This window comes from Mesorhizobium sp. L-8-3 (assembly GCF_016756615.1).
In the GTDB taxonomy this organism is placed as follows: domain Bacteria; phylum Pseudomonadota; class Alphaproteobacteria; order Rhizobiales; family Rhizobiaceae.
The window spans coordinates 623,259-853,944 of record NZ_AP023262.1; the positions used below are offsets into that span (position 1 = coordinate 623,259).

The following is a 230,686-nucleotide window of genomic DNA, read 5'->3' on the forward strand; positions in this document are numbered from 1 at the left end:
GAAGGGCAGATGCAGCCAGATCGTGAGCAGCGCGATCAGGATCATCGCGTGCGTGGGCTCGAACGACCAGTCGAGGATCGGCAGGCCGAGCGCCTGGAGGGCCAGCGTCACCGGTCCGGCCGATGTGTCGAACAGGAAACGCCACATCACGACCGCGATCACCTCGCTGACCGCGTATGGCGCCAGAACGGCCACCAGCAGGAAGCGGCGGAACGGCAGGCCGCTCGCGAAAAGCAGCGCCACCAGAAGCCCGATCGCAAGCTCGATGTGGACGGCAAAGACCACGATGATGACGGTGTTCCACAAGGCGCTGCGAAAGGCCGGATCGGAGAGCACGCGGATGTAGTTCTCAAGGCCGACCCAGGTCGGTGCCTGGCCGAAGCTCGACTTGGTCACGCTTAGCCAGATCACGAAGATCGACGGGACGACGATGACGCTCAGGATCAGGATATGAACCGGAGCGACCAGCGGCATCAGCCGGGCCAGACTTCTCTTGCGCAAACGGTCCTCCCTGACCCTGTGCTTGCGTTGGCGCGTGCTTCGTTCCCGATCAGTGGACCGCTGATTGGCCAGCGCCGTCCGCATCCTCGTCCCGTAGCGGCGGAGCGGAAACGGGTACGCCTTCCGGTGCTGCGCCAAGATCGCGCACGGAATCGCGAACCTGCAGCGACGTCTTGAGTTCGATCGGCTGTGGCGCCGACTCGTCGCCGGCGATCCGCGCCTTGAGCCTGTTCCAGATCGCCCCAGCCATCTCGTCCACGGGCTGGCGGATCGCAGTCAGGGCGGTCTTGCGCGCGCTCATCCAGGCATAGTCGTCGAAGCCGATGATCGAGACCTGCTCGGGAATGTCGATGCGTCTGGCAGCAAGCGCCGACAGTACCGCCAAGGTCGTCACGTTGGTGAGCGCCAGAACGGCGGTCGGGCGCGCATGCCGCTCGAGCCAGTGCAAGAAGAGCTCGGCGCCGCGTTCGCCATTGGAGCCCAGCTCGATCACCGTCGCACCCCGCCCGATCGCCCGGCGCAGAAAGGAGTCGGCACCGCGCACGCGTTCACGGATGGGAACAATGGAGAGATGCGACGCCGCGATGACCACGTCGCAATGTCCCATCGAGGCCAGGTGGCGGGCTGCGATCTCGCCAGCCTCCGCGTTGTCGATCGTCACCGTGTCGGCGAAGGCTCCTTCGCTGTCGACACGGTCCGCGAGCACCATCGGGAGGCGGTGCGCCTCTTCGGCGAGAATCTGGGGGACGTTGTCGGTACAGGGCACGGCAACGAGCCCCGACGGGCGCCAACCCAGCAGGGCGCGTAGCCGCGACTTCTCGAGTTCGGCATCGTCGCGCGAACTCGCCACGATGACATCATATCCGTCTTCGCGCGCCTTCACCTCCAGCCGCGAAACGAGCGATGTAAAGAACACGTCGTCCAGGTCAGGTACGAGCACACCTATCACCTTGGCCTGTCCGGAGCGCAGCTGCGAAGCGGCGCGATCGACATGGTAGGAGAGCTCGAGCGCCGCACTCTCGACGCGTTTGCGCAGTTCGGCATTCACCGGCTTGGAACCCGAAAGGACGTTCGAAACGGTGGCGATCGAAACGCCCGCCCGCGTGGCAACGTCCTTGATCGTCGACCTCTTGCGACTCATGAAAGAGCCCTGTTAAACGTTTTACAGTTAAACGTTTTACTCGCCTTTTTTGACCAAATCAATAGGCATGGACGGGCGAAGCGCCGCGCGCGTCGACCGTTCGGGCGGAAATCATGCAGATCGCAGCTCTCCGCAATCAAGGTCACATGTCGTGGCCGTTCTCGGGCGTCCACGCTGCCACAGCCAAGGTCAGGATTGGGAGAGCGAATGAGTGCCAATGTCTTGACGTGCCTTCGCCGACGAGCGCGCCGTTTCGGCCCACGGGCACGCGTTTGATCTCGCTCGCCCATCAAGGCGGCGATGCGGGCGAGCGACGTCTCCTCGCCGACCTTCGACGCGGTCTTTGCATCGATCACGGGCATATCAATCGCCTCAGCTTACGGCCCCCGTATGCGCCTCGGTGCTGGATGTCTTCGTTGCCCCCGTCTCGGGAGGCACGATGGGCCGTTCTGGCCAGGACCTTCGCCTGGCATGAAATAGCGATAACCTATCCCAACACGAAGGTGCGGGACGACTTTCTCGTGGAGGAAGTCACGGAGACGTTTCCGTTCGAGGCGCTTCGTGCGTTCTTTCGTTCTCTCGGAAGACAATTGAACTGAAACCGCTACTTCTCCGCGAACTCATCGAGGCTCGCTTCAGAAGCCGCGCGGCAGCCAGGGGGTTTGTCCGTCTGTCCGCGCGGTTCTCACGAACGCCCCTCCTCGAAGCGATGCCGACACCGATCTGGCGCGAATGATGTCGCGAAGCCGCTGGCAGGCCTGCCTCTCGACCTCTACCGTCAGCCTCACGTGCCACGACGCTGGGTCAGCGCCTGAAGCCGCGGCCCTCAGTCGAGCTCATCCACGTGCCTTTTCGCTCGCGGCGCTCCCTGGCCGGGCCACCGGACCCTGATCGTCGTGCGCGCCGCGGCCGAGGAGATGGGCCGCCGAACGCCACGCATGATGCGCCAGCCGGTCGAGCCGTCGGGCGGCTTCGATCCCCGCGAAGGCATCCGCCGCAGTCAGCTTGCCCGGAGCGACGGAGGCGAGGGTCGCGGCACGGTGGTCCCGTTGCAGGGCGTCGAGTGCCTTGGCCGCACCCTCCGCGTCAGCAAGGGCCGCGGCGACCTTGGGCGAAACGCTCCAACCGATCGGTGCCGCCTGTGCGCCCAGCGCGGATTCCGAGGTGATCGAGCGCCCGATCGCCTGTGCCCCTCGCAGAGCCTCTACGCACAGTTCGCCGGCGCGAAGGTCGTGGAACGTTCGGATCGGCCGCCTTGTGGGCCCGTCGTCCATCAGGATCTCCACGAGACGTGAAGCGTGATCGAGCGCATGCAGCGTGCTTGTCATGCGCAGCCGCTCATTCTCCGTCCCGGGCGGCTCCTTCAGAGCGGTCAGAAAATCCTGCACTTCCCCCAGCGTGGCGGCGGCCGCCGCTGTTTCCCGCGCCACAGGGCCGGCCTCGCCCGAAAGCCCCGCCGAGACCGAGGCGGCGGTTGTCGAGAGGACATCCGCCACGACACGCCGGGCAGTCTCGACGGCGATCACCGGACTGACCAGCGCGCTGGGGTCCAGCGCACGCTGAAGCGCCGTCTGGCTGGAGGGCAGGAGCCGCCCCACGATGCGGCTGAACCACTGCGTCGCCGGAAGGAGCACCGCGACCCCTACCACATTGTAGGCGGTGTGGTAGGCGGCAAGAAGCGTCACCCCGTCGACGGAAGCGACAAGGGCATTCATCAGCGCCGCAGTGAACGGAAATGCAACGATCGATATAAGCGCCGCTATCGCCTTGAACAGCACATAGGCGAGGGCGAGGCGCTTCGCCATCGTACCGGCACCGATGGCTGCCAATGCGGAGCTCGTTGCCGTCCCGATATTCTGGCCGATGATCAAAGCCGCGCCCTGCTCCAGGCTCACTGCCCCGGCGTAGAAGGCCGAAATGGTGACAGCGATAGCGGCCGTCGAGGACTGCATGACCGCGGTCATCGCCAGGCCGACGACGACAAGGGTCATGAGGCCGACCGACCCGGCGATCCAGCCAACCCCCGGCGCGCCCAGCACCGCTGGAAGGTCAGACGGATGCAGGCTCTCCGCGAGGCCGCCCATGCCCTGCTGGAGCGTCGTCAACCCGTAGAGCACCAAGGCGAAGCCTGCGAGGGCACCGCCGGCCGCCGCGATCCGTCCGCCCGCCAGCAGTTTGGCCAAGGCCCCAACGAAGATCATCGGCAGCGCGTAGGCCGAAAGCGAGACGCGGACACCGATCAGGGCGACGAGCCAGCCTGTACCCGTCGTGCCGACATTGGCGCCGAAAACGAGACCAAGCCCCTGCGAAAAGGTCAGAAGCTCCGCGCTGACGAGGCCGATCGTCGTCATCGTCACCGCGCTTGAGGACTGCACGAGCAGCGTGACGACCGCGCCCCAGAAGGCGCCGGAGAGCGGCGTGGCAGCTGCTTTGGCGAGGACGGTGCGCAGGGCCGATCCCGCCAGAGACTTCAGGCCGTCGGTCATGACGGCCATGCCGAGCAGGAAGAGCCCGACGCCTCCGAGAATGGCAATTGCCGTCGACATGCCCGTCTCCTCCCCTCCGCTTCGGCCTCAAGCTCGTCGGCGTCATGGCGCCAGCCGACACTATGCCGATAGCCCGCCGCTGCACCGACGCTCCCCGTTTCCGAAAACCCCTCAGATCTGCAGACATCAGAGCGGGCACCGATACGTGACCGCAACAATCACGACACTTCCTGAGGAGAAGCGTCCGGAACGGATGGGGGAAGCCGCTGCGGGGTCCTTGCTTTCAGCCAGCGTCCCGCCGTTCGCCGCCCTCCTGCTCCGTTGTGGAGAAATGCGCGACCACGCCCTCCACGCCCCGCACGCCTTCGGCGACGACGCGCGCTGCCCGCCGGCATTCCTCGGCGTCGACCTCTCCCCACAGATGGACGATGCCGTCCGCGACGGTGACGGAGATGTTCAGGTCTTGCAAGCCAGCATTCTCGTCGAAACGGGCGAGGATGCTGCGGCGGATGGCTTCGTCGCCGCGGGTGGTGTCGGGCAATTTCGCGGTGGCGACCGCATAGAGCAGGTCGGCCCGGGTGACGATGCCGACGAGCGTGCCGTCGCGGAGGACGGGCACGCGCTTGATCTCGCGCTCGCCCATCAAGGCGGCGATGCGGGCGAGCGACGCCTCCTCGCCGACGACAACGGGAGCCGGCGTCATCACGTCTGAGACGCGCCAGGAATGCGCCTTCACGTAGGATCTGGCTCTTTGCTCGCGATCGGCCTGCTCCTGTTCCGGCAGGACCATGCCTTCGAGCCCCAGCTCCGTCCGGCGCAGCATGTCGCCTTCGCTGATGATGCCGACCAGCCGTCCCTCGTCGTCGACGACGGGAAGACCGCTGACGCCATTTTCCATCATGATCTTCGCCGCGTGCCTGATGCTGTGGTCGGGCGAGACGGTAACGACCTTGGTCGTCATGACCTCCTTGGCTTTCATGGCTGTCTCCTGGGGTGGACCGGGGCCATGCAGATTAGGTCGGATCGTCGCCTGCAACTACCCCTCAGAATGCCCACCGGGCCGCGACCCTGCGTCGCCGCCAAGGCCGGCTCCTCAGCCGATGAACAGGGTAGCCGCTCTGCTCGCGCCGCCAGGGCTTGCTTCAAGCGCCTCGAAGGTCAGGCATCAAGCCTGGGCTGCTTCATCGAGGCCACCACGGCTTGCTCGATTTTGAGGCCGTGACCGGCGGGGACCGAGACGGTCGCATCGGGAGGATGCTTTACGAAATTGTCCTTGCCCTCGTCCCAGGACATGATGAACTTCGCCGTGGTGACGTATCCCGCCGGGAGATAGGCCAGGGAACGGCATGGTCGCTGTTGGGGCATGTTCGACCGGCGGCGACGAAGGATGAGGGCGACGGCGCGCGCGTCCGGCGCCGCATGGGAGGAATATCTTGAGATTCCTGAACCGCCTGTTCAACAGGCTTCTCGTCCTTTGTCTGGGTGTGCTGAGCGTCTGGCTGATCGTCTTCGTCGTCTTCGACACCGCCGACAACAGATTGCCGTGGATCCTGGCAGTGAGCCTTACATACGGCCTGGCCGCCTATGTCATCCTGCCAAACGCCGTCCGAATAGGCCTGAAGATCCTTCATCGGAGATTGATCCCCAGATACACGATCACCGCAGACGGGCTGCCCGGCGATCCCGTAAATCTCGTGCTCATCGGCACTCTTCAACAACTCCGCGATGCTTTCGCGACAGCGGGCTGGTCGACGGCCGATCGCCTTGATATCGCAAGCTCCTGGCGAATGACGCGAGCGTTCCTTTTCAATTCTCCGTATCCCACAGCTCCTTTCAGCACCCTCTATCTCTTCGGGCGCAAGCAGGACATCGGTTTCCAGCAGCCCATCGACAACAGCCCGCGCAAACGCCATCACATCCGTTTCTGGGCGCTGAGCCTCACCCATTCCGGGGACGATATGACGGCAGCAAGCTTCTGGCTGAATACGGACAGACCGCCGCCCGATCAGCGCGTATTGTGGGTCGGGGCGGGCACGAGAGATACCGGGCTGTCGCTGACCCGGTTAACATTCCAGATTACACATGCCACCGATTCGGACACAAATGCAGAACGCGACTACATAGTCGCCCAGCTGAGATCAAGGCGGGTGATCGGGGATGTCGCGCTTCACCAATCCGGTTCGCGTTTGCAGATCGGGCATGTCAACCACTACGTTACCGATGGTGCGATCGCCTTCGCCAGCCTGACAGAGTATTGAACAAGCAGAACCTGCGGAGCAGCTCGATGAGGCTTGCGCAATCAGCCGGTATCGCCTGCGCGGCTCATACCGCTGCATCGCTGAACGTGGAGAAGGACGCCGCGATCATCCGCCAACCAGAGAGCACCGGCCTGGCGATGCGGCTACCCCCTGCTCTTGATGAACGCACTTGACGGCGTCGCTATAGCGGCGGCAGCGGGGTCCGTTGCAGAATCGCTCGGATCGTCGACCCCGGCTGGCCGCGCGATGAAATGCCGGAGAACGCAGCAAAGCCATCGTGACACAAGCGCGAGAAACCGACAGTTTAAGTAAGATTTTACCTTGTTGCATGCTTCTTCTTGCCCCTGATGCTGCGTTGCGGGAACCATTGACCGGGCGGACGAGTTTCTTACTCCAATAGGGCTTGAGGCAATGTCACGCAGCAACGGCAACCAGCCGACCCGGATATCGGCGCAGATCAGACGGCAGATCGGCACGGCCGAAAACAAACGGTTCCTGCGCGCCATGCCGCTCTTCAAGGTCGATCCGGAACTTCCCGAGACGCTGGATCACCTGCTCGACGAACTCGACCGCGCGGAGAAACGCAAGAGGCGGAGATCGTAGGGTGGCGATCCCCGAGGTCACCCGCGCGAGCAGCCGGAAGCGAAAAGGACGTTCCGGCGGTCAGGCGGCAATCTTGCGCAGATCGCCATGCCTTATCTCCGTGCCCAGCACTTTCAGGCATTCACGCATGAAAGCCGAAAGGCCGGGCCATCCCTTGGCCGAAACCAGATTGCCGTCGACATGGGCACCGTTCGGAGCGACGTCGACATATTTTCCGCCTGCCAGGGTCACTTCCGGCTCGCAATACTGAAGAGCGGCGACTTCCTTGCCGCGGACGACGCCATCGACGGCAATCAGGATCTGCACGCCATGGCAGATCGTGAAGATCGGCTTGCCGGCCTCGTGGAAGTGGCGGACGATCGCCTGCACCCGCTTGTCGATGCGAATGTATTCCGGGCCGCGCCCGCCGGCGCAATACACGGCATCGTACTCTTCCGGCTTCACCTCGGCGAAACCCTTGTTCAGGATATAGTCGTGGCCGAGTTTCTCGGTGTAGGTCTGGTGGCCTTCGAAATCGTGCAGCGAAGTCTTGATGACCTCGCCGGCCTTCTTGTCCGGACAGACCACATGCACGGTGTGTCCGACGGCATGCATCGCCTGCTCGAAGACGAAGATTTCGTATTCCTCGCTGAACTCCCCGACCAGCATCAGGATCTTCTTGCCCGACATTTTCTCTCTCCTCCCGTTCGATAGAATTATTTCGGCATGCGAAATAATTTTTGGCATCGTAAGGCGGAATAGCGGAAAGAGGAAGTCGACGGAGCGGGAATCTTTGGGCGCGCAGGATACCCCATCCGACCTCGCGGAGCGCCCACGGGTCTTGCCTTCGGCAAGCCCCAGGACAGGCTCCGCGCGGTCGGATGAGGGGTATGCAGCGCGCCAGAGCTTTGAAGTCGAGCGCCTTCCTGCCTGGCCCGACTTACCGGCGGCTGCGGCGCCAGGAATAGCCGGCGCCCCTGGTGGGTTCGGCGGCCGGCTTGGTCGCGGGCTGATAATAAAGCGGAATGCCGCCGGTTTCGCCCTTTTCCAGACGCTCGATCAGCACGGGGTGGGACACTTCGAACTCGTCGAAGCCAAGCCTCAGCATATGCGGGAGCTGGTCAATCAGCACCTGGCCGACCGCCCGGATCGGGCCTTCGAAATTGTGCCGGCGGCGCAGGAGTTCGGCCTTGGAGAAGCTGCGGCCGTCATTGAAGGCCGGGAAGGCGAGCGCCACGAGAGTAAGTTGGTCGAGCAGGCCGGCGATGGCATCGACCTGTTCGCCCGGCTGCAGGAGCACGCCGAGCCTCTCCTTCGCCGATTTGCGGGTCTCCTCGTCGAGGGCGAGGAAGACCTGCAGCGGCAGGACGAAGCGGCCATTGGCCAGCAGCGCCTCGGGAGAGTCTGCATGGCGCCACTCGTCCTCGCGAAAGCCTGCAGGCGTCCAGAGGCGGGTTGCCGCCTCAGCGTTCGGTTGCGACATGAACATTTCCTAGATCGAGGGACCGGCCAGCGACCGGTCGAGGCCACCCAAATGAATGCCACACTCGGTTTTGGCCTGTCCAGCCCAGCGGCCCGAGCGGGCGTCCTCGCCCGGCCTCACCGGCTGGGTGCAGGGGAAGCAGCCGATCGACAGATAGCCATAGGCGACCAGCGGGTTCTCGCGCAGCGCATGCCGGCGCATATAGTCGGCGAGGTCGGCCGTGGTCCACCGCGCCAGCGGATTGATGCGGGTGCGGATGCCGACGGTTTCAAACACCGGCAGGGCCGCCCGCGTGGCGGCCTGGAAGCGCTTGCGGCCGGTGAACCAGGCACGGAACGGCTCGACGCCCCGCGCCATCGGTTCGACCTTGCGGATCGCACAGCAGGCTTCGGTATCGCGGCCATGCAGCGTCCCGTCGGGATCGTCGCGGTTGAGCGCGGTTTCATCAGGCGTGACGATGCGGATGTCGGTCAGGCCGAGATCGGCGATGAGCGCGTCCCTGTATTCCAGCGTCTCGCCGAAATGCTTGCCGGTGTCGAGGAAGATCACCGGCAGGCCGCGGTCGACCTCGGCGATCATATGCAGCAGCACGGCCGAGTCCGCCCCGAAGGACGATACCGCCGCGATGCCGCCGGCGAAGTCGTGAAGGGCTGCCCGCTCGACGACTTCGATCGGGGTGAGATGGCCGAAACGCGCGTCGAGCGCGGCGGCTGCCGCCGCGACTTCGGCTTCGACATTGGCTTCGACGGGCGCCTCAGGCAGCCTTGGCTTCGCTGCCATAAAGCACCTCCTTGAACGGCGCGGGTCCGACCCGGCGATAGGCGTCGAGGAACGTCTCTTTCGGGTCGAGGCGCAGGCCGAGATAGGTGTCGACGATGGTCTCGATCGCATCGGTCACCTCGTCCGGGCCGAAGCCGCGGCCGATGATCTCGCCGATCGAGGTGTTCTCGTCGCCGGAGCCGCCCAGCGTGATCTGGTAGAGCTCGGCGCCCTTCTTCTCCACGCCCAATATGCCGATATGGCCGACATGATGGTGGCCGCAGGCATTGATGCAGCCTGAGATCTTCAGCTTCAGCTCGCCGATCTCGCGCTGACGCTCGAGCGAGCCGAAACGCTTCGAGATCTCCTGTGCGATCGGGATCGAGCGGGCATTGGCGAGCGCGCAATAGTCGAGGCCCGGGCAGGCGATGATGTCGGTGATGAGATTGGAATTGGCCGTGGCCAGCTCGATCTCGACCAGCGCATCATAGACCGCCTTGAGATCGGCGCGCGCGACATGCGGCAGAATGAGGTTCTGCTCGTGGCTGACGCGGATCTCGTCGAAGGCATATTTCTCGGCGATGTCGGCAACCGCCTCCATCTGGCTGTCGGTGGCGTCGCCCGGAGCCTCGCCGATGCCCTTCAAGGAGATCGTGACGGCGGCGTAATCGGGGTGCCGATGGGTGACGACGTTCTGGTCGAGCCACTCCGAGAAGCTCCTGGAATCCAGGCGCGCGAGCTTCACGGCGGCGTCGCCTTCCGGCCGCGGCGTCAGGGCGGGCGGCGCGAAATAGGCCTCGATGGCACGGATGTCGGCGTCGGGCAGCTTCAACTCGCCGTCCTTCAGCGCCTCCCACTCGACCTCGACCTGCCGGGCCAGTTCCTCGGCACCGGTCTCGTGCACAAGGATCTTGATGCGGGCCTTGTATTTGTTGTCACGCCGGCCGTGGAGATTGTACACGCGCATGATGGCCGTGGTGTAGGAGAGCAGGTGCTCCTCGGGGAGGAAGTCCCTGATCTTCTTGGCGACCATCGGCGTGCGGCCCTGCCCGCCGCCGACATAGACGGCAAAGCCGAGTTCGCCCTTCTCGTTCCGCTTCAGATGCAGGCCGATGTCATGGACCTGGATGGCGGCGCGGTCGCGCTCGGCTCCCGTCACCGCGATCTTGAACTTGCGCGGCAGGTAGGAGAATTCCGGATGAACCGACGACCACTGGCGCAGGATCTCCGCATAGGGCCGGGGGTCGGCGACCTCGTCGGCGGCCGCGCCCGCGAAATGATCGGCGGTGACATTGCGGATGCAGTTGCCGCTGGTCTGGATGGCATGCATCTCGACGCTGGCGAGATCGGCCAGGATGGCGGGCATGTCGGACAGGGCCGGCCAGTTGTACTGGATGTTCTGGCGCGTCGTGAAATGGCCGTAGCCCTTGTCGTATTTGCGGGCGATGTGGCCGAGCATGCGCATCTGGCGCGACGACAAGGTGCCGTAGGGGATGGCGACACGCAGCATATAGGCGTGGAGCTGCAGATAGACGCCGTTCATCAGCCGCAGCGGCCGGAACTGGTCTTCCGTGATCTGGCCGGCGAGCCGCCGGTCCACCTGGTCGCTGAACTCGGCGACGCGGGCGTTCACGAAATCCTGGTCGAACTCATCATAGCGGTACATGGTTTTCTTCCGTCGGCCGCGAAGGCCGTTTCCTCACGCCGCCCGGACCAGCTCCGGACGGGCCTGCTTGCCGAGATCGTTGCGGTTCGACGGGCCCGCGGCTCGGATCCTTTCGCGTAGCCGGGTCGGCACCGGCACGCCGTCGACGAGTTCGACGTCGATGAGATTGACGTCGATCACCTCGTTGTTGTCATGCGCAGCCTTGCCGATCGCTTCCAGCCGCGCCTCGGCCTCCTTGTCGGCGGCGATCTCGGAGCGCTCGATGGTCTCGGCCCAGGAGCGGTCGATCGCGTACCAGACGGCCTCGCCGTCTGTCAGGCGATTGGCGGTCAGGATCTTCATGCTGCTGTCCTTTCGGTCGCGGTCCCTTGGGGTCCGGGCGTGGTGACGGTGCGCCGAGAGGCTGTGAGCGGCTCGGAGTTGGCGAAATTGGCGCCGGCGACGGCGTCGCCGATGATGGTCATGACCGGGCCGGAGAGATCGCCGCGCCCTTCGAGCGACGGCAGATCGGCCAGCGTGCCGTGGAACAGCCGGCGCCCGGAGAGACTGGCGTTCTCGACCACGGCGACCGCCGTGTCGGGCGACAGGCCCACCTCGATCAGCCGGCCGGCGACATCGGCCGCGACCGAACGGCCCATATAGACGGCCACAGTCGCGCCCGAGATGGCGAGCTTCGCCCAGTCGGGAAGGGTGCCGCCCTTGAGATCGTGGCCCGTGGTGAACACCATGGAGGAGGTGACGCCGCGCAGCGTCAGCGGCAGCTCGAAATCGGCCGCGGCCGCGAAGGCGGCGGTGACGCCTGGCACGACTTCATAGGAGATGCCGGCATCGCGCAGCGCCTGCATCTCTTCGCCGGCACGGCCGAAGATCAGCGGATCGCCCGACTTCAAACGCACCACCTGCCTGCCCTGGCGGCCAAGCTCGACCAGCAGCGCATTGATCTCCTGCTGGCTCTTGGAGTGGCAGCCCTTGCGCTTGCCGACCGGCAGGCGCTCGGCATCGCGGCGGCCCATGGCGACCACGGCCTCCGGCACCAGCGCGTCATGGACGATGACGTCGGCCTGCATCAGCAGGCGCTGGGCCCTCAGCGTCAGCAGGTCCTCGGCACCGGGGCCGGCGCCGACCAGGGCGACATGGCCGCGCGCGGCCGTGCGGCGCAAAAGCAGCTCGGCCGCGGCCTCGCGCGCCTCGTCGGCATGGCCGACTTCCATGGCGCGGGCGGGCGCGCCGGAGAAGAAGTCGTTCCAGAAGCGGCGGCGGACACTGCCCCTGGGCAAGAGCTTTTCGGCCAGGTCGCGGAAGGAGTTGCCAAGCGTCGCGAGTTGGCCGAGCGAAGGCGACAGCATCTGGTCGATGCGGGCGCGGATGAGCTGTGCCAGCACAGGGCCGGCGCCCTCGGTGCCGATAGCGACCGCGACCGGAGCGCGGTTGACGAGCGCCGGGGTGAAGAAGTCGCAGCATTCAGGACGGTCGACGGCGTTGACGGGAATTGAAAGAGCGCGCGCATCGTCGGAAATGCGGCGGTCGAGCGCTTCATCGCCGGTCGCGGCAAAGGCGAGAACGGCGCTGTCGAGCGCGGAAGCGTCGTAGGGAGCGCGGATATGCGCCACATCGTTCGCTGCGATCCAGTCGGCCAGAGCATGCTCCGGCCGGTCGGCGACGATCCGGATCGCGGCGCTCGACTGGGCGATCAGGCGCGCCTTGGCGAGCGCCTCGTCGCCATTGCCGACAACGACCACCACGCGCTCTTCGACCCGCACGAAGACGGGGAAGGCATTGAGCTTGGAAGGGTCTTGCGTCATGCGCGCGGGTTCCGGAACAATAGACGGCATATGTACCGGCTGGCGTTGCCACGCAGAAGGAACGCACTCGCGCCCCGAAACCAAGCAGGCAAACTCTTTTCCGCAGCCTTCCGGGGCCGCAGAAAATTATTCCTCGCCTCCGCGCGGGCTTCCAAGCACCCGCCGCGACCCGCCGGAATCCGGATATGCCGCCGGACGGCAATGCCGCACCGTTTTTGCTTGTGAGCGGCTGCGCCTTGGCCACAATAGGGGCGTCGATACTGCCGCTGCCGGAAATGAGGAATTTCCAATTTCTACTGTTTTTGTAGAAATAAGGCGCTGCAGATCGAGTTGCTGCCGCGCGAGCCGGAACCTTCGCCTTCCGCAAGTCGTTCTGCGCAGGCGGACACGCAACGGAACAACAGCGGCAAACGGAAGGAGCGACCGCGATGACCATCAAGCTGAAGCGCGGAACCTGGGTCTTGGTAGCCGATGGCGAGAAGGCGCTCTTTCTCAAGAACAGCGGTGACGCCGTGCATCCCGATCTCGACGTCGCGAGGAAGGTGACGGAGGAAAACCCTCCGACCCGCGAGCAAGGCTCCGACCGACCGGGCCGCTACAGCGACGGGCCGAACGTCCACAGGAGCGCGGTGGACGACACCGACTGGCATATGCTCGCGAAGGAGCGGTTTGCCGAAGAGATCGCCGGCCAGCTTTACAAGCTCGCCCATCGCGGTGCCTTCGACGAGATCATCCTCGTCGCGCCGCCCGCCGTGCTGGGTCAGATGCGCAAGAAACTGCACAAGCTGGTGGAGGACAAGGTGGCCGGCGAAGTGCCGAAAACACTGACCAATATGCCGATCGCACAGATCGAGGCCCTTCTGCAGCAGGAATGGGCCAGGTGAAAGACATGGCGGGTCAGCCCGCCAGGAAATCCTTCAGCAACTGGATCTGCTCGCCATTGGCAAGCGTCGGCGCGTGGCCGCAGCCGGCAATCGTTACCAGCCGCGGCCTCGGTCCGCGCCGCGTCATCGCCTCGGCGGTCTCCTTCGAGAGCACGTCGGAGTGCTCTCCGCGGATGAGAAGCACGGGTGCCGCGACCATGTCATATTTGTCCCAGACGTCGAGATCGGCCTTGTGGACGGTGAACTGGGTCACAATCGCAGGGTCGTAGTGAACGGTGATGCGGCCGTCGTCGGTCCGCCGCGCCGAACTGTCCGCCATGCGCCGCCAGAATGCCGGCGTGTTCTCGCCGAAGGGCGCGTAGTTGCCGCGCAGCCAGGTCTCAAGCTCGCCGATCGTGTCGTAGACCGGCGGGTTCCCGACATAGGATGCGATCCGGCCCGCCCCTTCCGCCGGAATGTCGGGCCCGATATCGTTGACGACCAGGCGGGTGATGCGCCCCTTCAATGCGCCGGCCGCGAGCGTGATGCCGATCAGCCCGCCCATGGAGGTTCCGACCCAGCGCAGGCTGTCGATGCGATAATGATCGAGCAGGCCAAGCGCGGCCTCGCCGAAGACCCGGTAGGAATAGCCGGCCTCCGGGCTCCTGGCCCAGCTCGACAGGCCGCGTCCCGGCGTGTCCGGACACAGCACGAAATAATCCTCGGACAAGGCCGCCGCCGCCTCATCGAAATCCCGGCCGGTCCGGGCGAGCCCGTGCCACATGACAAGCGCCGGCTTTGCCGGATCGCCCCATTCGGTGACATGGATCTCGAAGCCGGCGGCCTGGACATAGGTCGAGCGGGGACATGTCATCGGCGGGAACCTTTCCCCATGAGGGTCCCGGCGATGCCGGCCGGGAAGAAATAGACGAGCAGGATGAACAAAAGGCCGAGCCAGAGCAGCCAGCGATCCGGATCGAGCAGATCGGGGAGCAGCGGCAGCGACGATGTCGCCTCGGCACCGGCCTCCATCAGGTCTTTCAGATAGAACTGGGCGAGGCTCATCACGGCGACGCCGATGACGGCGCCGACCATGGTGCCCATGCCGCCGATCACCACCATCAGCAATATGTCCATCATGATGCCGAAGGAGAGCGCCACGTCGGGTCCGACATACTTCAGCCAGACCGCGCGCAGCACGCCGGCGAGCGCGGCAATCACCGCAGCGATGCAGAAGATCGCCGTGCGGTAGAAGACGACGCGGTAGCCGATGGCCTCGGCCCGCATCTCGTTCTCGCGGATCGCCTCCAGCACCGTACCCATCGGCGAGGCGACGATGCGCAGCATCAAAAGGAACAGAACGAAGCTCGACAGGAAGACGAAGTAGTAGGCCGCGATCTTGCCGTTGATCGCCACGCCTGCCACACGCAAGGTCTTGCCGTCGCCGTCGGTCAGGAGCTTCGTGGCGGCGGAGAACAGCTTCGGCACCTGATAGGTCATGCCGTCCTCACCGCCGGTGAGATCGGAAAGCTGGCTGGCGAGCACCAGCATGACGGAGGCCGCGGCCAGGGTGACCATGGCAAAGAAGATCGCCTTGACCCTGAGCGACAGGAGCCCGATCAGCACGGCCAGGACAAATGCGGCCAGCACGCCTGCCGCGCCGCCGATGAGGATCGCATCCCAGCCCGGGCCGAAGGCTTTCAGCGCCATCGCCGTACCGTAGGCGCCAAGGCCGAAAAACATGGTGTGGGCGAAGGAGACGATGCCGGTGTAGCCGATCAAAAGGTCGTAGCTGGCCACCACGACGATGAAGACGCAGATGCGCGCCGCCACCTCCTGCGCCCGCACGTCGGGGAAGAGGAAGGGCGCGAAGAGCAGGCAAAGACCGATCGCGCCGGCGATGGCGTAGACGGCGAGGCGGCCCGCGGGGATGGAACGAGAGCCTTGTCCGGTCATCGGGGTGACTGCCGTGGTCATCGGTACGCTGCTCCGGCAGGGACAAAAATGGAGCGTCGGCGCTGCCCGTTATCCTCCTGAAACAAAACCGATTTCAGCACTGCCTTCATGGCAGGGGCTTTTCGCGACGCTCGAACAAGCAGCATCATTTCTCTCACCCCTTGACCGCCGGCTTCAGGCCCCAGGGCCGCCACAGGAGGATCGCCATCATCAGGATCATGTTGGAGGCGAGCGACAGTTTCGGCGCCAGGAAAGCCACGTAGTTCGCGGTGAGGCCGACGAGGACGGCGCCGATGAGGGAGCCTTCGATCGACCCCAGTCCGCCGATGATGACGACGATGAAGACCAGGATCATCATCTCGGGGCCGATCGCGGGCGTGATCAAATGCTGGTAGCCGGCCCACATGGCCCCGCCCATCGCCGCCAGCGCCGAGCCCGCCATGAACACGGCGACGAACAGCCTGTCGATGCGGAAACCCAGCGCCTCGACCATCTCGCGGTTCTCGACGCCGGCGCGGATCAAAAGTCCGATGCGCGTGCGGTTGAGCGCGAAATGCATGACCGCATAGACGGCCAGGCCGAGAAGGAAAGCGAAAATGCGGTAGATCTCCACGGCGACGTCGCCGATGACGATCGAGCCTGACAGCACCGTCGGGCGGGGCACGGCGACGGGTGCGCCGCCCCAGATCGCCAGGATGAGCTGCTCGGCGACGATCAGTGCCCCCATGGTGATGAGGATCTGGCGCAGATGGTCCTTGTAGACGGGCTTGACGATGACCCGCTCGAAGAACCAGCCGGCGACCGCGCCGAAGGCGGTGGCCGCGCCGATCGCCGCGAAGAGGGCGAGCAGGTTGAGCGCGACGCTGCCGCCGGTCACCCAGCCGCCGAGCGCGGCCAGCACCGCGGCGGCGATGAAGGCGCCGAAGGAGACGAAAGCCGAATGGCCGAAATTCAAGACGTCCATGAGGCCGAAGATGAGCGACAGGCCAGACGCCATCAGGAAGATCATCATGCCCATGGCGAGGCCGGCCACGGTGAGCGTCATCCAGCTCGACGGCGAGCCGACCAGGACGAAGGCGACGAGCGCCAGGAGGACCGGCAGGAGGTTGACGCCGCCGAGACGGGAAAAGGTGGTGGAGAGATGGGTCATTTCGCCTCCTCCGTCACACGAGAGAAGGTCGGCGCTCTACGTTGCCCCCCTCTGTCCTGCCGGACATCTCCCCCACAAGGGGGGAGATCGGCCGGCCGCCTGGGTTTCGCCAATCGCCCACGTTGCAGGACGAGCGCCGTCGCCGATGACAGCCGATCTCCCCCCTTGTGGGGGAGATGTCCGGCAGGACAGAGGGGGGCAACGTAGAGCGCAAACATATCCGGGCTCCTACTGATGCGCCGCGAGCGAGAGGCTGAGCAGGCGGGTCTGCAGCGCCTCGTCGGCGGCAAGCTCGGCCATGCCGCCGCGATGGATGATGCGGCCGTCGTCAATGACTGCGACCGTTTCGCCGAGCGAACGGGCGAAGAGGAAGTTCTGCTCGACCAGCAGGATCGTTGTCTCCCTGGCGATCTCCTGGAAGGCGGCGATCATGTTGCGGATGATGGCCGGCGCCAGGCCCTTGGTCGGCTCGTCGATCAGGATCAGCGCGCGCCGCTCGATGATCGCCCGCGAGATCGCCAGCATCTGCTTCTGCCCGCCCGACAGGGCAAAGGCCTGGCGGGACCAGAAGGTCTCCATGGCCGGGAACAGGGCGAAGATGCGCTGCAGCCTGATATCGTCGAAAGCGCCCGTACGCGTCGCCAGCCGCATGTTCTCCTCGACGGTGAGGCCGCCGAAGATGCCCATGTTCTCCGGCACATAGGCGATGCCGAGCCGCGCGATATCGGGCGTGGCGAGCGCGGTGACATCGCGGCCGCGGAAGGCAATGGCGCCCTCGCCGGCCCGCCAGAGTCCCATGATTGTGCGCAGCGTCGTCGTCTTGCCGGCGCCGTTCCTGCCGAGCAGGACGTGGACGCCGCCCTCGGGCACGTCGAGCGAGATGCCGTGCAGGATGTGGTACTGGCCGATATGGGTGTGGACGCCGTCGAGGCTGAGGATCGCGCTCATGAGCCGGCCTCCGCGCCAATCCCCAGATAGATCTCGCGCACGACCGGCAAGGCCATCACCTCGTCCGGCTTGCCGTCGGCGACGAGCTCGCCATTGTGAAGCACCACGATGCGGTCGGCGAGCGCGCGCACCACATCCATCTTGTGCTCGACCAGGAGGATGGTCCTGGTGCTGTCCTTCCTGATCTCGGCGATGAGGTCCAGGATCACCGGCGCCTCGTCGACGGACATGCCGGCCGTCGGCTCGTCGAACATGAAGACCTTCGGCTCCATGGCGAGCAGCAGCGCGACCTCCAGCTTGCGCTGGTCGCCATGCGGCAGCGCGGCGGCAGGCAGGTCTGCGACCGTGGTGAGGCGTGTCATTTCCAGATAGGACTCCGCCTCGCGCTTGAGCCCGCCAAAGGACGATGCGCGGCGCAGGAAAACGGCGCCGACACGCTTGCGGGCCTGCACGGCCAGCCTGACATTCTCGATCACCGACAGCTTCGGGAAGAGATTGGTGAGCTGGAAGGCCCGGCCGATACCGGCTGCGGCGCGCGCCGACGGCGGCAGGCCGGTGACATCGGCGCCATCGAGGAAGACGCGGCCATGCGTCGGCGTGAGCTGGCCGGAAACGAGGTTGAACCACGTCGTCTTGCCCGCCCCGTTCGGGCCGACGATCGCCGTCAGCTCGCCGGGCACGAAGGCGCAGGTGACGCCGTTGACGGCCGCATGACCGCCGAAGCGGATCGTCAGCTCTTCCGTGCGGAGGGAGGGGGTGGGCATGAAGGGTGCCTGTTTTCGCGCGTGGTGGGCGGCACATACCCCTCATCCGACCGCGCTTTCGCGCGGCCACCTTCTCCCACAAGGGGAGAAGGGGAGGTGCCAAGCGGGCGCGGGTGACGGAGCCAAGCTGCCGACGACCGCGCAGCCAATCATTCCTGGTTGTTGCGGCCGACCGGGATGTCCATCTCTTCCGGCTTGATCTCGCGGACGAGCTCGGGGATCGCCCATTCGACCTTGTCGTCGACCTTGATCTTGAAGGCATACATGGACTGCAGCGCCTGATGGTCTTCCTTGCGGAAGGTCATCTGGCCCTTCGGCGTCTCCCAGCTCATGCCTTCCATGGTCTTGATCAGGGTCTCGGTGTCCCATTCGGGTGCGGTCTCCAGCGCCTTGGCGACGGCCAGCGCGGCCGCCATGCCGCCCGCGGTGAAGAAGTCGGGCGGCGCGTTGAAGCGCTTCATATGCTCGGCAACAAGCCAGTCGTTCACCGCGTTCCTGGGCGCCTCGTAATAATAATACATCGCGCCTTCCATGCCCGGCACCTTCTTGTAGCCGACCAGAGCGGGCAGGATGTTGCCGCCGCTTGAGAGCTCGATGCCGTAGCGGCCGGGATCGGCCGCCGCCAGCGGGCTCATGGCGTCGATGCCGGCGACGTTGATGAAGATCACCTTGCGGCCCGGCTGGTCCTTGAGCGCGTTGAACAGCCGCTCGATCGTCGCGGTGAAGTCGGTCGTCTGCTGCGGCACATATTCCTCGGCGACGATATGCGCGCCCGTGCCTTCCAGCGCCTTCTTGAAGGCGGCGATGCCGTCCTTGCCGAAGGCGTAGTCCTGCGCCAGCGTGGCGACATAGAGGTTCTGGTCCGGCTTGAGCGCGATCGCCTGGGCCTGCATGTCCATCGAGGAGTTCCGCGAGGTCTTGAAGACGTAGCGGTTGGAGTCCTTGCCGGTCAGGCTATCGGCGACCGCCGGCTCGACAAGCAGGACCTTCTCATATTCGGCCGCCACTGGCAGCATGGCGAGCGCCACGCCGGAGGAGGTATCGCCGACGGCGAGCACGACGTCCTCGTCCTCGAAGGCCTCGGCCAGCATGGCGCGGGCGATGTCGGGCTTGAACTGGCTGTCCTTCCTGACGATCTCAAGCTTGCGGCCCTTGATCTCCATCGTGCCCTTGGTGGCGTATTCCAGCCCCATCTCGAAGCCGGTTTGCGTCTGCTTGGAATAGGCCTCGAGCGGCGAACCCGAAAGGCCATGGATCAGCGCGATCTTCGCCGGTCCGTCCTCGGCGAATGCCGGCTGCGGCGCCAGCAGCACGGCTGACGTCGCCAATGCGGCGAGCAATCTCTTCATGATGTCGTCCTCCCGACCGTTTTTGACCGCGTCCGTGGCTCCCGCCACGCAGCGAGGGAGCCTCTGTTATCCGAAAGGTCCGGAAGGGGAGCGCCAACGCCGCGAGCCCGCCCCGCGACACTTGCAATCCTCACGGCGGAGCCGGATAAACGGCGACGCCCTGCGGCGTTCCGTCCGGCATCGATGCGGCGTTCTCCTCCCGGTGCCGGCCTTCGCGCGGGCGTCGGTCGGACGTACGCGCGGGGCAGCATGGGAGCTATTATTGGCCGGGCCGGGAAAACGCGGCAATATCGTAGAAATACGCCATGACAGACATGCCTGAGAGCCTCCACCATCTGGCATTCGAACACGCGCCGATCGGCCTCGTGCTCACGGAGAGCCGCGTGATCCGGGCCTGCAATCCGGCCTTCGCGGAGATGTTCGGCTATGAGCGTGCCGAGCTCGTCGACCGCTCCTTCGCCATCCTCTATCCTTCCCACGAGGAATTCGTGAAGGTCCGGGACGTCGGCGTGGAGCCGTTGCGCAAGACCAACCGATATTCCGACGAGCGCATCATGGCGCGCAAGGACGGCACGCTGTTCTGGTGCCGGGTGCGCGGTCATTCGCTGACACGCGAGGACGACCCCTTGCGGCGGGCGGTGTGGAGCTTCGCCGACCTTTCGCAGTCACGCCCGGTGCTCGGCTTTTCGGCGCGCGAGCGGCAGATCGTCATGCATCTTGGCGAAGGGCGCACCAGCAAGGACATCGCCAGGGTGCTGAAAATCTCGCCGCGCACCGTCGAGGCCTACCGGGCGCGGCTGCTCAAGAAATTCTCCGCCAACAACGTGGCGGAACTGCTGGCGCATTTGGGCGGCATGCCGCACTGAGGTGAATGGTGAATGGTGAGGATTACTCTTGATTGGTGATTCAATCAAATAGTAACGGCTTATATTATCCCAACTATACCATTCACCATTCACTATTCACTATCAAACATGCTGACCACCATTGATGTGGATCTCCGAGCCCGTAACGTAGGACGCCTGTTCCGAGCACAGGAAGAAGATGATGTCGGCCACTTCCGAGGTCGCGCCCAGGCGGCGCAGTGGAATGGTCTCGACGATCTTCTCGGTGCCGGGCGACAGGATCGCCGTGTCGATCTCGCCCGGAGCAATGGCGTTGACGCGGATTCCGTGCGGGCCGAAGTCGCCGGCCATCTCGCGCGTCAGGGAGCCAAGCGCGGCCTTCGACGTGGCATAGGCCGTGCCGGCGAAGGGATGGACGCGGCTGCCGGCGATCGAGGTGACGTTGACGATCGAGCCCTTCGCCGCCGCCAGTTCCTTGAACAGACCGCGGGCCAGCATGATCGGCGCGAAGAAATTGACCTGGAAGACGTCGCGCCAGACATGCATCGGCGTGTCGATCGAGTTCATGCGGCCGCCCGTCTTCAGCTTGGGCGAGATGCCGGCATTGTTGACCAGCGCGTCGAGCCGGCCGCCGTGCGCTTCGAGGCGATGGCGGATCTCGGCGACCGCCACGCCGACATCCTCGGGATCCGACAGGTCGACCTTGATATGGTCCTCCGGGCCGGCCGGCCATGGGCAGTCCTCCGCGAAGGCCTGGCGGGAACAGGTGATGACGCGCCAGCCCTCGCGCGAGAAACGCTTCACGGTCGCGTGACCGATACCCCGGCTGGCGCCGGTGAGCACGATGGTTTTCCTGGTGTCGATCTCGGCCATGGTTCTTCCTTCGGCGTGCCGCCGCTCCGCGCGTCCATCCGGACAAGCGCGGGGCGCACTCTTGCCTCTCGCATCGTGCCCCCCGAAGTTCGGGACCGATCCTCGGGCCGATGCGTATGTAGCCGATGCCCGCAGCCGTGGCGAGGGGTGGCGGCGTCGCGAGCGCGCCCGGTCGATCGTCCAAAGCGGCGGAGCCCCATAGTTCGGTGCTGCCGTTCCACCTGCCTGCCTGAAGCATGTCTCCCGAAAGTGGGAGCCGGTTTCGGGAGACATGCGTAAGAACAAGCACCTGAAGCGCGCAAAGCGAACCTGAAAGATCGCGACGCGCTTCGGCTGTCAGACCCCGGAACCGGGGGCCGGTCTCGGGATCAACCCGGTGCGTTACCCACCGTTGCCGAGGATGACGTCGAGGATCGATCCCGGCCGTTTCTGCCGGGGCCCGCCGACATCGGCGGAGGGGCGGCGGATCGACGCGGTGGAGGAATCGTCCGGATGCGGCGGCGAGAAGCCGCCCGCCGCCTCGACGCCCTCGACCGGACGCGGCCGGCGCAGCGCCGCCTCTGCGCCGACTTCCGCGGCCGGCACGGGCGAGGCATCGAAGGCCGGGTCGGGGTTCCAGGCGCCAGGCAGCCTGGCCACGGGCACGCCCTCATGGGCGGCAAGCATGAATTCGTGCCAGGCCTGTGTCGGCAGCGAGCCGCCGGTGATGTTCTTCGTCGGCTTGCCGTCGTCGTTGCCGAACCACACGCCGGTCGTGAGATTGGCCGTGTAGCCGATGAACCAGGCGTCGCGCGACTTCTGGCTGGTGCCGGTCTTGCCCGCCGCGGGCCAGCCGAACGCGGCCTTGCGGCCGGTGCCCGCCTCCACGGTCTGCGTCATCATGGCGTTCATCATGCCGACGATCTCGGAACGCAGGACACGCGGCATGCTGCCGACACTGTTCTGGTAGAGCACCTCTCCATTGGCGGTCCTGACCCGCTGCACGAAATGCACTTCCGGCCGGTAGCCGCCGTTGGCGAAGGGCACATAGGCGGCGGTCAGCTCCAGCGGGGTCACTTCCGAGGTGCCGAGCGCGATCGAGGTGTTGGATTGCAGCGCCGATTCGATGCCCATGCGATGCGCGGCCTCGACGACGGCGTCGGGGCCGACCTCCATGGCAAGCTGCGCAGCAACGGAGTTCAGCGACTTGGCGAGCGCCGTGGCGAGCGTGACCCGGCCGTAATATTTGCCCTGGTGGTTCTCCGGCGTCCATTTGCCGATGCGGATGGGCGCATCGTTGCGCACGCTCCGGGGCGTGCGGCCCTGCTCCAGCGCGGCAAGGAACACGAAGGGTTTGAAGGCGGAACCGGGCTGGCGGCGCGCTTCCGAGGCTCGGTCGAACTGGCTGGTTGCATAGTCGACGCCGCCGACCATGGCGCGCACCGCACCCGTATTGTCGATCGACACCAGCGCGCCCTGGCTCACGCCGAGCTTCTTGCCGCTCTCACCGATCAGTCGGCGGATCGAATCCTCGGCGAGCTTCTGCAGATGGAGATCGATCGTTGTCTCGACGACGACGTCGGTGCGCACCTCGCCGATCAGCCCCGGCAATTCCTCCATGATGCGGTCGGCGACATAATTCTCCGAACCCGTCCAGAACGCGGCGGCTCGGGTGGCGGGTGCCGCCATGGCGACCTTCAGCTCCTTCTCGCCGATCAAGCCCTCTTCCCGCATGGCGCCGAGCACGAGCTGGGCGCGCTCGTCCGCTGCCTTCGGGTCGCGCGCCGGCGATAGGCGGGACGGCGCCTTCAGCAGGCCGGCCAGCAATGCCGCCTCGGACAAGGTCACATCGCGCGCTGACTTGCCGAAATAGCGGCGGGATGCGGCCTCGACGCCATAGGAGCCCGAGCCGAAATAGACCCGGTTCAGATACATCTCCAGGATCTGATCCTTGGTGTGGTTCTGCTCGAGCCAGAGCGCGAGAAGCACCTCCTGCACCTTGCGCTCGATGGTGCGATCCGGCTTCAGGAACAGGTTCTTGGCGAGCTGCTGGGTTAGCGTCGAGCCGCCCTGCGTGAGGCGGCCGGCCATGATATTGCCAACCATGGCCCGGGCGAGGCCGATCGGATCGAAGCCGAAATGCGAATAGAAGCGATGGTCCTCGATGGCGATCACCGCCTTGGGGATATAGGGCGACATCTCGTGCAGGCCGATCGCCTCGCCGCCGGTCATGCCGCGATTGGCGATCAGCTTGTCGTCGACGGAAACGATCCTGACATTGGGCGGGCGGTCGGGGATGGCCCAGGTCGTGGCGCTTGGCATCTTGGCGCCGTAGTAGACGACGATGCCGGCTGCCGCGATGCCGCCCCAGATCGAAAAGACCACGCACCAATAGGCCAGACGCCCGATGATGCCGAGCGAGCTGCGCCGCTTGCGGCGCGGGGTTTTGCGCGATTTCGAGGCGCGGGCTGAGGATTTCTTTTTTGCTGGTCCCCGCTTGCGGCTCGCCGGCACGACGCGGTCCTCCTCGCTGACCGATAGTCCCGACGACCCGTCGCGCAGAGGCGCGTCGAAAGTCGGCTCGATGCGCCTGTTGCGGTCTGCCATGTCGTCCCCGATGCTCATCGGCCCCGGGGGTGGAGACTAAATGCGGCGATTTAAGGGGGTGTTAAAGCGGCTTTCGGGGAAAGGTCCGCTGGCTCCCCTCCTCGCGACCCTTGCAATTTCGATGGATGCCGGTCGATTTCCATGCCGGTTTTGCTGGAAACGAGGACATCGGTTCCTATATCGGGGTTGCCCATGGCGTGTGCTGCGTGCGCCGGGCCGCTGTTGAACGGAGACCTGGATGAAACCCGTTCAGAGGCCGCGCACGCATGATATCAACTTCCGGTTCGGGCCCCGAGAAGGGCCGCATCAACTCGACCCTTCGCCGCTTCCTGGACAGCGAGACTTCCGCCGGGCTCCTGCTGATGGCTGTTGCGATGCTCGCCGTCGCCACGGCCAACTCGCCCTTGTCCGAAGGCTACTTTGCCGCCCTTCACGCCTATGTCGGTCCGCTGAGCGTCCAGCATTGGATCAATGACGCCTTGATGGCCGTGTTCTTCCTGATGGTGGGGCTGGAGATCAAACGCGAGATGACCGACGGACAATTGTCGAGCTGGCCGCGCCGGATCCTGCCCGGGATCGCGGCGGCCGGCGGCATGATCGTTCCGGCGGCAATCTACGCCGCCCTCAACCACTCCGACCCCGGTGCGATTCGCGGCTGGGCGATACCGTCGGCCACCGACATAGCCTTCGCCCTGGGCGTGCTGTCGCTGCTCGGGCCGCGCGTCCCGACCTCTCTCAAGGTGTTCCTGACGGCATTGGCGATCCTCGACGACCTCGGCGCCGTCATCATCATCGCCTTGTTCTACACGGGCAACCTGTCGCTGCCCGATCTCGCCGGCGCCGCGGCGGTCGTGGCGGCGCTGCTTGCGCTCAACCGGGCCAGGGTGAAATCGCTGGTTCCCTATTTGCTGCTCGGTGTGGTTCTCTGGGTCTTCGTGTACCGCTCGGGGGTTCACGCCACTCTTGCCGGCGTCGTTCTCGCCCTGACCATACCGATCAAGCGGACGCCCGGCACGCCGGAAGCTTCTCCCCAGGTCTCGCCGCTTCACCGCCTGGAGCAGGCGCTTCACGCTCCCGTGGCGTTCCTGATCGTGCCGATCTTCGGCTTCGCCAATGCCGGTGTTTCCTTTGCCGGAGTAACGCCTGCCGTCCTGGCCGAGCCTTTGGCTCTGGGGGTCGCCGGCGGCCTGGTTGTCGGCAAGCTGGTGGGGGTGTTCGGCTCGGTGTTTCTCGTCGTGCGCTCCGGACTGGCCAGCCTGCCGGCGGCGGCGAGTTGGGGGCAGGTCTTCGGCGTCGCGCTGCTCTGCGGCATCGGCTTCACGATGAGCCTCTTCATCGGCTCACTTGCATTCGAAGACGAGGCACTCCGCGACCGGGTCAAGTTCGGCATTCTCGCGGGTTCAATGGTCGCCGGCCTTGCAGGCTACGCGGTGCTGCGGCTCACACGCCGTCGTCGGCCGGCGAACGCGTGATCCACCGGGCGAGCGCCCGCTGCTCGCCGGGCCCGCGTCGTCTTCCCGAACCGGCCTGCCGCGCGAGTGCGGACGTCCGACCTCCGGGGGGAACGGGCCTGAGCCGAAGCCTCGCTGCCGATGCTTGCGGATAGGGCATCCAGTCGTCGGACAAAAAGAGGCGGGGCCGGAAACATATCCCGGCCCCGCCATCAACAAGAAGCCCTCCGCGCCGTCTGCGGTGAACGCGGAGGGAAAGCGATCAGATCACGATGAAATCGGACGCTTGGAGATCGAGATTGGCGTCGAGCGTCGCGATGTGGACCGAGCCGCCGCGAGCGCTGCCGTTCGAATCGTAGAACAGCTTGCCGGTGTCGGTCTCGTACACGATGTGATCGTTGGCGTCCCGCGCCACGCCGCGGCTGTTCTTGACGAAATTGGCGCCGGACAGGACACCCTCGGACGACAAGGCGGTAAACACCGCATTGTCGAGATGGATGACATCGTCGACCACCGAGAAATCGGTGATCCTGTCGACATTCGAACTGGCGCTGAGCGCCGTGTCGAACACGAAGGCATCGTTGCCGAGCCCACCCGTCAACGTGTCGTTACCGCCGTGACCATAGATCGTGTCATTGCCGGCGCCGCCGTTGAGCGTGTTGGCGCCGCTATTGCCATGAACGACGTTGGCAAGGCTGTTGCCGGTGCCGGAAATATTGGCGGAACCGGTCAGCACCAGCTTCTCGACGTTCGCGCCGAGGGTGAAGCTGACGGACGACCGCACCGTGTCCATGCCGCCGCCGGCAGCCTCGACGACGACATCGCCTGCATTGTCGACGATATAGGTGTCGTCACCCTGATAGCCGGTGAGCGTGTCGGCCCCCTTGCCTCCGTCAAGGATGTTGAGGTTGTCGTTGCCGAGCAGCTTGTCGGCATAGGACGAGCCGACGACAAGCCCGGCGCTGACGATCGTGTCGCCTTCGGCGTGGCCGCCATAGCCCTTGCCGGTCTTGAGGTTCACGGTGACGCCGGCGTTCGAGCTCGCATAGCTCACCGTGTCGCTGCCCTCGCCGCCGTCGAGATAGTCGGCTCCCGCGCCGCCTTCGAGAACATCGTCACCGGCAAGGCCGTAGAACTTCTCGTTGCCGCCGTTGGACACGCCCGAAGCCGGGAGACTGTCGTTGCCGGCGGTCCCGGTGATCGTCTTGACGGTTTCACCCGTACCGCCGCCGGTCTCCGGAACCTCCGGCGTGGTGGTGTCGCCGCCGGTCCCCGGAACCTCCGGCGTGGTGGTTTCGCCACCGGTGCTTCCGCCGCCGACGTCGTAGGGAGACTGTCCTTCCTTGAGGTAGACGTTGCCGGAAATCACGGGCGAGCTGTTGTCGATGGAGAAGTAGTCGTAGTAGCCTTTCTCCATGTAGTTGTTGGTGATCGAGACGCCGGTGATCGGGCCGCCGGAGGCACGGCCGTCGACATAGATCATGATCCCGGGATCGCCGGCGAGATAGTTGTTGTTCACCCTGACGTCCGAGATCGGCCCGAAATCGTTCTTGATGAAGATGTTCGAGGTGTCACGCGCGAACACCGTGTTGCCCTCGACCAGCACGTTGCTTTGACCGCCCTGGATGGCGATGCCGTCATAGTGGGGATCGGAGCCGGGGGCTTGCAGGTCGTGGATGAAGTTGCCCTTGACGATGCCGCCGGATCCTCCACTGAGGCCGATGCCGTTTTCGAAGCCGTAGATGTTGTTGCCGATGAAGGTTCCGTGGCCCATGATGCCGTAGGAGCCGGCCATCTTGCCCTGGCCGTTGATTTCGCAGTTCTGCACCACGAGCCCGCTGGCACTGCCGTTGGTGTTGATGCCCTGCCAGGAACTGGTCGTGATGCGGCAGTTCTCGATGGTGACGTTGGGCGCCATGACATAGATGTCGCCCTTGATGTCGAGGTTCTTGAGCACCGTCCCCGCCTTGGTGACGACGATCGAGCCGGACGGGGTCAGCGTCACGCCGTCCGGAACACCGGTGTTCGACGCGTCTGGGAATCGGCCACTGGTTCCCGCGTCGGTTCCGGCGACGAGGTCGGTGGTTCCTCCATCGGTTCCGGCGCTCGGGTCGGTGGTTCCGCCATCGGTTCCGGCGCTCGGGTCGGTGGTTCCGCCGGTTCCAGCGTCAGGGTCGATGGTGCCGTTGTCGGTTCCGGTGTCGGGGCTGGAGGTGCCGCTATCGGTCCCCGAATCCGTGCCGTCGGTGCTTGCACCGCCGACGTCGGAGGGAAACTGTCCTTCCTTGAGGTAGACGTTTCCGGAAATCACGGGCGAGCTGTTGTCGATGGAGAAGTAGTCGTAGTAGCCTTTCTCCATGTAGTTGTTGGTGATCGAGACGCCGGTGATCGGGCCGCCGGAGGCACGGCCGTCGACATAGATCATGATCCCGGGATCGCCGGCGAGATAGTTGTTGTTCACCCTGACGTCCGAGATCGGCCCGAAATCGTTCTTGATGAAGATGTTCGAGGTGTCACGCGCGAACACCGTGTTGTCCTCGATCAGTACGCCGTTCTGACCGCCCTGGACCGAGATGCCGTCATAGTGAGGATCGCTAGAGCCATCCTGGAGGTCGTGGATGTAGTTGCCCTTCACGACGCTGGAACCGCCGGTCAGGACGATGCCGTTCTCCGCCTTGGAGATGTCGTTGCGCAGGAAGTTCCCGCTTCCCAGGATCGCGGCATTGCTGTCGCCGGAGTAACCCGGCCCGACGAAGTCGCTGTCCTGGATGGTAATGTTCTTTGCCCCCTCGGCATCGACGCCCCACATGCCACCGAAGTTGACCTGGGAGTTCTTGATGACGACGTTGTCGGCCAGGACGCGGAGCGTGCCGTTGATGATCTTGCCGTCGATCACCGTGCCATCCTCGGTGATCGTCATCGGACCGGTATAAACCGTCAACTGCGTGCCGGATGGGACGCCCGTCGTCGTCGCGTCAGGGAATCCAGTCGGTGTGCTTGCCATGCAGAATGCCTTTCTCTAGCCAGCCCCCGCCAGCCAGGATCTTCGTGTCAGTCTTTCGGATGAGCCCGCGTACCCCTTTTAGGTAAGCCGAAGCTACAGTAGCGCCTGCTAATGGAAGTGCGCCGCGCGAGGCAAATCAACAAGCGTGAAGGAATGTATCCCGGAATGGCACGCCCAACCGCAGCAGGAAAATCGATATGCGGCATAGCTTTCCAGAATCATTGGAGAAAACCGGATCGGTTCTCCTGATCCAGGGCCCAGAAAAGCGCAAATTGAATCACATTCCATGCAAGCCAATCAACAGAAGCAGCATTGCCGAGCTGCTGCTTACCCAACGGAATACATCTTCGCTCGACATTGCGAGGGGGCGATTCGCGCGGGTATGGAACTGAAAGGCCGCTTGAAAGTTCGATATTCGACGGGCCTTATCCCTCGGGGCCCGTCGCTTGCCACGCTTCCGGCCCGCCGCGGCGGGCCGGATCTTTCCTTCGACCGACGGTGCTCGTGCCCAGGCTCAGCTTCGCCTGACGAGCTTCAACCTTCGTTCGGAGTTGTGGACGCTGGTGGTGCGGCCGGCGGTTTCCTCGCCGCGCGCATAATGACGTTGCCAGCCCTGGGCGACCGCATCGGGGTCGCGCGCGGCGAGCCTGCTGTCGAAATCTGCGCGGCCTTTCGAGCGCGCCTCGAAAGCGGATTTCAAGGCCGGATCATCGTCCGGCGGGATGATCTCAGGCTGCCGCGGACGAGCCCCGCACGCGGCACCAGGGTGACGTTGGGTTAACACGGCATAGCCGAGATAGCAGCTCGCGAACCGGCCGGCGCCAGCCGGAAGAGGCGATGCGACGTGGCCACGTCAGACGCGCTTGCCGGGGGCTGCAGGCTTTTGCCCCACGGGCAGCCGCGGCCCGGCTCGATTCTCCGCGGGGAGACGGAGATCGCGCCGTCGAAGGTCGCTTGCCGATCAGCAGGCGCTGCAACACAGCAGTCGCGCTGGAGCGGGCGACAGGCTCGTCCGAACAATCATGCCTGTTTCACGAGCCTCAGGAGGACGAGGAGAATGACGGCACCGATCGTGGAATGGATGATGGCCGCAATGATGCCGGACCCGAGACTGATGCCGATCGCCGGGAACAACCAGCCCGCGATCAATGCGCCGACGATGCCAACGACGATGTTGCCGATCAGGCCGAAGCCGTAACCCTTGACGAGTTGGCCAGCCAGCCAGCCGGCCACCGCGCCGACGATCAGGAAGACGATCAAGCTTTCGATGCCCATTGCGGGATCCCTCCGTTGGACGCAGCGATAATGAACGGACAACTCTGCATTGTCGAGTGGCGTCGACGCTGTGGCAATGGCGAGCCCTCGCTCGCCGCCGATCTCAAAATCGGCGCTGTTCGCCGAAACAAGCGGTGCGGTTAAAGGCACCGCGAGTCGGCCTAAGCCTGGCCCCAGTCGCCGCGCGGCCAACCCGCGCCACTTGGCTTTCGCGCCAACGGCTGGCCACGCGGTCGCGCGCTCCACTGGTCAATCCTGTCGACTGATTATGAGCGTCTGAGGGACAATCGCCGTTTCGCACCTAGAGCATTTCCGTTTTTCTCCGAATCACGGAAATACTCTTTATCTGTTTTCACGCAATTCCGGACGCAAAACCGCTACGCACTTTTGCTGGAATTGCTCTAGATCAGGATAATATCCGAGGCGGTGAGGGCGAACTTGTTGTCGAGCACGGCGAACAGCACCTTCTGGGCCGCGCCGCTGCCGTCGGCATCGTAGTAGAGCCCGCCGGTCGGCGCATAGTAGACGAAGCGGTCGTTCGCATCGAGCGCCTTGGCCCCCACCACGAAGGCGTCGGCGTTCAGCACCCCGGTGGGACCCGAGGCGACGTCGAAGCGGATGAAGTCGTCCGCGCCGAAATCGGTGATGCGGTCGACACCCGAAGTCGAAAGCAGCGTCTGGCGGAAGATGAAACTGTCGGACCCGAGGCCGCCGCTCAGCCGATCGTTGCCGGCGCCCCCTTCCAGGCTGTCGTTGCCGGCGAGGCTTGAAATTCCGTCATTGCCGGCACCACCCGAAATGATGTTGTTGCCGACATTGCCGATCAGCGTGTTGGCGAGCTCGTTGCCGCCGAGGCTGAGATTGCCTGTGCCGAGCAGCGTCGCCTTCTCGACATTGGCGGCAAGCGTGCCGATGCTCACCAGCGAGCGGATCAGGTCGATGCCGCCATTGGCGCTCTCGATCACCCGGTCGCCTGCATTGTCGACGTCGTAGGTGTCGTTGCCGGCGCCGCCCGTCGCGGTGTCGACACCGAGGCCGCCGGACAGCGTGTCGTCGCCCGCACCGCCGAACAGCGTGTCGTTGCCGGCCGCTCCGGCCAGCGCATTGTTGCCGGCATCCCCCGTGATGGCGTCGTTGAAGCGCGAGGCCATGACCTTCTCGATGCCGGTGAGGATATCGCCCTGGGCGTCGCCACCCACACCACGCCCGGTCGACAGGCTGACGGTGACGCCGGCCAAAGAGCCCGAATAGTCGGCCACATCGACACCGGCCCCGCCGACCAGCGTATCCGCGCCGCCCAGACCTGCCAGAACGTCGTTGCCGTTGCCGCCGTCCAGGCGATTGGCCGTCGCCGCGCCGATCAGCCTGTCGGTACCGCCTGAACCCACGATGTTCTCCATTCCCGACAGCCTGTCACCCTGGGCGTCTCCGCCCGCGCCGAAGCCCGTGGTGAGACTGACCGTGACGCCCGACGCGGAGGCCGAATAGTCCGCCGTATCGATGCCGGCTCCGCCGGCCAGCGCGTCGGCGCCGCCGAGGCCGGTCAAGAGGTCGTTCCCGGCACCGCCGTCGAGGCGGTTCGCTCCGGCCGAGCCTCTCAGCCGGTCCGCATAGGCCGACCCGATCACGCTCTCGATATCAGACAGGATATCGCCCTGGGCGTCGCCGCCCGAAACCGCACCCGTGCCGAGATCGATCGTCACGCCGGCGCTGGAAGCCGCATAGTTCGCCGTGTCGATGCCGGCCCCGCCGATCAGGCGGTCGGCGCCGCCGAGGCCGGCAAGGACATCGTCGCCATTGCCGCCGGTGAGGACATTGGCCGTCGCGGCGCCGGTCAGGCGATCGGCCGAAGCCGAACCGGTGACGGTCTCGATGCCGGACAACGTGTCGCCCTGGGCATCGCCGCCCGTACCCTGCCCCGTCGACAGATTGACCGTGACGCCGGCCGCCGAGGCTGAGTAGTCCGCCGTATCGATGCCGGCTCCGCCGATCAACGCATCGGCGCCGCCGAGGCCGGTCAGCGTGTCGTCGCCCGCACCGCCGTCCAAGCGGTTCGCCCCGGCAGAACCTCTCAGCCTGTCCGCCTGCGCCGAGCCGGTGACATTCTCGACGTCGGTGAGCGTGTCGCCCTCGGCATCGCCGCCCGCAACCGCGCCCGTGCCGAGATCGACTGTAACGGCGGCCGAAGAGGCCGAATAGTCTGCCGTGTCGATGCCGGCCCCGCCGATCAGCTGGTCGGCGCCGCCAAGGCCGGCAAGGATGTCGTCGCCATCGCCGCCGGCGAGGACATTGACGCCCGCCGCGCCCGTCAGACGGTCGGCATGGGCCGAACCTGTGATGTTCTCGATGCCGGTGAGGGTATCGCCTTGGGCATCACCGCCACTGCCCGTGCCCGCATCGAGATCGACCGTCACTCCGAAGGCCGATGCCGAAAAGTCGGCAAGGTCAATGCCGGCTCCGCCGAGCAATGCATCCGCGCCGCCGAGGCCGGCAAGAATGTCGTCGCCATCTCCGCCGTCGAGACGGTTGACGTCGGAGGCGCCCGTCAACCGGTCGGCCTGGGCCGAGCCGGTGACATTCTCGATGTCGGTGAGGGTGTCGCCCTCGGCATCACCGCCGCTGCCCGTACCGGCGTCGAAATCGACCGTCACGCCGACAGCCGAGGCCGAATAGTCCGCCGTGTCGATGCCGCCGCCGCCAACCAACACATCCGCACCACCAAGGCCGGCCAAGATATCTTCGCCGCCGCCGCCGTCGAGCCGGTTGGCACCGGCCGCCCCTGTCAGCCGGTCGGCCGAAGCCGTGCCGGTGACATTCTCGATGTCGGACAGGATGTCGCCCTCGGCGTCGCCGCCAACGCCGGTACCGGCGCCGAGATCGACGGTCACGCCAGCCGCCGAACTGGCATAGTCGGCCGTGTCGATACCCGCACCGCCGAGCAACTGGTCGGCGCCAGCCTTTCCTTCCAGGATGTCGTTGCCGGTCCCGCCGTCGAGCCGATTGGCGCCGGCGTCACCGATCAGAATGTCGCCATGTGCCGACCCCGTGACATTCTCGATACCGGACAGCGTGTCGCCCTGGGCGTCGCTGCCGGTACCCACCCCGAGCGCGAGATCGATCATTATCCCCATGGCCGACAGGGAATAATCCGCCGTATCGGTGCCGCCGCCGCCGACCAGCGCGTCCGCACCGCCGAACCCGACCAAAATGTCATCACCGTCGCCGCCGTCGAGGCGATTAGCGCCGCTGTCACCGATCAGCCGGTCGGCATCGGCCGAGCCGGTGACGTTCTCGACGTCGATCAGCGCGTCGCCCTGGGCATCGCCGCCGCTGGCGGTGCCCACGCTGAGGTCGATCGTCACGCCGGCAGCCGACGCCGAATAGTCCGCTGTGTCGATACCAGCCCCGCCATCGAGCGCGTCGCCACCGCCGAGGCCCGCGAGGATATCGTCTCCATTGCTGCCGCTCAGCGAATTGACGCCGGCGGCACCCGTCAGGCGATCGGCGAAACCCGACCCCGACAGGTTCTCGATATCGCTCAGCGTGTCGCCCTCGGCGTGACCGCCACTGCCGGTACCGGCCGTGAGATCGACCGTCACACCCGAGGCGGAAGCGGAATAGTCGGCCCGATCGATGCCCGAATCACCGACCAGTTCATCGGCCCCACCCAGCCCGGCCAGGAAATCATTGCCGGCGCCGCCGACAAGGCGGTTCGCTCCGGCGCTGCCCAGAAGCGTGTCGGCATTGTCCGAGCCGGTCACGTTCTCGGTGCCGGACAGCGTATCGCCCTGGGCGTCGCCACCGAGGCCGGTGCCGGCGGCGAGGTTGACGATCACGCCGCCGAGCGACGCGGAATAGTCAGCCGTGTCGATACCACCACCGCCGATGAGCACATCCCCACCGCCGAGACCAATGAGGACGTCGTCGCCGTCACCGCCCTCGAGCCGGTTTGCGGTGCCCGTTCCGATCAGCCGATCGGCGAAACCCGATCCGATGGCGTCCTCGATGGAACTGAGCGTGTCGCCTTCGGCATGACCGCCGCTGCCGCCGCCCGAGCCGAGATTGACCGTCACACCGGCACCGGATGCCGAGTAATCCGCCGTATCGATCCCGGCCCCGCCGATCAACTGGTCGGCACCGCCGAGGCCGGCAAGGATGTCGTCGCCGTCGCCGCCGGTGAGGATGTTGACGCCGGCCGCGCCTGTCAGACGGTCGGCATGGGCCGAGCCCACGACATTCTCGATGCCGGACAACGTGTCGCCCTGGGCGTCGCCACCGCCGCCAGTGCCGCTCTGCAGGTTGATCGTGACACCGGACGAAGAGGCCGAATAGTCGGCCAGATCGACCCCGGCTCCGCCGATCAATGCATCCGCGCCGCCGAGCCCGGCGAGAATGTCGTCACCATTGCCGCCGTCGAGGCGGTTTGCCTCGACGCTGCCGGTGAGTCCATCATTGAAGGCGGAGCCGTTGACATTCTCGACATCGATCAGCGTGTCGCCCTGAGCTTCTCCGCCCGAGGCGGACCCGGTGGCAAGGTTGATCGTCACCGCGACCGCTGAACCGTTATAGACGATGGTATCGACGCCGGCGCCGCCGTTCAGCACGTCGCCGAAGGCGCCGCCTTCGAGCGTGTCGTTGCCGCCGCCGCCGTTCAGCGTATCGATACCGCCGGTGACGACGACGCCGGCATAATCGTCGCCAAAGAGTTGGTCGTCGCCATTGGCGCCATTAAGCGTGTCGGCGCCATCGAAACCGACCAGGTCGGTGCCGAGGTTCAGATTGGCGGTCTGGACGTCGTCGAACGCCGAGCCCAGCACCAGTTCGAAGCCGGATAGTGTGGTGCCGACGGCCATGCCGCCGCCGCTGCCCGTGCCGGTTGTCAGGTCGACGATGAAGCCGGAGCCGACGACGCGGCCGTCTATGAGGTCCCTTCCGGCGCCGCCGATCAGCGTGTCGACCCCGCCGCTCAATTGAATATAGTCGTCGCCGTCGCCACCATCGACCAGATTGTCTCCGCCGTCGCCGGCGAGCTGGTCGTTGAAGGCGCTGCCGATCAAGGCCTCGAATCCGACCATTGTATCGCCGACAGCCTCACCGGCGACACCAAAGGCGTTCAGCACCACCCCGACGCCGGCGGTGGCGTCGGCGAAGGTCAGTGTGTCGTAACCGGCGCCGCCGTTCATGTTGTCGGCGCCGAGCCCGCCCTGGATGATGTCGTCGCCGCCCAGGCCAAGGAGCGTATCGTCGCCGGCGAGACCGTTGATGATGTCGATGCCGTCGGGGTTGGCCAGCGCGCCAGGATCCGTGCCCGTGAGCGAATCGCCACCTGGACCGCCATTGAGGACCTGGGTCATGCTGCCTCCCGCCTTCCCGGGCGGCGCAAATCAACCGTTGCCATCAAGGGTCGCGACCCGCCAACCGTGGGTTTATCCAACTTCAATCGGCAAGTCTATGGTGCGTGGCCGGTGCATACGATCGTAGGCGTTGCTCCAGAGCCCGGATGCAAGCCCGGGACAGCAGGTCGCCCATCCGGCTATTGCGGTGGCTGTTTGGTCGATTGTGACTTCGGAGCCGCCGATGGCACGACGAGGCACGTCTTCTTGCCGCTGTCGTCACGGACTTCCCAAGGGCCGCATAATTCCTTCAGGGACTGGGGATCGATCGAGTCGATATCCTCGGCTGCGAGTCCTGAGCGAGCCCGGCACCTGCAGGGCCGCCGGCAAGGACAATGCAGTGACCAAAAGGTAATCGAAATGCATGTCATCCCCGGCACGCGGCGGAGAAGGGTATCCGCGGCGCGAACACGCAAGGCGGACTTCACGAAATCGTCACCGCCAATTCGTCGAGGATGGCAGCGGCCTGCTTCCGGCTCTCGACCTGTTCGCCGTCGAAGACCGGGCCGAAATGGAGCGCGGTAAGCGCCGCGATCAAGCCTTCGGTCAACGCGTGCCGGCGCTCGGGATCGGCGACGGCGCCGGCCGCAAGTGCGGCGAGCCCGATCAGTTCCTGCTCGTCGGTGTCCTGCGCGTCGGCGTCAAGCAACGAATGGAGCTTCGCGATCGCACCTTCGGCCTGCAGCCGGATTTCCGTATTTTCCTGCATTTCGAAGGCTCTCCTCGCCTGTCCGCCGGTTCAACCGGGATCATGATCCATCATGGCGCAGCGGGAGACAACTGCCTCTCGAATTCCGGCGGCAGTTCCCGGATGTGATCCACCCGGGAGACTGCCGTACGGTTCGCCAGGTGCTCAGCGATAGGGCGAGTAGCATTGCTGGCGCGGCCCATGATAGGGCTGGAAGGTGTTGTCGTACGCCTGATAGGACCGGTAGCGGTTGTAGCACCATTGGACATGGGCCGAACCGGACGGCGGACGATAGACAGGCGCGGGCTGGGCGATAGCGCCGCCGATGATCGCGCCGGTGATGAAGGCCGCCGGCGGGAACCACCAGCCGTTGTAGCTCCGCCATCCTGGACGCTGGTAGCGATAGCCGCGGTGACCGTTGTAGTAAGGGCGGCCGTGGTAGCGATAGTAGCCGCGTCGTTGCCTGACCTGCTGAACGTCCGAGGACTGCTCAAGCTTCAGTGGCCGCTGGATCGGCGCCGCCGATGCCGGAGCGATCGTCATGACGCCCGTCACGGAAAACACCGCGGCACAGACTGCCGAAATGACCTTCCTCATTGTCGAACTCCTTTCATGTTCCAGAGAGCACGGGCGGAAGATGATGCCGTGCGAATGAATGCAAGCTGAACGGAAGATGACAATTCCGTAATGTTTTCAGAAGGTTTCCCGACGGCGGCCCGTGGCGGTGGTCAGTGGCGTCTCAGCTATGCGCGAAAATGTCTTCTTCGTCCCAACCCATCAGGTCGAGCTTCGCCCTGGTCGGCAGGAAGCGGAAGCAGGCCGCGGCCTCTTCCGTTCGGTTCTCGCGGGCGAGCCTGCCCGCGAGGGCGTCGCGCAGCCGGTGCAGATAAAGCACGTCGGATGCCGCATAATCGAGCTGCTCGGGCGTGAGCGTGTCGGCCGCCCAGTCCGAGGACTGCTGGACCTTGGACAGGCTGACCCCGAGGAGTTCGGCGCAGATATCCTTCAGCCCATGACGGTCGGTATAGGTCCGCGTCAGCCGCGACGCTATCTTGGTGCAGAAGACCGGTTCCGGCATGACGCCGAAGGCGTGGTAGAGGACCGCGAGGTCGAAGCGGCCATAGTGAAAGAGCTTGGTGACGGCGGGATTGCCGAGCAGGGCCGTGAGGTTCGGCGCGGATTTCTGGCCCGGCGCGATCTGGATGACATCGGCCGTGCCGTCGCCCGGCGAGAGCTGGACGACGCACAGCCGGTCGCGATACGGTCTGAGCCCGAGTGTCTCGGTGTCGATGGCGACCGCGTCGACGGCGTAGTGGCTGAGATCAGGCAAATCATGCTTGTGGAAGCGGATCGTCATCGTCGTGCTCAGCTCTTCTGCGTCAGCGCGTGGAGGATGCGCGCCCAGGAGCGCTGCCCCTTATGGAAGGAGGTCAAGTCGTATTTCTCGTTGGGCGAATGGATGCGGTCGTCGGACAGGGCAAAGCCGACCAGCAGCGATTCCATGCCGAGGATCGACTGGAAATCGCCCACGATCGGGATCGAGCCGCCCATGGCGGTGGTGAGCGCGGGGTTCGCCCACTCGTCCGACAGGGCCTGCTGGGCAGACGTCAGGAAGGGCGAGTCGTAGGAAAGCTGGATGGCCGGCGAGCCGCCATGCGGATGGAACACGGCCGAGCAGTCGGCCGGAATGCGCTGCTCGACGAAGGCTCGGAAAGCGGCGCGGATCTTCTCCGGGTTCTGCTTGTGCACCAGGCGGAAGGACACCTTGGCCGAAGCTTCCGCCGCGATCACCGTCTTGAAGCCCTTGCCGGTGTAGCCGCCGGTGATGCCGTTGAACTCGGCCGTCGGACGCGCCCAGACCAGTTCCAGCACCGAGCGCCCCTTTTCGCCCGAGGGAATGGAGAGCCCGATCGGACCGAGGAAGCTCTCCGGCGTCTCGCCGAGATTCTCCCAGGCCTTCAGGATCTGCGACGGCGTCTCCTCGACCCCGTCATAGAAGCCCGGGATGGTGACGCGGCCGTTCTCGTCGTGAATGTCGGCCAGCACCTTGGCCAGGATGCGGATCGGATTGGCGGCCGCGCCGCCAAATTCACCCGAGTGCAGGTCGCGGTTGGCGGCCTTGATCGTGACTTCCTCGCCGACGAGGCCGCGCAGAGCCACGGTGATAGCGGGCGTCTTCGCGTCCAGCATGCCGGTGTCGCAGACCATGGCGAAATCGGCCTTCAGTTCCTCGGCATTGGCCTTGAGGAAGGGGATCAGCGAGGGCGATCCCGATTCCTCCTCGCCTTCGAAAAGCAGCGTGATCCTGCAGGGCAGCGAACCGTGCACCTTCTTCCAGGCCCGGCACGCCTCGACGAAGAGCATGAGCTGTCCCTTGTCGTCGGAAGAGCCGCGCCCGGTGATCACCTTGCGGCCGGGCTCGATCTCCTTGAGCACCGGATCGAAGGGATCGGCATCCCACAATTCCAGCGGATCGACCGGCTGGACGTCATAGTGGCCATAGAACAGCACATGCGGCGCGCCTGCGGGACCGTCGTGATGGGCCACCACCATCGGATGCCCCGGCGTGTCGCGAACGCTCGCATTGAAGCCGATCATCTTCAAGTCGGCGACCAGCCATTCGGCGGCCTTGCGGCAGTCGGCTGCGAAGGCCGGGTCGGTCGAGATCGACTTGATGCGGACCAGATCGAAGAGGCGGTCGAGACTTTGGGGGAGGTCGGCGTCGAGGCGGTCGAGGACGGGGGCGAGTGCGGACATGGAGCGGCCTTTCGATTCTGCGGCCGCCAAACTAGCGGGCTGCATCGGAAACGAAAAGAGCGGCGACTTGGGCCAGTGCGATGCGGGGCGAGGTCACAAAAGTGCCGCCGTGGTGGAGGGAAACCACGGCGGCATCTATGAAACGATGCGGCAGCCCGGAGAGGGGGATGAGGCTGCCGCACTGTCCGGCCTAGGCGGGGGACGGGCCTTCGATCCGGACTCGGCAAAAACTGCCGATGCCGGTTATCTGGCGTTCGCAACATGGCGTTTCAAGGGCACAAAGATTACAAGTTCGTAACAAACGCGTGAGATCGCTTCTTCCCAGTCTCCTGACATGGGCGGCGGGTTTCCAATGGACAGGCCAGGGCGCGCACGCTACCGGTTGCGGCATGAAAAAAGGCGACCACCTCTTCCTCGTCGACGGCTCCGGCTACATCTTCCGCGCCTATCACGCGCTGCCGCCCCTGAACCGGAAGTCGGACGGCCTTCCGACGAGTGCGGTATTGGGCTTCTGCAATATGGTGTGGAAGCTCGTCCAGGACGCACGCAGCACCAATGTCGGCATCACGCCGACCCACTTTGCGGTGATCTTCGACTACTCCTCCAAGACTTTCCGCAGCGAGCTCTACCCCGAATACAAGGCCAACCGGTCGGCTCCGCCGGAGGACCTCGTCCCGCAATTCGGCCTTATCCGGCGCGCGACCCGGGCCTTCGGCCTGCCCTGCATCGAAATGGAGGGCTTCGAGGCGGACGACCTCATCGCCACCTATGCGCGGCTCGCCTGCGAGGCGGAGGCCGACACCACTATCATCTCCTCCGACAAGGATCTGATGCAGCTCGTCGGCACCACCGTGTCGATGTACGACCCCATGAAGGATCGGGAGATCAGGATCCCCGAGGTCGTCGAGAAATGGGGCGTGCCGCCGGAGAAGATGATCGACCTCCAGGCGCTGACCGGCGATTCCATCGATAACGTGCCCGGCGTGCCCGGCATCGGCCCGAAGACCGCCGCGCAGCTGCTCGAGCAGTTCGGCGATCTCGACACGCTGCTGGCCCGTGCCTCGGAGATCAAGCAGGAAAAACGACGCGAATCGATCATCGGCAATGCCGACAAGGCGCGCATCTCGCGCGAGCTGGTGCGGCTGAAGAACGACGTGCCCGTGAAGGAAGGCCTGGAAGACTTCAGCCTGCAACCGCCTGACGGCCCGAAGCTGATCGCTTTCCTGAAGGCGATGGAATTCTCGACGCTCACACGCCGCGTGGCCGAGGCAACCGGCACCGACGCGGCCGAGATCGAGCCCGCCTTCGTGCCGGTCGAGACCGGAGCGGATGCGCATGGGCCTGATGTCGGAGCGGGCGCGATCGAGGCAGAGGTCGAGGCCGCCCCGGTGAACGGCGCTGCCGGCGCCCGCCGGGGCCCGGCCGTCGAAGCGGCTGCTCCTTCTCCTGCACCGAACGGCGGCGCGGTGGAAGCGACGTCGCCTTCCATGCTCGCGGCGCAGCGCGCCCAGGCGGCGGTGTCGGCCAAGATCGATCCCGACGCCTATGTGGCGATCCGCGACCTGCCGACCTTGCAGGCCTGGGTGCGGGAGGGCATCGAGGCCGGCGTGGTGGCCTTCGACACCGAGACGACCTCGCTCGACCCGATGCAGGCGGAACTGTGCGGCTTCTCGCTCGCCGTCCGCCCGGGGCGTGCGGCCTATGTGCCGCTCACCCACAAGGCGGGCCGCGGCGATCTCCTGGGCGGGGGGCTGGTCGAGAACCAGCTTCCGGTGCGCGCAGCACTGGAGGCGATCCGGCCGCTGCTGGAGGACAGGTCCGTCCTGAAGGTCGGCCAGAACCTCAAATACGACCTCGTCGTGATGAACCGCCACGGAATCGACATCGCGCCCTATGACGACACGATGCTGATCTCCTATGTGCTCGACGGCGGCACGGCCGGCGGCCATGGCATGGATTCGCTGGCCGAGAAATGGCTCGGCCACAAGCCGATCGAGTTCAAGTCGCTGGCCGGAACGGGCAAGGCTTTCAACACGATCGACCTCGCCGAGATCGACAAGGCGACCCGCTATGCCGGCGAGGACGCCGACATCACGCTGCGGCTCTGGCACGTGCTGAAGCCGCGGCTGGCCGCGAAGGGCCTGGTATCGGTCTATGAACGGCTCGAGCGGCCGCTCGTGCCCGTGCTGGCGCGCATGGAGCAGCGCGGCATTTCGGTCGACCGCCAGATCCTGTCGCGGCTGTCGGGCGAGCTGGCGCAGGGCGCGGGCCGGCTGGAGGACGAGATCTACCGGCTTGCCGGCCACCGCTTCACTATCGGCTCGCCGAAACAGCTCGGCGAAATATTGTTCGGCAAGATGGGGCTACCGGGCGGCTCCAAGACCAAGACGGGGCAATGGTCGACCTCGGCCCAGGTGCTGGAAGACCTCGCGGCAGAAGGCCACGAACTGCCGCGCAAGATCGTCGACTGGCGCCAGCTGACCAAGCTGAAGTCGACCTATACGGACGCGCTGCCCGGCTATGTGCATCCCGAGACAAGGCGGGTCCACACCTCATATGCGCTCGCCGCCACCACCACGGGCCGGCTCTCGTCTTCAGAGCCGAACCTCCAGAACATCCCGATCCGCACGACCGAGGGCCGCAAGATCCGCACCGCCTTCATCGCCGACAAGGGCAACAAACTGGTCTCGGCCGACTACAGCCAGATCGAGCTGCGCGTGCTCGCCCATATCGCCGACATACCGCAGCTCAGGAAGGCTTTCGCCGACGGCGTCGACATCCACGCCATGACTGCATCGGAGATGTTCGGCGTTCCCGTCGAGGGCATGCCGTCCGACGTCCGGCGCCGAGCCAAGGCGATCAATTTCGGCATCATCTACGGCATCTCGGCCTTCGGCCTGTCGAACCAGCTCTCGATCCCGCGCGAGGAGGCCAGCGACTACATCAAGCGCTATTTCGAACGCTTCCCGGGCATCCGGGACTATATGGAGGGCAGCAAGGCGTTCGCGCGCGAGAACGGCTATGTCGAGACCATCTTCGGGCGGCGGATCCACTATCCGGAGATCCGCTCCTCCAACCCGCAGGTCCGCGCCTTCAACGAACGCGCCTCGATCAACGCGCCGATCCAGGGCTCGGCTGCCGACATCATCCGCCGCGCCATGGTGCGCATGGAGGCCGCACTCGACGAGGCTGGCCTCTCGGCCCGCATGCTGCTGCAAGTGCATGACGAGCTGATCTTCGAGACGCCCGAGGGCGAGGTCGAAGCGACGATGCCCGTCATCCGCGCGGTGATGGAGAACGCTGCCATGCCGGCCGTGTCGCTCGCCGTGCCGCTGCAGGTCGACGCGCAGGCAGCCGACAATTGGGACGAGGCGCATTGAGGGGGCGGCAGCCCAGGGCATGTGGCCATGGGGGCTTGCACCTCATCCGACTGCGCGGAATCCGGAGTTCCAGCTCAAAGATCTGGAGGTTTCGATTGGCGCAACGGCCGTTCGGGTGCGGGACACCAGGACGACGATCCCGGCGTCGTGCTCAGGTGCCGTCAGTTCAGGTTTCCGGTACCCTTCGAAGAAAGATGCGAGAGCTCGAGCCGGCCTGGCGCAATGGTCTTTGACTGAAACATCTGTTGCTCGGCAGCGCGGAACATTTCGGCGAAATACACCTCGTCGCGATAGATGACGCCACCGATGCTGACGCTCAGCACCTGCTCGACCCCCTGCGGCGCAAAGTAGGCATTTGCAACGGCCGCACGGATGCGCTCGCCCACTTCCACTGCATTTTCCTCGCTGGCGCCCGGCAGGAAAACTCCGAATTCGCTGACGCCGACACGTCCCACCACATCGCTGCTGCGGACCGAGGAGCGGATCACCGAGGCGACGCAACGCAGGGCTTCGTCGCCCCAGTTATGGCCAAAGCGGACATTCAGGGAAGTCAGATGCTCCACGTCGATGACAAGCAGGGCACCTTGATTGTGCTGGGCCGGCCTCCTGCGCTCCACGGCGACCGAACTGTCGACGAGCGAGGAGAATGCGCTGCCGGTGACGCATTGAGTTACGCGATCGAATGCCGACAGATGATTGACCTCATGCACCAGACGCCGGATCTTGCCCTGCATCAATGCCAGGAGGGAAAACAGCGGAACCGCGACGACCAGGGGAATGACAACAGCTGTTATCAGGCTGCGATTGAACGGATGGATATCGTCGCCGAAGAGCAGCGCATAGTTGAGCAGCAGGGAAAGGGCGAGACAGCCGAGTGTTCCCGGCACGACCAACCGGGCAACTCCCCACCAGTCCACACCGAGGAATGCCGATTCTCGCTTTGCCAACTCTGTGTTCCTCCGTTTGCCTCCCCTGTCTTGCACGTCCGTATGTAGTCTTCGTTTCCTTTGGCCGACAAATTTGAATGATCTGAACTCGGCGTCGGCGCCGCACTCGGCCGGGCGCCCGTGACAGATGATCGTTCGGGACGTGCGGCTATGTGTACGATTTGTATAAAGCCGGGAAGCGCAGCTGACAAATGTTGTCACCCCTGTCCGAGGGCCATGTCGAAGATACTGCCGCCGGCGGTTTCTTCAAAATGTAGAGGACGGAGGTCAATGAATGTTGCCTTTGGGCCACATTTCTCTTTCAAACGGATTTTTTTCCGGGGACGTTAGATCATTGTTTTGTAATTTCATGTTGCAATCCGGCGTTCCCGTCGTAGTGGATGGTTGGGGCTGAATTCGAAGGGCTGCCCAGACGCAAGGCGCAGCCGAAGTATATGGGGTGGGATAGAATGCCGTCTAGGATCGCTAAAATTCTTGGTCGCGCCGCTATGGTGCTGACGGCAACGACTTTCCTGTCGACCGGGTCTGCCTCGGCCCTGACGCTTAAGGAAGCGATCGCCGTGGCCCTGGAGTCCAATCCGGAGATTGGGCAGGCCATCGAGAACCGCGAGGCAATCGAGTTTGAACTGCGTCAGGCCAAAGGCCTTTACCTGCCGAGTATCGATCTCCAGGCGGCTGCCGGCGCACGTCTCCTGGACGGTCCCGGGCGCCGGGCCCTTTCGATCGAGGATGACCCGCTCTATCCTACGGAAGCTGGAGTCGTCGTCTCTCAGAAGCTGTTCGACAACGGCGCGAGGCGGGCCGAAGTGAACAGGCAGGCTTCGCGCGTCGACGGCGCATCCTTCAGGGTTTTGGAACGATCGGAATTCGTCGCACTGAACATCACGCGCGAATATTTCGAGTATATCCTGCAAGGGTCGATCGTTGAGGAAGCGCGCAAGAACCTGGCCTTCCATCAGTCGATCCTTGGCGATATCCGCGAGGGCATCGAGGGCGGCGCCCTGACGGACGCCGACCGGCAGCAGGCGGAAGAGCGCCTATATGCCGCCGAGGCAAGGCTGATAGAGGCGACCGAGGCGCTGGAGACGGCTAGGATCAGCTTCTACAAGCTGGTCGGCAAGCCGCTGACCAACGCCAAACAGCCCGGCTCGGTTGCAAAGGCGTTGCCTGGATCGCTGGATACGGCGATCGGGATCGCGCGCAGGAACAACCCGCGCGTCCACATAGCGAGCAGCGACATCGATGCCGCCACCGCCATGGTCAATTCCGCACGGGCGAAATATGGACCCGAGATCGTCGCGGAAGGGTCCGCGCGCGCCGGAAACGACATCGACGGCATCGATGGGCGGACGTCGACTGTCGAGGGCCGTATCGTCCTGCGGTGGAATCTTTACCGGGGCGGCATAGACAAGGCGAATGAGCAGGAGCAGATTCGCCGGGCGAGCGAACAGCGCTTGGTCCTTCACCAGGTGCACCGCGAGATCGAGGAAGCCGTCAGGGTATCCTGGGAGAGGCGCATCCGCCAGTCCGAACTGGCGGGGACGCTCCGCCTGCAGGCTGCAACCAACGACAAGCTCGTCCGCTCCTACAGGGAACAATTCGACGTCGGACAGCGATCGCTGCTGGACGTGCTCGACGCACAGAACACACGGTTCAATACGGCTACGCTCGCCGATACGGCGGCCTTTGCGTCGTTGTTCGCCGAGTATCGTCTCCTTGCCGCCACGGGACAGCTGCTTTCGACGCTTAATCTCTCGGCGGCGAAACAGTCCAAAGCCTACGCCCGCGACGAATTCAACGTGCCGGAAACGCCGGATACCGAAACATATGCGCGCGTGCCTTCCGAACAGAAGAACGATCTTCCGTTCGATATCCTGGCGCCGATCAGAAAGAAGTAATCTCCGCCTCGGGTCTCCCGAAAGGAGCACGGGTCGACCGTGAACGAGTCGCCACACATAGGTGCACAGACCGACATTTTTCGGTCGTGCTTCGCCTCGGTCGCCTCCTTTCTGGGGCGGCCCGGTGCGGAGTCTGTCCTGTTTTCGGGAATCCCGCTCGCCGGCAACACGATCGAGATCGATGAAGTGCGCCACATGGCCGAACGCATCGGCCTCCAGACCCAGACCTTTTCGCATCGCGATTTTCAGCGCAACCGCTTCGAACTGCCTGCCATCGTCTTCAGATCGGGCCAGCCGCCCCTGGCCTTGCTGGCCGAGCAAGGCGACGGCGCCTCCTTTCTGACCGGGGTTCAGACCGATGGGCGCACCGAGATCGGCAGGTCGGAACTCCAGCGCGAGCCGATCGCGGTGGGCATCGGCTTCTCACTGAACTACGGCAACGCTTCGGAAGAGATGCGTGTCGGCACGGCAGAGAAGATCGAGAAGCGACATTGGCTCGCGGGAACCGTCGGCGCCTTCTGGCGATCCTATGCGAAGGTGGCGCTTGCCGCGATCTTCATCAATCTTCTCGCCATCGCCTCGCCGATCTTCACGATGAACGTCTACGACCGGATCCTCCCCAACAAGGCGGTCGCCACGCTTTGGGTTCTGGCGCTCGGGGTCGCGACCGCGATCGTTTTCGACCTGCTGCTGAAGACGGCCCGCGCCGCCCTGATCGATTATGCCGGGCGAAAGGCCGACCTGAAGATATCCTACCTTCTGTTCGAGAAGGTGCTGAACACCTCGCTCTCCGCGCGGCCGATGTCGACCGGCGAGTATGCCAATCGGGTAAGTCAATATGAGTTCGTCCGCGAGTTCTTCACGTCGAACACGATCAGCGTGCTCATCGACACTGTTTTCATCTTCATTTTTCTTGCCGTGATCTACGCCATCGCCGGCTGGCTGGTGATCATTCCGGCCCTCGCATTGGCGGCGAGCGTTGCGGTGGGTCTCGTCGTGCAGCAACGCATCGGCAAGAGAGTGGCCGCCTCGATGAATGAGGCGGCGCAGCGGCAGGCGCTGCTGGTCGAATCCATCTCGACGGTGGAGACCATAAAGTCGCTTCAGGCGGAAGCATATCTTCTGCGGAAATGGCGCGAGCATTCCAAGAACGCCGCCAACACCTCCGAAAAGATCAAGCAGCTTTCCGCAAGCGCGGCCAATATCGCGCAGTTCATCCAGCAACTGGTGACTGTTGCCATCGTGGTGGCAGGTGCATACGCATTCGAGGCCGGAGACATCACCACCGGCGCCATCATCGCAAGCGTGATGCTGTCTGGCCGCGCCGTGGCGCCGCTTGGCCAGATCGCGATGACGCTCGCCCGCCTCCGTCAGGCGATGATGTCGCTTCGCGTGCTGAACGCGATCATGGCGCAGCCCGAGGATGTTCCGGACACGATCGGTTTCGTCAATCGGAAGATCAGTGCGGGCGCCCTGACCCTTCGAAACGTGACTTTTGCCTATCCCGGCTCGGACGTGCCCGTTCTCAACGGGATCAATCTTTCCGTGCGGCCCGGCGAGCGCGTCGGCATCATCGGCCGCATAGGGTCGGGCAAGACGACGCTCGGCCGGCTGATCGCCAGGCTGTTCCTTCCGGCCGCCGGAGAAGTTCTGATCGACGGGATCGACATTCGTCAGTATCACCCCGCCGAGGTGCGCGCCGCCGTCGGCGTGGTGGCTCAGGCCGGAGACCTGTTCTCCGGCACGGTCAAGGATAACCTCCTGATGGCCAAGCCGGACGCTACGGACGAAGAGATAATTGAAGCGGCACGCGCGAGCGGTGTCGACGAATTCGTTTCCCGCCATCCACGCGGCTATGACATGAATGTCGGGGAGCGAGGCAATAATCTTTCGGGAGGCCAGAAGCAAGCGGTGGCGATTGCCAGGCTGCTGCTCACCAAACCCAGGATCGTCTTCCTCGACGAGCCGTCCGGCTCGATGGACCTGGCGTCGGAACGGCTGCTTATTCGTCAACTGAGGAGCGCGTTCGACAGCGGCACGACGATCATTATCTCGACACACCGCTACAGCATGCTCGAACTGGTGGATCGGCTTATCGTCATCGATCAGGGCAAGATCGTAGCGGATGGACCCAAGGATCAGGTTATCCAGTCCATGCAAAAAGCCGGAAGATAGACCTTCGGTTCCGGGGCTTGCGAAGGTGAGGGTATGATAGTCAACGATGATCGGCCGCCGCTTCTTGCGAGTGCGCCAATATTCATCATCGGGGCGTTGTTCGTGGCGTTTGCGCTTTGGGCATCTTTTGCCGAGGTGGACGAGATCGCGCGCGGCGACGGCCGGGTCATTCCGGCTTCGAAGACCCAGATCATCCAGGCCAGCGAACCCGGAGTCGTCGAGGAGATCGCCGTCAAGCCCGGCCAGGTGGTGAAGAAAGGGGACCTGCTGATCAGGCTGGACAACACGCTTTCGACGTCCTCCCTCGGCGAGCAGCAGGCGAAGGCCCGCAGCCTGAAAGCCAAGATCGCCCGGCTGAAGCACGAGGAAGGCGGCAACATCGGCGATCCGTTCCAGTGCCCCGACGAGATCGTTTCGGCAGTCCCGGAAATCTGCGCCAACGAGCAGAGGCTCCTGGTTGCTCGCCGCGACAATTTCGAAACCAAGCTTTCGGTCCTCCGGTCGCGTCTCGACCAGAGGAGGAAGGAGCTCGACGAGGCCGAGGCGAACAATGAACGTTTGGCCCAGAACCTTGCTGCCAGCGACGAGGAGGCCAAGCTGGTCGCATCCATGGTCAAGCGCGGCCTGATGGCAAGGACCGAGCAGATCCGGGTCGATCGCGAACAGACGGAAATGCGTGGGCAGCTCAAGCTCGCAGGCGAAACCATGAAGCGCTCGCAAGCTGCCATCACCGAGGCCGAACTGCAGGTCAACGAACTGTCGCTGGACCTGCAGCAGCAGGCGCTGGATGAACTTACCCAGGCGATCGCCGAACTGTCGGTGGTCGAAGAGACGATCAGGGGCGCCACCGACCGTGTCGCGCGCACCGATATCCGCTCTCCGGTCGACGGCATCGTCAATACGCTTGATCTCAATACGCTCGGTGCATTCGTTCAACCGGGTGCGGTCGTCGCGGGTATCGTCCCGACATCGGAGACGCTGCTGGTCGAGGCGCGCATTTCGCCGCGCGACGTCGCCTTCGTCCAGCCCGGCCAGCACGCGCTCATCAAGATCACGGCTTACGACTTTTCGATTTTCGGCGGCCTGGACGGCAAGGTCTCCACCGTGAGCGCCGACAGTCTCGTCAATACCGAGACGGGAGAACCCTATTATGAGGTGAGGGTCGCGACCGACAGTTCGTCGCTCAAGAAGGGCGACAAGTCCTACTCCATCATTCCCGGAATGATCAGTACGGTGGAAATCATGACAGGTCGCAAGACCATTTTGAGCTACCTGTTGAAGCCGATCAACAAGGCGCGTGACGAGGCGTTGCGTGAGCGGTGAGAGCCCTTTGCCGGAACGGTTGCTTCCTCCGCCTCCGGACGAGGACCTGCGACCGGAATTTCGTGCCGTGGCGCGAGGGAACGTCCGCTACGGGATCAAGCTGGAACGACCCTTCTGGAGCTGCCTCAAGCGGCTGGCGCAGAGCCGAAATGCCACCATCGGCATGCTCGTCGACGAACTGGCGCGCCATCGCGGCAATGGCGGCAATCTGACCTCGGCCATTCGTGTGGTCTGTCTCAGCTGGCTCGCCGAACAGAATGCGGAACTGGCGCAACTGGCGTCGCAGAAGGTGACAAACGCCCTGATCATGGCGTGCCCGTCCCCCGCATTCGCGCTATCGTCCGCCAAGAGGATCGTCACCTTCAACCAGCCGTTTCAGCTGCTGATCCGGCGCCAGTTGCCAACGGTTTTCGGCGACGAGACGCGCCAGGAGCTCAAACTCGCGCTCGACCTCAACGTCGTCGATATCTTTCAAAGGCTCGCGCACAATCCGGACGCTCCGGTGGTCACGGGTTTCGTCCTGGGTCTGGGCGAAAGGAGATACCGGGGCCAGCTGAACGCGGTCAGGGCACCAGTGAAGGACAACGAACTTCTGATCGCCTATATTATCGGTTGACCGGACCGGCGACCGATTCACTACAGCGAATTGATCGCCGCCCTGAGCTTGAAGTCGGCGCTGCCACTGGTCGATGGCCTGTCCGCGGTCTCCGGGCCTTCGCCTGGCGCGACACTCCCGAACCCTCCATCTATTCGTGCAAGCTGACCGCTTACCGATCGGGAGCCGTGGATCCAGGCTCTTTCGGTGCTCAATGAATAAAGTGGAACATAGCTCGTCAGGGCGGTGTCTTTGCGGACTTCGTTGCTGAGATTGTCGAGTACGTAATTCCCATTGCTCGTCGATACGGACAGCACGGCGTGGAAGACCTGCCGATGACTGTCGTGCAGGATGACAAGGGACATGCTTTGAAGAGGAACGCCGATGCGAGCCAGCCCTGCCATTTTCAGGATCGCATAGTCCTCGCAGTCTCCTGACCTCAGCGAAAGGGTCTCGTCGGGTGTGGCCCAATGATCCAGTGCGCCGTAATTGGCCCTGTCCCTGCTGTATTTGACGAGTGCGTTCACCCTGACATTGACGAGCGCGAGCTTCTGAAAGAAGCCTTTGGTGTCAGCGTCGCGAAGTATTGCATCCATCTTCGGATCGACGCACGAACCGCGCGCCATGCACGCATTGATCCGCTGATAGATTGGTCGCCAGCGGGAGGAGATCGGGAAATTCTTCATGGGGATGGCGACCGAACCGAAGACACCCCCGACAACCGCCGAAGTCGTCATCATGTCGACCTCCTCGTGCCCCTTCCGGGAAAGCGGCGCCTCGACCGAATACGGAACTGCTGTTCCAATGCGAATGGCAGGGACGCTTGCCTCATCAACGCCTGGTCGGGCGAGCGGAACGCCCCCGAGAATCTCCGCATAGCCAAGCCGGAGTGCCGCTCCCGCAGGGGTCGCCGCCGGGCCGTCGCCAGCGGCCACGCGCTCCGAAGTCACCCCCACCGCCATCACGACCCCAAGCGCGGACAGGCAGATGCGAAAGACTTTCCCGACGCTCGAACATTTTATTGACATCGCGCTCACCCTGTTTTGGTGAACGGTACCGATGTTCTCCAAACTTATCGGAAAGGAATCTGGAAAACGGATATAGAAAGCTTTCGATCTATTTTGCTTAAAATTGACTCCAGATTTTTGTCTTCATTTACCGTAACGGCAGGTTGGGATCGGCCTGAAGACGGCATTGCATACTATGGTATATAGGATGAATTTACGATATCGAAATTTTCCATTGAATGCATATCCCATTATATGTTGTCCGTCAGCCTGCGGTTGCAATTCATCCAATAAACCTGTTTCGTCGGCCAAAATTGTTGTTTGTGGGGTGGGCTGTCATGGAAAATGCGATCGAGCCGAACGCCAGCGGTGTCACGCACGGTGAGGTGCCGGCTGCTGCCGAAGCGGAAACCCGCGGATCTGCCCGGGAGGTGATCCTGGCGCAGGCGGAAGGCACCGGCGCGCAGCCGGGGACGCAGTCCGATCCGGTCCCGGTCGATGTCGGGACAGGTGCGCCAGTTGAGCCCAAGCCGGTCCCGGCAGGGCAGTCGCCTTCCGCTGCAGATGGTCAGGCATCCGCCGCGGCAGGCGAATATGTCGCCGACGCGAACAACATCGTTCATCTGCCGGTCGGCGTTTCAATCGACAACATCAAGGTCAACGGAGCCGATCTCGTTCTCGAGCAGGCCGACGGGACGCTCATCACCATCAAGAATGCGGCCGCCGACATTCCGACTTTCATGCTGGGAGACGTTGAGATCCCCCGCATTGCCTTGCTCGCAGCCCTGGAGGCAAGCGGCATCGACGTCGCCTTTGGCGCGGACGGGTCGATCTCGGCTGGCTCCGGACCGAACTCAGCCCAAAGCTCCGGTGGAAATTTCGACGTGGCGGCCGGCTCGATCGGCAATCCATTCGACCTGACGGATCTGCTTCCTCCAACGGCCCTGAGTTTCCCGGTTTTTGAGGAGCGCGAGATTCTCGAGCCAGTTCGCGAGGTCGACGGGAACAATCCGCCGACGCTGACGATCGACGCGCTCGGAGGGGTGCAGGAGGATTTCGATGTCGCCGCCGGCAACCTCCGGGAAAACGGGTCGCTGTCTTTCGCGGATCTCGACGCCGATGACAGCCATACGATCGGCGCCGCGCTGGCGAGCGCCCCGACCTGGTCGGGCGGCGTACTGTCAAGCGTTCTGAGCGGCGCCGAGATCGCGGCGCTGACTTCGGGGTTTGCCGTCGATACCAACGGCTGGGACTATAGCGTGCCGAATGCGCTGGTACAGTTCCTCGGAGTTGGGGAGACGATCACCTTTTCCTATACGGTGACAGTCGACGACGGCCATGGCGGCACCGCCAGCCAGACGGTGACGATCACCATATCAGGCACCAACGACGTGCCGGTGCTGACGGCGGACACGTCGGGTGCGGTGGCCGAGGATGTCACCGTGGCCGGCGGCAATCTGAGCGACAGCGGCACGCTGTCCTTCACCGATGTCGACGTCAATGACAGCCATACAATCAGCGCCGTGCTGACGAGCGGCCCGACTTGGTCGGGCGGCGCCCTGACGAGCGCCCTGACCGGTGCCGAGATTGCGACGCTGACCGCCGGCTTCACAGCCGATGCCGACGGTTGGGACTATAGCGTGCCGAACGCCCTGGTGCAGTTCCTCGGGGTTGGCGAAACGATCACTTTCTCTCATACGGTGACGGTCGACGACGGCCATGGCGGCACCGCCAGCCAGACGGTGACGATCACCATCACGGGCACCAACGACGCGCCGGTGATCAGCTCGGGTCCGGGCAGCGGTTCGGTGAGCGAGATCGCCGACAACGCGGCGGGCGAGAACGCCACGCAGCACCAGGTCGGCGGCACGCTCGACTTCGGCGACGTCGACGACAGCGACGGCCACACGGTGTCGGCGGCGCCGGCGGCGGCCGGCTATCTCGGCAGCTTCGTGCCGGCGATCGGCAACGCCTCGACCGGCGACAATGCCGGGACGATCGACTGGAGCTTCTCGGTCGCGGACGCCGATCTCGACTTCCTGGCGGCGGGCGAGACCCGCACCCAGACCTATACGGTGACGGTCGACGACGGCCATGGCGGCACCGCCAGCCAGACGGTGACGATCACCATCACGGGCACCAACGACGCGCCGGTGATCAGCTCGGGTCCGGGCAGCGGTGCGGTGAGCGAGATCGCCGACAACGCGGCGGGCGAGAACGCCACGCAGCACCAGGTCGGCGGCACGCTCGACTTCGGCGACGTCGACGACAGCGACGGCCACACGGTGTCGGCGGCGCCGGCGGCGGCCGGCTATCTCGGCAGCTTCGTGCCGGCGATCGGCAACGCCTCGACCGGCGACAATGCCGGGACGATCGACTGGAGCTTCTCGGTCGCGGACGCCGATCTCGACTTCCTGGCGGCGGGCGAGACCCGCACCCAGACCTATACGGTGACGGTCGACGACGGCCATGGCGGCACCGCCAGCCAGACGGTGACGATCACCATCACGGGCACCAACGACGCGCCGGTGATCAGCTCGGGTCCGGGCAGCGGTGCGGTGAGCGAGATCGCCGACAACGCGGCGGGCGAGAACGCCACGCAGCACCAGGTCGGCGGCACGCTCGACTTCGGCGACGTCGACGACAGCGACGGCCACACGGTGTCGGCGGCGCCGGCGGCGGCCGGCTATCTCGGCAGCTTCGTGCCGGCGATCGGCAACGCCTCGACCGGCGACAATGCCGGGACGATCGACTGGAGCTTCTCGGTCGCGGACGCCGATCTCGACTTCCTGGCGGCGGGCGAGACCCGCACCCAGACCTATACGGTGACGGTCGACGACGGCCATGGCGGCACCGCCAGCCAGACGGTGACGATCACCATCACGGGCACCAACGACGCGCCGGTGATCAGCTCGGGTCCGGGCAGCGGTGCGGTGAGCGAGATCGCCGACAACGCGGCGGGCGAGAACGCCACGCAGCACCAGGTCGGCGGCACGCTCGACTTCGGCGACGTCGACGACAGCGACGGCCACACGGTGTCGGCGGCGCCGGCGGCGGCCGGCTATCTCGGCAGCTTCGTGCCGGCGATCGGCAACGCCTCGACCGGCGACAATGCCGGGACGATCGACTGGAGCTTCTCGGTCGCGGACGCCGATCTCGACTTCCTGGCGGCGGGCGAGACCCGCACCCAGACCTATACGGTGACGGTCGACGACGGCCATGGCGGCACCGCCAGCCAGACGGTGACGATCACCATCACGGGCACCAACGACGCGCCGGTGATCAGCTCGGGTCCGGGCAGCGGTGCGGTGAGCGAGATCGCCGACAACGCGGCGGGCGAGAACGCCACGCAGCACCAGGTCGGCGGCACGCTCGACTTCGGCGACGTCGACGACAGCGACGGCCACACGGTGTCGGCGGCGCCGGCGGCGGCCGGCTATCTCGGCAGCTTCGTGCCGGCGATCGGCAACGCCTCGACCGGCGACAATGCCGGGACGATCGACTGGAGCTTCTCGGTCGCGGACGCCGATCTCGACTTCCTGGCGGCGGGCGAGACCCGCACCCAGACCTATACGGTGACGGTCGACGACGGCCATGGCGGCACCGCCAGCCAGACGGTGACGATCACCATCACGGGCACCAACGACGCGCCGGTGATCAGCTCGGGTCCGGGCAGCGGTGCGGTGAGCGAGATCGCCGACAACGCGGCGGGCGAGAACGCCACGCAGCACCAGGTCGGCGGCACGCTCGACTTCGGCGACGTCGACGACAGCGACGGCCACACGGTGTCGGCGGCGCCGGCGGCGGCCGGCTATCTCGGCAGCTTCGTGCCGGCGATCGGCAACGCCTCGACCGGCGACAATGCCGGGACGATCGACTGGAGCTTCTCGGTCGCGGACGCCGATCTCGACTTCCTGGCGGCGGGCGAGACCCGCACCCAGACCTATACGGTGACGGTCGACGACGGCCATGGCGGCACCGCCAGCCAGACGGTGACGATCACCATCACGGGCACCAACGACGCGCCGGTGATCAGCTCGGGTCCGGGCAGCGGTGCGGTGAGCGAGATCGCCGACAACGCGGCGGGCGAGAACGCCACGCAGCACCAGGTCGGCGGCACGCTCGACTTCGGCGACGTCGACGACAGCGACGGCCACACGGTGTCGGCGGCGCCGGCGGCGGCCGGCTATCTCGGCAGCTTCGTGCCGGCGATCGGCAACGCCTCGACCGGCGACAATGCCGGGACGATCGACTGGAGCTTCTCGGTCGCGGACGCCGATCTCGACTTCCTGGCGGCGGGCGAGACCCGCACCCAGACCTATACGGTGACGGTCGACGACGGCCATGGCGGCACCGCCAGCCAGACGGTGACGATCACCATCACGGGCACCAACGACGCGCCGGTGATCAGCTCGGGTCCGGGCAGCGGTTCGGTGAGCGAGATCGCCGACAACGCGGCGGGCGAGAACGCCACGCAGCACCAGGTCGGCGGCACGCTCGACTTCGGCGACGTCGACGACAGCGACGGCCACACGGTGTCGGCGGCGCCGGCGGCGGCCGGCTATCTCGGCAGCTTCGTGCCGGCGATCGGCAACGCCTCGACCGGCGACAATGCCGGGACGATCGACTGGAGCTTCTCGGTCGCGGACGCCGATCTCGACTTCCTGGCGGCGGGCGAGACCCGCACCCAGACCTATACGGTGACGGTCGACGACGGCCATGGCGGCACCGCCAGCCAGACGGTGACGATCACCATCACGGGCACCAACGACGCGCCGGTGATCAGCTCGGGTCCGGGCAGCGGTTCGGTGAGCGAGATCGCCGACAACGCGGCGGGCGAGAACGCCACGCAGCACCAGGTCGGCGGCACGCTCGACTTCGGCGACGTCGACGACAGCGACGGCCACACGGTGTCGGCGGCGCCGGCGGCGGCCGGCTATCTCGGCAGCTTCGTGCCGGCGATCGGCAACGCCTCGACCGGCGACAATGCCGGGACGATCGACTGGAGCTTCTCGGTCGCGGACGCCGATCTCGACTTCCTGGCGGCGGGCGAGACCCGCACCCAGACCTATACGGTGACGGTCGACGACGGCCATGGCGGCACCGCCAGCCAGACGGTGACGATCACCATCACGGGCACCAACGACGCGCCGGTGATCAGCTCGGGTCCGGGCAGCGGTGCGGTGAGCGAGATCGCCGACAACGCGGCGGGCGAGAACGCCACGCAGCACCAGGTCGGCGGCACGCTCGACTTCGGCGACGTCGACGACAGCGACGGCCACACGGTGTCGGCGGCGCCGGCGGCGGCCGGCTATCTCGGCAGCTTCGTGCCGGCGATCGGCAACGCCTCGACCGGCGACAATGCCGGGACGATCGACTGGAGCTTCTCGGTCGCGGACGCCGATCTCGACTTCCTGGCGGCGGGCGAGACCCGCACCCAGACCTATACGGTGACGGTCGACGACGGCCATGGCGGCACCGCCAGCCAGACGGTGACGATCACCATCACGGGCACCAACGACGCGCCGGTGATCAGCTCGGGTCCGGGCAGCGGTGCGGTGAGCGAGATCGCCGACAACGCGGCGGGCGAGAACGCCACGCAGCACCAGGTCGGCGGCACGCTCGACTTCGGCGACGTCGACGACAGCGACGGCCACACGGTGTCGGCGGCGCCGGCGGCGGCCGGCTATCTCGGCAGCTTCGTGCCGGCGATCGGCAACGCCTCGACCGGCGACAATGCCGGGACGATCGACTGGAGCTTCTCGGTCGCGGACGCCGATCTCGACTTCCTGGCGGCGGGCGAGACCCGCACCCAGACCTATACGGTGACGGTCGACGACGGCCATGGCGGCACCGCCAGCCAGACGGTGACGATCACCATCACGGGCACCAACGACGCGCCGGTGATCAGCTCGGGTCCGGGCAGCGGTGCGGTGAGCGAGATCGCCGACAACGCGGCGGGCGAGAACGCCACGCAGCACCAGGTCGGCGGCACGCTCGACTTCGGCGACGTCGACGACAGCGACGGCCACACGGTGTCGGCGGCGCCGGCGGCGGCCGGCTATCTCGGCAGCTTCGTGCCGGCGATCGGCAACGCCTCGACCGGCGACAATGCCGGGACGATCGACTGGAGCTTCTCGGTCGCGGACGCCGATCTCGACTTCCTGGCGGCGGGCGAGACCCGCACCCAGACCTATACGGTGACGGTCGACGACGGCCATGGCGGCACCGCCAGCCAGACGGTGACGATCACCATCACGGGCACCAACGACGCGCCGGTGATCAGCTCGGGTCCGGGCAGCGGTGCGGTGAGCGAGATCGCCGACAACGCGGCGGGCGAGAACGCCACGCAGCACCAGGTCGGCGGCACGCTCGACTTCGGCGACGTCGACGACAGCGACGGCCACACGGTGTCGGCGGCGCCGGCGGCGGCCGGCTATCTCGGCAGCTTCGTGCCGGCGATCGGCAACGCCTCGACCGGCGACAATGCCGGGACGATCGACTGGAGCTTCTCGGTCGCGGACGCCGATCTCGACTTCCTGGCGGCGGGCGAGACCCGCACCCAGACCTATACGGTGACGGTCGACGACGGCCATGGCGGCACCGCCAGCCAGACGGTGACGATCACCATCACGGGCACCAACGACGCGCCGGTGATCAGCTCGGGTCCGGGCAGCGGTGCGGTGAGCGAGATCGCCGACAACGCGGCGGGCGAGAACGCCACGCAGCACCAGGTCGGCGGCACGCTCGACTTCGGCGACGTCGACGACAGCGACGGCCACACGGTGTCGGCGGCGCCGGCGGCGGCCGGCTATCTCGGCAGCTTCGTGCCGGCGATCGGCAACGCCTCGACCGGCGACAATGCCGGGACGATCGACTGGAGCTTCTCGGTCGCGGACGCCGATCTCGACTTCCTGGCGGCGGGCGAGACCCGCACCCAGACCTATACGGTGACGGTCGACGACGGCCATGGCGGCACCGCCAGCCAGACGGTGACGATCACCATCACGGGCACCAACGACGCGCCGGTGATCAGCTCGGGTCCGGGCAGCGGTGCGGTGAGCGAGATCGCCGACAACGCGGCGGGCGAGAACGCCACGCAGCACCAGGTCGGCGGCACGCTCGACTTCGGCGACGTCGACGACAGCGACGGCCACACGGTGTCGGCGGCGCCGGCGGCGGCCGGCTATCTCGGCAGCTTCGTGCCGGCGATCGGCAACGCCTCGACCGGCGACAATGCCGGGACGATCGACTGGAGCTTCTCGGTCGCGGACGCCGATCTCGACTTCCTGGCGGCGGGCGAGACCCGCACCCAGACCTATACGGTGACGGTCGACGACGGCCATGGCGGCACCGCCAGCCAGACGGTGACGATCACCATATCAGGCACCAACGACGCGCCGGTCCTGGTGGCGGACACGGCAGGTGCGGTCACGGAGGACGTCAACGTTGTTGCCGGAAATCTGACGGACAGCGGAGTTCTTTCATTCACCGACGTCGACCTGTCCGACAGCCACACGATCCAGTCGTCTCTGCTGAGCGGCCCGACCTGGTCGGGCGGCGCGCTGGGCAGCGTTCTGACCGGCGCTCAGATCGCCGCGCTGACCTCAGGCTTCACGGCCGATCACGACAGCTGGGACTACAGCGTGTCGAACGATCTGGTGCAGTTCCTGGGGGCCGGCGAGACGATCACCTTCTCCCACACCGTCACGGTGAACGACGGCCATGGCGGCACCGACAGCCAGGTTGTGACGGTCACCATCAACGGCGCCGACGATCAGCCCGTCATCCAGAATTCCGTAACCTGGGTCCCCAGCGACCCCGCACAGCAGACCTTGGGCTCACCCAGCTATGCTGATGGCTATCCCATCTTCGTCGCTACGCCGACCGATGCGGACGCCAACGACAATGTCGTCATGACTGCGAATGGCGTACCGGGCGGTGTCTTCTACTTCAACGGCTCAAGCTATGTGGCTCTTACCTCGGGAACTGTCGTCTTTGACAAGGACAACGGCATCAATCTGCTTGATGATCTTGTGTACCGACCAACATCGGCACCGGGTGACACGGTCAATACGTCGCTGACATTCGCCGTATCCGATGGAAGCGGACCGACGCAGACGCAGACGGTCACGATCAACGAGGTGCCGCCGACGCGGCTCCCGGCCGAATCCAGTCAGATCGGCGACGGCGCATCGCCACTGACGTCCGGCAACTCTCAAATAGGAACCCTTACGCTGTCAGAGGCGTTCGTCAGCGGGATCATGTCGAATCTTGGCACGGCGACGATTCAGGTTCTGACCGATTTCCAGCGGACGCCGGTTGTCGCTCCGATCCCTGTGGGAGAGCAAAATCCGACGGTGTTCAATGCCGACAATGCAGGAAGTCAGCGCGAAGGCGAGGTGCAGGTCGAACTGATCATCAACGGCGACCGCTTTGCGGTCGTCGAGGACGATCTGACCGCTGCGGACTTCGAACAAAGCTGGTTCTACGACAGTGCGACCGGCCTGATGAAGGCTACGGTCAGCTACAGCAACATCTTCCAGCTCGACGCATCGGGCAACGCGACCTCCACCAGCCTTGCGCAATATCTCGCTGCCAATCCGGCACAGGAGGGAGATACCTGGACGCTTTCCTATTTCGACAATGACGGGGGCAACTACCAGGCACGTCTGGCAAAGTTCGAATTCTTCTACTCCGACCCCGGCGATCCAGGGATCACCGTGAGCGGAAACTCAACGCAGCCAGACCAGATGTATGGCACGTCAGGTATCGACACCTTGAACGGCAACGGCGGTGACGATCTGATCTACGGACGCGGGGGAAATGACATTATCAATGGCGGGGATGGCGATGATCTTCTCGTCGGCGGCCTGGGTGCCGACACGATGACCGGCGGCGCCGGAGCAGATGTCTTCGTCGTCAGCGCGGATGCGATCGGCGCCATCGATGACCTCATCGTCAATTTCGAGAGCGGAGCGTCCGGAGATTCGATCGATCTCAGCGAACTGCTGGACAATCTGACGGGCGTGACCAATCTCGAGACATCCGGCTATGTCAACATCATTTCCGGCGCCGACACGCAGGTCCAGGTCGATGTCGATGGCGGCGGGAACAATTTCCAGACGGTGGCTGTCCTCCAAGGCTACACGCATGTCGACGAAGCAATCAAAATTCTGTTCGACGACGGTACCGGGACGAAAACGGATAACGTATGATTGAAATCTATTGTCGAAATCTCGCAGGGTAACTTAGGGGAACGGGGAATGCGCATGAGCTCGAGACTGGCCGCGGCCGCGTCGATCGTGATGTTTCTGGGAGGGCAGGCGGCGAGTGCCGATCTCAACACCGGTGCCGCAGTGGAATATTGCAGGATTGCGGGAACCTCGAACCTGATCCTCACGGAAAGCGACACGACGTTGAAGAACGAAGTGGTCCGGCTGATGGATGAGGCGATCGCAGTCGCCAAGAGCGACCAATGGATCAACTCGTCCAGGCCGGCCTTCCTGTGGGCTTCGGAAGCGAAGGTCGCCTGCGGTATGGCTTATGGCTACCTGAAGACGAGTTATCGCGACGAGGACACCATCAACAAGTGCGAGTGCTTCCACAACCGGATGGTCGAGTACATGAACTGACCCGCCGGTCTCGGGCGCGCATGTTCGCAACGCCGATTGGCGGACCATGGGTCTTGCCATGCGTCCATCGCTATCTTTCCTCGACCTTCGTTTCGCCGAAGGCCCGGGATCCGGCCGGCAATGTGCGATCGCTGGGCACGATCGCCTCCTGCGGGGAACACACCGATATGCCGGGGAGGCGGAGTCCGCCACAGCGATCCGATTCTCGGGAGGGTAATGGGTGAATTTCGCAATAAGGCCCCCTGCGCTGAAGGCGTGTGGGTTTTGCTTCCTTCTTTTGGCCTCGGCCTGGCTGTCCGGCTGCCAGTCGGAGGGTGATGCCGCCGACGCGCTCGATCCAAATTCCTTGGCGGCAGAACCGGCATCGAGGGCTGCAGCGCCAGCGGCCGAGAGCAAGAACCTCGGAACAGGGCAGGTCAAAGTTGCCATGCTGTTGCCGCTTTCCGCGCCGGGACCTCTCGGAGAGAGCGGAGCACGAATGCGTGACGCCGCGACGCTCGCCATGAACGACATGGGCAACAATCTGATCACGCTGACCATCATGGACACCGGTGGGCAGGACGCGAGGGCAAAGCAGCTTGCACAGCAGGCGATGAGTTCGGGCGCGGCGGCCATTCTCGGCCCTGTCGAGCCACAGGCGTCGCGGCAACTGGCGGCCATCTCCGGAACCCGGCGGCCCCCGGTGCTGTCGCTTGCCGAGGATTATCTCGGGCGCGGAAACCGGGTCTATGGCGTCACTCTGAACGAAGCCGACAGTGCCGCGGCCGGGGCAGCGGCCGTTGCCGGCATGGGAGCCAGAAAATTCGCGCTGATCGTGCCGGAAGGTGCAGCCGGCCAGCGGGTCGAACAACGGGTTACCAACGCTGTCGCCAATGTCGGCGGGTCGCTCGCGATCACACTTCGCTTCGGTCCCGCGACGGCATCGCCGCTGAAGGTCGCTGCGGATCTTGCCTCCATTGTCGACTCGCCCGACGCGATCGTCATCGCGACCGGTGGGGCCGACCCTCGGCCACTCGTGGCGGCGTTGAAGGGCAGCGGGCTCGTCAAAGGCGATATGCGGATCATCGGCTCACACCGTTGGCTTGACCATCCCCTGGATGATCAAACGCTTGACGGTGCCTTGATAGCGACCCTCGACAGCGACGAAATCGGCCCGGTGAGACAGCGTTTCCGGCAGGCGTACAATCGCGATCCCGGTCTTGACGGAGCCTATGCTTATGATGTCGTCGCACTGGCAGCAGGTCTGGTGAGCGCACGGGGCCCCGCCGGGTTTGCTCCAGAAACGCTTCAGACGCCGTCCGGGTTTCGTGGTTCCACGGGAGTGTTCCGCTTCCGGCCGGATGGCTCGAGCGAACGGTCAATGCCGCTCCATCGCATCGAGCAAGGTCAATTGAAGATTGTCGTCAAGGCGGTCAGAGCATTCTGACGGATGAGCCGACGACTGCTTCGGTGCAGAACGGGCTTGGGCAGGTGGACGGGGGCCATCCTCTTCCTCGACCGTCTGCGGCCTTCGGATCGGTCACGGCATGGAACCTCGGATCGGCACGCGCTCCGCTTCGCTGCGTGCGCGCGTCCGTGGATGACGAAGCGGATATGTCGCCGCCGATCAGACGCGACCAGTCTGTCGTGTACTGTGAAAGGATTCTGAATCCTTTTCACGCGATATGCAGTCAGTTCCGCTCTCACGCCGCAAGCGCGGCGCATTTGGCGCAGGTGCCGCGGAACTCGATGACCGCCTTCTTGGCGACGAAGCCCGTGGAGCGCACCCACTGGTCGAGCCGCTCGCCGACCATTTCGTCGGAGAATTCCGTGACCTGGCCGCAGGAATCGCAGATCGCGAAGGCGGTCATGCGGTGGCCGTGGTCATGCGGCTTCGAGCAGGCGACGAAGGCGTTCAGGCTTTCGAGGCGGTGGACGAAACCTTCCTTCATCAGCGCATCGAGCGCGCGGTAAACCTGCAGCGGCGCACGAAAGCCGTGCTCACGCAGCAGGTCGAGCAGCGTGTAGGCGCTGAGCGGACCGGGGGCCGCCTCGAGCTTGTCGAGCACGAGCTGCTGGTTCTTGGTCAGCGCCACCTTGGCCGTCATGCCGTTCCTGTCCCTGCGGTCATCGCATCAGATCGCATGATGCGACGCTCTTGTCATCGTCGTCCCAATAGATAGCAAGCCACGGCCATTTTCCCAAATGCCGCCAAGACGGCACGGCGCGACCCTTGTTTCGCTGGTAGTTTCGGCGCGCGCGGTTGCGCCAGACGAGCAGGCGCCTCGAGGGCGGCCAGAAGGACGGAACTGACATAGCCGAGCACGCCGAGCAGGGATCACGCCGGCATGGAGGTCCGGGGCGCGGAAGGGCCGGCAGCGAGCAGTATCCAGTTGCCGAGCCCATCCCGGCCCGGTAGAGGCCGATGAAGCTCGCGACCATCGGTCGGCCGGACTGGACGTCGAGCACATCGGCGTGCTGAAGAACAAGGTCGTGCGCCGGAAAAACTGACACATCTGCAACGGAGGAAACCCATGGCCCGCCGCATCATCGACCTGTCGGTCTCGATCGCCAACGATATTCCGGCCGATCCGCCGATCCAGATCCCGGCGATCACCTATATCGACCACAAGCAGAGCCTGGGCGACCTGCTCAACTTCTTTCCCGGCCTCAAGGCCGAGGACCTGCCCGACGGCGAAGGCTGGGCGGTCGAACGCGTCGTCCTGTCGACCCACAACGGGACCCATCTCGACGCCCCCTGGCACTACCACTCCACCCAGGACCACGGCAAACCATCGATGCGCATCGACGAGGTGCCGCTCGACTGGTGCTTCCAGCCGGGCGTGAAGCTCGACTTCCGCCACCTCCCGGACGGTTACGTCGTCACGGCGGCCGATGTCGAAGCGGAGTTGGCGCGCATCGGCCACAGCCTGCAGCCGCTGGAGATCGTGGTTGTGAACACATCCGCCGGCGCCAAATTCGGCCAGCCCGACTATGTGGCGAGCGGCTGCGGCATGGGCTACGAAGCGACCATGTACCTGCTCGACCGCGGCGTCAGGGTGACCGGCACCGACGGCTGGAGCTGGGACGCGCCCTTCGTCCATACCGCCAGGAAATACAGGGAGACCGGCGACGCCTCGCTGATCTGGGAAGGCCACAAGGCCGGACGCCACACCGGCTACTGTCACATCGAGAAGCTGCACAGGCTGGAGGAGCTCCCCTCGACCGGCTTCATGGTGAGCTGCTTCCCGGTCAAGATCGAGAAGGCCTCCGCCGGCTGGACGCGGGCCGTGGCGATCCTGGAGGATTGAGGGGCCGTCAGGAAGCGGCGGGCTGCCTTCGCTTCGCGAAGACAGCTTACCCCTCATCCGACCTCGCCCTCGCGGGCGAGGCCACCTTCTCCCGCAAGGGGAGAAGGCAGGGGCTTGGTTTTGCCGGCTATGCAAACCACCAGCGTAGACGATTGGCCGAGACCTTGCGGCAGGCGCTCCCTTCTCCCCTGTGGGAGAAGGTGGCCGCGCCCACGGGTCTTGCCTTCGGCAAGCCCGAGGACAGGCTCCGCGCGGTCGGATGAGGGGTATGCCTGGGCACAAGCCCCGACACTATCACCCGCCTCGTCTTGCATAAACGAAATGATCGAAATCGGCCGCCAGCCCCGCCCCGCTGGTGTCGAAGGCGGCCATGCCGATGAAGGCGCCGGTGAAGGAGCCGTGCTCGCCGCGGCCGCCTTCGTCTGAGATGACGCTGGCATCGAGCACCGGGCCGGCCTTCATCCAGTCGCCGCCGTCGCGATACCAGAATTGCAGGATCGCGCCGTCGACCTCGGCCGCCAGACCGATCGCTCCCGCCGCGCTGAGCGGCAGCGGGTCGGAGAGCGGGAAGGTCAGCCGGCCGTCCGGCCAGTCGCCGGGACAGGAGAGGATGGTCAGCACGCGGCCATGCCGGGCATCGTGGGTGACCCCGAGGAAGTGGAACTTGTGGCGGTTGTAGTAATGCGTCAGGCCGGCTGCCTGCTGGAAGGTCTCAGGCGCGAAGGCAAGCTCGGTTTTGGCGCGGAACGAGAAATGCTGTTGACGGCGGGCAACCAGCGCCTGCTCGTACCAACTGCCGATCGATTCGCGTCCGAAGAGCCGCAGCGAGCCGGGCTTTTCCGTCAGCGAGAAAAGACGCTCCGGATAGGGGGTGCGCAGCCATTGGAAATCACGCGGCAGGTCCGCACCGTCGAAATCATAATGGACAAGCTCCGGCTCGGGCGCGCGCGCCGAGGGCACCGGCGCCGCAACTTCGACCTCCGGCACAGGGCCGCCATGGGCGAGCCGAAGCCAGCCGTCCTCGCCCCAGACGCATTTCTGGATCGCCGTTTCGCGGCCGAGCGGCGAACGTCGCAGCCCCGGCAATGGACGCGAGCAGAGATGCGTGTGGTAGACCTCGCCCTGCGGCGTCTCCACGATCTGCCCATGCCCGGCGCGCTGCAGCATGGCATCGGGCGCATCCTTCGAGGTGATGAGGTGTATGTCGGGGTGGAGTTCGTAAGGGCCTTCGATCCGGCGCGACCGGGCCATGGTCACCGCATGGTCATAGCCCGTGCCGCCTTCGGCCGTGGTGAGATAATACCAGCCCTCGCGCTTGAAGAGGTGCGGCCCCTCCACCAGGCCGTGGGCGCTGCCGGCGAAGACGTTCCTTACCGGCCCGACCAGCTTCCTTGCCTCCGGATCGTATTGCTGAAGAAGTATGCCGGCAAAGGATGGATGTTTCGGACTGCCACCGACTCCGGTGGAGATGTGGTTCCAGACCATGTTGAGGAACCATTTCCTGCCGTCGTCGTCATGGAACAGCGACGGGTCGAAGCCGCTGGAATTGACCCGGACGGGGTCAGACCAGGGACCGTCGATGGAAGGCGCCGTCACAATGTAGTTGTGGCTGTCCTTGAAACTGCCGTCGAGCCGTTTGACGTCGGTATAGACCAGCCAGAACAGGCCGTCGGCGAAGGAGAGGCACGGCGCCCAGATGCCGCCGGAATCGGGATTGCCGCGCATATCGAGCTGCGCGGCGCGGTCGAGCGGGCGCTTCACCAGCCGCCAGTTCACGAGATCGGTGGAATGATGGATCTGGACGCCGGGATACCATTCGAAGGTCGATGTCGCGATATAGTAATCCAATCCCACCCGGCAGATCGACGGGTCGGGATTGAAGCCAGGCAGGACCGGATTCTGGATCATCGCATCTCTTTGTTTTTACGCAGTTCCGGACGCAAAACCGCTTCGCACTTTTGCTGGAATTGCCCTATTTCTTGCGGGCCGGGCCCTTGCGTTCGGCAGACGCCGCCCACAGGTTGACATCGGCCTCGCGCGCGTAGCGATCGATCTCGGCGAGTTCGGCTTCGGAGAAATCGCGGTTTTTCAACGCACCGACGCAGTCTTCGATCTGCTCGGGCCGGCTGGCGCCGATCAGCGCGGAGGTGACGCGGCCGCCGCGCAGCACCCAGGCGAGCGCCATCTGGGCCAGCGTCTGTCCGCGGCGCCCGGCTATGCCGTTGAGCGCGCGGATATTGGCCAGCGTGGCGTCGTTGAGGAAATCGGGGCGCAACGACTTGTCCTGCGTGGCGCGGCTGCCTTCGGGCACACCCTTCAGATATTTGTCCGTCAGCATGCCCTGGGCCAGCGGCGTGAAGGCGATCGAGCCGATGCCGAGCCCGTCAAGCGTGTCGAGCAGTCCGTCATCCTCGACCCAGCGGTTGATCATGGAATAGCTGGGCTGATGGATCAGGCAGGGCGTGCCGAGCTGCCGCAATATATCGGCTGCGTCGCGCGTGCGCTGCGCATTGTAGGAGGAAATGCCGGCATACAGCGCTTTGCCCGAACGCACCGCCTGGTCGAGGGCCATCATCGTCTCCTCGAGCGGCGTCTCCGGGTCAAAGCGGTGCGAATAGAAGATATCGACATAGTCTGTTCCCATCCGCTTCAGGCTCTGGTCGAGGCTGGCCAGCAGATATTTGCGGCTGCCCCACTCGCCATAGGGACCCGCCCACATCTCGTAACCCGCCTTGGTCGAGATGATCAGTTCGTCGCGGTAACCGGCGAAATCGATGCGCAGTATCTCGCCGAAGGCTTCTTCGGCCGATCCGGGCGGCGGCCCGTAATTGTTGGCGAGGTCGAAATGGGTGATGCCGAGGTCGAAGGCCTTCCGGCACATCGCCCGCTTCACTTGGTGCGGCGTGTCGCCGCCGAAATTGTGCCAGAGGCCGAGCGAGATCGCGGGCAGCTTCAGCCCCGAGCGGCCACAGCGATTGTAGATCATCGATTCGTAGCGATTTTCGGCCGGCTGCCAGGGCATGGTTGTTCCTCATTGTCTAGGTGCGTCCTTCGAGGCTCGCTTCGCTCGCACCTCAGGATGAGGGAGGTTTACGCTACCGATCGAAACTTGGCTCGTTCGAGGAAAGTAGACGGTACCGCGGTCTTCGAAGCATCCTATCGCGAGGCTCGCTTTGCAATCGCCATATCTCAGAACCCGAGTTTCAGCGCAACCTCCCTCATCCTGAGGTGCGAGCGAAGCGAGCCTCGAAGGACCCATGGCTATTTCTTCGTCTTGGCCAGCAGCGCTTTCGCCTCCTTCACGCCGAGCGCCGCGGGACGTTCGCAGGTGGTCTGCATGGCCACGAACTTGCCGGTCTCACCCGATTTTAGGATGCCGGTCATGACATCGACGGCGTGCAGGGCGGCTTCCATGGAGCAGCGGTGCGGACGCCCCTCACGAATCGCGATCGCCATATCGGCAAGGCCGGCAGCACGATAATTGGCCAGCATGCCGATGGCATGTTTCTGGTTGGGGACGCTGAAGGGGTGGTCCCATTTCGGCAGCTTCTTCACGGCGTCACCGCGCCTGGTGTAGCGAACCGTCCCGCCGAAGAAGTTCGGATCGGGCACATAGATCGTGCCCTCCTCGCCGAAAAGCTCCATCGGCGCATGTCCGTGTTGCCAGACGTCCCAGCTCGCATTGAAGGAGACGGCGGCGCCGTTGTGGAATTCGAGCAGGGCATGGATCGTGGTCGGCGTGTCGACCGGGATCTTCTGGCCGAAGCGCGGCTTCGAAGTGATGGTACGCTCCCGGACCGGTATGGTGGCGAGTGCGGCGACCTGCTTCACCGGACCGATGAGCTGGATCAGATTGCCGATATAGTAGGGTCCCAGGTCGAGGATCGGTCCTCCGCCCCGCTTGAAGAAAAAGTCGGGATTGGGGTGCCAGTGCTCCATGCCGTGGCTCATCACATGGCAGGTGCCCGAGGTGATGCGCCCCAGCTTGCCGGAATCGACCAGACTGCGGGCGAGCTGATGCGCCCCGCCGAGGAAGGTGTCGGGCGCCGAGCCGATACGCAGGCCCTTCTTCACAGCGCGCTTGGCAAGATCGAGCCCTTCCTTGACGGAGAGCACGAAGGGCTTTTCCGAATAGACATGCTTGCCTGCGTCAAGGATCTGCCGCGATACCTCGTAGTGGACTGCGGGCACGGTCAGGTTGACGACGATATCGATGTCGTCGGCGCGCAAGAGGTCGTCGACGGTCTCGGCCCGCAGCTTGAACTCCTTCGCGCGGGCGCGCGCAACATCAATGTCGATGTCGGCGCAGGCGCGCATCTCGATACCGCGGAACAGCGGGGCAAGGCCGAAATAGGCAGCGGAGATATTGCCGCAGCCGATTACGCCGATGCCGAGTTTCTTTGCCATGGATGGTAGCTCCTAGAATGTCTTGGCCGAAGCGATCGAGCGGGCGGCGAAGCGCTCGAAGTCGCTCGGATTGTCGTGCTCCATGATGAAATGCCTCGCCGGCGTCTTCTCGCGCAAAGCGCGGACAAGCCCACGCCAGTCGACCGTGCCGTGGCCGACATCGGCCCAGCCGTCCTCATCGGCCGCCTCGCCCTTCGGCGCGATGTCCTTGACGTGGACGGCGACGATCCGGGAACCATAGTCGTCGATCCAGCGCAGCGGGTCGGCGCCGCCGCGGATCACCCAGGCGACGTCGATCTCCCAGCCGATCTCGGGCGCGGCATCGAGAATGTGCTTCTGGGGGATCGACCCGTCGGCGAGCGGCTTGAATTCGAAGTCGTGATTGTGCCAAGCGAAGCCGAAGCCTTCCTTGCGCACGGTATCGCCGATCCTGGCCAGGCGCTTGCCGAAGGCCTGCCAGCCCGCAGCGTCGGACGGGCGTTGGTCCGGCATCAGGAAGGGGCAGGCGATCAGCTTGATTCCGAGTGTTTCTGCAAGCTTGCGCGCGCCGGCGAAATCGTTCTCAAGCATCTCGATGGAAAAATGCCCCGTCGGCATGGAGAGCCCGTTCCGGTCGAGGGTGGCGCGTAAGGCCTCGGCGTCGCCATAGACGCCGCCGAAACCCTCCACCTGGCTGTAACCCAGCCGCGCAAGCGTCTCCAGGACACCGTCCCAGGGCTGGAAGTTGCGCGCGCTATAGAGCTGAAATGACCAGTCCATCGTCTTCCTCATGCGTGATCGTTGGGATGTCAGAGCCTGTCGCCGGTATCGCCGTCGAACAGCGAAACCCGGGCGGGATCGAAGCCGATGCGCACCTTGTCGCCGACGGCGAGATGCCGATCAGCCTCGACGCGGAACGACAGAGGCTGGCCGCCGAGCCCGGTCCAGACAAGCGTGTCCGAACCCATCGGCTCGACAACCTCCACTCCAGCCTCGAAGGCGAAGGCGTAGGCCCGGCCGTCGTCGGCAAAGCCGATATGTTCCGGCCTGACGCCGAGCGTAACGTCGCTGCCAGGCAGGGCATCCCTGCTGAAGCGGTAGCGGTCGAGCGGGACCGCGGCGTCGCCCGCCTTGAACAGCGGAACGGCGCCCGGCTCGATCCGGCCTTCGATGAAGTTCATGCCCGGCGAGCCGATGAAACCGGCGACGTAGCGGTTCACCGGGTTGTTGTAGATGGCCTGCGGCGCGTCGAGCTGCTGTATGGCGCCGCCTTTCATGACGGCGATGCGGTCGGCGAGCGTGAGCGCCTCGATCTGGTCGTGGGTGACATAGATCATGGTGTTGCCGAGCCGCTGGTGCAGGCGCTTGATCTCCACGCGCAGCTCCGAGCGCAGCTTGGCGTCGAGATTGGAGAGCGGCTCATCGAAGAGGAAGACGTCGACATCGCGCACCAGTGCCCGTCCGATCGCCACGCGCTGGCGCTGGCCGCCCGAGAGCGCCGCGGGCCTGCGCTGGAGCAGCGGCTCGATCTGCAGGATCCCGGATGCCTTCGCGACGCGCCGGGCGATCTCGTCCTTCGGCAGGCCGGCATTGCGCAGGCCGAAGGACAGGTTCCCTTCGACGGTCATCTGCGGATAGAGCGCATAGGACTGGAACACCATGCCGATGCCTCTGTCCTTGGGTTCCTCCCAGGTGACGTTCCTGCCCCTGATGAAGATCTGGCCCTTCGACACGTCGAGCAGACCGGCGATGCAGTTGAGCAAGGTGGACTTGCCGCAGCCGGACGGGCCGAGCAGCACCAGGAACTCGCCTTCGGTAACGTCGAGGGACAGCTTCTTCAAGACTTCGACGGCACCGAAGTTCAGCGAGACATCCTTGACCTGAACGCTCGTCATCGGCTCAGCCTTTCACCGCGCCCGCGGCAATGCCGCGCACGAAGAGTTTTCCGGAGATGAAATAGATGATCAGGGGAACGAGTCCGGTAATCAGGGTCGCTGCCATGTTCACGTTGTATTCCTTCACTCCCTGCACGGAGTTGACGATGTTGTTGAGCTGGACGGTCATCGGATAGGTGTCGGGGCGCGTGTAGACGACGCCGAACAAGAAATCGTTCCAGATGCCGGTAACCTGGATGATGAGAGCTACGACGAAGATCGGCAGGCTCATGGGAACCATGATGCCCAGATAGATGCGCCAGAAGCCTGCACCGTCGACGCGCGCCGCCTTGAACAATTCTTCCGGCAGCGAGGCGAAGTAGTTGCGAAAGAGAAGCGTATTGATCGGCATACCGAAGATCGAGTGAACGACCACGAGGCCCCAGAGGCTGCCGTAGAGCCCGATCTCCCGCAACACGATCACAATCGGATAGATCATCACCTGGTAGGGGATGAAGGCGCCGACGATCAGAACTGTGAAGAAGAAGTTCGCGCCCTTGAAACGCCAGTTGGCCAGCGCATAGCCGTTCACCGACGCGATGGCGATGGACAGGATTACCGACGGGACGGTGATGCGGACCGAATTCCAGAAGCCTCTGCTCAAGCCGTCGCAATTGAGACCGGTGCAAGCGGTGGCCCAGGCTTTGACCCAGGGCTCGAACGTTACCTCGAGCGGCAGCGCAAAAATGTTGCCGACGCGGATTTCCGGCATACCCTTGAGCGACGTCACGATCATGACGTAGAGCGGCAGCAGATAGTAAACGGCCGCGACGAAGAGCGTGCCGTATACGACAATGTTGCGGCGCGAAATGACGCGGCGAGGTTTCGGCCCCCAAGGCCCGGAATAGGCGGCGGCTTCCGGCAGCTTTGTACCGGCAACGTCGAGGACAGCAGTATCAGCCACGCTTCCTCCCTCCGAATTCGAGATAAACCCACGGGACGACCACGATGATCACCGACAGGAGCATCATGGTCGACGCGGCAAACCCTTGGCCGAGGTTCTGGGACGAGAACATGTGATCATAGACATATTTGGCCGGTACTTCGGATGAGATGCCCGGACCGCCGCTCGTTTGCGCGACGACGAGATCATAGACCCTGACTATACCGGACGCGATGATCACGAGGGTCGTGACAAAGACCGGCCGCATCATCGGTATGACGATGAAAAGATAGGTCTTCCACATCGGTATGCCGTCGACCCGGGCGGCCTTCCAGATGTCCTCGTCGATACCGCGCAGGCCGGCCAGCATCAGGCACATGACCAGGCCGGTGCCTTGCCACAGTCCGGCAATCAGGACGCCGTAGATGACGATGTCAGGATTGTAGAGAGGATCGAAGGTGAAGCTCTCCCAGCCGAGGCGGCGAACCACGCCCTGAATGCCGAACTCGGGGTTCAGCAGCCACTGCCAGATGAGGCCGGTGACGATGAAGGAAAGGGCGAAAGGATAGAGGAAAATGGTCCGGAAGGTATTCTCGAAGCGAATCTTCTGGTCGAGCAGAGCGGCCAGGATGAAGCCGACGACCAGCGAAAAGATCAACGTGCAAATGCCGTAGACGAACAGGTTCTGGATCGAGACGAGCCATCGCGGCGTCGACCAAAGCCGCTCATACTGGTCGAGGCCCACGAAAGTGAGCCGCGGCAGCAGCTTGGAATTGGTAAAGGAGTAGAAGACCGTCCAGATTGTCCCGCCGACGAAGATAACGACCGCCGTCAGTATCATTGGAATCGAGGCGATTTTTGAGTTCAGGTTCCGGAAAAGCTGGCTTGGTCGTCCAGTCGGATCTTCCGCCACTGGCTGCCTCCGCAGAAAGGTCACGAAATCTCGAACTCGCCAGCCCCGCGACGATGAAGCTGGCGAGTTCCGTCGTTCTTATGCTTGCTCAGTCCGCGGTGCCGACGATCTCAGCGAACCGCTTCTGTGCGGCTTCAGGCGTCATGCTGGGCGTATTGAAGAACTCCACGAACAGATCATTGATCTGGTTGAGTGAGTCCTGGCTCATGAGTTGCTCGCCGGACGGAATGGTGCCGCCTTTGGCCAGGATAGCCAGACCTTTCTTCATGCAGTCATTCGCGGCGCCCAGGTCAATGTCACCCCTGATCGGCAGGGACCCCTTCTTGAGGTTGAACGCGACCTGCGTCTTCGGATCGAGCAGGGCCGAAGCGAGCGCCTCCTGCGCCTTCGACTTCCCCTCATCCGCGAGCTTGGGGAAATAGAAGGCATCGCCGCCGGTCGAGATGACCTCGTGCATGCCCAAGCCCGGCAGGCAGGTATAATCCTTGCCAGCGACCTGGCCGGCGACCTGGAACTCGCCCTGCGCCCAATCACCCATGATCTGCCCGCCCGCCTGTCCGGTGATCACCAGATTGGTTGCCTGATTCCAGTCCTGCACATTCGACTTGGCGGCCATCTTGCGCGCATTGTCGGCAGCAGCGAAAACCTTGGCCACTTCCGGGCCCGCGGCCACTTCGGCATCCTTGTCGCCATAGACCTTCTGGTAAACGTCCGGTCCGCCGATCGCGACCATAAGAACGCGCAGCGCGCCTCCCGACTGCCAGGGCTGACCGCCGATGGCAAGCGGGATCTTGCCGGCCTTTTCGAGCGCCGGCGCAGCCGCGACGAACTCATCCCAGTTCTTGGGTACCGGCACTCCGGCATCCTCGAAGGCCTTGTTCGAAAGCCACAGCCACTCCCAGGAATGGATATTCACGGGGGCGCAATAGATCTTGCCGTCAACGGTGCAGCTATCGAGCAGGCTCTTGGGTTGGACGAGGTTGGCCCAGCCTTCCTTGTTGGCGAGATCGGTGAGGTCTCGCAGCAGTCCCGCTTGGATCAGTTCTTCGGTCTGACGGCCGTGGTTGAACTGGGTCGCGCCCATCGGGTCACCGCCGGTGATGCGGCTGATCATGATTGGACGGGCAGTATTGCCGCCGCCGGCGACGGCGCCATCGACCCATTTGTTGCCTGTCGCGTCGAAAGCCTTGGCGAGTTCGGCGACGGCGGCGGCTTCGCCGCCCGACGTCCACCAATGCGTGACCTCGAGATCCGTGGCGCCGGCCGGAACGGCGAAAGGCATGGCGACCGCCGCGGCAAGAGCCGTCATTCTATAACGCATAGACGTTCCTCCCTATCTGAAACGTTACAGATTTTGTGTAGGCGAAATGTCCAGCCCACGCAACCCTTGTCAGGGTCCTCGTCAGGTTTTTTTTCGAGACTCGAAGAAAAGGCACCGAGAAACGCTGCGTTGCAACATGGATGCGGGCAGCGCAGCATGAAATTCGCGGTCGAAATCCAGGGGATCTCCTATGTCAGCTCCAGCATCCTGTGACGCCTGACGGTGTCTCGCCGTGACGCGATCACAATCTGAAACGTTACAGGCTATTGCATCGGATTGTTCTCCCGATGCATTGTCCGATCTATTGCGGATTCGCAGGACCATCGCTAAGCGACACTCATGAACCGACGGCTCCGGCAGGACGATATAGGAGCGGAGGCGCCAGCTGAAGGCGGGCGACCGACGCTGAAGACGCTCGCCTTCATGACGGGACTTGGCGTCACTACCGTCTCGCGTGCGCTGAAGGATGCACCTGAGATCGGCGCCGAGACCCGTCGGCGGGTGCAACTCGTGGCCAAGCAGATCGGCTACCGGCCAAACCGGGCCGGCGTGCGCCTGCGCACCGGCAAGACCAACGTCATCAGCCTGGTGCTCAACACGGAAGAGCAGATCGGCGGCTTCGTGTCCGACATCATCTATGGCATCTCCGAGTTCCTCGCAGGCACGCCATACCACCTGATCGTCACCCCCTATTCGCGCAGCAACGATCCGCTCGAACCAGTCCGCTACATCGTCGAGACCGGCTCGGCCGACGGCATCATCATCTCGCGAACCCAGCCGGACGACCCCAGGGTGCGCTACATGGTCGAGCGCGGCATGCCTTTCGCAACGCATGGCCGCACCGCGATGGGCATCGACCACCCGTTCCATGATTTCGACAATGCCGCCTTCGCGGCTGCCGCGGTGCGCAAGCTTCACAAGCTCGGCCGCAAGCGCATCGCGCTGCTCGCGCCGCCCTCCTCGCTGAGCTACCATCACCATATGCGCGAAGGCTTTCTCGACGCGCTCATGGAGTGCGGCCTGTCCGAGATCCCGCTGACTGGCGTGACCGTCGACCATTCCATCGACGAGATCCGCGAGCGCACCGTGGCGCTGATGCGCCGCGCCGTGCCGCCGGACGGCATCGTCAGCGGCGGCGGCGGTGCCACCTTCGCCCTGGTCGCCGGGCTGGAGGATGCCGGGCTGGCGCTCGGACGCGAGGTGGACATCGTGTCGAAGCAGACCTCGCGGCTGCTGCAGCTGTTCCGCCCGGCGCTCCATGTCGTCAACGAGGACGTCCGGCTGGCCGGTTTCGAACTGGCGCGCGCGGTCACCTCAAGCATCGGGGGCGCGGGCGTGAAATCGCTGCAGAGCCTTAGCAAGCCCGACGCCGCCGAGCCCCGCTTGTGAACAAGGCTTTTCCCACGATCCAGGACGTGGCGCGCGCGGCCAAAGTGTCGACGGCTACGGTGAGCCGTGCGCTGTCGGCGCCCGAGCGGGTGTCGGAGGACACCCGTCGCCAGGTGATCGAGGCGATCGAGCGGACCGGCTATGCCGTCAACCAGACGGCGCGCAATCTGAGGCGCAAGCAGACCGGCGCGGTGGTCGTCCTGGTGCCCAACCTCGGCAATCCGTTCTTCTCGAAGATCCTTGCCGGCATCGAGGCGACGGCGTCGAAGGCGGGGCTCAACGTGCTGATCGCGGATACGCGCCAGCCGCATGCGGGCGCGGACCGGCTCGGCGAATATCTGCACAACAACCGCGCCGACGGCATGATCGTCCTCGACGGATCGCTGTCGGCGGATTTCTTCTCGCGCCCCGGCCGCGCCACGCCGCCGGTCGTCTTCTGCTGCGAGTGGAACGACAATGCGGGGCTGCCCTCGGTGCGATGCGACAATTCCGGGGGAGCAGCACTCGCCGTCCGCCATCTCCACCAGCTCGGCCATCGCCGGATCGGTCACATATTGGGACCCCGGGACAATGTGCTGACCCATGAGCGACGGCGTGGCACGGAAGCCGCCCTGGCCAAGCTCGGACTCGCGCTGCGGCCGGACTGGGTCTTCGACGGCGACTTCTCGCTGGCCGCGGGAGCACAGGCCGGCCGGGCCTGGCTGGCGCTCGCCGAGCGCCCCACCGCGGTCACCTCTTCCAACGACGAGATGGCCTGCGGCTTCATCGCCGAGCTTCACCGCCATGGCGTCTCGGTGCCGGCGGATGTCTCGGTCGTCGGTTTCGACGACATCGACATCGCCGAGCAGTTCATCCCGGCGCTGACGACGGTCCATCAGCCGCGCAACGACATCGGCGAAACCGCCGCAGCCGCGCTGATCTCACGCATCGGCGAGGGCAAGGCCGGGCTGGAGACGCCGGCCCGCACCAGGGTGCTCGACGTCGAACTGGTGGTGCGGGCGAGCACGCGCGCGATCGACCAGCAATAGGCCCAATCTTCGACCGATGGTGCGGCGCTGCCTCGGGGCAGAGGCGCGGCGACGGGTCAAAATCAAATCAAGATCAATCGGACTAGCTAATGGCGTATTTCGGGGTCCGTCGCCGTTTTGCACGGCCAGGACGAGATTATACGGATGTGTTGATCCGGCAGGTGACGGCAGGCTTCACGCAAAGCCACCGTTGGCGAGATGATCCAGATATTCATGTACCGCGTTGGCCTTGCCGTGCTCGACCAACAGTTCGGCAGTTCGACCACCGAAGGGAGCCAATGGCTCGGCCTGATACCAAGCAATGGCTTGTTCCTCGCTGCCGACCCATGCGGCTACTCGCTCGACGATCTGCGCCAGATGCCTCTGCCCGTCAGATTTCCCGAGATGGTGTTCAGTCGTGTCTTGCGGAGAGATTTCCATATATGCCCTAGCGCTCCCGAATGCGTCTTCATATCACGCAGCAAGTACGCAGAGAGGCGCATCAACCTCCGCTTCCCCACGGCCCGTGAAAGGCCCCTTCGGCGTCGACACGCTCGAAGCCATGCGCGCCGAAGAAGTCGCGCTGGGCCTGGATCAGGTTCGACGTGCCGCGTCCCTGGCGGTAGCTGTCGAAATAGGCGAGCGCCGAAGACAGCGCCGGAACCGGCAGGCCGGCCTCGACGGCTTGTGCCACGATGCGGCGCAGCGACGGGTGCGCCTCTTTCATCATCTCCACGAAGGCCGGCGCCATCAGAAGATTGGCGGCCGAGTCGCTGGTTCCGAAGGCTTCCGCGATGCGGCCGAGGAACTGGGAACGGATGATGCAGCCGGCCCGCCAGATCTTCGCGATGGTCGGCAGCGGCAGGTTCCAGCCGAACTCCTTCGAGGCCGCGTCCATCACGGCGAAGCCCTGCGCATAGGCCGCTATCTTGCCGGCAAAAAGCGCAAGCTCGAGATCGGCGAGCAGCGCCTTGCGACCGCCGGCGAGCCGCGTCGCGGGCACGCCGAAGACAGCCTCCGCAGCCGTTCGCTCGCCTTTCATGGCCGAAAGCACGCGTGCCGCAACAGCCGCTTCGATGGCCGTCGCCGGCACACCGAGCGTCTGCGCCTCGATGACGGACCATTTGCCGGTACCCTTCTGCCCGGCGCGGTCGAGGATGATGTCGACGACGGGCGACCCCGTCCCGGGGTCGTCGGCGGCCAGAACGGTCGCGGTGATCTCGATCAGGTAGGAGTTCAGCCGGCCGCGGTTCCAGCCGGCGAAGACAGGCGCGATCTCCTTGGCCGACAGGCCGAGCCCGTCGCGCAGCATACCGTAGATCTCGGCGATCATCTGCATGTCGGCATATTCGATGCCATTGTGGATGGTCTTCACGAAGTGGCCGGCGCCGTCGGTGCCCAGCCATGCCGCGCAGGGCTCGCCTTCATATTTCGCCGAGATGGCGGTGAGCACGTCCTCGACGCGACGCCAGGATTCCTCCGTGCCGCCGACCATGATCGAAGGTCCGTGACGGGCGCCTTCCTCGCCGCCCGAGACCCCCATGCCGATGAAGGTAAGGCCGGAATCCTTCAACTCGGCGAAGCGTCGCATCGTGTCGCGGAAATTGGCATTGCCTGCGTCGACGACGATGTCGCGCGCGGAAAGAACACTCCTCAGCAGCGCGATCTGCCCGTCGACCGCCTGGCCCGCCTGCACCATGACGATGACGGGCCGCGGCGGCCGGATCGCCTCGGCAAGCGCCTCGATCGTATGGCACGGCACGATCCTCTCCCTGAGGCTGCCTGCCTGCCCATAGAAGGCATCGGTACGCGACGTCGTGCGGTTGAATACGGCGACCCGGTGACCCTTTTCCGCGATATTGAGCGCGAGATTGGAACCCATGACGCCAAGGCCGATCAAACCGATATCGGCTTTGTTTTCCATTGTCTTTTCCTTCGGATCGCGTGGCAGGTCTGACGTGGGCGGCGATGATCGACCGCCGGCCGCCATTCGTCAACCTGACGTCAGGACAGGAATTCGAGCCGCGCAGGGGTGAAGCAGTCGATCAGCCGCCCATAGGCCAAGGCCTTGCATCCGTGCACCACGCCGGAAGGCACGATGAAGCTCTGGCCAGCATCGAGGGTCGTCGTCTCGGCGCCGATCGTCACCTCGAAGGCGCCTTCGGCCACATAACTCGCCTGAACATGCGGGTGGGAATGGAGCGAACCGACAGCGCCCTCTTCGAAGGCGACCTCGACCAACATCATCCGATCGTCATGGGCGAGCAGGCGCCTGCGTATGCCGGGCTCGGCCGGCGTCCAGTCGTGTTCGGAAGGTTTCACGAAAATGGGGCTCGCCATCATCTGCTCCTCTCTGCCATCCGGGTGGACGCTGCGCATCCGCCCCGGCCTCAATCGCCGGCGCGGCCCATCCGGGCCGCTTGGCTTCGCGCTACCGCATCGGCCCGAAAATCGAACTCGATTTTCGGAAAGCACGATGCATAACTAATAGTGGCAGACTGTCCTTTGCGCGTCCAAGTGGACGCGCGGCGCTCTGCAGGCGTGGGCCACGCCGTCGCGCGCTTCAATGGTCGATCAATCGACCGTTGGCATCATCCGCGCCCGAAGCCGGTCATCGCAGGTCCTCCATCGGCACCATGTCGACATCGGCATAGTCGACATTGTCGCCAGCCATCGCCCAGATGAAACTGTAGCTGGACGTGCCAGCCCCGCTGTGGACCGACCAGCCCGGAGACAGAACCGCCTGTTCGTTGGCCACCACGAGATGGCGGGTCTCCTCCGGCTCGCCCATGAAGTGGAACACGCGGCCCTGCTCGGGCAGGCCGAAATAAAGATACGCCTCCGAGCGACGATCGTGGACATGGCATGGCATGGTGTTCCAGACGGAACCTTCGGCCAGCACGGTCATGCCGACGACGAGCTGGCAGGATTCCATCACCTCGGGGTGGACGAACTGGTGGATCGAACGCTCGTTGGCGGTGGCGCGCTCGCCGAGGTCGAGCCGCCGGGCGTCGCCGATGCGGATGAGCCGCGGCGGAATCTCCTTGTGGGCCGGGGCGCTGAGCAGATAGAACTTTGCCGGCTTCCGCCCGTCGACGCTCGCGAAGCGCACCGGCCCGGAACCCTTGCCCAGATAGAGCATGTCGCGATGGCTCAGCGGGTAGGATCGCCCGCCTGCCGTCACGCTGCCCTCGCCGCCGACATTGACGACCGTCATTTCCCGGCGGTCGAGCAGATCCGGCGTGCCGGCTTGCCTGACCTGCCGAAGATCGAGGGCGCCTGCAGCGGGCATCGCGCCGCCGACGATCAGCCGGTCGAGATGAGAATAGGTAAGCCTGATCTCGCCAGGCACAAAAAGCGTCTCGACCAGGAATGCCGCGCGCAGTCCGGTCGTGTCGAACGCCTTGGCTGTCTTCGGATCGATCGCGTGGCGCGTCTCCACAAGCATCATCCGTTGCTCTCCATCGTATCCTGTCGCGCGCTCAAAGCTTGCCCGGGAACAGCCGCTCGAGATCGCCGCCGCTCTGCAGCAGTCCGTGATAGCGTTTCTGGCTGGCCGAGAGATGGCGGCGCATGGCGTCACGCGCGGCACCCGGGTCGCTCTCCGATATCGCGTCCATGATGGCCCGATGCTCGGACTGGAGCCTGGCCTGGTATTCCTCGGACTGGAGCAGCCCGGAGGAGAACGACGTGACCAGATCGCGCGGGATCGTGCGCCGGCCGAGCACGTCGAGTATCTCGACGTAGAAGGGATTGTTGGTGGCCTGGGCGATCGCACGATGGAAGGCAAAGTCGGCGGCGCCTGTCGGCTCGCGCCGCCGCAAGAGGTTCTCGAAATCGCCGAAGGCTTCATTGATCTCCGCCATCTGCGAAGGCGACCGGCGTTGCGCGGCGAGCGCGGCCGACTCGATCTCGATCGCCATGCGCACTTCGAGCACGTTGAGCACAAGCGAGACCTTGCCGCTCAGATCCGCGACCAGGCTCTCCAAGGCCAGTGGGGCGTTGTCGTTGACGAATACGCCGGCGCCCTGACGAGGAACGACGAGCCCGTCGGCCGCGAGGCGCGTCACCGCCTCGCGCACCACGGTCCTGCTGACGCCGAACTCGCCGCTCAGTTGATGTTCGGTCGGCAGCTTGCTGCCGGGCGACAGCTGGCCCGAGGCGATCTGACGCCTGAGCGTTTCGACCAGCCGGTCTGCGAGCTTGGGGCGTCTCTGAACATCGCTATCGAGCGCCAGTTCTTCCGGTTTCATGTCTGTTCGCCTTTCCCCGGGAGTCCTCACTTGAACATCGACGGCAGCCAAAGCGATATCGCCGGGACATAGGTCACCAACAGGAGCACCAGCACGCCGGCGCCGTAGAACGGCCATATCGAGCGCATCGCCTCCCAGACCGAGATCTTGCCGACCGCGCAGGCGACGAACTGGACGGAGCCGACCGGCGGCGTATTCAACCCAATGCCGAGATTGAGGATCATGATGACCCCGAAATGAACAGGGTCGATGCCGTAGGCCTGCACGACCGGCAGGAAGATCGGCGTGGTGATGATGATCATCGGCCCCATATCCATGAAGGTGCCCAGGAACAGCATCAAGAGGTTGAGCAGAAGCAGAATCGTCAGCGGATCCTCGGAGACGGCGTTGAGTGCCGCGATCAAGGCGGCCGGAACCTTCAGGAAGGCCAGAAGCCAGGAGAACGCCGCCGCCGTGCCGATGATCAAGAGCACCATCGAGGTTGTCTTCACCGCACCCAGCGTCGAATCGACGAAATGGCGCCAGCTCATCTGGCGATAGACGAAGATGGTAACCAGCAGCGCATAGATGACGGCCATGCAGGAGCTTTCCGTGGCCGTGAAGACGCCGGAACGCACCCCGCCGAAGATGATCGCGATGAGGAGCAGGCCGGGCACGGCGACCGCGCCCAGGCGCAGGGCTGCCGACAGGCCGGGAAACGGCTCGGTCGGATAGCCGCGGGCGCGGGCGACGAAATAGGCGGTGACCATCAGCGACGCCGCGAACAGCAGTCCCGGGACAATGCCGGCCGTGAACAGGTCCGCGATCGAGATCTTGCCGCCCGCCGAGATCGAATAGATGATCATATTGTGCGACGGCGGCAGGAGCAGCGCGATCAGCGCGGCCATCGACGTGACGTTGACGGCGTAGCCGGCGCCGTAGCCGCGCGCCTTCATCTGCGGGATCATCAGCCCGCCGACGGCCGCTGCCTCGGCCACGGCCGAGCCGGAGATGCCGCCGAACATCGTCGATGCCGCTATGTTGACCTGGCCGAGCCCGCCACGCAGATGCCCGACCAGCGCGCCGGCAAAGGCCACGATGCGCTGGGCGATGCCGCCGCGCACCATCAGGTCGCCGGCATAGATGAAGAAGGGCACGGCGATGAGCGAGAAGGCGTTCATGCCCGAATTCATGCGCTGGAAGACCACAAGCGGCGGCAACCCCATGTAAAGCACCGTAGCGAAGCTGGCGACGCCGAGACAAAACGCGATCGGCGTGCCGATCAGCATGAGCAGGGTGAAGACGCCGAAGAGGATCCAGAGCTCCATCACGCGGCTCCTTCGGCTGCGGCATCTATTTCAGCATCGACCGGAGCGCCCGAGAAACGGAGCGCCATACGCTCCAGGGAAAACAACGAGACGAGCGCTCCGCCCACGACGATCGGCACATAGTCGAAGCCGCCGGGCAGCCCGAGCGCCGGCATGGTCGAATCCCAGGTGAGGGCGACGAGCTTGGCGCCATAGACCACCATGCCGATGCCGAAAGCCAGCACCATGACGTCGGAGATCGTCCGCAACACCCCTCGCGCCCGGGGCATAGCATAGAGCAGCACGTCGAAGCCGAGATGGAAGTTGTCGCGCACACCGACGGCGGAGCCCAGGAAGATGAACCAGCTCATCAGCATGACGGAGGCAGGCTCGGTCCAGCTCGGGCTTGCGTTGAGGACGTAGCGGCCCCAGACCTGCCACGCGACGAAGCCGGTCATGAGAACGAGGCCGAAGCCCGCCAGCCATAAGGCCAGCGTCGACAGGAACGTCAGGAAACGTGCGATCTGCGGCAAGGTTGCGCGCATCGATAACCCCGGATTCGATCGTTGCAGACTATGGTTTGCGTCGCGTGCCCGGTGCGGCGCGCGACGCTCCACGCCGTCAATCGGTCGCCTGGATCCGCGACACGAGGTCCTTCAGCTTGTCGCTCTTCACGAACTGCTCGTAGACCGGCTTCATCGCGTCGATGAAGGGCTGCTTGTCGATCTCGACGACGACCTCGGATCCGGCCGCGCGCACCGTCTTTTCCGATTCCGCCTCGCGCGCGGTCCAGAGTTCGCGCATCTTGCCCACGCTCTCCTTGGCGGCGGCGCGGATAATCGCCTGATCCTCGGGCGAGAGCTTGTCCCAGGAGGTCTTCGACATGACCAGCACTTCGGGCACGATCAGGTGCTGGTCGAGCGTATAGTTTTTCGCCACCTCGTAATGCTTCGAGGATTCGTAGCTCGGCCAGTTGTTCTCGGCGCCGTCGATGACGCCGGTCTGGATGGCCGAGTAGACCTCGCCGTAGGGCATGGGCACCGCATTGGCGCCAAGCGCATTGACCATGGCGACGAAGACGTCGGACTGGATGACCCTGAGCTTCATGCCCTTCAGGTCGTCGATCGACTTGATGGGTTTCTTCGAATTGTAAAAGGAACGCGAGCCGGAATCGTAGAATGCCAGGCCGACCAGGTCGTGAGCCTCGAAGGCCTTGAGGATGTCGTCGCCGATCGGCCCGTCCATGACCTTGTGCATGTGGTCGATCGACTTGAAGATGTAGGGCAGCGAGACTGCCTGGGTTTCCTCGACGATGTTGTTGAACGGTCCGAGCGAAACGCGGTTCATATCGATGACACCGGCGCGGGTCTGCTCGATCGTGTCCTTCTCCTCGCCGAGCTGGGCCGAATGATAGACCTCGACGCCGATGCGGCCGCCGGTCCGCTCCTTGACGAGTTCACCGAGATATTTGACCGCCTCCACGGTCGGATAGCCGTCCGGGTGCGTATCGGACGATCTCAACGTGACTTCCTGTGCGATCGCCGCACCGCCGGCAAGCGCCATCGAAAACGCCGCGGCAGCCAATTTCCGGATCAGGTTCATGGTTTCCTCCCTCTGTTCCCTGATTTCGGTCTCCTCGGTCAAAGACGGTAAGCGCGCTTGGCGAGACCATAAGCGAGCTCACCGGCAAGCTCGGCCGCCTCCTCCTCCCGGAGGCGGCCGGTGAGCACAAGTTCGGCGAGATAGGCGCAGTCGACCCGGCGCGCGACGTCGTGGCGGGCGGGGATCGACGGAAAGGCGCGGGTGTCGTCGTTGAAGCCGACGGTGTTGTAGAAGCCGGCCGTCTCGGTCGTCAGCTCGCGGAAACGGCGCATGCCTTCCGGACTGTCGAAGAACCACCAGGCCGGCCCGAGCCGCAGGCAGGGATAGACGCCGGCGAGCGGCGCGAGTTCGCGTGCGTAGGAGGTCTCGTCCAGGGTGAACAGGATGATCGTGAACCCCGGCTCGAGACCGACCGCGTCGAGCATGGGCTTCAGCGCGGCGACATAGTCGGTGCGGCCGGGGATGTCGAAGCCTTTGTCGCGGCCGAAGCGGGCGAGCATGTCGGGCGAATGGTTGCGGCGGGAACCGGGATGGATCTGCATGACAAGCCCGTCATCCAGGCTCATCTTCGCCATCTCGGTCAGCATCTGCGCGCGGAACAGGTTGCGCTCAGCCGGCCCGGCGCCGCCGGCCCGGACCCGCACATAGAGGGCTTCGGCATCGACCGCAGAGAGGTCCGCCGTATCGGCGGTCGGATGGCCGTGGTCGCTCGCCGTCGCGCCGTGCTGCCTGAAGAAGGCGCGGCGCGTGCGATGGGCGTCGAGATAGCCTTTCCACGTGCCGGTGTCGCAGCCGGTGATCTCGCCGAAGGCATCGAGATTGGCGGCAAAGCCGTCAAAATCGGGATCGACGACGGAATCGGGACGGTAGGTGGTGATCACCCGCCCACCCCAGGCGGACTGGCCGATCGCCCGATGCCAGCGCAGATCATCGAGCGCCCCTTCGGTCGTGGCGATGACTTCGATGTCGAACCGCTCGAACAGCGCGCGCGGGCGGAAATCGTCCTGCGCGAGACATTCGTCGATCCGGTCGTAGAAGAGGTCCGCCGTCCTGGCGGAAAGCGGCGCGTCGAGGCCGAACAGCGTCTCGAAAGTGTGTTCCAGCCAGAGCTTCGTCGGCGTACCGCGGAACAGGTGGAAATGCTCGGCGAAAAGACGCCAGATCTTGCGCCCGTCGGTCTCGACCGGGCCACCATCGCTCCGCGGGATGCCGAGGCGCTCCAGCGGCAGGCCCTGGCTGAAGAGCATGCGGAAAATATAGTGGTCGGGGACGATCAGCAGCCGGGCAGGATCGGGAAAACGCTCGTTCTCGGCATACCAGCGCGGGTCGGTATGGCCATGCGGACTGACGATCGGCAGATCGCGGATCTCCGCGAACAAAGCGCGGGCGAGCGAACGGACCGACGGATCGGTCGGGAACAGGCGATCGTCATCCAACGGCATGCGATCTCCCCCCACATCGCCTCCCTCCCCGGAGGCATTTCAGTTTTCTAGAGCTGAATAGATACTATGTCAAACCTCAGCGTTCATGATTTGTATGACGACTTTCAGTCTGCCCGGGCATCGCGCTCGACGCCGCGCCCGTGATTGAAGGTCTGCAGTGGATCGACCCCTAGCGGACCTTCGATCGATCGGTTTCCCTCACTTCCTGATGCTGGACGTGATCGACTGGATTACCTCGGTCGCCATCTTGAATTCCTTTGCGCGGTTTTCAATTCCGTGGCGCCTGGCGATGTAGTCGAAGTCGGTGTAGGCCGCGTAGACCGAGCCGTCGGGCTCCTGGTAGACGACGACACGCACCGGCCAGTCGAGTCCGGCCTTGGGGTTCGCGGTTATGAAGGTCGTGCCGAGTGCCGGGTTGCCGAACATGACGAGCCGTGACGGCTGGACGATGTTGCCGGCGGCGTTTCCGAGCTTCGCCTGGTCGATCACGCCGAAGAACATGATGCCCTTCTTGACGACATCCTTCTCGATCCGTGACACCGTCTCGGCAACCGAATAGCTGCTTCTGACGGTGACGACTCCGTCGGAAACGGTGTCGGCATTCGCCGGGAACACCAGCGCCACCCCGGCCGTCGCGGCCAGTATCGATTTGACTAAGGTGATCATTTCTCTTTCTCCATGGGTGAGGCCCGTCGAGTGACAAGGCTGGGAGAAGCATGCCGGCGGTCGCGGCGGATTGATAATGCCGTTTGCTGCCTGAGTTGATGAGCGGCGCTTATGGCCCATCTCGCCGCGCCTGAATGCTGACGCATCCTGGCCTGGTGGATGCTCAGCATCCACCTTGCCTAGCCGCCGGCGCGGCCTATTCAGGCAGCCTGGCCTTTCGTGCCAACGGGCGCGGCACGCGGTCGCGCGCTCCGACGGTCGATCCTGTCGGCCGTTGGCTTTGCTGGTGATGCAGCACGAGATCGTCTCGGCGACGCGACCGCCCAAGGGGTCCGGCTTCCTGGCGGACGCAGGGTCAGTTCCGCGGCGTGGTCAGGGCGCGAGCAAGCGTCATCGCCGCAATCAGCGCCATGACGAGGATAATGACGCAAGCCGTCCAGCCGAGCCTGTCATACGCCTGGCCGAGAACGAAACTGCCCACCAGACCTCCTGAATAGTACGAAGCAAGGTAAGTCCCGCTGGCTGCCGCCTTGTCGGAGGCGGCCACGCGGCTGACATGACCGGTCGCGATTGCCTGGCCCAGGAACGTGCCGACGGCAATCAGCGTCATGCCTGCCAGCACGACCGGAAGGTTTGGGCTGATCAGCGCAAGGAGCCCGGCGATTGCGATCCCCAACGTAATGCCGATGCCGCGGCCTGGACCGAACCTCCTGGCCACGCGGCCGGCGAGCGGCGTTGTCAGCATCGAGGGCAGGAACACGAAATAGACCAGTCCGAGCGCCATTGGCGACAGGCTGATCGGGGCAGCACTCAACTGGAAGTTCACATAGGTGAAGGTGCCGATGAAGACGAACAGAATAAGGAAGCCGATTGCGAAGCAGTTCCTTAGTTCGTTATTCAGGAATTGAACCCTCCAGGCTTGGCCGGCGGGTTCCCTGCCGGCCTCGGCCTGCATCATGCGCCCGGTCTTCTTGAGTGTCAGCCAGACGAGCAAGGCGCCCGTAATGTTGAGGATCGCGAAGGTCAGGAAGTTGGCAGAGATCCCGAAGCTGTCGGCGACGGCCGCCGAAAGGATGCGGCCGAAGAAGTTGCTGGCGACATTGCCGGTCACGTAAGCGGCAAGCGCGGCGGTCGTCTGGCCGGCAGAATAATGCTCGGCGAGGTAAGCAACCGTCAGCGTGAATGCCGTCGACATGCAGAGGCCCTGCGCGACGCGCAACAAGGCGAATGTCGCTATGTCATCGGTCACCGAAAGCAGCGTGGTCGGGATCGCAAGCAGCACAAGGGTGATCCAGATACCGTTGCGCCGGTCGATATTGCGACCGAACAGCGCGACGGCGACGCCGGCAATCGCCATGCCGAAGGTGCTGGCATTGACCGCGACGCCCATTGTCGCCCGGCTGACGTCGAATTTCACGACCAGCGAGGGCAGAATCGCTTGCGCGGCGAACAGGTCGACCAGCGTCAGGAAGGCGATGAGCGCGATGATGCCGAAGCGCAGGCTGTCTGCCGCAACCATGCGGAATCTGATGGGAAAGGTGCCGTCGGAACTGGTCATTGGAACGCGCCTCCGCGTGGCCCGGCGTTCCCGACGGGACCGGGACATCGAGTGAAGGTGGTGGTCAGGAATGGGACCGCTCATACCAGTGGCACCGGATGCCGACGCGTCCAGTGGGGTGGATGCTGAGCATCCACCCGGCCTCGACCGCCGGCGCCGCTCCGTGCCGCATGGCTATCGCGCCAACGGGCTTGGCCCACGCGGTCGCGCTCCGGCGGTCGATGTCATCGACCGCTGGCATCAGCCCGATCACATCGCGCCGTGGTCATCCGTTGCAGGTGGCAGGATGTCGGCGGAATAGAGCACGGCCGGCACCGGACCGTTGTTCTTCCACCAGTGCGAGAGCTGGCCGAATTCCGCCGTTGCTTCGCCTGCCTTGTGTTCGATCGGCACGCTGCAGCTGTTGCTGTACTCGGTGATCGCGCCCTCGATGACGAGGATGTTAGCGGGACGGACCGTGTGCTCGTGCCACGGCACGACTCCGCCAGGCTGAACAACGAGCTTGCGCAGCCGGAACATATTGCCCTTCCAGGCATCGCCCTTCGACGAGAGGTCGATCGAACTGATAACCTCGTCGGTGACGCCCTCCGGCTGGTTCGGCATCGACTGCGCGGCGTTGGTGGCGACCTGATCGGCCGGGCACTGTCCGGCGTGGCTGGGCGAGGCGTAGAAGGCGGCCGCCGCGGCGAGCAGCCCGAATGCCAGCGGGAGGTTGAGCGGCATGCGGTACGGGATGGCTTTCAAAGACATTTGCGGTTTCTCCTTTGTCCAGCCCGGTGACGTGAATTCATGCGGGCGTGATGTGGAGATTGGCCGGCCGCGACGGCGAAGAGAAATGCCGCGTGATTCTCGATTTGATAGCCCGCGGCTATGGCGCCATCGGTAAACGTGATTCAGCCGGACCGCATGAATTGCAGTCCGACTTCTTTTGCAATCGATGGATTTCCTGATCTATGCCGCCGAGCGACGCATGGAGACCGGCGACGCGCCTTCCGCCCAGCCGTAGGATTTCACCGCGCCGACGAAGGTCGATACCGCAGGCGAGAAGCGGCGGCCCGCGACGGTCACCAGACAAACTTCCCGCGTCACTTCGGGCTCACTGACAGGGCGCACCTGCAGGCCGGGGATGACCGCGCTGTATTCGGGGATGAAACAAATGCCGAGGCCGCCGGCTACCATGTTCTGGATCCAATCTTCACGCTCACTCGAATAGGAAATGCGCAGCCGCACCCCCTGAGTGACACAAATCTCGGACAGGTGGTCCCAATACTCGCAATTGACCCGTTTCAGGTAGATCTCGCCGTCGATAGCGCTGATCGGCACGGCGTCGTGCTTCGCCAGCCTGTGGCCTGCTGGAAACGCCAGGACGAAACGTTCTCGAAACAACGGCGTGACGTCAAAGCGTTCCGGAAACTTCTCGCTCGACGACATGATCGCGACATCGATCTCGCCTTCCTCGAGCAATTGCGAGAGCCGGCTTGGCACGCCTTCGACGAGTTGCAGCTGAATGCCCTTGTGACGCATGTTGAAGTCGGTGAGCAGGCCGGTGAAGCGGCGCGGCCCGATCGTGCACATGATGCCGACCTTGAGATGCGCGTCCTTCAGGCACAGGAAGCGGGAAGCTTCCTGACGCACACCCGTCAGCTCATCGAGAACCTGCTGGAACCGGGGCCGCAGCAGCGCGCCGAGATCTGTGATGTGGGTGAGGTTGCGTTCGCGGCGAAACAAAAGGCCGCCGACCTCGTCTTCGAGTTGCTGGATCGCGCGGCTCAGCGCCGGCTGCGTCACGTTGCACTTCTCCGCTGCCCGCGTGAAGTTGCGGGTCTCACACACGGCAAGGAAATATCGGATGTGATGGATGTCCATGCCCGTCCTCTAACCCGGTCCTATCCCGCTGAGCCAATGCCATCCGGCTATGAATTCGATAGCACACCGGCATTTTATTGTTGAGCGGGCATGACCCAGTGTTCTCCGCAGATCGGCCGCATGTCGCGGCGCGTCAACGGAGACCGCAAATGCTCAACATCAGCAAGCCGGAAGCAAACTTGGCCTCGCGACGTCCGCTTGAAGGCAGGACCGCGATCGTAACCGGCTCGACCAGCGGCATTGGACTCGGGATAGCGCAGGCCCTTGCGCAGAACGGCGCGGCGGTGATGCTGAACGGCTTCGGCGATCCGGCCCAAATCGAAACCCAGCGTGCGGCGATCGCCGATGAAAACGACGTCGACGTCGCCTATGACAACGCCGACATGTCGAGCAGCGATGCGATCCGCATGATGGTCGAACGCGCCGTTGCCCGCTTCGGCCAGGTCGACATCGTCGTCAACAATGCCGGCATTCAGCATGTGGCGCCGATCAGCGAATTTCCGGCCGCCAAATGGGACTCGATCCTGGCAATCAATCTGTCATCCGCGTTCCATCTGATCCAGGCCACGTTCGAGCCGATGAAGAGCCGCGGATACGGTCGCATCATCAATGTTGCATCCGCACACGGCCTGATCGCCTCGCCCTTCAAGGCAGCCTATGTCGCTGCGAAGCACGGCATGGTGGGGTTGACCAAGGTCGTCGCGTTGGAAGGCGCCGAGTATGGAGTGACTTCGAACGCGATCTGCCCGGGCTATGTGTGGACGCCGCTTGTCGAGAAGCAGATCGAGGACCAGGCGAGGTCCCACAACGTCGCCCGCGATGCCGTCATCCGTGACGTGTTCCTGAAGAACCAGCCGACCCGACGCTTTGCGACTGTGGAAGAGATGGGCGCGCTCACCGTCTTCCTGTGCAGCGACTGCGCAGCTTCCATGACCGGCACCGCGCTGCCGGTCGATGGTGGCTGGACCGCACATTGAGCACGCTCGCGGCAAACATCCAGAATGGCGTCCTGAGGAGGCAAGCATGAATACCCATGCCGACGTTGTGAAGTTCGCCCGCAACCGGACCGATTCAGGAACGGCAAGGGCGCCGCGCAGCCCGCGGACGATCAACCTCGCCCTCCAGGGCGGAGGAGCGCATGGCGCCTTTACCTGGGGCGTTATCGACCGGCTGCTGGAAGAGGAGAATCTCACCTTGGAAGGGGTGGTCGCCACCAGCGCCGGCGCCATGAACGCGGCGGTGCTCGCCTACGGGCTTGCCGAAGGCGGACGTCGCGGCGCCCAGAAGGCGCTTGCGAATTTCTGGCGCCGCGTCAGCCACGCAGCGGCCTTCAGTCCTTTGCAGCCGAGCCTTCTCGACCGGATGACCGGTTCGCGTTCACTCGAATATTCGCCAGCGTTCCTGATGCTCGATCTGGTGACGCGGTTGATGTCGCCCTACCAGTTCAACCCGCTGAATTTCAATCCGCTGAAGAGCGTTCTCGAACAGTCGATCGACCTCGAGGCGGTCCGCATGTCGCGCTGCCCGCTGAAGCTGCACATCTGCGCGACCAATGTGCGGACGGGCAAGGTCAAGGTATTCTCAAACGACGAGCTATCGGTCGACGCGATCATGGCATCGGCATGCCTGCCGTTCCTGTTCCAGGCCGTCGAGATCGATGGCGAGGCCTATTGGGATGGCGGCTACATGGGCAATCCGGCGATCTTTCCGCTGATCTACTCCTGCGAGACGCCTGATGTGCTGATCGTGCACATCAACCCGATCGAGCGCGCCGAGCTACCACGCTCCGCGATGGATATCCTCAATCGCATCAACGAGATAAGCTTCAATTCGTCACTTCTCAGGGAAATGCGGGCAATCGCCTTCGTCACCCAGCTGATCGATTCCGAAGCCGGCAAGACGCTCGACCTCAAGCGAGTCTTCGTCCATGGCATCTCGGACGATGAAACGATGAAGAAGCTTGGCGTTTCAAGCAAGCTCAATGCGGATTGGGGCTTGCTAACGGACCTGCGCGACCGCGGCCGCGAGCGCGCCGAGGAATGGCTTGAAGCCAACTACGACCAGATCGGACAACGTTCGACCGTGGATATCCGCGACCGCTATCTCTGAACACGCTCCCCGCGGGCAGAATCCATAATCCTGGATTGCTGCCGAATGCCCTCCGGCGCGCCCTGCCGGAGGGCTTTTTTTGCCGCCGTCGTGCATAGGGCGCGCCTATCGAAACCATGCTGAGAGAGCATTTCAGTCGGCGGCCGCGATCGGGGAGAGTGAATGCGGACAGGCGGAGACGCCGGTCCGACCCAAACCAGGACCCCAAACCCAAGCCAAGACCCAGGAGACGGAAAATCATGATCGCCACCAAATCGCTCATCGGCTCGGCCCTCGCTGCGGCTACCACGCTCGCCGCAGCCGTAGCCTTCGCCGGACCGGCGAGCCAGCCGGAGTACTCGTTCGAGAAGTGTTACGGCGTCGTCAAGGCCGGCCAGAACGACTGCCAGACGGCTACGCATTCCTGCGCCGGGACCTCGACCGCCGACAATCAGTCCGACGCGTGGATCTACGTGCCCGCCGGCACCTGCGCAAAGCTTGCCAGCGGCAGCACCGAGCCCAAGGCCTGATCCGACCCCTCACTCCAACCATGGAGACGACCGATGCCCGACTCGCTTCCGACCCTTCCGATCCCACAAGCAGCGGGCATCGGTCTTCGCTCGGCGCATATCGCCGAAATGCTCTCGCGCCGCCCATCGGCCGGCTGGCTGGAGGTTCATGCCGAGAACTACATGGGCGATTCAGCCGTAGTCACTGCGCTCGAAACGCTTCGCCGGATCTACCCGCTTTCGGTCCATGGCGTCGGCTTGTCGCTCGGCAGCGCCTCCGGCCTGGACCTCGAGCATCTGGAGCGCCTGCGCAGGGTCTGCGTGCGCTTCGAGCCGGACCTCGTGTCCGAACATCTCGCCTGGAGCGTGGCCGATGGCGCCTATCTGAACGATCTCCTGCCGCTCCGTTACGACAAGGCGGCGCTTGCGATCGTCTCGCGCAATGTCGAGCAGGTGCAGGACAAGCTGAAGCGCCGGATCCTGATCGAGAACCTTTCCGCCTATATCGAGTTCAGCGGGTCGACGATGACCGAAGCCGAGTTCCTGGCCGAACTCGTCAAACGCACCGGCTGCGGTCTGCTGCTCGACGTCAACAACGTCTACGTTTCCGCACATAACCTTGGTTTCGACGCCGCCGAATTCATCAATGTGCTGCCGGCCGAGGCGATCGGCGAAGTCCATCTCGCCGGCCACGCCACAAACGACGTTGGCGATGACACCGTACTGATCGACGACCATGGCTCGCGCGTCCCCCCAGCTGTCTGGTCGCTTTACGCCGGCGCGATCGAGAAATTCGGCCCGCGCCCGACGCTCATCGAATGGGATACCGATGTGCCGGCTCTCGACGTGCTGCTCGGCGAGGCCATGTGGGCAGACATGCTCGCCGCCATGATCGCCTTCCGCAAGCGGCGGGAGGCCTTCGCACCTGGCGGGCAAACGGGGACATCCATCCAGGGGAAAGTCCTTCCGTTCGAACGCGAAGCCCCGCGGGGCCGGATGCCGGTGCTTGCCGCTTTCGACGCGATCAAACCTGCACGCCCGGCTGGAGACCACCACGCATGGACAAAGCGCCATGTTGCCGCTTGAACACCTTCAGAAAACCGTCGCGCGGGCTGTCCTCGGCAAGCCGCAGCTCAGCTTCTCGTCCCTGGTTTCGGCGGGCCGCGCCAGTCCATTGAGACGCTTGGGTATCTATGAAAACAATACGCGCACGTCGCTGACGGCGACGCTGATGGCGGTGTTCCCCGTCACCGTGCGCATGATCGACGAGCGCTTCTTCCGCTATGCCGCAAGCGAGTTCATTCGCCGGAGTCCGCCTTCCGAGCCGAGGCTCGTCCGCTTCGGTTCCGGCTTCCCGAATTTTCTCAGGACCTTCAAGGGACTGGCCGAAATGCCCTTCGTCGCGGAAACGGCGCGGCTCGAATGGGCGATCGCGGAAGCGCTCGACGCGGCATCGCTGCCGCCTTTGAGCCTGGCGGCTCTCGACGGTTCGGGCTCAATCCCGGAACTGACCCTGCAGCCGTCCTTGCGTCTCGTCATCTCGCATTGGCCGGTGCTGTCGATCTGGTCCGCGCACCAGGACGGTGGCAATCCGATCGAGGCTGGATGCTGGCAGCGCGGCATCGAGCGCATCGCGCTCTGGAGGCATGGCGACAATGTGCGCTTCGCTGCCCTGAGTCCCGCCCAGCTCGCCTTCCGCCATTCGCTGAAGACCGGTCTTGGCCTGGAGAAGGCGGTATCCCGAGCCCTCCGACACGACCCGATGTTCGATCTCCTCGGCACCCTTGTGGGCCTGTTCGGCGAGGGGCTGGTGACCGAAGTGCGCATGACGCACGCCTGTTAGCAACCAACGGAGAGTTCCATGACGATGTCGCAGGAAATGTCGATGCCCCGAGAGGGCGGCCTTATCGGACGCTACCGCAGTCTGTTGAGGATGGCCGACCGCTTGCCGCTCTCGCTCGTTCAACTGGCCGGCCGCATCGCGGTGGCTCACGTCTTCTGGCAGTCGGCGCAGACCAAAATCGCTTCCTGGCCGGTGACGCTGCAGCTTTTCGCCTTGGAGTACAATCTGCCGCTGATCGATCCGGCGATCGCGGCCCCGCTTGCGACGCTTGCTGAAATCACCGGTGCCGTGCTGCTTTTCCTCGGGTTGTTCTCGCGTGTCGGCGCACTGATGCTGCTGGGTGTCGTCGCGGTGATCCAGATCTTCGTCTTCCCGGGACATTGGGCCGAACATCTGATGTGGAGCTCGGTGTTGCTGCTCGTTCTGGCCCGAGGCGCGGGCGCTCTGTCCCTGGACCACCTGGCCGCAAGCTATTTCCATCGCGGAGCATGACGATGCTGCGGCAATCCATCGAAGCGGCGGCGATAACCGTGACGGAACGCGAAGGTCAGCAAGAGAAAGCAGGCACGCCTGCGGTTCGCCGGCCACAGGTCGTCATACTCGGTGCCGGGTTTGGCGGCCTCAATGCGGCGATCGGATTGCGCAATGCGCCGGTCGACGTGACCGTCGTCGACCGGCGCAACCACCATCTGTTCCAGCCGCTGCTCTATCAGGTGGCGACAGCCGCCCTGTCGCCGGCGCAGATCGCCACGCCGATCCGGCGCATCCTCGCCGGTCAGAAGAACGCCACTGTCCTTATGGAAAAGGTGGAAGGCATCGACACCACCACGCGGACCGTGCTGACCACCAGCAGGCGCATGCCCTACGACTATCTGGTCGTCGCCACAGGAGCGCGGCACGCCTATTTCGGTCACGACGCGTGGGAAGAGGCCGCGCCCGGTCTCAAGACCATTGCCGACGCAACCGAAATTCGCGGCCGTATCCTGACCGCTTTCGAAAGGGCGGAAGCGACCGAGGATGCGGCACTGCGTCAAAAACTCCTGACCTTCGTGGTAGTGGGCGGTGGGCCGACCGGCGTGGAACTTGCCGGCGCCATCGTCGAACTGGCACACAACGCGATCGTTCGAGACTTTCGCAACATCGATTCCTCGACCGCAAGGGTAGTGCTCGTCGAGGCCGACAAGCGGCTGCTCACTGCATTTCCAGAGACGCTCTCGGATTCCGCGAGGCGCCAGCTCGAAAAGCTTGGCGTCGAGGTCAGGCTCGGGGCTGCCGTTACCGAATGCGACGACAACGGCGTCACGCTGGCCGACGGGCGGCATATCGCTTCCGTCTGCATCCTGTGGGCGGCCGGCGTCATGGCCTCGCGCGCCGCGAAATGGCTGGGCGTCCCGTCCGATCGCGCCGGTCGCGTCATTGTCGACGAACGCCTTCACGTGCCTGGTCGCGAAGGCGTCTATGTCATCGGCGACACGGCCGCAGTGAAGGGCAGGGACGGTCGTCCGGTCCCGGGTGTTGCCCCTGCCGCGAAACAGATGGGGCGCTATGTGGCCAGCCTGATCGAGGCTCGTCTGTCGGGAGAGGCGGTCGCACCTTTCCGCTACGCCGACTACGGCAATCTGGCCACCATCGGCCGTAGGGCCGCGGTCGCGGATCTCGGTCGCATCAAGCTCGGCGGTTTGCCTGCATGGCTGCTGTGGAGCCTCGCGCATCTGTGGTTTCTGGTCGGCTTCCGCAACCGCATCGTCGTCTTCCTCGACTGGGCCTGGGCCTATGCAACATTTGACCGCAGCGCACGCCTCATCACCGGACGCCGCGAGCGTTAGGCCCCGCCTGCCGCGCATCGCGCTTGGCCGGGCGATGACCGCACTCCTTCTCGTCGCGGTCATGTCGACGGCGGCATCCGTGCATCTCATCTGGCAGCGCACGGCCACCCGCAATGTCGAGAAGATCGTTGCCAGTCTCGATGCTCAGAGCGCCGATTCCGTCCGCGCCGAATTGGCATCGACGCTGGCGCTCGTGGCCGGCACGGCAGAGATCATCCGGTCGATCCTGTTCCAGGGAGCGATCAAGGCCGATGACGAAGTGAAACGGGAGTTCCTCTTCCTGTCGCTGTTGCGTGAACAGCCGGCGATCGGCTGGATCGGCTTCGGCTTTCCGGACGGACAGTTCTTCGGCTCCCACGCCGCACCCGGCGACAGGATCGAGATGGTCGAAATCGGCGTAGGGCAGCCGGGCAAGCCGCGCCCGCTGCGCCGCGACATCTATCGGCCCATTCCCGGCGACGTGATGTTCGAGGAGCGCATCCATGGCGAGAGCGCTTACGTTGCGCTCGGCGCGCCCTGGTATCGGCAGGCCATGAAGTCGTCGCAAGCTGTCTGGAGCATGATCGATATCTTGCCCAACGGCTTTGAGCCATCGGTGGTCGTCTCGAAGCGGGTCGAGCTCTATGGCAAGTACCAGGGCGTCGTCATGGTGGCGGTGAGCTTTGCCGATCTATCCGCGATGCTGAGCGGTCTGCGGCCGTCGGGCCATGGCAAGACGTTCGTGCTGGGCAGCGGCGACAAGGTAATTGCCGCCTCGGATGCGTCCAGTGACCCCATGCCGGCGCATCTCCGTGACTTTCCAAAGGGCGATGCCCTTGCGACCGCAGTAGGCGCCGCGATTTCGATGGCAAAAGGGAACGAATTCCGCACCCTGGTCGACAGCGGCGATGTCGGTCCGGTCTATGTCTCGTCCTTCGCGCTGCCCTTCGAACGATGGCGGCTTCTCACCGCGATACCGCGCTCCGCATTCGCCGAAGAGATCGACCGCAACACGCGCCGGGTGGTGCTCGTGGTCGCCGGGCTGGTCGTGCTTGCAGCGATAACGGCCGTTCTCTTTTCAAACCTGCTTTTTGCCAGGCCAGTCCGCCAGCTTGCGCTTCAGCTCCGCCACATCGAACGGTTCTCGCTCGACCAGGTGCGTCACGATCCGACCTTCCTCGCAGAACTCAATGATTTCTCGGAGGCGCTGAAGCGCATGGCAGGTGGACTGTCGGCCTTCGCGAAATATATGCCGCTTGATGTCGTCCGGCCTCTTGTCGCGGCCGGCCTCGAACCGGCGCCCGGCGGCAAGTTCGTGGAAGTGACGGTGATGTTTGCCGATCTGCCGGGCTTCACCGAACTCACCGAGCGGCTCGGGCCGGCCGTCCAGCCGCATCTGACCAATTTCCTGACGCTTGCCGTGGAGGCTATCCACTCGGAGGGCGGCACGGTCGACAAGTTCATCGGCGACGCCGTGATGGCGATCTGGAACGCACCGACAGCCGTGCCCGATCACGCGAACCGGGCATGCCGCGCGGCCGCTGCGATCCGGGCGGCCATGCATGCTCTCCCCCCCGTTTCGCCGGACCGCTCCGACATACGGGTGCGGATCGGTATCAACACCGGTACCGCGCTGGTCGGCAATATCGGATCGGCAGAGCGACTGAGCTATACGGCGATCGGCGACACGGTCAATCTCGCAAGCCGGCTGGTCGGCGTCGCCAAGGAACACGGTGTCGAGATCGTCCTCAGCGACATGACCCTTACGCGGACCGGCGGAGGGATCCTCGCGCAGCCGCTCGGCATAACGAATGTTCGGGGCAAGGCAGTCCCGGTCCAGATACACACGCTCGCGACCTGAACAACCACGCGGCCACGGAGGATGATCATGCAAATGACGACTGTGACGCTCGCAATGCTTCTTTGCTTCCAGCTCAAGCATTTCGTCGCCGACTATCTGCTCCAGCCGGGCTGGATCCGGCGAGGCAAGGGCGACATGCGCTGCTTCGGCGGCTACGCTCACGCGGGCCTGCATGCTTTCGGCTCGCTGCCGGCCTTCCTCATCGCGGGGCTCGAACCCGCCGCGATCCTCCTGCTCTGTGCCGCGGAATTCACGGTCCACTACGCGACCGACTATACCAAGGACGGGCTGTCGGGGCGCAGCGGCGCCGGGTCCGATTCGGCTGCATATTGGGCGCTGCATGGGGCAGACCAGTGCTTGCACCAGCTCACCTATGTCGGCCTGGTCTTTGTTGCGCTCGCCTCGAAGAACGGGATCTGAGAGGTACCGCCAGGTGACATGCCTCCGACATCGGATACCAGGAAATCCGCTGCGTTCCGGAGATCGGCTCAGCCTGCGCGACGCTTGCGGCCGTAGAGCTCGAGCCTGTGATGGACGATGTCGTAACCGAGCGCTTTTGCGATCTCGTCCTGGAGCTGCTCGATCCTGTCCGATTTGAACTCGATCACGTCGCCGGTCTCGATATCGATCAGATGGTCGTGATGATCGCCGCCGGCCTGCTCGAAGCGAGAGGGGCCGCCTTCGAAGGCGTGGCGATGGATGGCACCCATGCCCTCCAGCAGCTTCATCGTGCGGTAGACCGTCGAGAGCGAGATGCTGCTGTCGAGGGCCGCCGCACGCTGGAAAATCTCGAGCGCATCGGGGTGGCCGTCGGACTCGGTCAGGATGCCGAGGATGATGCGGCGGGGGCGCGTGATGCGTACGCCGGCGCGCCGCAGTTCCTTCTCGTAGTCGGGCTTGCGAGTCACTGTCGTCATGGCTGGATTATGCGCCAGATGACAACCAGTTGCAAAGAATGCCCTCCCCATGACGACCATTTCCACGCATTTTGCCGGACTTTGTTGCAAACGATTTGCAATTGCATTGACAGGCCGCAACGCAGCCTCTATCTCTTGGCGGCAACGGCGCGATCCGCGCCGGCCCTCACTTATGCCACAGGAGTGATCATGAAGGCGTTCCGTGCCGCCCTGGCCCTGCTATTCGCGTTTACCCTCGCGGCCTGCTCCGGCGAGGCGAGCAAGAGCGAGAAGCTGAAGGTGGTGACGACCTTCACCATCATCGCCGACATGGCGCGCAACGTCGCAGGCGACGCGGCCGACGTCGAATCCATCACCAAACCCAATGCCGAGATCCACAACTACCAGCCGACGCCGGGCGACCTTATCCGCGCGCAGGACGCCGGACTGATCCTGTGGAACGGACTGAACCTGGAGCAGTGGTTCCAGAAATTCTTCCAGAACCTCAAGGATGTGCCAGGCGTTGTCGTGTCCGAGGGCGTTCAGCCCATCGGCATTGCGGAGGGCCCCTATACGGGCAAGCCCAACCCGCATGCCTGGATGTCGCCCGAGGCGGCGCTCACCTATGTCGAGAACATCCGCAAGGCGCTCGTCGAGCACGACCCCGAGAACGCCGCGACCTACGACCGCAACGCGGCCGCCTATGCCGAGAAGATCAAGGCGACGGTGGAGCCGATCCGCGCCCGGCTGTCGGCGATCCCGGCCGAGCGGCGCTGGCTGGTGTCCAGCGAAGGCGCCTTCAGCTATCTCGCCCATGATTTCGGCCTGAAGGAGCTCTATCTGTGGCCCATCAACGCCGACCAGCAGGGCACGCCGCAGCAGGTACGCAAGGTGATCGACGTGGTGCGGGCCAACAACATCCCCGCCGTCTTCAGCGAAAGCACCATATCGCCCGATCCGGCCAAGCAGGTGGCCCGGGAAACGGGCGCCAAATATGGCGGCGTGCTCTATGTTGATTCGCTGAGCGACGCCGACGGCCCGGTTCCGACCTATCTCGACCTGTTGCGCGTCACCACGGAAACCATCGCCAAGGGCTTGACGGAATGAACTCTCCCCCAGCCAGCGCCGGCAGCGCGCGAGCCAAGGCAGACGGCCTTTCGGTCGACGGCATCACCGTCACCTACCGCAACGGTCACACTGCTGTGCGCAACGCCAGCTTTTCCATTCCGCGCGGCTCCATCACCGCGCTCGTCGGCGTCAACGGCAGCGGCAAGTCCACCCTTTTCAAGTCGATCATGGGCTTCGTGCCGCTCGCCGCCGGCTCCGTCTCGATATTCGGCGCCCCGGCGGCGACGGCGCTGAAGCGCAATGCCGTCGCCTATGTGCCGCAGGCCGAGGATGTCGACTGGAACTTCCCTGTCCTGGTCGAGGACGTCGTGATGATGGGCCGCTACGGCCATATGAATTTGCTGCGCATCCCGCGGGCGACCGATCGAGAGAAGGTCGACGCGGCGCTGGAGCGTGTCGGCATGAGCGCCTATCGCAAGCGGCAGATCGGCGAATTGTCGGGCGGCCAGAAGAAGCGCGTGTTCCTGGCCCGTGCGCTCGCACAGGAGGGGCAGGTCATCCTTCTCGACGAGCCCTTCACCGGCGTCGACGTGCGCACCGAGGAGGCGATCATCGCATTGTTGCAGGCGCTGCGGGCGGAAGGCCGCATCATGCTCGTCTCGACCCACAATCTCGGTAGCGTGCCGCGCTTCTGCGACCGCGCGGTGCTGATCAACCGCACGGTCCTGGCCGAGGGCCCGACAAGCGAAGTCTTCACACAGGCCAATCTCGAGAAGGCCTTCGGCGGCGTCCTGCGCCAGTTCATCCTCGGCGGCGCCGAACTCCATGCCGATGCCGACACGAGGAAGGTCACCGTCCTGACCGATGACGAGCGGCCCTTCGTGATCTATGGCGACAATGGCGACGGGCAGGACGAAGGTCCGCGCAAATGATCGCCAGCCTCATCGAACCCTTCTCCTACGGCTACATGGTCAACGCCATGTGGGTCTCGGCGCTCGTCGGCGGCGTCTGCGCCTTCCTGTCCGCCTATCTGATGCTCAAGGGCTGGTCGCTGATCGGCGACGCGCTCTCGCACTCGATCGTTCCCGGCGTGGCCGGCGCCTATATGCTGGGCCTGCCCTTCGCCTTCGGCGCCTTCCTCTCCGGCGGCCTGGCGGCGGGTGCGATGCTCTTCCTCAACCAGCGGACCAAGCTCAAGGAAGATGCCATCATCGGCCTGATCTTCACCTCCTTTTTCGGTCTCGGCCTGTTCATGGTCTCGCTGTCGCCGACCGCCGTGAACATCCAGACGATCGTGCTCGGCAACATCCTCGCCATCACGGCCGAGGACACGGTCCAGCTCGTCATCATCGCCGGCATATCGCTGGCGGTCCTGCTCCTGCGCTGGCGCGACCTTATGGTGACCTTCTTCGACGAGAACCATGCCCGTTCCATCGGCCTCAACCCCGACCGGCTGAAGGTGCTGTTCTTCACCCTGCTCTCGGCCTGCACGGTGGCTGCCCTGCAGACGGTCGGCGCATTCCTCGTGATCGCGATGGTCGTGACGCCGGGAGCGACCGCCTATCTCCTGACCGACCGGTTTCCACGGCTGATCGCCGTGAGCGTGACCATCGGCACGGCGACGAGCTTTCTCGGCGCCTATGCCAGCTATTTCCTCGACGGCGCCACGGGCGGCATCATCGTCGTCCTGCAGACGCTGATCTTCCTGGTCGCCTTCGCCTTCGCGCCCAAGCACGGCATGCTGGCAGCCCGTCGCAGGGCCCGGCAGGCGCTGCAGGAGGGCCTGTGATGGCGATCGACCCCGCACCGTTGCTGCAGGCTTGCAGGGGAGTTGCGTCATGATCGACACGCTTCTCCTGCCATTCCAGTTCGGCTTCATGCAGCAGGCCTTCGTCATTGCGATCCTCGTCGCTGCCCCGATGGCGCTGCTCTCCTGCTTCCTGGTTCTCAAGGGCTGGTCGCTGATGGGCGACGCCATCAGCCATGCCGTGCTGCCCGGCGTCGTGCTCGCCTATATCGCCGGCCTGCCGCTCGCAATCGGCGCCTTCGCCGCCGGCATGACCTGCGCGCTCGCCACGGGTTTTCTCAAGGAGAACAGCCGGGTCAAGGAAGACACGGTCATGGGCATCGTCTTCTCCGGCATGTTCGGCCTGGGGCTGGTGCTCTACACCAAGATCCAGACCGAGGTTCATCTCGACCACATATTGTTCGGCGACATGCTGGGCGTGAGCTGGAGCGACGTGCTCGAAAGCGGCCTGATCGCCGCCTTCGTACTCGGCTCGGTCGGCATCTTCCGGCGCGACCTTCTGCTTCATGCCTTCGATCCCCAGCACGCCCAGGCGATCGGCCTTCCGGTGCGGCTGCTCCATTACGGGCTGCTCGCGATCCTCTCGCTGACGATCGTCGGCGCGCTGAAGGCCGTCGGCATCATCCTGGCGATTGCCATGCTGATCGGCCCCGGCGCGATCGCCTATCTGCTCACGACGCGTTTCGAACGCATGATGCTGATGTCGATCGCCGTCGCGGTCGTTGCGTCGTTCCTCGGGGTCTATCTGAGTTTCTTCATCGATTCCGCGCCCGCGCCGACCATCGTGCTCCTGATGAGCATTGCCTTCGTCGCCGCCTTCGTCCTGTCCCGCATCGGCAACGCCCGCCGGGAGCGGCAAGCGGCCGGATGATCGCAGAAAAAGCACATTGAATCGTCCGGACCCCTATGGGATGAAGGACGACGGAGACTACGCCGGACGGGGTTCGTTCGCGGATGGGGAACCTGAAAAAACCAGAGCCGCCGGAAGCGGCCCGGAAAGGGAGGAAAAGCATCGTCAATGTTCTTCCGCTCGCATTGTTGCGTGCGCGGGAGAGCATCATGATGCCGTTCCGCAACCTGTTGCGCCGCCACGGCCTGACCGAGCCGCAGTTCCGCGTGCTGCGCACCGTCGACGAACTGGCCGATATCGAGCTCACCGAACTGGCGCGGGTGACGGCGCTGCTGGTGCCGTCGCTCTCGCGGATCGTGCGCGAGCTGGAGCTGCGCGGCTATGTCGAGCGGGAGACCGATCCGCGCGACATGCGGTGCATGCAGGTCCGACTGACGGAGCGAGGCCGGCGCCTGGTCCAGTTGCTGGTTCCCGATTGCGAGGTCATCTACGGGCAGATCAAGCGGGCCATGGGCCGCGAGAAGCTCCATCAGTTGCAAGGGCTGCTGGAGGAACTCGAGACCAAGCTCGGCTATGCCGAATTCAAGTTCGACGACAGCGAGCCCGACGACGACGTTGTCTCCCTGGCACCGCTGAAACAGCGTGGGCGACCGCGTAAGGGGTAGCGACCCCGGTGGGACGAAGATCATTGCTCCAAGCCGCAACAGCAGCTTCGGCCAGCGCCTTGCGGCGTTGCCAAGCCCGACACTATATGCCGCCCAGTGACCAACCCCCGCCCCTCGCCGCGGGTAGGATCACGACACCCGCCAGTGCATGCCAGCGACCAACGACGCCATGATCCTTGCCGACAAAGCCGACCCGAGGTTTCCGCGATGAGCGGCTTGAGGCGTGTGGTGATCGCCGGCAGCGGCCATGGGGGCGTTGAGCTGGCAGCGGCGCTGCGCCAGCGCGGCTTCGAGGGCGCCGTGACCATCGTCGGCGACGAGCCCTTCCTGCCCTATCAGCGGCCGCCGCTCTCCAAGGAATTTCTGAAGAAGCCGGACGATACGGGCCTGCCGCTCAAGGGCGAGGCATACTACGCCGAGAAGGACATTGCGCTGCGCCTCGGCGTCCGCGCCCAGAGCATCGATCGCGCTAATCGCGAGCTGGTGCTGGCGGGTGGAGAGCGGCTCGCCTACGATCATCTGGCGCTTGCGACCGGCGCACGCAACCGGATTCCGCCGATCCCGGGCCTCGAGCACGCCTTCATGCTCGAACTCAGGACACTGGCCGACGCCCGCGGCCTGAACGCCAGGCTCGGTGAGCTGCGTCATGTGACCGTCATCGGCGGCGGCTTCATCGGCCTCGAGGTCGCCGCCTTGCTGCGCGCCCGCGATATTGCCGTGGACGTGATCGAGGCGACGCCGAGACTGATGGGCCGTGTCCTGTCCAGGCCGATGTCCGCCCATTTCCGCTTCTTCCACGAAGGGCTGGGCACAAGGCTGCATTTCGACACGCTGGTGCGCGGCATCCAGCGCTCGAAGAACGGCCATGAGGTCGCGCTGTCGAGCGGCGAGACGCTGGAGACCAGCGCGTTGCTGATCGCCGCGGGGGTCGTGCCCAACACCGAACTCGCGGCCGAAGCCGGACTCGCCGTGGACAATGGCATCGTCACCAGCGACCGCCTCCTGACGTCAGATCCTGCGATCTCCGCCTTCGGCGACTGCGCCGTCTATCCGAATGCCTTCACGGGCGGTCTGGCGCGGCTGGAATCGGTGCAGAACGCCGTCGACCAGGGCAAGCACATCGCTGCGCGCCTGACCGGCGAGGATGCCCCCTATCACGCCGCCCCCTGGTTCTGGTCCAACCAGGGCACGCAGCGGCTGCAGATCGCCGGCATCGCCACCGGGGACGAGGAAGTGGTGACACGCGGCGACCCCGGCAGCGAAAAATTCTCGCTGTTCCTCTATCGCGGCGAGCAACTGGTCGCGGTGGAAAGCATCAACAGCGCGGCCGACCACATGGTGGCGCGGCGTCTCTTCGACAGGGGCCTGTCGGTGCCGAAGGTTATGGCGGCCGACCTCGCGGCGGATCTGAAGAGCCTGCTATGACAGACTGACTCACCGTCTCCTGCAACGTCGGCGCCGCCCCATCCGCCTGCCGGCACCTTCTCTCGCCGCTTGCGGCCAGGGCAAGCCCACATCGTGGAAGTACCCCTCATCCGACCTCGCCCTGGCGGGCGAGGCCACCTTCTCCCACAATGGGAGAAGGGAACGCTTCCGCAACGTCTCGGCCAATCACGGGCGCCGGTGATTTGCAGAGCCGGCTAAACCGGGCTCCAGCCTTCTCCCCTTGTGGGAAAAGGTGGCCTCGCGAAAGCGCGGTCGGATTAGGGTACCTTCGCGACGTGTGCGTACCCTGGCCGCGAGCGGGGAGAGTGTGACGCAGGCGGAAACAAGAGGCCACGGGGCCGTCCGCTTCAAGCCCCCGCAACAAGCTGCGCCGCGCGTTCCGCGATCATCACGACGGGGGCGTGGGTGTTGCCCGAGACGATGGTCGGCATGACCGAGGCATCGGCGATGCGCAGGCCGGAGAGGCCGCGCACCTTGAGCTCGGGGTCGACCACGGCCTTGGCGTCCCGGCCCATTTTTGCGGTGCCGACCGGATGGAAGATCGTGGTGGCGATGTCGCCGGCCGCGCGGACGAGTTCCTCAGGTGTATCGACCGCCGGGCCCGGCTTGAACTCGCGGGGATCGAAAGCCCGCATGCGGTTGGTGGCCATCAGCCGGCGCGCGGCCAGGATCGAATCGACCGCCACCTCGCGATCCTCGTCAGTCGACAGGTAGTTCGGCGCGATGGCGGGATGCGCCTCCGGGTCCGGCGAGGCGATACGGACGTGGCCGCGCGACTGCGGCCGAAGATTGCAGACCGAGACGGTGATGGCCGGAAAGCTGTCGAGCGGCTCGCCGAAACGCTCCAGCGACAAGGGCTGGACGTGGAACTCGATGTTGGGCGTGGCAAAGCGCGGATTGGAGCGCATGAAGATGCCGAGCTGGCTCGGCGCCATCGACATCGGGCCGGAGCGCCACAGGGCATATTCGAGAGCGATGCCGGCCTTGCCCGCCAGCGTTGCCTGGCGCTCGTTCAACGTCCTGGCCCCCGATATGCGGAAGGCAGTCCGGATCTGGAGATGGTCCTGCAGGTTCTCGCCGACGCCGTCGAGCTCGTGGACGACGGGAATGCCGTGCTCCTGCAGGAGCCCTCCGGGCCCGACGCCGGAGAGCTGGAGGATCTGCGGCGTACCGATGGCGCCGGCTGCGAGCAGCAGCTCGCCTTCCACGCTGGCGCGGGCCGGCCGGCCGTCGAGCCTCAATTCCAGCCCGGTGGCGCGGTTCTGCGAGAAGACGATGCGTTCGGCAAGCGCGCCGGTCAGCACGCGCAGATTCTTTCTGTGCCGCACCGGCTTCAGGAAAGCGCGCGCGGCGCTGAACCGGATGCCGGCCTTCTGGTTCACCTCGAAATAGGAAGATCCCTCATTGTCGCCGGAATTGAAGTCGTCGACCTTCGGCACACCGAGTTCCTCGGCCGCCTCGCGCACGGCGTCGAGGACCGGCCAGGAAAGACGCTGGCGCTCGACCCGCAACTCGCCGCCCTGGCCGTGGAACGGACCGGACAGCGCGTGATGGTCCTCGGACTTGAGGAACAGGGGCAACACGTCGTCCCAGCCCCATCCGGGGTTGCCGAGCTGGCGCCAGTGATCGTAGTCGGCCGCCTGGCCGCGCATATAGATCATGCCGTTGATCGACGAGCAGCCGCCCAGCACCTTGCCGCGCGGATAGGCGAGCGCCCGGCCGTTCAGCCCGGCCTCCGATGCCGTCCGATACCCCCAATCGGTGCGCGGATTGCCCATGCAATAGAGATAGCCGACCGGGATGTGGATCCAGTGGTAGTTGTCGGAGCCGCCGGCCTCGAGAAGCAGCACGCGCTTGCGCGGGTCGGCGCTCAGCCGGTTGGCGAGCACGCAGCCGCCGGAACCCGCCCCGACGACGACATAGTCGTAACTGCCAAGATCAAGCCTGCCGGTCACGATGCTGAAGTCTCCCGCCTGTAGCGCTGCCATCGGGCCGGCATCGTTTCGGCAAGCTCGCAATGAAGCCTGTAGCGGGCATCCGCCAGGCGAGCCGCGCCCGGGTTCGGAGCGTAGCTGCGGCTGATACGGACCATGCGGCCGATGCCATGCTCTATATCGGGGAAAAGGCCACCGGCCACGCCGGCGACCACGGCAGCGCCGAGCGCGCCCGTCTCGCTGCAGTCGGCGACAGTGACCGGCACGCCGATGATGTCGGCGAACATCCGGCACCAGACCTCGCTACGCGACCCGCCGCCCGACAGCGATGCCGTGTCGAAGGTCGCGCCCGCAGCCCTCAGCCTGTCGATATGCCGGCGATGTTCGAACACGACACCCTCATAGAGCGCATAGAGCAGTTCCGCCTTGCCGTGCCACCCTGCGAGGCCGAGAAAGGCCCCGCGCGCGTCCGGCTGCGTCGCCGAACCGTAGAGGAAAGGCTGGAAAAGCGGAAGATCAGGGCCTGGGCGTACCGATGCGACCAAGGCGTTGCAGGCCTCGAAGGCGTCGGCGTCATGGGCGCCGGAGATCTCGCGCACGAACCATTCGAGGTTGACGGCCGACGTCGCGCTGGATTCGATCGATACGTAGCGGTCCGGTCGCCAGGTCGAGGCGTGGAAGATGCGATCGTCGACGAGGGGGCGTTCGAGCACGACCTGGTTGATGCTCCAGGTGCCCGCCACGATCGCCGCTTCGCCGACGGCGTGGGAGCAGGCGCCGATCATGCTCGCGACGACGTCGAAAAGCCCGCCCGCGACCGGCGTGCCCTCGGCAAGGCCGGTCGTGGCCGCGGCTTCGGCGCTTACCTTGCCGGCGACCGCGTCGGACTCGACCAGCGGCGGCAGGAGCCGCATGGCATCGGCCAGGCCATAAGCTTCGAGCAGCTCCGTATCATAGCCGCGCTCGGGCAACCGCAGCAGGCCGCAGCCGGTCATGTCGGAATAGTCGGAAACCTTGTTGCGTGTGAGCATGAAGGTCATGGCGTCCTTGCACAGGAAGACCGTGCCCGCACGCTCGTAGAGTTCCGGTCGATGGAGCCTGACCCAGGCGAGCAAGGTCGCGGTCTGCGCCGGCCACGGCTTCTGCAGGCAGAGCGGATAAAGCCGGTCGCCCAGCTCCCCGCCACGCATTTCGGCCGCCAAATCGACGGCGCGGGTGTCGAGCGACTGGATGCCGATCAGCGGGCGATCGTCGCGATCGAGCATATAGAGGCCGTTGCCGTGGCCGGCCGTGCCGATCGCCGCGACGTCGTGCCCGGTGACCCCGGACTGGCGCAGGCAGTCGGCGATCACCTCGGCGGCGCTGCGCCAGAACTCGGCGATGTCGCGCTCGACATGCCCGGGCTGCGGGCGGCTTGAGCGGCCGTCGCGCGCCGAGGCGGCCAGCGCATTGCCGTCGAGGTCGAACAGCACCGCCTTGACGACGGTATTGCCGGCATCGATGCCGAGAAGATAGCGGCTCATGCCGCGCTCTCCTGTTTGCAGGCCCGGATGCTGGCGCATCCGGGCGACCTCAGTCGCCGGCGCGGACCATCCGGGCCGTTTAGAGCGCCGCGCGTCCATATGGACGCGCAAGGACGCTCCAAGACTTTCGGTCGACGCATCGTGCTTTCCGAAAATCGAACACGATTTTCGGGCCGATGCGGTTGCTTTCGCGCCAACAGGCGCGGCGCGCAGTCGCGCGCTCCAGCGCCCGATTTCATCGACCGCTGGCCTCGTAGATCCGCCACGCCTCGGCATCGTCGACGCCGTCATGGATCATCGCCATCAATGCCCTGACCACGCGGGCGGGATTGTCGTGCTGATAGATGTTGCGGCCATAGACCATGCCGTGCGCGCCCTGCCGCATCAATGCGTAGGAATTGGCGAACACCTGGCGCAAGTCGGCCTTGCCGCCGCCGCGCACGAGAACGGGACAGCGCGCAGCCTGGACCACGCGGTGGAAATCGGCAGGGTCGGAGGTCGGATCGGCCTTGACGATGTCGCCTCCCAGTTCCCGGGCGAGCCGAACCAGGGTCACGATCTTCTCGGCATCGCCGTCGACGAGATAGCCGCCGCGCTCGCTGTTGGGCTGCATGACCAGGGGTTCGATCATCAGCGGCATGCCGAATTTCTCGCAATCCTGTCCGACACGCGCGATGTTCTCAACGCATTGCTTGAAGAGGCCGGGCTCGTCGGGCAGCATGAACAGGTTGACCACCACGCAGGCCGCGTCCATGCGCAATGCCGGCGCGATGGGGTCGCTCGCATTCTGCAGCACAGCCCACATGTCGCGGTGCCTGAAACGGTTGTACGGGTTGCCCATATCGAGCCGCATCACCAGAGCCGGCTTCTCCCTACCGGGCAGGTTCTGCAACAGATCGGACTGGCCGTAGTTCATCTGGATCGCGTCCGGGCCGGCGGCTGCCAGCAAGGCAACGACCTTCTCCATATCCTCCAACCCGTCCATGAAGGACGGCTCGTTGCAGACGCCATGGTCTACCGCGACATCAAGACACCTGCCGTTGCCGAACAGGCGGTTCATGCGGACTTTCTTGCTTTGATACATGGGTCTCCTCCGGGTGGTTGGTGCGCCGCGCAAGTATCACGGCGTCGAGGCTGTTCACGGATTCGAGATGCTCGAGCAGCGATGCGACCTCGCGTTCGATCCGGTCGGCATCCCATTGCAGCATGGCACCCGCAATGGAAGCCAACTCGTGCAGCGCATCGAGCGAAAGTTCCCCCGTCAAGGCGATCGCCATGCGGCGCAGAACCAGATCGGCCAGCGTGGCGACATGCTCCTCCTCGGCCAGCCATTCGATCTCCTGGCGGCTGAAGGACGGCAAGGAAACGAGCGGCTGGTCCCGCGCCGCGTCGAGCCGGGCGAGCAGGCCGGCGGCGCGGGTGCCGTAGCGCGACAGGAGCAGCGCCACCCGGCCTTCGGCGAGGCCTCTGTCGGAAGCGTGGGTGCGCACCCATTCCGCCCTTGCCGATGGGTGGCGGGGAAAACCGTCTCCGCCGCCGATCGGCATCGCCTCCGTCGAGACGGTGCGGCCGAGCCCGAGCCGCGACAGGACGAGGTCGGCGGCCTCGGCACCGAAGGCGCGGAAGGTCGTCCATTTGCCGCCGACGAGATTGAGTACCGGCACGGCGCCCTCAGGCCGCAGCCATTCGCACCGATGGTCCCTGGAGATCTCGGCATTGACGCCTGCCGTGCTGGACGGCAGCGGACGCACACCGGCGAAACGGAAGACGATCTCCTCCCGATCGATCCGGATGCCGGGAAAGACCTCACGGATGGAGCCCAGAATATAGTCCACCTCCTCCGGCTCGCAGCGCACGCCTTCCGGCGTCTCGACGCTGATATCGGTGGAGCCGGCCAGCACATTGCCGAGATGGGCGAAGATGATGCAGACGCGGCCGTCGTGATTGACGAAATAGACCATCCTGTCGGCGAGCGCGGCCAGCAGTCGGGCGTTGTCGATCACCAGATGCGAACCCTTGGTGCCGCCGATAAAGCGCGGAGCCTCCGCGGAAATCTTGCCGTTGGTGATATCGATCCAGGCGCCCGTGGCGTTCACAACGCCTTCGGGAACAATGGCGATGCGTTCACCGGTCAGCCGGTCCGAGAGCAGGGCCTTTCCGTCCTCGATGCCGTCGAAGCCGAGGTGATTGAGCGCCAGGGCCCTGGGGCATCGCTGCTCGACATCGAGTACCATCTCGACTCCCAGCCTTTCGGCATAGGTGATCCTGGCGTCATGATAGAGCGCGGCGCAGGCGATATCAGGGGCGAGATCAGGCATTTCGGCGCGCATGGCGCGGCGGCCGAAGAAGCGATGGCGCGGCATGCCGGCCTGCCGGCCCGAATAGAGATCGTAGAGCGTCAGGCCGAGCTTGACGATCAGCGACCCACGCGTACCCGGCGGCGCCTTGCCGCCGAAAAAGCGTTTCACTGCCGGAACGATGCCTGAAAAATGGTCGCTGAGCGGAATGAGCGTCGGCAGCGGCGACACATAATGCGGCGCGTTGCGCAGCAGCCGGTTGCGTTCGAGCAGCGATTCCTTCACCAGCCCGAATTCTCCGTTCTCCATATAGCGCAGCCCGCCATGGATCATGCGGGACGGAGCGGCGCTCGCACCGCTCATGAAATCCCTGTTCTCGACGAGCAGCACGTCGACGCCCTGCAGGGCCAGTTCGCGATAGGTGCTGATACCGTTGACGCCCCCGCCCACAACGAGGACGGCGACCGCCGGTTTGCGGCGCAGCTTCTCCAGCCTGCGGGCCCGTGTCTGGCTCATGAGTGGGGCTCTGTTTCAGGCGCCGATGCCGGCAAGGTGAGCGGCGATCGCGTGGTCGATCCCGGCCAGTTCGCTATCCGAGAGCGACAGTGTCCCGGCCCGGGCGTTCTCCGTCGCCTGGCCAGGATTGCGTGCGCCGCACAGGGCATAGGTGATGCCGGGCTGTGCGATCGTCCAGGCGATCACCACCTGCGCCGGTGTCGCCTGCCTGGCCGCGGCGAGCGGCTCGATCGCGGCGATGAAGGCGGCGACGCGCTTCAGGTTCTCCGGCGCGAAGCGGGGATCGTCCTTGCGCTGGTCATCTCCGGCAAAGACCCGTCCCGGTCCGATCCTGCCCGACAGCAGCCCGAGCGCCAGCGACGAATAGCTGAGCGTCGCGATGCCCTGGCGCCGGCATATCGGCAACAGGGTCGCTTCGATCTCGCGGTCGAGCATGCTGTAGCGTTCCTGGATCGCATCGACCGGTCCGACGGCGACATAGGCCTCCAGTTCGTCCGGGCTGACATTGCTGACGCCGATCGCCCGGATCTTGCCCTGCCGCTTGAGTTCCAGCAGCGCGTCCATCGTCTCGGCAACGGAGGTCGTCGGGTCCTGCCAATGGGTGATGTAGAGGTCGATATAGTCGGTGCGCAGCCGCTTCAGGCTCTGCTCGACCTCGAAGAAGATCGATTCCCGACCGAGATAACGATGGACACGCTGCCCGTGCTCGTCGAAGAAATGGTTGCCCTTGTCGGTGTGCCAGACCAGCCCGCATTTGGTGGCCAGCACCACCTGGTCGCGCCGGCCTGATATCGCCTCGCCGACCAGTTCTTCCGACTTCCCGAGACCATAGGCCGGCGCGGTGTCGATCAAGGAGACACCCTGGTCGATCGACGCGCGGATGGCCGCGACCGCTTCGGCCTCGTCGGTGCCGCCCCACATCCAGCCGCCCATCGCCCAGGTGCCAAGCCCGATGGCGCTGGCGTCGATCCGGGAGCCGCCCATGGGGCGGACGGGCATGAGATTGACCATCGAATTATCCTTTCAGGCTTTCGAGCACGCGCGTGCCCGTTTTTTCGTCTGTCGCCAGCACGTCGAGGAAGCCGCCGCGCAACACGCTGGCGATGGGCACGACCTTGCGCGCGCCGGCCGAGATGCCGATCGACAGGGGGATCGAGCGGAACTCTTCGAGCGTCAGCCCGACGACGCGCTGGTTGAGGCCGAAGTTGCTCAAGGCCCCGTCCGCGCCGATGAGATGGGCGACGAGTTCGCCGGCTGCGCCGCTGCGCGCCAGGCCGTCGGGGTCGGCCGGCGCCGAGGGCCCCAGGCTGAAATAGGTGGATTTTTCCGACAGGACGGAGCCGATGCCGACCAGGGCGATTGCCGCGTCGCGCGCCCGCGCCAGAACCTCGCGCACCGACTGGAGGGAGAGCAGCACGTCGCGCTCTTCCCGCGACGCGGCGAAGATCGGGGCATGGATCTGGAACGCCCTGCCTTGAAGCTTCGACGCGAACTGCGCGGCCACGTGATTGACGTCGATGAAATGCTTGCCCTGTACGCCGCCTGTCGCCGGCACCACGGTAACATCATAGGCACGCGACGGGGCGAGCGCCTCGACCACGGCACTGACGCCGAGGCCGCCGGAAACGCAGATCGTGTCGCCGTCCTTCAGCGTGGCGAGCAGATAGTCGGCGACCGACTTGCCGACGGCGCGCAGATTGACCTCCTCCTGCTCGCTCGCCGAAGGTATGACCAGGGCCTCGCGCAGCGATCCGGCCTCGACCAGCCGCTTCTCGAGATCGAAGAGCGACTGGAACGGCGACTTCACCGTGATCTCGACGAAACCACGCTCATGGCCTTCCTTGACGAGGCGATTCACGGTCGGATGTGAAAGCCCGGTCTTCCTGGCGATCTCCGCCTGGCTGAGGCCTTCCACATAGTGCATGACCAGCACCCTGTGGATCTTGCGGATCCGCTCGTAGTCGTCGATCTGGCTGGGCGCGGCCATCCCTCAGGCTCCTGCTTACTTGCCGCCACGGCCCCTGGCCGCGGCCTTGCGCTTGTGAAGGACGTGATCAAACGACACCGCGGCAAGCAGGATCAAGCCCCGGATCGTGTCCTGCCAGTAGGGAGAGACGTCGAGCAGGATCAGCGAGCTCGACACGACGGAGAGCAGCGCGATGCCGAGGATGGCGCCGAGGATGCTGCCCGAGCCGCCGTTCAGGCTGGCCCCGCCGATGACGGCCGCAGCGATGATGTTGAGCTCCATGCCCATGCCGAAGGTCGGCGTGGCGGCGCCGAAACGGGCCATGTAGATGACACCAGCCACTCCCGCCAGCGTCGAGCAGAGAACGATGCAGAAGGCCTTCACCCGCTGCGTGCGGATACCGGAATAGGCGGCGGCGCGTTCATTGGAGCCTGTGTAGAAAACGCGGCGGAATAGCGTCGCCTTGCGCAGCAGCAGGTCGAATGCCGCCACCACGACTACAAAGATGATGATGACGAAAGGAATGGCGTAGAGCGTGCCCTGTCCGATGAACTTGAAGCTCGGCGGCAAAGAGAACAGCGACAGCGGCGTGCCGCCCGTAATGGCCAGGCACAGCCCCCGCACGATGACCATGAAGGCCAGCGACACGATGAAGGAATGGAGCCCGATCCGGGTGACGCACAGCGCCATCAGCACACCGATGCCGGCCGAGGCGGCGATCGCGATCAGGCTGGCCGACCAGGGGTCGAGGCCGAGCAGAAAGAAAGAACCGCCGATCACCATGGCGAAGCAGACAACCGAGCCGACCGAGAGGTCGATCGCCCCGACGATCAGCAGCACCGTCATGCCGACCACGACGATGCCCTCGATCGAGAAGGACAGGAGCATGGCCCTGAAATTCGTCCAGGTCAGGAAATAGGGCGAAGCGAAGCTCATCACCACGCAGAGCGCGAGGATAATGAGGAGGAGGCCGAACTCGCGCATATTGCCGAGGCCTCGAAGCCAGCCGCCGGACGAAGCATCGACACTGCCAGCGTTTCGTGCGGTCTCGTTCACGGCGCTCATATCCTCCTCCCGGGAACGGGGGCCAGCCCCGAAGCGAGCCCGAGGATGTTCTCCTCGGTCATGTCCTCTCCGGCGACTTCGCCGGCGAGCCTGCCCTCGCGAATGACGACCACCCGGTCGCAGAGGCCGATCAGCTCGGGCAGCTCGGACGAGATGGCGACGATGCCGGTACCCTTGGCCGCCAGATCGCGCAGGATGCGGTGGATGTCGGCCTTGGCGCCGACATCGACGCCGCGCGTCGGCTCGTCGAGCAGGATGACCCGCGGCGCGACCGAAAGCATCTTGGCGATCGCCACCTTCTGCTGGTTGCCGCCGCTCAGGCTGGACACGGCGGCGTCGAGGCCGCTGCGCTTCAGCCGCAGCGAATCGGCAAGGCCTCCCGCCTGCCGCAGTTCGGCGGCCCGGTCGATGAAACCGTAGGCAGTGGAGACCTGATCGACATCGAGCGCTGAGACGTTGGCCGCGATCGGCAGATCGAGGAAGAGGCCCGTGCCCTTGCGGTCCTCGGACAGATAGACGATGCCGTTGGCGATGCTCTCGTGATAGCCGTCAGGGGTGACGTCGTCGCCGTCGAGCAGGACACGCCCGGATGTCCGCGGACCCAGGCCGCAGATACCAAGCGCGATCTCCGTGCGGCCGGCGCCGATCAGGCCGGCGACGCCGAGGATTTCGCCACGCCGCAGCGCGAAGCTCACCTCGTGGAAACGCTGCCCGTCGCCCAGGCCTTCGACCGACATCAGCACCCCGGCTTCGGCGCTTCCGGGATTCTTGGCGGGATAGAGCGCGTCGAGATGGCGGCCGACCATGCGCGCCACGACCGTCTGAGGCGTCATGTCGGCGATCTCTTCCGTGCAGACGAAACGGCCGTCGCGCAACACCGTGACGCGGTCGCAATGGGCGAAGATCTCGGCCATGCGATGGCTGATATAGATGATGCTGATGCCTTGCCGCTTGAGCCCCGCCATGATGGCGAAGAGCTTTGCGGCCTCGCGTTCGGTGAGTGCTGCGGTAGGCTCGTCTAGGATCAGTATGCTGCAGTCGAGCGTCAGCGCCTTGGCGATCTCGACGATCTGCTGCTCCGAGATCGACAGGTCGCCTACGAGAAGGTCGGGATCGATGTCGCCCAGCGTGGCGAGCACGGCGCGCGCCTTGTCGCGAATCTCGGCGAAATTCATGAACAAGGCGCGACGCCGGTTGGTGGCGGCCATGAAGATGTTCTCGGACACCGAGATGTCGCCGCACAGAGCGATCTCCTGATGGACGAAGCCTATGCCGAGCGCCTGGGCGCGCTCGGGCGAGGAGATGACGACCTTGACGCCACCGAGCAGGATGTCGCCGCGATCGGGCCGCACGATCCCGTCGATGATGTTCATCAGCGTGGATTTGCCGGCGCCGTTCTCGCCGGCAATGGCATGGACCTCGCCCTTGCGCAGCGAAAAGCTGACGTCGCTGAGGGCCTGGATCGCGCCATAGGCCTTGCTCACGCCCCTGACCTCCAGGGAAAGCGCTTCCTGCATCGAACTTCACCGATCTAGAGGTGTCAGACGGCGGGACGAACTCAGCCGTCCCGCTTGGAGTATTTCCACTCCTCTTCGAATCGCGGAAATGCTCTAACTCTTTGTTTTTACGCAATTCCGGACGCAAAAACCGTTGCGCACTTCTGCTGGAATTGCTCTAGGCGAAGGGCGGAGGCTATTCCTCTATTCCCTTGGTGCCGCGACGCTTCAGATAGGCGTCCCAGTAGAAGTCGTCGGCATTGTCCTTGGTGACGACGGCGAAGCCGTTGTCGACGACGGGCAGGCCCATCGGATTGAAACCGGCGCGCTTGTAGTCGTTCATCGGATCGATGAGATCTGGATGGGCCGCCATGAACAGCAGCATGAAGCCCATGAAGCCCTGCATGCCCTGGTTCGGATTGATGGCGCCGAAGACCTGGCCGGCCTTGATCATGTCGAGGATCTTGCCGTTCACGTCGGCATTCATGATCTTGATCTTGCCGCCGAGCTCCTGCGCGGCCTGGGCCGCGCCGAGGGCCGAATTGGCCTCGGGCATGAACAGGGCGCCGAGGTTCGGATGCGCCTGCGCCATCGACAGCACGGCGTTGTAGGCCTTGGTCGGATCCTGGTTCGAGGCAGCCCGGGCCGCCAGCTTCATGTCTGGGTACTTCTCTTCCATCCGGCCGACAAAGGCCGCGACTCGCTTGTCGTGATTGTCCTGGCCAGGATTCTCCAGGATGCCGTACTCGCCCTTGCCGCCCAGCGCCTCGGCGATCACGTCGGCGGCATAAGCGCCTTCGCGCCCATTGTCGGAGGTGACATAGGAGATGCGCTTGCTGTTGGGCGAGTCGGCGGCGAAGGTGACGACCGGCACGCCGGAATCGACCGCGCGGTTGATCGGCTCGATGAAGGGATCGGAATTCATCGGGTGGACGAGGATGCCGGCCGGCTGTCTGGCAAGAACCTGGTCGAAGCTCGCGATCTGCTTGTTGACGTCATATTCCGGCGTGCCGGTATAGGCCGTCTTGCAGCCCAGTGACTGGGCCGCCTGCTTGAACATCTCGTAGACGGGGAACCAGTATTCCACGCCCGACACCATGACGTTCATGTAGTAGGTCTCGCCATCCTTGCAGCGAAAGTTGCTTTCCTCGGCCTGAGCCGTCGCGGCCATCAGCGACACGCCCGCGGCCAGACCCAACATCAGTGCTTTCATGCCCATGGGTTCCTCCCGGTTGCTGCGCGTGGACCTCCTCCTCCGCGCTGTTGAAATAAATTTCATCATGCGATATTCATTTCAAGCACCTTTTAACGGGCCGTCATGCGGCTGTCAATCGGTCTTTCCGGCGGCTCCGGAAGATGTAGCGTGCCTGCCCGAGATTGCCTCGCGGGGAGAATCTGTTACGGCTTGGGCAGAACAACGTTCGGGCAGTGCCGTGGACCTTTCGGCAGCGCAGATCCTCGTCGTCGACGACAATGCCGACAATCGCGACGTGCTCATCCGTCGGCTGAGACGGCTGTCGCTCACCAACGTGACGGAGGCGGCCGACGGCATCGACGCGCTCGACGCGTTGCGCGGGAAATCCTTCGATCTCGTCCTTCTCGACGTGATGATGCCGCGCATGAACGGCGTCGAGGTGCTGCAGGCGATGCAGGCCGAAGGCCGGCTGGAGGACACGCCCGTGGTGATGATATCGGCCGCCTCGGAGATCGATACTGTGGCGCGCTGCATCGAACTCGGCGCGGAGGACTATCTGCCGAAACCGTTCAACCCGGCGCTGCTGACGGCCCGCGTCAAGGCGGTGCTGGAGAAGAAGTTCCTGCGCGCGGAGAACAAGGCACAGCTCGTCCGCCTCGAACGCGAGATGGCGGAGGCCTGGCTGCAGCAGCAGGCCATGCTGCCGACCGAGTTCCCGGTCGATCCCGCCGTGATCGACATCGATGCGCTGATCGATCCGGCCTTCGAGGTGGGCGGCGACCTCTACGACGTCTTTGAGATCCGGCCTGGCCTGCTCTGCATCGCGCTCGGAGACGTCGCCGGCAAGGGAACGGCCGCGGCCCTGTTCATGGCCCGCACCCGCAGCCTGCTGCGGGCTGGGACCCTGCAGTTCCAGGCGATTGCGGGCCGGGACCCCCGACCCTCCGAGATCGCCGCCCTAGTCAATGACGAGCTCTGCAAGAACAATCCGCATTCGAAGTTCGTGACGCTGTTCATCGGCTTCCTCGACGTGCCGACCGGCGCACTCAGCTATTGCAACGCCGGCCACCTCTTTCCGCTGCTCGCTGGCAGCGGCGGCGTGGCGGAGATCGCCAATCCCCCGGAGCCGGCGCTGGGCGTGATCGACGGCATGACCTTCACAGACCACAGCCTCGCAATAGATGTCGGCGACAGTCTCGTGCTCACATCGGACGGCGTCGCCGACATGCAGAACGGCGCCATGGACAGTTTCGGCACCGAACGGATGCTTGTCGAGGTTGGCGTCGCCGCCGACCGGCCGGCGGAAGAGCTGATCCGCCATGTCGTGGATCAAGCCCGTGCCTTCGCCGGCGACGCCCCGCAATTCGACGACATCACCATGCTCGCGCTTCGCCGGCTTGCTTGAATTTGGATCAGGCCGATATGCTCTTCTCAGCTGAGCGAAAACAACTGACCGTTGGTGCCGCCCCTCATCCGGCTGCCGCCACCTTCTCCCCGCAAGCGGGCTAGGGCATATACACATCTCTTCTGCAAGGGACACGGCCTGCTGCAACGCCTCGTCGACCACCGCGCTCCCTGGAGCACCCCTCATCCGACCCAGCCAGTATTTCGGCTCGACTGTCGAACCCGTCATCACTGCCGGATCCGAAATACTGTCTGGGCCACCTTCTCCCACAAGGGGAGAAGGCAGGATTGCAGAGGCGTTGCCGCCAACCTTCAACATCGGCGATTTGCGGAACGGTCGAAGCCAAGCTCTCCCTTCTCCCCTTGTGGGAGAAGGTGGCCCAGACTGTATTTCGGCCCCTACGTTCGTGCTGGGCTCAAGGGTGACGCCGAAATACAGGCTGGGTCGGATGAGGGGTGCTCCGGGGAGCGCGGCGGTCGACCAAAACGGACAAAGGACGAGACCAGGCAACGGTTGGGCTCGGGAGATGTGTATATGCCCTAGCGCAAGCGGGGAGAAGACCGCTGTCTCCCATGCTTTCGCCAATCTCCACGCTGCAGAACGAGGGCTGCGATAGTGGCAGTCGGTCGTCTCCCCGTTTACGGGGAGAAGGGGCCGGCAGGCGTATGAGGGGCGGCGCCGAGGGTCAGGATAAAGGACAATTCCTCAGCGGCGCTTCGGAGGCTGGCAACGAGGCCGGGTCATCGCTGCTTCGCCAGCAAGGCGTCGATCTTGCTGAGCAGGCGCGGCAGGTCGACGGGCTTGGTGTCGAAGTCGTCGCAGCCGGCGGCCAAAGCGCGTTCGCGCTCACCGCTCATGGCATGCGCGGTCAATGCGACAATGGGCACGGTGGTCTCCTCCGCGCGGATGCGTCGCGTGGCTTCCCAGCCGTCGATCCCCGGCAGACCGATGTCCATCAGGACGATGTCTGGGTTCTCGCCTGATGTCATCGCCACCGCCTGCTCTCCATCCTCGGCGATCAGGACCTCGTGACCGCTGCGCGTCAGGCGTCGCGAGAGCATATCGCGGTTCATCTCGTTGTCCTCGACCAGCAGAATGCGCGCCATGGCCGGCTCCTCTAGTTCCTCGGCTCGTGGGTGGCGAGTACGTTGCGTAATGCCTGGGACAGTTCCAGATAGCTGCCGGCGCCCTTGGCGATGATCTGCTCCGTGCGCTCCATCAGCAGCTGGCGCTCCGAGACGGAAAGCTGCTGCGCGGTAACGACGAGTACGGGAATGGATTTCCAGCGTTCATCGTTCCTTAGCCGGGTAAGGAACTCGAAGCCGTTCATCTCCGGCATCTGCAGATCAAGCAGTATGGCGATCGGGATCGAATTGATACAGAGCCAATCGATGCCTTCCTTGCCGTTGCCGGTCAGTGCCGCGCCGTAGCCGAGCTTCTCGATGGCGCGCTCCATGAGCTGGCGGGTCGCCGAATCGTCCTCGACCACCAGCACGGTTCCAGAGGCATGCGACCGCGTCACGCGGCCCACGAAGTCGCTCAGCTCGCCCCGATCGACCGGCTTCGCCAGCATGCCGGCGGCGCCGAGGCTGAAGCCCAGAGCCTTCTCGTTGCTGATGCTGACGATCACGACGGGAATGTCGGCGAGATCAGGGTCCTTCTTGAGTTCCACCAGCACCGACCAGCCGTCCATCTGAGGCATCATGATGTCGAGCGTGATCGCTGCCGGGCGGTGGGCGCGGGCCTGTTCCAGCGCCTCGGCCCCGCTGTTTGCATAGATGACCTTGTAACCGTCACGGGTAAGATGCGCGCCGATGATGTGGAGCGCCGAGGCATCGTCGTCGACGACGAGCACGACAGGCCGCGATGCGCTTTCGGCTGCGTCGGCCTGGGGCGAGCCCGCGGCTGAAGGCTCGGGAGCAGCCGTCGAGGCGGGCAGGGTGAACAGGAATCGCGATCCCTCGCCAGGTCTGCTGGTCACGGTCAGATCGCCGCCGAGCATTTTGGCGAAGCTGCGGCTGATGGCGAGCCCGAGCCCGGTGCCGCCGAACTTGCGGGTGGTCGAATTGTCGGCCTGCGAAAAGGCCTGGAACAGCCGGCCGAGTTGCTCCTCGTTCATGCCGATGCCGGTGTCGGAGACGGCGAAGGCCAGCATCGGTGCGCCGTCCATGACGCAGCGCTCGACGGCTAGCTCGACCGTCCCCTGCTGGGTGAATTTGGACGCGTTGCTGAGAAGGTTGAGCAGGGTCTGCTTGACCTTGGTGATGTCGGACTCGATCGCGCCGATGTCATCGGGACATCTGACGACGAGGCTGTTGTCGTTGCGCGCGGCCAGCGGCCGCACCAGCATTTCGACTTCGCCAACCAGTCCGGCCACGTCGAAGGTCTCGTTGTAGACCTCCATGCGCCCGGCCTCGATCTTGGACAGATCGAGGATATCGTTGATGAGCCCCAGCAGATGGTTGCCGGCCGTTTCGATCTTCTTCAGATCGGGCAGGAAATCCTTCTGGCCGGCGTCCTGCACGTCCTCCTGCAGGATCTGCGCATAGCCGATGATGGCATTGAGCGGGGTCCTCAGCTCGTGGCTCATATTCGCCAAGAACTCGGACTTCACCTGCGTGGCGCGCTGGGCCTCGTCGCGCGCCGCCTCCAGCGCCTCCTCGCGGCGGCGCAGCTCGGTGATGTCGGTGTAGACGACGGTGAATCCGCCTTCATGCGTCTGCCGCTCGCTGATCTGCATCCAGCGCCCGTCCCGGAATTGGGCGACGCGGCTCGAGCTATGGCCGTGGCTCTTCAGCCGCTCGGCGATCCATTGCTCCGGACTTACCTCGGTGCGGATAACGTGACGGCCGGCGGTCTCTATGACCTCGGCGAAATTCGCCTGGCGGGCGGCCTGGTCGACATGGCTCGGATGCATGGCGCGAAAACGCTCATTGGTGACGAGCAACCGATCGTCCGGCCCGTAGAGGGCAAAACCCTCGGCGATGCTTTCGATGGCGTCGGACAAAGTCTTGCGCTGGCGCTCGCCCTCGCGGGTCAGCCGATCGCGTTCGGCCATGCTGTCCCTCAGCAGGAAAAGCGCTTCGCCGACACGCCCGAGTTCATCGCCCGCGCCGGCAGGAATGGCCACGCCGGTATCGCCCTGCGTCAGGCCGCGGACCGCACCGACAATCCCGCCGAGCGGTTTCAGGATGGAGCGCAGGATCACGATCGTGAGGATTGCGCCGGCCAGGATGGCGGCGAGCGTCAAACCGAGCGACACATTGGCGGCACGAGAAAACTGGCGGATGGTGTTCGCGCGCGCCGCCCTCGCCTTGCCGCGCAGCCCGGAGAGCACCTCGGAGAGACGCTGGTCGACGACGACGCCATGTTGCCGCGCCTGCGCGAACAGCGTGTTGCCGATCACCCTGTTGTTGTCGGTGTAGGCGTCGACGGCCTGGCTGGCGAGGTCGTCGAAGCGCGCAGCCTCTTCCCGGATCGTGCGGGCCGCGTCGGGCTCGGTCTGCTCGAGCAGGGCGATCTGCTCGCCGAGTCTGGTCCGCGCCTCCCCGACCCGGGCTTCGGTCAGGGCCAGCAGGCTGACGGCCAGATCGGTCTGCCAGTAGCGCAGATCGTTGAAGGCCGAACGCACGCCCGATGCGACCTCGACGACCGCACCGATGTGGCTGGCAGTCTCGGCTGTCACCCTGGCGTTGTGCAGCGCCCAGCGGACGAAGAGGCTGCTGATGCTCATGGCAAGCAGCAGGACGACCGCCAGCAGGACAAGCCGCGTTCGGATGGAAAAACGCCGCAGCCACCCGCTCATGCCAACTGCCCCGCTCATTGCGGCGTCAGCGTGATGCTGATGATGCCGCCGAGATCGCCTTCATGGGCTCCTTCCTTGGGGTAGCCGGTGATGTCGAGTTCGCCCTTGGGCTCGCCATGGCAGCTCAGGCAGGACGGCGCATAATATTCCGGCACCATCACCCTGACCTTGCCGGCGTCGGCCGCGGCATAGGTCTGTCCCGTCGGCCAGTCGGCCTGCTCTAGATAGCTGCGGATCGCCGCGATCTCCCATGCGTCCGGCCGCGACTGGCGGTTGCGGACGAGTTCAGGCGGAGCGGTCACCTTGATGGCGGCCTCCGTGCCGACGCGCCGGCCGAACGCCTCGTTGACCAGCCGCGCGAAGGTCGCGGGAATGAATCCCTTGAAGCCGACGCCCTCTGCATTGATCGTCGCCTGATTGGCGTCCATCACCTCGACGACGGCATCCATCTGCGCCCTGAGAAGCCGGCCCTCATAGGTCGCGGGATCGATGGCCAGCGGATCGACGCCGGCACGGCTGCGGTAATTCTCCAGCGCCTGGTCAAGCACGGCGCGGCTCGTAAGCCCTTTATCGCCCCTGGACGGATCGTTGATTTCTGCCTGATGCGCGGAGATCACCGCACGCGCCGATTGCAGCATGGTCGCCAGGCTTTGCGCGATCCTGAGATCTTCGGGGGAGGGCTGATCGTCCGCCGTCGCCGTCCCGCCGAGCATGATCGCGACGACCAGCGCCACACCGCCCAGTCCGACCATCGACCGCTTCGGCATCGTGAAGCCCCCCAACGTCACGCCCAGCCGATCGACCGGGCGGCATCATGCCGTGACTATCGTCACTGCGTCGGGGCAATGCAAGCGCCTTGGGCAACTGTCACCTGCCGACATTGCCCCTTGCCGAGCCAGGATCGGAACAGCAGGCGGCATAGGAAGACAAGTCAGTCAAAGAGGGAAAACATTTGAAGGAATCAAAGAGTTCGGCCATGATCATGATTAATGGCGCCGCTGGCGACTGGAGAAAGAAGACATAATACCTGGAGGGGTAGCATGAAATCGGTAGCTGCGACTGTCGTAGCCTCTGTCGGTAGCGTGCTGTTCGCCGGCAACGTCCTGGCTGCGGACATGGTTTCGCCTGTGGCTCCCGCGGCAGAGCAAATCACGACTGAAAGCGGGTGGACGTTCGCGGTCGCCCCCTATTTCTGGGCGGCCGGGCTGTCCGGCGACGTCGCCTCGTTCGGGCTTCCGCCGGTCCATGTGGATGCCGATTTCGCCGAGATCTTCGATCATCTCAAATTCGGCGCCATGGCGATCGGTGAGGCGCGCTATGGTCCCTACAGCATCTTCGGTGACGTGATGTACACGAAACTGTCCGGCAGCAAGGGGACGCCGCTAGGCATTCTCGCGACGAGCGCGGAAGTGACGTCCGAGACGTTCGCCGGCCTTGTCGGCGCCGGTTATTCGATCGTCGACAACGCCTCGGCACGCCTCGATATCATCGGCGGCGTACGGATATGGTCGGCGAGCACAGAAATCTCCCTCAGCGGCGGAATTCTCGACGGTGTCTCGCGAAGCGACAGCGCGACCTGGGCGGATGCCGTCGCCGGCCTTCGCGGAAACTACTCGATCACGTCGAATGTCTATCTGACCGGATGGGGGTATGTCGGCGCCGGCGGGGCCGATGTCGACTGGGATGTCGCAGGCGCGATCGGCTACCGTTTCAACGACCGGATTTCAGCCGTGGCGGGCTATCGGGCGTTGGGCGTCGACTACAGCAGCGACGATTTTGTCTTCGATGTCGTGCAACAGGGCCCGATTCTCGGAATGGTTTTTCGCTTCTGACGGGCCCTATCGCGGGTCCGTCCCGTCCAGGGTCGCCAATGCGCCGTAGAGCTCCGGGCGACGGTCCCGGAACAGGCCCCATGCGGCACGGTCGGCGCGCAGCTTCGCACGATCGAAGCCGGCGGTCAGCACCGCCTCGCCCTCGCGGCCAGCCGAGGCGACCAGTTCTCCCGACGGACCGGCGATGAAGGACGAGCCATAGTAGCTCTGCTCCTTTCCCCCGACATGTTCGGTGCCGATGCGGTTGGCCGCTGCGACCGGCATCAGGTTGGCGCCGGCATGGCCGCGCATCGTGATGCGCCAGTGCTCCATGGAATCGAAGTCCGGCCGGCCCGGCTCCGAACCGATCGCCGTCGGATAGAGCAGGAATTCCGCTCCCATCAGCGCCATCGCGCGTGCCGCTTCCGGGAACCACTGGTCCCAGCAGATGCCCACGCCGATCGTTCCGAAGCGGGTCTCCCACACCCGGAAGCCGGTGTCGCCGGGATTGAAATAGAACTTCTCCGAATAGCCCGGGCCGTCGGGAATGTGCGACTTGCGGTAGATGCCGAGCACCGCGCCGGCATCGTCCACCATGGCGAGCGAATTGAAATAGGCCTGGTTGCGGGCCTCGAACAGCGAGACGGGAATGACGACGCCGAGTTCTGCCGCCAGCCGGCGCATGGCCGAGAGCGTCGGGTGGTCGTCGTCCAACGGCCGCGCCCGGACGAAATGGGCGGGCGACTCCTCCTGGCAGAAATACAGGCCCTCGAACAGTTCCTGCACCAGCACGATATTGGCACCGCGGCCGGCCGCTTCGCGCACCAGCCGCGTCGCCGTGATGACGTTCTCGGCTGCGTCGTCGCTGCAGGCGAACTGCACGACAGCAAGCGTGACCTCGTTCGTCATGTCAGCCCTCCTCGAAGCCGGTCAGCACGCCGACCGCGTTGACGCCGATCTCGTCGACCGCGTAACCGCCCTCCATGACGAAGAGCGTCGGCAGACCAAGCCTGGCGATGCGGCCGCCGATCCTTGGATAGTCTTCGCTCACCAGCTTGAAATGGCTGATCGGATCCTTCTCGAAAGTGTCTACGCCGAGCGAGACGACAACCACATCGGGGGCATAGGCGGCGAGCTTGCGGCAGGCATCTTCCAGCGAGGCATTCCAGGCCTCGAAGGTCGTGCCGAAGGGCATCGGGTAGTTGATGTTGAAGCCCTCGCCCGGACCCGCGCCCTTCTCGTCGGCATGACCAAGGAAGAAGGGGTACTCCGTCATCGGGTCGCCATGGAGATTGATGACCTGGACGTCGGGACGAGAATAGAAGATCTCCTGCGTGCCGTTGCCGTGGTGGTAGTCGACGTCGAGGATGGAGACGCGCGACGCCCCCTGGTCGCGGAACCACTGGGCCGCGACGGCGGCGTTGTTGATGAAGCAATAGCCGCCCATGAAGGCGCTGCCCGCGTGGTGGCCGGGCGGGCGGCAGAGCGCGAAGGCCGCGCGCTGCCCTTCCTTCACCAGCCGCGCAGCGGTGAGCGCGGTGTCGCAGGACGACTTGATGGCATCCCAGGTGCCCCTGACGAAGGGCGCGCCCGCGTCGAAGGAGTAGAACCCCAGCTTGGCCTCGATCGTCTTCGGCACGACGTCGCCGCGCAGCCCGCGCGTCGGCCAAGTGAAGGGCATAGCCGAGCCACCGCGCCCTGACGCTTCCCATTCCGGCCAGACCGTCGGCAGGAAGTCGATATAGGCGGCGTCATGCACGCGCTTGGCCGCCGACAGGTCGTGCGGTTCCGGTTCGGCGATCGGCCCGAGCTTCACCGCTTCGACCCGCGCCTTGATGATTTCTGCGCGCGAGGGCTTCTCGAAACCCGGCACGATGGCTCCGGCCACCAGTTCCGTCTGGCCGGAGTGCCCGGCATGCAAAGGTGAAAAGATCGTCTTCATCGGTACCGGCTCGCTTCCTCTGCCCACGCATCCTCGGATCGTCGCGCTTTGTGGCAGAGAGTCCGCCCGAGGCCAAGAGGGTGGGGAATATAGTTATTCTGTATAACATTCTCCCGCTTGCCAGACGCCAATACTCTGCTAGCCTCAGGAGGCAATCGGAGGACCATGATGCCGCAAACGGCCGATCTTATCGTCGAGAACGCAAGCATTCTGACGATGGATCCCGACACCCCCCACGCCGCAGCGATCGCGATCAAGGGCGGTGAGATCATGGCGGTTGGGGACCGGGCCACAGTCCTCGAACGCAAGGGCCAAGGCACACGCATCATCGACGCCGGCGGCGCATCCGTCGTGCCGGGCTTCATCGAGGCGCATATGCACCTCTTCGGCGGCGGGGCCGAGCTCGACCATCTCCAACTCGCCGGGGTGCATGGTTTCGACGCGCTGGCCAAGGCGGTGCGCGACTACGCGGCCGGCCGGCCGGACAAGAAGATCCTGCAGGCGCAGGGCGCCGACTACACGATCCTTTCCGACACCGAGCGCGTCACCCGCCACCACCTCGACCGCATCCTGCCCGACAGGCCCTTCATGATGTCGGCGCCGGATCACCACACGGTGTGGGCGAACACCAGGGCGCTGGAACTGGGCGGCCTGCTGCACGGCAAGCAGCTTGGCCCGGGCAACGAGATCGTCATGGACGCCGACGGGTTGGCCGCGGGCGAGTTGCGCGAGGGCGAGGCCTTCGGCCCGCTGATCGACCTGACCGGCGAGGGCCGCGTGAGGCTCGGCCTGGCGACCGGCGGCGAGCCGGATCCCAAGCCGACGCCTGAGGAACAGGCTTCCGACCGCGCGATCATGCGACGCGGCCTGGAATGGTGCGCCAGACATGGCATCACCTCGATCCAGAACATGGACGGCAACCTGCATCAGCTCGAGCTGCTGTCCGAGATCGAGGCCGAAGGCGGGCTTCTGTGCCGGGTGCAGATCCCGTTCCACTACAAGAATTTCATGACGCCCGACGCGCTGGAGAAGGCCTCGCTGATGGCCGAGCGCTACCGCTCCGAATGGCTATCGTCCGGCATGGTCAAGGTCTTCATGGACGGCGTGCTTGACAGCTGGACGGCCGTCATGGTCGAGCCCTATGCCGACCGGCCGGACTGGGTCGGCGAGCCGCTCTTCACCCAAGAGCAATTCAATGCGGCGGCGATCGAGGCCGACCGGCGCGGCCTGCAGATCGCCGTGCATGCGATCGGCGACGGCGCCGTACGTTCCGTGCTCGACGGCTACGAGGCCGCACAGAAGAAGAACGGCAGGCGCGACAGCCGCCATCGCATCGAGCATATCGAAGTGATCACCGAAGCCGACATACCGCGCCTGGCGAAGCTCGGCGTGCTGGCCTCCATGCAGCCTCCACACCCACCCGGCTCGATGGGCCTGCCGCTGGAGCCGACGGTGTCTCGCATCGGCCGCAAGCGCTGGCCACTCGCCTACGCGTGGCGCACGCTGAAGAATGCCGGCGCCCGGGTCGTCTTCGCCTCCGACTGGCCGGTCTCGCCCATCGACCCGATTGCGGGGATCCAGGCCGCGGTCACCCGCAAGCGCTGGGCTGAGACCGACCCGGACCAGAGCTTCTCGCTGCACGAGGCGCTCGCGGGCTACACGGTCGAAGGCGCCTATGCCGAGTTTCGGGAAGACCGCAAGGGCAGGTTGCGGCCGGGCTATCTGGCCGACCTCTTGATCCTTTCGGGCGACCTCGAAGAGACCGATCCCGAAGAGCTCCATACGGTCCGCCCGGTCACCACGATCTGCGGTGGCAAGGTGACCTACCAGGCGTAAAAATCCTGCGGGAACAGCATCTTGAACTGTGATTCAATTGCCCTGTTGCCAAGCAACCGGCCATGTGGTCACATGAAAACGGGGAAAAACCCCGCCGAAAAGAGCGGGGCCAACAGCGAGGCTGATCGTGCCGGATAGACCGGATCGGAATGCGATTGAAGTCCACGGAGTAAGCAAGATTTTCGGAACGGGAGACGCCCAGGTCGCGGCGCTCGCCAATGTTTCCGTCTCCATCCGTGAAAACGAATTCTTCACCCTGCTCGGCCCTTCGGGGTGCGGAAAGACGACCCTGCTCAGGCTCATCGCCGGCTTCGACTTCCCGACGGACGGCGGGATCCTGCTCTACGGCCAGGACATCGCGCCGCTGCCCCCCTACAAGCGGCCGGTCAATACGGTGTTCCAGAACTATGCGCTCTTCCCGCATATGACCGTGGCCGAGAATATCGGCTTCGGACTGCAGATGCTGGGCAAGCCCAGGGCCGAGATCGACGCCCGCGTCGCCGAGATGCTGAGGCTGGTCAAGATGGAAGCGCTCGCCAAGCGGCGCACGAGCCAGATCTCGGGCGGCCAGCAGCAGCGCGTGGCGCTGGCCCGCGCGCTCGCGCCGCAGCCCAGGGTGCTGCTGCTCGACGAGCCGCTGTCGGCGCTCGACTACAAGCTGCGCAAGGAGATGCAGATCGAGCTGAAACGCCTGCAGCACGAGACCGGCATCACCTTCATCTTCGTCACCCACGACCAGGAAGAGGCCCTGACGATGTCCGACCGCATCGCGGTGATGTCATCAGGAAAGATCCTGCAGGTCGGCTCTCCCTGGGATATCTACGACAAGCCGGCCGAGCGCTTCGTCGCCGACTTCATCGGCGAGACCAATTTCCTGACCGCATCGGTCGGCGACGTCGCGGACGGCAAGGCGACCGTCAGGCTCAAGTCGGGCGCGACCATCCCGGCCACCATCGCGGAAGGCTTCAAGCCCCATGCCGAGGCCACGATCGTGGTGCGGCCCGAGCATGCCAGGGCAGTGAAGGGTCAGGGCGACCTCGCCGGAACGGTGGAGAATATCGTCTATTTCGGCACCGACACCCATATCCATGTGCGGCTCGACGACGGCGGCCTGTTCACGGTGCGCCAGCAGAACAGCCGCAGCGCCTCCTGCGGCTTCGAGCAGGGCGAACGCGCCGGCATCGTCATTGGCGACGAAGCCGCGCAGGTTCTGCGGGACTAGATCGTGGCGACCGCTCGAGAGATTGCCGAAAAGGCGGAACGCGAGGACATCAGGCGGCGCTGGCTGCTGTCGGCCCCGGCGCTGCTCATCATCTTCTTCGCAGGGATCGGGCCGCTTTTCATCGTGCTCGTCTATTCCTTCCTCGCGCCGGGCAACTATGGCGACGTGAAGTGGGAATTCTCGACCGACGCCTGGACGAGCGTGCTGTTCGAGCGCGACATCTTCGACGACACGCTGTCGATCGCCAAGGCCAATATGTCGATCTTCACGCGCTCGGCGGTGCTGTCGCTGATGACGACGGTGCTGACGCTGATCTTCGGCTTCCCCACCGCCTATTTCATCGCCACGCGGCCCGAGGGCCGGCGCGAGATCTGGCTGTTCCTGATCACGATCCCGTTCTGGACGAACCTGCTCATCCGCACCTTCGCGATGATGGAAGTGCTGCGCAACGAGGGGCTGATAAACTCCGTGCTCAGACTGCTCGGCATCATCGATCAGCCGATCCAGTTCATGTACACCGACTTCGCAGTGCTGGTGGGCATGACCTATGTCTTCCTGCCACTGATGGTGCTGCCGCTCTACGCCAGCATGGAGAAGATCGATTTCCGTCTCGTCGAGGCCGGCTACGACCTCTATGCGACCCGCTTCCAGGTGCTGCGCAAGATCATCGTGCCGCTGGTCAAGCCGGGTATCATCGCCGGCTCGATCCTGGTGTTCATCCCCTCGCTCGGCGCCTATGTGACGCCGCGCGTCATGGGGGGCGGCACCAATCTGATGATCGGCAATCTGATCGAACTCCAGTTCGGACAAGGCCGAAACTGGCCGCTCGGAGCGTCGCTCTCGATCACGCTGATGGCGATCGTGATGATTACGCTCCTGTTCTATGTCCGCAACGCCAGCAAGTCCGGAGCGGGCCATGGTCAGTAAAAGCGCCACCTTCGACGTCCGCCGGCAGTCGGGCTTCGCGACCATCGCGATGATCTGCTTCTTCCTGCTCTATTTGCCGATCGCGACGCTCGTCGTCTACGCCTTCAACGACAACGATTCCGTCGCCATCTGGAAAGGCTTCTCGCTGCGCTGGTTCCAATCGGCTTGGAACAATACGCAGGTGATCGACGCATCGATCCGCTCGTTCCAGATCGCCACCGCCGCGGCTGTCCTGGCGACGATCGCGGCGACCATGGCGGCGCTCGCCACGACCCGGACCAGGCCCTATCGTGGCCTAACCTTCAAATATGCCTTCATCAACCAGCCGCTGATGGTGCCTGAGATCGTCACTGCCGTCGCGCTGCTGGTGTTCTTCTCGCGAATCAAAGTGGCGACAGGCTATTCGGGCCTCGGCTATCTGATCGCTGCGCACAGCGCCTTCTGCATTCCCTTCGCCTATCTGCCGATCCGTGCCCGTCTCGAAAGCATGGACCTGTCGCTGGAGACGGCCGCGGCCGACCTCTACGCGACGGGATGGAAGACTTTCCGCCATGTGACCCTGCCGCTTCTCTGGCCGGGAATCCTCGCCGGACTGATGCTCGCCTTCGTCGTCTCGCTCGACGACGTGGTGATCACCGAGTTCGTCAAGTCGGGCGGACAGGACACGCTGCCGACCTACATGCTCGGCCAGCTCCGGCGCATCGTGACGCCGGAAATCAATGCGATCTCGACAGTATTCCTGCTGCTGTCGGTCGGTATCGTCACAATCTTCTTCTTCGTCAGCAGGAAGCGGACCTGAGCTCGAAGCAGCCGGTCCCCAAAATGGGAGTCGAAAGCATGCACTGGAAACTGACCGCGACGGCCGTCGGGCTGTCGCTGATGGCGTCGATGGGCGTGGCGAAAGCCGAGGGTGAGCTCAACATCTACAACTGGGGCAACTACACCAGCCCCGAACTGATCAAGAAGTTCGAAGACACTTACAAGGTCAAGGTCTCGATCACCGACTACGATTCCAACGACACCGCGCTCGCCAAGGTCCGCCAGGGCGGCCACGGCTTCGACATCGTCGTGCCGTCGGCCTCGGTGATGAATGTCTGGATCGACGAGGGCCTTCTTCTCGAAGCCCGTCCCGACCAGATGGAGAATTTCAAGAACATGGACCCGAAATGGGTCGACGTGCCCTTCGATCCGGGTCGCCACTATTCGGTGCCGTGGCAGTGGGGCACGACCGGCGTGACGGTCAACACCTCCGTCTATTCGGGCGATCCGAACACGTCGGCGATCTTCATGGACCCGCCGGCCGAGCTTGTCGGCAAGGTCAATGTCGTGCCCGAGATGAGCGATGTGATGCATCTCGCCATCAAATTCGCCGGCGGCGAGCCCTGCACCGGCGACAAGGAGGTCCTGAAGAAAACACGCGACCTGCTGGTCGCGGCCAAGCCGAAATGGCTGTCCATGGACTACGGCAATGTCGACCGCTACGGCAAGGGCGACATCGCGGCAGGTGTCAACTGGAACGGCGCTTCTTTCCGAGCCCGCCTGCAGAACGACAAGATCGTGTACGGCTATCCGAAGGAAGGCTATCCGATCTGGATGGACAACGTCTCCATCCTCAAGGACGCCAAGAACGTCGAAAACGCCAAGCTGTTCATGAACTTCATCATGGACCCCGAGAACGCCGCGATGATCTCGTCCTTCGCCCGCTACGCCAACGGCATCACGGGCTCGGAAGCCTATATGCCCGAGGACATGAAGACGGCTCCCGAGGTCAACATCCCGGTCGAATTCGCCGAGCAGGGTCAGTTCAACCTCGCCTGCCCGCCCGACGTGCAGGCGCTCTACACCAAGATCTGGACCGACCTCCTGAAGTAGCGCCAACGGCGACCCGGCGGGCAACCCCCGGGTCTTCTCTTTTCGCACACCGATTCCAGCAACAAGAGCCGGTGCCGGGCGATCGCAGGCGCCGCCGGAGTTTCGTCATGTCCGATCTCGACCTTTGCTACATGCCAGCAAGCGAGGCTCTCAAGCGTTTCAAGGCAAGGAAGCTCTCCCCCGTGGAACTGATGGAAGCGGTGATCCGCCGCGCCGAAGCGACCAGGGAGACGGTGAACGCCTTCACCAATACCCATTTCGACGAGGCGATGGGCCTCGCGCGCAAGGCCGAGGCGAAATACGCCAAGGGCAAGAAGACCGGCGCGCTCGCGGGCCTGCCGGTCGGCATCAAGGATGAGAGCTACATCAAGGGCAAGCCGACGACCGGCGGCTCGCTGATCATGAAGGACTACATTGCTGAACACACCTCGACGATGAACGAACGGATCATCCAGGCTGGCGGCATCGTGCATGCGCGCACCGCGACGCCGGAATTCTCCTGCGCGGGTTTCACTTGGTCGCGGCTTTGGGGTGTGACCCGCAATCCGTGGAACACAAAGTTCACGCCGGGCGGCTCGTCGGGCGGCGCCGGCGCCTCGCTCGCCGCGGGAACGTCGCCCATCGCCACCGGCTCCGACATTGGAGGCTCGATCCGCATCCCCGCATCGACCTGCGGCGTCGTCGGCTACAAGCCGCCTTACGGCCGCAACCCCGACGACCCGCCCTTCAACCTCGACTTCTACTGTCATACGGGACCGCTGGCGCGCACGGTCGAGGATGCGATCCTGTTGCAGAACGTCATGACCGGTCCCAGCCCGCTCGACATCGCGTCGCTGCGCCCCAAGCTGACGCTGCCGACCAAGTTCCGGCCGATCAAAGGCTGGAAGATCGCCTATTCGATGACGCTCGGCGCATTCGAGGTCGACCCGGAAGTGGTGAAGAACACGAGGAAGGCGCTCGACGTGTTCCGGTCGCTCGGCGCGGAGGTCGAGGAAGTCGATCTCGGCTGGGGCCCGGGGGTGCTCGAAGCCGGGCAAGCTTATCTTCAGCACCTGTTCGGCGCCTTCCTGTCGAAGATGCTGCCCGAGCACGGCGACCAGATGACGAGCTATGCGAGGCGTTTCGCCGAGGAAGGCGCCCGATCCAAGGCGACCGACTTCGTCAACAGCCTGGAAGTGGCCGGCAGGATGTATCTGACGCTCGGGCCGCTGCTCGAGAAATACAACGTGCTGATCTGCCCGACCACGGCGCTGCCGGCGGTCTCGGCCGACTTCGACCAGACGAAGGAAGAAGTGAAGATCAACGGCAAGGTCGTGGACCCGATGCTCGGCTGGGTGATGACCACCCCTTTCAACACGATGAGCCGCTGTCCGGTGCTGTCGCTGCCGTCGGGGCACGCCAGGAGCGGAGTGCCGACGGGCATCCAGATCATCGGCCGCACCTATTGCGACGAGGACGTGTTCCGCGCCGGCATGGCCTATGAGAAAGCGGTCGGCGGCTGGTACGGAGAGAAGGCGAAGCGCCCGAAGCTGTGATGGTGGGTGGGACGGATGCCGGGAACGACTTCACTATGCATGTCAGCCCCTGGTCCAGTCTTCCAGCCGCAATCCGGCTATACGCGCGAACCCGGCGGTATTGTTGGTGACGAGCGGCATGCCGCGCGCAAGCGCCTGGCCGGCGATCAGGACGTCATGGGGGCCGATCGGCGTGCCCCGCCTTGCGAGGTCAGCCCTGATCTCGCCGGCGGCCCGCGCGTCCTCGCGGTCGAGGTCGAGGATCACGATGTCGGCGAAGAGCAGACGGAGCGTTTCGAGATTGAAGTCCACCTTCTGGCTACGATAGGCGCCGAAGCAGAGTTCATGGGCGACGATCGAGGAGACGGCGAGCGCGCCGGGTTCGGTGGATTCGACCCGGCGCATCAGGGCTTCCGAGCGGCGCGTTACAAGGGCGATGACCGCGTTGGTATCGAGAAGCCAGTTCGTCATCGAAACGCCTGGTCGAGATCGGGACGCTTCTGTACCTCGGGCTGTTCCCGGCCCGCGGCCATGAAGTCGGCACTGAAACCGCGCTCGACGGCCGCGCGCAGGGAGGCCCAAGGGCGGGAGGCGTCCGGCCTCGGGCGCAGGATCACAGCGTCGCCCTCGCGCGAGACCTCGACCTCATCGACCGTGAAGCGGAAATCCTTCGGCAGCCTGACGGCCTGAGAGTTGCCGGACTGGAAGACCTTGGCGATATGCGGCATGGCAACCTCTCGTACATACGCCGCCGTATATACGCTTTCACACCGCGCGATACAAGGTCTCTATCGTCGGTCCCGGCCGCATCGTCACGGCGGGGACTTTCACCCGCAAGAGTGCGCCCATGCTCGGCGCACCACGAAAAAACCCGGCGGACAGAGCCGCCGGGTCCGAAATTGTCTGGTCAGGCCGCCGAAATCAGAAACGGCGCAGGAACCACATCCAGCCGGAAACCGAGCCGTCGAGACCGTCGACCTTGTCGTAGTTCCATTCGTTGCGGATTTCGAAGTTCTGAACCGGCTCGTAGACGAACGACAGGTCCGCGCTGTAGCCGTCGAGGCCCGTCTTCACGTCGCTGTACGCCTCATAGAAGTTGTTGAAGTACTGGAAACCGGTCGAAGCACTGAACTTCTCGGTGAACGTATGATTGTAGGCCGCCAGAACCGACCACTCGGCTGCGCCATTGCCACCACTGACCCCGGCATAAGGGCTCTGGGTGCCATAGACAGTGTCGTTATTGGCATACCAGCCCATCAGGCGGATCGCATTCTGCGTGTTGGGGATGTTGATCTGCGTGGCAAGCTGCGCGCCGAAGCCGGCGTCATCATCGCCATCGATTTCAGGATCGATGGAATTGTCATAGCCGACGCGCGCCCAGACGGCGCCCCAGCCCTGCTGATAACCGATGACGCCGACGGCGTCCGGAACATAGCCATTACCTTGCAGCGCGTCGTCTTCGAGCGAGGCCACAGCGAACAGGCCGGTGTCGCCGCCGAAGTTGTACTGGAGCAGGTGACGCTGCTGGTCGCCGTACCAGAGGGCGCCGTCGGAGAAGGAGCCGCCATTGGTCACGCCGTGGATCGTCTCGGCCCAGGCCGATTGGGTGTAGCCTGCGCGGAAGCCGCCCAGCGACAGCCACGCCTGATCGGTGGAAACCGGACCATCGGCGAACGGATTGCGGGTCACACTGGCCTGTCCCCAGTCCGCCTGGAAGCGGATGAAGGCCTGCAGCGTGCCCCACTCGGTCTGCGAGCGGGCGTCGAAATTCACGCGGGCGCGCGTGCTCTTGTTCCAGCCGCCGCCGATGAACCCGTTGAAGTTGGGCGTGTCGCCCACCGGATTGCCTTCCGCGTCGAAGTCGAAGCCATCGTCGTTGGTCGCGCCGACCCTGTAGCGGACATAACCGGAAATCCTCAGGCAGGTCTCGGTACCGGGGATATAGAAGTAGCCCGTGCCGAAGGTGTCGCAGACGCGCACATATTCGACCGGTTCGGGTTCGGCCACGACCACTGCGTCGGCGGCACGGGCACCGGTCACCGCGACCATCGCCGCGGCCGAGCCGAGAAGAAGGCTTTTCAGTTTCATTAAAGTAGCTCCAGCTTGTTGTTCTTGGCCCCGGGCACAAACCCGTTCTGAGCCAGCACCCGTCTCCATCGAGACGGGCAAGGGCCCTGCCCTCATGCAAACACGGTTCTTGGGAGTCACCGCATCCACCGGGCGGCGTAGAATCGCCGCATAACGGTTGTGTGACATTCGCTGCCTTGCCGCAACAACGGACCGAAGGTCGCCGATGATCGGTCCGGCCATGTTGCAGTGCGGCAACACCACACGAGGTGCACCCAATGATCACCCAATGAAAGCGCACTCGACAATCCGAAGCCAAGGCATTAGGGCGTCCTCGACGAAACCGCGAGGATCGATACATGAGCGCAAGAACCCTTATGGCGCCCTCGGTGCTCGCCGCCGACTTCTCCAGGCTCGGCGACGAGGTCGAGGCGGTGGCGGCCGCAGGTGCCGACTGGATCCATCTCGATGTGATGGACGGGCATTTCGTGCCGAACATCACCTTCGGCCCTGCCGTCATCAAGGCGATCCGCGGGCGGACCGACAAGTTCTTCGACTGCCATCTGATGATCGCGCCCGCCGATCCCTATCTCGCCGCCTTCGCCGAGGCGGGCTGCGACGGCATGACCATCCATGCCGAGGCCGGGCCGCATCTCGACCGCTCGCTGCAGGCGATCCGCAATCTCGGCAAGAAGGCCGGCGTGTCGCTCAATCCGTCGACGCCCGAAAGCGCCATCGAATATGTGCTGGACCGGCTCGACCTTGTGCTGATCATGACCGTCAATCCCGGCTTCGGCGGCCAGGTCTTCATTCCCGCGGTCGTGGAGAAGGTGAGGCGTGTGAAGGCGCTGATCGGCGGCCGTCCGATCCGCATAGAGATCGACGGCGGCGTGACGCCCGAAACGGCGCCGCTGGTGGCCGCGGCGGGCGCCGACGTTCTGGTCGCGGGTGCCGCCGTCTTCAAGGGTAGCAGCGTCGAGGCCTACCGCAAGAATATCGATGCGATCCGCAACGCTGCCGACCTCGCGGTCGGCAGGATCGCCTGACCAGAGCAATTCCGCTTTTCTCCGGGCTTCTCCGAATCGCGGAAATGCTTATCTCCTTGTTTTCACGCAATTCCGGACGCAAAACCGCTGCGCACTTTGCTGGAATTGCTCCAATGTCTTCACGCAATTCCGGACGCAAAACCGCTGCGCACTTTGCTGGAATTGCTCCAATGTTTTCACGCAATTCCGGACGCAAAATCGCTACGCACTTTACTGGAATTGCTCCAGTTCCGATCAGGCGGCGAACACTTTCTCGCCGCCGATCCAGACATTGCCGATGTCGAGGCCATCCGTGAGATGCACGATGTCGGCGCGCGCGCCGTTCACGAAGCGGCCGTGGGAGGCATCGACTTTCATGGCCCGTGCCGGATAGAGCGAGGCCATGCGCAATGCTTCCCCGAGTTCGAGGCCGATCGTGCGATGCATGAAGCGCACGGCCGAGGTCATATCGAGATCGGCGCCGGCAAGCGTGCCGTCGTCGAGGGTCAGCTTCCCCCCCGAGCGGGTGATCCTGCGGCCGTTCAGCGTGAAGGAGGCCATCTCCGTGCCGATGGTCGCCATGGCATCGGTGACCAGGAAGATATGGCCTGGCCCATTTTTGGCCTTGACGGCAATGCGAATGGTGGCGGCGTCGACATGGATGCCATCGGCGATCAGCCCGGCGCTGAAGGCGCCGGCATCGATCGCCGCGCCGACGAGGCCGGGCTCGCGGTTGCCGATCTGGCTCATTGCATTGAACAGATGGGTCGCCATGGAGGCGCCCGCCTCGGCACAGGCGACCGCCCTGCCGTAGCTCGTGTCGCTGTGGCCCAGACTGACCACGATGCCAGCCTGCGCCAGCCTGGCGATGCGCGCGGGCTCCACCGACTCCGGCGCCACCGTGGTCAGCAGCACAGGTACCTTTTCATGCGCCGCGATCAGCGCCGCCTCGTCCGCATCGAGCATCGGGCGGATCAGCATTGGATCATGCGCGCCCTTGCGGCTGAGCGAGAGATGCGGGCCTTCAAGGTGAAGTCCGAGGAAACCCGGGACGCGAGCGGCCAGGGCCCCGGCGCCCGCTTCCACCGCGGCGCGCGTGACCTCGGGCGTGTCGGTGATCAGCGTCGGCAGCAGCGCTGTGGTGCCGAAGCGGGCATGGGCCGTGCAGATGGTACGGATGGTCTCGACGTCCTGGCGGTCGTTCAGCATCACGCCGCCGCCGCCGTTCACCTGCAAATCGACGAAGCCCGGGACCAGCATGCCGTCGAGTTCGACCACGTCGGCCGAACCCGGCAGATCGGCCGCAGGTACCACGGCATCCACGATGCCGTCACGGTGGACGAGCACCGCATCGTCGTGCCAGTTCTCGCCGTCGAAGATCGCGGCGGCCTTGATTGCGTGGATCATGGTCACAGTGTCTCCGTCACCTTGCGCAGATTGGGCGGCTGGTCCGGGTTGAGACCCCTGTGCCGGGCGAAGGCCTCGACGAAGGCGTAGAAGCTGACGACGAGCGCCAGGGGATCGGTCATCGGATGGCCGGTCGCGGCGAAGGGAAGCGGTGTCGCGGCCCTGGCCAGCGCGGTGGTGGCGAAAACCGTAGCGCCCTTGCCGACCAGATGATCGGCGGCCTCGGCCATGGACGGCTCGGATCGGTCGCGCGCGGCCAGTGCCAGCACCGGAAAGCCCGGCTTCACCAGCGCCAGCGGCCCGTGCATGACCTCTGCTGCGCTGTAGGATTCGGCATGCATGGCGCAGGTTTCCTTGAGCTTGAGCGCCGCCTCGTTGGCGATGGCCATGGACGGCCCGCGCCCGATGATGAACAGCGAATTCGTGCCGTCGAGTGCTGCCGCGATCTTCATCCAGTCGCAGCCGATGGCGGCGCGGAAATGCTCCGGCAATTGCCGCAACGCGGAGAGCAGCGCTTCGTCGGCGGTCGCATGCGCCATCAAAGCGAGCCCGGCAACCGCCGAATTCACGAAGGTCTTGGTCGCGGCGACGCTGCGTTCGGCGCCAGCCAATATGTCGATGGCGTGGTCGGCCCCATGGGCGAGCGGCGAATCCGGCGTATTGGTGATCGCGATCGTCAGCGCCCCGCCGCGCCTGGCCTCCTCGGCCATGGCCACGATGTCGGGGCTCCTGCCCGATTGCGAAATCGCCAGGCAGGCCGAGCCCGCGAGCTTGAGGCGCACGCCATAGATCGAGGCCACGGAAGGCCCGACCGAGGCGACCGGCAGGCCGGCGGTGAGTTCCACCGCATATTTCATGAAGGAGGCCGCGTGGTCGGAAGAGCCGCGCGCCACGGTTACGACGAAGCGCGGATCGCGCTCGCGGATGTCGCGCCCCGCCGCCGCGAGCACCGCCTCGCCGCCATCGAGCAGGCGAGCGACGGCCTCCGGGATCTCCTCGATTTCTCGGCGCATATGCGTGGCTGTCATGGTCGGCCTCCTGCCGCTTCTTCGGGTTCGCCGAGCCTGAGCTCGGCCACAAAATCATAGGCGTCGCCGCGATAGAGCGATCGGGTGAATTCGATCACCTTGCCGGTGGACAGATAGGAGACGCGCTCGATGTTGAGCCCGGCCGAGCCCGGCGCGACCTCCAGTATGGCGGCGTCGGCCCCGGCCAGATTGGCGGCCGAAATGCGCTGTACGGCGCGCACCGGGCGGTTGCCGGTCCGTTCGAGAACCGCGTAGAGCGAGGCGCCGATCAGGCCGGGGTCGGGCAGGACCGAAGCGGAGAGCGACGCCCGCTCGATGGCGAGCGGCGTGTCGTTGGCGATTCTGAGCCGGGCGATGCGGGCGACGAGTTCGCGCGACGACAGGCCGAGCACCATCATCTCCTCCGGCGAAGGCGGATAGATGCCCCGGTCGAGCCACTCCGAACGCGCCGTCCAGCCGCGACGGGCCATGTCCTCGGAGAAGGAGGTCAGCCCCGACAGAGACTGTTCGACCCGCTCCAGGCGCGGCGCGACGAACGTACCGGAACCGTGACGCTGGACGAGGATACCGGCCTTGACGAGATCCTGCACAGCCTTGCGCACCGTCACCCGCGAGACGTCGGCCCTGACCGCGATGTCGCGTTCAGAAGGCAGCGCATCGCCGGGCCCGATGACACCCCGGCGCACGGCCTCCTCGATCGAACGCTTGAGCTTCAGATAGAGCGGCGCGCCCGCCGGGCCTGCTTCCTTCAGCCCGGAAAAGAGCGCCTGGGCCGCGTCATCCATGCGCCACCGTCCCGGCTCTCCCGAACATGCGGGCGGCCATGGCCACGGCGCCGCCGAGCGCGTCCTGCAAGGGCGGCCGGAGCATGGCGCGATATTTTTCGGAAAGATGCGGCGCATAGAGGCCGGCGAGCCCGCCGAGCAGGCAAAGCCGGTCGCCGTCGCCGAGATTGAGGGCTGCCACCGCCTCCTCGATGTCGCTGGCGGCGCGAGCGACCAGGCCGAGGGCCACGGGATCGCCCTGCGCGGCGAAGTCGAAGACCATGGGCGCAAAGGTGCCGAAATCTCCGGGTTTCGAGACGGAGCCGAACTTGACGATGGCGCGGGGATCGCCTTCGAAACGCTCCATCACGGCGCGCGTCAGCGCCGAACCGGGACGGATGTCGTCATGGACGAGCAATGCCTCCTGGAGAAGGCTGCGGCCGAGACGGGCGCCGCTGGCATGATCGCCCAACAGGAACCCCCAACCGCCGATGGTCTGCAGGCGCTTGCCCTTGCGGGACATGAAGATCGAGCCGGTGCCGATGATGGCGATCGCACCGTCATGGTCGCCCAGCGCGCCGTTGAGCGCGATCAGCGCATCGCTTTCGACCAGGCTCTCGCGGAAGGGCAGGACGTCGAGCAGTTGCTGCTTATAGCCGCCGACATTGGTTCCGGCGAGCCCGAGCACGGCGCCGACCGTCGGGATGAGGGCGGGATCGCGTCCGGCATCCAGGAAGGCCAGCCTCGCTGCCTCGACGATGCTCTTTCGCGCGCCTTCGAGGTCGGACATGATGTTGGCCGGACCGCTCTTGCCGCGGCCGAGCACATTGCCCGCCGCGTCCGCCAGCGCAGCCCGGCAACTCGTGCCGCCGCCATCTATGCCGAGCACCATGTCCACTGTTTCGCGTCCTCCTGCCGGAATAATACCAGTAAAATACCAATAGCCAAGGGTGAATTTCATCCCTCGCCGTCTTTTCAGTTTTTATGTAGCATTTTCAGTATGTTCTAAAAACATCTCTGGGCCTTTGTGACAATATCCACTTGCGCCGCTGGACAAGTGGTATTTTTTTGGTATTGTCCCTGGTCAAGGAGGAACATCGGAGGGCCGAAGCGTCGACGGCTGCCGCATGGAAACGCAGCCGGCTCGATTGCAAGGCACCGCAAACGATTTTCCATCTTCGCGCCGAGACGCGCCCCGCAAGGGGTTCCGCCGTCGGCACAGGGAACGGCCGGCATCAGGCGGATGCCGGGAAGGCCCGTCGCCCGGAGTGCAGCTTCGGAGCGGGCACCCGCTCTCGGCACGGACGCAGATAGAAAAGGTCAAACAGGGAGTATGACCATGACCAGACAAGCATTGACGGCTCTTCTGCTCGGTACGACCATTTTCGGTTCCGCCGGCATGGCCGTCGCTCAGGACGCCACGCTGACCATCGAGAGCTGGCGCAACGACGACCTCACCATCTGGCAGGAGAAGCTGATCCCGGCCTTCGAGGCCAAGAACCCCGGCATCAAGGTTGTCTTCGCGCCCTCTGCCCCGACCGAATACAACGCCGCGCTCAACGCCAAGCTCGATGCGGGCTCCGCCGGCGACCTCATCACCTGCCGTCCGTTCGACACGTCGCTCGAGCTCTACAAGAAGGGCCATCTCGCCGATCTCACCAGCCTTCCGGGCATGGAGAATTTCACGGATGTGGCGAAGTCGGCCTGGCAGACCGACGACGGCAAGGCGGCCTTCTGCGTGCCTATGGCCTCGGTCATCCACGGCTTCATCTACAACAAGGAGGCCTTCGACAAGCTCGGCATCGCCGTGCCGACCACCGAGGCCGAGTTCTTCGCTGCGCTCGACAAGATCAAGGCCGACGGTACCTATGTCCCGATGGCGATGGGCACCAAGGACCTTTGGGAAGCCGCGACCATGGGCTACCAGAACATCGGCCCGAACTACTGGAAGGGCGAGGAAGGCCGCCTCGCGCTGATCAAGGGCGAGCAGAAGCTGACGGACCCGCAATGGGTCGAGCCCTACGCGACGCTCGCCAAGTGGAAGCCCTACCTGGGCGACGGCTTCGAGGCGCAGAGCTATCCTGACAGCCAGAACCTGTTCACGCTCGGCCGCGCCGCGATCTTTCCGGCCGGCTCCTGGGAGATCGGCGTCTTCAACACCCAGGCGCAGTTCAAGATGGGCGCGTTCCCGCCGCCGGTGAAGAATGCCGGCGACACCTGCTACATCTCCGATCACAACGACATCGCGATCGGCCTCAACCCCAAGAGCAAGAACGCTGAAGCGGCCAAGACCTTCCTGTCCTGGGTCGCCTCGCCCGAATTCGCCACGATCTACGCCAATGCGCTGCCGGGCTTCTTCAGCCTGTCGTCGCAGCCGGTGAAGATGGAGGACCCGCTGGCCCAGGAATTCGTCTCCTGGCGCGAGAAGTGCAAGCCGACGATCCGCTCGACCTACCAGATCCTGTCGCGCGGCACACCGAACCTCGAGACCGAGACCTGGGTCGAATCGGCGAATGTGATCAACGGCACCGACACGCCCGAGGTCGCGGCCAAGAAGCTCCAGGACGGGCTCGACAGCTGGTATAAGCCGGCGAAGTAAGCGGCATGCGTCGCGGCGCGCCCGGCGAGAGCAGGGCGCGCCGGAACGGCCGGCCAGGGTGAGGTTCCGTGATGGCGCGGACTTCCCTTCCCGGCTCCGAACCGGGCTCGGCGCTCCAATCTCAGGATGGAGAAAGACGCCGGCCTCTTCGTCGCAGCCATTTGCGCGACAGAGCCATCATAGCAAGGAAAAGCAGGCAATGACGGCGGAGACGACAGGAAAGCGGCCCGTTCGATGGCACATCGGCGTGTTCCTCGCGCCGGCGGTGCTCATCTACACCGCGATCATGATCCTGCCGCTGTTCGGCACGCTTCAGCTTTCGCTGTTCCGGACCGAGGCGCAGACCCAGATCTTCGTCGGCCTCGACAATTTCAGGCGGCTGTTCACCGACCCGACGCTGTCGAAGAGCTTCTGGAACGCGCTCGGCAACAACTTCTGGTTCTTCATCGTCCATATGGTCGTGCAGAACCCGATCGGCGTCATGCTGGCGGCACTCTTGTCCAGCCCGAAGCTGCGCTTCGCCGCCTTCTACCGCACGGCGATCTTCATCCCGACCATCCTGTCCTTCGTCATCGTCGGCTTCGCCTGGAAGCTCATCCTCTCGCCGCTCTGGGGTGTGGCGCCGAACCTGCTCGACCTCGTCGGCCTGAAGAGCCTGTTCTCGCCCTGGCTCGGCAAGGAGGAATATGCGCTCACCACGTTGAGCCTGATCTCGGTCTGGCAGTTCATCGGCATACCGATGATGCTGATCTATGCGGCGATGCTCTCCATTCCCGACGAGGTGATCGAGGCGGCCGAATGCGACGGTGTCACCGGCATGGCGCAGTTCTGGAAGATCAAGCTGCCGCTGATCCTGCCGTCGATCGGCATCATCTCGATCCTCACCTTCGTCGGCAATTTCAATGCTTTCGACCTGATCTACTCCGCGCAGGGTGCGCTGGCGGGGCCGAATTTCTCCACCGACATCCTCGGCACCTTCCTCTACCGCACCTTCTTCGGTTTCCAGCTGCAGCTCGGTGATCGCAATATGGGCTCGACCATTGCCTCGATGATGTTCTTCATCATCCTGACGGGCGTCTGCATCTATCTCTTCGCCATCCAGACGCGTCTGCGTCGGTACCAGTTCTAAGGAGGCGGACGATGAGCCAGGCCCGCTCTTCCCTTTCGCGTACTTTCGCGGCCCATGCCGTGCTGATCGCCTACACGGTGATTGCACTCTTCCCGGTCGTCGTGATCGTCATCAACTCGTTCAAGTCGCGCAACGCGATCTTCCGCTCGCCGCTGTCCCTGCCTTCGCCGGAAACCTTCGACCTCGTCGGCTACACGACCGTCATGGCGCAGGGCGACTTCGTTCTCTATTTCCAGAACAGCCTGATCGTCACCGTCGTGTCGCTGTTCCTGGTGCTCCTTTTCGGCGCCATGGCCGCCTTTGCCCTGTCGGAATACAATTTTCGCGGCAACACGCTGATGGGGCTCTATCTGGCCCTCGGCATCATGATCCCGATCCGGCTCGGCACGGTCGCGATCCTGCAACTCATGGTGGCCAGCGGCCTTGTCAATACACTGACGGCGCTCATCCTGGTCTACACGGCGCAGGGCCTGCCATTGTGTATCTTCATCCTCTCGGAATTCATGAAGTCGGTGTCGGCCGACCTCAAGAACGCCGGCCGCATCGACGGCTTGTCGGAATACACGATCTTCTTCCGCCTGGTGCTGCCTCTGGTGCGGCCGGCCATGGCGACGGTCGCCGTCTTCACCATGATCCCGATCTGGAACGATTTGTGGTTCCCTCTGATTCTCGCGCCGGCCGAAGCCACCAAGACCGTCACGCTCGGCGCCCAGATCTTCATCGGCCAGTTCGTGACCAACTGGAACGCCGTGCTGGCGGCGCTGTCGCTCGCCATCCTCCCGGTGCTCATCCTCTATCTCATCTTCTCGCGGCAGCTGATCCGCGGCATCACCTCGGGAGCAGTCAAGTGAACTCCGGCAAAGCCCTGCGCGTCGTCGTCGCCGGCCTCGGCAATATGGGTCGCAGCCACGCGCTCGCCTATCACGCCAATCCCGGATTCGAGATCGCGGCCCTCGTCAACCGCACGGAGATCGCGCTGCCCGAGGGCCTGCGAGGCTATCGTCGCCGCGCATCCTTCGAGGAAGCGCTGCGCGAGGAAAAACCCGAGGTCGCCTCGATCAACACCTATTCCGACAGCCATGCCGACTATGCGGTGGCAGCATTGGAGGCGGGCTGCCACGTCTTCGTGGAAAAGCCGCTGGCGACGACGGTCGCCGACGCCCGCCGCGTGGTCGCGGCGGCGAAGGCCAACGGCCGCAAGCTGGTGATCGGCTACATATTGCGCCACCATCCCTCGTGGATCCAGCTGATCAAGGAGGCCCGCAAGCTCGGCGGCCCTTATGTGTTCCGCATGAACCTGAACCAGCAGTCGAGTGGCGCGACCTGGGCGACCCACAAGCAGCTCATGAAGACGACATCGCCCATCGTCGACTGCGGCGTGCACTATCTCGACGTCATGTGCCAGATCGCTGACGGCAATCCGGTCGAGGTGCGCGGCATGGGCGTGCGGCTCAGCGGCGAAGTGGATGACGACATGTACAATTACGGCCATCTCCAGGTGCTGTTCGACGATGGTTCCGTCGGCTGGTACGAAGCGGGGTGGGGGCCGATGATGTCGGAGACGGCATTCTTCGTGAAGGACGTCATCTCACCCAGGGGCTGCGTGTCGATCGTGATGGGCGAAGGCGCCAGGTCGGACGACATCGACACCCACACCAAGACGTCCGTGATCCGCGTCCACCAGGCAGCGACGGGGCCGGACGGCCGCTTCGTCGTGCCCGACCAGGATCTGTCGATGGAAGGCGAGCCGGACCACCAGGATCTGTGCGACCGCGAGCAGGCCTTCCTGCTGAGGGCGATCCGCGAGGACATCGACCTCGGCAGACATATGGACGATGCGGTGCGTTCGCTCGCCGTCTGCCTGGCCGCCGACGAAAGCGTGCGCAGCGGCCGCCCGATCAAGCTCTAAAGGAACAGGTTGTGGGTTCACTCAAGCTCGAGAATGTGAAGAAGTCCTTCGGCCAGGTCGACGTGCTGAAAGGCATCGACCTCGACGTCACCGACGGCGAGTTTGTCGTTTTCGTCGGGCCGTCTGGCTGCGGAAAATCGACCCTGCTCAGGATCATCGCCGGGCTCGAGGACGCGACCGCGGGCCATGTGCGCATCGACGGCCAGGCGGTGAACGCTACGCCGCCGGCCAGGCGCGGCATCGCCATGGTCTTCCAGACCTATGCGCTCTATCCGCATCTGACGGTCAGGAACAATATGGGCCTCGGCCTGAAGCAGGCGGGCGCGCCGGCGGCGGAGATCGACACGCGCATCAAGGCGGCGTCGGCCATGCTGTCGCTCGAGCCCTATCTGGAACGGCGGCCGGCCGAGCTTTCCGGCGGCCAGCGCCAGCGTGTCGCGATCGGTCGCGCGGTGGTGCGCGAGCCGAAGCTCTTCCTGTTCGACGAGCCCTTGTCCAACCTCGATGCAGCACTTCGCGTCAATACGCGCCTGGAGATCGCCCAGTTGCACCGGCGCCTGTCGGCGACGATGATCTACGTCACCCATGACCAGGTCGAGGCGATGACGCTGGCCGACAAGATCGTGGTGCTGAATGCCGGCCGCATCGAGCAGATCGGCGCGCCGATGGAGCTATACAATTCCCCGGCCAACGACTTCGTCGCCGGCTTCATCGGCTCGCCGAAGATGAACTTCATCGACGGCGCCCGGCTCGGCGAGACGGCGAGGACCATCGGCGTGCGCCCTGAACATCTGACGGTCGACACTGCGTCAGGTGCGTGGAAGGGCACCGTGATCCATGCCGAGCATCTCGGCGCCGACACCAATCTCTATCTCGACTGCGAGAAGGCCGGACTGCTGACGGTGCGCATCTTCGGCGTCTACGATGCCGAACCCGGCGCGACGCTGTTCGTCACGCCCGATCCGGAGCGTACTTATCGCTTCGACGCCGACGGCAGGACGATGAAGTGAGATAGCGGGCGCTCCCGCCGTCGATGGTGTCGGGCCGGGGACAGGCGATCCCTGACCCTGTCCTCTGTTGCGCCGGGCTGGGCCCCTCATCCGCCTGCCCGTCCTCCGCAGCAGCTGCGGAGGACGGGCAGGCAGATGAGGGTCAGCGTCGGCGGTCGACGAATAAGCCGTCGCGGCGCCGGTCAGGCGTCCGGCCGGACCTTCTGTTTCTGCGTGCCCAGCCCTTCGATGCCGAGCTCGATCACGTCGCCCGACTTCAGGTAGCGCGGCGGCTTCATGCCCATACCGACGCCGGGCGGGGTGCCGGTGGAGATGATGTCGCCCGGTCTCAGGCTCATGAACCGGCTGAGATAGGAGACCAGGAAGGCGACGCCATAGACCATCGTCCTGGTCGAGCCGTCCTGCACAGTTTCGCCGTTGACCTTCAGCCACATCTTCAGGTCCTGCGGGTCGGCAACCTCGTCCTTCGTCACCAGCCAGGGGCCGGTCGGTCCGAAGCTGTCGCAGGACTTGCCCTTGGTCCACTGGCCCGAGCGCTCGGTCTGAAAGGCACGTTCGGAAACGTCGTTCACCACGCAATAGCCGGCGACGTAGTCGAGCGCGTCGGCTTCGCTCACATATTTAGCCGTCTTGCCGATGACGACTCCGAGCTCGACTTCCCAGTCGGTCTTTTCGGAGCCGCGCGGAATGAGCACGTCGTCGTCGGGGCCGACGATCGCAGAGGTTGCCTTCATGAAGATGATCGGCTCCGGCGGGACCGTCGCGCCGGTCTCGGCCGCGTGATCGGAATAGTTGAGCCCAATGCAGATGAACTTGCCCGTGCCGGAGACGCAAGGCCCGAGACGCGGCGTGCCGGCGACGGCGGGCAGTGCCTTCGGGTCGAGCGCGGCGAGCCTCGCCAGCGTTGCCGGTTCGAGGGCGGCTCCGGCAAAATCGGGGACATGCTCCGAAAGATCGCGGATCACACCGTCGGCATCGATCAGACCCGGGCGCTCATTGCCCGGCTCGCCATAACGCAGCAATTTCATGAGAGCTTCTCCGTGATGTCAGGTCAGATCGACCAGCCGCCGTCGATATTGTAGGTCTGGCCGGTCGTGTAGGTGGCGCCGGCGAGATAGACCGCCAGGTCGGCGATTTCCTCAGGGGTGCCGAGCCGGCCCATGGGCTGGCGCGCGATGAAGGCGGCGCGCGCGGCGTCATAGTCGCCCTGGGCACGCATGCGGTCCTCGAGCGACGGGCTCTCCACGGTGCCGGGGCAGATCGCGTTGCAGCGAATGCCCTTGCCGACGAAATCGGCGGCGACCGCCTTGGTCAGGCCGACGACGGCCGCCTTGGTCAGGCCATAGGCGAAACGGTTGGGCACGCCCTTGATGGAACCGGCCAGCGACGACATGTTGATGATCGAGCCGCCGCCGCGCTCGAGCATGCCGGGCAGCACGGCGCGGATGGTGCGGACCATCGAGCGCACATTGAGATCGAGGGCGAAGTCGAGTTCGGCGTCCTTCATGTCGAGGATCGTGCCGGCATGAACGAAGCCGGCGCAGTTGAACAGGACATCGACCGGCCCGATCTCCTTGAAGAAGGCCTCGACGTCGGCATCCTTCAGCACGTCGAGCTTGGCCGTGACGATGCCGGATTCGCCGTCGAGCTCGCGCAACAGCACCAGATTGACGTCGGTCGCGACGACCTTGGCGCCGGCACGCGCGAAAGCCAGGGCCGAGGCCCGGCCGATGCCCTGAGCCGCCGCCGTCACGACGGTCGTCTTGCCTTCCAAAGAACCGGACATAGTCTCTCCCCTACCGCATCGGCCCGACGATCGATCTTCGCGAAGCAATGCGCATCGACACGAATCCTGGAACGTTCCTTGCACGTTCCAAGAAAGCGCGGCGCTCCAATGCCCGCGCATTCGTAGATTTCCGCGCCGCCTGCGTCAACGACGCGTCTCGCATGCAGATGTCATTCCACTTCGCTCAATCGCCGTAGGGTACCCAGACGTTCTTCACCTCGATGGCGCGGCGGAGCAGCGTGTCGCTCTCTACCGCGTTCCAGTCGAGCGAGCGGCCGTTCGTGGTCCAGACCCGCTTCAGATTGCCGGTCGAATCGGCCTCCGCCTTCGCGCAGGTTTCGGCATCGGCCACGATCCACAGGCCGTCGACATCGTCGTGCTTGGCCAGCACGCCCGCGAGCTCCGCCGAGCGGCCCGTCACGATGTTGATGGCGCCTGCCGGCAAATCGGAATATTCGATGACCTGGTAGAGGTCGGTGGCGATCAGCGGATATCTCTGAGACGGCACTGCGACGACCGCGTTGCCCATGGCGAGCGCCGCTCCCGCCAGGGACACCAGACCGAGCAGGGGCATGTCGTCACCCGCCACGATGCCGACGACGCCGACCGGCTCGTGCAGCGCCAGCGCGACGGCGCGAGCGGGCGGCTGATGGACCCGGCCCTCGAACTTGTCGGCCTGGCCGGCATAGTCGAACAGACGCTCGATCGAAGCCTCGACCTCCGCCCGTGCGGCCTTGGCGGATACTCCCGTGAGCACGGCGATGCGGCCGGCGAACTCCTCGGCGCGGATCGACAGGTTCTCGGCGAGGAAATAGAGCACCTGGCTGCGGTTGAAGGCCGTCGCCTCGCCCCAGCTCCTGGTGGCCGCGCGCGCGGCCGTGACGGCGTCGCGTATGTCCTTGCGGTTGCCGAGGCCGACATCGCCGACGAAACGCCCCTTCCGGTCCGCCACCACCAGCGAATAGTTGCCGTCGGGACGGACCTGCTTGCCGCCGATGAACAGCTTGGCCGTGCGGTCGATCGCGGGCGCTTCGGCCTCGGGGCGTTCGGCAATGGCCACGTCTGCTGCCGCCGGCTTGATCACGGCGCCGAAAGGCAGCTTCGACACGAGATATTCATACATCCCTTCGCGCCCGCCTTCTCGGCCGAAGCCGCTCTCGCGATAGCCGCCGAAGCCGCAGGCGGCATCGAACATGTTGGTGCCGTTGACCCAGACGACGCCGGCCTCGAGCTGCGGCGCGACATGCAGCGCCAGATTGATGTTCTCGCTCCACACCGAGGCGGCGAGGCCGTAACGCGTGTTGTTGGCGAGCTCGACCGCCTCCTCCGTGTTGCGGAAGGTCATGGCGGCGAGCACCGGGCCGAACACCTCCTCCTGGGCGAGGATGTTGGCGGGCGACACACCGGTCGCCAGCGTCGGCAGATGGAAATAGCCCGTCTCCGGCAGTCGGGCATCGGGCTGCCAGCACACTGCACCCTGTCTGGCGCCTTCGGCCACGAGCCCACGGACCCGGTCGAGCTGCGTCTGGTCGACCAGCGGCCCGATATCGGTGTTCTTGTCGAGCGGGCTGCCGACAACCAGGCGCGCCATGCGCGTCTTGACTTTGGCGAGGAAGGCTTCGGCGACGCCTTCCTGCACGAGTAGGCGCGAGCCGGCGCAGCAGACCTGGCCCTGATTGAACCAGATGCCGTCGACCAGCCCTTCCACGGCGCTGTCGAGATCGGCGTCCTCGAACACGACGAAGGCCGACTTGCCGCCGAGTTCCAGCGACAGCTTCTTGCCCGATCCGGCCGTCGCCTTGCGGATGATCTTGCCGACCTCGGACGAGCCGGTGAAGGCGATCTTGTCGATGCCGGAATGGTTGACGATCGCCGCGCCCGCCTCAGGGCCGCCCTGGACGATGTTGACCACGCCCTTCGGCACGCCGGCGCGCTCGCAGATCTCGGCAAAGAGGATCGCCGTCAGCGGCGTGAACTCGGCCGGCTTCAGCACCACGGTGCAGCCGGCAGCCAGCGCCGGCGCAATCTTCCAGGCCAGCATCAGCAGCGGGAAGTTCCAGGGGATGATCTGGCCGACCACGCCCGCCGCCTTGTGGCCGGGGAATTCGCGGTCGAGCGACTGCGCCCAGCCCGCGTGATGGATGAAGTGGCGGATTGCCAGCGGCACGTCGATATCGCGGCTCTCGCGGATCGGCTTGCCGTTGTCGATCGATTCCAGCACCGCGAGCAGGCGCTGATGGCGCTGCATGGCGCGGCCGACGGCGTAGAGCACCTTGGCGCGGGCAAAGCCGGAAGAGGCCTGCCATTTCGGCAGCGCCTTGGTTGCGGCGGCAACCGCCGCGTCGATGTCGGCAGTGCCCGCATCGGCGACCTTGGCTAGGAGCTTGCCCGATGACGGCTCTGTCACGTCGAAGGTCCTGCCGCCGGCGGCCGCCGCCCAGACGCCGCCGATGAAGAGCGCTCTGGAAAAATCCCTGCCGGCGAGCCAGGCATCGGCCTCGTTGCGTGCTTCCGGCGCCGGGCCGTAGTCCATGGCGTTGTAGCGTTCGAGGATGTTCATGATGGGTGTCTCCCGAGAAAGGGGAAATTCCGTTTTGGCAACCTGCAGGGTCCTGAAATGAATCCGTAGCCAACTTCCGCGCGGTGGCGCCCGCTCACCCGGCCTCCGCTTCGCTCGGCCACCCTCTCCCCGAGGGGAGAGGAGGTTTTCGGACGTTGACGCTTCACCCGACTAGGATGACGACTGGCCGTGGCGGTCCACGATCTCCTCTCCCCTTGGGGAGAGGGTGGCCGAGCGAAGCGGAGGCCGGGTGAGGGGGCACGCACGCTAGGAGAGCTCCGAGACTTGTCGGCGGTCACGCCATGGCGTGGCGGTGACCGGCCGAGTAATGGCCGGTGAGGTGATGTTCCAGCTGGCGTTCTATGTCGGTGAGCAGGCTCGACGCGCCGAAGCGGAAAAGCTCCGGCTCCAGCCACGGCCGGCCGAGTTCCTCTTTCATCAGCACCAGCCAGTCGAGCGCGCTCTTGGCGGTGGAGATGCCGCCGGCCGGCTTGAAGCCGATGAGATAGCCCGTCGCCTCGAAATAGGCGCGGATCGCGCGAACCATGGCGAGGCCTACGGGCAGCGTGGCGTTGACGCTTTCCTTGCCTGTCGAGGTCTTGATGAAATCGGCGCCCGCCATCATCGCCACCATGGAGGCCAGCGTCACGTTCCGCAGCGTCGACAGGTCGCCGGTGCCGAGGATCACCTTGAGATGCGCTTCCCCGCAGGCCGCCCGCATGGCGACGATCTCGTCATAGAGCTCTTGCCATCTGGCCCCATAGACCAACCCGCGCGGGATGACGACGTCGATCTCGTCGGCCCCATCCTTCACCGAGGCCTCGATCTCCTGGAGCCTGGTCGACAGCGGCGCGAGGCCATGTGGAAAGGCCGTGGACACAGCGGCGACATGGACGCCGGAGCCCTTCAAGGCGTCGACGGCGGTCGCGACGAACGGGTGATAGACGCAGACCGCGGCCGGTCGGATCTTCGCCTCCGCGACCCCCAGCCCCTCGGCGATATCAGGCCGGAGCGGATTGAGAGCCTTGGCGCAGAGCCGGCGCACGCGCTCGTCGGTGTCGTTGCTGTTGAGCGTTGTCAGGTCCATCAGCGCGATGGCGCGCAACAGCCAGGCAGCCTGGTTGTCGGCCTTGATGCTGCGCCTCTTGGTCATGCTGGCGACGCGCCGCTCCAGCGCGCTGCGGTTGACGTAGCGCATCGCCTCAAGGAAACCGAGGTCGAGCGGCATGCCCGGGTTGCGGGCGATGCCATGGCTGGAGACATCGGGCACATTGGCCGCCACCAGCGGCAGCGGCGTAACCGTCGCCGTCCCGATCTCGGCTTCGCGAATCCTGGTGCTCATGCGCACTTTCCTCCTGCGCTCATGCGGCGTGGTCGACCGCTGCAGCGAAGGGAGGATAGCCCGCGAGGCGCCGCTTCACGAGTCCCGAGGAAGCTGGATGGAGAAAAAACGACCCGGGACGACCGGCAACGAACCCATCCGATCAGGGCGCGCAAATGACCAGCTCGACTGCTGATATGCCGGGTCGGGTTTCCCCAGGCTCCGGCCGATTCGAAAAATTCAGCCGACGAAGGCGCGTTCGACGACGAACTCGGCCGGATGGTTGAGCGAGCCTTCGGTGAAGCCGAGGCTCTCGACCAGTTCCTTGACGTCCTTCAGCATCGACATGGAGCCGCAGATCATGACGCGGTCGGTCGCAGGGTCGAGCGGCGGAATGCCGAGATCCGCATAGAGCTTGCCGTTTTCGATGAGCCTGGTGATGCGGCCCATGCGCGGCGAGATCTCGCGGGTGGTCGTGCAGTAGTGCGTCAGGCGCCCAGCGGCGACCTCGCCGATCAGCGGGTCGTTGGCGGCCTGGTCGAACAGTTCCTCGCCGTAACGCAGCTCGGCATGGTCGCGGCAGGTATGGGTGAGGATGACCTCTTCGAACTTCTCATATGTGTCGGGATCGCGCACAAGGCTGGCGAAGGGCGCGATGCCGGTTCCGGTCGAGATCATGAACAGGCGCTTGCCCGGGGTCAGCGCATCGACAACAAGCGTGCCCGTTGCCTTCTGGCGCATCAGAACGGTGTCGCCCGGCTGGATCTTCTGCAGCTCCGAGGTCAGCGGACCGTCCGGAACCTTGATCGAGAAGAACTCGATCTCGTCGTCCCAGGCCGGGCTGGCAATGGAATAGGCGCGGAAAACCGGCTTCTCGGCATTGGGCAGGCCGATCATCACGAACTCGCCCGAACGGAAGCGGAAGGACTGCGGCCGCGTGATACGGAAGGAAAAGAGCCGGTCGGTGTAGTGCTTGACCGACACGACCGTCTCGGCATGGGCGTTGGCCGGGATCGGGAACTGCCTGACCTCGGCGTCCGTCGTCTTCAGGGCGGTGGCTGCGGGCTGCATCGAATCCGAACCTTTCGGTGGCAATTTTCGCCCGAGCCGACCACAGCACGCGGAAGCGTTCATCCGGCGCGCCTGGCTGACAGCTTGGAAGCGAGGGAGTACTTGTCAGGTAAAGTTATTAGTATACAAATGAATATCGCGTCAAGATCGGGACAGGAAACACCTTTCCAATCAGTGACGTATCCTTAGGCTCGGCATTTCGGGTTTCGCGCATGGCGGAGAACGATCGCGCAGGAGACGGCGGTGTCGTGGCCGGCATCGATGTCGGCGGCACGTTTACCGACCTGATCCTGATCGACGGGCGCGACGGCGGCAAGGTGCGGATCGCCAAGACGCCGACCACGCCCGCCAACCAGGCTTTCGGCGTCGTCTCGGCGCTGGCCGAGGCAGGACTGCCTGTCGACCGGATCGACCTCATCGTCCACGGCACCACGACCACCACCAATGCCGTCCTGGAACGCCGGCTGGCCCGGACGGGCATGATCACCACACGCGGCTTCCGCGACATCATCGAGCTTGGCCGGCGCACCCGGCCGCAGCCCTATGGCATGACCGGCGTCTTCGTGCCTGTCATTCCGCGCAATCTCAGACTCGAAGTCGACGAACGGGTCCTAGCCTCCGGCGCCATACGAGCGCCGCTCGACGAGGCCGGCGTGCGTGCAGCCGTGCAAAGGCTGCTCGCGGAAGGTTGCGAGGCGCTCGTCATCCACTTCCTGCATTCCTATGCCAACCCCGCTCATGAGCGGCGCGCCGCCGAGATCGCCGCGGAGATCTGGCCGAACAGCTATGTCACGACCGGCCATGCGCTTCTGTCGGAGGCGCGCGAATTCGAGCGGGGCGTCACCGCCGCCGTCAACGCCTCTGTCCAGCCGATCCTGGAACGCTACGTCGAGCGGCTGCGGCGCGAGCTCGAAACGCGCGGCTATATCAGAGACTTCCTGATCATGAACGGCAATGGCGGCATGATCTCCGCCCGCTTCGTGGCACGGGAGGCAGCCAAGACCGTCATGTCCGGACCGGCGTCCGGGGTGATTGCGGCCGCCTATACGGGCCGCCGGGCCGGCCTTTGCGATCTCGTGACCTACGATATGGGCGGGACGTCCACCGACGTGGCGCTGATCCGCAACGCGCAGCCCTCCGTCTCCAACGAGACCGAGATAGAATATGCCATGCCGATCCATGTGCCGATGGTAGACGTTCACACCGTCGGCGCCGGCGGCGGCTCGATCGCGCGCGTCGACGCGTCGGGCCTGATACAGATCGGACCCGAAAGCGCGGGCGCGGTGCCCGGGCCGATCTGCTACGGGCGCGGCGGCACCGAGCCGACCATCACCGACGCCAATCTCGTGCTCGGCCGCCTCGATCCGGCCAGGCTGCTCGCCGTCGACGTGCCGGTCGGGGTCGACCAGGTGCGGGACATCTTCGCCGAACGCATCGGCCGCGCCACCGGCCTCGACGGCGTGGCCGCAGCGGGCGCGGCTTTGCAGCTCGCCAATATGAAGATGGCCGGGGCGATCCGCATGGTGTCGGTCTCGCGCGGCCACGATCCGCGCGATTTCGTGCTCTTCGCCTTTGGCGGCGCCGGGCCGCTGCACGCAACGGCGCTCGCCCGCGAGCTCGGCCTGCCGAAGGTGCTGGTGCCGGCGCGGCCGGGGATCACCAACGCGCTAGGCTGCGTGGTGGCCGATCTGCGGCACGATTTCGTCAACACGCTGAACCGGCCAGTCGCTACCCTCGACGAGGCGGAAGCCACGGCCGTGCTGGAACGACACCGTGCGGACGGCGCGGCACTGATCGCCAAGGAGGCGGTCCGGCCGAGCACGATCCGCTACGCCCATTCGGCCGACATGCAGTTCGTCGGCCAGACCCATATCCTCAACGTGCCGCTGCCTTCGGCCGCCGTCAGCCGCGCCGTTCTCCAGGACCTGTTTGAGAAGGCCTACTTCGCTCGTTTCAAGGTGGCGTTGCCGGAGATCAGGGCGAACCTCGTCAATCTCAACACGTCGGTGTCAGGCGTGCGGCCCGACGTCGACCTCTCGGCGCTGATCGATCCCGGGGGCCGGGCGACGACTCTCGTCGGGGCGCTGCGCGGGCGCCGCCCGGTCTGGTTCGACGGCGGCTGGCATGACACGCCGGTCTATGATCGCGAGAAACTGCCGCTCGACGCCCCGGTCGCCGGCCCGGCGATCCTCGAACAGCTCGACGCCACCACGGTCATCGAACCGTCCGACCGGGCGAGTTCCGACGCCGACGGCAACATCCTCATCGAGATCGGGAAAGGCTGAGGCCGTGGTTCCAGATGCGCGCATATCGCCCCCTCACCCGGCCTCCGCTTCGCTCGGCCGACCTCTCCCCGCGGGCCCCGCGGGGGAGAGGGGATCGGAGAACATGGCACTCGGTTCTCCCCGAGCTACAGTCGAGCATTGCGGTCGAACACTCCCTCTCCCCGACGGGGAGAGGTCGGCCGAGCGAAGCGGAGGCCGGGTGAGGGGGACTCTGCCGCGAAGCTGGAACCAACCATCGGACCCGGCGGCATAGGCATGGCCGAACTCGACGCCATCACGCTTTCCGTCATCCAGGCCGCGCTGCAGCAGGTCTGCGACGAGATGGACCTGACCTTCTCCCGGGCCGCCTTCTCGCCCGTGATCGCCGAGGCCAACGACCGTTCAGACGGCATCTATTCGGCCGTCGACGGGTCGCTGATCGCGCAGGGCGCGCAAGGCCTGCCCGTCTTTGTCGGGGTGATGCAGCATTCCACGCGGACGCTCATCGACATGATCCGGGAGGGCCGCTGCCTGCCGCCCGAAGAAGGCGACATCTACATCGTCAACGACCCCTATCTCGGCGGTACGCATCTGATGGATGTGCGTTTCGTCATGCCCGTCTATCGCGACGGCGCGATCTATTGCTGGCTCTCCAATACCGGCCATTGGCCCGATATCGGCGGCGCCGTGCCCGGCGGCTTCTCCGCCTCGGCGACGGCGGTCGAACAGGAAGGCTTGCGTCTTCCGCCGGTGAAGCTGTTCAAGAAGGGCGTGATGGACCCGGAGATCTTCGCGATCATCACCTCCAACATCCGGGTGGCCGACCAGCGCATCGGCGACATCAAGGCGCAAGCCGCGGCCCTGCTGGTGGGCCAGGAGCGGCTGTCGGCCATTCTCGACCGCTATGGCGACGAAACCGTTTCCGCGGCGATCGCGGAATTGCGCCGGCGCGCCGCCGCGCAGATGCGGGCCCATATCCGCGGTATCGCGGACGGGGTCTATCGCGCGAAGGCCCATGTCGATTCCGACGGCGTCGTCGACCAGCCGCTGACCATCGCGCTCGCCGTCGAAAAGACGGGCGAGCAACTGGTCTTCGACTTCGCCGGTTCGAGCCCGCCCTGCGCCGGGCCGATGAACAGCGTCATCGCCACGACCCTGTCGTCGGTCTATCTGGCCATGCGCCACATCTTTCCCGACGTGCCGATCAGCGCGGGCGCCTTCGAACCCCTTGTCGTGAAACGGCCGGAAGGCACCTTCCTCGACGCGCGCTATCCGCGGCCGGTCTCGGGCTGCGCCGCCGAAGTCTCGCAGCGCATCGCCGAGGCCGTGTTCGCGGCCATGGTGCAGGCCCTGCCCGACAAAGTGACGGCGGCGCCGGCCGGATCGAGCGGCAATTTCGCGCTCGGCGGACATGATCCGACGCGTCGCCGCGACTTCGTCATGTACCAGATCTCCGGCGGCGGCTATGGCGGCAATTCCCGGCATGACGGGCTCTCCAACGGCTGCTCGACCATCGGAATCTCGAAATCGCCCCCGGTCGAGGTGATGGAGCAGGCCTATCCGGTGCTCTATCGCCATTATGCTTTGCGCGAGGGCTCCGGCGGCGCCGGCCGGCACCGCGGCGGCTTCGGCCTTTCCTACGAGGTCGAACTGCTGCGCGGCGAAGCGCGCGCCTCCTTCGTGATGGATCACGGCCGCTTCGGCCCGCAGGGCGCCTGCGGCGGCGGCGATGGGGCGGTCAACATGGTCACGGTTTTCCGCGACGGCGAGGCGCATACGCCACCCCATCTCTCCAAGGAACAGGACATCCCGCTCAAGGCCGGCGACCGGGTCAAGGTCGGCACCCCTGGCGGCGGCGGCTACGGCGACCCGCATCTTCGCGACCGCGAGCTGGTGCGCCGTGACGTGGCGCTGGGCTACTACACGGCTGCCGAGGCGGCGGAGATGTTCGGGCCGTTCTGAGCCGGTCATACCAGCTTACCTGGTAGTCGACACACCCAGGCGGGGATGCCGACGCATCCACGCGAAGTCAGCCGCCGCCGGGCGTGGGCCACTCAGTCGCGCTTTCACACATGCGCGTCGCCGTAGGCGAACTCGCCATCGTGAGCCTGGGTCAGGAAGGCGACACCGAACAGCCCGGCGAAGAAGAAGGCCACCATCCCGACGACCAGCCAGCCCGGCAGAGGTCCGAGCGCCGCGGCCGAGATGGCGCCGCGTAGCGATTGCGCGAAGCCGGTTTCGGCCGTCTCGGCCTGGAGGCTCGGCGTCGAGAGCTTGACCACCCAGGCGAGAAGCAGGATCAGGAACATGTAGATGTAGTTCCGCCGCAACCGGCGCGCGAATGCGGCCCGATGGGAGATCAGGAACTGCGGGGCGCGCAGGCTTTCGCCCAGGATCAACTGCCAATCCGATGCGAAATTCGGCTGCGGAGCGACGATCTGGGCAAAATAATGGCGCTCGAACTGGCGAACGCGGAAACGATAGACGTCGAAGAAACGATAACGCCTCGCCTCGATCCACAACAGAAGCAGGATGAGCAGCATGGCGAAGAGCAGCACGCCGTGATGGGCGTTCGGCGTCGACAGCGACACCGATAACATCGCCGCCACCACCGTGATCGCCCAGTTGGTCGTCCTGTCGAGCCGGTCGCGCCAGCCCGCCATGCGGCCGATCTCCGCACGGTGGAAATGCGACATGGTGGTGGCGAACTCGGAGGACGAGAGCGCTCGCGCGGGAAGGTCTTCGACGACTGCCGGCTTCATGTTCCAAAGGGCCCGGTCGGACTGGGACTACTCCAATATCTGGCGCACGGACATCGTCCGGCAATGCGTTGCCAAGTCGAATGACGGCAGTGCCATGGAGGCCGAAAGGCTGCTCTCGGCCGACCGGATCGTGCTGCAGTTTCCCGTGCAGTGGTACTCGACGCCGCCGCTTCTGAAGGCATGGATGGATGTCGTCCTGACGCATGTACTACGTCCTCCACGAGACCGAAGGCAGCCGCCTCGAAGGCCGGCCAATCCTGATCGCCGCCACCGCCAGCAATGTGCCGGAGGCCTATTCGCCGGCCGGGCAGAACCTTTTTCCCTTGGCCGAGTTGCTCAGTCCGTTGCGCGCCGCGGCTCATCGTTGCCGGCTGCGCTGGGCCGAACCCTTCCTGGTCTACCGCGCCGGCAAGTCGTCCGACGCCGAACTGGCCGATACCGCCCGGCTCTACGCCGAAACCTTGCGCGACTGGCAGGCCGCCGCCCCTTCGGCGACGGCCGCGTGACCGGGGAGCAAAACCTGTCCGCCGCAACCCGCCTCCGGAACGGCCGAGCGCGACCATTCAAACGGCTCCTGCTCTCAACTCGCGATATATGCCGCATAGAGATCGGCGATCCGCCGGGTCACCGGCCCTGGTTGTCCGTTGCCCACCCTGCGCCCATCGATCCGCGTAACCGGCGTGATCCCGCCAAGCGTGCCTGTGACGAAGGCTTCGGAGGCCCCATAGACCTCCGCCAAAGTGAAATCCTGCTGGCGTACGACATAACCAGCATCCGCGTAGAGCTTGATCACCTTCTTGCGCGTAATGCCATTGAAGTTGAACCGCCCGGTCGACGTCCAGAGTTCTTCTCCGCGAACGATGAAGAAGTTCGTCGAATTGCAGCTGGCAACAAAGCCGTGAGGATCCAGCATCAGCGCTTCGTCAGCGCCGGCGTTGATTGCCTGAATGAGGGCGTGGATGAAGTTCAGCCGACTATGGGAATTCAGACGGAGATCGAAGACATCGGGCGTGCTGCACCGTATCGTGGAGGTCAGGAGCGAGAGGCCGTTCGTCTTGGACTCCGGCTTCGGAATCTTGAATTCCGCTACGATGACGATGGTGGCTTGGCCCAACGCGAAACGCGGGTCCTGGTTCGGTGTCTTCTTCTTCCCGCGCGTGACCATCACGCGGGCATGCGCCCCATCAGTCATGGCGTTCTTCTCGAAGGTGTGCCGCAGCGCCGCCGTCAGTTCCTCGCGGTTCATGCCGATATCGAGCTGAATCGAATTCGCTCCCTCGTAGAGCCGGTCCAGGTGCTCATCGAGGGCGATGATCTTGCCACCGACGAGGCGGACGCCTTCCCACACCCCGTCGCCAAGCACGAAACCAGCATCGAAGACAGAGACTTTCGCTTCATCCCGTTTGAAGAACTCTCCGTTCACATAGATCAGTACATCGTCATTTCGGCTGTCTGGGACATATCCTTGCGAGCTCGTATTGCTGGCAGCGACTGCGTTCATTTTGATGTTTCCTCAGTATTCAAATCTTTTGGTTTAGCGAGCTCAGAAGGAAAATTCGGTGAAGCGATTGAGGAATGCGCGGGTGCGTTCCTGCTTCGGATGCTTTAGAACCTCATCGGGGGTGCCGACTTCGTGAAAGACCCCATCCGCCAGAAAGATGACCTTCGTCGCAAAGTGGTATGCAAATCCAAGTTCGTGCGTAACCAGCAGCATCGTCCGACCTTCTTCCGCCAGTTGCCGGATGACGCGCAGTACTTCCCCGACAAGTTCCGGGTCGAGCGACGAGGTGGGCTCGTCGAACAGCAGGATCTCCGGCTCCATCGCCAGCGATCGCGCGATTGCGACGCGCTGCTGTTGGCCACCGGACAGGCGGCCGGGATAGGCGTCCAGCTTGTCGCCGAGGCCGACCTTTTCCAGTTCCTTTACGGCCCTGTCACGGGCGGCCTCACGTTTCATGCCCTTGACGGTCACGAGGCCTTCCATGGCATTTTCCAGAACGGTCATGTGCGGGAAAAGGTTAAACTGCTGGAACACCATGCCGACGCGCTCGCGGACTGTGCAGAGTTCGGCTTCGGGATAACGGCGCGCACCGTCCTTACCTTGCCGCTTGCCGATTTCCTTTCCGTCCAGAGCGATGGTGCCGCGGGTCGGCATTTCCATGAAGTTCAGGCAGCGAAGGAAGGTGCTTTTGCCGGAGCCACTGCCACCGATTATGGCAACGCGCTCTCCTGCCCCAACGGAAAAGTCGATCCCCTTGAGGACATGTAGATCTCCAAACCACTTGTGCAGGTTCGAGACACCAAGAACGGGCTCATTCATTGCAGTATCTCCCTGGGCCGGCACTAAGCCTTCGCCGCAAGGCGCTTTTCAAGGCGCGCGGACAGCCAAGTACCGGGATAAATAAGGACGAAATAGATGACGGCGACCGCCGTCAGGATTTCGAGCGGGCGGTAGTAGGTCGAACTGAGAAGGCGCCCCTGATACATCAGTTCATGCACGGAGAGGACCGAAGCGAGCGAGGACATCTTTGCGACCTCGATGGCTCGGTTCGTGAAGGCCGGCAGCATCCGCTTGAACACCTGCGGCAGAATGATGCGTCGCAAGATCTTCGACTGACGCATACCGAGCGCGCGCGCACCCTCCCACTGGCCTTGGGCGATGGACTGGATGCCGCCCCTGAATATCTCTGCTGAATAGGCCGATGTGTTGAGCGCCAGCCCAAGCAATGCGGCAGTGAACGGCGAGAGCTGAACCCCGATGACGATAGGGAAGGCGTAGAAGAACCAGATGAGCTGGATCAGAACGGGTGTGTCGCGGAAAAGCTCAATGTACAACAAGCTCGGCACATGCAGGGCCGGACTCTTCGACAGCCTTGCGAGCGAAAGGAAGAACCCCGCCGTCAGTCCAATCAGGATGCTCGGCACCCACAATTCAACAGTTACGAGCAGCCCACGAAAAAGGACCGGCATGCTTTGGAGGACGAGTCCGAAATCAAATTGATAGTCCATTCTCGTGCTCCTCAGCGATAGGCCGTCAGGCGTGCTTCGGCGACGCGAGCAAGCGTGCTGGCTGCAACAAGCAGGATGACGTACATCACGGCGATCGTCGTATAGACTTCGAGAGGCCGGAAGGTCTCGCTGTTGACGAGCATTGCCTGATAGAGAAGGTCGGCATAGGCGAGTGTCGATGCAAGCGCGGTTGTCTTCGTCAGCTCGAAAGAGCGCTCTACGAAGGGGGCGAACATTCGGGTCATTGCTTGAGGCAGGATGATACGCCGCATCATCTGCGAGTGCCGCATTCCGAGCGACCGCGCGCCTTCCCATTGCCCTTTCTCGATCGAGACGATCCCGCCACGGAAGACTTCCGCATAGAACGCACCCGACTGGGTGGAGAGAGCCATGACCGCCGCTACGAACGGGTCGAGGCTGACATTGACAAGTACTGGCAACGCGTAGTAGAACCAAAAGAAGTGAATGATCGGAGGTGTATTCCTGTAGAACTCGACAAAGGCAGTCGCCGGGACCGAAAGGTATTTTTTCAGCGAAAGCTTGAGGAAAGCCAGGACCAAACCAACGATGACGCCAAGAAAAATCGAAATGCCGGCAATTTTTATGGTGTTGACGAGACCGACCAACAGTATGTCCCACCTGGACCAGACACCGGAAAAATCCCACTGATAGTTCATGCGAAGCGAGCCCTTTGCGCATGCAAAGCCGTAATCGCGCTGGTTTTGCCGGCGACCATCCTTGCGTCAGAGATGTGAAGTGCGCAGGAGGACGCGCGAAGCGCCCTCCTGCGGGCAAGGAATTTACTTCCAAGCCTCTTTGACGAGCCCCGGAATGCCGGTCGGATCGATATTCTTCGACTTGAGGTAGGCCCCGAAAATCTGATCCGGAACGCCGTCCTTATAGAGCGTGGCGAAATGTTCGCTCACCCAATCGCGGAAGGCAGGGTTGGTTTCCTTGCGCAAGCCGGCACTGGTCGGCACTGGATTGACGGGGGAAGGCAGGATCACCTTGCCAAGCTTGAGGCGGGAATACTGAACAACCAATGCCGGGTGAAACTGCACCACGACATCGACTCGTCTGGACGCGAACGCCGCGATCGCCTCGTCGTTGTTGGAGAAACGGCTGATTTCGGCGTTCTTCACCATCGCAGTGATGTTCTTGTCGAGCGAGGTGCCGAGCGTGACGCCGATGCGGGTGCCCGCCTTGTCGACGTCTTCCCACTTTCTTATCTCAGAATCTGCCGCGACCAAGGCGCCCATGGCATAGTAGAACAGTGGTGCCTCCGGGAAATCGATTGCCTTCTTTCGCTCTTCCGTGGGATCGAGGACGAACATCAGGTCGATCTGATTGGCCTGCAGGGCTGCGACGGCATTGGCCCAGGTCGTCTCCACCGGAACGAGGGTGGCGCCGAGGTCTGCCGCAAGCTTTTCGCCCATCGCAACGCCAACGCCGGTCCACTTTTCCGTCATTGGGTCCTTGAAGAACCACGGTTCTGCCGAGGTGACGCCGATCCGAAGCTGTTTGTCTTGCTTGATACGATCAAGCGTGGAGCCCTCCTGGGCGAGCGCGGGCATAGTCATGCAGGCGAGCCCAGCAGCGGAAATGGCAATAAAAGCTCTACGCGTCGTTTTCATAGGGTCTATTCCTCTGAGGTTCGTAGCCGGGTTGACGGCCTTTTCGGCTCTTATTGTGGGACGTTTGCGAGTTGGGCGGCCCTGCCGGCAGCAGCGGCCGTTGTCTCGACAAGGAGCGTGGGGAGCGCTCCAGGAGTTTCCAGAACTGCAAGCCCCGCGGCGGTGGTCCCGCCCGGGCTTGTCACAGCAACTTTCAGATCACGAGCAGTGCGCGGATCCTGCTCGAGGAGACGCGCGGCGCCGATAACGGTCTGACGCGCAAACTGCTGTGCCACGTCGCCGGGAAAACCCATCTGCTCGGCGGCGCGCTGAAGGTATTCCGTGAAAGCGAATACGTAGCCAGGCCCGCTTCCCGTCACGTCTGTCGCAAGATCGATCTCGTTTTCGCTCGCCAGCCAGCAGAACGTCCCGACCGCGCCGAACACGTCTTCCACAACTTGCCGATCCCTTTCGGAAACAGCGTCCTGGTCGGCAAAGCCAACACTCATGGCAGACGCCGCCAAGGCCGGCAGATTGGGCATCACTCGCACAAAGCGACGGAGGCCGGGGGTGGCGGCTCGCAATCTCGCAAGCGGAATCCCGGCCGCAATCGAGATGACCAGCGCATCGGGGAGATTTGTCCGTGCCGCTTGAAGTGCGGCCTCGGCATGCTGGGGTTTGACCGACAGGATACAAACATCGAAATTCCGATCGTTCAGCCCCTCGAAATCCGCGAGCACCTCGACCGGAGCCTGCGAGGAAAGAAGTTGCCGGGCCCTTTCGACGTCGGGATCGACGGCGGTGATATCGATCGCCGGCATATGCGCGACCGCGCCGTTCGCAATCGCCGCCCCCATGTTGCCGCACCCGATCATCAGAATGGAAAGTGCGGGATGACCAATAGCCGTCATTCCGACGCTCCGATGCGAAGATGTGATTGTTCCGGAGCTTTCGATGCCAATCCGAGCAGAAAATCTTCGGTTTGCTGGCCGCCACGCGCCATATGCTTTCTGATTTCGGCACGCATGGCTTCGAGGTCGTCGCCGAGCGCATTTTCGACATAGCTGTCGTGCCCCTCGCGCCGGGGCCCGCGAATACCATGCGCCCGGTGATGCGCCGCCCAATAGAGCTGCAGCCGCCCTCGGATGCTTTCCCAGGTCTTGAGGAGAATCTTGTGCCCGGAAGCCTCGTAGACGAAGCCGTGGAGCTGAAGCTCGGCGTCGATGCTTGCCACATCGTCCTCGAAATCGATGCAGCGTGTCAGCGCGGCGTGACGGGCCTGGAGACCTTCGCGAAAGGACCGGTCGCGCCGGTCCCAGACAATCTCGAAAGCAAAAATTTCCAGATTCACGCGCATCGAATAGATTTCGCGAATGTCCTCGACTGACAGTTCGACCACATGCGTCCCCGTATAAGGGATGGTGACAAGCAAGCCCTCGTCGATGAGCTGACGCATGGCCTCTCTCAAAGGTCCGCGGCTGACGCCGAATTGCTCTGCAAGGCTCGACTCCGTGACTTGAGCACCGGGCTGGATTTCACCCCTCAGGATGGCGCTGCGAAGCCCATCGACGATATGCGCGCGAAAGGTCGCTTTCGGGATGCGGATAAAACCCCGAGCAGGTTCGCTCACGACACTTCCCTTTTGTCGGTAATCGATTGTCAACAATCAATCACCATTGATCGGGATCGTCAACCGGTTAAATGTCTGCGGCGGCAAAGCGCGTGTTAAACGCCTGCCCTGTTACGATGCTCAATGCCTACGACGGTGTTTTGCCGATACCGAGATCGCGGGCCAGAGCATGCCCACGCAAGAGAGTGCAGCGGTATCGGGAAAAGGACATGCGCCAAATCAAACCAACATCTGCGGTGTGTCGCGTGAACCCTTCTCCACGCCACACCCTGTAGCCGGCTGTCAAAGCACGAGATCGGGCGCCCTTCTGCTGCCCAGCACGCGGTCGACATTGGGCATGTCGTTGGAGGCGACCCAGTCGCTCCCGTCCTTGTCGGAGCGGCCGTGATCCCGCCAGCGCTGCAGCAGCCGCTGTTCAAGTTCTTCGCGCGGCACGTCGAGGAAGATGGTGAAGTCGAAGAGCGGGGCGAGGCCGTTCCAGGGCGGCTCGTCGAGCAGCAGATAGTTGCCTTCGACCAGGATGAACTTCCTGTCGCGCCCGATCAGCGCCGCGGCCGCCCGCGACAATTCCGCGCTGCGGTCGAAGATGGGTATGGCGATGTCGGGCTCGCCGCCGCGGATGCGCTTCAAAAGGGCCTCGAATCCGGAGAGGTCGAAGGTCTCGGGCGCGCCCTTGCGATGGCTGAGCCCGAGCTGCTCCAGGACCAAATTGTCGTAGTGGAAGCCGTCCATCGGCACGACCATGGCCGTGTTCTCGGGCAGGAGTGCCGCAAGCTGCTCGGAGACCGTCGACTTGCCGGCGCCGGGCGGGCCGGCGATCGCAACAATGAACCGCTTCGAACCGGCCGCCTTCCGGAAAAGCGTCGCAGCGACATGGGCGATCTCTGACATGCGGGCTCCTCGCAAGCACGGTCGGCCTCCGGGTTTAATAAGGCAAGTCCGGACGGCAGACCACGGAAATCGACCCCGTCAACGTCCTTGCCTTCCGGTCGGCATCCATATGACTATGTTTTCCGTCGTGACTGAGGTGGTCCCGTCGCATGTTAGAGCGCATCAAGGGCATATTGCGGGTGCAGTTGCTTCCGCTGATGGCCGGCTTCATCATCCTTGCCGCCATCATCGCTGCGCAAGGGCTGCTGATCCAGCGCCAGCGGCATGACAATGCGGCGGTGCGCCAGGCCTTCGAATTCGAGCGGCGCATCGTGCAGACCTTGTCGCTGATCCAGGACGCGGAGTCCGCCCAACGGGGCTTCCTGCTCACCAACGAGGGCGCCTATCTCCTGCCCTATACCCGTGCGGTCCAGGAACTGCCGGCCGAGATCGAGGCGATCCGGCAACTCGCGGCCCGCGACCCCAAACGCGCTTCCCAGGCAGCGATGCTGTCGGACGCCGTTCACGACAGGCTGGCCGAACTCGCCGAGACGATCGAGCGCTACAATGCGAGCGACGCCGCAGGCGCCCTGGCGCTTGTGCGCAGCAATCGCGGCAAGGTGCTGATGGACGAGATACGGGTCGTGATCGCCGAGATGCGGCAGGACGAGAATGCCCTGCTGCAGGCGCGCATCGCCGACGCCGGGCGCATCGCCGACTGGCTGCGCTACGCTTCGATCGCCGCGGTATTCGCCGTGCTTGGCCTCGGCGTGTTCAGCGTGGTCCAGTCGCGCCGGCGCATCCGCGAGATCGTCACCGCTCATGCCGAATTGACGGCGGCCAACAAGCTGCTGTCGGACGAGATCGCCACGCGGGAGGAGGCGGAGGCGCGGGTCCGCCAGATGCAGAAGATCGAGGCGGTCGGCCAGCTGACCGGCGGCATCGCCCACGACTTCAACAACATGCTGGCCATCATCGTCAGTGCTCTGAACCTTATCCAGCGCAAGCTGGCGCGAGGCGACACCGATATCGGCAAGTTTCTGGATGCCGCCGTCGACGGGGCAGACCGCGCGGCCAATCTGACCGCGCGGCTGCTCGCCTTTTCGCGCCAGCAGCCGCTTGCGCCTCGGACGATCGACGCCAACCGCCTCGTCGCCGGTATGTCGGACCTGCTGCGAAGGGCGCTCGGCGAAAGCATCCTGATCGAGACCGTGCTCGCAGGCGGCCTGTGGAAAACGCATGTCGACGCCAGCCAGCTGGAGAACGCCTTGCTCAACCTCGCCGTCAATGCGCGCGACGCCATGCCCGATGGCGGCAAGCTCACCATCGAGACGGCAAACATATTTCTCGACCAGCTTTATGCCTCGCATCATTCCGAAGTGCCGGCAGGCCAATATGTGCTGGTTGCTGTCACGGACACGGGCAGCGGCATGCCGCCCGACATCGTGGCCAAGGCCTTCGATCCGTTCTTCACAACCAAGACGGCCGGCAAGGGAACGGGCCTCGGACTGAGCCAGATATTCGGGTTCGTCAAGCAGTCGCGCGGCCATGTCGCGATCTATTCGGAGCCCGGCCAGGGCACCACGGTCAAGATCTACCTGCCGCGACACTTCGGCGACAACGAAGAGGCGGAACCCAAGGACGAGAAAGCCGAACCCGCTCGCAAGCCGAGCGAGACGATCCTGGTCGTGGAGGACGATGAGCGCGTGCGTACCGTGACGGTGGAGGCGCTGCGCGAGCTCGGCTACCGCGTGATCCAGGCGGGAAGCGCGGCCGAGGCGCTGCGCAAGCTGGAGACGCATCCGGCGGTCTCGCTGCTGTTCACCGACATCGTCATGCCCGGCGTGAGCGGCCGCAAGCTGGCCGACCAGGCCCTTGCCGCTCATCCCGGACTCAAGACCCTGTTTACGACGGGTTTCGCCCGCAATGCCGTCTCTCACAACGGGCTGCTCGACCATGGCGTCAACTTCATCGCCAAGCCGTTCAGCATCGAGCAGCTCGCGAGGAAGATCCGCGAGGTGCTCGACGGCTGAAGCGTTCCATATGGATGTAACCTCTTCCGTCTCCGAAAGCGGTACCGGCTTTCGGGCGGATAGGGTAAATCAGCACAAGCCCGGCCGCCGTACGAAACGGCTGGACAGCGAGACGGACACGACCGGAGGAGAACGCCGATGCCGAGCGCCACGACCGCCAAGCCGCCCTACCGCGCAGACCATGTCGGCAGCCTGTTGCGCCCGGAAAGGGTGAAGCAGGCGCGCAAGCGCTTCTTCGAGGACAAATCGATCGACCGGGAAGAGCTCTCGGCGGTCGAAGACGAGGCCATCCGTGAAACGGTACGCATGCAGCAGAATGCCGGCCTGCTCGCCGTCACCGACGGTGAAATGCGGCGCTCCTTCTGGCACTATGACTTCATGGGAGCGCTGACCGGCTTCGAGCTTGTCGAGCGCGACGAGGGTGTGCAGTTCCACGGGGCAAAGCTTCGGCCGATCTTCCCCACCATCACCGGCCGGCTCGATTTCCCCGATGATCATCCGATGCTCGACCACTACAAGTATCTCGCCTCGGTGACCGATGTGACGCCGAAGATATCGATACCGGGGCCAAGCTGCTGCCATTTCCGGACGGCCAAGGACGACATCCATCCGAAGGAATATCGCGACGTCGAGATCCTGTTCGACGACCTGGCGAAAACCTATGCCAAGGCGGTGAAGGCCTTCTATGACGCGGGATGCCGCTACCTGCAGATGGACGACATCTTCTTCGCCTATCTGTGCGACCCGAAGATCCGCGCGCAGAAGGCGGCTGAAGGCACCGACCCGGACTGGCTGATCTCGAAATATGCCAGGGTGATGCACGATGCGATCGCCGCGCGGCCCGACGACATGCTGATCGCCATGCATATGTGCCGCGGCAACTTCCAGTCGACCTGGGTGGCGGAGGGCGCCTACGATCCCGCGGCCGACGCGGTGTTCAACGAAACCGGGATCGACGTCTATTTCATGGAGTATGACAGCGAGCGGGCCGGGGGACTGGAGCCGCTGAGGCTGCTGCCCAAGGGCAGGAAGCGGATGTTGCCGGGCTTCATCACGACCAAGTCCGGCGAACTCGAGAAGCTCGACGATCTCAAGCGGAAGTTTGACGCCGCCTCGCAATTCGCCGACATCGGCCAGCTCGGCATCGCTCCGCAATGCGGCTTCGCCTCGACCGAGGAAGGCAACAAGATCAGCGAGGACGACCAGAAGCGCAAGCTCGACCTGGTCGTGCGGACGGCGGAGGCGATCTGGGGCGGCGTCGACAAATAAAGCATGTCTCTCGAAAGGGGATACCGGTTTCGGGAAAAAGACATGCGATAAATCAAGAAATACAGCGTATCGCTTGAATCCTATTCCACGCGACACGCTGTGGTGTCGGTGGCCTCAATCGCCGGCGCGGCCCCTCCGGGCCGCTTGGCTTTCGCGCCAACGGGCGCGGGCCACGCAGTCGCGCGCTCCAACGGCCGATATTGTCGACCGTTGGCAAAGTCCCGGCGCATCGGTTGCCGCCCGGTCATGACACCGGTCGCTCCTCCCATTGCCGAGATGCACGAGGCCGAGTGCGGGTTATTCACGGGAAAAACACTTTCTTCACGTCCGGAGAGCAAAATTCCGCCGATGTCGCGATAGCTTCGCGAAAGTTGCCGCGTATAAGCAGACTACGACCTTCAAGCATCCGGGTAGCATCCTTGCCGAGCGCGCTTCACAATCCTCTCACCCGCCGGGCAGCCGTCTTCCTGTTTCTTGCCCTTGCCGTCGCCGGCTGCACGACGACCGAGCTGGAGCCGATCCAGCCGACCCCGCTTTCTTCGACGCGCTATGCGGCGATCGTGGTCGACGCCAGGAACGGGCGCATGCTCTACCAGTCAGGAGCAGAGGAAGCGCGCTTTCCGGCATCCCTCACCAAGATGATGACGCTCTACCTCCTGTTCGAGGCGATCGACGCGGGCCGGGTTTCGAAGACGACGGAGATTCCGGTCTCCGACCATGCGCGCTCGCAGCCGCCGAGCAAGATCGGATTCCGGCGCGGTGAGACGATCGACGTCCAATCGGCGATCCATGCGCTGGCCACCAAGTCGGCCAACGACGTCGCGGTGGCGGTGGCCGAATATCTCGGCGGCACCGAGGACGCCTTCGCGGCGACGATGACGGCCAAGGCACGCGTCATCGGCATGCGCGCCACCGTGTTCCGCAATGCGTCGGGACTGCCCGACGGCGACCAGCGCACGACGGCGCGCGACATGGCCGTGCTCGGCATGGCGTTACGCCAGCGCTTCCCCCATCACTATCATTATTTCGGCGAGCAGGACTTCGTCTTCCGCGGCAGGACCATACGCGGCCATAATGACCTGATCGGAAGGGTGCGCGGCGTCGACGGCATCAAGACCGGCTATGTCAGGGCGTCGGGCTTCAACATCGTCACTTCGGTGAACGACGGCGGACGCCGGCTGATCATCGTGGTCATGGGCGGCGACACCGCCAGGAGCCGCAACGACCATGTCGAGGAGCTGATCCAGCGTTACCTGCCGGCAGCAAGCAGCTGACGGAAGCGGGCAGCGGGACAAATCCGGGGCCCATCTATTCCGGCAGGGCCGCGATGGCGCGGATCTCCATCAGGCCGCCGGGCACGACGAGTTCGGCGACGCCGATCGCGGTCCACGCGGGATAAGGTTCCTTCAGATAGCGGTCCTTGACGCGGACGAAGGCCTCCATGTGACGGCCGATGTCGACGTGATAGGTGGTGATCTCGACGATGTCGCCCAGGCCCGCGCCGGCCTCGGCCAGGATCGCGGCCAGCGCCTCGAAGGCGGTGGCGAACTGCGCCTCGGGGTCACGCACCGCGCGCAGCGCCGCGAGGCCCGCATCGGGAGCCGCCGTCGTCGAGCGCGCGCCTTCGAGCGCCGCCTTGCCCGGCGCCTCGCCGTCGACGCTTGTGCCGATGATGCCGGAGCAATAGACCATGCCCCTGGAGACCACGGCCGGCGCGAAGTGCCAACCCTCATAGACACCCTTCAAGGCCTCCGGAACGATGGTCCTGCGTGTGCTCATGCCACTGCCCTCCTGCTTTCGTCGGCGGGCATCTATGCCGATCCGACCGGGGATTGGAAGACGGTCAGGGCAGCAGTAACGTCGATGCGCGGCCGCTGGTGAGGTCGGCGACCTGCCGCAGGATCGCTTCGGCTTCCGCCTCGGGAAGCGACAGCACCAGGTCCGCACCGGCGGCGACGAAATGCGTTTCGACGATTGCGACGCCCGGCACGGCGGAAAGCCGCGCCTTGACCGTTGCCAGATCGCCGAAGCCGCAGCCTACCTTGGCCTTGACGGTGGCGACGAGGGGCAACTTGGTCGCCGATCTGAGGCAAAGGCCCGCCGTTCCGCCATAGGCCCGCACCAGCCCGCCGCTGCCGAGCAATATGCCGCCGAACCAGCGCGTCACCAAGACGGCGACGCGATCGAGGGCCTGGCCGTCGATCACCTGCAGGATCGGCTTGCCAGCAGTGCCGCTCGGCTCGCCGTCGTCGAAGAAGCGACAGTTCTGGCCGACACGCCACGCCCAGCAATTGTGGTTCGCCGCGGCCTCGGCGTGGCGCGCGACGAAGTCTCGCGCTTCGTCTTCGCTCGACACCGGGCCGGCGACCGCGCGGAAACGGCTTTTCTTCACCTCCTGGCCGGCGGTTTCGACGCGCTCGAGCGTGAACATGTCGGGCAAACTCGGGCAGCCCCCTAGACCGGCCGGCGTGCCGCCGGCAACGGCGCTGCCTCTTTGTGTGCTCCAGGTATCGTGTTTTCGCCGAGACCGGTATCCATCTCCGTGTCCGATCCCTTACCGAGGCGCCGTATACTGCTCGTCCGCGACGTGCTCCAGCCAATCGACCGCCTTGCCGTCCAGCGCTTCCTGGAGCGCGATATGGGTCATCGCCGTCGTGGCGCCCGCGCCGTGCCAGTGCTTTTCACCGGGTCCGAACCAGACCACGTCGCCGGCGCGGATCTCCTTGACGGGGCCGCCCCAGGACTGCGCCCAGCCGCAGCCGGACGTGACGACAAGGCTCTGGCCAAGCGGATGGGTGTGCCATGCGGTCCGCGCACCCGGCTCGAAAGTGACGCTGACGGCGCGCAGCCGCGCCGGTTCCGGCGTCTCGATAAGCGGATCCTGCCGCACCGCACCGGTGAAATAGTCCGGCGACGGCTTCGCCGACGGCCGCGAACCGCAACGCTTGATATCCATGGGGATCGTTCCTTCCACTGTCCTCGAAGAACATAAGGCGATGACGCTCGCCCGAACAGACCGAGCGCACCGGCGCACGCATACGCGGCGCTATCGCCATTTCACCGTTGAAGCCTGCGAACGCATCGGCTATGAAGCGCGTGATCGGGCTCGCCCGGTCGCGCGCCGAAGCGCTCATCTGCTTCGGCCGGGCACCCGTAGCTCAGCTGGATAGAGTGCTGCCCTCCGAAGGCAGAGGTCACAGGTTCGAATCCTGTCGGGTGCGCCATTTCAGTACAGAACTGCGAACCGCAAACGCCGCCGATTCCCCGCTCGAAGCGGCGACGAGGCTTTGAAACAGGTCCGATTTCCTCCCCATGATGCGAACCTCGTCATCGGCGACCTCAACGCGCTGGGCAAAGGCGCGCAGGTGGTCCCGCCGATAGCCGCCTCCTTCAATCCGCAGGCTGCTGCGTGCGGTTTCCGAAAGCGCGTCGATCATGTCTGGCGTAACGGCCCGGTGCCCGGAGCTGTCAAGTGTCGCCCGTATCCGCTCGGCGTCCGCCGCCGCCTGATCGCGGATCGCTTTGAGATTGGCGATCCGGTCCTTCAGTCCCGTGTCGTCCAGCGCGGCCACACCCGTTTCGATCGCATCGTAGAGCCGACCCAATCGCTGATCCGTCTCGGTGATTCGCCGATTTAAATCAGCCAGGTGTTCACGCCGGCGTTCGGCTCGTTCCTGCCGGCGATCGAGAAGGCTCGACAGGATCGTCTCCAACCGCTTCGGTTGGAGAAGGCGCTCTTCAAGATGGCGCGCGACCAGATGATCGAGCTTATCCATTCGGATCGAACGCCCTTCGCAGCCGACCTTGCCTTGCCGCGCTTTGGTCGAGCAGGTGTAATAGGTGTACTGCCCGCCATTGCCCTTGCCAGTGCGCAGCGTCATCGCACCGCCGCACTTCGCGCAGAAGCAGATGCCGGTGAGCAGCGTCGGACCACTCGTAACTCGCGCGGGCACCAACATCGGATTGCGCGATTTGAGACGCGCCTGAACGGCGTCGAACGTCTCCCTCTCTATCAGCGGCGGCACCGCCATGATCGATACCTCGTTCTCCGGCTTCCTCTCGCGGTTCTTGAAAGAGCGTGTGTTGAATCGGTGCTCGCCGATATAGGTCGTGCGGGTCAGGATCGCGTGGATTTGCGCCAGGCCCCATTTCCCGCCGTCACGGGTGAACATGCGGCGTTCGTTGAGATAGGTCGCAATGGCCATGACGCCCTTCGGGCCAGACGTACCGCCGCCTTCGAGGAACAGGCGATAAATGAGCCTGACCGTTTCCGCGTGCAGCGGATCGATCTCTAGCTTCTTCTTGATCTTCGATCCACGCTGCTCGGCCGCGACGACGCGATAGCCAATGGGCGGTCGCGCGCCGTTCCAAAAACCCTGACGGGCGTTCTCGTTCATGGCGCGCAGGACGTGCTTGGCGTTCTCCTTCGATTGGTACTCGTCGAACAGGGCCATGATCTGCCGCATCATGACGTGCATGGGATCGTCGCCCATCTCCTGCGTGATGGAGACGAGCTTGACGCCATTCTTCGCCAGCTTCCTGACATAGAATTCCAGCTCGAAGTGATCGCGGAAGAAGCGCGAGAAACGGTGAACTACGACGACATCGAACGGCGCAGGCTTCGATGTGCCGGCTTCGATCATGCGCTGGAATTCCGGGCGGCGGTCATTGGTGGCGGAAGCTCCAGCCTCCACGAAGGTTTCGACAAGCTGGTATCCACGCGAAGCACAATAGGATTCACCCTGCTTACGCTGATCCGGGATCGACACATCATGCTCGGCCTGCCGCGTCGTCGAGACGCGCAGATAGAGCGCCGCGCGCTGCACGATATGCGGACTTTGAATGTTCATGGGCGGCCTCCCTTCGCTTCGCGCCGTTCGAGCAAGGGCAGCTCCAGGGCCACCCGATCGTGCAATACCTTCGGCATGATCTTCCGGCCATTGCCAGGCTCCATACTGACGAGACCGTAGCCCGCCATGGTCTTGAGTGTTCGAGACAGGCTCGACTTCGCCCGCCCGGTGATCTGCGACAGCTCCTCCAGCGAACCGGGTGCTTGCTCGTCGATGACGCGCAGCAGTTCGCGATTTCCGCTGGAGAGCACCTGCGCGAAAGATTCAGTGGAGGTGAACCACACCTTCGGATCGTCCGCCGCCGACTTTTCCTCGCCGCGCGCGATCCGCATGGTGCGGGCCTTCATCTCGTCGTAGTCGGCAATCCCGACTTTCAAGGTGGTCATAACACGCCTCGCTCCTTCAACACCGCGTCCACCGCCTGCCAGAAGTCGGCCAGTAGCGTGGCCGCGTCCTCCCAGGCGTATGGCTTCACGGTCTGGAGGCGGTGGCGGTGGTCCATCGGCTCTCCCCTTCTGCCCCGGCCGACCGGATGGGCGTTGTCAAAGCCGACCAGCCGCTCGCCCGAAGGCCCGTGAAGCGTGAGCGAGTAATCGAGGCCGTGCGGCTTTTCCGGTGAGACCGGAATGCGGGTGACGACGAACCTCACCCAATGACCGCCCTCGGGATCGACAACAAGCACCTGACCGTCAAGGTCCAGTAGCGTGTCGAGGCTCGGATCACGATCCTCGCTCATGGCTTATTGTTAACATCAGATGTTAACTTATTCAAGCCCTCATTACCTTCGGCATCAAGGGGGCCGAACAGCCGGTCGAAAGCATCGCCGAAATAGCGCTCGAAAATGTCCACCTCGGCTTCGGTGACCGGCACACGCTCCGGCCAATCGTCGATGACGGGCAGCTTCTCGACATCGAAAGTGCCAGACCACGGGTTGCGGCGGCGTGGCGCGCGCGACGGCGCGAGATCGTCGCCATAATTGTAAAGGTCGTCAGGAAGTGCTTGCGGGGCTAGCCGTTGTGGCCGCCCCCTGCGGGCGCGGGACTCTTGTGCGGACATTGAATCCTCCGTGGTTCGCGATTGAAAACCGAGCGTCAGGAGGCCCGGATTTATGCGAAGCATGGAGGGAGATCGGCGGCCGGTAGCGTGCCGCATTTGCGCTCGCGCGCCAGCGGCACCCCTGCATAGAAAGCGGGGGGCCGCGGCGGCGGATCAGCTTGGCGTCCGCCGTGCTTTCGCGAAGCCGCGATCGGTGGCGATGAAGCGCTCCAGCATCGGCACGATCAGCTTGGCCGGCTCGATCGGTGCGCCACCTTCGGCCAGGAGGCGGCCGTATTCGATCAGGTCGCGGTGGAGTGCGGCGGGCAGCTCCAGCGCGATCCTGACGGGCTTGTCGTCAGCGATGGGACCGAGTTTCAGCTTGGTCATGGTCAGCTCCTATAGGGCTCGAACACGATGTCGCGCGTGACGATGACCCTGACCGGGAAACCGGGCCGGATGGTCAGCGTGGGCGCGACCTGCAACTGTCGTTGGATGATCTGCTGACCGGCTTGGTTGACCGTATCCTGTGCGCCGTCTCGGATGGCGCGGATCAGGCGGTCATTGTCGTCGGCGGCGAGTTCCGCGCCGACGCCGAGCAGGGTCGAGAGCGCAGCGGCCTTGGCGAGGTCCCACCAGTGATAATCGACGCCATCCTCAAGGCCGGCGTACCCTTGCGTGTCGGCGCCGGGCTGGCGCTCGAGAACGATCGAGCGGCCATTCGGCATGATGAGCCGGTTCCAGACAAGCAGCACGCGGCGCTGTCCGAACTGCACGTTGTTGTCATACTGGCCGATCAGGCGCGTGCCCTGCGGCACGAGCAGGATACGCCCGGTCGGGCTGTCGTAGATGTTCTCCGTGACCTGGGCAGTGATCTGGCCGGGAAGATCGGAACGGATGCCGGTGATGAGCGCCGCCGAGATGACGGCGCCGGCCTGAAGCACGAAGGGCGAAGCCGGCGGCGTGACGCGATCGGGCGTGACCGTGCGGCGGTCGGCCGCCGCGTTGAGGAAAGCGAGCTGCTTGTCCTGTCCGGTGGCGGGCTGGCCCGCTGCGCCGGCCAAGTCGAGACCCGCGAGACCGGGCATCGCGCCGGATGGCGTGGCGGCTGTAGAGCCCTGCCGCGACTGGAAGAAGACGGTGCTGAGACGGGCGGCCTCTTCCTCGGCGCGGCGTCGCTGTTCGGCCTCGCTGACGCCGGGCGCCGGAACCGCGGGTGTCACGACGGGCTGGCCGTTGTTCTGGGCGTCGAGGATCGGTCGGCCGAGATCGCCGGGCAGCGCCGGTCCCAGGACCGGGCCGGTATAGTCCTTCGGCAATCCGGCGAGACCATCGGCGGTCTGGCGGTTGTTGGTCGAATAAAGCTCCTCACCGCCATCGCCGGGCGCGCGGGTCTGGAGCGCGTAGATCAGCGATCCGCCGATGCCGACCAGGGCGACGGCGGCGACGCTGGCGAGCATCTTGCGCGACAGTCGAGTGACACGCGGCGGCTCGCTACGCAGGCGCATGGGTTCGGCGTTGGTGTCTGGGGTCTCGGTCATGATTGCGGCCTCCCGTCGGTGCGTACGATCCTGACGGTCTGCTGGCGGTCGCTGGCCCCAAGGCGCAGCTCGGCCGCGCCGAACAGCCGGTCGACGATCAGGATGTGTTGATAGATGCGGCTGTTGACGATCTGGGTTTCGCCGTTCGGGCCGATGACAAAGATCGGCGGCATCTCGCCCTGCACGATCCCGCGCGGGAACTCGACATAGACGCGGCGGCCGTCGTCATAGACGGCGATGGGCTTCCACGGCGGATTGTCGCCGGTGAGGCCGTAGCGATAGTTGCGCGCGGCGACAGCCGGAATGACCGGCGTTGCCGGAAGGGCTTGGCTGCCGCCGCCTGCCGGCTGCGGATAGGCCCAGGCGACGGCGGGCATATAGGGCTTCTCACCCGAACGAAGCTCGATCATGTAGGTGCGCTTGTCGGTCGTGATGACGAGATTGGTGGTGATGTCGGCGCGCGAGGGCTTCACCAGCACGAGGACACGGCGACCGACGCCGGAGCCGGATTCGGTATCGCCGATGATCCAGCGGGCGGTGTCGCCTGCCGCGATCGGCCCGGAGCCGGTCAGACTCTCGCCCGGTTCGAGCGCGATGCTCGTGATCTGGCCGGGCGCGGCATAGACTTGATAGAGCGCGCCTTCCGACCACGGATAGACCTGGATGGCGTTGTAATAGCCTTCGCGGCGTGGCTGCACGCGCGCGGCGGCATTGGCGTTCTCGACGCGGCCGGTCGGCGTGCCGGCGGTCTCGCCGCCGCGTGCGACGGTCCAGGCCGGCGGTGTGTTGAGAGGCTTGGGGCGCAGGTCCATCACGGTGACGGGCACGGCGGGCAGCGGCGGCACGCTGGCGTCGTAGCTGATCTCGGGCGGCCTATTGGTAGCACAGCCGGCGAGCGCCGATGCGGACAGCAAGAGGACGATGGCGGCAGGCTTGCGTAAAGTGCTGCTCATTGGCCCATCTCCCGCGACCAGTTGATGGCGTTGACGTAGATGCCGAGCGGATTGGCCTTCAGCCGTTCGGCGTCGCGCGGCGGCTGAAGCGTGATCGTCAGGATCGCGGTCCAACGCTGGGTCGAGGCGAGCGCGCCGTTCTCGAATTGCCGCTCCATCCAGGCGACACGGAAGCTGTCGGGTGATGCGCGAATGACGCTGGAGACGTCGACGGCGATCTGCTGCTTGCCGACCTTGGCGAACGGATCGTTGGTACGGGCATAGTCGTTGAGCGCAGCCGCGCCGCGATCGGTCGTCCAGTCATAGGCGCGAAGCCAGTTCTGTCGGACGATGATCGGATCGGCGGGGATGCTCCTGACCTGCTCGATGAAGCGGCCGAGATGCCAAGCGATCTGCGGATCGGTCGGACGGAAGTCCGCCACGGCCGGCGCAACAGCCTGCGACTGGCCGAGCTTATCGACCTGAACGACCCAGGGTACGACGGTCCCGCGCGCGGACTGGATGACGAGCGCCCCGGCGAAGCCTGCCGAGAGGATCAGCGAGCCGAAGGCCATGTAGCGCCAATTCTTGGCCTGCACGCGGGCGGAGCCGATGCGTTCGTCCCAGACCTGGCCGGCCTTCTGATAGGGCGTCTCGGGTTGGACGGTCTTGCCGTAATGGGCGGCGGGTCTTTTGAAGAGGTTCATGAGCGGTCGCTTTCAGAGAGGTTGATGGAAGAACCGGAGCCGTGGCTGTCGCCGGAGCGGACGGCATGGGCGGCGGCGCTGACGCCGTGGCTGACCGTCTGGCCGCGCTTCATGCGCTTGGCCCAATCGGGCGGTGTGCCGTCCGTCGTGGCCGATGGCGTGGGCGCGGCTGCTGCGGCGTCTCCGCCGACTGTTCCCATGGTGGAGCTGCCGCCGGTCGCGCCGAAGCCAGCCTTCGCGCCGTCGCTGAAGCTGGATTTGAGGCTGGCAGCCGCGCGGCGCAGCGGCGACGACGCGGCATTGCCGGTGGCGCTGCCCGCCGCGCGGGCGACGCCGCCAATGCCCGATGCGACGCCGGAGGCGCCGGACTTGCCGAGCGAATAGGCCGACGATGCCGCGCCCGCCGCGGTCGCGCCGCCGCGTGCTGCCGCCGCTCCGCCGGAGAGCAAAGCCGTGCCGCCCTTGGCGGCGAGCATCGCCCCGCCGCCGACGGCCATGGCGGCGCCGCCGACCGCGAGGCCGGTGCCCACGGCAGCACCCGCGCCAAGCTGCGGGCCGCCGCTCACGAGGCCGTTGGCGATACCAGGGCCGAAGATGCCGAGACCGACTAGCGAGAGCGCGGCGAGCACGACGGCCATGGCATCGTCGATGCTCGGAGTCTGTCCGCCGAAGCCTTGGGTGAACTGGCTGAACAGGGTCGAGCCGATACCGATGATGACGGCGAGCACCAGAACCTTGATGCCGCTGGAAATGACGTTGCCGAGCACCTTTTCGGCCATGAAGGCGGTCTTGCCGAACAGGCCGAACGGGATGAGGACGAAGCCCGCCAGCGTCGCCAGCTTGAACTCGATCAGAGTGACGAAGAGCTGGATGGCGAGGATGAAGAAGGCGAGGATCACCAGTGCCCAGGCGAAGAGCAGGCACGCGATCTGGATGAAGTTCTCGAAGAAGGCCACCCATCCCATCAGGTCGGAAATGGATTCGAGCAGCGGCCGGGCGGCGTCGAGGCCGGTCTGTGCAACCTTGCCGGGGCGCATCAGGTCGGCGGCGGAGAAACCTGTTCCGCTAGCCTTCAAGCCAAGGCCCGCAAAGCTGTCGAAGAGGATCTTCGCGAGATTGTTCCAGTTGCCGATCAGGTAGGCAAAGATGCCGACGAACAGTGTCTTCTTGACGAGCCGCGCCATGATGTCGTCATCGGCGGCCCAGGACCAGAACAGCGCGGCCAAGGTCACGTCGATGACGATCAGCGTCGTGGCGATGAAGGCCACTTCGCCGGACAGGAGGCCGAACCCTGAGTCGATATAGCGGGTGAAGGTTCCTAGAAACGAGTCGATGACGCCTGCGCCGCCCATGGCTCACCTTCCTTCCGGTGCGGCCGGCGCGGGCGCGCGGCCAAGGAAGCGGTCGCGGGTCTCGGACCAGACGCGCAGGCAATCGGCATCGTCGGCCGCTTTCTGGCCGAGCCTTTGGCATCGGCGCTGGTCTTCGCGCAGGGGATCGCGGTCGGGTTGGTGAAGGGCAGCCGGCGAAGATGCCGGCGCGTCCTCCTTGCGGGTCATCTCGATCGCCGTTGCCGTGACGGCGACAGCGACGAACACGATAGCACCGAGGCGGGCCAACATCTTGCCGTCCATGAGGATGCTCCTTCTGGCGATTACTTGCCGCTGTTGAACATCTGGGCGTTGCCGGGCGTGTAGCCGGCGCCGGGCGTGAGGAAGCGGCGGCGCTGTTCACGCCCCTGTTCGGCGGCGGCGGCGCGTTCCGCATCGGTCAGCGCGCTCGCCCGGCCATTGGCCGAGACGACCGCGACGAGATCGGAAAGCTGCTGCGACTGGAGCGCGAGGAGCTGGTTGCCCGCCTGCGTCGCCTGAAGCGCGCCGGTCGCGCCCTGGCTCTGGCTGACAAGCGCCGACATCTGCGTGCGGTTCGAGTCGATGTTGCCGACGACGCCGGCCTGCACGCGCATCGCGTCCTGCAAGCCGCCGACGGTGTTCTGCCAGCGCGAACGGGCATTGGCCACGAGCTGCTGATCGCTCGTGGACATCGAGACGTTCCCGTATTTCTGGGAGAACATCTGGTCGATCTGCTGGACGTTGAAGGCGATGCCCTGCGCCTGCTGGAGAAGCTGCTGGGTGCGCTGGACGTTCTGCTGAAGCTGCTGGAGCGCCGAGAACGGCAGGCTGGCGAGGTTCTTCGCCTGATTGATGAGCATCTGCGCTTCGTTCTGAAGCGAGGTGATCTGGTGGGTGATCTGCTCCAACGTGCGCGCGGCGGTCAGGACGTTCTGCGCGTAGTTGGAGGGATCAAAGACGATGATGGCGTGCGCGGGCGTCCCCACCATCGGCGAGATCACGAGCGGCGCGGCCGCGAGCATGGTTGCGGCGAGCGCCATGGCGTGCGAGCGGAAACGACGGATCATCATGGTCAGGACTCCTTTGCTGCAGTGGGAAAAGTCGGGATGAGGTCGGCCGCCCATCCGGCGTCGCGGGCACGTAGCCACGCGGCGAGGAAACCTTCGCGGCCGTGTTCGACGACGAGGTTGGCGATCAGCGTCTGATCGGATTTGGAGGAGGAGGCGCAGAGCGCGAGGCCGACTTGCGCGAGGCCCAGCTCGAACAGGCGGTTGCCGCGCCGCGACTGGCAGTAATAGTCCCGCTTGGGCGTCGCCCGCGCCAGGATCTCGATCTGGCGATCGTTGAGGCCGAAGCGGCGATAGATCGCCGTGATCTGCGGCTCGATCGCGCGTTCATTCGGCAGCAAGAGCCGCGTCGGGCAGCTTTCGATGATGGCCGGCGCGATGCTCGAATTTTCGATGTCGCTGAGCGACTGTGTGGCGAAGATGACGGACGCGTTCTTCTTGCGCAGCGTCTTCAGCCATTCGCGGAGCTGGCCGGCGAAGCCGTCATCATCGAGAGCGAGCCAGCCTTCGTCGATGATGAGCAGCGTCGGGCGGCCGTCGAGCCGGTCGCCGATCCGGTGGAAGAGATAGGCGAGCACGGCGGGCGCGGCCCCTGTGCCGACCAGCCCCTCGATCTCGAACGCCTGCACGTCGGCGCTGCCCAGATGTTCGGCCTCGGCATCGAGCAGCCGTCCATAGGCCCCGCCGACGCAATAGGGCCGGAGCGCCTGCTTGATGTCATTGGACTGGAGCAGGACGACGAAGCCTGTGATGGTGCGCTCTTCGACCGGCGCGGACGCGAGCGAGGTCAGTGCCGTCCAGACATGCTCCTTCACCTCGGGCGTGATCGTGATGCCCTCGCGCATCAGGATCGCCACGATCCAGTCGGCCACCCAGGCGCGTTCGTAGGAGTCGTGGATGCGGGCGAGCGGCTGGAGCGAGACGGAAGCGTCGGAGCCTTCGGTGAGACCGCCGCCGAGATCGTGCCAGTCGCCGCCCATAGCGAGCGCGGCGGCGCGGATCGAACCGCCGAAGTCGAAGGCGAAGACCTGGGAGCGTTCGTAGCGCCGGAACTGCAACGCCATCAGCGCGAGCAGCACGGACTTGCCCGCGCCGGTCGGGCCGACGACCAGCGTATGGCCGACGTCGCCGACATGAAGGGATAACCGGAACGGGGTCGAGCCTTCGGTCTTGCCGTAAAGCAAGGGGGGCGCACCGAAATGCTCGTCCCGTTCCGGCCCCGCCCACACCGCCGAAAGCGGGATCATGTGGGCGAGATTCAAAGTGCTGATGGGAGGCTGGCGGACATTGGCGTAAGCGTGGCCGGGCAAGCTGCCGAGCCAGGCATCGACCGCGTTGACGGTCTCGACCATGGCCGTGAAATCGCGGCCCTGAATGACCTTCTCGACGAGGCGCAGCTTTTCGTCGGCGATGCGCGGGTCGGCGTCCCAGACGGTGATCGTCGCGGTGACATAGGCCATGCCGGCGACATCGGCGCCGAGTTCCTGCAAGGCCATGTCGGCGTCGGCGGCCTTGTTGGACGCATCGGTATCGACCAACGCCGACGCCTCGTTGGTCAGGACTTCCTTGAGGATCGCGGCAATCGACTTGCGCTTGGCGAACCATTGGCGGCGGATTTTGGTCAGCAGCTTGGTCGCGTCGGTCTTGTCGAGCAGGATCGCGCGTGTGCTCCAGCGATACGGAAAGGCGAGCCGGTTGAGGTCGTCCAGCAGGCCGGGTGTCATGGCGGTCGGAAAGCCGATGATGGTGAGGATGCGCAGATGTTCGCTGCCGAGGCGCGGTTCGAGCCCGCCGGTCAGCGGCTGATCGGCAAGCAGCGCATCGAGATAGATCGGCGTCTCGGGCACGCGGACGCGGTGCTGGTTGGTCGAGACGGTCGAGTGCAGATAGGTCAGCGTCTCGCCGTCATCGAGCCACGCGCATTCGGGCATGAAGCCGTCGAGCAGCGCGAGGACGCGGCCGGTGCGGTCGGTGAAGGTGCGCAGGATTTCTTGGGGATCGACGCCGGTGCGCTCGCGGCCCTCATAGAGCCAGGTTTCGGCGCGGGCGGCTTCCTCGGCCGGCGGCAGATAGACGAAGGTCAGATAATAGCCCGACACGAAATGCGCGCCGGCTTCCTCGAAATCGGCCTTGCGCTCGGCGTCGACCAGGCCGGACGCCGCATCGGGAAGCACGCTGTCGGGATAGGTCGCGGCCTCGGAGCGCTGTGCCTCGACAAAAATGCTCCAACCGGAGCCGAGGCGGCGAAAGGCGTTGTTGATGCGGCCGGCGACGGCGACCAGCTCGGCGGCGACGGCGCTGTCGAGATCGGGGCCGCGAAAGCGCGCGGTGCGCTGGAAGCTGCCGTCCTTGTTGAGCACGACGCCTTCGGCGGCGAGCGCGACCCAGGGCAGATAGTCCGCGAGGCGGCTGGCGCTGCGGCGATATTCGGCGAGGTTCATCATGGGTGCGCCTCCTTCAGACTGCGAGGTGGCCGGGGATGCGCAGATGGCGGCGTCCGACTTCGACGAAGAGTGGATCGCGCTTGGCCGCCCAGACCGCCGCGAAATGGCCGACGGCCCAGATGAGCAGACCGACCAGCCAGAGACGCAGGCCGAGGCCCACGGCCCCGGCCAGCGTCCCGTTGAGGATCGCGATGGAGCGCGGCGCGCCGCCGAGCAGGATGTGCTCGGTCAGCGCGCGGTGAACCGGGACGGTGAAGCCCGGCACGTCCAGTTGCTCGAACGCGACCGCCATCAGACGAGCGCCCCGCCGCCGAACGAGAAGAACGACAGGAAGAAGCTCGACGCGGCGAAGGCGATCGACAGGCCGAAGACGATCTGGATCAGCTTGCGGAAGCCACCCGACGTGTCGCCGAAGGCAAGCGCCAGGCCCGTCGCGATGATGATGATGACCGCGATGATCTTGGCGACCGGGCCTTCGATCGACTGGAGGATTTTCTGGAGCGGCGCTTCCCACGGCATGGAGGAGCCGGAAGCGTGCGCGGCGGGCACGAGGACGAGATTGACATAGGCGACGGCGGCGACCGTCGCGACGGTGCGGCGGACGCGCATGGGGATACGGATCATGAGGGGGCTCCTGTGCTGCTGGGGGTGGCTGAGGTGATGCGGTAGTCACCGTCCGGCCCAAGCCCTTCGACACGGGCGAGCTCGGCGAGCCGGCGCGCGGACCCGCGGCCGGAGAGGACGGCAACAAGGTCGATGGTCTCGGCGATCAGGGCGCGCGGGACCGTGACGACGGCTTCCTGGATGAGCTGTTCGAGCCGGCGCAGCGCCCCGATGCCGGTGCCGGCATGGATGGTGCCGATGCCGCCGGGATGGCCGGTGCCCCAGGCTTTGAGGAGATCGAGCGCTTCGGCGCCGCGCACCTCGCCGACAGGGATGCGGTCGGGGCGCAGGCGTAGCGATGAGCGGACGAGATCGGAGAGCGTCGCGACGCCATCCTTGGTCCGCATGGAGACGAGATTGGGCGCTGCACATTGCAGCTCGCGCGTGTCCTCGATGATGACGACGCGATCGGCGGTCTTCGCCACCTCGGCCAGTAGCGCATTGGTCAGCGTGGTCTTGCCGGTGGAGGTGCCGCCCGCGACGAGGATGTTGGCGCGCGCCGCGACTGCTTCGCGTAGGGTCGCGGCCTGATCGGCGGTCATGATACTGGCGGCCACGTAGTCCGCGAGGGTGAAGACGGCGACGGCGGGCTTGCGGATGGCGAAGGCCGGCGATGCGACGACGGGCGGAAGCAAACCTTCGAACCGCTCGCCGGTTTCGGGCAGCTCGGCGGAGACACGCGGGCTTCGCGCGTGAACCTCCGCGCCGACATGATGGGCGACCAAACGCACGATGCGCTCGCCATCGGCGGGCGACAGGATTTCGCCGGTGTCGGACAGTCCTTCGGAGAGCCGGTCGATCCAGATGCGCCCGTCAGGGTTCAGCATCACCTCGACGACGGCGGGGTCTTCCAGAAAGCGTGCGATGGCCGGGCCGAGCGCCGTGCGGAGCATTCGCGCGCCGCGCTGGATCGCCTCCGGTTTCTGGTGAGAAGAAGTCATGCCGTCCCCAAAATTGAAGGGGACGCAACAGACAGTTCCCCGATCGGGGTCGATTAAAAGAGCCCGAAATCGGGCCTGTTCAACAAGTATCGAGAGCCGTGCGGCGGTCGGCGGCTATCGGCGGCGAATAGGACGGCAGGCGATCCAGACAGGCAGAGGCGGCGAGGCCGAAACCGTGGAATCAAAACGGCCGGTGTTGTTGAGAGACGACGCGAATATGCTTATTGCTGCTAGGCAGGGAGACGATTCTTGATGCCTGAGAATTTCAACTACATTTCATTCGGCAACTGGGAATATCTAGACGGCGAGCCCGCCGAAATCTCCATGAACCGTGGGCGTATGTTTGAATACACCCCGACGGACATAGAGAAACGGCTGGAGGAACTCGGTTCGACGTCGATCGAATTCATGGAAAAGCTGCCGACATTTCTCTGCGGAGAAATTTCGCGCACCAAGACATCGTGCTCAATGCCCGTCAAGTACGGGAGGATCGAAGGCACGGTCGTCGGCAAAAAAGAAGTCGAAACCAAGTTCCGTACGACGATCGATTTCGGCGAGGTCGAGTTTCCCGATGTCGACCAGGCGCGGGAAGTCTTCGGCGCGGATGGCTTTCAGCTCTATCGCACCCATTGGGCGGTTCGCGAGGGCGAGGCGCGCGACATTCTAGAAAGGCTGGTGCCGTTCTGCCCAGAGCAACAGGAGGCTGTGCAGCAGGTTCTCGCCCTTCAAGAGGACGCCGGCGCGGTGGTCCCTCCGCCGCGCACCAAAAAGATCATCGGGCGCGCAGAGAGCGTCGAGGCGTTCCTGGCGCATCTCTATGGTTTGCCGGCCGCCGATTTGACCGAGAATTTTTTCCGGGGGCATGAGAACTCCAGCTTCGAGCTGACACCCTCCCTGTTGCGGAAATGGCCGGAAGGCGGTTGGCAGTTCATGCCGAACGAGGATCGGCTGTGCAAGGAGCTGCTCATCGGCCACTATGACGAGTTCCAGGGCGACCAATATTGCTTCGATCGCCTTGTACGTATGCAGCACTATGGCCTTCCGACGCGCCTTCTCGACATATCGAGTAATCCGCTCGTCGCGCTCTTCTTTGCCTGCTACGGTAACGACCAGTCCTTGGACATCGAGGGCGAAGTGATCATTTTCCGTATCGGCTCGAACAAGGTCAAATATTACGATTCCGACACGGTGAGCTGCATCGCCAACCTTTCCAATCTCACCCATGCCCAGAAGGAAGAGCTCGATCTCACGAAGGAGACGGGGGAGTTCAATCAGTCGGGCGTTGCCCAAAAACTCCTTCACCACATCCGGTCAGAGAAAGGATATTTCGAGGGCCGTATCCTGCCGGACGATCTCGGCTCCATCGTTTGCGTGAAAGCCAAGCGGACAAACACGCGCATCAAATCGCAGGCGGGCGCGTTCCTGCTTTTCGGCCATGAAGCCACGCTTCCTGAAGCCGGTGAGGAAGGGATTGAGATCGCGCGCGTGACGATTGGTGAGAAGCGGCATATCCTGGCACAGCTCGACAGCATCAATATCAATGCGACCACGGTCTATCCGAGCATCGACCAGACCACCGTGCATTTGCGTGATCGCTATCGCGAAGCTCGATCGACCTGACGGCCGTGTGCTGCTTATTCTTGCACCGCGGCATCTCCGCCTGATGTCGGCTGCGCGGGCGCATCGCGCGAAAGCTCTTTGAGAAACCTGTCGCCGCTCGCCAGTCTCTTGCCGAGACGCTGCATGAAGCCGTCGAACCGTTCGGCCCCCTTGGCGCGAGCGCTAGCCTGTGCGTTCTCGGGCAGTGTCGGCGTGGAGGAGAGCCAGATGAGGACGAAGAGCGAGAGGGTTTCGCCGAGCACGGCGAGATCCTCGTCCAGCGTGTCGATCTGGCGGCCGATCTTGTCGAGGCGGCGCGACATGGCCGCCTCCAGCTTCTCGGTCGTGTCGCCGGAGAGGAACGACGCGACGGCGGCCTCCACGATGGCCGAGGCCGAGACCTTACGGCGCATCGCCAGGGCATCGACCTGTTTGAGCAAGGCGGGGTCGAAATAGACATTCCTGCGGGTTCGGGTCGGCATGATCAGGTCCTTACAGTTCGATGCCGTCGCCGGGGTCGAGCGAGGCTTGCCGCGCGACCATCCGCATCCGGTTGCGCATGGCGTTGGCCTTGGCGGCGTCCACATCGGGTTCATCGTCCAGAAGCTCGAACTCCTGCGCGGGTGTCGGAGACGGAATGATTTCTTCGTGCTCAGGCAATTCCGGCTCGCGGCGGATGCCGGCATTGGCCGGATCGCCGCCGTCGTCGCCCGCGCCGATCGCGCCCGTCTGGCCTGCGGCAGCGACGACGCGGCCCGACCAGTCGTCGGAGGTGGCGGTGTTCGCGGGAGCGGTCGCCAGCTCGGGTGGCGTGATGATGCGCTCCAGCAAACGCGCATCCTCGAAGTAGCGGGCCTTGGTGGCGCGGATCGGCGGCGTGCCCGCGACCATTACGATTTCCTCGGACGGCGGGAGCTGCATGATCTCGCCGGGCGTCATGAGCGGCCGCGCCGTCTCCTGTCGCGAGACCATCAGATGGCCGAGCCAGGGCGAGAGACGATGGCCGGCATAGTTGGTGGAATCGCGCAGCTCCGTCGCGGTACCGAGCGCATCGGACACGCGCTTGGCGGTGCGCTCGTCGTTGGTCGCGAAGCTGACACGCACATGGCAATTGTCGAGGATGGCGTTGTTCGGCCCATAGGCACGTTCGATCTGGTTGAGCGATTGGGCGATCAGGAAGCCCTTGAGGCCGTAGCCCGCCATGAAGGCGAGCGCCGATTCAAAGAAGTCGAGGCGACCCAACGCCGGAAACTCGTCGAGCATCAAGAGCAGCCGGTGGCGCTTCGTCGTCGCGGTCAACTCCTCGGTGAGCCGGCGGCCGATCTGGTTGAGGATGAGGCGGATGAGCGGCTTGGTGCGATTGATGTCGGATGGCGGCACGACGAGGTAGAGACTGACCGCCTTCTTGCCGCCGACGAGATCGGCAATGCGCCAGTCACAGCGCGCCGTGACGCGGGCCACGACGGGATCGCGGTAGAGGCCGAGAAACGACATGGCGGTCGAGAGCACGCCGGAGCGTTCGTTGTCGGATTTGTTCAGCAGCTCGCGCGCCGACGATGCAATGACGGGATGGACGCCGGCTTCGCCGAGATGCGGCGTATCCATCATCGCCCGCAGGGTGGCTTCTACCGGGCGGCGCGGATCGGAGAGGAAATTGGCGACGCCCGCCAGCGTCTTGTCCTTCTCCGCGTAGAGGACGTGCAGGATCGCCCCGACAAGCAGACTGTGGCTGGTCTTTTCCCAGTGATTGCGCTTGTCGAGACTGCCTTCGGGATCGACCAGAATGTCCGCGATGTTCTGCACGTCGCGGACCTCCCATTCCCCCTGCCGGACTTCGAGCAGCGGATTGTAGGCCGACGATCGGGCATTGGTCGGATCGAACAGCAGCACGCGGCCGTGCCTGGCGCGAAAGCCCGCCGTCAGCGTCCAGTTCTCACCCTTGATGTCGTGGACAATGCAGCTTCCCGGCCAAGTCAGCAGCGTCGGTACGACGAGGCCGACGCCCTTGCCGGATCGCGTCGGCGCGAAGCACAGGACATGCTCCGGGCCGTCATGGCGCAGATAGTCCCGTTCATATTTTCCGAGCACGACGCCATCAAGGCCGAGCAGACCCGCCACAAGCACCTCCTCCTTCTCGGCCCATCGAGCCGAACCGTAGGTCGCGACGTTGCGGGCTTCGCGCGCGCGGATGAGGGACATGAGAATCGCGGCGGCGATGGCTATGAAGCCGCCGGATGCGGCGATGATCGAGCCTTCGGTGAAGATCGACGGCGCATAGGCGTCGTAGGAAAACCACCACCAGAAGAAGGCCGGCGGGTAGTAGATCGGAACGCCCGCCAGCTCCAACCAAGGCTGACCGAGTTGCGGCTGAAAGCCGAGCCGCCACGCGGTCCATTGCGTCGCCGCCCAGGTCATGACGAGAACTATGGTCAGAACGACGGTGATCTGACCCCAGAGGATTCGGCCGCCACGCATACAGGCTCCAATCGGCAAAAATGTCGGAGCCGATCAGAGAATGGGTGTTTTCGGGACAGGCAACAAAAAAGATGAAACGGGAGGGCGGTCGGATACTCTGGCGTACAAATCGGATGGCTTTGCGTTATGCCTTGGTTTGTTCGCGGGATTGTGGAGTCGAGCCGCTGAGAACCTGGGTGAGCTGGACTGAGCGCCCCATTTCGTCAGCGAGTGCAAGTAGGTTCCGCAGCGCCGCGCCGCGGTGATGCGGCGACCAGACTGCGGAGAATGAAACCGACACAGGTTCGTCTGCAATGAGAAGAAAGACCAAGCCGGAAGTTGGCAAAAGCGACGCGGCCTGCCCGACAATGGTGATGCCGAATCCTTGCTCGACCATTGATTGCAACGTGGTTTGCCCGACATCGAAACGGAGGATTGAGGGGGCGGACCAGCGACCGGCTAGGCGCGCCACGATATGGTCATAAACTTGCGGCCCGGCGCCACTATATCTGACGATGAAGGTCTCCGCTGCCAGATCTGACCACGTGACGTAGGAGCGCTCGGCAAGCGGATGGTTTGCTGGTAGCGCTGCCATCAGCGCTTCGGTCCATATCTGTCGTGAGTGGCAATCCGGAGGGTCGGGTGTCCCTGCTACGAATGCTATGTCCAAGTGGGCAGCGCGGAGCTGCATTACCGCCTCGCGCGCAGTGCCTTCGGTGATCTCTACCTCAATGCCTGGATGCCGCTCTCGATAATGTTGCAAAAGAGTAGCGAGGAAGCCGCCAGGGATCAGAGCGTGAATACCGACTCGAAGACGCCCCTGCTCACCGCGCGAGAACATGCCGGCGGTTCTAACGGTCTGGTCGAGTTGATCGATTGCCAAAGCAACGCCTTCGACAAAGTGCCGGCCCGCTTGTGTGATGCGCACGCCTCGCGTGTGGCGTTCGAAGAGAAGAATACCAAGCTCTTCTTCCAGCATTTTCACGCGCGCGCTGACACTCGATTGAGTAACTCCAAGCGCATTGGCCGCGTGACGGAAATTCAGATGCTCAGCGACAGCGAGTGTCTGAATAAGTGATGTCATCGGAATGCGACCGCCAAGCGGCAATGGGTTTGCTGGCATTTGAGGCATATCGCTCAGTTTCCGACGGCGCATTTCTAGTCCCTACTGAACGAGTTGTAGATGGCGCGATCCTCTCTAGGGATCGACCCGCGAGCCGAATGATTACATACAGCGCCGGTCATTCGCCGCCGGTATGATTCCTGTGGGCTATCCGTGCTGACGCGCCTACGACCTTCTTAGTGGGACGACATTCGGTGCTGTTTCGGCAGCTTCCGCGATGCCATGATCACTCTCGTCGCGGGCACGCGCCTTTCGATCACCTCGCTCCGAGGCTCCGGAGGCCGCTTCTCCAAAATACCGAGCGGGAGTCGTCCCAAGCATTCGCCTGAACAAAGAGATGAATGCGCTGACGCTCTCATAGCCAAGATCGGCGGCAATGTTCGTAACCTGCTCGCCTTGCGCGAGACGCTGCAGTGCCAGGCCGATATGCAGTTGTTGTCTCCAGCGAACGAACGACATGCCGGTCTCGCGCTGGAACAGCCGGCTCAGGGTTCGATTGCTCGCTCCGACGCGAGCCCCCCACTCGCCGATCGTGAAACGCAGCGCCGGATTTTCGATCATGGATTCGGTCAGCCGCCGGAGCCTCCGGTCGTTCGGCATTGGCAGGTGGATCGGTTCAAGCGGCGCCGCGGCCAGTTCATCGAGCAGCACTGATGTGAGTCGTGCCTCACGCCCATGCCCCATATTCAGCAGTGATGGCTCAGAATCGAAGCGCAGAATGAGTTCCCGCAGGAAGGGCTGTACGAACACAATGCCGCAATGCTGATCAAGCGGAGCGGCCAGACCCGGATCGATGTACAGGCTGGCGATCTTGATATGGCCGGCCATCCTGCCCGCGTGGGAAACACCGCTTGGTATCCACAAGGCACAATGGGGCGGCACCGTCCAGATACCGTCCGCAGCCTGCATAGTCAGAACGCCGCTGATGACATACATCAACTGCGCCTTCTGATGGCGATGCGGTTCCGTCTCGCCTACGAAAGTCGCCTCGGTGATAAGACTGAAGACGGGTCGTGGAATTGCATCCACGTCATCAATATCAGGCGGATATGGAAACTCCATCACATCATCCCAATCGCAGATACGGCTCAGGCTCCGGGCGCATAGAACCTCGAATATTGCGCGTTCTTTCAGCCAGCCCTGTATGATACCATTCTCTGGCGTCTCACGCGGCGTTCTTTTCAAGCAAAGCCAAGCCTTTGGCAGCGGCGATCTCCTCGTCCGCTGCGAACTGGACTGAAAACCCCAATGCCTTGCTTGCCGCGGACGCGGCGACCCGTGCCGCGGTGTTTATCGGAGAGTGGCCTTCGATCACAATCAACCCAAGGCAGTACTTCCTCATCCGGTCCTTGATCCGCTTGAAGAACAGCGCCTTTGCCTTGCGCTCCTCGGGCGTCTCGTCATCGTGATCGTGCGCAGAGTGATCGGCGATCAGCACGAACGGTGTCTGCTTGTCCAGAAGGCTTTCAAGCTGATTGTTCCTGTCCAGCACCTCGTCGATGGACGAGCCGTCGTCCTCATGCTCGCGCAGGAAGACAAGGGGAAAGCGGGAATCATCTAGGAGCATCGTGTTACCTTTCGTTGACCGTGCAAGATGTCGGGAGCCGCCGAAGGCCGACATCACTATTCGGTCAACAGGCAAGTCCACGGGCAATAACTGACGCAGTTATCCATATCACAGGCGGCAGGCCGACCGCTCCGGCAAGCCTGCCAACAAATACCGCGATCCTGCCATCTGCCGGCCGCTGGCTATGCCTTGCTTCGCCAAAGTAAGCCACAGCTGTCAGCAACCGCGCGCGCACTCCAACAAGATGGTTGGCCGGTTTGAGAGATATCTTGGCGGGATCGTTCGATGTGGCGTGCTGACCACCAGCGTATCTGAGTTCGGAACCGGGGACGCATCGGCGCTGGCCGACAACGATCATGTGAGCCGCACAGCCTCCGGCACATGCTGAACAGTTTTTTAGGAACGCTTTTATGCCTCGTCATTCCCCTCGATCATGGCCCGCCCTTCTGATCGTCCTGCTAGTCCTTCAAGGTTGCAATGATGGGGATGAACCTGAAGCGGCGGCGGATCCCGCTCCAGTCATCAGCATCGTGCGCGCACAAATCCTGCCCCTGGTTTCTTCCATCACGGTGACCGGTTCGCTGATACCGCATCGTGTGGCGCTGGTTCACGCACAGACGTCCGGCCTGGTGGTGACCGAACTCCTGGCCGAAGAGGGCCAGACGGTCCGCTCCGGCCAGGTCTTGGCACGCCTGTCCTCCGAGCGGCAGAGCGCTGAGTTGTCCGGCGCGCGTGGAGAACTTCATCGTGCCGAGCAGGCGCTGGCTCGCGCCCAAGCACTTAAGACTTCTGGCACGATGGCAGGCAGTGCCGCCGATGCAGCAACGGCCAGCTATGTAGAAGCACAGGCGCGTGTGCGCGCGTTAGAAATCGACGTTGCACGCGCGGAAGTCCGCGCACCCGTGGCGGGGTTGCTGCAGCGACGACACATCGAAATCGGCGAGGTCGCGAACGAAAAGCCCCTCTTCGAGATCGCGGCCGAGGGCACCATCGAACTGGTGGCCGACCTAAGCGAAGCAGCCTGGCGCCAGGTTCGTATCGGCCAAAGCGCCGACATCACGCTGGCAGACGGGCAAGCGATGTCGGGCACAGTGCGCCGCCTGTCCGGCGCACTGGACAGCAAGACCCGATTGGGCCGGGCCTGGATTAGCCTCAACAACGCGCCCTCGGGCCTTGTCTCCGGCGCTGGCGCCAGCGCCCGCCTGCGGATCGGCCGCGCCGATCTCCTCGCCATTCCGCAATCCAGCCTGCTGTTCGACCAGCAAGGAGCCTATGTCTTCGTCGTCGCGGACAGCAAGGCCCTGCGACGGGGCGTGACGCTGGGCGCGCAGAACGCTGAGCATGCCGAAATCATCGAGGGGTTGAATGCCGGCGATGCTGTCGTGGCGAGAGCGGGTTCGTTGCTGCGCGATGGCGATCCCGTTCGGACCGCTGCGGTCGGCGATGACGCAAGGGGCATCGCACGATGAATCTCAATATTTCCGCGTGGGCCATTCGCCAGCCCGTGCCATCGGTGGTGCTGTTTGTCTTGCTGATGTTGCTGGGCGTGTCGTCCTTCCTGTCATTGCCGGTCGGGCGGACCCCCAACATCGACCTGCCGCTGGTCAACGTATCCATTTCGCAGCCCGGAGCTGCGCCCGAAGAATTGGAAACAGACGTGACGCGTCTGGTCGAGAACGCGGTGGCGGGGATCACCGGCATACGCCATGTGAGTTCTTCGATCACCGATGGACTTTCCTCCACTCGGATCGAATTCCAACTGAATGTGGCGCCCGACACCGCGCTGTTCGAGGTCAAGACTCGCGTCGATGCGCTACGCAGCCAACTGCCTGCCGACATCGACGCGCCGATCGTTTCCAAGATCGATACGGAAGGTGTTGCGCTGGTGACGTGGCAGGTTTCGTCGCCCGGCAGATCGCTCGCGGAACTGTCGTGGTTCATCGACGACGCTGTTTCCCAACGCCTGCGCGGGCTGCCTGGGGTTGGCGATGTCGTGCGCCGGGGCGGCAACGCAAGGGAGATTGAAATCGCCCTGCATCCGGATCGGTTGTTGTCCCTGGGCGTCACTGTCGGCGAAGTGCAAAGCGCCCTTCGAGGCGGCAGGGTCGATCTGCCCGCCGGGCATTGGAATGCGGCCGATAGCCAGCAACCGGTACGCATACTGGCGCGCGCACGTTCGGTCGAGGAACTGGCCGACACGCTCCTGCCTCTGGCCGGTCGCAGCTTGCGTCTCGGCGATATCGCGCGCATCACGGATACGACTGCAGAAGCCCAGACATTCCTGCGCCGTGATGGCGAGCACGCTGCGGTTGCTTTCTCCGTGTTCCGCGCGCGAAACGCCGACGAGATCGCGGTGGCACATGCGGTCGCCAATGCGCTGCCGTCACTGCAGGCCTTGGCACCAGATATCACGTTCACGCGCATAGACGAGACCGTCACCCCCACGCAGGAGACTTTCGATGCAGCAATGAGCACGTTGCTCGAGGGCGCGGCACTGGCTGTCTTCGTGGTCTTCGTCTTTCTGCGCGACTGGCGCGCCACCCTGATCGCCGCGACCTCCTTGCCGCTGGCCATCGTTCCGACCTTCTGGGTGCTCGATCTGGCGGGCTACACGCTGAACATGCTCAGCCTCCTTGGCGTGACGCTGGTGACCGGCATCCTGGTGGACGACGCCATCGTCGAGATCGAGAACATCGAGCGACACATGCACATGGGCAAGACGCCCCGGCAGGCCACATTCGACGCCACCGCCGAGATCGGCCTGGCGGTGATGGCCATCTCGACCAGCGTCGCCGTGGTGTTCGCGCCGGTGGGCTTCATGAGCGGCGTCGCAGGCCAATACTTCAAGCAGTTCGGTCTGACGGTCTCGGTTTCGGTCCTGTTCTCGCTGCTGGTGGCCCGGCTGATCACGCCCATCATGGCTGCCAACTTGCTGCGCTCTTCGACAAAGCCGCTATCCGAGGAGACGTCCCCGGTATCATCGACCGGCTGGTATGCGCGCATACTGGGCTGGGTGGTTCGCCGGAAAGGTACGGTGATCATCGTCAGCGTCCTGGGCTTTGCGCTGTCACTGGCGGCTGCCAGTCAGTTGCCGGATGATCTGGTGCCGGCGGAAGATACCGGCCGTCTTATATTCGCCGTGGAAGCCTCTCCCGGAATCACACTGACGCAGTTGGCCGACCGAACCGATGCCATGGCAAAGCGCGTGCGTGCCGAAATACCCGACGTTGCGCACGTCCTGGTGGAAGGCGGTGTGTCGCCTTCGGGAAGGCAGGAGCTTCGACTTTCCACCTTGATCGTCCACCTGAGACCGAGGGGCGAGCGGCAGCGGAGCCAGCGTCAGGTGCAGCTTGCCGTTCGCGATTTGCTGCGCACCCTGCCGGATCTGCGGGCTTGGCCGCTGAACAGCAATCTAGGGCGCGAGGTGGAAATCTCCGTCGCTGCGGCTTCGCCCGCACGGTTGCACGAAGCAACGGCGCTGGTTGGGACACAGATGCAGGCGATGGGTCTGGCGAACGTCTCCACGGATTCCGGCTTCACGCGCAGCGAGATCCACATCACGCCGCGGCTGCCTGATGCTTCCCGGCTCGATATCTCGACCGTGCAGATTGCCGATGCGGTGCGCCTGGCCGCGGTGGGCGACGCAGATATCGTGTTGCCGAAGTTCAAGGCGGAAGACCGTCTGGTCCCCATACGCGTACGTCTGGATGCCGCCGCCCGGCGTGACATCGAATTGCTGCGTGCACTCCCGGTTACGCGGATCGACGGACGGCCCGTTCCGCTCTCCGCCGTTGCCGACGTTCGGTGGCAAGGCGGGCCTTCGTCGATCGAACGATATGACCGCCAACGTCGTGTCTTGGTTGGCGCCGACCTCGCGGCCGGGCAGACCCTCGGCACAGCGCTCTCCGGAATTCGTGCCTCCGAAGAGGTGCGTGCGTTGTCATCCAGCATATCAATCCAGGCTGCTGGCGACGGCGAACTGATGGATGAGGTCATGAACGGCTTCGTCGGCGCGCTGGGCCTCGGGTTGCTGCTGATGTTCGCCGTCCTGGTGTTGCTGTTCTCGGGCGTGCGTCAGCCTCTGATCATCCTGTTGTCCCTGCCGCTGGCCCTGACGGGCGCGATCCTGGCATTGTTCGTGACCGGCACACCGATCAATCTGCCCGTGCTGATCGGCGTTCTCATGCTGATGGGAATCGTGGCCAAGAATGCGATCCTGCTCGTGGACTTCGCCAAGATCGGTGAGGATCACGGGATGCCGCCTGCCGACGCCATCGTCCATGCCTGCTGCACCCGGGCGCGGCCCATCCTGATGACCACGCTGGCGATGGTGGCAGGCATGTTGCCGAGCGCATTGGGTGCTGCCGTCGGCGGCGGGTTCCGCGCCCCTATGGCGATCGTCGTGATAGGCGGCCTGATTGTGGCAACGGTGCTGTCGCTCCTGACCACGCCGGCGCTGTTTCTGGCAATCGAGGGCCTTCATGGCCGTTTCCGGCGAGCTCCCGCACCTGCCGAGCCATCCCCGGCGCATTCGAAATAGTCGCCGATCCGTGTGGTGGAAAGGAAGCGAATGGCCGTTCGAGATTTTGGCGGGATCGTTCGATGCGGCGTTCCGCCGGCCAGGAGAAGTAGGCATGGATGGTTTGGAAACCGCATTGCAGTACGTGCAACGGGACGTCGCTCGAATCGACAGGATTCCTCGGCCTGTCGTCGCTATCGGTCTCAAGCAGGTCGCAAACCGCCTTGAGGTTTCAGAGCATCAGCACCGCAGATGCGAACTGATCTATACCGTCAAAGGTGTTCTCACTTGCGAGATTGAGCGTAGCCTCTGGACAGTCTCTCCGCAAAGCGCGGTATGGATTCCATCCGGCACGCCGCATAAGTGTCAGGCTTTCGGCAAGACCGAATATTACGTTCTGTTCTTCGATCCCAACGTCTATCCGAACCTTCCACGGGCCTGCTGTACGATGTCTGTCTCGCCCCTGCTGCGAGAGGCACTGATCCGCGCCGCGCAGTTTAGTGCGCTTTACCCCCTGGATGGACCGGAAGTCCGGTTGCTTCCAGTCATCCTCGATGAACTGAGCGCTGCCCGGACTGAAGACCACCGGCTTCCATTGCCGTCCGATCCCAGCCTGCGGCGTCTCGCCGACATGATGATGTCCGCTCCTGATGACAAGTCATCGGTGGCGCAGTGGGCAGCGCGCTGCGCGATGAGCGAGAGAACGCTGAGCCGGAAGATGCGACACGAGACCGGCATGAGTCTCTGGCGCTGGCGTCACCAGCTCCACGTCACGCTGGCACTCCAGCGCATGGCGAGCGGCGACAGCGTTCAGGCGGTGGCGCTCGACCTCGGCTACGAGACGGCCAGCAGCTTCATCACCATGTTCAAGAAGACGACCGGCAAGCCGCCCGGCCGCTATTTCGCGGAGCGCGGCAGTGACGATGATACGCGGGGACCGCGAAAAGACGCCTTCTCCCGACAGCCCGGCAGCAACGAGAAGCTCATCTATCGTTTAATGTCTGCCGGCAGGTCGGGGTGAACTTGTCGATGGAGTTCTTCAAACAATGATTGATCGTGAGCGGATTCAGTCCGCCGCACACCTCTTTTACCTCCAACTGGCACTTGCGGAGAGTGGCCCAGAGAACTCTGCACATCGAAGAGAGCTTGAGGCGGTTTTCCTCGACACAGCTCGATATAGCGTCGGGCGTAAGCCGCCACGGCCGCACGCAGATTGACAGGATCTCCGCTTCGCAAGCCTTCTTGACGGAAGACTCAGGAGCGGCAGCCAGCGCGGGTTGCGGGGGCGCCGTGATAAGGCAGATCAGCATACATGCCGAACGAAGATGCAAACGCCCGGACCGGGACATCACCGCTACCTAACCCTGTGGCGCAGGTCTGTTTGACGGAGAAAACCTCCAAGAATCGATCATCAATGGAATCCTCGTCTCCCGGACCATTGCCGGTTTCGAATAGCGGTGTCGCCAGAGCGTCATCTCAAAGGCCATGGATGAGCTGATTGCCCCGAGCAGGCATCAGTAAATAGTCCCTTCCGATAGTCCCGAAAGCGCTGAACGAGCATTTTGGCAGCATCGGAAATCTGTTTGGCGAAACAGCGAAAGGCGAGTTTCAGCCTCAAGTTTATCAACGTCGATAATGCGGATCACTCGCAGGTATGTCCGTCGAATCGTCGTTGGGGGCTGGTATGGCACTTTGGAATAAAAGTAATCTGATGTTGAGCGGGGTTTCCGTGACCACGCTGGTCTTTGCTCTTTCGGCAATGGAGCCGACCTATGCGCAGGAAAGCCGGCGTTCGTCGCGCCAAGAAGCCGACAATGTCACAGTTCTCGATCCGATCATCATCACCGCGCGCAAAACGGACGAGCGACTTGAGGACGTGCCTGAGAGCGTCACCGTGGTCTCGCCGGAAGACCTGGCCGCAACTCCCCTTGCATCCGCCCCTGCCATCGCGCGCAATTCTCCCAATGTTCAATGGGTCGACCGTGGCGCCGGAACGCAGTTCTTCTCGATCCGTGGCGTAAGCTCGCTCGGCACGCCGCTCAATTTCTCCGACGGCACCGTTGGCTTCAATGTCGATGGTGTTCCCAACAGCATGATGAGCGCTTCGAGCGTTCTGCTCGATGTCAATCGCGTCGAAGTCCTGCGAGGGCCGCAGGGCACGCTTTGGGGCACCAATGCGCTCGGTGGCGCCATCAATGTCGTGACCAATGAACCTGACGGGGAGCGCGATATTCGCTTCACCACTGAGTTCGGATCGAACGGCTACCGTATGGGTGAAGCAGTTCTCGGCGGCAATATCATTCCCGGTGCGCTCGACGGACGGATGGCGGTTCGTTTTGGACGTCAGGACGGAGACATCGACAGCCTGTTCACCGAGGATCTCGGTAAGCGTGATATCGGCGCATTTCGTGGCGGCCTGCGCTTTTCTGGTCTGGAGAACACCACGATTACCTTGTCCGGCTCATATTTGAGCGACAAGGGCAACGCCCCGGCAATTCTGTTACGCGACACGCCTGGCTTTCCGATCAGCGGAACGTTGACCGAGCCCTACGCAAAAACAACGCACGGGGATGTGACGCTAAAAGTCGAACATGATTTCGATCAATTCAGGTTTGCCTCGATCAGCGCGTATCAGAGCAATGAAGGCGAGAGATGGTCGAGTTTTGCTGACAAGCTCGTTTTCGACAGGATCGGTTTGCCTGCTATCCCTGGCGTTGGCGGCACGATCGACAAGGAAAACATCTACAGTCAGGAATTCCGCCTGAGTTCGCTTGAAGGCGATCCGATCCGCTGGGTGGTGGGCGCGAGTGTGGTGCGCACCGAAGGCAGCCGTTTGTGCGATGCTTTGCAATGCACGCTCCCGCCGAACACGACCACGGCGTCCATCGACAGCACGAATCTTGGTCTGTTCGGCGACATATCGATACCGTTCGCCGAGCGCTGGGAAGTCTCCGCCGGCGCACGTCTAAGCCATGACGATATCGATGCAGGCTTCACCAACGCGCTGAACTTGCCGGGACTGACCGGCCGCAATTCAACCACGCAGACGTATCCGACCGGCAGGCTCGCACTGTCTTACAAGTGGACCGACGACATTCAGACGTATGTTTCCGTTGCCCGCGGACACTCGACGCGCGTTTACTCGCTCCTGCCGTCCGTCGTGAACGGTGTCCTTCCCGATCCATATCCCGCCGCGACAGGTTGGACTTACGAGGCTGGTGTGAAAGCGAGCCTGTTCGATGACCGTCTGCAACTCGACGGGAGCGTGTTTCACAACGATATCAAGAATGGCCTTATCGCCTATCTCGATCCGCGGGCACCTCTCGCATTCAAGACCACCTATCAGGACTATACAACGAGCGGATTCGAGCTTCAGGCCCGTGCTCGCATCACGGAAAGCCTGAGCTTCATCGGCGGCGTCGGTTATACGCACAGCTCTCTTGGCGCGAACGGCGCGAACTACGCTAGGGTGAAGGGCAATCGCGTCCCGAACACAGCCGACTGGACATTCTCGACCGCGCTTCAATATGACGCGCCGGGATCGGTCATGAACCTGCCGGGGGCGTTCTCATTCAACGTCCAGTATCAGTTCAACGGTTCTCGCGCGGCCGATCCCGAAGATTCCTTCGACCTCGATCCGTACCACATTGTGAACGCGCGTGTTGGCTGGAAGAACGACGGCGGGGATTTCGAGGTTTACGCCTTCGGCCGGAACTTGCTGGATGAGCGTTACGAGGCTTTTGGCGCGCCTCTCAATGGCGTCCCGACAGTGAATGTCGGCCAGGGCCGCATCGTGGGCGTTGGCATCACCAAGACTTTCTGAACGTCGTTTCGGTCCCGTGTCGAGCCTTCAGCCGACCGGGACCAACGCGCTCGCCACGTTTCGACGGAACCAGCCTGTGTCTATTCCCGGCCAAAAACCTGTTGCTTCGCGCCGCCGGCGTTACAGCACACGAACGATCCTGATCGCGGCGGCCCTCGGTGCAGCGATCGGCATTATTCTGGTCCCGGTCAATCTTGCCCTTGTCGGCTTTACGACCGCCTTTCCGCCCGTCGCCTCCGCTTCGTTCGGTTTGTGGGGCATGGCCGCGTTGCTGCCGCTTGCCGTGCTCCGACGCGGCGGCTCGGGTGTGATCGGCGCGGCCGCTGCCGGTGTCGTGTTGATCGTGTCTCCAGGCGCCTTGCTGATGGTCGTTGTGATGGCGATGTGGGGTGCCGTCATGGAGATGCCATTCTTCGTGACCCGATACCGCTGGTTTGGCTGGATCATGTTCACCGCCGCAGGCGTGATCTCCGGCCTCATCTCCTGCGCCATCAGTATCTATACGTACAACCTGCCGAGTATGGACGGCGGTCTGGTCGCTTTGATCTGCACCGTCCAGATCGCCTCGTTTGTCGCGGGAAGCCTGTTGTCCCTCGTCGTCGCTCGTGCGCTGGCCCGAGCTGGCATTGCGGGAGGACTTCGTGGTGACGACAGCCGATAAGACGAACCCCGTCATCTCTCTGAAAGACGTCAGCATACGCTATGACACGAGCGACAGATGGATCGGCGATCAGATCGATCTCGACATCTATCCCGGTGAGACAGTTTTGCTGCTCGGTCCTTCCGGCTGCGGCAAGTCCACTGTCATGCTGGCCCTCGCGGGCCTCATTCCGAACAGCGTGGAAGCGGACCTACGCGGCCAGGTGCTATGCGCTGGCATCGATACCAAGCATATCGACGCCGGGCAGCTCGCTGCAAAGGTCGGGATCGTTTTCCAGGACCCGGATGCCCAGATCGTTACAGGCAGCTTGCTGGATGAGGTGTGCTTCGGGCTGGAAAATCTTCTCGTTCCGGTTGACGAGATCGAGACCCGTGCGCTCACCGCTCTTCGCAGGATGGGCTTAGCCAATAGCCGCGAGGAAGCGCTCCGCGCTCCCACCGAATTGTCCGGCGGCGGTCGGCAACGTCTTGCGATTGCCTGCGCGCTTGCTCTCGATCCGCCGGTGCTTGTGCTCGACGAACCGACCGCGAACCTTGATCCGGTCGCCTCGGCCGAGTTTTACGCTGCTCTCACAACCCTCAAGGACGCCTCGCGTGCGATTGTCCTGATCGAACACGAACTCGATGACGCTCTCCAACTGGCCGATCGTGTCGTCGTGCTCGACGGCAACGGCACCATTATTCACGATGGAACTCCTGCCGAAGTGCTCGGCATGCATGCGCGCGAGCTTTCTGAACGCGGAATATGGCTTCCGACCGCAACCCGCATCGGTCTCCGCCTGGGTCTTGACGCCGATCCCGAACGGGTACTGCCGCTGACAGTCAGCGAGCTTGCGCAGGCCCTCGATGCGGTCGAGGCGCCTGAGGGCACAATCGCGCCGACTACCGATCCGGGCAGATCGCACGATCAAGCGCTTGCTGAGCAAAATGTTGCGATCGACGTTCACGCCGCCGGTGTCAGGATCGGGGGCGTGAACGTGCTCCACGACGTTGATCTTCGGATAAGGTCCGGGGAGTTTCTTGCCATTGCCGGTGTCAACGGGGCTGGAAAGAGCACGCTCACTCGCGCGATCGCAGGTCTGGTTCCGCTCTCGTCCGGCTCGATCGTGCTTGCCGGCACCTCAATCGCCGAGTTGGATACTCGGCAGATCGGTGATCGTATCGGCTATGTCTTTCAGAATCCCGAGCATCAGTTCCTCGCACGCACCGTCCGCGATGAACTCGCTTACGGCCTGCGCGTCCGGCGCCGTTGCAAACACGAAATCGGCGATCGTGTTGATCGCATGCTCGGGCGTTTTGATCTGGCCCGCTATGCCGATGTGAATCCGTTTCTGCTTTCCCACGGAGAGAAGCGCCGCCTTTCCGTCGCAACTGCTCTAATTGCGGAGCCGACAATTCTCATCCTGGACGAACCGACCTTCGGGCAGGATCAAGCCCGTGCGCGCGAAATCGTAAGCATGATCTGCGAACTGAACGTCGCAGGCATCACCATAATAATGATCACACACGATCTGCAGCTCCTTGCCGACCATGCCCATCGCGTGGCCCTGCTCTCACAGGGGCATCTCCTCCAAGTGGGCGCGACAGGAGAAGTCCTTTGCGACGCTAGGCTGTTTGAGCGAGCAGGCCTCCGTCCCCCGCCGGTGCGCCGCACCGCGCTCGCACTCGCGGAAGAAAGACCTGAATGGCACTCGGTCTATCGCACCGGGCAGATTCGGGAAATCACACCATGAGCGACGGGCGCAATACCGCAACCCGCCGGAGTTGGCTGGCAACGATCAACCCGGTAGCCAAGTTCGCTGCCACGCTCCCGCCGCTCGCTCTACTCTCGTTCACCCGCGACATCGCCACGCCCGCTGTCGTGGCAGGGCTAGCGCTCGTCGCTATTGTCTCTGGTGTCCCGCTGCGGCTTCGCGCGTTGCTCGCCGGAGTCGTAGCGATACTGCTGGTCGGCACCTGGACGACCCTCGTCTTCGCTCTGCTCACCCGATCCGATCTCGTCAGGGACTCACCTATTATCATCGACGGGTGGATTACGTTGCGCGCCGCCGCCACGCATAATGGTGCATCAACCGCCGTGCGCTTGGCGGCGATGATGATGTTGGCGCTGCTTGGCTCCCTCGGCACCACGACCGACCAGCTCGCAAGCGCACTGGTCCACCAATGCCGCATTCCCTATCGCTTTGCATACGGTTCGATCGCCGCGATGCGATTCGCACCCCGTTACCGTCAGGAGCTCCTCACATTGCGTGCGGCTCAGCGGGCGCGCGGCATCATCGATCCTGCTGGTCCGGTCGGCTATTTGCGTCGCACCGGTCGATCGATCGTTCCGCTGCTCGCGGCCGGTGCCCGCTACGCGACACGTCTCTCCCTTGCCATGGATGCACGCGGGTTCGGTGCCTTCAGCTCTCGTAGCGATCGTAAACCGTCGGTGGTCCGCGCTCGCGACGTGATATTCGTCATGACGGTCTGGGCTGGCTTCGCGGCGATCTTCGTCACAACTGGGATGCTTGGACTTCTCTCCATAAGCGGAGATTTGCGCGATCCAGGATAAAGTATGATCGGGTTTGCCTGATCCCAAGAGCGGCCCTCGGCGGCTTCATCCGGCAACCGAAACATCGCTACAGAGCTAAGCCCCGTTGTCGGCCAATCTGCCACGACACCGATCCGCCCTGCACGATACCGCTCACCTCACGGCCAAGTTGGCGGTCGATGACCGGGCGCCACGGGACAAGGGTGAACTCGTGGCTCTGCTCGACGACGGCGAACTTGCCGCTCGATAGGTGGACGGTCCCGGTGAATCTGCCGCTGACGGTCTCGCCGTCGCTGGCGGCGCGGAACGGCAGGTTCTTCGTCGCAGCCATCTCGCCGCCGATGCGTTCGATCTCCCGCGCGCGCAGCGTGGCGAGGAGATTACGCCGATAAAGCGTGCCACCGTTCAGACCGAGCGTCGCGTCGCCACGGTCGATATGATGCTCGCGGCGGCGGTCGATCGCCTGGCGCACCTCAAAGCCGAAGCCGGTAGGCGCGAGGTCGGATGTTTCCGCCGTCATGAGCCGCCGGTCGAGCCAGGTCGCGCCGTCCGCGCCGATCTGCTGTTCGAGCCGGGCGGCCGAGAGGATGCGGATATTGGCCTGCTTGTTGCGGCCCACGTCATAGGCGGCGGCGCGGCTCTCGAAGTCGTCGGGGATGCGCCATTGGTCTGCGTCGATCCGCTCGACGATGCCGGCGCGGCGTAGCGCCTCCAGCCGGCGCACATGGGCGTCGACATAGCCGTCATAGTCGCCGCCCGGCACGCGGCCCTCGAACTTCGCCAGTTCGAGATGACGGCTCGGCCGATAGACGCCGCCTTCGGCGACTGTCACGATGGTGCGGTCGGACGGACGGCTCGCGGTGTCGGCGGGGCCGATCTCGACGACGCTGCCGATCCGTGCGTCCGCGATACGGCCGGCGTCAATGCCGGCGACATGGTGCGTGCGGCCGTCGATGCCATCGACCACGACGGTCAGGTTCTCGCCCAGCTCGTCGGTCAGATATTTGTCGATGACGCGGCCGATGATCGGGACTTCCGGCGCAGCGTCGTGAATCTGGAAGGTCATCGGATCGCGCTCCAGCCCGTCGGCCTTCAGCGCCTTGTGCATCGTGCGGATGATGTCGCCGCGCTCGCCCAGTTCGCGTAGCGCCGGTTCCATGCGCTCGCCCAATGCCCAGACGCCTGGCGCGTGCTCGGTGACGAGGCCCATCTTCTCCAGCTTGGCGAGGCGGCGCAGGCGTAGGGTCCGGTTGAACTGGCGCTTAGGATCGACGAGCTCATTGCGCAGGTCGAGGAAAAGGTCTGCGGCTTCCTCGGTCATAGCGCGGTCGATGCGGGTGAAACGCTCCTGATCGATTTCGGCCGAGAGCTTGCGGCTCTGCTCGATCTCGGTGACGGGGCCAAGCTCCAGCGTGGTCAACTCGCTCGCCCGCTCGCGGATGCCATTGGCGAGATAGTCGCCGTTGATGACGAGGTTTTCGCCCAGCTCATCCTTGCCGCGCACGATGACATGGACATGGGGATGGCCGGTGTTGTGGTGATTGACCGCGACCCAATCGAGCCGGGTGCAGAGATCGGTTTCGACCTGGGCCATGAGGTCGCGCGTATAGGCCGTGAGATCGGAAAGGTCCGCGCCGTCTTCGGGCGAGACGATGAACCGGAACTGGTGGCGATCGTCCGCGCCGCGCTCGACGAAGGCAACGCCGTCGGCGCGGTCCTCGGTCGCCGAATAGAGCTGGCCGCGCTCGCCATCGCGCGAGGTGCCGTCGCGCTGGATGTAGCGGAGATGGGCGGCGGATTTGCCGTTCTTCCCAGCGCCCTGGACGTAGCGGGTTTTGACGACGACGCGGCGCTGGCCGGGACTGCTGTGCTTCCACCCGCCCGACAGGGTGCGGGCGCGAACGAAGGCCGCGCCGCGTCCGCGCTTCAGGCCCGGCGCGCTCGTCCGCGACGCTTTGCCGCCCTTGGCGGTCGCCGAGGATCGAGAGCGCGATGGCGATGACGCGGATGACCGCGACGGGCTGTTGCTCTGCTGGCGGGCGATCTTCTTCGCCTGGGTGAGAAAGCTCTTGGCCTTGCCGAGCTTCGGCGTGTCGGCGCGGATGCGGCCGGGCTTCGGCCGGAAACGGAATTCGTCGTCGGCGCTCAAGCGCGCGCCTCCGGCCAAAAATGCGGAAAACCGTCCGATTTCGGGCTATGGTGCCGGTCGAAACCCTGCAAAGCCAAGGCTTTACGCCGACACGCGGCACGCGGGCTCCAGAAGGAAGGTGCCGGAAACGGCGTGCCAAAACAGTGTGCAGACAAAGGCTTGCCCTGAAACCGCCACCCCATGGTGCCGGTTTCCTTTATCTTGCCCTCCGCCTTTTCCAACCTTTCCGCCCTTCCGACCGGGAATGCAGCCAGGCGCGACCTTGCCCCACTGCACACCGGAGCAAGCGCAAGCGGACGGGGAAACGCCATCCTCATGGTGCTCTCCCATCGTCGGCGCGCGCCACGAACATGCTGCCGCCCTGCGGCTCCGCGCTGCGGCGCTCGCGCGACGGATCGGTGGAGCGAGCGTCGCCTGATGTGCCGATAGTATGCACCGGATCGGCGCTCCGCCTGTCGCTCGGACGCATGACGAAGAGCGATGCATCGCGCCAATCAGGCGGCGGTGCGGACTGCTTCTCCGGCGTCCCGGCTGCGACTGCCACGCCGAGCGCTGGTGCGAGGGCGGCGACATAGGCGCGGGTTTCGGCCGAGAGCGGACGGCCTGTCGCGCGATGCTCGTCATAGCGGCCGGGACCGGCATTGTAGGCGGCGAGCATCGCCGTCACATTGCCGTATCGGTCCCACATATCGCGCAGATAGGCGGTGCCTGCGAGGATGTTATCGCGCGGATCGTAAGGGTTGCGGCCGAGCCGATAGCGGACGCGCAGGCCCGCCCAGGTATCGGGCATGACCTGCATCAACCCGATCGCGCCGGCCGACGAGATCGCGCGCACGCCGCCCGCGCTCTCGGCGCGCAGCACGGCGCGAATCCAGTGTTCGGGAATGCCGAAGCGCTGCGACGCCTCCGCGATATGACCGCCATGCGGATCGGCGGCGACCGTACGCGCGACCGGCGTTGATTGCGCCAAGGTCGCCGCCGGTCCCGCGCCGAGCACAAGCCCGCAAGCGAGCAGGATAACGGCATAGCGCCGTGACGACCTTTCTCCGCCGAACCGCCAGCCTGCCAGCGTGCTCGCTGCGGTCAAGGGTGCGCGCGAAGCGCCGGCCGATGGCCGCCCTTGACCCACGCTGCGCACGCCGGCCGACTTGTGGTCGAGCGGGACGAAGGAATGAGACGGCTTTCCCGCGAACAAAGGAATAGAGGCTCTGAGCGCGATAATGACACAGGACCGCATGGCTTCAGTCCCGCTCTTCGCGCGGCTTCGGGCGCGTCCAGTGCAGCGACCATGACGAGCCTGCCTCGTCGTCGCGGAAGAGGTTGGCGCGGATCGGCTGCGGCAAGGCGGGGTCGTCGAGCAGGACGGAGAGATATTCGCCGGCCTTCTCGCCGGTGCGTTTCCACGCCGCGCCGATCTCCGGGCCATCGTCGGCTCCGTGATGGACGCGGTAGTCCGGCGCGTTCTCCGCGTCCGAATGTTCGGCGGGGACGATGGTGATCTCGCGGTAGAGCGTGAGGGTGTGAACGCGCCCGGTGAAGCCGGGTTCTTCGCGCGTGAATAGACCGATTTGTGGCATGACTGTCTCCATGCGGTGGTATTGGAAAAGCCATCGGCGGACACCGCTTCCGCCGATGGGGAAGCGGTCAGTGGGTCGGCGCGCGCCAGACGAAGCGGCCGTCGCCGTCCTCATCGGTCCAGAGCGGCAGCGCGCGACCGATGACAGAGCTTGCGGGGATGGGTCCGAAGTAGCGGCCGTCGAGGCTATCGGGGACGTCCCAATTCATGAGGAAGAGCTGGCCGGTGGCAATGACGTGGCAGCCCTGCCAAACGGGCAGAGCACGGCCGATCCGGTCGCGGTCGAGCGCATCGCCCATCTCCACGCCATCGACCGTGATGGCGCGGCCGGTGCGGCAAACCCGCTGGCCGGTAAGACCGACGACGCGTTTCAGGAGCGGCACGCCGCGCCCGACATAGCCGCGGTCGGTCATGAACCCGGCGAGCGGTTCCGGCGGCCTGATGGCGACAAGCTCAGGCACTTCGATCCGGTTGGCCGGCTCTATGGTGTAGAAGCCGACCGGCGCGCTCGCCGTGGCGTTCCAGACGAGTTTTGTCGGCATATCGGCCGCGCTCGTGGCGGCGATGCCGATGACGGCGAGCAACGTCACCGCGAGGATGCGGCGGCGGCTCATGGGTCGATCCTCCGGCGGCCGATCCATGCCGCATGGCGCTCGGGCGTGTAGGCGCTCGGCTCCAGACCGGCGGAAAGCCGGTTATGGACATGCCGCCAGTGATCGGGCGAAGCGTCTGCCGGATCGAGGCCGAGCGCTTCAACGGCGTCGATTGCGGCAAGCGCGCGCTGGACCTTGGGCCAGCCGTCGAGCCGCAAGAGGATGTCGCCGCCAGGCCGAACGAAGGGCAGCGTCTGGAACGGCTCGCCGCGGCGGATAGCGCGCAGGATGTCGATGCGCGAGACGATCGTGCCGTGCTCGCCGGCCGCCCAGCGGACGAAGGCGAAGATACTGTCGGGCGCGAAGCCGACGACGCTGCGGCGACGGTCGAGGATCTGCTCGTAGCTCTTGCGCCCGAACCTGATCCAGTGCTCGACCTTGCGTTTCTCGAAGGTCAGCTCGACCAGAGTGGTGAACGGTGCGGGTCCGTCCGTCAGCGGACGGCCATGCGCGCGATGGGAGGCCCCGTCGCTCATGACCGGCCTCCATGACGGTCATCGGCGGCGAGCATATCGCGCAGCACGTCGGCGATGGAACGAGCGGCACCACGCCTCGCGTGCGCGTGCGTCAAAGAAGAAGAGTTAGATTCTCTGTTAGACTCTAAGTTAGCAGTCGGATTCCGCTTTTCAGGCCATAGGCTTAGCTGCGGTCCTTGCGCCTGATGTGCCGATAGGGCTGCGCCCGATGTGCCGATACCCCGTGCGCCTGATGTGCCGATGGTATTCACACCCTTTTCAACAGGCACTGCGGCCAGAGTTTCGGGGCGGATGCGCAGCAACTCGCGGCCATGCTCCCGCTCGATCTCAAGGCGATAGCCGGGGAGAGGCTGGCGAGCTGCGATACGGCGCAGGTCGAGCGCGAAGTCGGAGACGCGGGCGAGACTGCCGGACTTCACATGGAGATGCGCGACCTCGAACAGCCAGCCGCGGCGCTGGTGGCCGGCGTGCTTGCGGGCGACACGATAGAGCCACCGTTCGATGCCGCCGGTTAGCCGGAAATAGGCCGGGTCGATGGCAAGGACGAGCGATCGATCGACGACGCTGTTGTAGAACCATTCGGGCAGGACGAATTCCATGCCCTCGACGCGGCCGGTGTGCGTCGTCATCTCCTCCCATTCGTTGATCCAGGAGAATTGCCGACGCCTCCAATGTGGGCCGTTGCGAATCGTGGTGGCGATGACAGTCGATTGCAGGCGCGCGAGCGCGGCCTTCAGTAGCACGTATTGGCGGTTGCCCGTTGGCCGCCCGATGGCACGCAGCAGGTGATAGGGCGTGAAACGGAAGAAGCGCGAGGTGCGAAGACCGTCATTCTCGGCCGCCACGATCTGCGAGGCGGCCCATATCAGCACGTCGGCGTCCCAGATGGTCGCCATGCCGTGTTCGGGCATGGCAAGCACCTGCACCTCGACATCGGCGGCCTTGTAGAGAATCGGCTTGCTGCGCGGCGTCTTTGCCAGCGAGAAGAAGGGCCGCTCCATCAAATCACGCTGGTCGCGCGGGGCGGCATCGCCGGTCGCGACCACGAAAGGGTTGAGATGGCTGCGCTCGCTCGCATCGGTCGGCTGCGCGGGTCTATGATCGTCGTCGCGCAGCATTCAGCGTTTGCCCCGCTCTTCGGGCGTCAGCGGACGCGCGGGGAAAACCGTGCCGGCCGTCGTCTCGCGGGTGGATTTGCGGCTGCCGGTCTCCGACCAGGATTCGAGGTCTTGGACGGTGTAGAGGACGCGGCCACCGATCTTGCGGTAAGTCGGGCCGGTGCCATAAGTTCGATGCTTCTCAAGAGTGCGGATGGAAATGCCGAGGAAGCGGGCGGCTTCCTGTGTGCGCAAGAGTCGTGGCGGCAGGCCCGCCAAGGGGTTGGCCATGGGATCACCTCTGGAGTTCGTCGTTGATGCGCGCCGCAGGCAAAGCGGCGGGCTACGGCGAACCATGGCGAGGGATCGGCGGCAGGTAGCGTGCCGCATTTGCGCTCATGCGCTGGCGGCACCCCTCCTGCTGTTGTGGCTGGGATTGTCGTTACGGTCGCTCGGCGGACCTAGCCAGCGACGTTCGGCCCTCTGATCGGCCTCCTATTTTGGCGCGCCGACCTTCTTCAGTAATTCGCCGGGCTCGATCTCAAGGGCATCAGCAATCTGGCCAAGGACGGTGACGCTGGCGGATACGTCGCCACGCTCGATCGCTCCGACATAGCGCATACTCAGGCCCGCCCGAGCGGCGAGTTCTTCTTGCGTCAGCTTCTTATCATGACGTGCCCGACGCAGATTCTTCGCCATGACCTCCTTGAGATCCATGATAAGAGGGGAACCAGCATAGGAACGATCATTATAGGAACGATCATTCCTATTCGTATCAAGCCATGCTATTCATCGGGTTGTCCTGAACTTGCTTCACTATGTCCGCGTTCCCGATGCAAAAGGGCAGAATTCATGCGTGAACGGCCTCAGCTTGATCCAGTTGTTGAAGATGAGGCTCCCAGCGGGCCAGATATCACGACCTATGACGAACAGCACTACGTCACCTATCTGCGACTATTGGATGCCAGCCGAGATGGCGCGGACTGGCAGGAGGTCGCGCGCATCGTCCTGCACCGCGATCCCATCGCTGAGGAAGCCCGTAGCCGCCGTTGCTGGGAAAGTCACCTTGCCCGCGCGCAATGGCTCTCAGGCTCAGGCTATCGGCGCATTCTGAAGCAAGCGGTCGCGCTAGCTGCGCGCGGTGGCAGGCAGACGTAGGTTTATCTGCCTACAGCCTTGATGGGATAGTGCAGGAGCAGCCGATAGCCGCCCCGCATCATCTTGATCCCGTGAGCGACGAGGCGACGGGCCTTGTTCTTGCGCGGGTCGCCCTCGAAATCCTCTTTAGTGCCGCTGAAACCAAGCAAGACTTCGGCGACGGTGCGGTAGCTTTCGCCACGCAAGCGCGCGTCGAGCGCACGCAGGGATAGAATGTGCCATTGCCGAAGCTGCTCCGGCAGCGCGCGAAAATCAGGACCGGGCGGTCGGCCTTTGAGGGAGCGCCAAAGCCTCCGGGCGGCGTGAGCCCGCAGGTCATAGAGGTCATCCATCGGCAGGACTGTTCCATAGAAAGTCGCGGCGTCAGGGACGGCGTGGGGCAACCAGAATTGATGCGCTACGCCCTCGACCAACCAGATGCCATGCCAGCCATCTGCGGCCTGGCGCAGATCGAGGCCGTCGAGATGCGCCAGCGTTATGATTGGCTCCGTTTCGCTGTCGTGATGCTGCACGGGAGAGAGCCATATGGCCTGCGGCTGAAGGCTTGGGCTCCAGAACAGGGATTGCCGATCCGATGGGGTTTCAGGATCGGTCGGAAAATCGCAGCCCCCAGCGTTGCATGAAGGCTTCCAACCGCCCCGGGTCTGGCTCGTGCGACGCGGTTATCGATTGAAACTCGCGACGATACTCGTCATCGCGGCGAAGATATTCCCAGGCGAAGCCGGCGGCGGGGATGCTCCTGGCAAATCTGTATGCCGCCGGAGAACGCCAGTCGATGCTCAGCATGGCGCTACCTCTCTACACCGGACACACGCAAGCAACGCCCGGATAGAGAACTTCAGGCATCGGTTGAAGCAACTGTAGCCGCGCTTTCGCGATAACTAGATCGGCTAACGCGATCAATTTCTTGGTTATTTTCTTCTTAACAGTGCCTACTTGTTTCTGCGAGACGGGCGTAGCCCGGCGAGCGCGGCCATGTTCTCAGGCACGGCCGCACCGCCGATCCGCAACGCCGGATCGGCGCGATTTTTTTCCGCCCCCGTGACCGCTGGAAGAGACAGGGCCGCCGGGCCGGCGGCCCTGTCGCGTTCGGGGTCAAAGCCCCTTCAAACGCTGCATACCCTCCGCCAGCGTCCAGAGCGCGCGATTGAGGTCGACATTCTGGTCGATGCCGTTGATGGCGCGGGTCTGGGTGCGACGAATGCGGCCGTCTGACGTCTGGCGGCGTCCCCGCAATCCGCCCCGGATGAGATTTTCCTGAATGACGTTGAACGTGCTCCAGACGCTTTGCCCCGCATCCTCGTGCCGCCGGGGCATGATGATCTGGTCCGGCTGAACCGGGCTCTCCTCTTCGCCGTAGCGGGCCACAAGGCTGGCCTCTGCCAAAACGCGCTGTTCGTCCCGCGAAAGCCGCGTTTCCTTCATGGTCTCGCTGGCGTCGATGAGGCGCGGGAAATCCTCGGCGACGGTATAGACGCCCTCGATGATCTGATCCTGAATGCCGCCCTTGTGGGGAACGCGGATTTCCTCGAAGCGCTCGCCCGCGATCATGCTGTTGGTGCAGACGAAACGCAGCATCCCGGCGAACATTTGATACGCGCTCGTCCCATCATGACTGTTCACGATGATGACTTCCGCCGCCTCCGGCTTGCCGATCCCGCCATCACGGCGCAGGCGCAGCATATGTTTGGCGTGGCCGTGGCGGCTCCCGTCACGCGGAACCGACTGCACGGCGAAGAACGGAAACCACCCCTCCCGGCGCAGCCCCTCCACGATGTCGATGGTGGGAACGTAGACGTAACGCTCCGAACGGCTGTCATGGGCCTCCCGGGCGAAGATGGACGGGACGTGCCGAAACAGGGCCTCATTGTCGAGCGGTTCGCGTCCGCTGATCTGGTGAGCATTGCTGCCGAACCGGGTGGCGAGTTGGTGATACATGGTCTTTCCTTCCGTGGGCTTGGGTTGGAGCGCAGCGCTGCGCTGCAACCCTGGCCGTCGCCGAGACCGGGGTAGAAAGGTGCAAGGGCGGCCGGGCCGCAGGGGGATCACCCGACCTGCACAGAACGGAGGAACGACGTGGAGGAAGGTTCGGGAGACCGGCCCGGCCGAGCGTCAGCGCTCCCTTGCGCCGCGCGAGGGCAGCGCCCTTAGCCAGGCTGCCGGCTGAAGCGCAGGCGCAAGCCGGAAAGAAGATCCGATCGGGATGCCGAAAATCAGAAAATCGAGATCCCTGATCCCGATCTCCCTGTTCCTTGAAGGCGTCGGGGATAAGCATAGAGAAGCCCCGCTCGCGGCGGGGCTTCTGGAAGGCGAGCCTCAGTCGCCGTTGCGACGAGACCAGATGAGGTTGTGGCCGCTGCCGTCTTCAGCTTCGACCAGGCTGGCGTAGATCGGGGCCGGGAAGCTCGGATCGTCCAGCTTGACGGAGAGGTATTCGCGGCTGCTGTCGCGGGCGGTCTTCTTCCAGGCCGCGCCGAACTCAGTCGCCCCAGCGAAGATGCGGAAGTCGGGGCCGCGCTCGCTTTCGCCTTCGGAGGGGACGAACTTGGCCTTGACGTTGAGGGTGAGGGTCTTAACCGCGCCGGTGAAGCCCGCGCCGTTTTCGTTCTTGGTGAAGGTGCCGATGGTCGCCATTGTCGTATTCCTTTTCCTGTCGGGCCGCTCCATTGCGACCTCGATGAGGGGCGTGAGACCGGGGACGATCGGCCCTGCACCCGAAGGGCTGAAACGAAGTGGAAGGCGGCCGGATTCGGCTTTTTTTCTTCGCGATGCAAAGCCGAAGGCGGCGGAAAAAAGCTGGCGATGGACGTTGCGGGAGACGAGCGAGGCGAAGCCGGTCCTCGGTCAGACCCATGCCAATCGAGATCGCGGATGGAGCGCCCGTTTCAGGAAATTAGGGAATACGGCAATGGCGGCCATCCCTCTGCCTCACCGCTCGAGAAGTGAAACGGCGTAGGTTTCACTGGTCATGCTCCGCCGCCTGATCTTCATCGTCACGGCCCGGCTCGCCTCCGGTGGGCGTAGTCGACGCTTGGCCGCGCTTTGCTCCCTCGCTGGATTGATCGCGTCTGGTGCTGCCGAGAGTCTGCCCGCGGGATGCAGCGTGAATGCCTTGGCTCGCCACGCCGATCCGGGTTTCCCGCGCTGATTTGCTGCCTGCCGTGTGATCGACCGGGCGGAGTTACCCTATCTCACTGGTGGCGATGCGATGGCGACTGAGGCCAGTCTTTCGGGAGCCTCACCTGTGCGGGGCGCTCGCGAAATGACCGCCGCCGCGCTCTTGCGTTATGGGTTTGAAGCCGAATGGCGGAAACGCGCCATAGGCGTGGTTCCGGCGCAGCCGAAAGCCCGGCCCGAAGGGCAACGCCAATGCTCCGTCCCAAGCTTTCCTCACCATAGGAAAGCAGCGCAGGTTCTGATTGCCGTCAGGAGAGCAGCCTTTGACTTATCTCTGGTAGAACAGCAGCGATGAGACACCTATGCTCGTCAACGTGACGATGCCAGATGATTGGTGGAATTGAACGATGGTAGATTATTTAGCGGACATATTGGATCAGGAGAGGCCGGCGCTTCTGATCGGCAACGGCATTAATCGGTACAACAGCAACGCAAGTTCTTCATGGGACGAACTTCTTGCCGTGCTCGCCCGAAAGCAAGGCCTCACACTCACCGAGAACGATGCCTCGGAAATGTCGAACACTGAATTCTTCGACATCCTTGACCTTGCTCGCCCGAAAGAGGATCGAAGCAACCTACAGGAAGAATTCTGTGATCTGATGGCCAAATGGTCACCCGCCGACCACCACGCAAAGATCGTAGGTTGGGCACAGCGACACCGGGCACCGATCATCACCGTCAATTTCGACGAGAATCTTTCCAAGGCGGTCGGGGCGCGGTTTTTTCGACGTGGCGAACATTTCACCCACTACTACCCTTGGAATTGCTACTTTTCAGATCGAGAGATCGGCAATCCACGGTCCAGCTTCGCGATCTGGCACGCGCATGGCATGGTGCGCTACAAGACAAGCATTCGCCTCGGTCTCACCCATTACATGGGCTCTGTCCAGCGAGCGCGCCCCTGGGTCTACAACCGCAGCGGCCTGCGCGCCAACGCCAAGATCAGCGAAAAGTCTTGGCTGGGCTCGGATACTTGGCTCGAAGTGCTCTTCTTCTGCCCGCTGGTTCTGATCGGCTTTGGTTTCGGCAAGGACGAGAATTTCCTTCGCTGGCTTTTTCTGGAACGTGCCCGCCTGCACAAGCTGAGACCCGACTGGACAGCGAAGACGTGGTTCGTAGGCGTTGGTTTGACAGGTCGGCAGCATCGACGTCCATTCCTTGAGGGACTAGGCATGGAAGTTGTGACTGTTCCTCAGTATATCGACATCTACGAAAATCCGGCTTGGCAACGGTAGTCTGGTCCGCATATCCGCGCAGCGGAGTGTCAGAGGCTCGCATTCCAAGGAGCCTCGATCCCGGTCGGGCTTCTCGCGAAATGGCACCGCCGAGCACCGCGTTAGCGGTTGAGGCCGAATGGCGGAAACGCGGCGCGGGCGTTGTACCGGCGCAGCCGAAAGCTCGGCCCAAAGGGCAACACCTTCGTTATCACTTTACGCGTCTCAACTTCTAAGCTGGGTGGAAACGGTAATTGACGAGTATAATCGCTGCTTTCGCCCATTTGGGGGTCGAAGATCGATAGAAATGACGAGCACCGCCTCGAGGTACTGCGCGGAACACGAGAAGTCGGAGATTGAGCAGTGTCCACTGCGCGTATGAACCCATACCGTTTTGAAATTCTGGCGATGTGGTCACGTGCCGTACCACAATTTGCTCCCACCGTTGAGTGCTCCGTGTGGGCGACAGACGATGAACGCCTACTTGGCGTCGTAATCATGGATCTGACGGACAGGGACTATAATTTCGTTATCCTCGCGCGTGATGAGCGTGGTCGCTTTCGGGCGGTGGACGTCGGCGAAACTTACTTTACCCGACGCATGGCAGACGTCGCCTTGGCGAAGCGCCTGCCAGAGATAAGCAATTTGGAGGATGCGGCGTTTGAGCAAGGAGACGTGGCCGGCCGGTCTCTTGATCTCTTTACACCGCTGGTGCCAGCCGATCGGCAGCATCCTGACTTTCTGACGCTCGCCAATGGGCCGGCATTCTCGGCCGCCCGCGAAGTGATCGCGGAAATGGCGAACGTTTTCGACGATCCCGACGGCAACTTCGTGAAAGATTTCCAAACGACGGGGTTCAATAGCCGATTGTGGGAACTGTATCTCTTTGCGGTGCTTGTGGAGGAAGGCTTTAAACTGGACAGACGTCATCCACAACCAGATTTCATCGCCTCGAAGGGTGCACAAACCATCGCCATTGAGGCGACAACCGTGAATCCAAGTGTTGGGGATGACGGGAAACCCGTGGACCCGCCGCGACCAGAAAGGCCCGAAGACTTGGCGGAACTTCTTCGGGACTACATGCCGATCAAATTTGGCAGCCCGCTGTTTCAGAAGCTGAAGAAGAAGGACTGGGAGCGAAACCATGTGAAAGGATTGCCGTATGCCATCGCAATAGCGGATTTCCATGGCCCGCAGACAATGACTTGGTCTAGCTCAGCACTCTCGTCCTACCTGTTTGGTTTGCAACTAGAATTCAGACCGACTCCCGACGGAGGCTTGTCGTGGTCCTATCTACCGATTGAGAAGCATACCCATAGAACGAAAAGTATTCCCTCGGGCTTTTTCGACCAACCTGATTCTGAGAACGTGGCGGCTGTGCTTTTCACAAACGCCGGCACTCTGCCGAAGTTCAACCGAATGGGCGCTCTGGCAGATTTTGGTCATCCTGACGTCCGACTAATCCGCCGAGGAACGGTACTCAACCCCGATCCACAATCCGCCGTGCCTTTCCAAGTCTCGATCGATATTGATGATCCAAGCTACCACGAGGGATGGGCAGACGAGTTACAAGTCTTTCATAACCCACATGCGCGCTACCCGCTGGATCGTCGCTTATTTCCAGCCGCCACGCATCATTTCTTGGAGGACGGCGAGATAAAGTCATATCGACACGCGCCAACGTGGCTCGGTTCTGTGACGCTGATCCTCATGCCAAGTGCGGACAAGGATAGCCATTAAACTTCCAAATCCTGATCTGACCCTTCGCCCATCTGCTTGCAGATACACTCTTCTACACTTTAGACAGTCGAGGTCATCCGGCCGCGCGGTGGAGCCGCGCGGCCGCGATTTTACTGATGGACTGGTGGAAAGCCGGGACCGCTCACGCGGCCCCGGCCTCTCTTTTATTCCGCTGCGACAGCGAAATGGTCATCGATCTGCGCTTCCGGCGCGGTCTCGGCGGCGGCGGTGGCGAAAGCATCGGACTGCTGTTCCGCAAGCCATGCGGGCCGTTCGGTGCGCAGCACGGGCGGGAGCCAGCCGATCCCAGCCAGAAGCTGTTCGGCGGCTTCGGCCATCTCCACCTTCTTCTTGTCCGCGATCCGCTCCGCCGCCTCGTTGCCGAGGGCTTCGCGCACGGCGGCGAGGATATGGGCCTTGGTGACGCGCCCGAAATAGCTCCGCACGGTCGGCGTCCAGTGCGCCGTCATGTCGAGCGTCACCGCCGTCGCCAGCTTGTCCGCCGTTTCATGGGCGCGGCGCTTGTTGCTTTCCCATGGCAGCTTCACCGCATTGACGGTGAGCGAGGCGCAATGCGCGAGCAAGGCCATGAGGCTCGCGTGGTCCAGACCTGCGGTGAAGCCCCAGAGGTCGACCACGTCGCGCGGCATGTCCGCCGCCCATCCGGCATGGCGATCCGCCAGCATCTTCGCCGCCGCTGTGTCCTCGATGCCGTCCGCGTGGGCCGCGAGGTAGTTGCTGGTCGGGCGGATTTCGAGGCAATGGGCCTCGCTGCCGCCGCGATAGAAGGTCTGCGCGGCCAGCGTGTGGATGACGGCGATGAGCGCCATATCGGGCTGCTCGCCGAGGGCGAGACGCAGGCCAAGGGTGCGATGCGCGGTCAGGTCGCGGATGAGCGAATCCGACAGCGGTTTTCCGTCATCCCCGGCTTCTTCTTCCGGTTCCGGCTCGCTCGCGGAAACGTCGCCGCCTTCGCCGTCCTGCTCGTCGCCGCCGATGATCTCGCCATCGCTGTTGACGCGCACCCCCTCGATGACGGTTTCGCCATCCTCGGCGGCTTCCGGTTCCGGGGCCTCGTCCTCGGCCCGGATGAAACCGCGTTCGATACGGGCTTCGCCGTTATGGGCCACCACGACGAAAACGCCACCGCGCGCGATCTCGTCGGGATCGTAGGCGTGGCGCATGGCGTCGATCCGCTCGATCTCGGCTTCAAGCTCCGCGAACCGGGCGTCCACTTCGAGCGGGAGATCAATATCGGCGTCCTCCCATTCCGCCGTCAGGCGCTCAAGCTCGTCCTGCACGGCGTCATAGTCAGCGGCGCTCGCTTCCGAAAGCTCCACCGAATGCGGATAGACGCGCCGCATCCCATGGGCGTGGGGGAAGTCGAGATAGGCGGCGGTCCATTTCCAGCCTTCGGCCTCCCGCACCTCGGCGGCGATCCGTTCCAGCTTCTCGATGGCGAGCCGGCCCAGAAGCGCGGGGTCTTCATAGAAGCCACCACGATCCTCGGTGAACAGGTCGCGGATGATGTTGCCGCCCGCTTCCGTATAGGCTTGCGCTCCGACGAAGATCGCGCAGCGGTCCGTCGACGCCACATTCATCTTGGTCAGGTCGCGCCGGATGTTCGACGGATCGCGGTTATAGGACAGGTTCTCATAGACGTGTTCCTGCCGCGCGTGATCGTCGGTGATGGCAAAGGCCATCAACTGATCCAAGGTCAGTTCGCCGTCGCGATAGACCTGCAACAGCTTGGGGCTGACCGCGCCGAGACGCATCCGCTGCTTCACCACATGGGCGGTCACGCCGAACCGGGCGGCAATTTCCTCCGCGCCCCATCCGCGATCTTCCGAAAGCTCGCGAAAGCGCTCGAACTCATCGGCGGGGTGAAGGTTCTCGCGGGTGACGTTCTCGTCAAGGCTGATCTCCGCAGCATCGTTCGCCATGTCGATGACGCAGCGGATGGGCTCGGTCTTCTTGATCTCCTTGCGCTTGACGCGCAGCATCTGCGCCTGCCTGCGGCCTTCGCCGATGCTGACGAGATAGAAGCCGGTCGGCTCGCCGCGTGCATCAAGCTCCGGCTCCACCACCAGATTTTGCAGGATGCCCTTGGCGGCGATGCTCGCCGCCTTCGCCTCGATAGACGCCTCGCTGTGCGGGGTCTTGCGGGCGTTCTTCGGGTGCTTCTTGAGCTTGTTGAGCGGGATGAAAACCGTTGCGCCATTTTCGACGGTCGGGGCGGTGTTTGCAGTCGTGATCATGGTCTTTCTCCTATGGGCTTGGGTTGGAGCGCAGCGCTGCGCTGCAACCCTGCCCGTCGGCGAGACCGGGGGGTGCAAGGTGCAAGGGCGACCGGGACGGAGGGGGATCACCCGGCCTGCACAAGCGGATCGAAGCGGTTAGCGAAAGCGAGAAACACGCATCCGCGCGGAAGGCTGGGGAGACCGTCCTGGTCGAGCGTCAGCGATCCCTTGCGCCGCGCCAGGGGGCGGCGCCCCCAAGCAACCGGCCCGGCCGGAGTGGATGGGTGGCCGGACATCAAGAGTAAATCCGAATTGTGGAGGCGGGTGTGTAATAGCCGAAAGTCCTGACATCGTGATCGATGCTGCTTATTGGGCGGATGCATGGACAGAAATACAATTAGTTCGGTCGCTCTCCGCAATCACATCATCAGCCAAAACTGTAGCTCAAGATAGCATGCAAATTTCTTGTCCCTGCCTCAATATTCCTTTAAGGGAATATTGAGGCAGGGGTGATTCGGAGAGCGACGGTGTGGAATGATGTCGGGTGAGCGCGAATTTGTTGACGCCGTCCGGGTTGGCGATGGCGACGCGGGACGCGTCGTGGGTCAATCTCTCAGGGCGTTGAGGCTGGCCTCGGGCTTTACCCAACTTGAGATGGCCAAGCGTTTGGGCGTTGGCCAAGCGGCGATCTCCAAGATCGAACAACGAGGCGATGTCCAGATCTCCTCGTTGCAGCGCTATGTCGAGGCTCTCGGTGCCAGCTTGCGCATCGATGCAGCATTTCCAGTTCATTCGGAGTTCGGAGTACGGATCCAGGCCGAGCTTGGCGGAGCCGTTGCCGACGACGATCAGTATGTCCTTCCGATTTTTGGCGATCGCGACGATGCCCGCCCTGCAATGAGGGACATCGTTATCAGCATAAAGCCGAACTATTCGGGCAAGATATTTGATGGCGTTAAGACCATCGAGCTGAGAAGGCGTTTCCCGTTGTCGGTAGCTCCCGGCGCTACTGCCTATATTTATTCTACGTCGCCAGAAATGGCTTTGGTGGGCGCTATTAAAATTGAGAACGTTGAACGCCTTGAACTCTCTGTCCTTTGGAAAAGGCACGGCCGATCTGCATCGATCAAGAAAGCCGATTTTGACGAGTACTTTAGTGGCCTGGAGGAAGGCTTTGCACTAAGACTGTCGACGCCGCGCCGATTTACGAGGCCGCTGACCTTGTCTGAATTGAAGGAGCGATTTGGATTTAAGGCTCCGCAGTCTTTCCTCTACGCGAAGCCCGACCTTCAAAAGGCGCTCCGGAATGAGCACACAAACATATCTGATTGATACAAATGTAATTATTCATCTGGAAGACAATAAAACCGTAGAGCCGGCCTTTTCCGGACTTACAAGCCTCGCCGCCAAGCACAAGGTCGATATTTTCGTGCACGAGGCGGCGCGCGATGATGTTGGCCGCGACAAGGATACCGCCCGCCGAGCGATATCTCTGAGTAAACTCGGCAAATTTCAAACCCTGTCAAAAGTCCGCGGCTTGACCGCCGCAGAGCTTTTGAACGCGTTCGGGCCTCTTCCGAAACACAACGACATAGTCGACGCGACCCTGCTGCATGCTCTTCACATCGGCGCCGTGGACTTTCTTGTCAGCCAGGACAGAGGCCTCCACGAGCGGGCCAGGCGCCATTCTCCAGAACTCGGTCGCCGGGTGCTCTATGTAGCAGACGCTGTTCAGCTCCTTCGAACGACCTATGAGCCGATCGAAGCGCCGGTGCGTTTCATAGATGAGGTCGTCGCTCACGCGATACCTCTGACGGACACTATCTTTGACAGTCTCCGCGAGGACTATCCCGGTTTCGATAAATGGTGGACGGAAAAATGCGTAAAGCAGCGGCGCCTCTGCTGGATCATCGAAGACGACGGAATTGCCGGCCTTCTCGTCAGAAAAGATGAGACGGGCTCGGACACCGACGCCACGGAAAAAGCCAACAAGATACTGAAGATCTGCACGTTCAAGGTTCGGCCGGAAAGACGCGGCCTTAAGCTCGGTGAGCTGCTTTTGAAGAAGGTCTTCTGGTTCGCTCAAAAGAACAAATATGACCTCGTCTATGTCACCACATACGAGGGACAGACCTCCCTCATTGATCTTCTTGAGTATTTCGGGTTCACCCATACTGCGACAAAAGAGGACGATGAGAGGATCTATGAAAAACGTATGGGCACGCGCGCACCCACGCCGACAGATGGCGACAATCACTTTGATGTCCATCGGCTGAATTATCCGCGCTTCGCCATCGTGCCGGACACCGCAGCGTTCGGTATCCCGATCAAAGAGGGCTACCACGATATCCTCTATCCGGATCTCAAGCAGCAGAACCAGTTGGATCTCTTCGGAGCGCTTGGGTTGGGAGGAGGTCCGCGGCGACCGGGCAACACAATTCGAAAGGTGTATCTGTGCCGGGCACCATCCAATTTGGGCCCGCCAGGTTCAATCCTGTTCTTCTATAAGGGCAAATCGTCGTCTTCACCGTCGCAGGCCATGTCGGCAATCGGAATACTCGAGGACATTCGTTTTGCGCGATCCACCCGGGAGCTGCTCCAGATGACAGGTGGAAGATCGGTGTATAGTGAAAAGGACCTTGAGGGCTGGCAGGCATCTGCCGAATCGCCCGTCAAAGTCATCAACTATCTGCTTGCCGCCTATATTGATCCGGCTATCGGGCTGAAGCAGCTCCAAGAGAGCAAGGTTATTGCGGAGCATCCGCCTCAATCGATCTTTCGCATACCGCGTCCTCGTCTGGATGACCTGCTTTCGCAGATCGACCTTGGATTTCAAGCATGAGCAGGCGGAAGGTTATTGCCTTGGCGGGTTTGTCAGGCGTCGGGAAATCGACACTTCTCGACAATGCACGACGAACGCTTGTTTTCGAGCACTTGCAGGCCAGCGATCTCATTAAGGCGGAGAAGCAGGAGCGCCAAGGTAAGCCTGTCGCCCGTGATCTTCTGCGCGAGGGAAATATCGACGACAACCAAGCCCTTCTGATATCCGGCTTCATGAGGCGCGCGCCGGAAGAAGGATTGATCGTTCTCGACGGTCACACCATCATAGACACCCCTGATGGCCTGGTGGAAATTTCGCCTTCGGTTTTTTCGGCGATCGATGTTTCCCGCTTCGTTGTCCTGGTCGATGACGTTGAAAAGATCGCGTTGCGACGTTTATCGGATACACGGAGAACGAGACCCGTCCGATCACACGAGGAGCTCGCTGAACATCAGGAACGGTCCGTATTTGCGGCCTATCGTGCGGCGCTCGCCCTCAGTGTCCCTCTGTTCGTTGTCCCCTTGAACGAACATCCGGATATCGCAATGTTTCTCGATCGATAGTTCGGTCCCCCAACGGAGGTGCCGTTGCTATTTGGGCATCGCGGCAAGGCCGCCATGCCTGTCGGTGTACAGTGGACTAAGGCCGCCGGTCTGCTCAAGCCAACGCCGATAGCCGGAAATTTCGGGTCCTCCCAGGTTGATCGCAAACTCCACCCCGAATATCGCTAGGACAAAGAACCACTCGCTTTGATCAGTCACAAGAAAATCGAACTCGTGGACGATCTGTTCTGCATTGCCTTCGGGCCCGAATGTCTTTCCGTCTTGATGATAAATGGTCCTGATGTGAATGGGCCATGGGCTGACATAACCCCTCCTGGCATGATCGCGCAGGACATCAAGCTGAGCCTCGTCACAAAGGTAGGCAACACCTTCGGGAAACTCGACAAGACGCAAGGCCATCGCTTCCAGCGCGATCTTCGCTAGGAATCGCGAGACAATTGGCGTATCGGGGAGTTCTCCGGCCAGCGGAAACAGCATCGTTCCTTCCTTAGCCTGGAGAACCCTCGCGAGATCCGGCTCGGAAACCTGAACCGACGTGAAATCATACTTCGGATATCGTGTAAGAAGCGCCGGTATATCCGGTGTTATCAATCCGCTTATGGATGGGATATTGCCGCGCTTGCTTTCAAGATCCTGTTGGAAACGCAACTGCCGAACGGCTGGCAGATCCAGAAACGGCTTTTCGACCTTTCTGGAAAAGTAGTTATTGCAGCCGTCGCATACGATGCCTCTCGGTAAAACATGCCGCTTGTTCCCCAATGATTCAGGAATGACATGCTCGACGCTTTTCGAGGAAGCGGACGGATTCTTGCAGAAAATGCAACGCACAAAATTTCCCCAAGCAACGAGTTAATTAAATCCAATACGCGACATAGGAATATAGATGATTTTAATGAGCAACGTGAGTGTCACAAGCCACGCGCATCTCCGGTGCGGTTCATAGCACCGACCGAGCGCGCCGACACTCATGCTGTCCAGAGTAACTTTCTAGCTGTCTGACATCGGCCATCCGCTCACTCTTCGAGAAGGTCGAGCATCCCGTCTCTCCCAAATCCCATCGTGGTGGAGCAGTATTCAGTGCAGGGAATCAGTTGACAGTGCATAATTGCTGCTGATCGCTGACTAACAACCGGGGGCGCCGTGGCTTCAAAAGGTTCGAAAAGAAAAAGCTTTTCTCGGGAGCAGGATGTACAGGACTGGCTAGAATCGATCGTCGCGACGGATATGCTGAGCGAGGTGATCGACGGGGCCGACGGCATCGAAAGTGCGCTTCGCTGGACCGAGTCCGACGAGTTCTGGCCGACCTTTCCGATCGACTATCTGACCCGCGTGGGCAATCTGCGCGCGGCACAGCGAGTGCTGGGATCGCTCCACTCGCTCGAACTCGTCAGCAAGAGCAATCGCAGCATCTCCCAGGAAAAGAGGGAGTCTCTCTTCGTCGATCTGCTCTATTGCACGCGAGCGACGTCGCAGTTCGTGCTGTTCGAAATCAAGAACCAGAAGGCGACCACACGCGAAGCCGTGTCCGAACTCATGGCCTATGAGCACGAGGCGCTGAACCACACACCCTTCTCGAGTGCGAACGACATCATGATGGTCGTTGTCTCGCGCGATTTTCCGCCACTGCTCGAACATGCGGTGACCGGCCTCAATACATGGTCGCGGCGCCGAGTGCTGTGCCTGCGATTTGATGATAGCGGCGACAACCCGCGACTCGCCGTTCACATCCCCAAGGCTTGGAGCGCGATCGGCCAGAAGGGTTTGCCGTCGTCAGGAATGGTGACCGCTGCGATCTCATTCGAGCCGAGGAAGGACCTCGATGAGGGAGAGGTTCATGACATCTGCTCGACGGCAGTCGCCCTCATGGTGCGCGAGGCCGAACGGACAGGCGGATCGGGCTTCGCGATGGTGGTGCATAACCTGCTCTATCCGGGCATGGCCCAAGGCCCGTTCCTCCTGCTGGTGGGCGCGGTCAATCCGTTCTGCTTTCTACGTGTCGCGGAGGAAGGCGGCTTTGTCGACAGGGCAAATTCACCGATCGCCGACTATGTGCTGAGCGACGAGCGCAAACACGATCTTGCGATGTCCTGGGACTGGCTATCTTGCGACGGCGGCGCAGCGACCGAATATCTAAAGGGATATGGCCGCGCGACCTGGGAGTCCTTTTCGACATGGCGCGAGATCCGGGATGTTCGGCGGTGGCGCGCCCCCAGCATCACCATGGATCGCCACCTCACGCCCGTTTCGGTCGATTTCTGGGGCGTGCTCGGCGACTTTGCGCGCGATCTGGTCCGTCACGTTGATCGCATGCGAAACTTCATGCCGGGCTTCGCGCGGCCCGGGATGGACTGGCGCCACCCCAAGTTCGGCGTCGCCATTCTCGATGAGATCGCGCTCGAAAGTCCGATCGACGGTGGTCAATGGACGTTTTCCGCGATCTTCGCGCTCGGCATCCGGATGGGACGGCTGAACGCGTTCGGCGCGCAATTTGCCGAGGCTGATGACGACCAGCGGCGAAAGCTCTTGGCGGCCGTTTTCTGGGCTGAAGCCGACGTTTTCGGCATGCTCCACGAGATCAGCCTTCGCTATATCTCGGCCAAGGAAATCGTCGAGCCACCGCCCAGCTTATCGGTCGGTCGTTACGAGAGCGGCAGCGAAGTGTCGGCGAGTTTCTCGGCGTTCGCGCAGTGGTTCGTCGACCATTTCATCGGCACCGACGAAGCGTTTCTGGTCGAGGCGTTCATCACCGGCCTCAGGATTTATGCTGTCTTCGATCCGCAGTTCGACGTCTTCGGCGAAAATGCCGATGTCGCGGCCAGTCGTGAAGAGGCGACAGGGCGCGCCCGTCATTGGCTCAAATGGTCGGTCGTGTCCGCTCTGGGCGACGGACGGGATGCACGCGCTGCCGCCCTGGCGATCAAGGCGAGTTTCGGCGATCGCATCCCGCTGGCGAAGGGCAAGGACGAGGCCTTCGAGGCAATTGATGGCTTTGGCTCGGACCTGCTGATTGACAAGCTGTTCCTTGAAATTCCTCGAATCATGGATAGCTGGCATCCGCAACTCGCGCACACGCTCGCGCCGATGGCATTGGTCGACCATGATTGGGACTGGTACCAAGAGCAGATCCTCGCCGCCCGGGCGCGAGGCGAGAAGAATCCATGCATCTTTCTCGGTGCCGGCGGCCAGTTGGGCATCGGCCGCATTCCAGACGAGCACTTGGCGCCGCATGTCGAGGATTGGCAAACCCATGTGCTGTTCGTGGACAATGAAGCCGGGTTCGAGATAACTCTGGTTGTTAGCTGGGCCAGCCTCCGCGCCGGCAACGCACCTGGCATGCGGCTGCGGGATGGATCGCCTGCGTTCGTTGGAGATAGTGACGAATGAACTACGGCGGTCAGCGAAAACACCTTCCCGCGTCGACATCTTCGTAAGCCCGTTCCATCTGGGGCGAGTTCGTCTTCAATCTCGGCATCGGCGGGCGGTGTTCTCGTCGATGGTCCCGATGCGCACGACGCCTCACGCGGGCAGTTTTCGGACATGCTGCGGATGCTGGAGACAAATCGTCTTAAGGATTTTCACTTCACCTTGGAGGATGAAGCCGACGGCTCTTGGCCAGTCTACAGTTGGGGAATGTCGGCAACGAGCGCCACAGGAGGGCATTAGAGGGCTATAGCGTAGACTTCTCATCATCGCCCGGTGCGGCGCGCCAAATATCGCCGATTACCGCACAAATTGAAGTATTTTATCTTTTATATTCAGTTAGATAGTGTTCGGCCGCGCCGTTGAAGATGTAGTTCACGTATGCCCCACCACTTAGCATGGGCACCTGGGAGTGGGTGTCGTCTCATTCCGTGCTGGTTTTTCAACAATCTTCGCCCAGCGAAACTGAAAGGCAGTCCGCGCGACTTGCCTCACGACAAGCAGCGATGAGCGCATCCTGGGGTCCGCCAGTCCAAGGGCACGCAGGAATGTTTCGTCCTGGATCAGCTCTTGTCGATCACGATTCGCCGTGCGGTAGACGCCGTGATTCTCAGGTCAGATCCGGGCGTCTCTGGGCTCCGGACAGAGCCATCTAGCTGGCAGATGCCGGACTGATCCCGGCATCGATCCAATCACGCGCCTGCGCCAGGACCTCATCCGAAAGCGCTGGATCGTCTACCGCCCGGGCGAGGATCACGGCCCCCACCATCGCTGCAAAGCTTCCGATCGCCACGCGGCGTCTGTCTGCCGCATCCAGCTCCGGGAGCGCCTTGCCGATACGGTCGATCTGAGAGCGAAGGCCTTCCGTCATGGCCGAACGTGCAGCCGGGGCCTGAAGGCGTACCGCCGCGGCAAGGGCAGCCGTCGGACACCCACCGGCGCAGTTGTCGCGATGCCGGGGTGACAGATAGGCCTCGGCATAAGCGCGAAGATCGCCTCCTGCGCCTGCGTCGACGGCGAGGACATGGGCAAGACTCTGCGCGATCAGATCATCCTTCGAGCTGAAGTGGCCATAGAATCCGCCATGAGTGAGCCCGGCAGCTTTCATCACCTCCGCCACGCCGACCGCGTCGAACCCCTTGTCGCGAAACAGCCGGCTGGCCTCATCCAGGATCCGGCGACGGTTCTCCGCCATCTGCTCTCGACTAACCTTCATTTCAAAATTCTCCGCGAGCGTCATTGACATTTACATGATGGCTATCATATTTAGGTGCAATCATGATAATCGTCATGAATATAAGCACGAACACGAAAGAGAGCAACCCTATGACCGAGTATTACGGCCAGCGCGCTTCGGCCGGCCTGCTGATCTCCGAGGCCACGCAGATCTCGCAGCAGGGACAGGGTTACCAGGATACGCCCGGCATCTACTCGCAGGCCCAGATCGACGGCTGGCGCAAGGTCACCACCGCCGTGCACGCCAAGGGCGGGCGGATTTTCCTGCAGCTCTGGCATGTCGGCCGCGTCTCGCACGTCGATCTCCAGGAGGACGGGGCGGCGCCGGTTGCACCCTCGGCGATCCGGGCCGCGACCAAGACGTTTGCCAATAATAGCTTCGTCGATGTCTCGGAGCCGCGCGCACTCGAACTGGACGAACTGCCGGGCATCGTTGAGGACTTCCGCAAAGCAGCCGCGAACGCGATTGCCGCGGGCTTCGACGGTGTCGAGATCCATGGCGCAAACGGCTATCTGCTCGACCAATTCGCCAAGGACGGCGCCAATGTCCGCACCGATGCTTACGGCGGCTCGGTCGAGAACCGCGCTCGTCTGATGCTGGAGGTCACGGCCGCGGTGGTCGAGGAAGTTGGCGCCGCGCGCACCGGCATCCGCATTTCGCCCGTCTCGCCCGCGAACGGCGTTTCGAGCAGTGATGCTCAGGCGCAGTTCGACTACATCGTCGATCAACTCAATGCCCTGGGGATCGTCTACATCCACGTCGTCGAGGGCGCCACGGGCGGGCCGCGCGACGTCGCGCCGTTCGATTTCGGATCGCTCCGTCGGCGCTTCAGGAACACCTATATCGCCAACAACGGTTATGATCTCGACCTTGCGACGTCGCGGTTGGCGGAAGACAAGGCCGATCTGTTCGCCTTCGGCCGGCCGTATATCGCCAACCCGGACCTCGTGGAACGGCTGAAGACGCGTACGCCTTTGGCGCAGTTCAACCCCGCGACGCTCTATGGCGGTGACTCCGCCGGCTACACCGACTATCCCGCCCTCAGCACCACGACCAATCCCTGACCCGTCGAACCCGCGCGGCATGCATTGCGCGCCGGTCGCGGAACGCCATCCCTTCGGAGATCGTCACCATGCAGATTCTGAATCGGTCCGCCTTCCTCGCGCTCAGTCTCGGAGCAATGATCGTCTCGCTGCCGGCGCAGGCGCAGAATGCCTCGCCCGTCGGCTTGTGGAGGAATGTCGACGATGTCAGCGGCAAACCGAGGGCTCTGATCCGTATCACGGAAACGGGCGGCGTCCTGCAAGGCAAAGTCGAAAAGGTCTTCCTCGCCCCGAATGAAAGCCCGATCTGCACGAAATGCGACGGCGCCTTGAAGAATGCGCCCGTCGTCGGCCTCACGATCCTGTCCGGCCTGAAGAAGGACGGGGCCGAATATACCGGCGGCCAGATCCTCGATCCCGACAGCGGCAAGGTCTACAGCAGCAAAATCCGGCTGACGGATGGCGGCAAGAAGCTCAACGTCCGCGGCTACATCGGTGTCTCGATGCTCGGTCGCTCGCAGATCTGGCTGCGCCAGGAATAAGGGTCTGGATCGGCAGGACGGCTGCTCGATCCGGAGCAGATCATTTGGAAAGAAACGCCATGAGAGCCTTCATCGTCGATCGATACAAGAAGAAGGGCGCCCTGCGCTTCGGCGAGATGCCGGAGCCGGCGCTGCGGGATGACGACGTCCTGGTTGAGGTCCATGCGGCCGGACTCAACCTTCTGGATTCGAAGGTACGGGATGGAGAATTCAAGCTCATCCTGCCGTACCGTCCGCCCTTCATCCTCGGGCACGACGTGGCCGGAACCGTGGTTCGGGTCGGATCCAAGGTCCGGCAATGCAAGCCGGGCGATGAGGTCTATGCCCGGCCGCGCGACGGCCGTATCGGGACATTCGCGGAGTTCATCGCCGTGAACGAAGCCGACGTGGCGCTGAAGCCCAGGAACATCAGCATGGAGGAAGCGGCTTCCATCCCTCTGGTCGGGCTTACCGCCTGGCAGGTGCTGGTCGAGCAAGCCGGTCTGCGAAAAGGGCAGAAGGTCCTCATACACGCGGGCTCCGGCGGCGTGGGCACTTTCGCCATTCAGCTTGCCAAGCATCTCGGCGCGACCGTCGCGACGACGGCGAGCGCCGCCAACGCCGCGATGGTGAAGGAACTGGGGGCGGACGTCGTCATCGACTATCGCAGCCGGAAGTTCGAGGAAGAGTTGTCGGGCTACGACGTTGTCCTCAATAGCCTCGACGCCACGACGCTGGAAAAATCGCTGAAGGCCCTGAGGCCCGGCGGCAAGCTGATCTCCATCTCCGGCCCGCCCGATCCCGCCTTCGCACGCGGCCAGGGCTTGAATGTGGTGCTCCGGCTCGTGCTGCGCCTGATGAGCGCGGGCATCCGCCGCAAGGCGAAGCGGGCGGGTGTCGACTATTCCTTCCTCTTCATGCGCGCCGATGGCGAGCAACTCGGCCGTATCACGAAGCTGATCGAAGACGGCACCATCCGTCCGGTCGTCGATCGTGCCTTCCCCTTCGAGCAATTGAACGAAGCCTTGGCCTACATCGACACCGGCCGCGCCAAGGGGAAGGTCGTCGTCACGCTGAAGTGACGCGATATCCCGAGAAAAGGACTCAACCATGGCCACCCACACCCGAAGCGCAGACTGGGAGACGGCGCCCACCCACCACGTCGAGGCTGCCGGCACCCTCTTCGCCTATCGCCGCCTCGGGCCTGACGCCGGCGTGCCGGTGGTGCTGCTCAATCATTGGGGCGCGAACCTCGACAATTTCGATCCCCGCATCGTCGAGGGTCTGGCGGCGGATCGGGCGGTCTATGCGCTCGACTATCGCGGCATCGGCAAGTCGGGCGGCAGAGCCCCGCTCACCATAGCAGAAATGGCCAGCGACACGATCGCCGCCATACGCGCGCTAGGCCTGACGTCGGTTGACCTGATCGGGTTCTCGCTGGGCGGCTTCGTCGCGCAACAGATCATGTTCGACGCGCCCGATCTCGTCCGCCGCGCCATCCTGGCCGGCACGGGTCCTGCGGGTGGGGCCGGAATCGAACGGGTCGGTCCGGTGTCGTGGCCACTCATCATCAAAGGGCTGCTGACCTTCCGCGATCCCAAATTCTATCTCTTCTTCACGTCGAGCGCGGCAGGCAAGCGAGCGGCCTCCGAGTTCCTTGCACGATTGAAGGAGCGGACGAGGGATCGTGACAGGGCGGTCTCGCCGAAATCCTTTCTGCGCCAGCTCAAGGCGATCAAGGCCTGGGGCCTCCAGCCGCCGCAGCCGCTGGACACCGTCCGCACGCCCGTTCTCGTGGCGAACGGCGATCACGACATCATGGTGCCGAGCGAGAACTCGACCGACCTGGCGCGCCGCATCCCTGGGGCCGAACTCGTCCTTTACCCCGACGCCGGGCATGGCGGCATTTTTCAGTATCACGATCCCTTCCTGGCCAAGGCAAAGGGCTTTCTCGGCGCCTGATCGACGCGGGTCGTTAAGGGACGCGCAACAGATTTGGAGACAGCGGTGAACTCAAATTCCAAAAGGACCGCTCTTGTTACGGGGGCCTCTTCCGGCATCGGAAAAGCGAGCGCCGAGGTCCTGGCACGCGCCGGCTTCACGGTCTTCGGCACGAGCCGCAAGCCGAGTGGCAACAGCGCGGGCCAGGTCTCGATGCTGGCTTGTGACGTAACCAATGAGGCTTCTGTGGCTTCGCTGGTTTCGACCGTGCTAGCAAACACCGGGCGTATCGACATTCTCGTCAACAATGCCGGCTTGGGCATGTTCGGAGGCGCCGAAGAATCCTCGGTCGCTCAGGTTCAAAGCCTGTTCGATGTCAATTTGTTCGGGGTCATGCGGATGACCAACGCCGTACTGCCCTCGATGCGGCGTCAGGGCGAAGGCCGCATCATCAATATCAGTTCGGCGCTCGGGTTCGTGCCGGCGCCCTATTCGGCGCATTACGCGGCGAGCAAATACGCGCTCGAAGGCTATTCGGAGTCACTCGACCATGAAATCCGCGGCTTCAACATCCGCGTCTCGTTGATTGAACCGGGCACCGTTCAAGGCTCCTTCGACCATAGCTCGCTGGAACCGGATTCCATGATGACGGAATATGACGCTGGGCGCGCCTGGGTGCATGGATTTTACGAGAAATCGAAGCTGACGGCTGACACGCCCGAAGACGTGGCGGACGCCGTGCTTCGGGCGGCGACGGCCAGGCACCAACGGCAACGCTACACCGTGGGCAAGGTCGCGTGGCAAGTCAGCCTGCTGCGACGGCTCATGCCTGCGAGCATGTTCGACAAGGCCTTGCGCCAGCAGTTCCGCATGCCGGGCTGATCGAGGCCGTCCCAGGCAGCCTAACCGCCCAGTCCCACCAACAAGGATAACGTTATGGATTACACGACGTTCGGCCGCACCGGCCTTCAGCTTTCCAGGCTCGCGTTGGGCACGGGAAACTTCGGCACCGGCTGGGGATATGGCGCCGATCCTGAGACAGCAGTGGCCATTCTGGACGCCTATGCCGCGGCAGGCGGCAATTTCATCGATTCCGCCGACGTCTACCAGTTCGGTCAGTCGGAAGAGATATTGGGCAAGGCGCTCGAAGGCCGGCGCGAGGATTTCGTGCTCGCCACCAAGTTCACCAACGGCGCCGCGCCGAACGCCAACCGGCTGGTGACGGGCAACAGCCGCAAGGCCATGGTCGCCTCGGTCGAGGCGAGCCTGCTGCGTCTGAAGACCGACCGGATCGACCTCTACTGGGTGCATCATCCCGATGGTCTCACGCCGATGGAAGAGATCGTGCGCGGCCTCGACGACCTCGCTCGCGCCGGCAAGATCCTCTATGCCGGCCTCTCCAACTTCCCGGCCTGGCGGCTGTCGCACGCCGCGACGTTGTCCGAACTGACGCGCGCGGTGCCAATCGCCGCTGCGCAGTTCGAGCACAGCCTCGTCCACCGCGAGCCCGAGGCCGATCTGTTCCTCGCCTGCGAGGCGCTGGAGATCGGCGTCGTCACCTGGTCGCCGCTCGGCGGCGGCGTGCTGACTGGCAAATATCGCAAGGGCGAGAAAGGACGCGCCGAAGGCTTTGGTGGCCGCGTCTTCCAGGCAGAAAACTCGCCGCAACGCACGGCCACGATCGATACTGTTCTGCAGGTTGCGGAAGAGGCCGGTGCCAGTCCCGATCGGGTCGCCATCGCCTGGGCCATGACCCATGGCGCGGTACCGATCATCGGACCCCGATCGCTCGCGCAGTTGGAGAGCAATCTGGGCGCGGCGGCGCTGACCCTCTCGGCTGAGCAGATTGGGCGCCTCGATGCAGCGAGCGCACCGGCGGGTGCGCCGCCTCGCGCGACGACGCGCGCCATTGCCTGACACCGACGCTGAATGGCGGACGCGCATCCTCACAGGAGATTTGACATGAGCCAGCCCGAGATCATCCTTGCCCATCCGGTCCGCACCGCGATCGGCGCCTATAACGGAACACTCAAGGGTGTGCCCGCCACCGAACTCGGGGCGATCGCCATCCGCGAGACCCTGCGCCGTGCCGGACTGTCGGGCGACGACATCGGCACCGTGGTGATGGGCAATGTCATCCAAGCCGGCAACCGAATGAATCCGGCGCGTCAGGCGTCGGTTGGTGGCGGCCTGCCGGTGTCCGTCCCGGCGCTTACCGTCAACCGCGTCTGCGGCTCGGGCGCACAGGCGATCCTGTCGGCGGCGCTCGAAATCATCGCCGGCGACAGCAACGCCGCCATTGCCGGCGGCATGGAGAATATGGACCGTGCGCCGTACCTCATGGATGGAGGCCGCTGGGGCTACCGCATGGGGCCGGCACAGATTCTCGACAGCATGTTGACCGATGGTCTGAACGACGCCTTCTCGGGCGAGCATTCCGGCTGGCACACTGAGGATCTCGTTACGAAGCTCCAGATCAGCCGGGGGGCGCAGGACGCCTTCGCTGCACGTTCGCAGCAGCGCTTCGTTGCTGCGCGGGACGCCGGCCGGTTCACGGACGAAATCGTGGCCGTCGAGGTGAAGGGGCGCAAGGGAACGGAGAGCTTTCTGGTCGATGAGGCTCCGCGAGCGGATACAACGGTCGAGACGTTGGCCCGTCTGAAGCCCGCCTTCCGCCCCGACGGGACCATCACCGCTGGCAACGCTCCGGGGCTGAACAGCGCGGCCGCTGCGTTGATCGTGGCCGAGCGCGGTTTCGCCGATGCGAAAGGACTGAGGCCCATGGCCCGCCTTGCCGGCTATGGCGTTGCGGCAGTCGAGCCGGGCTTGTTTGGACTTGGCCCCATCCCGGCCGTTCGCAAGGCATTGGAAAAGGCCGGCTGGGCGCTCGGTGAGGTCGAGCGTCTCGAGATCAACGAGGCCTTCGCCGCAGTGCCGATCGCGGTCGCGCGTGAACTTGGCCTGCCGGAGGACATCGTCAACGTAGAGGGAGGCGCCATCGCGCACGGTCACCCGATCGGCGCCACCGGAGCGATCCTCACGACACGGCTTCTCTATTCGATGAAGCGCGACGGAATCTCCAAAGGTATCGTCACCCTTTGTATCGGCGGCGGTCAGGGGATCGCTCTGGCGCTCGAAGGGCTTTAATCCGGAGGACTGGCGCCCGAAATAGCGATTAGGGAGGGCTGTGGAGAGCTATGGCGTAGACGTAGTTCTCATCATCACCCGGCGCGGTGCGCCATCTTTTCAATATCCTAGCCAGCCTCCGCAGACTAATCCGAAGTGTGCGGCCCCAACCGCCGAAAACTGTTGACGAAGACCATCAAAAGATCGTCGCGCCGCACGAAATAGGAGAGGCCGATCTGGTCTGGTGGTCCGTTGCCCGGAAGCCCGAGGACTTCACGAAACACAGCCTCGCTCATGGTGTCGTAGGTCGTATGGTTGCCGGTGGCGTGCCAGATCGGGGTCTTTGTCCGATCAAGCCATCCCATTTCCGTGTCGAGCCAATGCCGCCACTGTTTCCGCAGGGTAGCGGCATCCGGTACGAGACCGATGATTTCATCGCCCGGAAACAGAATGAACTCGGGCCGTGGACGTAGCCGCCTGACGACGGCGTTCACCGAGGCGAAGGTCTGTTCGTGCAAGGCATGCGGCACGCCCGAGCACGAGTCGCCATACAGCAGGAACTGGTGGCCTTTTCCGCGCGCAGAAGGGCGGGAATGGAATCGCGCATCGTCCCAAGCCGACCGGCAGCTTTATGGAGTTGAACAGACTGCCGCCCAGGCCTGATCTCTGTAGCGGTCGATCGCTTCCTTCAGTCCAGCGACGCTTGGCCCGTGTTTGAGGATCGCGCGCGAGACCGATGGGATCGTCCTTTGGATCGCACTGCCGAATTTTGCTTTCACATCCGCGATCTCGGCGCCTTGGGCACCGACCCCCGGCGCCAAGACGAGTGAGAGGGGTAGGCGATCGAGGATGGTGTTGTCCGCTGGATCGATCGTCGCGCCAATGACAGCGCCGACATGTCCGACCGTCTTGCCCGATCTTGCATTGATGGCGGTGATGGAGTCGGCGAGCGTCTCCGCTACGGTTCGGCCGTCGCCGTGACTGGCCTTCTGCAGGGAATGGCCATCCGTATTTGACGAGCGCACCACCACAAACACCGCTGCACCGCAATGTACCGCCCTGTCGAACACCGGTTGCAGCGCATCGAGGCCAAGGTAA

General features: G+C 64.1%; 202 protein-coding genes, 1 tRNA gene and 1 pseudogene (2 of these 204 only partly in view). 77 read left to right on the forward strand and 127 right to left on the reverse strand.

Features of this window, described 5'->3' with window-relative positions:
* From JN302_RS02915 to JN302_RS39535, 5 genes are all read right to left on the reverse strand, one after another.
* Positions 1-501: the 5' portion of a carbohydrate ABC transporter permease gene (locus JN302_RS02915; RefSeq protein WP_244846173.1), read on the reverse strand. Its footprint begins 375 nt before the window's first position; the window shows 501 of its 876 coding nt (coding positions 1-501); it begins with the start codon at positions 499-501; its stop codon lies off the left edge, out of view.
* Between the two features lie 49 nt (positions 502-550).
* Complete coding sequence (locus JN302_RS02920; protein WP_202331639.1) at positions 551-1,642, reverse strand: LacI family DNA-binding transcriptional regulator; 1,092 nt, start codon at positions 1,640-1,642, stop codon at positions 551-553.
* Between the two features lie 836 nt (positions 1,643-2,478).
* Complete coding sequence (locus JN302_RS02925) at positions 2,479-4,188, reverse strand: Na/Pi cotransporter family protein (protein WP_202331641.1); 1,710 nt, start codon at positions 4,186-4,188, stop codon at positions 2,479-2,481.
* A 223-nt stretch (positions 4,189-4,411) separates the two neighbouring features.
* Positions 4,412-5,107: a CBS domain-containing protein gene (locus tag JN302_RS02930; RefSeq protein ID WP_202331643.1), complete on the reverse strand. Its 696-nt coding sequence runs from the start codon at positions 5,105-5,107 to the stop codon at positions 4,412-4,414.
* 179 nt (positions 5,108-5,286) lie between these two features.
* Entirely contained in the window at positions 5,287-5,421 is a 135-nt protein-coding gene (locus JN302_RS39535; protein WP_274609251.1) for a hypothetical protein, read from the reverse strand.
* A gap of 140 nt (positions 5,422-5,561) precedes the next feature.
* On the opposite strand from JN302_RS39535, the gene JN302_RS02935 reads away from it, so the two are divergent.
* The 3 genes from JN302_RS02935 to JN302_RS02945 all read left to right on the forward strand — a co-directional run bounded on the left by JN302_RS02935 (position 5,562) and on the right by JN302_RS02945 (position 6,989).
* The gene (locus JN302_RS02935; RefSeq protein WP_202310011.1) at positions 5,562-6,386 is read left to right on the forward strand and encodes an LssY C-terminal domain-containing protein; all 825 of its coding nucleotides are present in this window, start codon (positions 5,562-5,564) and stop codon (positions 6,384-6,386) included.
* Entirely contained in the window at positions 6,383-6,559 is a 177-nt protein-coding gene (locus JN302_RS02940; protein WP_202331645.1) for a hypothetical protein, read from the forward strand. The genes JN302_RS02935 and JN302_RS02940 overlap by 4 nt, the downstream gene beginning before the upstream one ends.
* Positions 6,560-6,797: 238 nt before the next feature.
* Positions 6,798-6,989 carry a hypothetical protein gene (locus JN302_RS02945; RefSeq protein WP_202310012.1) on the forward strand — a complete coding sequence of 64 codons (192 nt, stop codon included), beginning with the start codon at positions 6,798-6,800 and terminating at the stop codon, positions 6,987-6,989.
* A 60-nt stretch (positions 6,990-7,049) separates the two neighbouring features.
* Here JN302_RS02945 and JN302_RS02950 read toward each other — a convergent pair whose 3' ends face one another.
* The 6 genes from JN302_RS02950 to cysG all read right to left on the reverse strand — a co-directional run bounded on the left by JN302_RS02950 (position 7,050) and on the right by cysG (position 12,678).
* Entirely contained in the window at positions 7,050-7,658 is a 609-nt protein-coding gene (locus tag JN302_RS02950) for a DJ-1/PfpI family protein (protein WP_202310013.1), read from the reverse strand.
* Positions 7,659-7,908: 250 nt separating this feature from the next.
* Positions 7,909-8,451, reverse strand: a complete 543-nt coding sequence (locus JN302_RS02955; RefSeq protein WP_202331647.1) for a DUF934 domain-containing protein — start codon at positions 8,449-8,451, stop codon at positions 7,909-7,911.
* A gap of 9 nt (positions 8,452-8,460) precedes the next feature.
* Positions 8,461-9,231, reverse strand: coding sequence for a phosphoadenylyl-sulfate reductase (locus JN302_RS02960; protein ID WP_202331649.1), 771 nt, complete (start codon positions 9,229-9,231; stop codon positions 8,461-8,463).
* A complete protein-coding gene (locus JN302_RS02965; RefSeq protein WP_202331651.1) occupies positions 9,206-10,876 on the reverse strand; it encodes a nitrite/sulfite reductase in 1,671 nt (556 codons plus the stop codon). The genes JN302_RS02960 and JN302_RS02965 overlap by 26 nt, the downstream gene beginning before the upstream one ends.
* A gap of 33 nt (positions 10,877-10,909) precedes the next feature.
* On the reverse strand, positions 10,910-11,218 hold the full coding sequence (locus tag JN302_RS02970; protein WP_202331653.1) for a DUF2849 domain-containing protein: 309 nt from the start codon (positions 11,216-11,218) through the stop codon (positions 10,910-10,912).
* The gene (gene cysG, locus JN302_RS02975) at positions 11,215-12,678 is read right to left on the reverse strand and encodes a siroheme synthase CysG (RefSeq protein ID WP_202331655.1); all 1,464 of its coding nucleotides are present in this window, start codon (positions 12,676-12,678) and stop codon (positions 11,215-11,217) included. Before cysG ends, JN302_RS02970 begins: the two co-directional genes overlap by 4 nt.
* Positions 12,679-13,106: 428 nt before the next feature.
* Between cysG and JN302_RS02980 the strand changes: the two genes are divergently transcribed.
* Positions 13,107-13,562 (forward strand): baeRF12 domain-containing protein, encoded by a 456-nt coding sequence (locus JN302_RS02980; RefSeq protein WP_202310019.1) that lies wholly within the window; start codon positions 13,107-13,109, stop codon positions 13,560-13,562.
* Positions 13,563-13,575: 13 nt separating this feature from the next.
* Here JN302_RS02980 and JN302_RS02985 read toward each other — a convergent pair whose 3' ends face one another.
* From JN302_RS02985 to JN302_RS03010, 6 genes are all read right to left on the reverse strand, one after another.
* Positions 13,576-14,415: an alpha/beta fold hydrolase gene (locus JN302_RS02985; RefSeq protein ID WP_202331657.1), complete on the reverse strand. Its 840-nt coding sequence runs from the start codon at positions 14,413-14,415 to the stop codon at positions 13,576-13,578.
* Positions 14,412-15,518: a branched-chain amino acid ABC transporter permease gene (locus tag JN302_RS02990; RefSeq protein WP_244742844.1), complete on the reverse strand. Its 1,107-nt coding sequence runs from the start codon at positions 15,516-15,518 to the stop codon at positions 14,412-14,414. Before JN302_RS02990 ends, JN302_RS02985 begins: the two co-directional genes overlap by 4 nt.
* Positions 15,519-15,651: 133 nt before the next feature.
* Positions 15,652-16,647: a branched-chain amino acid ABC transporter permease gene (locus JN302_RS02995; protein WP_202331659.1), complete on the reverse strand. Its 996-nt coding sequence runs from the start codon at positions 16,645-16,647 to the stop codon at positions 15,652-15,654.
* 228 nt (positions 16,648-16,875) lie between these two features.
* Positions 16,876-17,595 (reverse strand): ABC transporter ATP-binding protein, encoded by a 720-nt coding sequence (locus JN302_RS03000; protein ID WP_202331661.1) that lies wholly within the window; start codon positions 17,593-17,595, stop codon positions 16,876-16,878.
* Complete coding sequence (locus JN302_RS03005; RefSeq protein WP_202331663.1) at positions 17,592-18,359, reverse strand: ABC transporter ATP-binding protein; 768 nt, start codon at positions 18,357-18,359, stop codon at positions 17,592-17,594. The genes JN302_RS03000 and JN302_RS03005 overlap by 4 nt, the downstream gene beginning before the upstream one ends.
* A 149-nt stretch (positions 18,360-18,508) precedes the next feature.
* Positions 18,509-19,708, reverse strand: a complete 1,200-nt coding sequence (locus JN302_RS03010) for a substrate-binding domain-containing protein (protein ID WP_202331665.1) — start codon at positions 19,706-19,708, stop codon at positions 18,509-18,511.
* Between the two features lie 305 nt (positions 19,709-20,013).
* Here JN302_RS03010 and JN302_RS03015 point away from each other — a divergent pair, with 305 nt between their 5' ends.
* Positions 20,014-20,574: a PAS and helix-turn-helix domain-containing protein gene (locus JN302_RS03015; protein WP_202331667.1), complete on the forward strand. Its 561-nt coding sequence runs from the start codon at positions 20,014-20,016 to the stop codon at positions 20,572-20,574.
* Positions 20,575-20,676: 102 nt separating this feature from the next.
* Here the strand turns inward: JN302_RS03015 and JN302_RS03020 are convergent, their stop codons facing one another.
* Both JN302_RS03020 and JN302_RS03025 read right to left on the reverse strand, forming a co-directional pair.
* Positions 20,677-21,426 (reverse strand): SDR family NAD(P)-dependent oxidoreductase, encoded by a 750-nt coding sequence (locus tag JN302_RS03020; RefSeq protein ID WP_202310026.1) that lies wholly within the window; start codon positions 21,424-21,426, stop codon positions 20,677-20,679.
* A 381-nt stretch (positions 21,427-21,807) separates the two neighbouring features.
* Positions 21,808-24,012 (reverse strand): transglycosylase domain-containing protein, encoded by a 2,205-nt coding sequence (locus JN302_RS03025; protein WP_202331669.1) that lies wholly within the window; start codon positions 24,010-24,012, stop codon positions 21,808-21,810.
* A gap of 266 nt (positions 24,013-24,278) precedes the next feature.
* Here JN302_RS03025 and nhaA point away from each other — a divergent pair, with 266 nt between their 5' ends.
* Positions 24,279-25,484, forward strand: coding sequence for a Na+/H+ antiporter NhaA (gene nhaA, locus JN302_RS03030; protein WP_202331671.1), 1,206 nt, complete (start codon positions 24,279-24,281; stop codon positions 25,482-25,484).
* Positions 25,485-25,725: 241 nt separating this feature from the next.
* On the opposite strand, the gene JN302_RS38895 is transcribed toward nhaA, so the two are convergent.
* The 8 genes from JN302_RS38895 to JN302_RS03080 form a co-directional block, all read right to left on the reverse strand.
* Entirely contained in the window at positions 25,726-28,467 is a 2,742-nt protein-coding gene (locus tag JN302_RS38895) for a right-handed parallel beta-helix repeat-containing protein (RefSeq protein ID WP_244846174.1), read from the reverse strand.
* A gap of 514 nt (positions 28,468-28,981) precedes the next feature.
* A complete protein-coding gene (locus JN302_RS03050; RefSeq protein WP_274609252.1) occupies positions 28,982-29,251 on the reverse strand; it encodes a DUF6065 family protein in 270 nt (89 codons plus the stop codon).
* 236 nt (positions 29,252-29,487) lie between these two features.
* The gene (locus JN302_RS03055) at positions 29,488-29,742 is read right to left on the reverse strand and encodes a GlsB/YeaQ/YmgE family stress response membrane protein (protein WP_202314491.1); all 255 of its coding nucleotides are present in this window, start codon (positions 29,740-29,742) and stop codon (positions 29,488-29,490) included.
* Between the two features lie 401 nt (positions 29,743-30,143).
* A complete protein-coding gene (locus JN302_RS03060) occupies positions 30,144-35,096 on the reverse strand; it encodes a beta strand repeat-containing protein (RefSeq protein ID WP_202331673.1) in 4,953 nt (1,650 codons plus the stop codon).
* Positions 35,097-35,559: 463 nt separating this feature from the next.
* Positions 35,560-35,844, reverse strand: a complete 285-nt coding sequence (locus tag JN302_RS03065) for a hypothetical protein (protein WP_202310031.1) — start codon at positions 35,842-35,844, stop codon at positions 35,560-35,562.
* 144 nt (positions 35,845-35,988) lie between these two features.
* Positions 35,989-36,420 carry a BA14K family protein gene (locus JN302_RS03070; RefSeq protein ID WP_202331675.1) on the reverse strand — a complete coding sequence of 144 codons (432 nt, stop codon included), beginning with the start codon at positions 36,418-36,420 and terminating at the stop codon, positions 35,989-35,991.
* A gap of 142 nt (positions 36,421-36,562) precedes the next feature.
* Entirely contained in the window at positions 36,563-37,180 is a 618-nt protein-coding gene (locus tag JN302_RS03075) for a ribonuclease D (protein WP_202331677.1), read from the reverse strand.
* Between the two features lie 8 nt (positions 37,181-37,188).
* On the reverse strand, positions 37,189-38,580 hold the full coding sequence (locus tag JN302_RS03080; protein WP_202331679.1) for a M20/M25/M40 family metallo-hydrolase: 1,392 nt from the start codon (positions 38,578-38,580) through the stop codon (positions 37,189-37,191).
* On the opposite strand from JN302_RS03080, the gene JN302_RS03085 reads away from it, so the two are divergent.
* Together JN302_RS03085 and polA are read left to right on the forward strand one after the other, a co-directional pair.
* On the forward strand, positions 38,579-38,878 hold the full coding sequence (locus JN302_RS03085; protein WP_202331681.1) for a hypothetical protein: 300 nt from the start codon (positions 38,579-38,581) through the stop codon (positions 38,876-38,878). The two genes, JN302_RS03080 and JN302_RS03085, sit on opposite strands and share 2 nt — an antisense overlap.
* Before the next feature lie 91 nt (positions 38,879-38,969).
* Entirely contained in the window at positions 38,970-41,960 is a 2,991-nt protein-coding gene (gene polA / locus JN302_RS03090; RefSeq protein ID WP_202310036.1) for a DNA polymerase I, read from the forward strand.
* Positions 41,961-42,121: 161 nt separating this feature from the next.
* Here polA and JN302_RS03095 read toward each other — a convergent pair whose 3' ends face one another.
* Positions 42,122-42,907: a GGDEF domain-containing protein gene (locus JN302_RS03095; protein ID WP_202331683.1), complete on the reverse strand. Its 786-nt coding sequence runs from the start codon at positions 42,905-42,907 to the stop codon at positions 42,122-42,124.
* A 488-nt stretch (positions 42,908-43,395) separates the two neighbouring features.
* On the opposite strand from JN302_RS03095, the gene JN302_RS03100 reads away from it, so the two are divergent.
* From JN302_RS03100 to JN302_RS03115, 4 genes are all read left to right on the forward strand, one after another.
* Positions 43,396-44,805, forward strand: coding sequence for a TolC family outer membrane protein (locus JN302_RS03100; RefSeq protein WP_244743456.1), 1,410 nt, complete (start codon positions 43,396-43,398; stop codon positions 44,803-44,805).
* A gap of 39 nt (positions 44,806-44,844) precedes the next feature.
* Positions 44,845-46,980 carry a type I secretion system permease/ATPase gene (locus JN302_RS03105; protein ID WP_202310039.1) on the forward strand — a complete coding sequence of 712 codons (2,136 nt, stop codon included), beginning with the start codon at positions 44,845-44,847 and terminating at the stop codon, positions 46,978-46,980.
* A 33-nt stretch (positions 46,981-47,013) separates the two neighbouring features.
* Positions 47,014-48,303, forward strand: a complete 1,290-nt coding sequence (locus JN302_RS03110) for an HlyD family type I secretion periplasmic adaptor subunit (protein ID WP_202310040.1) — start codon at positions 47,014-47,016, stop codon at positions 48,301-48,303.
* 67 nt (positions 48,304-48,370) lie between these two features.
* Complete coding sequence (locus JN302_RS03115) at positions 48,371-48,919, forward strand: ribbon-helix-helix domain-containing protein (RefSeq protein WP_244742850.1); 549 nt, start codon at positions 48,371-48,373, stop codon at positions 48,917-48,919.
* A 20-nt stretch (positions 48,920-48,939) separates the two neighbouring features.
* Here JN302_RS03115 and JN302_RS03120 read toward each other — a convergent pair whose 3' ends face one another.
* Positions 48,940-49,638, reverse strand: coding sequence for a transglutaminase-like cysteine peptidase (locus JN302_RS03120; RefSeq protein WP_244742853.1), 699 nt, complete (start codon positions 49,636-49,638; stop codon positions 48,940-48,942).
* Between the two features lie 605 nt (positions 49,639-50,243).
* Here JN302_RS03120 and JN302_RS03125 point away from each other — a divergent pair.
* The 3 genes from JN302_RS03125 to JN302_RS03135 all read left to right on the forward strand — a co-directional run bounded on the left by JN302_RS03125 (position 50,244) and on the right by JN302_RS03135 (position 60,966).
* Positions 50,244-59,123 carry a VCBS domain-containing protein gene (locus tag JN302_RS03125; protein ID WP_202331685.1) on the forward strand — a complete coding sequence of 2,960 codons (8,880 nt, stop codon included), beginning with the start codon at positions 50,244-50,246 and terminating at the stop codon, positions 59,121-59,123.
* A gap of 48 nt (positions 59,124-59,171) precedes the next feature.
* Entirely contained in the window at positions 59,172-59,540 is a 369-nt protein-coding gene (locus tag JN302_RS03130) for a hypothetical protein (RefSeq protein WP_202310043.1), read from the forward strand.
* Positions 59,541-59,760: 220 nt separating this feature from the next.
* Positions 59,761-60,966: a penicillin-binding protein activator gene (locus JN302_RS03135; protein WP_274609253.1), complete on the forward strand. Its 1,206-nt coding sequence runs from the start codon at positions 59,761-59,763 to the stop codon at positions 60,964-60,966.
* 256 nt (positions 60,967-61,222) lie between these two features.
* Here the strand turns inward: JN302_RS03135 and JN302_RS03140 are convergent, their stop codons facing one another.
* Positions 61,223-61,627, reverse strand: coding sequence for a Fur family transcriptional regulator (locus JN302_RS03140; RefSeq protein WP_202310044.1), 405 nt, complete (start codon positions 61,625-61,627; stop codon positions 61,223-61,225).
* Positions 61,628-62,053: 426 nt separating this feature from the next.
* Between JN302_RS03140 and JN302_RS03145 the strand changes: the two genes are divergently transcribed.
* Entirely contained in the window at positions 62,054-62,830 is a 777-nt protein-coding gene (locus tag JN302_RS03145) for a cyclase family protein (protein ID WP_202310045.1), read from the forward strand.
* A gap of 294 nt (positions 62,831-63,124) precedes the next feature.
* Here JN302_RS03145 and JN302_RS03150 read toward each other — a convergent pair whose 3' ends face one another.
* From JN302_RS03150 to JN302_RS03185, 8 genes are all read right to left on the reverse strand, one after another.
* Complete coding sequence (locus tag JN302_RS03150; protein WP_202331687.1) at positions 63,125-64,738, reverse strand: glycoside hydrolase family 43 protein; 1,614 nt, start codon at positions 64,736-64,738, stop codon at positions 63,125-63,127.
* Between the two features lie 64 nt (positions 64,739-64,802).
* A complete protein-coding gene (mgrA, locus tag JN302_RS03155) occupies positions 64,803-65,852 on the reverse strand; it encodes an L-glyceraldehyde 3-phosphate reductase (RefSeq protein ID WP_202331689.1) in 1,050 nt (349 codons plus the stop codon).
* Between the two features lie 239 nt (positions 65,853-66,091).
* Positions 66,092-67,237 carry a Gfo/Idh/MocA family protein gene (locus JN302_RS03160; RefSeq protein WP_202331691.1) on the reverse strand — a complete coding sequence of 382 codons (1,146 nt, stop codon included), beginning with the start codon at positions 67,235-67,237 and terminating at the stop codon, positions 66,092-66,094.
* A gap of 12 nt (positions 67,238-67,249) precedes the next feature.
* Positions 67,250-67,996 carry a sugar phosphate isomerase/epimerase family protein gene (locus JN302_RS03165; protein WP_202331694.1) on the reverse strand — a complete coding sequence of 249 codons (747 nt, stop codon included), beginning with the start codon at positions 67,994-67,996 and terminating at the stop codon, positions 67,250-67,252.
* A gap of 29 nt (positions 67,997-68,025) precedes the next feature.
* Positions 68,026-69,111 carry an ABC transporter ATP-binding protein gene (locus JN302_RS03170; RefSeq protein ID WP_202331696.1) on the reverse strand — a complete coding sequence of 362 codons (1,086 nt, stop codon included), beginning with the start codon at positions 69,109-69,111 and terminating at the stop codon, positions 68,026-68,028.
* 4 nt (positions 69,112-69,115) lie between these two features.
* Positions 69,116-70,054 carry a carbohydrate ABC transporter permease gene (locus JN302_RS03175; protein ID WP_202331698.1) on the reverse strand — a complete coding sequence of 313 codons (939 nt, stop codon included), beginning with the start codon at positions 70,052-70,054 and terminating at the stop codon, positions 69,116-69,118.
* Positions 70,047-70,946, reverse strand: a complete 900-nt coding sequence (locus JN302_RS03180) for a carbohydrate ABC transporter permease (protein WP_244846176.1) — start codon at positions 70,944-70,946, stop codon at positions 70,047-70,049. Before JN302_RS03180 ends, JN302_RS03175 begins: the two co-directional genes overlap by 8 nt.
* Before the next feature lie 88 nt (positions 70,947-71,034).
* Positions 71,035-72,267, reverse strand: a complete 1,233-nt coding sequence (locus tag JN302_RS03185; protein ID WP_202310053.1) for an ABC transporter substrate-binding protein — start codon at positions 72,265-72,267, stop codon at positions 71,035-71,037.
* A gap of 339 nt (positions 72,268-72,606) precedes the next feature.
* Between JN302_RS03185 and JN302_RS03190 the strand changes: the two genes are divergently transcribed.
* Both JN302_RS03190 and JN302_RS03195 read left to right on the forward strand, forming a co-directional pair.
* Positions 72,607-73,656 carry a LacI family transcriptional regulator gene (locus JN302_RS03190; RefSeq protein WP_202310054.1) on the forward strand — a complete coding sequence of 350 codons (1,050 nt, stop codon included), beginning with the start codon at positions 72,607-72,609 and terminating at the stop codon, positions 73,654-73,656.
* Entirely contained in the window at positions 73,653-74,684 is a 1,032-nt protein-coding gene (locus JN302_RS03195; protein ID WP_202310055.1) for a LacI family DNA-binding transcriptional regulator, read from the forward strand. The genes JN302_RS03190 and JN302_RS03195 overlap by 4 nt, the downstream gene beginning before the upstream one ends.
* 174 nt (positions 74,685-74,858) lie before the next feature.
* Here JN302_RS03195 and JN302_RS03200 read toward each other — a convergent pair whose 3' ends face one another.
* From JN302_RS03200 to JN302_RS03260, 13 genes are all read right to left on the reverse strand, one after another.
* Positions 74,859-75,104 carry an antitoxin Xre/MbcA/ParS toxin-binding domain-containing protein gene (locus JN302_RS03200; protein ID WP_202331702.1) on the reverse strand — a complete coding sequence of 82 codons (246 nt, stop codon included), beginning with the start codon at positions 75,102-75,104 and terminating at the stop codon, positions 74,859-74,861.
* A gap of 61 nt (positions 75,105-75,165) precedes the next feature.
* Positions 75,166-76,587: an NADP-dependent phosphogluconate dehydrogenase gene (gndA, locus tag JN302_RS03205; RefSeq protein ID WP_202331704.1), complete on the reverse strand. Its 1,422-nt coding sequence runs from the start codon at positions 76,585-76,587 to the stop codon at positions 75,166-75,168.
* A gap of 80 nt (positions 76,588-76,667) precedes the next feature.
* A complete protein-coding gene (locus tag JN302_RS03210; RefSeq protein ID WP_202331706.1) occupies positions 76,668-77,006 on the reverse strand; it encodes a cupin domain-containing protein in 339 nt (112 codons plus the stop codon).
* 268 nt (positions 77,007-77,274) lie between these two features.
* Positions 77,275-78,111 carry a 5-dehydro-4-deoxy-D-glucuronate isomerase gene (gene kduI / locus JN302_RS03215; RefSeq protein WP_202334168.1) on the reverse strand — a complete coding sequence of 279 codons (837 nt, stop codon included), beginning with the start codon at positions 78,109-78,111 and terminating at the stop codon, positions 77,275-77,277.
* Between the two features lie 34 nt (positions 78,112-78,145).
* A complete protein-coding gene (locus tag JN302_RS03220; RefSeq protein WP_202331708.1) occupies positions 78,146-78,916 on the reverse strand; it encodes a FadR/GntR family transcriptional regulator in 771 nt (256 codons plus the stop codon).
* Positions 78,917-78,942: 26 nt separating this feature from the next.
* Positions 78,943-80,223 carry a TRAP transporter large permease gene (locus tag JN302_RS03225; RefSeq protein ID WP_202331710.1) on the reverse strand — a complete coding sequence of 427 codons (1,281 nt, stop codon included), beginning with the start codon at positions 80,221-80,223 and terminating at the stop codon, positions 78,943-78,945.
* Positions 80,223-80,747 (reverse strand): TRAP transporter small permease, encoded by a 525-nt coding sequence (locus JN302_RS03230; RefSeq protein ID WP_202310061.1) that lies wholly within the window; start codon positions 80,745-80,747, stop codon positions 80,223-80,225. Before JN302_RS03230 ends, JN302_RS03225 begins: the two co-directional genes overlap by 1 nt.
* A gap of 76 nt (positions 80,748-80,823) precedes the next feature.
* Positions 80,824-81,804 (reverse strand): TRAP transporter substrate-binding protein, encoded by a 981-nt coding sequence (locus JN302_RS03235; RefSeq protein ID WP_202310062.1) that lies wholly within the window; start codon positions 81,802-81,804, stop codon positions 80,824-80,826.
* Between the two features lie 38 nt (positions 81,805-81,842).
* Positions 81,843-83,246, reverse strand: coding sequence for a glucuronate isomerase (gene uxaC, locus JN302_RS03240; protein ID WP_202331712.1), 1,404 nt, complete (start codon positions 83,244-83,246; stop codon positions 81,843-81,845).
* A gap of 198 nt (positions 83,247-83,444) precedes the next feature.
* Positions 83,445-83,912, reverse strand: a complete 468-nt coding sequence (locus tag JN302_RS03245) for a DUF302 domain-containing protein (protein ID WP_202310064.1) — start codon at positions 83,910-83,912, stop codon at positions 83,445-83,447.
* 355 nt (positions 83,913-84,267) lie between these two features.
* Positions 84,268-85,470: an MFS transporter gene (locus tag JN302_RS03250; protein WP_202331714.1), complete on the reverse strand. Its 1,203-nt coding sequence runs from the start codon at positions 85,468-85,470 to the stop codon at positions 84,268-84,270.
* A gap of 249 nt (positions 85,471-85,719) precedes the next feature.
* Entirely contained in the window at positions 85,720-86,220 is a 501-nt protein-coding gene (locus JN302_RS03255; protein ID WP_202310066.1) for a cupin domain-containing protein, read from the reverse strand.
* Between the two features lie 201 nt (positions 86,221-86,421).
* Positions 86,422-87,336 (reverse strand): LysR family transcriptional regulator, encoded by a 915-nt coding sequence (locus tag JN302_RS03260; RefSeq protein WP_202310067.1) that lies wholly within the window; start codon positions 87,334-87,336, stop codon positions 86,422-86,424.
* Between the two features lie 149 nt (positions 87,337-87,485).
* On the opposite strand from JN302_RS03260, the gene JN302_RS03265 reads away from it, so the two are divergent.
* The 9 genes from JN302_RS03265 (at position 87,486) to JN302_RS03305 (ending at position 95,862) form a co-directional block, all read left to right on the forward strand.
* Positions 87,486-88,313: a 3-hydroxybutyrate dehydrogenase gene (locus tag JN302_RS03265; protein ID WP_202310068.1), complete on the forward strand. Its 828-nt coding sequence runs from the start codon at positions 87,486-87,488 to the stop codon at positions 88,311-88,313.
* Positions 88,314-88,359: 46 nt separating this feature from the next.
* Positions 88,360-89,445 carry a patatin-like phospholipase family protein gene (locus JN302_RS03270; protein ID WP_202310069.1) on the forward strand — a complete coding sequence of 362 codons (1,086 nt, stop codon included), beginning with the start codon at positions 88,360-88,362 and terminating at the stop codon, positions 89,443-89,445.
* A gap of 239 nt (positions 89,446-89,684) precedes the next feature.
* Entirely contained in the window at positions 89,685-89,954 is a 270-nt protein-coding gene (locus JN302_RS03275; RefSeq protein ID WP_202331716.1) for a BufA1 family periplasmic bufferin-type metallophore, read from the forward strand.
* Positions 89,955-89,987: 33 nt separating this feature from the next.
* Entirely contained in the window at positions 89,988-91,019 is a 1,032-nt protein-coding gene (gene bufB, locus JN302_RS03280) for an MNIO family bufferin maturase (RefSeq protein ID WP_202331718.1), read from the forward strand.
* Complete coding sequence (locus tag JN302_RS03285; protein WP_202331719.1) at positions 91,006-91,776, forward strand: HvfC/BufC N-terminal domain-containing protein; 771 nt, start codon at positions 91,006-91,008, stop codon at positions 91,774-91,776. Before bufB ends, JN302_RS03285 begins: the two co-directional genes overlap by 14 nt.
* Before the next feature lie 18 nt (positions 91,777-91,794).
* Positions 91,795-92,268: a DoxX family protein gene (locus JN302_RS03290; protein ID WP_202331720.1), complete on the forward strand. Its 474-nt coding sequence runs from the start codon at positions 91,795-91,797 to the stop codon at positions 92,266-92,268.
* A gap of 2 nt (positions 92,269-92,270) precedes the next feature.
* On the forward strand, positions 92,271-93,602 hold the full coding sequence (locus JN302_RS03295; protein ID WP_202331721.1) for an NAD(P)/FAD-dependent oxidoreductase: 1,332 nt from the start codon (positions 92,271-92,273) through the stop codon (positions 93,600-93,602).
* Between the two features lie 34 nt (positions 93,603-93,636).
* The gene (locus JN302_RS03300; RefSeq protein ID WP_202331723.1) at positions 93,637-95,442 is read left to right on the forward strand and encodes an adenylate/guanylate cyclase domain-containing protein; all 1,806 of its coding nucleotides are present in this window, start codon (positions 93,637-93,639) and stop codon (positions 95,440-95,442) included.
* A gap of 27 nt (positions 95,443-95,469) precedes the next feature.
* Positions 95,470-95,862, forward strand: coding sequence for a DUF3307 domain-containing protein (locus JN302_RS03305; protein ID WP_202331725.1), 393 nt, complete (start codon positions 95,470-95,472; stop codon positions 95,860-95,862).
* Between the two features lie 68 nt (positions 95,863-95,930).
* Here the strand turns inward: JN302_RS03305 and JN302_RS03310 are convergent, their stop codons facing one another.
* A complete protein-coding gene (locus tag JN302_RS03310; protein ID WP_202331727.1) occupies positions 95,931-96,359 on the reverse strand; it encodes a Fur family transcriptional regulator in 429 nt (142 codons plus the stop codon).
* A 189-nt stretch (positions 96,360-96,548) separates the two neighbouring features.
* Here JN302_RS03310 and JN302_RS03315 point away from each other — a divergent pair, with 189 nt between their 5' ends.
* The 6 genes from JN302_RS03315 to JN302_RS03340 all read left to right on the forward strand — a co-directional run bounded on the left by JN302_RS03315 (position 96,549) and on the right by JN302_RS03340 (position 102,153).
* Positions 96,549-97,445 carry a metal ABC transporter substrate-binding protein gene (locus JN302_RS03315; RefSeq protein WP_202331729.1) on the forward strand — a complete coding sequence of 299 codons (897 nt, stop codon included), beginning with the start codon at positions 96,549-96,551 and terminating at the stop codon, positions 97,443-97,445.
* Positions 97,442-98,338 (forward strand): manganese/iron ABC transporter ATP-binding protein, encoded by an 897-nt coding sequence (locus tag JN302_RS03320; RefSeq protein ID WP_202331731.1) that lies wholly within the window; start codon positions 97,442-97,444, stop codon positions 98,336-98,338. Before JN302_RS03315 ends, JN302_RS03320 begins: the two co-directional genes overlap by 4 nt.
* Positions 98,335-99,195: a metal ABC transporter permease gene (locus JN302_RS03325; protein ID WP_202331733.1), complete on the forward strand. Its 861-nt coding sequence runs from the start codon at positions 98,335-98,337 to the stop codon at positions 99,193-99,195. The genes JN302_RS03320 and JN302_RS03325 overlap by 4 nt, the downstream gene beginning before the upstream one ends.
* Before the next feature lie 49 nt (positions 99,196-99,244).
* Positions 99,245-100,084, forward strand: coding sequence for a metal ABC transporter permease (locus JN302_RS03330; protein WP_202331735.1), 840 nt, complete (start codon positions 99,245-99,247; stop codon positions 100,082-100,084).
* Between the two features lie 83 nt (positions 100,085-100,167).
* Complete coding sequence (gene hpaR / locus JN302_RS03335) at positions 100,168-100,728, forward strand: homoprotocatechuate degradation operon regulator HpaR (protein WP_274609254.1); 561 nt, start codon at positions 100,168-100,170, stop codon at positions 100,726-100,728.
* A 207-nt stretch (positions 100,729-100,935) separates the two neighbouring features.
* A complete protein-coding gene (locus JN302_RS03340; protein WP_202331739.1) occupies positions 100,936-102,153 on the forward strand; it encodes an NAD(P)/FAD-dependent oxidoreductase in 1,218 nt (405 codons plus the stop codon).
* A 368-nt stretch (positions 102,154-102,521) separates the two neighbouring features.
* Here JN302_RS03340 and JN302_RS03345 read toward each other — a convergent pair whose 3' ends face one another.
* The 9 genes from JN302_RS03345 to JN302_RS03385 form a co-directional block, all read right to left on the reverse strand.
* Positions 102,522-104,162, reverse strand: coding sequence for a GMC family oxidoreductase (locus JN302_RS03345; protein WP_202331741.1), 1,641 nt, complete (start codon positions 104,160-104,162; stop codon positions 102,522-102,524).
* Positions 104,126-105,631: an FGGY-family carbohydrate kinase gene (locus tag JN302_RS03350; protein WP_202331743.1), complete on the reverse strand. Its 1,506-nt coding sequence runs from the start codon at positions 105,629-105,631 to the stop codon at positions 104,126-104,128. The genes JN302_RS03345 and JN302_RS03350 overlap by 37 nt, the downstream gene beginning before the upstream one ends.
* A 235-nt stretch (positions 105,632-105,866) precedes the next feature.
* On the reverse strand, positions 105,867-106,715 hold the full coding sequence (locus JN302_RS03355) for a class I fructose-bisphosphate aldolase (RefSeq protein ID WP_202331745.1): 849 nt from the start codon (positions 106,713-106,715) through the stop codon (positions 105,867-105,869).
* A complete protein-coding gene (locus JN302_RS03360) occupies positions 106,657-108,444 on the reverse strand; it encodes a glycerol-3-phosphate dehydrogenase/oxidase (protein WP_202331746.1) in 1,788 nt (595 codons plus the stop codon). Before JN302_RS03360 ends, JN302_RS03355 begins: the two co-directional genes overlap by 59 nt.
* A gap of 15 nt (positions 108,445-108,459) precedes the next feature.
* Entirely contained in the window at positions 108,460-109,455 is a 996-nt protein-coding gene (locus JN302_RS03365) for an aldo/keto reductase (protein WP_202331748.1), read from the reverse strand.
* 4 nt (positions 109,456-109,459) lie between these two features.
* Positions 109,460-110,431, reverse strand: a complete 972-nt coding sequence (locus JN302_RS03370; protein ID WP_202331750.1) for a sugar-binding transcriptional regulator — start codon at positions 110,429-110,431, stop codon at positions 109,460-109,462.
* Between the two features lie 15 nt (positions 110,432-110,446).
* Positions 110,447-111,475: an ABC transporter permease gene (locus JN302_RS03375; protein WP_244846178.1), complete on the reverse strand. Its 1,029-nt coding sequence runs from the start codon at positions 111,473-111,475 to the stop codon at positions 110,447-110,449.
* Entirely contained in the window at positions 111,472-112,992 is a 1,521-nt protein-coding gene (locus JN302_RS03380) for a sugar ABC transporter ATP-binding protein (protein ID WP_202331752.1), read from the reverse strand. Before JN302_RS03380 ends, JN302_RS03375 begins: the two co-directional genes overlap by 4 nt.
* 175 nt (positions 112,993-113,167) lie before the next feature.
* Positions 113,168-114,172 (reverse strand): substrate-binding domain-containing protein, encoded by a 1,005-nt coding sequence (locus JN302_RS03385; RefSeq protein ID WP_202314502.1) that lies wholly within the window; start codon positions 114,170-114,172, stop codon positions 113,168-113,170.
* A gap of 232 nt (positions 114,173-114,404) precedes the next feature.
* Here JN302_RS03385 and JN302_RS03390 point away from each other — a divergent pair, with 232 nt between their 5' ends.
* Positions 114,405-115,571: a PP2C family protein-serine/threonine phosphatase gene (locus JN302_RS03390; protein WP_202331754.1), complete on the forward strand. Its 1,167-nt coding sequence runs from the start codon at positions 114,405-114,407 to the stop codon at positions 115,569-115,571.
* A 740-nt stretch (positions 115,572-116,311) separates the two neighbouring features.
* Here JN302_RS03390 and JN302_RS03395 read toward each other — a convergent pair.
* From JN302_RS03395 to JN302_RS03405, 3 genes are read right to left on the reverse strand one after another with little or no spacing between them, the layout of a single operon-like run.
* The gene (locus tag JN302_RS03395) at positions 116,312-116,677 is read right to left on the reverse strand and encodes a response regulator (protein ID WP_202310092.1); all 366 of its coding nucleotides are present in this window, start codon (positions 116,675-116,677) and stop codon (positions 116,312-116,314) included.
* Between the two features lie 11 nt (positions 116,678-116,688).
* A complete protein-coding gene (locus tag JN302_RS03400; RefSeq protein WP_202310093.1) occupies positions 116,689-119,376 on the reverse strand; it encodes a response regulator in 2,688 nt (895 codons plus the stop codon).
* Between the two features lie 14 nt (positions 119,377-119,390).
* Positions 119,391-120,143 carry a Tll0287-like domain-containing protein gene (locus JN302_RS03405; RefSeq protein WP_244742871.1) on the reverse strand — a complete coding sequence of 251 codons (753 nt, stop codon included), beginning with the start codon at positions 120,141-120,143 and terminating at the stop codon, positions 119,391-119,393.
* Between the two features lie 273 nt (positions 120,144-120,416).
* On the opposite strand from JN302_RS03405, the gene JN302_RS03410 reads away from it, so the two are divergent.
* On the forward strand, positions 120,417-121,208 hold the full coding sequence (locus JN302_RS03410) for a hypothetical protein (protein WP_202310094.1): 792 nt from the start codon (positions 120,417-120,419) through the stop codon (positions 121,206-121,208).
* A 6-nt stretch (positions 121,209-121,214) separates the two neighbouring features.
* Here the strand turns inward: JN302_RS03410 and aguB are convergent, their stop codons facing one another.
* Positions 121,215-122,096: an N-carbamoylputrescine amidase gene (aguB, locus tag JN302_RS03415; protein ID WP_202331755.1), complete on the reverse strand. Its 882-nt coding sequence runs from the start codon at positions 122,094-122,096 to the stop codon at positions 121,215-121,217.
* A gap of 1 nt (position 122,097) precedes the next feature.
* Complete coding sequence (locus JN302_RS03420; RefSeq protein ID WP_202310096.1) at positions 122,098-123,129, reverse strand: histone deacetylase family protein; 1,032 nt, start codon at positions 123,127-123,129, stop codon at positions 122,098-122,100.
* Positions 123,130-123,297: 168 nt separating this feature from the next.
* On the opposite strand from JN302_RS03420, the gene JN302_RS03425 reads away from it, so the two are divergent.
* The 6 genes from JN302_RS03425 (at position 123,298) to JN302_RS03450 (ending at position 130,521) form a co-directional block, all read left to right on the forward strand.
* The gene (locus JN302_RS03425; RefSeq protein WP_202334170.1) at positions 123,298-124,965 is read left to right on the forward strand and encodes an amidohydrolase; all 1,668 of its coding nucleotides are present in this window, start codon (positions 123,298-123,300) and stop codon (positions 124,963-124,965) included.
* 127 nt (positions 124,966-125,092) lie between these two features.
* Positions 125,093-126,187, forward strand: coding sequence for an ABC transporter ATP-binding protein (locus tag JN302_RS03430; RefSeq protein WP_202310098.1), 1,095 nt, complete (start codon positions 125,093-125,095; stop codon positions 126,185-126,187).
* Between the two features lie 3 nt (positions 126,188-126,190).
* On the forward strand, positions 126,191-127,114 hold the full coding sequence (locus JN302_RS03435; protein WP_202331756.1) for an ABC transporter permease: 924 nt from the start codon (positions 126,191-126,193) through the stop codon (positions 127,112-127,114).
* On the forward strand, positions 127,104-127,913 hold the full coding sequence (locus JN302_RS03440; protein WP_202331757.1) for an ABC transporter permease: 810 nt from the start codon (positions 127,104-127,106) through the stop codon (positions 127,911-127,913). Before JN302_RS03435 ends, JN302_RS03440 begins: the two co-directional genes overlap by 11 nt.
* A 38-nt stretch (positions 127,914-127,951) precedes the next feature.
* Positions 127,952-128,986 carry an extracellular solute-binding protein gene (locus JN302_RS03445; RefSeq protein WP_202310101.1) on the forward strand — a complete coding sequence of 345 codons (1,035 nt, stop codon included), beginning with the start codon at positions 127,952-127,954 and terminating at the stop codon, positions 128,984-128,986.
* Between the two features lie 107 nt (positions 128,987-129,093).
* Positions 129,094-130,521, forward strand: coding sequence for an amidase (locus JN302_RS03450; RefSeq protein WP_202331758.1), 1,428 nt, complete (start codon positions 129,094-129,096; stop codon positions 130,519-130,521).
* A 42-nt stretch (positions 130,522-130,563) separates the two neighbouring features.
* Here the strand turns inward: JN302_RS03450 and JN302_RS03455 are convergent, their stop codons facing one another.
* The 3 genes from JN302_RS03455 to JN302_RS03465 all read right to left on the reverse strand — a co-directional run bounded on the left by JN302_RS03455 (position 130,564) and on the right by JN302_RS03465 (position 132,588).
* Positions 130,564-130,971: a type II toxin-antitoxin system VapC family toxin gene (locus JN302_RS03455; RefSeq protein ID WP_202310103.1), complete on the reverse strand. Its 408-nt coding sequence runs from the start codon at positions 130,969-130,971 to the stop codon at positions 130,564-130,566.
* Positions 130,968-131,228 (reverse strand): antitoxin, encoded by a 261-nt coding sequence (locus JN302_RS03460; RefSeq protein WP_202331759.1) that lies wholly within the window; start codon positions 131,226-131,228, stop codon positions 130,968-130,970. Before JN302_RS03460 ends, JN302_RS03455 begins: the two co-directional genes overlap by 4 nt.
* Before the next feature lie 193 nt (positions 131,229-131,421).
* Positions 131,422-132,588 (reverse strand): porin, encoded by a 1,167-nt coding sequence (locus tag JN302_RS03465; protein ID WP_202310105.1) that lies wholly within the window; start codon positions 132,586-132,588, stop codon positions 131,422-131,424.
* A 338-nt stretch (positions 132,589-132,926) separates the two neighbouring features.
* Between JN302_RS03465 and rpe the strand changes: the two genes are divergently transcribed.
* Positions 132,927-133,613, forward strand: a complete 687-nt coding sequence (rpe, locus tag JN302_RS03470) for a ribulose-phosphate 3-epimerase (protein ID WP_202310106.1) — start codon at positions 132,927-132,929, stop codon at positions 133,611-133,613.
* A 234-nt stretch (positions 133,614-133,847) separates the two neighbouring features.
* Here the strand turns inward: rpe and nagA are convergent, their stop codons facing one another.
* The 4 genes from nagA to JN302_RS03490 are packed head-to-tail and all read right to left on the reverse strand — an operon-like array spanning position 133,848 to position 137,683.
* Positions 133,848-134,999 (reverse strand): N-acetylglucosamine-6-phosphate deacetylase, encoded by a 1,152-nt coding sequence (gene nagA, locus JN302_RS03475; RefSeq protein ID WP_446720710.1) that lies wholly within the window; start codon positions 134,997-134,999, stop codon positions 133,848-133,850.
* 2 nt (positions 135,000-135,001) lie between these two features.
* Positions 135,002-136,027 carry an SIS domain-containing protein gene (locus JN302_RS03480; RefSeq protein WP_244846179.1) on the reverse strand — a complete coding sequence of 342 codons (1,026 nt, stop codon included), beginning with the start codon at positions 136,025-136,027 and terminating at the stop codon, positions 135,002-135,004.
* Complete coding sequence (locus JN302_RS03485) at positions 136,024-136,812, reverse strand: GntR family transcriptional regulator (RefSeq protein WP_202310108.1); 789 nt, start codon at positions 136,810-136,812, stop codon at positions 136,024-136,026. Before JN302_RS03485 ends, JN302_RS03480 begins: the two co-directional genes overlap by 4 nt.
* Entirely contained in the window at positions 136,805-137,683 is an 879-nt protein-coding gene (locus tag JN302_RS03490; RefSeq protein WP_244846567.1) for an N-acetylglucosamine kinase, read from the reverse strand. Before JN302_RS03490 ends, JN302_RS03485 begins: the two co-directional genes overlap by 8 nt.
* Before the next feature lie 447 nt (positions 137,684-138,130).
* Here JN302_RS03490 and JN302_RS03495 point away from each other — a divergent pair, with 447 nt between their 5' ends.
* From JN302_RS03495 to JN302_RS03515, 5 genes are all read left to right on the forward strand, one after another.
* Positions 138,131-139,390 (forward strand): ABC transporter substrate-binding protein, encoded by a 1,260-nt coding sequence (locus JN302_RS03495; RefSeq protein WP_202331762.1) that lies wholly within the window; start codon positions 138,131-138,133, stop codon positions 139,388-139,390.
* 199 nt (positions 139,391-139,589) lie between these two features.
* Entirely contained in the window at positions 139,590-140,519 is a 930-nt protein-coding gene (locus JN302_RS03500; RefSeq protein ID WP_202331763.1) for a carbohydrate ABC transporter permease, read from the forward strand.
* An 11-nt stretch (positions 140,520-140,530) separates the two neighbouring features.
* Positions 140,531-141,370 (forward strand): carbohydrate ABC transporter permease, encoded by an 840-nt coding sequence (locus tag JN302_RS03505; RefSeq protein WP_202331765.1) that lies wholly within the window; start codon positions 140,531-140,533, stop codon positions 141,368-141,370.
* On the forward strand, positions 141,367-142,428 hold the full coding sequence (locus JN302_RS03510) for a Gfo/Idh/MocA family protein (protein ID WP_202331767.1): 1,062 nt from the start codon (positions 141,367-141,369) through the stop codon (positions 142,426-142,428). The genes JN302_RS03505 and JN302_RS03510 overlap by 4 nt, the downstream gene beginning before the upstream one ends.
* 11 nt (positions 142,429-142,439) lie before the next feature.
* Positions 142,440-143,438 (forward strand): ABC transporter ATP-binding protein, encoded by a 999-nt coding sequence (locus tag JN302_RS03515; RefSeq protein WP_202331769.1) that lies wholly within the window; start codon positions 142,440-142,442, stop codon positions 143,436-143,438.
* A gap of 182 nt (positions 143,439-143,620) precedes the next feature.
* Here JN302_RS03515 and JN302_RS03520 read toward each other — a convergent pair whose 3' ends face one another.
* The 5 genes from JN302_RS03520 to JN302_RS03540 form a co-directional block, all read right to left on the reverse strand.
* Positions 143,621-144,466 (reverse strand): fumarylacetoacetate hydrolase family protein, encoded by an 846-nt coding sequence (locus tag JN302_RS03520; RefSeq protein WP_202331771.1) that lies wholly within the window; start codon positions 144,464-144,466, stop codon positions 143,621-143,623.
* A 23-nt stretch (positions 144,467-144,489) separates the two neighbouring features.
* Positions 144,490-145,224 (reverse strand): SDR family oxidoreductase, encoded by a 735-nt coding sequence (locus tag JN302_RS03525; protein ID WP_202331773.1) that lies wholly within the window; start codon positions 145,222-145,224, stop codon positions 144,490-144,492.
* Between the two features lie 184 nt (positions 145,225-145,408).
* Positions 145,409-147,784 (reverse strand): aldehyde dehydrogenase family protein, encoded by a 2,376-nt coding sequence (locus tag JN302_RS03530; protein ID WP_202331775.1) that lies wholly within the window; start codon positions 147,782-147,784, stop codon positions 145,409-145,411.
* 295 nt (positions 147,785-148,079) lie between these two features.
* Positions 148,080-149,126: a deoxyribose-phosphate aldolase gene (gene deoC / locus JN302_RS03535; protein ID WP_202310117.1), complete on the reverse strand. Its 1,047-nt coding sequence runs from the start codon at positions 149,124-149,126 to the stop codon at positions 148,080-148,082.
* Positions 149,127-149,345: 219 nt separating this feature from the next.
* A complete protein-coding gene (locus JN302_RS03540) occupies positions 149,346-150,176 on the reverse strand; it encodes a ferredoxin--NADP reductase (protein WP_202331777.1) in 831 nt (276 codons plus the stop codon).
* Positions 150,177-150,388: 212 nt separating this feature from the next.
* On the opposite strand from JN302_RS03540, the gene JN302_RS03545 reads away from it, so the two are divergent.
* The gene (locus JN302_RS03545; protein ID WP_202331779.1) at positions 150,389-152,461 is read left to right on the forward strand and encodes a hydantoinase/oxoprolinase family protein; all 2,073 of its coding nucleotides are present in this window, start codon (positions 150,389-150,391) and stop codon (positions 152,459-152,461) included.
* 255 nt (positions 152,462-152,716) lie between these two features.
* Complete coding sequence (locus JN302_RS03550) at positions 152,717-154,402, forward strand: hydantoinase B/oxoprolinase family protein (RefSeq protein ID WP_202331780.1); 1,686 nt, start codon at positions 152,717-152,719, stop codon at positions 154,400-154,402.
* 104 nt (positions 154,403-154,506) lie between these two features.
* On the opposite strand, the gene JN302_RS03555 is transcribed toward JN302_RS03550, so the two are convergent.
* Positions 154,507-155,202, reverse strand: a complete 696-nt coding sequence (locus tag JN302_RS03555; protein ID WP_202331781.1) for a DUF2270 domain-containing protein — start codon at positions 155,200-155,202, stop codon at positions 154,507-154,509.
* Between the two features lie 94 nt (positions 155,203-155,296).
* Between JN302_RS03555 and JN302_RS39540 the strand changes: the two are divergent.
* Positions 155,297-155,353, forward strand: a pseudogene (locus JN302_RS39540) (hypothetical protein); the annotation flags it as partial.
* Between the two features lie 52 nt (positions 155,354-155,405).
* Positions 155,406-155,708, forward strand: a complete 303-nt coding sequence (locus JN302_RS38900) for an NAD(P)H-dependent oxidoreductase (protein WP_244846180.1) — start codon at positions 155,406-155,408, stop codon at positions 155,706-155,708.
* A 74-nt stretch (positions 155,709-155,782) separates the two neighbouring features.
* Here JN302_RS38900 and JN302_RS03565 read toward each other — a convergent pair whose 3' ends face one another.
* The 8 genes from JN302_RS03565 to JN302_RS03600 all read right to left on the reverse strand — a co-directional run bounded on the left by JN302_RS03565 (position 155,783) and on the right by JN302_RS03600 (position 162,345).
* Complete coding sequence (locus JN302_RS03565; RefSeq protein WP_202331782.1) at positions 155,783-156,703, reverse strand: aminotransferase class IV; 921 nt, start codon at positions 156,701-156,703, stop codon at positions 155,783-155,785.
* 42 nt (positions 156,704-156,745) lie between these two features.
* Positions 156,746-157,522 (reverse strand): amino acid ABC transporter ATP-binding protein, encoded by a 777-nt coding sequence (locus tag JN302_RS03570; protein WP_202331783.1) that lies wholly within the window; start codon positions 157,520-157,522, stop codon positions 156,746-156,748.
* A 23-nt stretch (positions 157,523-157,545) separates the two neighbouring features.
* The gene (locus JN302_RS03575; protein ID WP_202310124.1) at positions 157,546-158,211 is read right to left on the reverse strand and encodes an amino acid ABC transporter permease; all 666 of its coding nucleotides are present in this window, start codon (positions 158,209-158,211) and stop codon (positions 157,546-157,548) included.
* Between the two features lie 11 nt (positions 158,212-158,222).
* Positions 158,223-158,837, reverse strand: a complete 615-nt coding sequence (locus JN302_RS03580; RefSeq protein ID WP_244742882.1) for an amino acid ABC transporter permease — start codon at positions 158,835-158,837, stop codon at positions 158,223-158,225.
* 174 nt (positions 158,838-159,011) lie between these two features.
* On the reverse strand, positions 159,012-159,845 hold the full coding sequence (locus JN302_RS03585; protein WP_202310126.1) for a transporter substrate-binding domain-containing protein: 834 nt from the start codon (positions 159,843-159,845) through the stop codon (positions 159,012-159,014).
* A gap of 50 nt (positions 159,846-159,895) precedes the next feature.
* A complete protein-coding gene (gene proC, locus JN302_RS03590) occupies positions 159,896-160,735 on the reverse strand; it encodes a pyrroline-5-carboxylate reductase (protein WP_202331784.1) in 840 nt (279 codons plus the stop codon).
* Positions 160,732-161,454: a GntR family transcriptional regulator gene (locus tag JN302_RS03595; RefSeq protein WP_202310128.1), complete on the reverse strand. Its 723-nt coding sequence runs from the start codon at positions 161,452-161,454 to the stop codon at positions 160,732-160,734. Before JN302_RS03595 ends, proC begins: the two co-directional genes overlap by 4 nt.
* 282 nt (positions 161,455-161,736) lie before the next feature.
* Positions 161,737-162,345 (reverse strand): nucleoside triphosphate hydrolase, encoded by a 609-nt coding sequence (locus JN302_RS03600; protein ID WP_202310129.1) that lies wholly within the window; start codon positions 162,343-162,345, stop codon positions 161,737-161,739.
* Between the two features lie 149 nt (positions 162,346-162,494).
* On the opposite strand from JN302_RS03600, the gene JN302_RS03605 reads away from it, so the two are divergent.
* The 3 genes from JN302_RS03605 to JN302_RS03615 all read left to right on the forward strand — a co-directional run bounded on the left by JN302_RS03605 (position 162,495) and on the right by JN302_RS03615 (position 166,900).
* Positions 162,495-164,357: a CHASE3 domain-containing protein gene (locus JN302_RS03605; RefSeq protein ID WP_244846181.1), complete on the forward strand. Its 1,863-nt coding sequence runs from the start codon at positions 162,495-162,497 to the stop codon at positions 164,355-164,357.
* Between the two features lie 138 nt (positions 164,358-164,495).
* On the forward strand, positions 164,496-165,626 hold the full coding sequence (locus tag JN302_RS03610; RefSeq protein WP_202331785.1) for a 5-methyltetrahydropteroyltriglutamate--homocysteine S-methyltransferase: 1,131 nt from the start codon (positions 164,496-164,498) through the stop codon (positions 165,624-165,626).
* A gap of 419 nt (positions 165,627-166,045) precedes the next feature.
* A complete protein-coding gene (locus JN302_RS03615; RefSeq protein ID WP_202331786.1) occupies positions 166,046-166,900 on the forward strand; it encodes a D-alanyl-D-alanine carboxypeptidase family protein in 855 nt (284 codons plus the stop codon).
* Positions 166,901-166,934: 34 nt separating this feature from the next.
* Here JN302_RS03615 and JN302_RS03620 read toward each other — a convergent pair whose 3' ends face one another.
* The 3 genes from JN302_RS03620 to JN302_RS03630 form a co-directional block, all read right to left on the reverse strand.
* On the reverse strand, positions 166,935-167,405 hold the full coding sequence (locus JN302_RS03620; RefSeq protein ID WP_202331787.1) for a Rid family hydrolase: 471 nt from the start codon (positions 167,403-167,405) through the stop codon (positions 166,935-166,937).
* A gap of 64 nt (positions 167,406-167,469) precedes the next feature.
* A complete protein-coding gene (locus JN302_RS03625; protein ID WP_202331788.1) occupies positions 167,470-168,057 on the reverse strand; it encodes an IMPACT family protein in 588 nt (195 codons plus the stop codon).
* A gap of 123 nt (positions 168,058-168,180) precedes the next feature.
* Positions 168,181-168,582 carry a (R)-mandelonitrile lyase gene (locus JN302_RS03630; RefSeq protein WP_202331790.1) on the reverse strand — a complete coding sequence of 134 codons (402 nt, stop codon included), beginning with the start codon at positions 168,580-168,582 and terminating at the stop codon, positions 168,181-168,183.
* A 191-nt stretch (positions 168,583-168,773) separates the two neighbouring features.
* On the opposite strand from JN302_RS03630, the gene JN302_RS03635 reads away from it, so the two are divergent.
* Positions 168,774-168,850, forward strand: a tRNA-Arg gene (locus JN302_RS03635).
* Here the strand turns inward: JN302_RS03635 and JN302_RS03640 are convergent.
* The 15 genes from JN302_RS03640 to trbB all read right to left on the reverse strand — a co-directional run bounded on the left by JN302_RS03640 (position 168,821) and on the right by trbB (position 181,158).
* On the reverse strand, positions 168,821-170,452 hold the full coding sequence (locus tag JN302_RS03640) for a recombinase family protein (RefSeq protein ID WP_446720711.1): 1,632 nt from the start codon (positions 170,450-170,452) through the stop codon (positions 168,821-168,823). The two genes, JN302_RS03635 and JN302_RS03640, sit on opposite strands and share 30 nt — an antisense overlap.
* A 20-nt stretch (positions 170,453-170,472) precedes the next feature.
* Positions 170,473-170,862 (reverse strand): HVO_A0114 family putative DNA-binding protein, encoded by a 390-nt coding sequence (locus JN302_RS03645; protein WP_202331794.1) that lies wholly within the window; start codon positions 170,860-170,862, stop codon positions 170,473-170,475.
* Positions 170,859-171,212, reverse strand: coding sequence for a toxin-antitoxin system TumE family protein (locus tag JN302_RS03650; RefSeq protein ID WP_202331796.1), 354 nt, complete (start codon positions 171,210-171,212; stop codon positions 170,859-170,861). Before JN302_RS03650 ends, JN302_RS03645 begins: the two co-directional genes overlap by 4 nt.
* Positions 171,209-171,532, reverse strand: coding sequence for a hypothetical protein (locus JN302_RS03655; RefSeq protein ID WP_202331798.1), 324 nt, complete (start codon positions 171,530-171,532; stop codon positions 171,209-171,211). Before JN302_RS03655 ends, JN302_RS03650 begins: the two co-directional genes overlap by 4 nt.
* A 153-nt stretch (positions 171,533-171,685) precedes the next feature.
* A complete protein-coding gene (locus JN302_RS03660) occupies positions 171,686-171,901 on the reverse strand; it encodes a DUF2274 domain-containing protein (RefSeq protein ID WP_092715050.1) in 216 nt (71 codons plus the stop codon).
* Between the two features lie 2 nt (positions 171,902-171,903).
* Positions 171,904-173,052 (reverse strand): TrbI/VirB10 family protein, encoded by a 1,149-nt coding sequence (locus JN302_RS03665; protein ID WP_202331800.1) that lies wholly within the window; start codon positions 173,050-173,052, stop codon positions 171,904-171,906.
* A complete protein-coding gene (gene trbG, locus JN302_RS03670) occupies positions 173,049-174,005 on the reverse strand; it encodes a P-type conjugative transfer protein TrbG (protein WP_202331802.1) in 957 nt (318 codons plus the stop codon). The genes JN302_RS03665 and trbG overlap by 4 nt, the downstream gene beginning before the upstream one ends.
* Positions 174,002-174,691, reverse strand: coding sequence for a conjugal transfer protein TrbF (gene trbF / locus JN302_RS03675; RefSeq protein WP_202331804.1), 690 nt, complete (start codon positions 174,689-174,691; stop codon positions 174,002-174,004). The genes trbG and trbF overlap by 4 nt, the downstream gene beginning before the upstream one ends.
* The gene (gene trbL / locus JN302_RS03680; RefSeq protein WP_202331806.1) at positions 174,688-176,043 is read right to left on the reverse strand and encodes a P-type conjugative transfer protein TrbL; all 1,356 of its coding nucleotides are present in this window, start codon (positions 176,041-176,043) and stop codon (positions 174,688-174,690) included. The genes trbF and trbL overlap by 4 nt, the downstream gene beginning before the upstream one ends.
* Before the next feature lie 3 nt (positions 176,044-176,046).
* Positions 176,047-176,325, reverse strand: coding sequence for a putative entry exclusion protein TrbK-alt (gene trbK-alt, locus JN302_RS03685; protein ID WP_202331808.1), 279 nt, complete (start codon positions 176,323-176,325; stop codon positions 176,047-176,049).
* A gap of 20 nt (positions 176,326-176,345) precedes the next feature.
* A complete protein-coding gene (gene trbJ / locus JN302_RS03690) occupies positions 176,346-177,113 on the reverse strand; it encodes a P-type conjugative transfer protein TrbJ (protein WP_202331810.1) in 768 nt (255 codons plus the stop codon).
* 2 nt (positions 177,114-177,115) lie between these two features.
* Positions 177,116-179,554: a conjugal transfer protein TrbE gene (gene trbE / locus JN302_RS03695; RefSeq protein WP_202331812.1), complete on the reverse strand. Its 2,439-nt coding sequence runs from the start codon at positions 179,552-179,554 to the stop codon at positions 177,116-177,118.
* Between the two features lie 13 nt (positions 179,555-179,567).
* Positions 179,568-179,846 (reverse strand): VirB3 family type IV secretion system protein, encoded by a 279-nt coding sequence (locus JN302_RS03700; protein WP_013500640.1) that lies wholly within the window; start codon positions 179,844-179,846, stop codon positions 179,568-179,570.
* Positions 179,846-180,178, reverse strand: coding sequence for a TrbC/VirB2 family protein (locus JN302_RS03705; protein ID WP_013500639.1), 333 nt, complete (start codon positions 180,176-180,178; stop codon positions 179,846-179,848). The genes JN302_RS03700 and JN302_RS03705 overlap by 1 nt, the downstream gene beginning before the upstream one ends.
* Complete coding sequence (gene trbB / locus JN302_RS03710) at positions 180,175-181,158, reverse strand: P-type conjugative transfer ATPase TrbB (protein ID WP_202331814.1); 984 nt, start codon at positions 181,156-181,158, stop codon at positions 180,175-180,177. Before trbB ends, JN302_RS03705 begins: the two co-directional genes overlap by 4 nt.
* A 252-nt stretch (positions 181,159-181,410) precedes the next feature.
* Here trbB and JN302_RS03715 point away from each other — a divergent pair, with 252 nt between their 5' ends.
* Positions 181,411-182,778, forward strand: a complete 1,368-nt coding sequence (locus tag JN302_RS03715; protein ID WP_244846182.1) for an FRG domain-containing protein — start codon at positions 181,411-181,413, stop codon at positions 182,776-182,778.
* 14 nt (positions 182,779-182,792) lie between these two features.
* Here JN302_RS03715 and JN302_RS03720 read toward each other — a convergent pair whose 3' ends face one another.
* From JN302_RS03720 to JN302_RS03740, 5 genes are all read right to left on the reverse strand, one after another.
* A complete protein-coding gene (locus tag JN302_RS03720; RefSeq protein WP_037186476.1) occupies positions 182,793-183,239 on the reverse strand; it encodes a ribbon-helix-helix domain-containing protein in 447 nt (148 codons plus the stop codon).
* A gap of 10 nt (positions 183,240-183,249) precedes the next feature.
* Positions 183,250-185,232, reverse strand: coding sequence for a conjugal transfer protein TraG (locus JN302_RS03725; protein ID WP_202331816.1), 1,983 nt, complete (start codon positions 185,230-185,232; stop codon positions 183,250-183,252).
* Between the two features lie 124 nt (positions 185,233-185,356).
* Complete coding sequence (locus JN302_RS03730; RefSeq protein ID WP_202331818.1) at positions 185,357-186,367, reverse strand: LysR family transcriptional regulator; 1,011 nt, start codon at positions 186,365-186,367, stop codon at positions 185,357-185,359.
* A 132-nt stretch (positions 186,368-186,499) separates the two neighbouring features.
* Positions 186,500-187,396 (reverse strand): AraC family transcriptional regulator, encoded by an 897-nt coding sequence (locus tag JN302_RS03735; protein WP_202331819.1) that lies wholly within the window; start codon positions 187,394-187,396, stop codon positions 186,500-186,502.
* Positions 187,397-187,499: 103 nt separating this feature from the next.
* Positions 187,500-187,955 carry a hypothetical protein gene (locus tag JN302_RS03740; RefSeq protein ID WP_244846183.1) on the reverse strand — a complete coding sequence of 152 codons (456 nt, stop codon included), beginning with the start codon at positions 187,953-187,955 and terminating at the stop codon, positions 187,500-187,502.
* Between the two features lie 356 nt (positions 187,956-188,311).
* Here JN302_RS03740 and JN302_RS03745 point away from each other — a divergent pair, with 356 nt between their 5' ends.
* The 7 genes from JN302_RS03745 (at position 188,312) to JN302_RS03775 (ending at position 199,457) form a co-directional block, all read left to right on the forward strand.
* Positions 188,312-189,370, forward strand: coding sequence for an efflux RND transporter periplasmic adaptor subunit (locus JN302_RS03745; protein ID WP_202331821.1), 1,059 nt, complete (start codon positions 188,312-188,314; stop codon positions 189,368-189,370).
* The gene (locus JN302_RS03750; RefSeq protein ID WP_202331823.1) at positions 189,367-192,441 is read left to right on the forward strand and encodes an efflux RND transporter permease subunit; all 3,075 of its coding nucleotides are present in this window, start codon (positions 189,367-189,369) and stop codon (positions 192,439-192,441) included. Before JN302_RS03745 ends, JN302_RS03750 begins: the two co-directional genes overlap by 4 nt.
* The gene (locus JN302_RS03755) at positions 192,383-193,441 is read left to right on the forward strand and encodes an AraC family transcriptional regulator (protein WP_244846184.1); all 1,059 of its coding nucleotides are present in this window, start codon (positions 192,383-192,385) and stop codon (positions 193,439-193,441) included. Before JN302_RS03750 ends, JN302_RS03755 begins: the two co-directional genes overlap by 59 nt.
* Before the next feature lie 663 nt (positions 193,442-194,104).
* Entirely contained in the window at positions 194,105-196,243 is a 2,139-nt protein-coding gene (locus JN302_RS03760) for a TonB-dependent receptor (protein ID WP_202331825.1), read from the forward strand.
* A 76-nt stretch (positions 196,244-196,319) separates the two neighbouring features.
* Positions 196,320-196,904, forward strand: coding sequence for an ECF transporter S component (locus JN302_RS03765; protein WP_202331827.1), 585 nt, complete (start codon positions 196,320-196,322; stop codon positions 196,902-196,904).
* Positions 196,885-198,636, forward strand: coding sequence for an ABC transporter ATP-binding protein (locus JN302_RS03770; protein ID WP_202331829.1), 1,752 nt, complete (start codon positions 196,885-196,887; stop codon positions 198,634-198,636). Before JN302_RS03765 ends, JN302_RS03770 begins: the two co-directional genes overlap by 20 nt.
* Positions 198,633-199,457, forward strand: coding sequence for an energy-coupling factor transporter transmembrane component T family protein (locus JN302_RS03775; protein ID WP_202331831.1), 825 nt, complete (start codon positions 198,633-198,635; stop codon positions 199,455-199,457). Before JN302_RS03770 ends, JN302_RS03775 begins: the two co-directional genes overlap by 4 nt.
* Before the next feature lie 67 nt (positions 199,458-199,524).
* Here the strand turns inward: JN302_RS03775 and JN302_RS03780 are convergent, their stop codons facing one another.
* The 8 genes from JN302_RS03780 to JN302_RS03815 form a co-directional block, all read right to left on the reverse strand.
* A complete protein-coding gene (locus JN302_RS03780) occupies positions 199,525-201,030 on the reverse strand; it encodes a DUF3363 domain-containing protein (RefSeq protein ID WP_342215981.1) in 1,506 nt (501 codons plus the stop codon).
* 868 nt (positions 201,031-201,898) lie between these two features.
* Positions 201,899-202,822 (reverse strand): lytic transglycosylase domain-containing protein, encoded by a 924-nt coding sequence (locus tag JN302_RS03785; RefSeq protein WP_202331833.1) that lies wholly within the window; start codon positions 202,820-202,822, stop codon positions 201,899-201,901.
* A 4-nt stretch (positions 202,823-202,826) separates the two neighbouring features.
* Positions 202,827-203,162 (reverse strand): DUF736 domain-containing protein, encoded by a 336-nt coding sequence (locus JN302_RS03790; RefSeq protein WP_202331835.1) that lies wholly within the window; start codon positions 203,160-203,162, stop codon positions 202,827-202,829.
* 67 nt (positions 203,163-203,229) lie between these two features.
* Positions 203,230-203,775 (reverse strand): S26 family signal peptidase, encoded by a 546-nt coding sequence (locus JN302_RS03795; RefSeq protein ID WP_202331837.1) that lies wholly within the window; start codon positions 203,773-203,775, stop codon positions 203,230-203,232.
* On the reverse strand, positions 203,772-204,290 hold the full coding sequence (locus JN302_RS03800; protein WP_202331839.1) for a DUF2840 domain-containing protein: 519 nt from the start codon (positions 204,288-204,290) through the stop codon (positions 203,772-203,774). The genes JN302_RS03795 and JN302_RS03800 overlap by 4 nt, the downstream gene beginning before the upstream one ends.
* The gene (locus JN302_RS03805) at positions 204,287-205,408 is read right to left on the reverse strand and encodes a replication initiator protein A (RefSeq protein ID WP_202331841.1); all 1,122 of its coding nucleotides are present in this window, start codon (positions 205,406-205,408) and stop codon (positions 204,287-204,289) included. The genes JN302_RS03800 and JN302_RS03805 overlap by 4 nt, the downstream gene beginning before the upstream one ends.
* The gene (locus JN302_RS03810; RefSeq protein ID WP_202331843.1) at positions 205,409-205,678 is read right to left on the reverse strand and encodes a helix-turn-helix transcriptional regulator; all 270 of its coding nucleotides are present in this window, start codon (positions 205,676-205,678) and stop codon (positions 205,409-205,411) included.
* Between the two features lie 204 nt (positions 205,679-205,882).
* Positions 205,883-206,104 (reverse strand): helix-turn-helix domain-containing protein, encoded by a 222-nt coding sequence (locus JN302_RS03815; RefSeq protein WP_202331844.1) that lies wholly within the window; start codon positions 206,102-206,104, stop codon positions 205,883-205,885.
* A 135-nt stretch (positions 206,105-206,239) separates the two neighbouring features.
* On the opposite strand from JN302_RS03815, the gene JN302_RS03820 reads away from it, so the two are divergent.
* Positions 206,240-206,545, forward strand: coding sequence for a DNA -binding domain-containing protein (locus JN302_RS03820; RefSeq protein ID WP_202331846.1), 306 nt, complete (start codon positions 206,240-206,242; stop codon positions 206,543-206,545).
* Positions 206,546-206,547: 2 nt separating this feature from the next.
* Here JN302_RS03820 and JN302_RS03825 read toward each other — a convergent pair whose 3' ends face one another.
* From JN302_RS03825 to JN302_RS03840, 4 genes are all read right to left on the reverse strand, one after another.
* Positions 206,548-207,057: a DUF2285 domain-containing protein gene (locus JN302_RS03825; protein ID WP_202331848.1), complete on the reverse strand. Its 510-nt coding sequence runs from the start codon at positions 207,055-207,057 to the stop codon at positions 206,548-206,550.
* A 70-nt stretch (positions 207,058-207,127) separates the two neighbouring features.
* Complete coding sequence (locus tag JN302_RS03830) at positions 207,128-207,331, reverse strand: transcriptional regulator domain-containing protein (protein ID WP_202331850.1); 204 nt, start codon at positions 207,329-207,331, stop codon at positions 207,128-207,130.
* Positions 207,332-207,640: 309 nt separating this feature from the next.
* Complete coding sequence (locus tag JN302_RS03835) at positions 207,641-208,483, reverse strand: DUF932 domain-containing protein (RefSeq protein WP_202334177.1); 843 nt, start codon at positions 208,481-208,483, stop codon at positions 207,641-207,643.
* Positions 208,484-208,861: 378 nt separating this feature from the next.
* Complete coding sequence (locus JN302_RS03840; protein ID WP_202331852.1) at positions 208,862-209,179, reverse strand: DUF736 domain-containing protein; 318 nt, start codon at positions 209,177-209,179, stop codon at positions 208,862-208,864.
* 890 nt (positions 209,180-210,069) lie between these two features.
* Between JN302_RS03840 and JN302_RS03845 the strand changes: the two genes are divergently transcribed.
* Complete coding sequence (locus tag JN302_RS03845) at positions 210,070-210,957, forward strand: hypothetical protein (protein WP_202331854.1); 888 nt, start codon at positions 210,070-210,072, stop codon at positions 210,955-210,957.
* A gap of 477 nt (positions 210,958-211,434) precedes the next feature.
* Positions 211,435-212,676, forward strand: coding sequence for a hypothetical protein (locus tag JN302_RS03850; protein WP_202331856.1), 1,242 nt, complete (start codon positions 211,435-211,437; stop codon positions 212,674-212,676).
* A gap of 164 nt (positions 212,677-212,840) precedes the next feature.
* On the opposite strand, the gene JN302_RS03855 is transcribed toward JN302_RS03850, so the two are convergent.
* On the reverse strand, positions 212,841-214,934 hold the full coding sequence (locus JN302_RS03855) for a ParB/RepB/Spo0J family partition protein (RefSeq protein ID WP_202331858.1): 2,094 nt from the start codon (positions 214,932-214,934) through the stop codon (positions 212,841-212,843).
* 519 nt (positions 214,935-215,453) lie between these two features.
* Here JN302_RS03855 and JN302_RS03860 point away from each other — a divergent pair.
* The 3 genes from JN302_RS03860 to JN302_RS03870 are packed head-to-tail and all read left to right on the forward strand — an operon-like array spanning position 215,454 to position 218,300.
* Positions 215,454-216,248, forward strand: coding sequence for a helix-turn-helix domain-containing protein (locus JN302_RS03860; protein ID WP_202334178.1), 795 nt, complete (start codon positions 215,454-215,456; stop codon positions 216,246-216,248).
* A complete protein-coding gene (locus JN302_RS03865; RefSeq protein WP_202331860.1) occupies positions 216,223-217,758 on the forward strand; it encodes a GNAT family N-acetyltransferase in 1,536 nt (511 codons plus the stop codon). The genes JN302_RS03860 and JN302_RS03865 overlap by 26 nt, the downstream gene beginning before the upstream one ends.
* Positions 217,755-218,300: an ATP-binding protein gene (locus tag JN302_RS03870; RefSeq protein WP_202331862.1), complete on the forward strand. Its 546-nt coding sequence runs from the start codon at positions 217,755-217,757 to the stop codon at positions 218,298-218,300. Before JN302_RS03865 ends, JN302_RS03870 begins: the two co-directional genes overlap by 4 nt.
* A 27-nt stretch (positions 218,301-218,327) precedes the next feature.
* Here JN302_RS03870 and JN302_RS03875 read toward each other — a convergent pair whose 3' ends face one another.
* Positions 218,328-219,128, reverse strand: a complete 801-nt coding sequence (locus JN302_RS03875; RefSeq protein WP_202331864.1) for an HNH endonuclease — start codon at positions 219,126-219,128, stop codon at positions 218,328-218,330.
* Between the two features lie 648 nt (positions 219,129-219,776).
* Here JN302_RS03875 and JN302_RS03880 point away from each other — a divergent pair.
* On the forward strand, positions 219,777-221,684 hold the full coding sequence (locus tag JN302_RS03880) for a hypothetical protein (RefSeq protein ID WP_202331866.1): 1,908 nt from the start codon (positions 219,777-219,779) through the stop codon (positions 221,682-221,684).
* Between the two features lie 688 nt (positions 221,685-222,372).
* On the opposite strand, the gene JN302_RS03885 is transcribed toward JN302_RS03880, so the two are convergent.
* A complete protein-coding gene (locus tag JN302_RS03885; RefSeq protein ID WP_202334179.1) occupies positions 222,373-222,936 on the reverse strand; it encodes a TetR/AcrR family transcriptional regulator in 564 nt (187 codons plus the stop codon).
* A gap of 110 nt (positions 222,937-223,046) precedes the next feature.
* On the opposite strand from JN302_RS03885, the gene JN302_RS03890 reads away from it, so the two are divergent.
* The 7 genes from JN302_RS03890 to JN302_RS03920 all read left to right on the forward strand — a co-directional run bounded on the left by JN302_RS03890 (position 223,047) and on the right by JN302_RS03920 (position 229,609).
* Positions 223,047-224,021 carry an alkene reductase gene (locus tag JN302_RS03890; RefSeq protein WP_446720712.1) on the forward strand — a complete coding sequence of 325 codons (975 nt, stop codon included), beginning with the start codon at positions 223,047-223,049 and terminating at the stop codon, positions 224,019-224,021.
* Between the two features lie 68 nt (positions 224,022-224,089).
* Positions 224,090-224,542 carry a DUF2147 domain-containing protein gene (locus JN302_RS03895; protein WP_202331870.1) on the forward strand — a complete coding sequence of 151 codons (453 nt, stop codon included), beginning with the start codon at positions 224,090-224,092 and terminating at the stop codon, positions 224,540-224,542.
* A gap of 59 nt (positions 224,543-224,601) precedes the next feature.
* Positions 224,602-225,603: an NADP-dependent oxidoreductase gene (locus JN302_RS03900; RefSeq protein WP_202331872.1), complete on the forward strand. Its 1,002-nt coding sequence runs from the start codon at positions 224,602-224,604 to the stop codon at positions 225,601-225,603.
* Positions 225,604-225,631: 28 nt separating this feature from the next.
* Positions 225,632-226,483, forward strand: coding sequence for an alpha/beta fold hydrolase (locus JN302_RS03905; protein ID WP_202331874.1), 852 nt, complete (start codon positions 225,632-225,634; stop codon positions 226,481-226,483).
* A gap of 45 nt (positions 226,484-226,528) precedes the next feature.
* Positions 226,529-227,344, forward strand: a complete 816-nt coding sequence (locus JN302_RS03910) for an oxidoreductase (protein WP_202331876.1) — start codon at positions 226,529-226,531, stop codon at positions 227,342-227,344.
* Positions 227,345-227,398: 54 nt separating this feature from the next.
* Complete coding sequence (locus JN302_RS03915; protein ID WP_202331878.1) at positions 227,399-228,379, forward strand: aldo/keto reductase; 981 nt, start codon at positions 227,399-227,401, stop codon at positions 228,377-228,379.
* Between the two features lie 45 nt (positions 228,380-228,424).
* Positions 228,425-229,609 carry a thiolase family protein gene (locus tag JN302_RS03920; RefSeq protein ID WP_202331880.1) on the forward strand — a complete coding sequence of 395 codons (1,185 nt, stop codon included), beginning with the start codon at positions 228,425-228,427 and terminating at the stop codon, positions 229,607-229,609.
* A 125-nt stretch (positions 229,610-229,734) separates the two neighbouring features.
* On the opposite strand, the gene JN302_RS03925 is transcribed toward JN302_RS03920, so the two are convergent.
* The gene (locus tag JN302_RS03925; protein WP_244846185.1) at positions 229,735-230,082 is read right to left on the reverse strand and encodes a hypothetical protein; all 348 of its coding nucleotides are present in this window, start codon (positions 230,080-230,082) and stop codon (positions 229,735-229,737) included.
* A 135-nt stretch (positions 230,083-230,217) separates the two neighbouring features.
* Positions 230,218-230,686 carry the 3' portion of an orotidine-5'-phosphate decarboxylase gene (gene pyrF / locus JN302_RS03930; protein ID WP_244846186.1) on the reverse strand. It continues 488 nt past the right edge of the window, so 469 of the gene's 957 nt are visible here — the last part of the coding sequence; the start codon falls outside the window, past its right edge — the gene reads right to left on this strand; it ends in the stop codon at positions 230,218-230,220.

What these genes read in the sequence shown, in the direction of transcription:
- JN302_RS03400 (WP_202310093.1), bottom strand. Translation starts at nt 119,376, where the DNA reads ATGAGCGGGTGGCTGCGGCGTTTTTCCATCCGAACGCGGCTTGTCCTG.
- JN302_RS02930 (WP_202331643.1), bottom strand. Translation starts at nt 5,107, where the DNA reads ATGAAAGCCAAGGAGGTCATGACGACCAAGGTCGTTACCGTCTCGCCC.
- JN302_RS03665 (WP_202331800.1), bottom strand. Translation starts at nt 173,052, where the DNA reads ATGACCGAGACCCCAGACACCAACGCCGAACCCATGCGCCTGCGTAGC.
- JN302_RS03525 (WP_202331773.1), bottom strand. Translation starts at nt 145,224, where the DNA reads ATGTCCGGTTCTTTGGAAGGCAAGACGACCGTCGTGACGGCGGCGGCT.
- JN302_RS03815 (WP_202331844.1), bottom strand. Translation starts at nt 206,104, where the DNA reads ATGGATCTCAAGGAGGTCATGGCGAAGAATCTGCGTCGGGCACGTCAT.
- JN302_RS03295 (WP_202331721.1), top strand. Translation starts at nt 92,271, where the DNA reads ATGCTGCGGCAATCCATCGAAGCGGCGGCGATAACCGTGACGGAACGC.
- JN302_RS03120 (WP_244742853.1), bottom strand. Translation starts at nt 49,638, where the DNA reads ATGATGACGACTTCGGCGGTTGTCGGGGGTGTCTTCGGTTCGGTCGCC.
- JN302_RS03565 (WP_202331782.1), bottom strand. Translation starts at nt 156,703, where the DNA reads ATGAACGCAGTCGCTGCCAGCAATACGAGCTCGCAAGGATATGTCCCA.
- JN302_RS03490 (WP_244846567.1), bottom strand. Translation starts at nt 137,683, where the DNA reads ATGGTGCTCGGCATAGATGGCGGCGGCACGAGTTGCCGGGCTGCGCTG.
- JN302_RS02955 (WP_202331647.1), bottom strand. Translation starts at nt 8,451, where the DNA reads ATGTCGCAACCGAACGCTGAGGCGGCAACCCGCCTCTGGACGCCTGCA.
- JN302_RS03060 (WP_202331673.1), bottom strand. Translation starts at nt 35,096, where the DNA reads ATGACCCAGGTCCTCAATGGCGGTCCAGGTGGCGATTCGCTCACGGGC.
- JN302_RS03160 (WP_202331691.1), bottom strand. Translation starts at nt 67,237, where the DNA reads ATGGCAAAGAAACTCGGCATCGGCGTAATCGGCTGCGGCAATATCTCC.
- JN302_RS03250 (WP_202331714.1), bottom strand. Translation starts at nt 85,470, where the DNA reads ATGACCAGTTCCGACGGCACCTTTCCCATCAGATTCCGCATGGTTGCG.
- JN302_RS03085 (WP_202331681.1), top strand. Translation starts at nt 38,579, where the DNA reads ATGGAGCGGCCTTTCGATTCTGCGGCCGCCAAACTAGCGGGCTGCATC.
- JN302_RS03100 (WP_244743456.1), top strand. Translation starts at nt 43,396, where the DNA reads ATGGTGCTGACGGCAACGACTTTCCTGTCGACCGGGTCTGCCTCGGCC.
- JN302_RS03255 (WP_202310066.1), bottom strand. Translation starts at nt 86,220, where the DNA reads ATGTCTTTGAAAGCCATCCCGTACCGCATGCCGCTCAACCTCCCGCTG.
- JN302_RS03700 (WP_013500640.1), bottom strand. Translation starts at nt 179,846, where the DNA reads ATGGCGGTCGCGTTCGAGCAACTGGACGTGCCGGGCTTCACCGTCCCG.
- JN302_RS03245 (WP_202310064.1), bottom strand. Translation starts at nt 83,912, where the DNA reads ATGATCACCTTAGTCAAATCGATACTGGCCGCGACGGCCGGGGTGGCG.
- JN302_RS03080 (WP_202331679.1), bottom strand. Translation starts at nt 38,580, where the DNA reads ATGTCCGCACTCGCCCCCGTCCTCGACCGCCTCGACGCCGACCTCCCC.
- JN302_RS03865 (WP_202331860.1), top strand. Translation starts at nt 216,223, where the DNA reads ATGAGCACACAAACATATCTGATTGATACAAATGTAATTATTCATCTG.
- JN302_RS03520 (WP_202331771.1), bottom strand. Translation starts at nt 144,466, where the DNA reads ATGAAATTGCTGCGTTATGGCGAGCCGGGCAATGAGCGCCCGGGTCTG.
- JN302_RS03720 (WP_037186476.1), bottom strand. Translation starts at nt 183,239, where the DNA reads ATGCCGACCCGAACCCGCAGGAATGTCTATTTCGACCCCGCCTTGCTC.
- JN302_RS03810 (WP_202331843.1), bottom strand. Translation starts at nt 205,678, where the DNA reads ATGGCCAACCCCTTGGCGGGCCTGCCGCCACGACTCTTGCGCACACAG.
- gndA (WP_202331704.1), bottom strand. Translation starts at nt 76,587, where the DNA reads ATGGAAAACAAAGCCGATATCGGTTTGATCGGCCTTGGCGTCATGGGT.
- trbJ (WP_202331810.1), bottom strand. Translation starts at nt 177,113, where the DNA reads ATGATGATCCGTCGTTTCCGCTCGCACGCCATGGCGCTCGCCGCAACC.
- JN302_RS03200 (WP_202331702.1), bottom strand. Translation starts at nt 75,104, where the DNA reads ATGGAAATCTCTCCGCAAGACACGACTGAACACCATCTCGGGAAATCT.
- JN302_RS03600 (WP_202310129.1), bottom strand. Translation starts at nt 162,345, where the DNA reads ATGTCAGAGATCGCCCATGTCGCTGCGACGCTTTTCCGGAAGGCGGCC.
- JN302_RS03620 (WP_202331787.1), bottom strand. Translation starts at nt 167,405, where the DNA reads ATGAGCACACGCAGGACCATCGTTCCGGAGGCCTTGAAGGGTGTCTAT.
- JN302_RS03860 (WP_202334178.1), top strand. Translation starts at nt 215,454, where the DNA reads ATGTCGGGTGAGCGCGAATTTGTTGACGCCGTCCGGGTTGGCGATGGC.
- JN302_RS03505 (WP_202331765.1), top strand. Translation starts at nt 140,531, where the DNA reads ATGAGCCAGGCCCGCTCTTCCCTTTCGCGTACTTTCGCGGCCCATGCC.
- polA (WP_202310036.1), top strand. Translation starts at nt 38,970, where the DNA reads ATGAAAAAAGGCGACCACCTCTTCCTCGTCGACGGCTCCGGCTACATC.
- JN302_RS03375 (WP_244846178.1), bottom strand. Translation starts at nt 111,475, where the DNA reads ATGAGCGCCGTGAACGAGACCGCACGAAACGCTGGCAGTGTCGATGCT.
- JN302_RS02920 (WP_202331639.1), bottom strand. Translation starts at nt 1,642, where the DNA reads ATGAGTCGCAAGAGGTCGACGATCAAGGACGTTGCCACGCGGGCGGGC.
- JN302_RS03610 (WP_202331785.1), top strand. Translation starts at nt 164,496, where the DNA reads ATGCCGAGCGCCACGACCGCCAAGCCGCCCTACCGCGCAGACCATGTC.
- JN302_RS03310 (WP_202331727.1), bottom strand. Translation starts at nt 96,359, where the DNA reads ATGACGACAGTGACTCGCAAGCCCGACTACGAGAAGGAACTGCGGCGC.
- JN302_RS38900 (WP_244846180.1), top strand. Translation starts at nt 155,406, where the DNA reads ATGTACTACGTCCTCCACGAGACCGAAGGCAGCCGCCTCGAAGGCCGG.
- JN302_RS03750 (WP_202331823.1), top strand. Translation starts at nt 189,367, where the DNA reads ATGAATCTCAATATTTCCGCGTGGGCCATTCGCCAGCCCGTGCCATCG.
- JN302_RS03110 (WP_202310040.1), top strand. Translation starts at nt 47,014, where the DNA reads ATGATAGTCAACGATGATCGGCCGCCGCTTCTTGCGAGTGCGCCAATA.
- JN302_RS03325 (WP_202331733.1), top strand. Translation starts at nt 98,335, where the DNA reads ATGATCGCCAGCCTCATCGAACCCTTCTCCTACGGCTACATGGTCAAC.
- JN302_RS03285 (WP_202331719.1), top strand. Translation starts at nt 91,006, where the DNA reads ATGTTGCCGCTTGAACACCTTCAGAAAACCGTCGCGCGGGCTGTCCTC.
- JN302_RS03440 (WP_202331757.1), top strand. Translation starts at nt 127,104, where the DNA reads ATGGTCAGTAAAAGCGCCACCTTCGACGTCCGCCGGCAGTCGGGCTTC.
- JN302_RS03360 (WP_202331746.1), bottom strand. Translation starts at nt 108,444, where the DNA reads ATGAGCCAGACACGGGCCCGCAGGCTGGAGAAGCTGCGCCGCAAACCG.
- JN302_RS03380 (WP_202331752.1), bottom strand. Translation starts at nt 112,992, where the DNA reads ATGCAGGAAGCGCTTTCCCTGGAGGTCAGGGGCGTGAGCAAGGCCTAT.
- deoC (WP_202310117.1), bottom strand. Translation starts at nt 149,126, where the DNA reads ATGAGCACCAGGATTCGCGAAGCCGAGATCGGGACGGCGACGGTTACG.
- JN302_RS02960 (WP_202331649.1), bottom strand. Translation starts at nt 9,231, where the DNA reads ATGGCAGCGAAGCCAAGGCTGCCTGAGGCGCCCGTCGAAGCCAATGTC.
- JN302_RS03265 (WP_202310068.1), top strand. Translation starts at nt 87,486, where the DNA reads ATGCTCAACATCAGCAAGCCGGAAGCAAACTTGGCCTCGCGACGTCCG.
- JN302_RS02965 (WP_202331651.1), bottom strand. Translation starts at nt 10,876, where the DNA reads ATGTACCGCTATGATGAGTTCGACCAGGATTTCGTGAACGCCCGCGTC.
- JN302_RS03305 (WP_202331725.1), top strand. Translation starts at nt 95,470, where the DNA reads ATGCAAATGACGACTGTGACGCTCGCAATGCTTCTTTGCTTCCAGCTC.
- JN302_RS03455 (WP_202310103.1), bottom strand. Translation starts at nt 130,971, where the DNA reads ATGACGAACTGGCTTCTCGATACCAACGCGGTCATCGCCCTTGTAACG.
- JN302_RS03745 (WP_202331821.1), top strand. Translation starts at nt 188,312, where the DNA reads ATGCCTCGTCATTCCCCTCGATCATGGCCCGCCCTTCTGATCGTCCTG.
- JN302_RS03025 (WP_202331669.1), bottom strand. Translation starts at nt 24,012, where the DNA reads ATGGCAGACCGCAACAGGCGCATCGAGCCGACTTTCGACGCGCCTCTG.
- trbL (WP_202331806.1), bottom strand. Translation starts at nt 176,043, where the DNA reads ATGGGCGGCGCAGGCGTCATCGACTCGTTTCTAGGAACCTTCACCCGC.
- cysG (WP_202331655.1), bottom strand. Translation starts at nt 12,678, where the DNA reads ATGACGCAAGACCCTTCCAAGCTCAATGCCTTCCCCGTCTTCGTGCGG.
- JN302_RS02945 (WP_202310012.1), top strand. Translation starts at nt 6,798, where the DNA reads ATGTCACGCAGCAACGGCAACCAGCCGACCCGGATATCGGCGCAGATC.
- JN302_RS03740 (WP_244846183.1), bottom strand. Translation starts at nt 187,955, where the DNA reads ATGTCGGCCTTCGGCGGCTCCCGACATCTTGCACGGTCAACGAAAGGT.
- aguB (WP_202331755.1), bottom strand. Translation starts at nt 122,096, where the DNA reads ATGACGAACGAGGTCACGCTTGCTGTCGTGCAGTTCGCCTGCAGCGAC.
- JN302_RS03015 (WP_202331667.1), top strand. Translation starts at nt 20,014, where the DNA reads ATGACAGACATGCCTGAGAGCCTCCACCATCTGGCATTCGAACACGCG.
- JN302_RS03850 (WP_202331856.1), top strand. Translation starts at nt 211,435, where the DNA reads ATGGATCTGACGGACAGGGACTATAATTTCGTTATCCTCGCGCGTGAT.
- hpaR (WP_274609254.1), top strand. Translation starts at nt 100,168, where the DNA reads ATGGGGAACCTGAAAAAACCAGAGCCGCCGGAAGCGGCCCGGAAAGGG.
- JN302_RS03660 (WP_092715050.1), bottom strand. Translation starts at nt 171,901, where the DNA reads ATGACCAAGCTGAAACTCGGTCCCATCGCTGACGACAAGCCCGTCAGG.
- JN302_RS03270 (WP_202310069.1), top strand. Translation starts at nt 88,360, where the DNA reads ATGAATACCCATGCCGACGTTGTGAAGTTCGCCCGCAACCGGACCGAT.
- JN302_RS03330 (WP_202331735.1), top strand. Translation starts at nt 99,245, where the DNA reads ATGATCGACACGCTTCTCCTGCCATTCCAGTTCGGCTTCATGCAGCAG.
- JN302_RS03630 (WP_202331790.1), bottom strand. Translation starts at nt 168,582, where the DNA reads ATGGATATCAAGCGTTGCGGTTCGCGGCCGTCGGCGAAGCCGTCGCCG.
- nhaA (WP_202331671.1), top strand. Translation starts at nt 24,279, where the DNA reads ATGATATCAACTTCCGGTTCGGGCCCCGAGAAGGGCCGCATCAACTCG.
- JN302_RS03230 (WP_202310061.1), bottom strand. Translation starts at nt 80,747, where the DNA reads ATGCGCGCAACCTTGCCGCAGATCGCACGTTTCCTGACGTTCCTGTCG.
- JN302_RS03340 (WP_202331739.1), top strand. Translation starts at nt 100,936, where the DNA reads ATGAGCGGCTTGAGGCGTGTGGTGATCGCCGGCAGCGGCCATGGGGGC.
- trbK-alt (WP_202331808.1), bottom strand. Translation starts at nt 176,325, where the DNA reads ATGGACGGCAAGATGTTGGCCCGCCTCGGTGCTATCGTGTTCGTCGCT.
- JN302_RS03315 (WP_202331729.1), top strand. Translation starts at nt 96,549, where the DNA reads ATGAAGGCGTTCCGTGCCGCCCTGGCCCTGCTATTCGCGTTTACCCTC.
- JN302_RS03485 (WP_202310108.1), bottom strand. Translation starts at nt 136,812, where the DNA reads ATGGATGACGCGGCCCAGGCGCTCTTTTCCGGGCTGAAGGAAGCAGGC.
- JN302_RS03705 (WP_013500639.1), bottom strand. Translation starts at nt 180,178, where the DNA reads ATGATCCGTATCCCCATGCGCGTCCGCCGCACCGTCGCGACGGTCGCC.
- kduI (WP_202334168.1), bottom strand. Translation starts at nt 78,111, where the DNA reads ATGCTTGTGGAGACGCGCCACGCGATCGATCCGAAGACAGCCAAGGCG.
- JN302_RS03730 (WP_202331818.1), bottom strand. Translation starts at nt 186,367, where the DNA reads ATGCGCCGTCGGAAACTGAGCGATATGCCTCAAATGCCAGCAAACCCA.
- JN302_RS03005 (WP_202331663.1), bottom strand. Translation starts at nt 18,359, where the DNA reads ATGCCCACCCCCTCCCTCCGCACGGAAGAGCTGACGATCCGCTTCGGC.
- trbE (WP_202331812.1), bottom strand. Translation starts at nt 179,554, where the DNA reads ATGATGAACCTCGCCGAATATCGCCGCAGCGCCAGCCGCCTCGCGGAC.
- JN302_RS03140 (WP_202310044.1), bottom strand. Translation starts at nt 61,627, where the DNA reads ATGACGGCCAAGGTGGCGCTGACCAAGAACCAGCAGCTCGTGCTCGAC.
- JN302_RS03320 (WP_202331731.1), top strand. Translation starts at nt 97,442, where the DNA reads ATGAACTCTCCCCCAGCCAGCGCCGGCAGCGCGCGAGCCAAGGCAGAC.
- JN302_RS03445 (WP_202310101.1), top strand. Translation starts at nt 127,952, where the DNA reads ATGCACTGGAAACTGACCGCGACGGCCGTCGGGCTGTCGCTGATGGCG.
- JN302_RS03800 (WP_202331839.1), bottom strand. Translation starts at nt 204,290, where the DNA reads ATGAGCGACGGGGCCTCCCATCGCGCGCATGGCCGTCCGCTGACGGAC.
- JN302_RS03145 (WP_202310045.1), top strand. Translation starts at nt 62,054, where the DNA reads ATGGCCCGCCGCATCATCGACCTGTCGGTCTCGATCGCCAACGATATT.
- trbG (WP_202331802.1), bottom strand. Translation starts at nt 174,005, where the DNA reads ATGAGCAGCACTTTACGCAAGCCTGCCGCCATCGTCCTCTTGCTGTCC.
- JN302_RS03480 (WP_244846179.1), bottom strand. Translation starts at nt 136,027, where the DNA reads ATGACAGCCACGCATATGCGCCGAGAAATCGAGGAGATCCCGGAGGCC.
- JN302_RS03235 (WP_202310062.1), bottom strand. Translation starts at nt 81,804, where the DNA reads ATGAACCTGATCCGGAAATTGGCTGCCGCGGCGTTTTCGATGGCGCTT.
- JN302_RS03780 (WP_342215981.1), bottom strand. Translation starts at nt 201,030, where the DNA reads ATGGCCCAGGTCGAAACCGATCTCTGCACCCGGCTCGATTGGGTCGCG.
- JN302_RS03775 (WP_202331831.1), top strand. Translation starts at nt 198,633, where the DNA reads ATGAGCGACGGGCGCAATACCGCAACCCGCCGGAGTTGGCTGGCAACG.
- JN302_RS03225 (WP_202331710.1), bottom strand. Translation starts at nt 80,223, where the DNA reads ATGGAGCTCTGGATCCTCTTCGGCGTCTTCACCCTGCTCATGCTGATC.
- JN302_RS02980 (WP_202310019.1), top strand. Translation starts at nt 13,107, where the DNA reads ATGACCATCAAGCTGAAGCGCGGAACCTGGGTCTTGGTAGCCGATGGC.
- JN302_RS03820 (WP_202331846.1), top strand. Translation starts at nt 206,240, where the DNA reads ATGCGTGAACGGCCTCAGCTTGATCCAGTTGTTGAAGATGAGGCTCCC.
- JN302_RS03845 (WP_202331854.1), top strand. Translation starts at nt 210,070, where the DNA reads ATGGTAGATTATTTAGCGGACATATTGGATCAGGAGAGGCCGGCGCTT.
- JN302_RS03645 (WP_202331794.1), bottom strand. Translation starts at nt 170,862, where the DNA reads ATGACCACCTTGAAAGTCGGGATTGCCGACTACGACGAGATGAAGGCC.
- JN302_RS03855 (WP_202331858.1), bottom strand. Translation starts at nt 214,934, where the DNA reads ATGATCACGACTGCAAACACCGCCCCGACCGTCGAAAATGGCGCAACG.
- JN302_RS03185 (WP_202310053.1), bottom strand. Translation starts at nt 72,267, where the DNA reads ATGCGTTATAGAATGACGGCTCTTGCCGCGGCGGTCGCCATGCCTTTC.
- JN302_RS03350 (WP_202331743.1), bottom strand. Translation starts at nt 105,631, where the DNA reads ATGAGCCGCTATCTTCTCGGCATCGATGCCGGCAATACCGTCGTCAAG.
- JN302_RS03165 (WP_202331694.1), bottom strand. Translation starts at nt 67,996, where the DNA reads ATGGACTGGTCATTTCAGCTCTATAGCGCGCGCAACTTCCAGCCCTGG.
- JN302_RS03355 (WP_202331745.1), bottom strand. Translation starts at nt 106,715, where the DNA reads ATGTATCAAAGCAAGAAAGTCCGCATGAACCGCCTGTTCGGCAACGGC.
- JN302_RS03915 (WP_202331878.1), top strand. Translation starts at nt 227,399, where the DNA reads ATGGATTACACGACGTTCGGCCGCACCGGCCTTCAGCTTTCCAGGCTC.
- JN302_RS03870 (WP_202331862.1), top strand. Translation starts at nt 217,755, where the DNA reads ATGAGCAGGCGGAAGGTTATTGCCTTGGCGGGTTTGTCAGGCGTCGGG.
- JN302_RS03605 (WP_244846181.1), top strand. Translation starts at nt 162,495, where the DNA reads ATGTTAGAGCGCATCAAGGGCATATTGCGGGTGCAGTTGCTTCCGCTG.
- JN302_RS03405 (WP_244742871.1), bottom strand. Translation starts at nt 120,143, where the DNA reads ATGCCGAAGCGGTCGATGGTCGGACTGGGCGGTGTGGCGCTGGTCGTC.
- JN302_RS03650 (WP_202331796.1), bottom strand. Translation starts at nt 171,212, where the DNA reads ATGAGCGAGGATCGTGATCCGAGCCTCGACACGCTACTGGACCTTGAC.
- JN302_RS03755 (WP_244846184.1), top strand. Translation starts at nt 192,383, where the DNA reads ATGGCCGTTTCCGGCGAGCTCCCGCACCTGCCGAGCCATCCCCGGCGC.
- JN302_RS03385 (WP_202314502.1), bottom strand. Translation starts at nt 114,172, where the DNA reads ATGTTGGGTCTGGCCGCGGGCGTGTCGCTGATGGCCGCGACGGCTCAG.
- JN302_RS03725 (WP_202331816.1), bottom strand. Translation starts at nt 185,232, where the DNA reads ATGCGTGGCGGCCGAATCCTCTGGGGTCAGATCACCGTCGTTCTGACC.
- JN302_RS03370 (WP_202331750.1), bottom strand. Translation starts at nt 110,431, where the DNA reads ATGGCCGCGCCCAGCCAGATCGACGACTACGAGCGGATCCGCAAGATC.
- JN302_RS03555 (WP_202331781.1), bottom strand. Translation starts at nt 155,202, where the DNA reads ATGAAGCCGGCAGTCGTCGAAGACCTTCCCGCGCGAGCGCTCTCGTCC.
- JN302_RS03420 (WP_202310096.1), bottom strand. Translation starts at nt 123,129, where the DNA reads ATGAAGACGATCTTTTCACCTTTGCATGCCGGGCACTCCGGCCAGACG.
- JN302_RS03410 (WP_202310094.1), top strand. Translation starts at nt 120,417, where the DNA reads ATGAAATCGGTAGCTGCGACTGTCGTAGCCTCTGTCGGTAGCGTGCTG.
- JN302_RS02995 (WP_202331659.1), bottom strand. Translation starts at nt 16,647, where the DNA reads ATGACCCATCTCTCCACCACCTTTTCCCGTCTCGGCGGCGTCAACCTC.
- JN302_RS03010 (WP_202331665.1), bottom strand. Translation starts at nt 19,708, where the DNA reads ATGAAGAGATTGCTCGCCGCATTGGCGACGTCAGCCGTGCTGCTGGCG.
- uxaC (WP_202331712.1), bottom strand. Translation starts at nt 83,246, where the DNA reads ATGCCGTTGGATGACGATCGCCTGTTCCCGACCGATCCGTCGGTCCGT.
- rpe (WP_202310106.1), top strand. Translation starts at nt 132,927, where the DNA reads ATGAGCGCAAGAACCCTTATGGCGCCCTCGGTGCTCGCCGCCGACTTC.
- JN302_RS03190 (WP_202310054.1), top strand. Translation starts at nt 72,607, where the DNA reads ATGAACCGACGGCTCCGGCAGGACGATATAGGAGCGGAGGCGCCAGCT.
- JN302_RS03805 (WP_202331841.1), bottom strand. Translation starts at nt 205,408, where the DNA reads ATGCTGCGCGACGACGATCATAGACCCGCGCAGCCGACCGATGCGAGC.
- JN302_RS03020 (WP_202310026.1), bottom strand. Translation starts at nt 21,426, where the DNA reads ATGGCCGAGATCGACACCAGGAAAACCATCGTGCTCACCGGCGCCAGC.
- JN302_RS03920 (WP_202331880.1), top strand. Translation starts at nt 228,425, where the DNA reads ATGAGCCAGCCCGAGATCATCCTTGCCCATCCGGTCCGCACCGCGATC.
- JN302_RS03170 (WP_202331696.1), bottom strand. Translation starts at nt 69,111, where the DNA reads ATGACGAGCGTTCAGGTCAAGGATGTCTCGCTGAACTTCGGTGCCGTC.
- JN302_RS03150 (WP_202331687.1), bottom strand. Translation starts at nt 64,738, where the DNA reads ATGATCCAGAATCCGGTCCTGCCTGGCTTCAATCCCGACCCGTCGATC.
- JN302_RS03125 (WP_202331685.1), top strand. Translation starts at nt 50,244, where the DNA reads ATGGAAAATGCGATCGAGCCGAACGCCAGCGGTGTCACGCACGGTGAG.
- JN302_RS03835 (WP_202334177.1), bottom strand. Translation starts at nt 208,483, where the DNA reads ATGTATCACCAACTCGCCACCCGGTTCGGCAGCAATGCTCACCAGATC.
- JN302_RS03210 (WP_202331706.1), bottom strand. Translation starts at nt 77,006, where the DNA reads ATGATGGCGAGCCCCATTTTCGTGAAACCTTCCGAACACGACTGGACG.
- JN302_RS03425 (WP_202334170.1), top strand. Translation starts at nt 123,298, where the DNA reads ATGCCGCAAACGGCCGATCTTATCGTCGAGAACGCAAGCATTCTGACG.
- mgrA (WP_202331689.1), bottom strand. Translation starts at nt 65,852, where the DNA reads ATGCCCTGGCAGCCGGCCGAAAATCGCTACGAATCGATGATCTACAAT.
- JN302_RS03540 (WP_202331777.1), bottom strand. Translation starts at nt 150,176, where the DNA reads ATGCAGCCCGCAGCCACCGCCCTGAAGACGACGGACGCCGAGGTCAGG.
- JN302_RS03395 (WP_202310092.1), bottom strand. Translation starts at nt 116,677, where the DNA reads ATGGCGCGCATTCTGCTGGTCGAGGACAACGAGATGAACCGCGATATG.
- JN302_RS03465 (WP_202310105.1), bottom strand. Translation starts at nt 132,588, where the DNA reads ATGAAACTGAAAAGCCTTCTTCTCGGCTCGGCCGCGGCGATGGTCGCG.
- JN302_RS03070 (WP_202331675.1), bottom strand. Translation starts at nt 36,420, where the DNA reads ATGAGGAAGGTCATTTCGGCAGTCTGTGCCGCGGTGTTTTCCGTGACG.
- bufB (WP_202331718.1), top strand. Translation starts at nt 89,988, where the DNA reads ATGCCCGACTCGCTTCCGACCCTTCCGATCCCACAAGCAGCGGGCATC.
- JN302_RS03905 (WP_202331874.1), top strand. Translation starts at nt 225,632, where the DNA reads ATGGCCACCCACACCCGAAGCGCAGACTGGGAGACGGCGCCCACCCAC.
- JN302_RS03790 (WP_202331835.1), bottom strand. Translation starts at nt 203,162, where the DNA reads ATGCCACAAATCGGTCTATTCACGCGCGAAGAACCCGGCTTCACCGGG.
- JN302_RS03075 (WP_202331677.1), bottom strand. Translation starts at nt 37,180, where the DNA reads ATGACGATCCGCTTCCACAAGCATGATTTGCCTGATCTCAGCCACTAC.
- JN302_RS03530 (WP_202331775.1), bottom strand. Translation starts at nt 147,784, where the DNA reads ATGAACATCCTCGAACGCTACAACGCCATGGACTACGGCCCGGCGCCG.
- JN302_RS03450 (WP_202331758.1), top strand. Translation starts at nt 129,094, where the DNA reads ATGTCCGATCTCGACCTTTGCTACATGCCAGCAAGCGAGGCTCTCAAG.
- trbB (WP_202331814.1), bottom strand. Translation starts at nt 181,158, where the DNA reads ATGACTTCTTCTCACCAGAAACCGGAGGCGATCCAGCGCGGCGCGCGA.
- JN302_RS03130 (WP_202310043.1), top strand. Translation starts at nt 59,172, where the DNA reads ATGCGCATGAGCTCGAGACTGGCCGCGGCCGCGTCGATCGTGATGTTT.
- JN302_RS02990 (WP_244742844.1), bottom strand. Translation starts at nt 15,518, where the DNA reads ATGACCACGGCAGTCACCCCGATGACCGGACAAGGCTCTCGTTCCATC.
- JN302_RS03895 (WP_202331870.1), top strand. Translation starts at nt 224,090, where the DNA reads ATGCAGATTCTGAATCGGTCCGCCTTCCTCGCGCTCAGTCTCGGAGCA.
- JN302_RS03715 (WP_244846182.1), top strand. Translation starts at nt 181,411, where the DNA reads ATGCCTGAGAATTTCAACTACATTTCATTCGGCAACTGGGAATATCTA.
- JN302_RS02985 (WP_202331657.1), bottom strand. Translation starts at nt 14,415, where the DNA reads ATGACATGTCCCCGCTCGACCTATGTCCAGGCCGCCGGCTTCGAGATC.
- JN302_RS03575 (WP_202310124.1), bottom strand. Translation starts at nt 158,211, where the DNA reads ATGGACTATCAATTTGATTTCGGACTCGTCCTCCAAAGCATGCCGGTC.
- JN302_RS03735 (WP_202331819.1), bottom strand. Translation starts at nt 187,396, where the DNA reads ATGGAGTTTCCATATCCGCCTGATATTGATGACGTGGATGCAATTCCA.
- JN302_RS03545 (WP_202331779.1), top strand. Translation starts at nt 150,389, where the DNA reads ATGGCGGAGAACGATCGCGCAGGAGACGGCGGTGTCGTGGCCGGCATC.
- JN302_RS03795 (WP_202331837.1), bottom strand. Translation starts at nt 203,775, where the DNA reads ATGAGCCGCCGCCGCATCCTCGCGGTGACGTTGCTCGCCGTCATCGGC.
- JN302_RS03220 (WP_202331708.1), bottom strand. Translation starts at nt 78,916, where the DNA reads ATGAAACCGGAAGAACTGGCGCTCGATAGCGATGTTCAGAGACGCCCC.
- JN302_RS03570 (WP_202331783.1), bottom strand. Translation starts at nt 157,522, where the DNA reads ATGAATGAGCCCGTTCTTGGTGTCTCGAACCTGCACAAGTGGTTTGGA.
- JN302_RS03550 (WP_202331780.1), top strand. Translation starts at nt 152,717, where the DNA reads ATGGCCGAACTCGACGCCATCACGCTTTCCGTCATCCAGGCCGCGCTG.
- JN302_RS02970 (WP_202331653.1), bottom strand. Translation starts at nt 11,218, where the DNA reads ATGAAGATCCTGACCGCCAATCGCCTGACAGACGGCGAGGCCGTCTGG.
- JN302_RS03495 (WP_202331762.1), top strand. Translation starts at nt 138,131, where the DNA reads ATGACCAGACAAGCATTGACGGCTCTTCTGCTCGGTACGACCATTTTC.
- JN302_RS03055 (WP_202314491.1), bottom strand. Translation starts at nt 29,742, where the DNA reads ATGGGCATCGAAAGCTTGATCGTCTTCCTGATCGTCGGCGCGGTGGCC.
- JN302_RS03365 (WP_202331748.1), bottom strand. Translation starts at nt 109,455, where the DNA reads ATGGTCAATCTCATGCCCGTCCGCCCCATGGGCGGCTCCCGGATCGAC.
- JN302_RS03290 (WP_202331720.1), top strand. Translation starts at nt 91,795, where the DNA reads ATGACGATGTCGCAGGAAATGTCGATGCCCCGAGAGGGCGGCCTTATC.
- JN302_RS03065 (WP_202310031.1), bottom strand. Translation starts at nt 35,844, where the DNA reads ATGCAGGAAAATACGGAAATCCGGCTGCAGGCCGAAGGTGCGATCGCG.
- JN302_RS03785 (WP_202331833.1), bottom strand. Translation starts at nt 202,822, where the DNA reads ATGCGGTCCTGTGTCATTATCGCGCTCAGAGCCTCTATTCCTTTGTTC.
- JN302_RS03300 (WP_202331723.1), top strand. Translation starts at nt 93,637, where the DNA reads ATGACCGCACTCCTTCTCGTCGCGGTCATGTCGACGGCGGCATCCGTG.
- JN302_RS03655 (WP_202331798.1), bottom strand. Translation starts at nt 171,532, where the DNA reads ATGTCCGCACAAGAGTCCCGCGCCCGCAGGGGGCGGCCACAACGGCTA.
- JN302_RS03000 (WP_202331661.1), bottom strand. Translation starts at nt 17,595, where the DNA reads ATGAGCGCGATCCTCAGCCTCGACGGCGTCCACACCCATATCGGCCAG.
- JN302_RS03840 (WP_202331852.1), bottom strand. Translation starts at nt 209,179, where the DNA reads ATGGCGACCATCGGCACCTTCACCAAGAACGAAAACGGCGCGGGCTTC.
- JN302_RS03760 (WP_202331825.1), top strand. Translation starts at nt 194,105, where the DNA reads ATGGCACTTTGGAATAAAAGTAATCTGATGTTGAGCGGGGTTTCCGTG.
- trbF (WP_202331804.1), bottom strand. Translation starts at nt 174,691, where the DNA reads ATGAACCTCTTCAAAAGACCCGCCGCCCATTACGGCAAGACCGTCCAA.
- JN302_RS03900 (WP_202331872.1), top strand. Translation starts at nt 224,602, where the DNA reads ATGAGAGCCTTCATCGTCGATCGATACAAGAAGAAGGGCGCCCTGCGC.
- nagA (WP_446720710.1), bottom strand. Translation starts at nt 134,999, where the DNA reads ATGATCCACGCAATCAAGGCCGCCGCGATCTTCGACGGCGAGAACTGG.
- JN302_RS03500 (WP_202331763.1), top strand. Translation starts at nt 139,590, where the DNA reads ATGACGGCGGAGACGACAGGAAAGCGGCCCGTTCGATGGCACATCGGC.
- JN302_RS03885 (WP_202334179.1), bottom strand. Translation starts at nt 222,936, where the DNA reads ATGAAGGTTAGTCGAGAGCAGATGGCGGAGAACCGTCGCCGGATCCTG.
- JN302_RS02950 (WP_202310013.1), bottom strand. Translation starts at nt 7,658, where the DNA reads ATGTCGGGCAAGAAGATCCTGATGCTGGTCGGGGAGTTCAGCGAGGAA.
- JN302_RS03275 (WP_202331716.1), top strand. Translation starts at nt 89,685, where the DNA reads ATGATCGCCACCAAATCGCTCATCGGCTCGGCCCTCGCTGCGGCTACC.
- JN302_RS03345 (WP_202331741.1), bottom strand. Translation starts at nt 104,162, where the DNA reads ATGGCAGCGCTACAGGCGGGAGACTTCAGCATCGTGACCGGCAGGCTT.
- JN302_RS03585 (WP_202310126.1), bottom strand. Translation starts at nt 159,845, where the DNA reads ATGAAAACGACGCGTAGAGCTTTTATTGCCATTTCCGCTGCTGGGCTC.
- JN302_RS03890 (WP_446720712.1), top strand. Translation starts at nt 223,047, where the DNA reads ATGACCGAGTATTACGGCCAGCGCGCTTCGGCCGGCCTGCTGATCTCC.
- JN302_RS03830 (WP_202331850.1), bottom strand. Translation starts at nt 207,331, where the DNA reads ATGCTGAGCATCGACTGGCGTTCTCCGGCGGCATACAGATTTGCCAGG.
- JN302_RS02925 (WP_202331641.1), bottom strand. Translation starts at nt 4,188, where the DNA reads ATGTCGACGGCAATTGCCATTCTCGGAGGCGTCGGGCTCTTCCTGCTC.
- JN302_RS03625 (WP_202331788.1), bottom strand. Translation starts at nt 168,057, where the DNA reads ATGTTCACGCTCGAGCGCGTCGAAACCGCCGGCCAGGAGGTGAAGAAA.
- JN302_RS39535 (WP_274609251.1), bottom strand. Translation starts at nt 5,421, where the DNA reads ATGTCCTGGGACGAGGGCAAGGACAATTTCGTAAAGCATCCTCCCGAT.
- JN302_RS38895 (WP_244846174.1), bottom strand. Translation starts at nt 28,467, where the DNA reads ATGGCAAGCACACCGACTGGATTCCCTGACGCGACGACGACGGGCGTC.
- JN302_RS03260 (WP_202310067.1), bottom strand. Translation starts at nt 87,336, where the DNA reads ATGGACATCCATCACATCCGATATTTCCTTGCCGTGTGTGAGACCCGC.
- JN302_RS03460 (WP_202331759.1), bottom strand. Translation starts at nt 131,228, where the DNA reads ATGCCGCATATCGCCAAGGTCTTCCAGTCCGGCAACTCTCAGGCCGTC.
- proC (WP_202331784.1), bottom strand. Translation starts at nt 160,735, where the DNA reads ATGACGGCTATTGGTCATCCCGCACTTTCCATTCTGATGATCGGGTGC.